Here is a 226,892-nt window from a genome sequence, read left to right on the forward strand (position 1 = left end):
CCGCTGACCATGTTGACGAAGATCTCGTTGCCCACCGGCTCGATACCCTCGATGCGGGCGTCGAACGCCCACTCTGCATTGCCGTCGGCCGGCTGCAGATGCTCGGGCCGCACGCCGACGGCCACCGGCTTGTCCAGCCAGCGCGGATCGATCGTGGCCTGGCCCAGCGGCGCTTTCCATGCCCCGTCGATCACTGCCACGCCCGCCGCGGTCGCCTGCAGCGTGCCGCGCAGGACATTCATCGCCGGACTGCCGAGGAAGCCGGCCACGAACAGGTTCGCCGGTCGGTCATACAGCGCCATCGGCGTGTCGATCTGCTGGATCACGCCGTCCTTCAGCACCACGATGCGCTGGCCGAGGGTCATCGCCTCGACCTGATCGTGGGTGACGTAGATCATCGTGGTCCCCAGCTTGCGGTGCAGCTGCGCGATTTCCGTGCGCACGCTGTGGCGCAGCTTGGCGTCCAGGTTGGACAGCGGCTCATCGAGCAGGAACACCGCCGGCTCACGCACCAGGGCGCGACCCAGCGCGACGCGCTGGCGCTGGCCGCCGGACATCGCCTTGGGCAGCTTGTCCATCATGTCGGTCAAGCCAAGGGTCTGCGCCGCTTCGCTGATGCGCTTGTCGATGGTCGCCTTGTCGTGGCCGCGCAGCTTCAGGCCGAAGGCCAGGTTCTCGGCGACGGTCATGTGCGGATACAGCGCGTAGCTCTGGAACACCATCGCGATGTCGCGGTCTTTCGGCGCCACGTCGTTGACCACGCGGTCGCCGATGGTCAGCGTGCCGCCACTGATCTCTTCCAGCCCGGCGATCATCCGCAGCAGGGTCGACTTGCCGCAGCCCGAGGGGCCCACGAGCACCATCAACTCACCGTCAGCCACCTCAAAGGTGGCTTCCTTCACCGCGACCTGGCCGTTGTCGTAGACCTTGCGCACACCCTGCAACTGTACTTTTGCCATATCACTCTTCCAGTCCGCCCGTTGCCTGGGCATTGCATGTGGACTGCCTTCGGCCCTCCCGATGGCAGTGTTTTTGCCTCAGTGCCGCATGACGGCACCAATGCAATCGAATACAGTTGCACATTCTGCCATGTAAACGTTTTCACGTGGCAGTATCCGTAGGTTGCTGCGCACGCAGTGTGCATCGATGATGGAACGTACACCCGGCCCCTCGTGACGGGCAGCGCCAGCAGACGCTGGCATGCACCCACGATGGAACGGACAAAGCAGCGCCAAACCCCTCCCGGAACCCAGCCAGGCAGCGATTGACAACGATGTCACCCGGATCTGAAACTCGAGAAATGCACGATACCCTCTTCCTGTTCGGCGCCACTGGCGATCTGGCCCAGCGCTACCTCTTCCCTTCCCTGCTGCGGCTGCTTGGTGATGGCCTGCTGCCGGAAGACTTCAAGGTCCGTGCGCTGGCATTGTCGCCGCACGACACCGACGCCTTCCGGGACATCCTGCGCCCGCGCCTGCAGCAATCCATGCCGGCAGCCAGCGAAGCGGACATCGCCTCGCTGCTGCAGCGTATCGACTACCGCTCGGTGGACCTGCGCAACGCCGACTCGGTCGCTGAAGCCGTGGCCGACCAGGTCGGTCGCCGCTGCGTGAGCTACCTGGCGATTCCGCCCGGCCTGTACATCTCCACCTGCGAAGGTCTGGCCAAGGGCGGTGCACTTGCCGCACCGCACCGGCTGATGCTGGAGAAGCCGATCGGCAGCGACAGCGAAAGCGCCGAGCAGATCATCAGCACCATCGGCCAGTGGATCGACGAAGACCGCGTGTTCCGCCTGGATCATTACCTCGGCAAGGCCGCGGTACAGAACCTGATCGCGCTGCGTTTCGGCAACACGCTGCTGGAAGCCGTGTGGAACCGGACCTACATCGAATCGGTGCACATCCTGGTGTCCGAGAGCGAAGGCGTGGATGGCCGCGATGCCTACTACGCGCGCTCCGGTGCGCTGCGCGACATGGTGCAGAGCCATATCCTGCAACTGCTGTGCCTGGTGGCGATGGAGCCGCCGGCGTCGCTGGAAGCCGATCGCATCCGCGATGAAAAGGTCAAGGTGCTGCGCTCGCTTCGTCCGCTGGATGCCAAACACGCCGCACGTGACAGCGTGCGTGGCCGCTACACCGCCGGCAGCATCGACGGCCAGCCGGCGCAGGCCTATCAGCCGCCGGAAGGCAGCGACGTGGAAACCTTCGCCGGGGTCACCGCGCACATCGACAACTGGCGCTGGAGCGGCGTGCCGTTCCACCTGGTCACGGGCAAGCGCCTTCCCGAGCGCACCAGCCGGGTCGTGGTCACGCTGAAGCCGGTCACCCATTGGTTGTTCGAGCGCCCGCATCGTGGCCAGGCCACACCGAACCGGCTGGTGTTCCAGCTGCAGCCGCAGGAGAACATCGAGCTCGGCCTGATGAGCAGCCTGGCGGGCCCGGAATGGGGCGCGCTGGAACTGCAGCCGGTCGAGCTTGATCTGTCGGTACCGACCGGCCTGCACCGCCGCATCGCCTACGAACGCCTGTTCCTGGACGCCTTCAATGGCAACCACGCTTTGTTCGTCCGCGATGACGAGGTGCGTGCGGCATGGCACTGGATCGACAGCGTGGCCGATGCGTGGAAGAACGCCGATCTGCCGTTGCAGCCGTATGCCGCCGGCACCTGGGGCCCCGCCGAAGCGGCCGGCTTCCTGCCTGGCGATGTCATCGATACCGCACACGGAGACCCGGCATGACGGCGCAGGAGCGGCCGCTGCTGGTCGCCGACATCGGCGGCACCAATGCACGCTTCGCACTGGCCGACACCGCCAGTGACACGCCGCTGCTGGAAGACAGCATCCGGGAATTCCCGGTGGTCGATTTTCCTTCGCTCGGAGATGCCGCACGGCATTACCTGCAGGAAGTCGCGGCCGAGGCAGACCGCGGCGTGTTCGCCGTTGCCGGTCGCGTGGACGGTGACGAGGCCCGCATCACCAACCACCCGTGGGTGATCTCGCGCAGCCGCACGGCGGCAATGCTCGGGTTTTCCGAGCTGCACCTGATCAATGACTTCGCCGCGCAGGCGATGGCCATTTCGCTGCTGCAGCCCAAGGATGTGGTGCAGATCGGCGGTGCCGCGTGGAGTCCGCGGCGCAGCGGTGCACCGGCCAACTACGGCGTCATCGGCCCTGGCACCGGCCTCGGTGTGGGTGGACTGGTGATCCGCAATGACCGCTGCTTCCCGCTGGAAACCGAGGGCGGCCACGTCAGCTTCCCGCCGGGCACCCCGGAAGAGATACGCATCCTGGAAATCCTGTCGGAAACCTTCGGCCGGGTATCCAACGAGCGCCTGATCTGTGGCCCCGGGCTGGTCAACATCCATCGCGCCGTCTGCGAAATGGCCGGCTTCGATCCAGGCCACCTCAAGCCGGCCGATGTCACCGCACGCGCCGCTACGGGCGATCCGCAGGCGATGCGTGCAGTGGACCTGTTCTGCGCGATCTTCGGCGCCATCGCCGGTGACCTGGTGCTCATCCAGGGGGCGTGGGACGGCGTGTTCCTGACCGGCGGCCTGGTGCCGCGCATGCTGGAATCCCTGCAGCATTCCGGCTTCCGCCAGCGCTTCGAACACAAGGGTCGTTTCTCTTCGATCATGGGCCGGGTTCCTTCGCTGGCCGTCATCCACCCCAATCCCGGCCTGCTCGGCGCGGCGGCCTATGCGGTCGATGCGCAGTGCGGTGCCCTCGGAGCTGTTGCCTGATGCCTGTTCCCTTCTCTACCGACCGCGTCGAATTCATCGCCCACCGCGAAGCCGACGGCTGGATCGAATCCGTTGCCGCGGACATGGCGAAGATCCTCAACGCCGACATCGCCGAACATGGCCGTGCGCGCATGCTGCTGTCCGGCGGCACCACCCCCGCGCCGGTGTACCAGGCATTGGCCGAGCTGGACGTGCACTGGGACCGCGTAGAAGTGGGGCTGGCCGACGAACGCTGGCTGTCACCGCAGGATCGCGACAGCAATGCGCGCCTGGTCCGCGAAAACTTCCTGCAGCGTGCCGAAGGCGCCCATTTCGATCCGCTGGTGCGCATCGGCAAGCCGCTGGCCGAGTGCGTGTACACCGCCAACCTGCAGGCCCAGCACAGCCTGCAGCCGAGCGTGGTTGCACTGGGCATGGGCAATGACGGACATACCTGCTCGCTGTTCCCCGGCTCGCGCGAGCTGCCGCGTGCACTGGAAAGTACCCTGCCCTACGCCTCACTGGATGCAACCGGCTGCCCGGGCGCCAACCAGTGGCCGCTGCGCATCACCCTGACGCCGCATGGCCTGCGTTCCTGCCGCCAGCGCCTGCTGCTGCTGCGCGGCAAGCAGAAGCTGGAAGTGCTGCAGCACGCGCTGGACAGCAACGACGTCCACCAGTATCCGATCCTCGCCGCCATCGAACAGCCCGGTCCGCGCCTGCGCGTGCACTGGGCCGACTGACCTGATCGCCGTGAACCGCTTTCCCCCTCTCGCCACCTTCCAACGCTGGTAGCCAATGAGTCTGCATCCGCAACTGCACGCCATCACCGAGCGCATCGTCCGCCGCAGCGCCGCCTCGCGCGCCGCTTACCTGGCCGGGATCGATGCCGCCCTTCGCGATGGTCCGTTCCGCAGCCGCTTGAGCTGCGGCAACCTTGCCCACGGTTTCGCCGCCTGTGGCGGTACTGACAAGAGCCGCCTGCGTGGCGGTGTGACGCCGAACCTGGGCATCATCACCTCGTACAACGACATGCTGTCGGCCCACCAGCCGTTCGAGAGCTACCCGGAGCAGATCCGGCAGATCGCGCGTGAGCTGGGGGCGACCGCCCAGGTGGCCGGCGGTGTGCCGGCGATGTGCGACGGCGTGACCCAGGGCCGTGGCGGCATGGAGCTGTCGCTGTTCTCGCGTGATGTGATCGCCCAGTCCACCGCGATCGGCCTCAGCCACGACATGTTCGACGCGGCGATCTACCTTGGCGTGTGCGACAAGATCGTACCTGGCCTGCTGATCGGCGCGCTCGCCTTCGGCCACCTGCCGTCGGTGTTCGTGCCGGCCGGACCGATGACCCCGGGCATCCCGAACAAGCAGAAAGCAGAAGTGCGTGAGCGCTACGCCGCCGGCGAAGCGACCCGCGAGGAGCTGCTGGAGGTGGAGGCCGCGTCGTACCACGGCGCCGGTACGTGCACGTTCTACGGCACGGCCAATTCCAACCAGGTGCTGCTGGAAGCCATGGGCGTGCAGTTGCCGGGTGCCTCGTTCGTCAATCCGGAACAGACCCTGCGCGGCGCGCTGACCCGCGAGGCCACCGTACGCGCGCTGGACATGACCGCGCTGGGCGATGATTACCGCCCGATCGGCCGGATCATCGACGAGCGCGCGATCATCAACGCCATCGTGGCGCTGATGGCCACTGGTGGCTCGACCAACCACACCATCCACTGGATCGCGGTGGCACGTGCCGCCGGCATCGTGGTGACCTGGGACGACATGGACGAGCTGTCGCAGCTGATCCCGCTGCTGACCCGCGTCTATCCCAATGGCGAAGCCGATGTGAACCGCTTCGCCGCTGCCGGCGGACCGGCCTTCGTGTTCGGTGAACTGATCCGCGCCGGGCTGATGCACGGCGACATCGTCACCGTCGCCCGCGGCGGCATGGCCGACTACGCACGCGAGCCGCGCCTGCAGGACGGCCAGGTGGTATGGGTGGACGGCATCATCCGCAGCGCGGACGAGGACGTCGCGCGCGGCGTCGACAACCCCTTCGAAAGCCAGGGCGGCCTGCGCCTGCTGCGTGGCAACCTCGGCCGTTCGCTGATCAAGCTGTCTGCAGTGAAGCCGCAGTACCGCACCATCGAAGCGCCTGCCGTGGTGGTCGATGCGCCGCAGGTGCTGAACAAGCTGCATGCCGCAGGCCTGCTGCCGCAGGATTTCGTGGCAGTGGTGCGCTACCAGGGCCCGCGTGCGAACGGCATGCCCGAGCTGCATTCGCTGGCGCCGCTGCTGGGCCTGCTGCAGAACCAGGGCCGCCGCGTGGCGTTGGTCACCGATGGTCGCCTGTCCGGTGCGTCGGGCAAGATTCCGGCGGCGATCCACGTGACGCCGGAGGCCGCACGTGGCGGTCCGCTGGGCAAGGTACGCGAGGGCGACATCATCCGCCTGGATGGTGAAGCGGGCACGCTGGAAGTGCTGATCGATGCGGCCGAGTGGGCAGCGCGCGAGCAGGCACCGAACACGGCGCCGGCTGCCAATGATCTGGGTCGCAACCTGTTCGCGATCAATCGCCTGGTAGTGGGTCCGGCCGATCAGGGGGCGATTTCGATTTCCTGCGGGCCGGCAGCCTCTGACGGCAGTGCGTGGGATTACGACGCGGAATACGAACTGGGGCATGACGCCGCAGCGGCGGCGGCACCGCACGAGTCGAAGGACGCCTGAGCATCATGCGGTGACGATTCCTGGCCGAGGCTGCGGGAGGCCTCGATCAGGACACGCCGCAAGTACGTCCATGTAGGCTCGCACACGCGCATCCCTGCGCGAGAGCGGTCCTGACCGAGGCCTCCCGCAGCCTCCGGACACATTCCTGGCGCGTTGTGCGCAGCAGAAGAAAAGAAAGGAAAAGCAGAGCATGGGTATCGCAGAGCATCAGGTACGGGCGGCGGAATTGTTGCGTGCAGCGGGCATCCTGCCGGTAGTGACCGTGCATACGCTGGATCAGGCGCGGGCGGTCAGTGCGGCGTTGCTGGAAGGTGGCCTGCCGGCCATCGAGCTGACCCTGCGCACGCCGGTGGCGATGGACGCGCTGGCGATGTTGAAGCGCGAACTGCCGGGCGTGGTGGTGGGTGCAGGCACCGTGCTGACGGTGGAGCAGATGCAGCAGTCCATCGATGCGGGTGCGGATTTCCTGGTGACGCCGGGTACGCCGGCGCACATGGCCGATGCGTTGGCCGCGGCACCGCTGCCGGTCGTGCCGGGTGCGGCCTCGCCGACGGAACTGCTGGCCCTGTACGCGCGGGGGTTCCGGGTATGCAAGCTGTTCCCGGCCACCGCCGTGGGCGGGCTGGCGATGATCAAGGGACTGGCCGGGCCGGTGCCGGACCTGAAGCTGTGCCCGACCGGCGGCATCACCGAAGACAGCGCCGCAGAGTACCTCGAGCAGAAGAACGTGCTCTGCATCGGCGGGTCGTGGATGGTGCCGGGCAACTGGATCGCCGACGGCGCGTGGGACAAGGTGCGCGACGCAGCGGCGGGTGCGGCGAAGATCGTCGCCCGGGTGCGCGGTCACTGAAGCGGTAGCGCCGCGCCCTGCGCGGCGGCGGACGACAGGGTGACGATCAACGGTCGTCACCCAACCACACGTACCGCTACCTGCTCCGATCACATCGGGCGGGCGGGGTCCACCAGGCCGTACTGGCTGGCCATGCGCGCCAGCGCGATGTTGTCGTGGATACCCATCTTCTCGAACAGGCGTGCCTTGTGCGTATTGATGGTCTTCGCGCTCAGGCTGAGCCGGCGCGCGATGTCTTCCTGGCGCAGCCCCTGGGTCAACAACAGGGCCACTTCCAGCTCGCGCGGCGACAGGCTGTCGAACGGCGAGGCACTGCCCTCCACCGTGGACAACGCCAGGTTCTGCGCGATGTTGCTGCCCAGGTAGCGCCGTCCCTGCGATGCCTCGCGGACCGCGCGCAGCAGCTCCTGCGCGTTGCAGCCTTTGCTGATGTAGCCGGACGCACCGGCCTCCAGCAGCCGCTTGGGCATGGGGCCATCTTCCAGCACGGACACGATGACCACGCGAGTGGCTTCCTGTCCGCGCACGATGCGCTCGGTGACTTCCAGGCCACTGACGCCCGGCAGGTGCAGGTCGCACAGCACGACGTCCGGCTTCAGCTGGCGGATTTCGCGCAGCGCATCCTCGCCACACTCCGCCTCGCCGATGACCTCGATATCGGTCTCACCGGACAAAATCATCTTCATTCCGGTACGGACCAGTGCGTGGTCATCCACCAGATAGATACGAATCGTCATGCATGTTCCCCTTTCACCACCGCTGCCGTCTTCCACGGTAGGTACCGCGCAGACGCCCCACAAGCGTAGTTCCCGACGGTCGCTGCCGAACTGCGGCCAGAATCACATAACGCCCGTGTCTGACCCTGTACCGCTCGCCGTGAACCTGCTTGTCCGATCAATATAGCCTATAGGAGGCGCATCTTTACGGTTTGTTCACGTCAGCCCGGGCGAGCGGCCCACGCCGGGGACCCCACGGACGCCGCTGGCGGAACATCACCAGATAGCAGCCCACGACCCACACCAGCGCCGCACACCAGCCGGCCAGGATGTCGGAGGGGTAATGCACGCCCAGATAGATCCGCGAGATGCTGACCAGCACCGCGAACAGAGGCGCACCGATCAGCACCGGCACACGCCAGCGCGTGTTCCACGCCAGCAGCACGACCACGCAGGTGAAGGTCATCGAGCCCATCGCATGACCGCTGGGGAAGCTGTACGTGGACTCTGGCGCGATGGACTCCCATAGGCTTGGCCGATCGCGCTGGAAGAACTGCTTGCTGCCCATGTTGAGCAGGGCAGATCCGACGAACGCGATCGCCGCGAAGCTGGCCTCACGCCAGTGCCGACGCAGCAGCAGGGCCGCCACGATGACCACGTCGGCCGGGATCAGGAACCACTCATAGCCCAGCCGCGTGACTACCACGACGAACTGGTCAAGCGCCGGGCCATGCCAGCCATGCATGCGCATCAGCAGCGGGGCGTCGAAGTGGAACGATTCGAACTCATGTACTTCATCGGCCAACGCAACGAACACCGCCAGCGGCACCAGCACGCCGGCGAACAGCAGCAGGAAGCGCCACGCGTTGCGCGACAGCCAGTGACGAACCCCTGCCGCCTCTTCCTGGCCGTCCGGTCCGACGAGGTTATCCGGCACTTCGGACATAGTTGCGCTCGACGTAGTCATCGATCAGGGCCACGAATTCCTGGGCGATGTTCTCGCCGCGCAGGGTGACCGACTTCTCGCCATCGACAAATACCGGCGCCGACGGCGCTTCCCCGGTGCCCGGCAGCGAGATGCCGATGTTGGCGTGCCGCGACTCACCCGGGCCGTTGACGATGCAGCCCATCACCGCCAAGGTCATGTTCTCCGCGCCGGGGTGCTCGATCTTCCACAGCGGCATGCGCTCGCGCACGTGGTTCTGCACGACCTTGGCCAGCTCCTGGAAGAACTCGGAGGTGGTGCGGCCACAACCGGGGCAGGCGGTGACCAGCGGCGTGAACGCGCGCTGGCCCGTGGTCTGCAACAGTTCCTGGGCGACGATCACTTCCTGCGTACGCGACTGGCCCGGTTCGGGCGTCAGCGATATCCGGATGGTGTCACCGATACCTTCCTGCATCAGCACCGCCAGCGCGGCTGCCGAGGCGACGATGCCCTTGCTGCCGATGCCTGCTTCGGTCAGGCCGAGGTGCAGGGCGAAATCGGACCGCTGCGCCAGGTCGCGATACACGGCGATCAGTTCCTGCACGCCACTGACCTTGGCCGACAGCACGATGCGGTCGCGCGGGAGGCCCAGGTCGACGGCGGTTTCCGCCGAATCCAGTGCCGACCGGATCAGCGCCTCGCGCAGCACCCGCCCGGCATCCCACGGCTGCGCGCGCTGGGTATTTTCATCCATCAACCTGGCGGCCAGCGACTGGTCCAGCGAGCCCCAGTTCGCGCCGATGCGCACCGGCTTGTCGTAGCGGATGGCGAACTCGATCAACTGCGCGAACTGCAGGTCTTTTTTCTTGCCGAAGCCCACGTTGCCGGGATTGATGCGGTACTTCGCCAACGCTTCGGCGCAGGCCGGCTCGGCGGTGAGCAGCTGATGGCCGTTGTAATGGAAATCGCCGATCAGCGGCACCTCGATGCCCATCATCGCCAGCTTCTCGACGATGCGCGGGATCGCGGCAGCCGATTCGGCGTTGTTGACCGTCAACCGGACCATTTCCGATCCAGCGCGCCACAGTTCGGCGACCTGCTTGACGCTGGACGCCACGTCGGCGGTATCGGTGTTGGTCATCGACTGCACCACCACGGGCTTGCCGCCGCCCACGATCACCCCGCCGATGCGGACAGGTTGGGTCAGGCGGCGCGGCCAGGCGGTGGGCTCGGCAGGAGGTGTGGGGCGGGAGACGGCGTCATGCATCGGAATATTCTAGCGCTGCCGCGCGACCGCCGGGTGACTCCCATTCAGTGCCGGTGCGGTCTGCGGCCGATTGTCGCAGGCAGGACACACGGGGAGCGCATACGATGAGCGCCCATGACCTCTCCCGACGCCCCGTTCCTGCAGACCCTGTGCAGCCTGCGCTGGCTGGCTACCGCCGGCCAGGCGGCGACCATCCTGGTGGCCACCTGGGTGCTGGGCCTGCCGCTGCCGCAGGTGCCCCTGTGGGCCGGCGTGCTGGTGCTGGCCCTGTTCAACACGTATGCGCAGCTGCGCGTGCACGGCACCGATACCGCGCCAGTGACCGCCTTCGGCCATATCCTGGTGGATGTCACCGTACTGACCTGGATGGTCGGCTGGAGCGGCGGCATCAGCAATCCCTTCGGCTCGCTGTTCCTCATCCTGATCGCGTTGGCGGCACTGGCCCTGCCGGCACGCTGGACGCTGGCGGTGGCCGCGTCGTGCCTCATCGGCTACTCGGTGAGCGCCGCGTTCGGCCTGCCGCTGCCGGCCGGCGGCTACTTCGCCCCGGAAGACCTGCAGCAGTGGGGCGTGGTGGCCAACTTCCTGATCTCGGTGACGGTCGTGCTGGCGTTCTCCACGCGGCTGGCGGTTGCCCTGCGCCAGCGCGAACACGAGCTGTCACTGCTGCGCGAGCGCTTCGCCCGCAACGAGGGCATCGTCGCGCTGGCCACCCATGCCGCATCGGTGGCGCATGAGCTGAACACCCCGCTGGCGACGATGACGCTGCTGGCCGACGATATCGCCGAGCAGAACGAAAGTGCCGAGGTGCGCGACGACGTGGAAACCCTGCGCGAACTGCTGGTGCAGTGCCGCGAGCGGGTCCTGGCCCTGGCCGCGCCGGCATCACCGGATGTGCCCGGGCGAGGACCGGCCACCGCGCTGCAGGTGCTGGAGCAATGGCGGCTGGTACGGCCGACCATCATCCTCAGCCGCAACGCAGATGCCCCGCTTACCCTGCCGCTGGATGCCGGCGTCGGCCACCTGCTGATGGTGCTGCTGAACAACGCCGCCGAGGCCGGTGAAAACGCCGGACGCGCGGAAGTCGAACTGTCGCTGCGCATCGAGGGCGACGACCTGGTGGGCGAAGTCCGTGACTTCGGCCACGGCTTCGATGCACGCCAGGCCGTCCTGCCCGCCACCCTGTTCAGCTCAAGCAAGAGCGAGGGCATGGGCGTCGGCCTGGCCCTGTCCCACGCCACCATCGAACGCCTGCATGGCGAAATGTGGATGCGCCCTGCGCATGGCGCAGGCAGCCGCGTCGGCTTCCGTATTCCGCTGGTCCCCCGCGAGGAAACCCCATGAACACTGCCCTGCCCTCTTCCGCCGCAGGCCTGCATGGCGATGGCCTGCTGGTCGACGATGACGAACTGTACCTGCGCACGCTGCAGCGCAGCCTGGCCCGCAAAGGCCTGGAAACGCGCACCGCGCAGGACTCGGCAAGTGCCCTGTTGCTCGCCCGCCAGCAGCCGCCCGCGTTCGCGCTGATCGACCTGAAGCTGGGCAGCGAGTCCGGGCTGGCGCTGATCCAGCCCCTGCGTGTCCTGCGCGAAGACATGCGCATCCTGCTGGTCACCGGGTATGCAAGCATCGCCACGGCCGTCGAGGCCATCAAGCTGGGCGCCGATGACTACCTGCCCAAGCCGGCAACGGTGCCGATGATCCTGCGCGCGCTGGGGGAAGAAGATGACGGCCCGGCCGACGATGGCGAGCTGGACCTGCCTGATGCGATGACGCCGATCAGCCGGCTGCAGTGGGAGCACATCCAGCAGGCGATGCATGAAACCGGCGGCAACGTATCGGCTGCCGCGCGCCTGCTCGGCATGCACCGGCGTTCGTTGCAGCGCAAGCTGGCCAAACGCCCGAGCCCCGAACCCTCACGCTGACGGCGGAATGCCGGCCTGCGCGATCCGTCTGGTAGCGCCGAGCCATGCTCGGCGGAATGCCGGCCCCGCGTGACACACCACGGGGCATCTACCTGACTTACAACAACCGCAGGATCTCGCGCGTCATCGGATCGGTGATCTCCACTGCCTCGCCCTGCAGCGCCGGCAGCAACTGGCCTGCCAACTGCTTGCCCAGCTCCACGCCGAACTGGTCGAACGCGTTGATGTTCCAGATCACCGACTGCACATACACCGCGTGTTCGTACATCGCGATCAGTGCACCCAGCGCCTGCGGCGTCAGCGCATCCAACAGGATCATGGTGCTCGGACGACCGCCCGGGTAATCCCGATGCGGGTCATCGCTGGACTGGCCATTGGCCAGGGCCTCGGTCTGCGCCAGCAGGTTCGCCAGCAGCGCCTGATGGTTGACCGTGTACGGATCATCGCTGCGCACGCAGCCGATGAAATCGGCCGGAATCACACTGGTGCCCTGGTGCAGCGCCTGGAAGAAGCTGTGCTGCACATCGGTGCCCGCCCCGCCCCACCATACCGGCACGGTATCGCTGGCCACCGGCTGCCCATCGCGCTGCACGCGCTTGCCCAGGCTCTCCATCACCAGCTGCTGCAGATACGCCGGCAGCAGGGCCAGGCGCTGGTCATAGGTCATCACCGCATGCGTGGCATGACCCAGCAGGTTGCGGTTCCAGATATCGGTCAGCGCGTGCAGCACCGGCAGGTTGCGCTCGAGCGGCGCGTCCAGTGCGTGCGCGTCCATCTGCGAGGCGCCGTCCAGCAACTGCTCGAAACGTTCAAAGCCAATGGCCAGCGCGATGGGGAAACCAACGGCCGACCACAGCGAATACCGGCCACCCACCCAGTCCCACATCGGCAGCACCCGGCTGGATGCGATGTCGAACGCCTTCGCTGCACGTTCGGGATTGGCGCTGACCGCATACAGACGTTCGCTGCCGCCCAGCCAGTCGTGCAGGATCTGCCCGTTGAGCAGGGTCTCCTGCGTGCCGAAGGTCTTGGAGATCAGGATGCCGGCGGTGCGCGCCGGATCCAGCGTGGCCAGCGTGCGCTGCATGGCCGCGCCATCCACGTTGGACACGAAATGCACGCGCAGCCGGCTGCCATCAACCGGGCGCAGGGCATCGGCCACCAGCCGCGGACCGAGGTCCGAACCGCCGATGCCGACGCTGACGACGTCGGTGACGCCACTGGTTTCCAGCGCGCGCACCAGCTCGCCCATCTGCTGCCGGACCTGACGTGCCGTAGCGAACGCGTCGGCGGCGACCGGCGCATCCACCACATCGCCACGCAGCGCCGTATGCAGCGCGGCGCGGCCTTCGGTCAGGTTGACCTGCTCACCACGGAACAGACGCGTGATCGCACCGCCCACGTCGCGTTCGGCGGCCAGCGACAGCAACGCCTGCAACGCAGCGGCATCGTACTTCTGCCGCGCGAAGTTGACATACAACGGACCGACCCGCAGCGCCAGATCGGTGACACGGCCGGGTTCGGCGGTGAGCAGATCCGGGATGCGCGCGCCACGCAGGCGCTGGGCATGGGAGTGAAGCGCGTCGAGTCCGTTGTGTGTGGTCATGCGGCCTGGGTCGGGATGCTGTCGTTGGTGTGGGAGATCTGGTTGTTGCCATCCACATATACCAGCTTCGGCCGGAAGCTGTCTGCTTCCTGCTCGGTCATGCTGGCGAACGCGGCGATGATGATGATGTCGCCGACCTGCACGTGGCGCGCCGCGCCGCCGTTGAGCGACACCACGCCGCTACCGGCCTCGGCACGGATGGCGTAGGTGCTGAAACGGGCGCCGTTGGTGACGTCCCAGATATGCACCTGTTCGAACTCGCGGATGCCGGTGGCAGCCAACAGGTTGTCGTCGATCGCGATCGACCCTTCGTAGTTCAGCTCCGAATGGGTGACGGTGGCGCGGTGGATCTTGGTCTTCAGCAGGGACAGATGCATGGCACAGGCAACGCGGTAAAGGAAAGTCCGGATTCTACCATCTGGGGGATTGGCGACAGGGGCAGCCCATGCCAGTCAGGCGGCGGTTCAGGTACTGGCGGCCACGCACGATTCCCGCAAGCGCGGCTTGCTTGCATCCGCTGAACTGTCCGCTTCAACCGGGAGTACCCATGTTCGCCACCCTCAGCCGTGCCAAGGATTTCGACCAGCTTGTCAGCCGCTTCTCCGGCCCTACCCGGATCGGCGATGTGCCGGCAGAACCCCGCCGACGCAAGCTGCGTTCGGTCGCCGTGCGCAACGTGCACCGGCCACCTGTGGGGCCGCCACGGCGCCGCGTTGAGAGGTCAGGCGCCGGCCCGGCGGAAACTGCGCCGCTAGCGGGCAAGGCGAAGGACGCTATGCAGTTTCCCGCCACCGGCATCTATGCCGCGCATCCGATGCTGCGCAGAATCGCAAACCTGGAAGCCAAGCTGGCGCAGGCCGCGTGGGCCGAGGCCGAACAGACCGACAAGGCGATCTCGGTGGCCAGCGGCTTCTGCTACCGACCTTCCGCCCCGGCTAACGCAGTGAGCCCTGCGCCATTCCGCACGCCCACGCTTCTGGATACCGAATCAGACAGGGCGATGGAGATCGCGGTGCAGATCCATGAACAGCGGATGGCACGCGGGCAGCCGGTCTACCCCGATAGAACCTGGTATCGCGAAGGGCTGGTCAGGCGGGCGCTGGAGCAGGTGTAAAAAAGGGTCAGAGTCCTTTTCGCTTCGCGAAACGGACTCTGACCCGGTTGCGCCCCGTTTGCGCCATGCCCCAGCGTCAGAACTCGAGATTGTCGATCAGGCGCGTGCTGCCCAGCCGGGCAGCGATCAGGGCCACGCGCGGGCCGCCTTCATGCGGCGGTTCGATCAGGTCCGGCGTGCGCAGTGCGGCATAGTCCACCTGGAAGCCTGCCGCCTGCAGCGCGTCTACAGCATCAGCCTCGATGCGCTCGCGCGCATGCCCGCTGATGTAGCCCTCGCGCATCCCCATCAACACCCGGTGGATGGTGGTCGCGGCCGGGCGTTGCGTTGCATCGAGATACTGGTTGCGCGAACTCATGGCCAGGCCATCGTCTTCGCGCACGATGTCACCGCCGACGATCTGGATGGGGAATGCCAGGTCGGCCACCATCTGCCGGATCACCGCCAACTGCTGGTAGTCCTTCTTGCCGAACGCGGCCACGTCGGGCTGGACCTGGTTGAACAGGCGCGATACGACCGTGCACACGCCATCGAAATGGCCAGGGCGGTGCGCCCCTTCAAGCAGGCCACTGATGCCGGGCACGCTGACATTGGCCGCCAGCTCGACGCCGAACGGGTACATCGATTCGACGGTCGGCAACCACAGCACGTCGCAGCCCGCGTCTTCCAAGCCACTGGTGTCGGCCTCGGGGGTGCGCGGGTAGCGGGTGAAATCCTCGTTCGGGCCGAACTGCGTCGGGTTGACGAACACGCTGGACACCACGCGGTCGGCGTACTGCCGCGCCAGCGCGACCAGCGAATAATGGCCCGCATGCAGGTTGCCCATGGTGGGCACCAGCGCAACGCGCAGCCCCTCGCGCTTCCAGCCGCTGACGATGGCGCGCAGCTGGGCAAGTTCGGTGACGGTCTCGATCATGATGCGTAGGCGTGCTCAGCGTCGGGGAAAGTGCCGTCGCGCACGGCGTCGGCGTAGGCACGGACAGCACCGGCCACCGAACCGCCTTCGGCAAGGAAATCCTTGACGAACTTGGGCCGGCGGTGGCCACTGTCCAGGCCGAGAAGGTCATGCATCACCAGCACCTGGCCATCGCACTGCGGGCCGGCGCCGATGCCGATGGTGGGCACGGACACCGCCGCGGTTGCTGCGGCGGCAACGGGGGTGGGCAGGCATTCCAGCACGATCATGCTGGCGCCTGCCTCGACCACGGCCTTGGCATCTTCCACCAGCTGCCGCGCGGCATCACCACGGCCCTGCACGCGATAGCCGCCCAGCCGCAGTACCGACTGCGGGGTCAGCCCAAGGTGCGAACAGACCGGAATCTCGCGTTCCACCAGATGGCGGATGATGTCCAGCTTGAAGCCGGCGCCTTCGATCTTGACCATTTCCGCGCCGGCCTGCAGCAGCTGCAGCGATGCATCGAACGCGCGCTCGGGCGTAGCGTCCGCACCAAAGGGCAGATCCGCCACCAGCAGCGCGCGTTCCAGTACGCGGGCCACCGCACGGGTGTGGTAGACCATGTCGGCAACGGTCACCGGCAGCGTGGAATCATGGCCCTGGACCACCATGCCCAGTGAATCGCCAATCAGGACGATGTCGACCCCGTTGGCATCGAAAGCGCGGGCGAACCCTGCGTCATAGGCGGTCAACATGACCAGCTTCTGGCCGTTGCGCTTGGCCTCCGCCAGCGCCGGGACGGTCCAGGGCTTGCTGTCTGCGTGCGTGCTCATCAGGAAATAACCGGGGGTGATAACGCGCCCATTATCCCTCTAACCGGGAAATCCCGCAGGGGTCCACCTGCATCACTGCATCCTGCACGCGACCACGACCGGGAAGCACAAGCCCGGGGGCCACTTCCGCCAGCGGCACCAGGACGAACGCACGCTGGTGCAGGAAGGGATGCGGCACCGTCAGCTCGGCCAGATCGATCACCTGGTCGGCATACAGCAGAATATCCAGGTCCAGCATGCGCGGCCCCCAGTGCAGGGACGGATCGCGCACCCGGCCGAACTGCTGCTCCAGCGCCAGCAGGGCGTGCAGCAAGGCCAGCGGCGGCAGCGTGGTCTGCACGCAGGCCACCGCGTTGACGAAGGGCGGTTGATCTTCGTTGCCCCACGCAGGGGTGGCGTACAGCGAGGATGCCCGCAGGAGCGTCGTGTCCGCCAGGCCATCGAGCGCGCGCAATGCACCGCGCACGCTTCCCTCGGCGTCGCCGAGGTTGGCCCCGAGCCCGATCCAGGCCTCGACCATGCGACTTATTCCGCCGGCGCGGAGGCGGCACCTTCCGGACGACGACGGCGACGACGACGCTTGCGCGGCGCGTCCTCTTCGCTGGCGTCATCCTGCTCGTGGATATCGTCCAGCGTGGTCTCCAGCTCGCGGCCGGATTGCTGCTGTGCCTCGCGCCAGAACGCCACGTCGGCAGCGTGCTCGCTGGACGCCACCTGGCGCAGGATCAGGAAATCGAAGGCGGCGCGGAAGCGCGGGTGGGTCAGGGTGCGGAACACCCTCTTGCGCTGGCGCGATCCGAAGCGTGCCTGCAGCAACCAGATCTCCTGCATCGGCAGGGAGAACCGGCGCGGCAGCGCCACGGTGGTCAGCTGGTGCAGGGTCACCCGATCAGCCGCACGGCGCTGCGCCTCTTCTTCAGCCACGCCCTGCTTGAGCAGGCTGGCCTGGGCACGGCAGAACGCCGGCCACAGCAGCAGCGCGAACAGGAACGACGGCGACACCGGCTCATCATTGGCCACGCGCAGGTCGGTGTTGGCCAGACCTTCGATCAACATGCGGCGCAGCGCGCCACTGCGGTTGGAGCGCAGCGCCTTGCCGCTTTCCGGGAACAGCACGTCGAACAAGCCATAGCGCTCGAGTCCCTCGAAGCTGGCCACGCCGTGGCCGGACAGGAACAGCTTCAGCACTTCCTCGAACAGGCGTGCGGGCGCGGCTTCGTTCAGCAGGTTCGCCAGCTGCGGAATCGGCGCGGCGGTCTTCTCTTCAATCTGGAAACCGAGCTTGGCCGCCAGGCGGATCGCGCGCAGCATGCGCACCGGATCTTCGCGATAGCGCTGCTCAGGGTCGCCGATCAGCTTCATCAGGCGCGCCTGCACGTCTTCAAAGCCACCGGTGTAGTCGCGCACCGAGAAATCCTCGACCGCGTAATACAACGCATTGCAGGTGAAATCGCGGCGGATCGCATCCTCTTCGATGGAGCCGTACACGTTGTCGCGCACCAGCATGCCGTTGTCCATCTCGCGGTCACCGCTGCCATCATCAAGATTGGCGCGGAAGGTGGCCACTTCGATGATCTCGCGGCCGAACACTACATGGGCCAGGCGGAAACGGCGGCCGATCAGCCGGCAGTTGCGGAACTGCTGCTTGACCTGCTCGGGCGTGGCGTCGGTGGCCACGTCGAAATCTTTGGGATGGCCATTGACCAGCAGGTCACGCACGGCACCGCCTACCAGGTAGGCGCCGAAGCCGGCATCACGCAGGCGGTACAGCACGCGCAGTGCGTTCGGGCTGATGTCCTTGCGGGAGATGGTGTGCTGGTCGCGCGGGATGACGCGCAGGCTTATGGGAGTTGTCACGGAGGAAATGATGTTGGCGCTTCCGGTTGAAGTTTCGGGATTGCCCAATGGCATCGAGATGCATATACTAGCGCGCCTGCCCCGGCAGTGACACTTCAAACGCTCCCTTCGTCTAATGGTTAGGACGTGGCCCTCTCAAGGCTAAAACAGGGGTTCGAGTCCCCTAGGGAGCACCAGTCACTGCAGCAGGAAGCAAAAAGCCCGCCAAAAGCGGGCTTTTCTGCGTCCAGACCCTGCTGCCGCACCCGGTAGAGCCGGCGGTAGAGCCGGCTTCAGCCGGCTGCACCACGCACTACATCCCGCCGCCGCAGAAAACGGTCGACCCTCGGCCGACCGCACCTCAGCCCTCCATCTGCTCCAGCTCCTTGCCCTTCGTTTCGCGCACGTAGCGCAGCACGAAGAAGATGGAGAGGAACGCGGCCACCGTGTAGATGCCATACGCGCCGGCCAGCCCGATCCCGGTCAGCAGCACCGGAAAGCTCACGGTGATCGCGAAGTTCGACGTCCACTGTGCCGCGCCCGCCACGGCCAGCGCCGAGCCCCGGATCTGGTTGGGGAACATCTCCCCCAGCATCACCCACATCACCGGGCCCCAGGACATGTTGAAGAACACCACGTAGACATTGGCGGCCACCAGCGCCAGACGGCCCATGCCATCGGACAACTGCAGTTTGCCGTCGACCAGGCTGCCGCTGGAGAACGCCACCACCATCAGCGCCAGGGACACCGCCATGCCCACCGAGCCGATCCACAGCAATGGCTTGCGACCGATGCGGTCGATCAGCAGCACGGTGACCAGGCACGCCCCGATGCTCAGGGCACCGGACAGCACGTTGATCAGCAATGCATCGCTTTCCGAGAAGCCGACCGCCTGCCACAGCACCGCGCCGTAATAGAACACCACGTTGATACCGACCAGCTGCTGCAATACGGCCAGGCCGATACCCACCCACACGATACGGCGCAGCTTGCCGGTGCCCTGATCCGTCAGATCCGCAAAGGACGGTGTGTGCTGGTCCTGCGACAGGCTGGCTTCGATCTCGCCCAGCTTGGCCTGCGCCTCGGCTGCTCCGTACAGCCGCGTCAACACGGAGGCCGCCTGCTCGCGCCGCCCCTTCACCACCAGGAAGCGCGGACTTTCGGGAATCACCAGCAGCAGCGCGAGGAACAGCAACGACGGGATGGCCTGCATCCAGAACATCCACCGCCACGCCTCCTGCCCCAGCCACAAGGCTTCGGTGGAGGCGCCCGCCGCGCGGGCCAGCAGATAGTTGCTGAGGAACGCCGCGAACAGCCCACTGATGATCGCGATCTGCTGCACCGTCGCCAGCTTGCCGCGATAGCGTGCCGAGGCGACCTCGGCGATGTAGGCCGGGGCCATCACGCTGGCAGCACCGACGGCAAAGCCCCCCACCACGCGCGCCGTGACGAACAGCCACGATACATGGGCGGCGCCAGCTCCCAGCGCGGACAGCAGGAACAGCACCGCGGAGATGATCAGCACCCCGCGCCGGCCCAGCCGGTCCCCCAGCCGCCCGGCCAGGAATGCACCGATGGCGCAGCCCAGCAGCATCGAGGCCACCTCGAAGCCCAGCGCCGCTTCGCTGGAATTGAACGCGGCGCGCAGGCCATCGACGGTGCCGTTGATGACGCCACTGTCGAAGCCGAACAGGAAGCCGCCAATGGTGGCCACGCAGCTGATCAGCACGATGAAAGCCGTGTTCTCTCCGCGCGTGCCGACGGATGCAGGTATCGCTGTGGACATGGGTTTATCCGGTTGCGGTGGACGCCGGCTGCTCAGCGCAGCAGGTACTGGTTGAGCAGATTCTCATACGCTTCCTGCCGTCCGCTACGCTGGCGCGGCTCGCCGGCCTGCTGTGCATGGGCACACAGGTCCTGCAGGGTCAGCTGCCCCTGGGCAAACGCGGCACCGGGGCCTTGGTCGAAGCTGGCATAGCGCTCGCTGCGCCACTGCTCCAGCGGCGATGCCGTGAGCAGTGCATGGGCGACCTCCAGGCCGCGGGCAAACGCGTCCATGCCGCCGATGTGGGCCATGAACAGGTCCTGCGGATCTGTTGATTCGCGACGTACCTTTGCATCGAAGTTCAGGCCGCCATCGGCGAATCCGCCCTGCCGCAGCACCACCAGCATCGCCCCCACCGCGTCATACATGTCGGTGGGGAACTGATCGGTGTCCCAGCCGTTCTGCGGGTTGCCGCGGTTGGCGTCGATGCTGCCCAGCAGGCCCGCGTCGGAAGCTACCTGCAGATCGTGCGCGAAGGTGTGCCCGGACAAGGTGGCATGGTTGGCTTCGATGTTGAGCTTGAAGTCCTTGTCCAGGCCATGCGCGCGCAGGAAGCCGACCACGGTGGCGCTGTCGAAGTCGTACTGGTGGTGCATCGGCTCCATCGGCTTGGGTTCGATCAGGAAGGTGCCCGTGAAGCCGATACTGCGCCCGTAATCGCGGGCCGCTGTCAAAAACCGCGCAAGATGCGCCTGTTCGCGCTTCATGTCGGTGTTGAGCAGGCACGAATAGCCCTCGCGGCCGCCCCAGAACACGTAATTGCTGCCACCCAGCGCGACCGTGGCATCCAGCGCCGCACGCACCTGCACCGCGCCGCGCGCCACCACGCTGAAGTCCGGGTTGGTCGCCGCACCGTTCATGTAGCGCGGATGCGAGAACAGGTTGGCCGTGCCCCACAGCAGTTTGATGCCGGTCTTGTCCTGCCGCTCGCGTGCCACCTCGACCATGTGCGCCAGATTGTCCCGGTACTCGCCGATGTCATCGGCATCCGGCGCCAGATCGACGTCGTGAAAGCAGTAGTACGGCACGCCCAGCTTGGTGAAAAACTCGAAGGCCGCGTCCGCCTTGGATTCGGCACGCGCCAGCGGCGTGGCCCCCTGGTCCCACGGATACGCCCGCGTACCCGGGCCGAAGGGATCGTGCCCTGCCCCGCAGAAGCTGTGCCAATACGCAACGGCGAAGCGCAGGTGTTCGGCCATGCTGCGGCCACCGATCTGCTTGTCTGCGTCATACACCTTGAACGCCAGCGGATTGTCGGAATCACGTCCCTCGAAGGGAATCCGGCCAATACCCGGGAAGAACTCGCGTTGGCCAACGTGGAACGAAGCACTCATGGTCGACATCCTTTTGGGGGAATCAGGGCAGGCGCTGCCGGTACAGCGGCAACAGTTCCTGCAGATGGTGGGCAAAACGTTGGTACGCACGCACATACAGCGCACCGCGTGCCGGGTCCGGCCGGGCGGACAGCCGGGGATCGAAGACCACGTGCGCGTCGACGATGTCCTGCAGTGCGTTGCCTTCATGCCCTGCACCGTCGCAGGCCCACAGCGCCTGCAGCGCCGCACCGAAGGCCGCGCCCTCGGTCTGCAGCGGTACCTCCACCGGCAACTGGAAAAGATCGGCGATCAACTGACGCCAAGCGGCACTGTTGGCGCCGCCGCCGGTGAGCATGATCCGCTCGCCCTGCAGCCCGGCCTCGCACAGTGCGTCGTAGCCCAGGCGCAGGCTGAAGCTGGCGCCCTCCATCGCAGCGCGGTACAGATTCGCCGCGGTGAGGTTGTGCAGATCCATGCCATGCAAGGCGCCCTTGGCCAGCGGCAGGTCCGGGCTGCGCTCGCCGTTGAAGAACGGCAGCAGCACCAGGCCACCGGCACCGGGTTGGCTGGCCGCCATCAACTGCTCGCCGTCACCACGGTGCAGCCCCAGCAACTGCGCGACCTGGTTGGTGGCCACGGTGCAGTTCATGGTGCAGATCAGCGGCAACCAGCCGCCATCGGACGCGCAGAAGGCGGCCCAGCGTCCCTGCGGGTCGATCGTCGGGCTTCCGCGCCAGGCAAACAGCGTGCCGGATGTCCCCAGACTCATGCTCAGGCGGCCTTCGCGCACCGCGCCGGTACCGATCGCCGCCATCATGTTGTCGCCACCACCGACCGCCACGCGCACAACAGCGGGCAGGCCCAGCGCCTGTGCCGTGGCCGGCTGCAAGGCAAACGTGGCATCAGGCGCGACCAGCGGCGGCAACAGCGCGCGCAGGTCCCGCGTGCCATCTGTGGCCGCCAGCAACGGGGCAGACCAGGTGCGCGAGCGCACGTCCAGCCAGCCGGTACCCGAGGCATCGCCGCACTCCATGAACCGCTCGCCGGTGAGCCACAGGTTGAGGTAGTCGTGTGGCAGCAGGATGCCATCCAGCGCCACATAGACCTCCGGACGATGCTGCCGGGTCCAGGGAAGCTTCGAGGCCGTATAGCCCACACGCAGCGGATTGCCTGCGGCCGTAATACACGCCGCTTCACCGCCCATCGCCCCTGTGATGTCGTCACATTCGGCGGTGGTGCTGGTGTCGCACCAGAGCTTTACCGGACCGAGCACGCTGTCATCGGCAGCCACGGGCACGAAGCCGTGCTGCTGGCCCGATACGGCCAAGCCGCGTACCCGCGACCGGATGTCCGCGGGCAGCGCCAACACGCAGGCCTGCAGGCAACGGATCCACTCACCTGCGTCCTGCTCGCGGGTGCCGTCATCGGCACTGACCAGTCCCAGTTCACGTGCCTGCTGGGCCACCACCTGCCGCAGGGCAGAGTCGTAAGCCAGCACCTTCAGGCTCTGCGTCCCCGCATCGATACCCAGATAAACGGGTCCTGCTGCCTCACCGCCTTGCTCCCGCACCCCCGCCTCCGAAAATGTCTACCGCTAGACATCGAGTGTTGCCCGCTGTTTTCGGATTGGCAATGTGCACTGCGGCAAAAGCACAGGCCGCGCCGGGCCGCGCAGTGCCCTGCCCTGCTCTTTTTTTTTCTTTCTTTTTTCGTCGCGGCCACCCACCGCGCCCGCACCCTGTCAGAGGGTCGGGCGGAGGGGGTTGGCAGGACGCTGAGCCGCATGGATGCGGCGACGCAGCCTACAGGGACGTACTTGCGGCGTGTCCTGCCAAGCCCCTCCGCCCGACCACCACGACGCGCCGCTGTGTCGTGGCCGCGAAGGGGTTTATCCGTTCGACCAGCACCCACGCCCAACCTGTTCTAGAATTGCGGGCTTGAAGACGGATCTGCCTCTCCCCCTATGCCTTTTGTCGTCACCGAAAACTGCATCAAGTGCAAACACACCGATTGCGTGGAAGTGTGTCCCGTGGATTGCTTCCACGAAGGCCCCAACTTCCTGGTGATCGATCCGGACGAGTGCATCGACTGCACCCTGTGTGAGCCGGAATGCCCGGTCAACGCGATTTTCCCCGAAGACGACGTGCCCGCCGGCCAGGAAGTGTTCGTCAGCCTGAATGCCGAACTGGCAAAGGACTGGCCGGTCTTGACCGTGCGCAAGGATCCGCCGGCCGATGCAGAAGAGTGGGACGGCAAGCCGGACAAGCTGAAGCTGCTGGAGCGCTGAGACAGGCGCGATGCAAAAAAAGGGCGCCGAGGGCGCCCTTTTTCGTAATACCCGGCGGGTGGGGCCGACCAGTGGGGCCTACGGATGGGCCTACGTGTGGGGCCGACCGATGGGGCCGCCTGGTAGAGCCGACTTCAGTCGGCTGAAGCGAGGTGCAGCCGACTGAAGTCGGCTCTACCAAACCAAACCAAACCCAACCCGACCCAACGCACCCAGCCACCTTCAGGCCGCCATCAGCCCATCCACGCCCGGCATGCTCGGCGTGGACAGGGTCCGACGTGGCTTACGGGGCCAGCTTCGCCTTGAGTGCAGCGATCAGCTTCACCGGTGCGTCGCCGGTGGCCGGCAGGCCGCGCGGGTCAACAGCGGAAATATACGAACCGCCGTTCACGGCCACCACGCGCACCAGGAAGTTGCTGCCTTCGAAGGCGACGTCGTAGGAACCCAGCAGCTGGGCACGGGTGACGATCTGCACGCCGTCGGTACCCTCCAGCGCGGTGCCGACGGCCCCAAACGCGGCATCCTTGGCGGTGCTGACGTTGAAGCCGGACGCGCTGTTGGCCGGGGCGGCAGGCGCCTGACCGGCAACGGCGGGCGCCGCCGGACGGTTGGCCTGCGAGGCCAGCGCGGAACTGGTGCCAGCGGATGCACCTGCGGCGGTCGCACCGGCCGGTGCCGTCAGATCCGGCGGCACTTCCAGCGGACGCATTTCCGGGGCCAGGGCGTAATCGCCCTTCGCGCCCTTCTTGAAGCAACCGGTGGTCGCCACGACGGTGCCGAGGGCAAGGAACGCGATGGACAGCACGCGGAAGGTAGTAGTGGATTGACGCATGGGAATCTCCTGGGACGCCACGTGGGGATCAGTGGCTGGAAAGGGCTTCAAGCGCGGCGATATCACCGGCCAGTTGCTCGGCAGCGGGCTGGTGCGCTGCCGACAGGGGCAGCAGCGGCAGGCGCAGGTCGTGTCCGATGCCGATCCGGCGCAGCAGCGCCTTCACCGGGATCGGGTTGGATTCAACACCGCAGAAATCATGGAACGGCTGCAGTCGCGCGTCCCAGCTGTCGGCGGCGGGGTCATGCGCGGCGGCGAGGTCACACAGGCGGCGATAGGCGCCCGGCAAGGCATTGGACCCCACCGAGATCAACCCCTCCATGCCGGCCTGGATGGAACGCGACGCGGTCCCGTCATCGCCACTGAGCACCACGAAGCCCGGCGCACGCAGCGCCAGCAGGGCCTGCACGCGGCCGGCCTCGCCCACCGCTTCCTTGATGCCGACGATGTTCGGGTGCTGGGCCAGCTCGGCCACCGTGTCCGGCAGCATGTCGCAGCCGGTGCGGCCCGGCACGTTGTACAGGACCACCGGCAGCCCGCCTTGGTCCGCCACCGCGCGGTAATGCGCGATCAGGCCGGCCTGGGTGGGACGCACGTAGGGGGGGGTGACGACCAGCGCGTGGGTAGCGCCGGCCGCCGCCGCGCGCCGGGTCTGGGCGATCGTCCTGGCGGTGCCCGACAGGCCGGTACCGGCCAATACCGGCAGCCGACCGGCGACCTGCGCGACCGCGCTGGCCAGCAGCTGGTCGTACTCGTCGTCGGACAGGGTGGAGGCTTCGCCGGTGGAACCTGCCACGACAACGCCGTGCACGCCTCCTTCCAGCTGCAGGCGCAGCAGACGCTGCCAACCATCGATATCGAGGGAACCGTCGGCCCGGAACGGGGTCGCCAGCGCGGTGATGAGACCGGAAAGGGACAAGGCGTGCTGCTCTTGGCTGTAGGGGAGACGCGGCGGGGCCGGAAAGCTCCGATGCGCCCTGCATGTTACTTGCGGCGCGAAAGCGCGGGCAAGTATGCTGGTCACCGGTGAATCCCCGCCCGTTGCGGGCATTCAGACTCACGCACGCATTACCCCGGAATCGCCTTGACCGACACCACCCCGCGCCCTTCGCCGAGCGAAAACCACCTCCTGATCAACGCCTATACGACGCATCCGGAGTCCCCCCTGCTGCCTGTCACCCGCCGCATCGCAGATAGCGGCTGCAACCTGGTCGACGCCCGCCTGTCCACCGTGGGCCGCGATGTATCGGTCACCGCGCTGGCCACCGGCTCGTGGGATTCGGTCGCCAAGCTGGAAGCCATGCTGACGCGGCTGGAGCGCGAAGAAGGCTTGAAGCTGGTCTGGTACCGCACCGAAGCGAAAGGCGCACAGTCCAACCTGTTGCCCTACATCGTGGAAGTGATTGCCGCCGACAAGCCCGGCATCCTGTTCCAGCTGGCCGATTTCTTCGACCGCCAAGGCATCACCATCGAAAACCTGCAGAGCACCCGCTACCGGGCCATGCAGACCGGCGCGGAAATGTTCAGCGCGCAGGTCACCGTCGGCGTGCCCGCTGCCATGCACATCGCCGCGCTGCGCGATGACTTCCTGGAGTTCTGCGACCATCTGAACCTGGATGCGATCATGGACCCGATGAAGTTCTGACGGTTTTTCGCGCGTTCGTCACGGGTGCGCGATGTTTCATGAAGCTGTAGCAGCGTGCAGGTGTAGTGGCATTCAGTCGATTGGCCAGAACCCGGTTCGGCACAAGGAACATATGGACAACGGCGACACCCTGGACCGCACCACCCTCTCCCTGCCGCTGGCGCTGTCCGGCGGCGATCACGCCACCCTCGCCGATTTTTCCGGCTCGTGGCTGGTGCTTTACTTCTACCCGAAGGACAGCACTCCCGGCTGCACCACCGAAGGGATCGATTTCAACGCCCGGCTGCCGCAGTTCGAACAGCTCGGCGCCCGCGTGCTCGGCGTGTCCCGGGATTCCGTCAAGTCGCACGACACGTTCTGCGCGAAGCAGGGATTTCGTTTCCCACTGATCAGCGACACGGATGAGGCGCTGTGCGCTGCGTTCGATGTGATCAAGCTGAAGAACATGTACGGAAAGCAGGTGCGCGGCATCGAACGCAGCACATTCCTGATCTCGCCGGAAGGCCGCATCGTGCAGTCGTGGCGCAAGCTGAAGGTAGCCGGCCATGCCGATGCGGTTCTCGACGCGCTGAAGGCCGCCCAAGCACAGTGACTCCCATCGCCTACTTCGTCCGTCACCACCCTGCCCTGCAGGCTGTGGTGATTTTTCCCTGCCCGTCCACCAGGAACCGATGATGACCCGAGGCAAGCGCATCTACGTGCTGGATACCAACGTGCTGATGCACGATCCCACCGCGCTGTTCAAATTCGAGGAGCACGATGTCTACCTGCCGATGCAGGTGATCGAAGAACTGGACAATGGCAAGAAGGGCACCTCTGAAGCGAGCCGCAACGCACGCCAGGTAAGCCGGTTCCTCAATGAACTGGTGCAGGCGTCGGGGCTGGACAACCTCGCCGAAGGCATTCCCCTGCAGCTGCCCAACGGCCTGCAGCTGCGTGGCAAGCACAGTGCGGGCAAGCTGCGCTTCCAGACCAGCCATTTCGATGCCGGCAAGAGCTTTGGCAAGGTCATCCCGGACAACGCCATCCTGGGCGCGATCCTGGCCTTGAACGAGGAGACGCCGGAAGTTCCGGTGGTGTTCGTGTCCAAGGACATCAACCTGCGGATCAAGGCAGCGATCGCAGGCATCGTGTCCGAAGACTACGAAAACGACCGCGCGCTGGATGATTTCAGCCTGCTTTACACCGGCGCCACCGAGCTGCCGGAAGACTTCTGGAAGCTGCACGGCAGCGACCTGCGCAGCTGGAGCGACAAGGGCCGCACGCATTACGAAGTGGAAGCGCATGAGACCGAAGACTGGTACCCGAACCAGTACGTCCATCTGCCCGGTGATGACGAAGTCGAGCTGCGTGTCAGCAAGGTCGCCGGAGACAGGATCACGCTGTCGCTGGTCGATGATTTCCGCCACGGCAGCCATGCCGTATGGGGTATCAGCGCGCGCAACCGCGAACAGAACTTCGCCCTCAATGCACTGATGGACCCGGACATCGACTTCGTCACCCTGCTGGGTACTGCCGGCACCGGCAAGACCCTGCTGGCGCTGGCTGCGGGCCTGGCGCAGACGCTGGACCAGCAGCGTTACCGCGAAATCATCATGACCCGTGCGACGGTCAGCGTGGGCGAAGACATCGGCTTCCTGCCCGGTACCGAAGAAGAAAAAATGACGCCGTGGATGGGCGCGCTAACCGACAACCTGGAAGTGCTGACCCAGCCTTCCGAAGGCGGTTCGTGGGGGCGGGCGGCAACCAACGACCTGCTGGCCAGCCGGATCAAGATCCGCTCGATGAACTTCATGCGCGGCCGTACGTTCCTGTCGCGTTACCTGATCCTGGACGAGGCGCAGAACCTCACGCCGAAGCAGATGAAGACCCTGATCACCCGCGCCGGCCCTGGCACCAAGATCGTCTGCCTGGGCAACGTGGAGCAGATTGATACGCCGTACCTGACCGAGACCACCTCGGGCCTGACCTACGCGGTGGACCGTTTCAAGAACTGGCCGCACAGCGCGCACATCACCCTGCGCCGGGGCGAACGTTCGCGCTTGGCCGACTACGCTTCGGAGGTGCTGTGAGCAACATGATGTGGAAAACGCTGCCGCTGGTGGCGGTTGCCCTGCTGGCGGGCTGCAGCACGGTGAAAGGGCCGCCCAGCGTGCCGACGGCGATCAAGACAGGGCAATCGTGGGTGGTGACCCGGCCGGTCATTGCCGCGCAGGTGCTGGACACGTGCTCGCGCCCCAGCCCGGGGCGCGACGAGGGCCGGGTCACCGGTTACTGGGCCCCCAGTCGCCAGCAGGTGGAGCAGCTCGAAGCGCAACTTGCGCAACTGGAGCCCCGTGTCGCGGCGCCGCAGGATTTCGATCGCCAGTACGTCGGCATCGAGGCCGGCGGCAGCGAGCTGATCTACGTCAACGCCTTCCACCTGCCGGACAACAGCACGATCAATCCGGCACGCGAAGCGATCCGCGCCTGCGATGGCGGGGCGATGTTCTGGGGTGCGGTGTTCGATCCGAAGACGGCCACGTTCTCCGAGTTCCATCCCAATGGCGGCGGCAAACCGGGCATCTGACGGCCGGTGCTCCTCACGGCCTACAATGCCTGCATGAGCCCGAACACCCCCGCCTCCGTCCTCACCATCGCCGGATCTGATTCCGGCGGTGGTGCCGGTATCCAGGCCGACCTGAAAGCCTTTGCCGCACATCGCGTGCATGGGCTTTCCGCGATCGCCGCGCTGACGGCGCAGAACACGCGCGGCGTCATCGCGGTGCACGTGCCGCCGATCTCGTTCCTGCAAGCGCAGATCGACGCCTGTTTCGACGACTTCGACGTGCATGCCGTCAAGCTGGGCATGCTGGCGACCGCCGAGGTCATCCACTGCGTGGCCGATGCGCTGGAGAAACATCGCCCGCCGCACATCGTGCTGGATCCGGTGATGGTCGCCACCAGTGGTGCGCGGCTGCTGGAAGACAGTGCGCTGGACGCCCTGCGCGCGCGCCTGCTACCACTGGCCACGCTGATCACCCCGAACACGCCGGAAGCCGAGCTGCTGATCGGACGCCGCATCCTCAATGCCGACGACGCCGAGCATGCGGCGGCCATCCTGCTGGACCGTGGTGCGGGCGCGGTGCTGCTGAAAGGCGGCCATCTGCATGAAGGCAACCGGGTCATCGACCGGTACTTCGATGGCGTCAGCAGCGAGGAATTCAGCCACGCACGCCTGGTGGTGGATGCGCATGGCACCGGATGCACGCTGGCCTCTGCCATCGCCGCGCAACTCTGCAACGGCCTCAGCCTGCCCAACGCCTGCGAGGCCGCGATCGATTATGTGGCGCGTGGCCTGCAGCTGGGCTACCTGCCTGGTCGCAGCGAGGTGCTGGTGCTGGACCATTTCGGTGCGGCAACCCACGCATGACCGTCGACAGCCACACCAGTCCGTTGCAGACCGCGGACGGCCACCGCTTCGACCTGCTGCACTGCCTCCCCACTCATCCCCGTGCGCGGCTGCTGTGGTTGCCTGCGCTGGGCGTGGCCGCACGCCATTACCTGCCCTTGGCGCAGGCGCTGGCTGCAGACGGGATCGCGGTGTACCTGCACGAGTGGCGCGGCAATGGAAGCAGCGCATTGCGTCCTTCGCGGTCGCAGGATTGGGGCTACCGGCAGATTCTCGAGTACGACCTGCCGGCCAGCCAGCAGGTGCTTGCCGCGCACGACGCCCAGGACGGCGCGCTGCCCTGGATCATCGGCGGGCACAGCCTGGGTGGGCAGCTGGCCTGCCTGCATGCCGGCCGCGTCCCCTCCGTTTTTCCACGTCTTTGGCTGGTGGCCAGTGGCACGCCCTGGTGGCGCAGCTTTCCCGCTCCACGCCGCTGGTCGTTGCCGCTGGCCTATCGCTTCCTGGCGTGGCTGGCCCAGCGCACGGGTGTGCTGCCTGGCCGACGGCTGGGGTTTGGCGGTACCGAAGCGCGCGGCCTCATCGCCGACTGGTCGCGGGTTGGACTAAGCAGCCGGTACGCAGCGGCCGGCCTGGATGAGGACCTGGATGGCCAGCTGCAGCGGGTGCAGGGGCACGCGCAGGCGGTCCTGATGGCCGATGACTGGCTGGCGCCGGCCGGATCGATGCAGGCCCTGCTGCAGAAACTGCCACAGGTGCAGGCCACGACCTGCACATTGGATGCGGCAACGCTGGGCGTACGTGCCGACCACTTCCACTGGATGAAGGCGCCACAGGCCGTCGCAGGGGCGCTGACGCGTTCATTTGAATGAAACCCTTCACAAAAACGTTGACGGATGCGGCGGTAATCCGCATAATTCCGCTCCTGTTGAAGCGCGCCCGTAGCTCAGTTGGATAGAGTACCTGGCTACGAACCAGGCGGTCGGGAGTTCGAATCTCTCCGGGCGCACCATCAACAGGAACACCAGCCCCGCCGCTGGTGTTGAGTGGTAAAAAAATCGCTGTCACATGCGCCCGTAGCTCAGTTGGATAGAGTACCTGGCTACGAACCAGGCGGTCGGGAGTTCGAATCTCTCCGGGCGCACCAGTGACGCGATCATCAACGCCGCCGTTAATGCAGCCGTAAAAGCAGTACACCGTGCGCCCGTAGCTCAGTTGGATAGAGTACCTGGCTACGAACCAGGCGGTCGGGAGTTCGAATCTCTCCGGGCGCACCATTATTCGAAGAAAACAGCAGGCCTCGGCCTGCTGTTTTTTTTTGCGCGTCCGGATTCCGGCCGTCACCGACTCTGGGTCGGCGCTACCCTCATCCCAACAGAATGCTTACCGCACCGCGCTCCACCATGCATCCAGCACACCCGGCGCGCGCAGGCGCTCACGCCACCAGCGCAGTGCGGCGCCATCTTCCCCGGTGCGCCACGCCAGCCAGAACGTTTCGTCCGGCTTGTGTTCCTCGACATCTCGGATCACCAGCTCGCCGCGCGCCACGGCCGCGCGCGCGCAGGGCTCAGGCAGGAATCCAAAGCCCACCCCTTCCCGCTGCAGCCGCAACTTGCTGGCCATGTCGGGCACGCTCAGTGTTTCCTGTCCCATCAACAGGCCAACGGTGCGCGGCAGCAGGCGGCGTGCCGAGTCTGATACGGCGATCGCACAGTGCTCCGCCAGCTGTTCGCGCCGCAGCACGCCCGGCACGCCCACCAACGGATGTCCCGGTGCCACGGCGAACACGAACGCCACGCTCCCCATCGGCTCCACCACATAGCCCCCGCCGCTGGGGCCCTCGCCCGCCGCACCGACCAGCAGGTCCGCGCGACGATCCAACAGGGCCTCCCACGTGCCCGACAGCGCCTCGCCGATCAGCCTCAGGCGGGTCTGCGCCGCGACCTCACGGAACGCCGCGATATCCGTCCCGAGCAACCAGGTGGGAAACATCGAGTCCATCGCCAGCGTGAGTTCGGCCTCCCAACCGGAGGCCACGCGCCGGACACGCAGTTCCAGTTCGCGTGCCGCGCGCAGCAGGTGCCGGCCCTCGTCGAGCAACGCGCGCCCCGCCTCGGTCATCTCTGCCCGGGGCCCCATGCGGTCAAACAACTGCACCCCCAGATCCTCTTCCAGCTTGGCCACGGTGTAGGAGATGGTCGAGGGGACCTTGTGCAGGGCTTTGCCTGCGGCGGCGAAGGAGCCACGTCGGTCGATGGCGTCCAGGATCTGCAGCGCGTCGAGACTGAGCTTGAGCATTCGAATTTTTCGATGATGGCTTGCAAAACTATCCGTTTTTCAAAGCGGCAGGGCAAGCGGATACTTCTTCGCAACGGGAAACGCGGCCTGCACAGGCAGCCAACCCCGCATCGAAACCATCGAACAAGGAGATTCACCATGATCCAGATCCGCAAGAGCGCAACCCGTGGCAAGGCCGACCATGGCTGGCTGAACTCCATGCACACCTTCTCGTTCGCCAACTACCATGACGCCCGCTACACCCAGTTCGGCCCGTTGAGGGTGATCAACGAAGACAAGGTGATCGGTGGTCAGGGCTTCGGCACCCACAGCCACCGCAACATGGAAATCGTCTCCTACGTGCTGGGCGGTGCGCTGGAGCACAAGGATTCGATGGGCACCGGATCGGTCCTTCGCTACGGTGACGTGCAGCGCATGAGCGCGGGCAGCGGCGTCAGCCACAGCGAGTTCAACCATTCCGCCGATGAACCGGTGCACTTCCTGCAGATCTGGCTGTTCCCGGACCAGGAGAACATCGAACCGTCCTACCAGGAGACCCACTTCACCCCGGATGACAAGCGCGGCCAGCTCCGCCTGATCGCTTCGCCCGACGGTGCCGATGGCTCCCTGTTGATCCACCAGGACGCGCGCATCTTCGCCAGCATCCTCGATGGCGCACAGCGCCTGCACCACACCCTCGCACCGGGCCGCGGCGCCTATGTGCAGGTGGCCCGCGGGCAGCTGCAGGTCAACGGCATCACCCTGGAGGCAGGCGACGCGCTGCAGATGCGCGACGAAGTGCAGGTGACACTGGAAAACGGCAATGATGCCGAGGTGCTGGTGTTCGACATGCCGCTGTAAGGGCCGTCGTCCGGGTGGCGGGCAATGCCTGCCACCCGCCTGCACGTCGTCGACACCCTTATCGAACCTGCCGACAGTCACCGAGGACGACGCCACCGGTGTTGATGTCGTGCACGGTACCGACCAGGCGGGCGATAGCGCACCGTCCCGCCAACGGCGCCCACGCGTCCCACACACGGCTTTGTCCGTGCCGGGTCTGTCGGCCCTCCATGCCCGCACCGCGTTCATGCGACGGACTCGTTCGCTTAACGACCCGGGTTGCACGATCCGTGTCACAACACGGAGGGTGCCATGAACAAACAATCGCCGACCAATCCGGGCAACGAAGAAGACGATCAGAATCAGGCGGACACGCCGGACAAGCTGCGCAACGACGGTGCACGCTGGAAAGAACGCGACATGCCCGAGCAGGAAGGCCACGCCACCCCGGATGACTACGAAAAGCCTGCGCCAGGCTGAGCCGGCATCACAAGGTAGAGCCGACTTCAGTCGGCTGCGTCACGGTAGAGCCGACTTCAGTCGGCTGCCTCACTTCCCGCCGAGCACGGCTCGGCGCTACCGTGGCCTTGGTAGCGCCGACCCATGGTCGGCGAGCGCAGCGGGCCGCACCGCATCACGCCGACCATCAGCCGGCATGACGCGTGTCCATCACGGGGCGGTGTAGGTCGCCGTCAACGTCACCGCGCGATACCCGCCGGTGACGCCCACCAACCGGATGAAGTACGAATCCGCCACCGGCAACGCGGCCTGCATGTACCGCGTCGTGCCGGCGCGCACCGCACTGACATCTGCACCAGTGCCATCGCGTTCCGGTGCGCGGGTGGTGCGTAGGCCGCGGACGTGCACATCCAAGAGCGCCGCTCCGGCTGGTCAAATCCTAAACAGCCTTCCAGTGGAACAACACCCTGAAGACATGCGTCGCCCCTACATGTCGGCCATGCTGAAACGCATGGGCTTCGGCCGTCCAACGATTAATGGATTTCGGTCAACTTTCAAGGATTCGCGGCGAGAACAACTGATTTCCCTGATGATTTGTCGGAAGCGGCGCTGGCTCATCGGATCCGCGATAAAGCCAAGGCTGCATACAAGCGAGGTACGATGCTCGAAAAGCGCAGAGCAATGATGGTAGCTTGGGCCGCGTATTGTGGGTATTAAAGTGATGCACATAGTGTTGCGATATCGAGCCGCGAAGCCGCTCTAACTAGACCAGTTGCGCCCTCACATCCAATCCGCATTATCGATAATCTCATCAAGCACGCTATTAATTCCGAAAAGATTCTCACTGACAACGCGGTAGAGCTCTGCAAATGTATCTTTAGCCTCCTTCGTTCCAAGATCCAAAGTGCTGTACCGAATCATCTCATTGAACTCGTACCACGCGTTATCTGGCCACGCAGCCAACTCTTGCAACGTTTGCGTGCCTGGATAAAAAAAGAGCCCGTAATCGGCGGTGTCGGTCTTCGTTATAGACCACTTATACTTGCAGTCGTATAGAAAAAATATTTCGCTACCTTGGGCGGCTGGCGTCACCTCAGTGATTCGATCCCGAGTCACAATCATTGCGTTAGCTGCAGAGACGATTTTCATTGTTGCGGTTCCTTTATGCTATCCACGAGAGCGACGGTATCGAAGTGGCGCATACTTTCCCTGAGCTCACTTACAAGCGCACGTTTCTGGGGCTCAGTAATCGGCTTACGCTTGTTAGACACGGATATTTTTATTTTAGATGAGACCGCTGCGAAGGACTTTGCAAAGGCTGGGTTGCCATCGATGTGGCCGCAGACTTCGTGGCAGATATTTACAACCTCAACCAAGGCGGATGGTTCCGTTGCGTTGAGGTCGTTCAAGCGGTCCAATTTTGCTCGAAGATCTGCCAGACTTCCTTGGTTGGCGGTTGCAGCCAAGGCTTTAAATACAGCACCGAGTTCTTTTCGCTTAGCAACGAATAGATAGATAGCGATGACGGAGGCCGCAATCGTTAGCAGATCGGCAAGCGCATTGATGACATCCTTAGCCAACATCCAGTCCATGTCTTAGCTCATTGGTTGCAGGCCGTAGGTGCCCCGCATGGAGGGTCCTTCAACGTGTGTCTGATGGACCTCAAGCTTGCCGGACAGCCACCGGCACTACCATCGGATTTGGTGCAGATTTGTTCAGACCTTCCCTAGCAGATCAGACCCGTTCCAGCGACTCGTTCATGTACTTTACCGCACTCATTCCGAGATACCCAGGGCCCGGCTGCTCACTGAAGCGTTTCCCACAAAACTCTGCGCAAGTCGCGACTGGTTCATCGAAGTGCGTGCAGCTCGTATCGGCCTATCGCTGGGCCAACAGGACCTTGCCTGGATCACTCACAGTCCAGCCAGACGCCGCATTCGCCCGAGTAGCAAGGGAATTCGCACGCTATGGTCCTCGGAAGGATGAAAGTGCGACGGCATTGAGTCGGCAAAGGCCACATCGGCAAGCAGGGCATCAAATTGATCCTCGATGTACTCCCTAACTGCTCCGCCTAAAGCGACCACTTCGTCCACTACAGAGGGACGCCCGTCGATCAAATTGACGATGTCTTCTATGTCATGATGAAGGTAATCGCCGTTTCCCCTACCACTGAACGCTCCTAGCTTGGTAGCCAATAGATACGGAGCAGTGACATGTCGTATCGTTCGCCCACTGGGTAGAGTGTAGAACGCTGCGTCGCGCGCTGCAGGCTCGAACCAAGGATTTCCGAATCCCAAGATCGATTCTTCGATCGGTACCACGTCGACAATTAACGAGCCACGTTTGAAGCGACAGACAATGTCTCCATCTTGGAAACCCAGGCAGCGCAGCTTATTGCATAGTTCTTCATAGCCTGTGTATGTAGTGACCTCGGCAACGAGATCCACGTCGATCGTCGCGCGAACCTCAGGTCGCGTTTCATCTGTAATGAGTATTCCCACCGCACACCCGCCCACTAAAGCAAGCTCTGGAAGAACGGGTTCCAAAGCTGCCGCCGCAAGCTCGAGAATTGCGAGATTCGCCTGTTGCCAAATCATGCGAGACATTGCCTCAGCTTTATTGCCGCCAGTTCGCGTTCACGCGCGGCGCCTGCTCTTATTGCGTCAACAAGCGTTAGTACATCGTAGAGCTTCGTGTCCGCCTGAGCCGCAACCGGCACAGAGGGATAAAGCGGGTATAGCGCGATGCCGCGAACAGTGCCGCCGGCGAAGGGCCAGACAAAGTCCGTCCCATCGGGCGAGAAGTTCTCGCGGAGCGCTGGTGCGGATGCCCCAGTCGGCATACCTACTGCCGCAGTGCCAAACGTGGGAGGGAAGCAGTAACGCACACCATGCAAGATGAACTCTTCTAGGGCGCCGCGGACCGGTTCAGTGCTACCAGCGATCTTGGAGAGCAAGCCCGCGGTCAAGCAGCGCGCAACGCAAGCATGCGTTTCTGAGGCGGAGATCCCCAGCTCTGCCCCCAACCTCGCATAGACAATCGGCCAGTCCTGGCTGACTGCGATCTTAGTCGCTACGACCAGATCTTGTGGTTTCAAAACTGCTTGACGATTGGCCATCAGGGTGCACCGAGGTCCGCGATCAGCAAATACTCTCACAAAACGGCGACGCTACGTCGTATTCGCTATTCGCGAATAGCGAATACTTCGTTCCGATTGAGTTCCTCGGATAAAATATCTTTACTTTCCGTGCCTTATGCATTGTTTTGAAAACCGTTGCGCGTGTGGTTTAATTGCCACGTCATCGCCAGTTGAGGGAACCCATGAACGTCGCCATTAGGAAGAAGAGCCCGCGTGCGCCTTCAAGCTCTCTTCCGGATGCGTTTGAGAGGGCGCTGAAGATCTATGCAAAGGAGCGGTTGCATCCAATGCCTACCGAGGTGTTTGCCCAAAATATGGGCTACAAATCGGCCAACAACGGTGCGGCGTTGCAGATGATCGCCTCTCTAAGATACTTTGGATTGGCCGAACGAGTGTCTGACGGGGTCCTAGCGATCTCGAAGGACGTGGAATCGCTCAAGTTTGCTCCCAGCGACTCTCTTAAAGCGGACCTGCTGAAGAAGTTTCTTCGCACGCCGGTGCTGTACGAAGAATTGCTCGACAAGTACGCGTCTGCCCTTCCTTCGGATCCCAACTTAAGGTACGAGCTCATACAGAGAGGCTTTGCCCCATCGGCGGCAGAGTCTGTGCTCATTGCCTTCCGGCAGTCGGTAGAGTTCGCTGGATACTATGCACAAGGCGAGGCTGGCGGCATAGAAGGCATGCGTGAGCACGAAGAGGCGGATCCACCGCCTATAGCTGTACCGGCGTCGGTCGGCGCGATAGCGGCGCAGCCATACAACTCACCGATGGCGCGCGCTGAAGACTTGATGCAAGACGAAGATCGCATCCCTGTAAGACTTCCGGGCGGACGACGCGCATGGCTCGTCATTCCGTCGCCATTTTTTGAAGCAGATAAAGCTCGCTTGAGAGCTCAGATCGACCTTCTTTTCACAAGCGAAGATGAAGACGGCGATAGCGGCGCTTGACCCGCCCGCTCGTATGACGCGTATGCCGCAGCGCATCTTCCACATGCGGCAACGCGAAGCCTCGGGATGTTGGTTCGACCGGAAGTTATCTAGGGGTCCGAGCAGCACCCCGCACAGCTTGTAGACAGTTAGTTAGTCTCATGGCCTACAACGGGCGGGTCAGACGCATGAAAAAAGCCTAATCCGAAACTCACGGCGGGCATCCTCAAGTGCCTGACGGACCGTGCCCCCGACGATGTTGTAGACGACTAGGTAGTCCCCTTTCCGCATCTTCACCGCGCGCGCGGCCTCCGCCGATGGACGCTTTCGCTCTGGCCACACGAGGTCGTCGGCAGCATCCTGCAGCACCAGCCGCAGTCGCCACCGATCTGCCGGGCATTCCAGCTGAAGGGGCACGTGGCCTTCGTAATGGTGCAGCGCGCGCACCACCCGCTGCAGTGCGAACCGCCCGAACCGGGCGAGGTCCACACCCTCAGCGCGCAACGCCACCGCCAATGCCGCCGCCTTCGCCAGCGGATCGCGCATCATCCCCAGCGCACCGGCAACGTCCGCCGAACTCAACGGGGGCAGTGTCGCCCTTCCCTCTACGGGCACACGGTAGCTGCCCGACACAACCATGCGTGCCAGCAGCTCCAGCGGATCCCGCGTGCTTTCGGGTCCAAGCCACTTGGCGGGCTGGGCTCCAGCGCGCGCTGGTACCTCGGGCAGCACTGCCGCAGGAAGGGCGTTCCATTTCCGGGCAGCCTCGTCAACGGCGCTGCCGTCATTTGAGGTGATCAGCGGTCCCTTGGCCCCGCACACGATGCATGCCACCTGGGCGGTTGATGCACCACGCTTCGCCGCGTGTACGCGCACACCAACTCGCCGTTCGCCGCAGTTGGCACATGGAGTGAACTGGTTCATGCGGCTATGCATCGGTCTACGTCGTCGACGTCGTCCACTACCAGCTTTGAACGACCGTCCTGCCAGGCAAGCCAGCGACTTCCATCTACGCTACACAGGATGGGCCCAGCATCGCCGGCGACGTAGAGGTGGTGGGCCGCCTCGTCCAGGCTCAGAAACTCGGGGATGACGCTCATGGTGTTACCTCGATAGTCGAAACGTTGACGGGCGCGACGGCGTGCCCGTGATCTTTGAGGAACTGCTGGGCCAGCGCACGCAACTGGTGCTCACCCACGTCACGGCGCTCCACTAGGTGCTCGCCCGGATTCCGGACACGCTCGATCTGCTCACGCTTCACGCCCAGAACCTCTGAAACGATCGGGTCACTCCCACTGTCGGCTATCAGGAAGTAGGCCATCACCGGCTCCTGCTGCCCGTCCCGGTGGATTCGGCCTATGCACTGTTCGTGCACGCCTGGAGACCAGTCGATCTCGCCAAACACCACCGTGCTGCACGCGTGCTGCAGGCCATCAACGCCAGCGCCGGCGCGGAGGCTGATCAGCATCACGCGGCTCGCGCCGGAGACGAACGCATCCTTGGCGGCCTGCTTCTACGCAAGGGATTCCGAGCCTGCGTACATGACCGGGTTGAAGTCGGCCAACTTCTCCTGCCAGATGCCGTACACCTCGCGGTGTCACCCGAACAAAAGGACCTGTTCCCCACTCTGGATGAGCAGCCGGACGAACTCAGCCATGTAGGGCGCCTTGTCCACACCCGTAGCCTGGCGGGCCAGTTGTTCCAGTTCGCCGGCAGCGCGCATCTTTTCCCCGCGATACTTCTCGTTCGACGCCAGGATGACATTGGCCAGCGCGGCAGCATCGCCAGCCACTTGGTCCAGCACGGCGGCATCGGCCTCGATCTCAAGGGGGATCTTCGATAGCTCAGGCAACTCGCGCCCCACTTCCTTGCGCGTTCGGCGAAGCATGATGCCCTCACGGCGCAGGTATCGGCCGAACTGTTCTGCGTCCTGCAGCATGGCCTTCTGGCCCGGGGCGGCGATGCACCATTCCCCGCAGGAACTCCTCTTAGGTGCCCAAGCAACCCGGCAGCAGCGGGTCCAACACGTGGAAGAAGTCGCTGCCGTAGTTGTAGATCGGCATGGCGGTCAGCCCCTGCCCGGCGACCGGCTGTGGGTGCGCGAAACGTGGATGCCTGGCTATGTTTATGAGGCTGATCATGAAGAAGGCCCCAAAGTCTCTGTGATCTACCGGGCGGACAACTGTGAATCGGTTGTCGCCGCGCCTACCTACGAGTTGGCCGAGCAGCGGGACCGAGAGTTCTCGGATAATGGCGACGATGCCCCGCCCTGGCAGCCGAGCATCCACGTGGCTCGCTGGGCCTGCCGCCTGGCGCTGTAGATCACCGACGTGCGCGTGCAACGGCTGCAGGCGATCATCGGGGCCGACGTGCGCGCCGAAGGCATCGAAGTGCACACCGATGATGGGGTCACGTACTACGGCCCCCACGGACAAGGTGACGTTCGACACGACCTTGCGTTCCGCGACCTCTGGACCAGCACCGGCACCGACTGGGAGAGCTATTCATGGGCATGGGTGATCGGCTTCCGTCCCCTTGAAGCAGGCCTGCATCACGCAGCATCAGACACAACGAAGGAGACCCGAGATGGGCGCAGCTGAAACCCTTGAAGAACTTCTGTCCCTTGAGCGCGTCCGCGCGGCTACCGGGATGGGCACGACATTCATCTACGGCGAGATCAAGGCCGGCCGCTTCCCGAAGTCCATCCGTGTGGGCCGGCGCGCACTGTGGATACAATCCGAAGTGCAGGGCTGGATCCGGGGGCAGATTGCCCAAAATCGGCGCCTGCAGGTGGGTGGGTAACCGGGCGGGTAGCAAGGGAGCAGGCAACAAAAAAGCCCCTATTTCTAGGGGCTTTTCTGAGTATATGGCGGAGCGAGAGGGATTCGAACCCTCGATAGAGTTTTTGACCCTATACTCCCTTAGCAGGGGAGCCCCTTCAGCCGCTCGGGCATCGCTCCGGGGTGGTGCAACCGCTGGTGGAGAAGTACTCCGCAGCGGGGACGCGAATAATAACGTTTTTCGCGGCCGCAGGTAAAGCCTTATTCAGCAGAATCTTCACTGCTGGTCGCAGCTTCATCTCCGCGCTGGATGCGCTGGTAGATTTCTTCGCGATGGACGGCCACGTCCTTCGGTGCCGTGATGCCGATACGGACCTGGTTGCCCTTGACGCCGAGCACAGTAACGCTGACCGAGTCGCCGATCATCAGGGTTTCGCCAACGCGGCGGGTCAAGATCAACATTGCAGTAATTCTCCATGAAACCGTGTGGAAGGGTATCCCCCACCGGCCTGGCAGACCGTCAAGGCCCGCCCCACGTTTAAGGGAAAAAGATGGCCAATGGTACCGTCAGCCCTCCCGCAGCCACAAGGCACGAGAGGGCTGCGGTTCATACGAGACGCGGCTTGACCCAATCGGCAACCGCCGCCAATGCAGATGCAAGGGCGGGCCCGTCCTCACCACCACCCTGGGCCAAGTCCGGGCGACCGCCGCCCTTGCCCCCGATCTGACTGGCAACGTGGGCCAACAGTTCCCCCGCCTTGACCCTGCCGGTTGCACTGCCGTTCACGCCAGCGACCAGCGCGGCCTTGCCGTCCTGGGTGCCGGCCAGCAGGATCACGGCATCACCCAGCTGCTGCTTCAGGCGATCCACCGCATCACGCAGGGCTTTTGCGTCAAAGCCTTCAAGCCGGGCGACCAGCAGCTTCACTCCGGCCACGTCCACCGCCTGCGACGAGAGGTCCGCCGTGGCACCGGCGGCCAGCTTGGCCTTCAACGATTCAAGCTCACGTTCCAGCTGTTTCTGCCGTGCGACCTGCACGCGGATCTTTTCCACCACGTCGGCCGCGCTGCCACCCAGCAGATGGGCGGCTTCGGCCAGACGCGCTTCTTCGGCATCCACATGGTCCAGCGCACCCTGGCCGGTCACGGCCTCGATGCGACGCACGCCGGAGGACACGCCGCCCTCGGACGTGATCTTGAACAGACCGATGTCACCGGTGCGGCTGACGTGCGTGCCACCGCACAGCTCCGTCGAGTAGTCGCCCATTTTCAGGACGCGCACGTTCTCGCCGTACTTCTCGCCGAACAGGGCCATTGCGCCGAAGTCCAGCGCTTCCTGCATGCCCATGTTGTGCACTTCAACGGCGTTGTTGATGCGTACCTGCTGGTTGACCCTGCGCTCGATGATCGCCAGTTCTTCGGCGCTGATCGGCTGGAAATGCGAAAAGTCGAAGCGCAGGCGATCCGGAGCCACCAGCGAGCCCTTCTGCTGCACGTGGGTACCCAGCACTTCGCGCAGGGCGGCATGCAGGAGGTGCGTGGCGGAGTGGTTGAGGATGGTGGCGCCACGGCGCTCGGCATCGACCTGCCCGGCCAGCACGTCGCCGACCTTCAGGCTGCCTTCGGCCAGCGTGCCGACATGGCCATGGAACTGCCCCGCGAACTTCTGCGTTTCCGCTACGTCCACGCGCACGCCGTTGGCCGACAGCACGCCGGTATCGCCCACCTGGCCACCGGATTCGGCATAGAACGGCGTCTGCTCGGTCAGCACGATGACCGCATCACCGGCCTGCACGGCCTGTACCGGGCGACCGTCCTTCAGCAGGGCCACCACGCGCAGGCCATCGGACTGCAACGCGTCATAGCCCAGGAACACGGTCGGCTTCAGCGTGGCCACCAGATCAGCCGGAAGCGACACGCCACCACCGAACTTGCCCGCGGCGCGCGCGGTTTCGCGCTGCTGTTCCATCGCCGCATCGAACCCCGCCGTGTCCACGGTCATGTCGCGCTCGCGGGCGATATCGGCAGTCAGGTCCAGCGGGAAGCCATACGTGTCAAACAGACGGAAGGCATCGACACCCGGAATCACCTTGTTGCTGGCACGGCTGGCGATGTCTTCGAAGATCTTCATGCCGGCATCGAGCGTTTCAGCGAAGCGCTCTTCCTCAGCCTTCAGCGCACGGGTCACGGTGTCGGCCGTGGCCGGCAGCTCCGGATAGGCCACACCCATCTGCTCCACCAGCGTGGGCACCAACTTGCTGAAGAACGGCTGGCGCACGCCGAGCAACCAGCCATGGCGCAGTGCGCGGCGGATGATACGGCGCAGCACGTAGCCGCGGCCTTCGTTGGACGGCAGCACGCCGTCCACGATCAGGAAGGAACAGGCGCGGATGTGATCGGCGATCACGCGCAGCGACTTGTTTTCCAGATCGCCCATGCCGGTCAGCTCGCTGGCCTTGCGGATCAGCGCCTGGAACAGGTCGATTTCATAGTTCGTATGCACGTGCTGCAGGATCGCCGCCAAGCGCTCCAGGCCCATGCCCGTATCCACGCACGGCGCGGGCAGCGGGATCAGCGTGCCATCGGGCTGGCGATCGAACTGCATGAACACCAGGTTCCAGATTTCGATGAAGCGGTCACCGTCTTCGTCCGGCGAACCCGGCGGACCACCGGCGATATGATCGCCATGGTCATAGAAGATTTCCGTGCAGGGACCGCACGGCCCGGTGTCGGCCATCTGCCAGAAATTGTCCGAGGCGTACGGGGCGCCCTTGTTGTCGCCGATGCGCACGATGCGCTCTTCGGGGATGCCCACCATGTCGCGCCACAGTGCATAGGCTTCGTCATCGGTCTGGTAGACGGTGACCAGCAGGCGATCTGCCGGCAGCTTCCAGACCTGGGTCAGCAGCTCCCACGCCCACGCGATCGCATCCTTCTTGAAATAGTCGCCGAAGGACCAGTTGCCCAGCATTTCAAAGAAGGTGTGGTGACGTGCGGTGTAGCCGACCTGGTCCAGGTCGTTGTGCTTGCCACCCGCACGCAGGCAACGCTGCACATCGGCGGCGCGCACGTAGCTGCGCTTTTCTGCACCGAGGAACACGTCCTTGAACTGGACCATGCCGGAATTGGTGAACAGCAGGGTCGGGTCATTGCCGGGCACCAAGGGGGCCGACGGCACGATGGTGTGCCCCTTTCCCTTGAAGAACTCAAGGAAATCACTGCGGATCTGGGAGGTGGTGAATTTGGCGGATGCGGTCATGGGGGCTGGCAGTCTGCGGGCCGGAGAGCCACCGCCGCCAGCCACACTGGCCAGGGTCGGATTTCGGACCTCCGAAACCCTGAAGGGTAACAGGCCAGCGCCGCTCAGTCCTCTGCATCGAAGCGGGTAGCGCGGCGGATGGTGTCGCCATCGAACCCGCGGCGGGCCAGCAGGTCGGCGGCCTTGCGCCGCTGGGGCAGATCCTGCGGCCCTTCCTCGCCGAATCGACGGCGAACCAGGTCGCGGGCGTTGTCGAGGAAATCCCCTTCGTAGCGATCCATCGCCGCACTCACGGCGTCGCTATCCAGACCGTGGGTACCCAGCTCGGCGAGGATATGGCGCGGGCCATAGCCGCCATTGGCGCGGTTGCGCACCAGTGTTTCCGCAAAGCGCTCATCGTCCTGCCAGCCTTCGCTGGTCAGACGGTCCACGGCGGCCTGGGCCTGCTCGGGCTCGATGCCGCGGGCTACCAGCTTCCGGCCCAGCTCCTTGCGCGAGTGCTCGCGCCGCACCAGCAGGCCCAGCGCGCGTTGCAGCGGCGTCAGCTCAGGCCGTCGGCGCTTGCGGGCCGGAGCGGCGGGCGGTTCGGTTTCGTCGTGCATGTCCACATCCTTCCGTCAGCGTCGTGGCGTCACGCCACCTGACCAACGGGCATCAAGAGCTGCGGGACAGGGCGACGTCACTGACGGCGCCACCCTGCCCCGCAGGCACTGCTTACGCTTCTTCGGCGTCGTCTTCGTCGCCCGCTTCCTTGGGCGCCTCGGCCGGCTGGAACTTCTCACGCAGTTCCGCTTCCAGCTTCTGGGCGACCTTCGGGTTGTCGCGCAGGTAGCCGCGGGCGTTGTCCTTGCCCTGGCCGATACGCTCTTCACCGTAGCTGTACCAGGCGCCTGCCTTCTCGACCAGCTTGGCTTCCACGCCCATGTCGATCAGCTCGCCTTCGCGGCTGATGCCTTCGCCGTACAGGATCTCGGTGATGACCTGCTTGAACGGGGGCGCCAGCTTGTTCTTGACCACCTTGATCTTGGTCTGGTTGCCGATGATCTCGTCGCCCTTCTTGATCGCGCCGATACGACGGATATCCAGGCGCACGGAGGCATAGAACTTCAATGCGTTGCCGCCGGTGGTCACTTCCGGGCTCTGGCCCGGCATCATGACGCCGATCTTGTGGCGCAGCTGGTTGATGAACACCACCAGCGTGTTGGAGCGCTTGATGTTGCCGGTCAGCTTGCGCAGCGCCTGGCTCATCAGGCGGGCCTGAAGACCCGGCAGCTGGTCGCCCATTTCGCCTTCGATTTCCGCCTTCGGCGTCAATGCGGCGACCGAGTCGATCACCACGATGTCCACCGAGTTGGAGCGCACCAGCATGTCGGCGATTTCCAGCGCCTGCTCACCGGTATCCGGCTGCGACAGCAGCAGGTCGTCTACGTTGACGCCCAGCTTGCCGGCATAGATCGGATCCAGCGCATGCTCGGCGTCGATGAACGCTGCCGTGCCGCCCTTCTTCTGGCACTCCGCGATGGCCTGCAGGGTCAGCGTGGTCTTGCCGGACGATTCCGGGCCATAGATTTCCACTACCCGGCCCTTCGGCAGGCCGCCGATGCCCAAGGCAATGTCCAGCATCAGCGAACCGGTCGGGATGATCTCGACAGGCTCGACAACGCGGTCGCCCATGCGCATCACCGAACCCTTGCCGAACTGCTTTTCGATCTGGCTCAGAGCGGCTGCCAGGGCGCGCTTCTTGTTCTCGTCCATTGTCTTGGTCCTTGAAGTAGTGGTCATCTTTTTAATCGTGGTCAACTCGGGTTCGGGGGAGACTGTAGCGGCCGCTCATCGCACAGAGTGAGACGCGGGCCGGGCAAGTCGAACATTATCGCCGCAGACGTCAGCGGCAGCCGTCCCCGGGATGTTCAGCGGTTGGGTCGCAGCAGGCCGCAGTACAGGCCTTCGATGGAAAAATCCTGGTCAGGTTGGACTTCGATCGGCGCATAGTCAGGGTTTCGCGGCAGCAGGCGGATCCGGTCCTTGCCGATCTTCAGCAGCTTGACGGTGATTTCCTCGTCGATCCGCGCCACCACGATCTGCCCGGTGCGCGCATCACGGGTGCGATGCACGCCGATCAGGTCACCGTCGAAGATGCCTTCGTCGATCATCGAGTCGCCCTGCACCTTCAGCAGGTAATCCGGCGCAGGCGAGAAGAACACCCGGTCGAGCACGACGAAATCGTCCGATCCGATGTCCGCCCCGATCGGCAGGCCGGCGGCGACACGACCCAGCACGGGCAGGCGCAGCACGCTGTCATCGAGCGCCGGATCGGCCACCTGCTTCAACGGCGGGGCCTGGATCAGCCGGATACCACGCGCCTGCCCGGGCACGCGGCGGATCGCCCCGGCCGCTTCCAAGGCCTCAAGGTGATACTGCGCTGCGCGCACCCCCTTGAAGCCGAAGGCCCGCGCGATCTCGGTCTGCGACGGCGGCACGCCGTCGCTTTCGATGCGTTCGGTGATCATCTGCAGGATGGCCTGCTGGGTTTCGGAGAGCGTCGTCGTGTCCATGGTTAGTAGTAATACTACTAACTCAATCGTGTCGCAAGTGCCTCCGATGTGGCGGCGAACGGCGGGGCCCCTCGTGGTGGGTCGCTGAGAGCGGGTTACGGTGATTGGGCCGGGCGATGGGACTGGTCGGGGGACGGCAAAAGCTGCATCCATGCGGACCTCGTTTCGCGCCATCCGTGGCGCTCAACGCCCCCGCCCAGCCCCACCGCCCGGCCCTGCGACGGTTCGCGTGCGCCCACCATGGACAAAAATAGGAAAAGCATAAGCAGAGCGGTAGCGCCGAGCCGTGCTCGGCGGAATGTTCCCGCCAACGGCCCGCTGCGCTCGCCGACCATGGGTCGGCGCTACCTTTTTTCTTTTTACGTGGTGGGACGCACACGCGGACTGTCAGGGCCGGGCGGTGGGGCTGGGCGGGGGCGTTGAGCGCCATGGATGGCGCGAAACGAGCGCTACATGGACGTACTTGTGCGCGTCCCCCGACCAGCCCCACCGCCCGGCCCACCCACGGTAGGCAAATCCAAACGACCCACCACGAGGGGCTCAGCCGTTCGCCCGATGTTCCCGCCAACGGCCCGCTGCGCTCGCCGACCATGGGTCGGCGCTACCTTTTTCTTTTTACGTGGTGGGACGCACACGCGGACTGTCAGGGCCGGGCGGGAGGGGTTGGTGGGGGCGTTGAGTGCCATGGATGGCACGAAACGAGGCACGCATGGATGCAGCTCTTGCCGTCCCCCACCAACCCCTCCCGCCCGGCCAAACCCAGAGAGCTCCAACCGACCCACCGCGAGGGGTTCAGCCGTTCGCCCGCCTCACCGACGGCGGCCGCTGCGCCAGATCGAAAACAGAATCCACACCCCGCACAGCCCTGCGCCGATGAAGCCGCCCACGCCCAGCACCAGCAGCCAGCGGCTGGAAAGCCCACCCACGCTGTGCATGACGATCGACGAGCCGATGATCAGCGCTGCGGTGATGATGCCCACCACCAGCCGGTTCGCTGCCTGGTTCACCTGATCGCCGAAACCCTTCAGCGCATTGGTTTCGACCTTGATCTGCAGGCGACCGCGGCGTGCCGCCTGCACCAGCCGACGTAGATCGCGTGGCAGCTCGCCAGCCAGGTCGATCATTCCCAGCAGGCTGCGTCGTCCCCGCCGCAGCAGTGCGCGCGGCGCATAGCGCTGCATCACCACACGCTCCAGGAACGGGCGCGCGGCACTGGCCATGTCGAATTCGGGATCCAGCTGCCGCCCCATCCCTTCCAGGGTCAGGAAGGCCTTGATCATCAGCGCCAGATCCGCCGGCAGCATCAGGTTGTAGCTGCGCAGCAGCAAGGTGATGTCACTGAGCATCAAGCCGATGCGCAGGTCCTTCAGCGGGACACCGCGATAGCGGTCGACGAACTGGCTGATGTCCTGCTGCAGGCGTCCTTCGTCCACCGCTACGCCGCCCGCCCAGTCCAACAGGATATCGGCGACGGCCTCCGGCTCTTGCTCGACCAGTCCGTGCAGCAACTGTGCAACCTGGAATCGACGCGACTCGGAGAGCGTACCCACCATGCCGAAATCGATCACCCCGATGCGCCCGTCGCGCAGGTAGATGATGTTGCCCGGGTGCGGATCGGCGTGGAAACAGCCGTCCTGCAGCACCATCTTCAGCACGATATCGGCGCCGCGGTTGGCCAGCTGGCGCCGGTCCAGCCCGGCGGCGTCCACGCCGGCCAGGTCACGCCCGGAGATGCCGTCGACGAAATCCTGGACGTTCAAGCTCTCGCAGGTCCACTGCCAGTGCACCTGCGGGATCAGGATGTCCTGGCGACCTTCAAAGTCGCGTGCGATGCGCTCGGCGTTGCGGCATTCGGCCGCGAAATCCAGCTCGCGACGCAGCGATGTGGTGAACTGCTGCACCACCTCGGCAGGATGATAGCGGCGCAGGTCCGGCAGCCGCGCTTCGATGATCTCGGCCAGCCGTGCCAACAGGCGCAGATCCGCCTCGACGACGTCACGGATGCCGGGGCGACGCACTTTCAGCACGACCTCGCGGCCGTCGTGCAGCCGCGCACGATGCGCCTGCGCCAGCGAGGCGGCGGCCAGCGGCGTTTCGTCCAGCCACGCAAATACCTGCGCCGGCTCTCCACCGACGTCTCGCTTCAACTGCTCGTGGATCTGTGCATAGGGTAGCGCCGGCACCGCATTCTGCAGTTCGGAAAATTCAGCGATCCATTCGGGCGGGAACAGGTCCACGCGGGTAGCCAGCACCTGTCCCAACTTGACGAACGTAGGACCGAGCTCTTCCATCGCACGGCGCACACGCATCGGCGCGGTCATCGGCAGCCGCTGGCTGCTGTCATCGCCCCAGTGCAGCAGGCGACCTGCGCGCTCGAGCACATCGGCCAGGCCGATCCGCCGCACCAGGTCACCGAACCCATAACGGATCAGGACCGCAGCGATTTCCTGCAGACGTCCAAGGTCACGGACCGTGCCCAGTGTTTCCCACATCGAAGACCGCTCCGTGCCGAGTGAGCGGCCAGCATCTCACAGCTGGGCGAGCATCCCGTGCAACGCCGCCGAAACGGTCTGCCGACGGATCGCGTCGCGGTCGCCGTGGAAATGGAACAGCTGTGCCTGCGCGTAGCCGCCGCGCCGCTTCCAGCCGATCCAGACGCTGCCGACCGGCTTGTCATCGCTGCCACCGCCAGGACCGGCGATACCCGTCACGGCGATCGCCACTCCCGCGCCGGAATTGATCAGGGCACCGGATACCATCTCCAGCACGGTCTCGCGACTGACCGCACCGAACACTTCCAGCGTCTGCGCACGGACACCCAGCAGGCGCTGCTTGGCTTCGTAGCTGTACACCACCATCCCGCAGTCGAAGAACGCCGACGAGCCGGCGATATCGGTCATGCACTTGGCGATCCAGCCACCGCTGCAACTTTCGGCGGTGACCAGCTGCAGCTGGGCGAGCCGCAGCGTCTGGCCCAGTTCGCTGGCCAGGGTGGCCAGCATGTCATCAGTGGGAACGGTCATGGCGATCCTGCGGCAAGGGGGCAGCCCACGCTACCACTCCGGCAGTTTCTCGGGCAGCAGCGCGCGGATCGGAGCACCGTCTTCACCGGCAGCGAGTTTCTCCGCCTCGGCGATCGGGATGTTGACCTGCAGCAACCAGCCATCTTCATCGCTTACTTCCTCGCCCACCACTTCCAGCTGATGCAGCTTGGCCCGCAATCGTCCCGCAGAGGGCGGCAGACGCAGCTCAGCCGTCACATGCTGCAGGCCGAGGCGCTGGCCCAGTACGCTCTGCAACAGCTCCAGGCCGCGCCCATCGCGTGCGGAAATCCACACGCGTTCGCGGCGCGACTCGTCCGGCACGCCATCCTGGCCGTCGTGGCGGACGTCGGCCCCGTCGATGCGGTCGATCTTGTTGAAGACCAGCAGTTGCGGCAGATCACCTGCCCCCACGGCGGTCAGCACCTCGTCGACCTGCGCGATGCGTTCTTCGCGGTGCGGATCGGCGGCATCGACGATATGCAGCAGGAAGTCGGCGTCGCGCGCCTCGGACAACGTGGAACGGAACGCCGCCACCAGGTCATGCGGCAGGTCGCGCACGAAGCCGACGGTATCGGCCAGCACCACGTTGCCGCCGGGCAGCACGATGCGGCGCACGGTGGGATCCAGCGTGGCGAACAGTTGGTCGGCCGCGTAAGCGTCCGCACCGGTCAGCGCATTGAACAACGTGGATTTGCCGGCGTTGGTGTAGCCCACCAGCGCCACGCGCGGCAGCTCGCTGCGCAGGCGCGCACGACGCATCTGCGTGCGCTGCACCTCCACTTTTTCCAGACGCTTCTGCAGCTGTTCGACGCGCTTCTGCAGCAGGCGGCGATCGGTTTCCAGCTGCGTCTCACCCGGGCCGCGCAGGCCGATGGAGCCACCGCGCTGGCGCTCCAGGTGGGTCCAGCCACGGATCAGGCGCGTGGACATATGCCGCAACTGGGCAAGCTCGACCTGCAGCTTGCCGTCATGACTGCGAGCGCGCTGGGCGAAGATATCCAGGATCAGACCGGTACGGTCGATCACCCGGCGCTCCAGGAATTTCTCCAGGTTGCGTTCCTGGCCCGGGCTCAACGCATGGTTGACCAGGATCAGGTCCGCACCGCTGGCGTCGGCCGCCGCCTTCACTTCTTCCAGCTTGCCGCTGCCGATCAGCGTCGACGGACTGGGCCGGTCGATGCGTGCCGTGATGGTGGCGGCGATGCTGGCACCCGCCGAGCGTGCCAGGTCACCGAACTCTTCCAGCACGTCTTCTTCCAGCTTGCCCATATGGGGCTGGATCAACAGGGCGTTTTCGCCCTTTTTCGAGCGATCAAACACGAACCACTCCAAGGTTATTCAATTGAGTCATCACCTGCCTGCTGGCCGTCCTCGTTGGACTGCACAAGACCGCCGCCCGGGCCCATCTTCACATTACGCGCTGGCACCACCGTGGAAATGGCGTGCTTGTAGACCATCTGGCTGACGGTATTGCGCAGCAGCACCACGAACTGGTCGAACGATTCGATCGTGCCCTGCAACTTGATGCCATTCACCAGATACACCGAGACCGGCACGCGCTCGCGCCGAAGTGCATTCAGAAACGGGTCCTGCAGCGATTGCCCCTTGGACATGGCTAACTCCTGATTATTGTTTTTATGGGTGTCGGCAGCTACCACGGCCCCCCAGCCAACCACCGACTTGCCGATGGTACACGGCAGGCGCACGGGACGCTTTCAGGACGGGACGAAGGCGGAGACCGCTGCAGCCATCCGCTGATGTTCTAGATGGGGATCGAACCAGCGCGCATCAAGTTCCCCGCGCAACCAGGTCAGTTGCCGTTTGGCCAGCTGGCGTGTGGCGAATATCGCCTTGTCACGGAAAGCGGCCGCATCCACGTGGCCATCGAGGAACTCCCAGGCCTGGCGGTAGCCCACCGCACGCACGGCGGGCAGATCCAACGGGCTGGGCACGGCGGCCATGGCGGGCAGCGCGCGCAGCGCATGCACCTCATCCAGGAAGCCTTGCGCCAGCATGGCGTCGAAGCGCTGCTCGATGCGCCGGTGCAGCACTGCGCGATCCTGTGGCGCCAGCACAAGCTTCAGCGTCCGCAGCGGCAACCTGCCCTCGCCCGGCTGGCGCTGCCAGTGGCTGATCGGCTGGCCGGTCAGCCGATGCACTTCCAGCGCCCGCTGGATACGCTGCGGGTCCGTTGCGTGGATGCGTGCGGCGGCCTGCGGATCGACCTTCGCCAGGTCAGCATGCAGGGCCGCCCAGCCGCGCTCGGCCGCCTCCGCGCTGAGCTGCGCCCGGGTGGCCTCATCGGCGGGCGGCATGGGCGACAGCCCTTCCAGCAGCGCGCGGAAGTACAGCCCGGTGCCACCGGCGAGGATCGGCAGCTTGCCGCGCGCGACGATGTCATCCACGGCGCGGCGGGCGGCGGTGGCGAACTCGGCGGCCGAGAACGCCAGCCACGGGTCACACAGGTCCAGCAGGTGATGCGGCGCCTGCGCGCGTTCGGCGGCGTCGGGCTTGGCCGACCCGATATCCAGCCCGCGATACACCAGCGCCGAATCGACGCTGACGATTTCTCCATCCAGCTGCTGGGCCAGCGCGATCGCGGTGGCGGTCTTGCCGCTGGCGGTCGGGCCCATCACCGCGATGGCAAGTGGCCGCCGATCGATTGCCATCAGTCTTCGTCCGGCCAACGGATGCTGGGCGCGGCGTCCTGGCGCACGGCAGGCACGGCCTGCACCGCCTGCCACAGCTTCAGGGCATCCACCGTGGCCGCCACGTCGTGCACGCGCACGATGCGCGCGCCACGCTGCACGGCGATCACGTGCGCCGCCACCGAGGCGGCGAGCCGCTCCGCGGGTACGTCGCGGCCGGTGATCTCGCCCAGCATGCGCTTGCGCGACAAACCGGCCAGCATCGGCACGCCCAGTTCGATGAAGCGTTCCGAGCGGGCCAACAACGTGAGGTTGTGCTCCAGCGTCTTGCCAAAGCCGAAACCGAGATCGACGATCAGGTTCTTCTTGGCGATGCCTGCCATTTCGGCGGCAAACAGCCGCTGCACGAGGAAACGATGTACCTCCGCCACCACGTCGTCGTATTGCGGGTCGGCCTGCATGCTGCCGGGCTCGCCCTGCATGTGCATCAGCACTACCGGAACGCCGGTATCCGCCGCGGCCTCCAGCGCGCCAGGCTGACGCAGCGCATGGATGTCGTTGATCATGCCGGCGCCCGCAGCGACGGCGGCACGCATCACCTCCGGCTTGAAGGTGTCGATGCTGATCGGCACAGCGGTGCGCGCCGCCAGTTGCTCGATGACCGGCAGTACCCGACGCAGTTCTTCCTCCAGCGGCACCGGCGCACTGCCGGGGCGGGTGGATTCCCCGCCGATATCGAGGAGGTCCGCTCCTTCTTCCACCAGTTTCAAGCCATGGGCTACCGCGGCGTCGGTACTGTCGTGCGCGCCGCCGTCGGAGAAAGAATCCGGGGTGACGTTGACGATACCCATCACCTGCGCACGGTCCAGCCGCAGAACACGACCGGCGCAATCAAGCTGGGGGGAGATGTCGAACAAGGCGGACCCTCGGGCGTAGTAACGGCCGCTGGCCGTGAACAGGAAATTCAACCGATCCGCCTGGCATGCCGCGGCGCGACCAGCAGGGGGAGTCAGCGCTTGCGGCGCTTGCGATCCACGTACAGCGTCTTGCCGATGCTCAGCACGATACCCAGCGCGATACCGACGCCGCAGCCCAGCAGCAGGTTGTCCATGCCCAGCCCGACGGCCACGCCGACGACGGTGGCGATGACCATTTCGGTGGTGTGGGAAATCGGCTCGGGAGGGGGCGTCGACATGAGGCATCCGGGGGTGGAAGGAACGTCGTCCTATTGTCCCGCACCGGCCCGCCCCGTGCACGGAACACATGAACGGAAAAGGCCGGGTTTCCCCGGCCTTTTCCTGCACGATCATGCTTGGCGGATCAGATCTGCTCGGCCGGCCCACTGATCGGCGGCACCGGGCGGGCGTCACCGCCCTTGTCATTGTTGCCGCCATCCTTGTTGTCGCTGTTGTTCGGCGACTTGGCCCAGCCCATCGGCGGCGGCGGATCGCGGCCCTCCATGATGGCGTCGATCTGCGGCGCGTCGATGGTCTCGTACTGCAGCAGCAGCTGGGTCATCGCGTGCAGCTTGTCGACGTTGGCGGTCAACAGCTCGGTGGTACGGGCATACGCCTTGTCCAGGATGCTGCGCACCTCTTCATCGATGCGGCGCGCGGTGTCGTTGGACACGCTCTTGTGCTGGGTGACCGAACGGCCCAGGAACACCTCGTCGTCTTCCTCGCCATAGGCAATCGGACCGAGGGTCTCGGACAGGCCCCACTTGGTGACCATGTTGCGGGCCATCTTGGTGGCACGCTCGATGTCATTGGAGGCACCGGTGGTGACCTTGTCGGCACCGAAGATCAGCTCCTCGGCCACGCGACCACCGTACAGCGAACACAGCTGCGAATTGATCGCCACGCGGTTGATCGAGTACTTGTCGCCTTCCGGCAGGTACATGGTCACACCCAGCGCACGACCGCGCGGAATGATCGTGACCTTGTAGACCGGATCATGCTCGGGCACCAGACGGCCGACGATGGCGTGGCCCGCCTCGTGGTAGGCGGTGAGCGTCTTCTCTTCTTCGCTCATGGCCATCGAGCGACGCTCGGCACCCATCAGGATCTTGTCGCGGGCACGGTCGAAGTGGTCCATGCGGACTTCCTTCTCACTGTTGCGCGCGGCAAACAGGGCGGCCTCGTTGCACAGGTTGGCCAGGTCGGCACCGGAGAAACCAGGCGTACCGCGGGCGATTACCATCGGCACGACATCGTCGGCCAGCGGCAGCTTGCGCATGTGCACCTTGAGGATGTGCTCGCGGCCCTTCACGTCGGGCAGGCCGACCACGACCTGACGGTCGAAGCGACCCGGACGCAGCAGCGCCGGATCCAGTACGTCCGGACGGTTGGTCGCGGCAATGACGATCACGCCTTCGCCGCCTTCGAACCCGTCCATCTCGACCAGCAACTGGTTGAGGGTCTGCTCGCGCTCGTCATGACCGCCGCCCAGGCCGGCGCCACGATGGCGACCGACGGCGTCGATTTCGTCGATGAAGATGATGCACGGCGCGTGCTTCTTGGCCTGCTCGAACATGTCGCGCACGCGGCTGGCGCCGACGCCGACGAACATTTCCACGAAGTCCGAGCCGGAGATCGAGAAGAACGGCACCTTGGCTTCGCCGGCGATGGCTTTCGCCAGCAGCGTCTTGCCGGTACCGGGCGGGCCGACCATCAGCACGCCGCGCGGAATCTTGCCGCCCAGCTTGGTGAACTTCGACGGATCGCGCAGGAAGTCGACCAGTTCGCCGACTTCTTCCTTGGCCTCGTCGCAGCCTGCCACGTCGGCGAAGGTGACCTTGACCTGGTCTTCGCCCTGCAGCTTGGCCCGCGACTTGCCGAAGGACATGGCGCCCTTGGCGCCGCCGCCACCGCCCTGCATCTGGCGCATGATGAACAGCCAGAAGCCGATGATCAGGATGACCGGCAGGAAGTTCATCAGGATGGCGCCCAGCGAGATGCCGCTGGACGGCTCCTGCTGGACGATTTCCACGTTCTTGGTGCGCAGCACGTTGATCAGGTCGCGATCGAACGGCGCGGTGATGGTGGAGGTCTGGCCGCCACGGGTGGTGTAGGTGATTTCGTTGGTGCCGCCGCGCATGTCGCCGGCGAAGGTCACCTTCTGTACCGTGCCGCTGTCCACCTGGTCCAGGAACTGCGAATACGTGGCACCCGGAGCGCCCGCACCACTGGTCTTGGGCGAGAAGCTCTGGAATACCACCATCAGCACGACGGCGACGACCACCCATAGCAGGAGGTTCTTGGTCAAGTCGTTCATCCTCATTGGCTCCGGTATTCCTCTTGTGCTGGGTGGCGCGTGGGTACTGCTTGCGTGTCGAGCTTACTTGATCGTGGCGCGCTTGCCTTGTCCGAGGGCATAGACCTCGGGGGAGCGCTTGCGTGAGGCGTCCGGCTTGCGGATGGAGACCTTGTCGTACCGCCGGCGCATTTCACGCACGTAGTCGTCAAAGCCTACCCCTTGGAACAGCTTGATCAGGAATGCCCCACCGGTCTTGAGGTGGTTGTCGGCGAAATCCATGGCCAGCTCTGCCAGGTGCATCATCCGCGGCTGGTCCACCGCATCCATTCCACTCTTATTGGGGGCCATATCGGAGAGCACAAGGTCCACCGGCTGCTCACCGACCATTGCCTCGAACTGCGATAGGACGGTTTCTTCCCTGAAGTCGCCGTGAAGGAAGTCCACGCCGGCCAGCGGCGGCATCTCCAGAATGTCCAGTGCGAACACCCGACCGGTATCGCCCATCTGTCGGCGGACCTGCTGCGACCAGCCACCGGGCGCCGCGCCGAGGTCCACGACCAGCATGTGCGGCTTCAGCAGCCGGTCACGTTCGAGCAGCTCTTCCAGCTTGTAGGCGGCGCGCGAGCGCATACCCTCGGCCTGCGCCTTCTTCACATAGGGGTCGGAGAAGTGTTCTTTTAGCCAACGCTGGCTGCTCTTGCTGCGGGAAACCATAGTAAATACAGCCGGGTGGGGTCGCCATGATACCCTGAACCCCCCAAGTCACAGCGCTTTCCTGCATGTCCACTGCCCTGACCGCATCCCAGACCCGTTTTCTTCGCGGCCAAGCCCACGACCTCAAAGCCCTGCTCCAGATTGGTGGCAAAGGCGTGACCCCGGCCTTCCTGGCCGAGCTGGAAGAGGTGCTGGAGCGCCACGAACTGATCAAGGTGAAGGTGGGTGCGGAAGATCGCGAAGCCCGCGACGCCATGATCGCCGAGCTGGTGACCACGACCGGCAGCACCTTGGTGCAGCGCATCGGCCACGTCGCCGTGCTGTACCGCCCGAGCAAGGAAAACCGCCAGATCGTGCTTCCGCGCGGTTGATCGGAGCCCCGTCCCCGTATGCAACTCAGTCACGAAGCGCCTGATTACGCCTACACCCTGCGGGGTGCGGATGGTCATTCGGCGCGCATCAACGATCGCGAGCTGGCCAGCAGCTTCATCGTCACCCCCCAGGTGCTGGTGGAGGACTGGCCGGTCGCTTCGGTGGCCGCGCTGACGGTCGCCCATCTGGAGCAGATCCTGGCACTGGAGCCGGTGCTGATCGTGCTGGGCACCGGTGCCCGTCAGGTATTTCCGTCACCGCAGCTGATGGCCACGTGCCTGTCGCGCGGTATCGGCCTGGAAGTGATGAACAACCCGGCCGCCGCGCGCACGTTCAACATCCTCGCCGGCGAAGGCCGCAAGGTCGCCGCCGCGTTCATTCTCGAGCGATGAGGGTTGGCCGCTGAGAGCGGCTTTCGGCCATGGGTTCTGTGTTGGGCGAGGGGGAACGCCCCTGTGCGGGACACGCACAAGTACGTCCATGTAGCTCTTCGCGGCTCCTGCCGCTCAAGGTCCCGCCCAGCGCCCTTCCCCCTCACCCCGACAGTCCGCCGGTGGCCGGGGAAAAAGAAAAAAAGCAAAAGCAAAAGCAAAAGCAGAGCCAATCCAACGATCGGCTGCTTTGCGTTTGCTTTGCTTCGCTTTGCTTCGCTTTTCTTTCTCTCCCCGCCGAGGGGATGTGTCGAAGGCGGGTGCCGGCGGGGCAGATGGGACCGTTGGAGCCCATGGATGGGCGGAAACGAGCCTACATGGACGTACTTGCGGCGGGTCCCATCTGTCCCGCCGGCACCCGCCCGCCGCCAACCCCCACAACCGACTCGGCAACCGCTCTCAGCGGCGACACCTCAGCGCGCTGGCAGGTACTGCTGGGGATCGACCGGCTTGCCGTTGTAGCGGATCTCGAAATGCAGCATGTCCCGGTTCGCACCGGTGCGCCCCATCTCGGCGATCTGCTGACCGGCCTTCACGCTCTGTCCCTCATTGACCAGGCGCTTGCGATTGTGACCATAGGCCGACAACCACTGCTCGTTGTGCTTGACGATGATCAACTCGCCATAGCCCACCAGGCCGGCACCGGAATACACCACCACGCCATCGGCGGCAGCCTTGACCGCCTGTCCGCTGGTGCCGGCGATGTCCACGCCCTGCTTGGTCGTTTCACCCGCCACGTAGCGGCCCACGACCGCGCCGTCGGCCGGCCAGCGCCAGCTGACATTGCTGCGCACCGGGGCCACCGTGGACACCGGCGTGGTCGTGGTCGTCGTGCCACCCGAAGGCCGCGGCGCCGTGACCACCGTGGTCGGCACCCGACCGCCGCCCGCACCCTGCGGATACAGCCGGATGATCTGCCCCGGATAGATCGTCGAGGGATTGGACAGGCTGTTCCAGGCAATCAGGTCGGAGGGCGTGATGCTGTGGATGCGCGCAAGGGCATACACCGTATCGCCCTTCTGTACGCGCACGGTCTTGCCCGGCTGCGCCACCGAGGTCTTCGGCGTGGACGAGGCCCCGCCGCTCCCGCCACCGGACGGACGCACCACGGTGGCCGTGCCGCACGCGGTCAGCGCGGACAGCGCCATGGCCAGCGCGCCCAGGCGCAACCCCCTGTTCAAACAATCAGCACTCATGCGAACTTCGACCTCCATACAAGCCAGGCCACCATCGCCACTACCAATGCAGTAGCGATCCAGCCCAGCGGTTCAATCCAGCGACGCAACGCCGCTTCAGCGCGCGCTCCACCGATGCGGATGACGGCGGCCAGCACGAATACGCGCTTGCCGCGACCAATCAGCATGCTCAGCAGATACTGCGGCATCGGAACACCGACGATACCCGACGCCCATGTGAAGACCTTCATCGGGATCGGCATGAAGCCGCCCAGCACCAGGAACGTGAACACCGCCCACGGCGAATCGGCCATCTTTTCCTGCACGACCGCGATACCGCGTTCGATGCCCGGCAGCATGCCCATCGTATCCAGCAACGGCTTGACCGCCTCGTAGGCGAAGTGACCCAGCGCATAGCCCACCACCGCGCCGACCATCGAGCCGGACAGGCTGAGCGTGGCGAACCACCAGCCGCGCTTGGGCTGGGCAACGCACATCGGGGCAAGCATCACTTCCGGCATCACCGGGAAAATGATCGCCTCGATGAAGCTCAGCACCGTCAGGTAGGTCGGTGCCCGCTCATGGTTGGCCCACTTCAACGCCCGCTCGTACAGCGGCCCAAAGATCTTCATGAATGCCCTGCTCCGTGAAATTCAGTCAAGCATGCCAGACAGCAACGGGACGAAGGTGACCGGCGCCAACACGGACTGCGTGATGCTGCCATCCTCCAGCCGGTCCAACTGCACCAGCGACTGCGCGCCCGGGCCGCCGACCGGCGCGACCAAGCGTCCACCGACCGCCAGCTGTTCCACCAGCGCGTCGACCAACGCAGGCGCTGCAGCAGTCACCACGATCGCATCGTACGGGCCATGCTCCGGCCAGCCCACGCGGCCGTCATCGTGCTTGGTACGGATGTTCATCGCCAGCGAACGGAAGCGCTTGCGCGCCTGGCGCAGCAGGTCGCCGATCCGCTCCACGGTGAACACCTCCAGGCCTACGGCACCGAGCACGGCCGCCTGATAGCCCGAACCGGTGCCGACTTCCAGCACATTCTTCGGTGCGACCTGCAGCACCGCCTCGGTCATCCGCGCCACGACCCACGGCTGCGAAATGGTCTGCCCATGGCCGATCGGCAGCGCCGTATCTTCATAGGCACGCGAGGCCAGCGCTTCGTCGATGAAAAGGTGACGCGGCACGACGCGGATGGCGTTGAGGGTCGCCTCGTCCACGATGCCCGCCTCACGCAGGCGCTCGACGAGTCGGTCACGCACCCGCTGGGAGGTCATGCCGATGCCGACGGCTTCCGGCTGCAGGCGCAGGCGCTGGCTCATGCCGGTCGGCCCAGCGCGGCAGTCAGCCCACCTACCCAGCTGGCAACGTTCTCCAGCGCCTGGTAGCGGGTCAGGTCGACTTGGATCGGGGTGATGGAGATGAAGCCGGTACGTACCGCATGGAAGTCGGTGCCGGGACCGGAGTCCTGTTCACGACCGGCCGGGCCGATCCAGTACACCGTGTTGCCGCGCGGGTCTTTCTGCGCGATGCAGCCTTCGGCGCGATGGCGGTTGCCCAGACGCGTGACCTCGAATCCCTTCACTTCGTCCCAGGGCAGGTCGGGCACGTTGACGTTGAGAATGGTGTCGGCCGGCAACGGATCGGCCTTCAACTGCGCGACGATCTCCACTGCCGCTCGCGCCGCCGTCTCGAAATGCTTCGGCTCATGGTTGCGGCTCACCAGTGACACCGCGACCGCGGGCAGGCCCAGGTGGCGGCCCTCCATCGCGGCGGACACGGTGCCGGAATAGATCACGTCGTCGCCCAGGTTGGCCACGTTGTTGATGCCGGAAACCACCATGTCCGGCTCGTTGTCCAGCAGGCCGGTCAGTGCCAGGTGCACGCAATCGGTAGGCGTACCGGCGACCGAGACGGTGGAGGGGTCCAGGCGCTTCACGCGGATCGGCAGGTCCAGCGTCAGCGAATTGCTGGCACCGGAGCGATCACGGTCGGGCGCCACCACGGTGACCTCATGGCCCGCTTGGCGCAGGACAGACGCCAGCATGCCGATACCGGGGGCGTCGACGCCGTCATCGTTGCTGACCAGGACCCGCATCTGCGTTTTAACCACTTGATCGTTCAAGACTTCTGCTTCCATCACTGCTGACATGGACATGTCGCGGCGCTCCCCCCGGCGCATGCCGCAACCTCGCAAGTGCGTTCTGTATTGTGCCGCAAGCCGCCCCCATGGCCTACCCTGCCATGGGTCATTGGACAGCGCTCATGGCCGGGGCCGCATGCGGTAATCTGTGAGCATGTCGCATCCGCATGACGAAGATCCTGCCGAACTGTTCCGCTCGGCCATCGGCGAGATCACGCCGCTGCGCAAGGTCAGCGAGCCGGCTCCGGCCGCCCCGAAGCCGCGCCCGCGTGCGCGCATGGCCGAACGCGACGACCAGGAAGCACTGGGGGAGTTCGCCCGCCTGCTGCGGGCAGGGCCGCCGCTGGATGCCGGCGACGCGCTGAGCTACCGCCGTGACAACCTGCCCCCGCGCATGTTCCAACGACTGAAGAAGGGCCAGTACTCGGTACAGGACGAGCTGGACCTGCACGGCGCCACGGCCGCCCAGGCCGAAACCCTGCTGCGCCAGTTCCTGCTGGAAGCGCACGCCCACGACCACGGCTGCGTCCGGATCATCCACGGCAAGGGCCTGCAGGCCGACGGCGGCGCCCCGGTGCTGAAGAACCTGGTCGACCGTCACCTGCGGCTGCGCAACGACATCCTCGCCTTCCACTCGGCCCCCGCCGGCCAAGGCGGCACCGGCGCGGTGCTGGTATTGCTGGCGCGGTAGAGCAAAAAAAAGGGGACGGAGGGGATTAAGTCGCTCAAAAAGGGGACGGAGGGGGTTAAGTCGCATTTGGCCCACGCGTGGGCCAAATGCGACTTAACCCCCTCCGTCCCCTTTTTACTTAATCCCCTCCGTCCCCTTTTTTTCAGCTGACGGGGCCGAGTTCCTGCAGGACGGCCGTCGCGTAGCAGCCCGGCGGCAGGGCGAAGCTGAGCTCCAGCACGCCTTCTTTCAGCCACTGGTGCTGCAGCAATGCCGGACGCAGGCGCAGTGCGCGGCGCTCGTGCTTCAGTCCTTCCGCTTCCAGCCCTGCGCGCAGCGCCAGCGACTCCTCGTCGCTGATCGCAGCCAGTTCGAGTTCGCGTGCGGCATCGGTGCTGCGCAGTTCGCCAGCACCCCACAACGGGCCGCTGGGATGGATGTCGAAACGCGCCAGGCGCTCGGCCAGCACGTCGGTCCAGGCTTCCGGACCGAATACGCTGCGGCTGCCGTCCAGCATCCATACCTCGCCGTCCAGCGGCTGATCCCAGCTGCCCTGCTCCACGCGCGCGGCCAGCACGCGGTTGAACAGCGCCGAGCGGGCAGCCGACAGCAGCAGCGAGCGCTGGTCCTTGCGCATGCGGCGGCCACCGAACATCGCCAGCGCCGCCGGCACGTTGCCACCGTCACGGCCGAACCGCTGCTCACCGAACCAGTTGGGAATGCCGCGCACGGCAATCTGCTGCAGCCGCTCGTCGATGGCCTGCGGATCGCCGTCCACCTCGCGCAGTACCAGTTTGAAGCGGTTGCCCGCCAGTGCGCCACGCTGCAACTTGCGGTTGTGCCAGGTCGACGACACGACCTCCACTTCGTCGCTGGCCAGCAACGCCAGGTCGGGGGCCACGCGCTTGGGCAGGTGCACGCTGAAACGCTGCGTGGTCACCGCATGGCGGTCCTTCATCCCGGCGAAGCTCACTGCCATTTCCGGCAGTCCCGCCCATTTCGCCAGCAGCGTGGCCACGTGCACGGTATTGGCACCGCGCTTGCGTATCTCCAGCAGCAGGTGTTCGCCCTCGCCGGTCGGCTCGAAGGCAGGCAGCTCGTCTACCTGGAAATCTTCCGGCGTGGTGCGGATGCGGGCGTTGGAAAACAGCGGCGCACCGAAGGCCAGCGGCAACGGAATCATGCCGCCACCAGCAGCACGATGGCCTGGGCGGCAATGCCTTCGCTGCGACCGGTGAACCCCAGCTTCTCCGAGGTGGTTGCCTTGATGCTCACTGCATCCAGCGGCAGTTGCAGCAGTTCGGCGATGCGCTCGCGCATGGCCATCGCATGCGGCCCGACCTTCGGGCGCTCGCAGATCACGGTGATGTCGGTGTTGCCGACCTGCCAGCCACGCGAGCGCAGCAGCGCATCGCAGTGGATGACGAAATCACGGCTGTCGGCATCCTTCCAGCGCTCGTCGCTGGGCGGGAAATGCTGGCCGATGTCGCCCAGCGCCAGGGCACCCAGCATGGCATCACAGAGCGCGTGCAGGATGACGTCGCCGTCGCTGTGTGCGAGCACGCCGGCACTGTGCGGCACGCGCACGCCCCCCAGCATGATGTGGTCGCCCTCGCCGAAGGCATGGACGTCGTAACCCTGGCCGATGCGGACAGGCGGGAAAGGAAGGGTGGTCATGGGTGATGCCTTTGCAATGCCACGCGCGGCTGGATCAGCCGGCGCGACGGGAGAGTACGAATTCGAAGCGGTCCAGGTCGGACGGCGTAGTGACCTTGAAATTGTCCTCGCTGCCTTCCACCAGCAGCGGGCGCTGGCCCTGGCGCTCCATGGCCATGGCATCGTCGGTGACCTCGACCCCGGCAGCGGCGGCCTCTGCCAGCGCGCGGCTGAGCTGGTGACGGCGGAACAGCTGCGGCGTCAACGCGCGCCATAACCGTGCACGCGGCTCGGTGCCATCGATGCCACCGTCATCGCCTGCACGCTTCAGCGTGTCGCGGACCGGTGCGGCCAGGATCGCGCCGACCGGATCGGCCCGCCCCACTTCCAACAAGCGGCTGAGGTCGACCAGTGCCAGGTTCGGTCGCGCCGCATCGTGCACCAGCACGAACTCATCGGCACGCACGCTGTCCGGCAGGGCCTGCAGACCGGCCAGCACGGAGTCCGCGCGGGTAGCCCCACCAACGCAGGTCAACACCGGCTTGCCCGCCCATTCGGTCCAGCCTGGCCAGTCGACATCATCCTGGCTGATGACCACCATCGCGCCGGCCACGGCCGGGTGCACCAGCAAGGCGTCCAGCGTGTGCGCGATCACCCTCTGCCCGCCAGCCTCCAGGTACTGCTTCGGCAGGGCAGCGCCGAAGCGCGCACCCCGACCGGCGGCAGGCACCACCACCCAGATCGCCGCGCTCATGGCACGTCCGCCGGGTGCTCGACTACGGGTACTGCGGCGGGCGCCCGCACCGGGGCCACCGGCGCATCTTCCACCACGCGGTAGAACTTCTCGCCGGGCTTGATCATGCCCAGCTCGCTGCGCGCGCGCTCTTCGATGGCGGCCTGGCCATCCTTGAGGTCCTGCACTTCCGCAGCCAGCGCATCATTGCGCTGCTGCAGACCGTCGTTATCGCGGTTCTGGTGCTCGACCTGGGCCTCCAGGGTCATCACTTCCCCTGAATTGCCCGGGCCGAACCAGAAGCGGTACTGCAACCATGCCAGCAGCAGGGCCAACGCCAACAGCACCCACCGCCAGTTGCGCATGGGATCAGCGCTTCAGCGAAACGAAAGCGTCGCGACCGGCGTAGCGCGCACCGGCACCCAGCGCTTCTTCGATGCGCAGCAGCTGGTTGTACTTGGCCACGCGGTCGCTGCGGCACAACGAACCCGTCTTGATCTGGGTCGCCGTGGTCGCGACGGCGATGTCGGCGATGGTGGTGTCTTCGGTCTCACCGGAACGGTGCGACACGATGGCGGCATAGCCGGCACGGTCGGCCATGGCGATCGCTTCGAGCGTTTCGCTCAGCGTGCCGATCTGGTTGACCTTGATCAGGATGGCGTTGGCGGTGCCCGAATCGATGCCTTCCTTGAAGATGCGCGGATTGGTCACGAACAGATCGTCACCCACCAGCTGCACGGTCTTGCCGATGCGGTCGGTGAGCAGCTTCCAGCCTGCCCAATCGTTCTCCGCCAGACCGTCTTCGATGGTGATGATCGGGTACTGCGCGGCCCAGTCGGCCAGGAAGTCGACGAACTGATCCGAGGTCAGGCGCTTGTTCTCGCCCACCAGGTTGTACTTGCCGTTCTCGTAGAACTCGCTGGACGCCACGTCCAGGCCGAGCAGGATGTCTTCACCGGCGGTGTAGCCGGCCTTGCCGATCGCTTCGAGGATGGTGTCGAGCGCTTCGACGTTGCTGCGGAAGTCCGGCGCGAAACCGCCTTCGTCGCCGACCGCCGTGCTCAGGCCATGGCCCTTCAGCACCGACTTCAGCGAATGGAAGATTTCCGTACCGGCACGCAGGCTTTCGGAGAAAGACGTGAAACCGACCGGCAGCACCATGAACTCCTGGAAGTCCACGTTGTTGTCCGCGTGCGCGCCGCCGTTGATGATGTTCATCATCGGCACCGGCAACGACGGGGTGACGCCGGTCTTGCCGGCCAGATACTGCCACAGCGCCTGCTTGTTGGAAGCAGCGGCGGCATGCGCGGCGGCCATGGAAACACCCAGCAGCGCGTTGGCGCCCAGGCGGCCCTTGTTCTCGGTTCCGTCCAGATCGATCAGGCGGCGGTCGAGGCCTTCCTGGTCTGCGGCATCGAAACCGGTCAGCGCGCCAGCGATCGCGCCGTTGATGTTCTCCACGGCCTTGCGCACGCCCTTGCCCAGGTAACGGGTCTTGTCGCCGTCACGCAGCTCCACCGCTTCCTTGGTGCCGGTCGAGGCGCCGGAGGGCACGGCGGCACGACCGAACGAACCGTCCTCCAGGATGACGTCGGCTTCCAGCGTGGGGTTGCCACGGCTGTCGAGGATTTCACGGGCGTGGATGCTGCGGATCGTACTCATGGGCTGGCCGGTTACCTGTTTGTAGAGGGATGCGACAAAAACGAATGCCGCGTGATTATCCCCGCACACCGGTCAGATGCCAAATCGGCGCGCAGGGCAGCGGTGACACCACCCCGCGCAGCGTTCAGGACAGCAGCGCAGGCAACGCCAGGCAGGCCACCAGCAGCGTCAGCAACGCAAGCGCTGCGACACCACCTGCTGGCCGTTGCGGCAAGCGCAGCGAAAGCACGCTGGCGATCAGGCAACCGATCACCACCAACCCGCCAAACGCCACGGTGATGAACAGGGGAACGCGGGTGGCGCGCATGGCATGGTCGCCGTCGCCGGGCATGCCGACGCTGGCCGCCACCAGGAATGCCAGGGCGAACAGGCAGATCCAGGCCGCAATGGACAGCGCCAACGCCGTCCAGCCCCAAGGCCACTGGCGCCAGTGCCGCCGCTGGCGGCGCGCATCCAGCGCCGCCCACGGGTCCTGACTCATGCGAAGCGCGAGAACCCGTGCTTCTTGGTCACGGCATCGAGTTCCATCAGGGTTTCAAGCAGCTCTTCCATGCGGTCCAGCGGCCAGGCGTTCGGGCCGTCGGACAATGCCTTGGACGGGTCCGGGTGGGTCTCGGCGAACAGACCCGACACACCCACCGCGACCGCGGCACGCGACAGCACCGGCACGAACTCGCGCTGGCCACCGGAGCTGTTGCCCTGCCCGCCCGGCAACTGCACCGAATGGGTGGCATCGAACACCACCGGGCAGCCGGTATCGCGCATCACCGACAGCGAGCGCATGTCGCTGACCAGGTTGTTGTAACCAAAGCTGGCGCCGCGCTCACAGACCATGATCTGCTCGTTGCCGGTCGCCTTGGCCTTCTCCACCACCGGCTTCATGTCCCAAGGGGACAGGAACTGACCCTTCTTGATGTTCACCGGCTTGCCAGCGGCGCAGACCTTGGTGATGAAGTCGGTCTGCCGGACCAGGAAGGCCGGGGTCTGCAGCACATCGACCACCGAGGCCACTTCGTCCATCGGGGTGTATTCGTGCACGTCGGTCAGCACCGGCACGCCGATCTGCTTCTTCACCTCGGCCAGCACCTTCAGGCCTTCTTCCAGGCCCGGGCCACGGAAGGACGTGCCGGAGGTACGGTTGGCCTTGTCGAAGCTCGACTTGAAGATGAAGTTGACGCCCATCCGCCCGGTGATTTCCTTCAGACGCCCGGCAACGTCGAGCTGCAGCTGCATCGACTCGATCACGCAGGGGCCGGCGATAAGGAACAGGGGCTGGTCCAGCCCGACCTCGAATCCACACAGTTTCATGGCATTTCCTTGGTAATTGCGCGGTGCCGACAGGGCCGGCAGGCAGCAGGGTTTTCAGTGCCGAAGATGGGGGCGGCTCGCCCCCGCTGCAAGTCAGGCGTTTGCTTCGGCCAGCGGCTGGCCACCGGCCTTGCGCTCGCGCGCGGCCCGGATGAAACCGATGAACAACGGGTGCCCCGCACGCGGCGTGGACAGGAATTCCGGGTGCGCCTGGCAGGCCAGGAACCACGGATGTGCACTGCGCGGCAGCTCGACCACTTCCACCAGCGTGTCGTCCATCGACTTGCCGGCGATCACCAGGCCGGCGTCTTCCAGCTGGGTACGGTAGCGGTTGTTGAACTCGTAGCGGTGGCGATGACGCTCGGACACCACGTCCTGCCCATACAGCTCGCGGGCCAAGGTGCCCGGCTTCAGGCGCTGTTCCTGCAGGCCCAGGCGCATCGTGCCACCCAGGTCGCTCTTGTCGTCGCGCTTTTCAACGTCGCCGGTGGCGGTACGCCATTCGGTGATGAGGCCGATCACCGGGTTCGGCGACTGGCGGTCATTTTCGGTGCTGTTGGCGCCTTCCAGGCCGACCACGTGGCGTGCGTAATCCACCACCGCGGCCTGCATGCCGTAGCAGATGCCGAAGTACGGCACCTTGTGCTCGCGGGCGTATTGCGAGGTCAGCACCTTGCCTTCGAAGCCGCGGTCGCCGAAGCCACCCGGCACCAGGATGCCGTCGACATCGGCCAGCGCGGACATGTCGCTGCCTTCCAGCTCCTGTGCTTCCAGCCACTTCAGGGTGACCTTGGTGCGCTGGCGCAGGCCACCGTGCTTGAGCGCTTCGCCAACGGATTTGTACGCGTCCTGATGGTCGACGTACTTGCCGACCACGGCGATGGTGACCGCATCGAGCGGGTTCAGCGTCGCATCCACTGCGTCTTCCCACATCGACAGATCCACCGGACCGACTTTGTCGGCCAGCTTGAACTGGTTGACCACGATGTCGTCCAGGCCCTGCGCATGCAGGCCCATCGGGATGCTGTACAGCACGTCCACGTCCGGCACGCTGATCACCGCGCGCTCGGAGACGTTGGTGAACTGGGCGATCTTGCGACGCTCCGAATCCGGCACCGCCTGCTCGGAACGGCACAGCAGCACATCCGGCTGGATGCCGATCGAGCGCAGTTCCTTCACCGAATGCTGGGTCGGCTTGGTCTTCAGCTCACCGGCAGCACTGATGTAAGGCACCAGGGTGAGGTGCATGAACAAGGCTTTTTCCGGGCCGCGCTCGGTGCGCACCTGGCGGATCGCTTCCAGGAACGGCAACGACTCGATGTCGCCGACCGTGCCACCGATCTCCACCAGTGCCACGTCGAAGCCTTCGGTCGCTTCATCGATGCAACGACGGATCTCATCGGTGATGTGCGGGATGACCTGCACGGTGGCGCCAAGGTAGTCGCCGCGACGCTCCTTGCGGATCACGTTCTCGTAGATGCGGCCGGTGGTGACCGAATTCTTGCGGCTCAGGCGCGTGCGCACGAAGCGCTCGTAATGGCCCAGATCCAGGTCGGTCTCGGCGCCGTCATCGGTGACGTACACCTCGCCGTGCTGGAACGGGCTCATGGTGCCCGGGTCGACGTTGATGTACGGGTCGAGCTTCATCATCGTGACCTTCAGGCCACGCGCCTCGAGGATGGCGGCCAGTGACGCGGCGGCAATGCCTTTGCCGAGCGAGGACACCACGCCGCCGGTTACGAAAATCAAGGGAGTCATGGCTGCAAGCATCCTGTATTGAATTGGAAAACGGCCGCACTCCCCTGTCCCGAGGGGCAGGGGGTGGGCTGGAAGGGGGTTTTCCGGTTCGCTGGAGCAGCGAGGGAGCGGGCGGTGCGATGACCATCGTGCGAGGTCAGCTTGGCCGTGCCGGTCATGGAGACCGTCACCTGCGCCCAGCCTTGCTGGCCGCCATGCATGGCCTTGCCAGTCCAATCGCTGATGGTGGACACGCACTACTCCCGGAAAGCGATAGTTTACAGATTGAAGCGCCCAAGCCCAAGGGGGCGCCGTCAACCGGCCAAAAAGAAAGCCCCGGCAATGCCGGGGCCTGGTTACCGAAACAGCGGACGTCAGCGCTTCTTGCGCGCCTCTTCCTCTTCTTCTTCGCGCGGCGGCGTCTGCTGGCCCTTGGCCTTCAGTTCCGCGTTGGCCTGCGCACGGCGCTTGGCCTTGGCGTCCGCCTCGGCCTGCGCGGCGTTGGCCTGATCACCCTGCGGCGGTGCGTTCTGCGCCATTGCCAGTGGCACGGCAACCACGGCAGCAGCGATGACAGCGATGGTAAGCAGCTTCTTCATGGAGTCCTCCTCGCGGTATCGACCCGGAAACGGGGGGTGCTGGCGTCCTTTTCCCAGCTGTGACCATTTTAGCGCCCCGCCGGCCCTGCCAGATGAACCGCAGGCGTGCAAAATACCCGCCCAGACCGCACACTTGCGCGTCGCTCCAACGCTTTGAAATATAGATGAACGCCCGCTATAACGCCGCCGATATCGAAGTCCTGTCCGGCCTTGACCCCGTCAAGCGCCGCCCCGGCATGTACACCGACACCACCCGCCCGAACCACCTGGCGCAGGAAGTGATCGACAACTCGGTGGACGAAGCGCTGGCCGGCCACGCCCGTTCCATCGAGATCACCTTGTACAAGGACGGCAGCGTGGAGGTCAGCGATGACGGCCGCGGCATGCCCGTGGACATCCACCCGGAAGAAAAGATTCCGGGTGTGGAGCTGATCCTGACCCGCCTGCATGCCGGCGGCAAGTTCAACAACAACAATTACACCTTCTCCGGCGGCCTGCATGGCGTGGGCGTGAGCGTGGTCAATGCACTGTCCACCCTGGTGGAGCTGCACATCAAGCGCGAAGGCGCCGAGCACCGCATCACCTTCCGCAACGGCGACCTGGCCTCGCCGCTGGAAGTGGTGGGCAGCGTGGGCAAGAAGAACACCGGCACGCGCCTGCGCTTCTGGCCGGACCCGAAGTACTTCGACACCCCCAAGTTCGCCGTACGTGCCCTCAAGCACCTGCTCCGCGCCAAGGCAGTGCTGTGCCCGGGCCTGACCGTGAAGCTGACCGACGAGGCGACCGGTGAGGTCGATACCTGGCATTACGAAGATGGCCTCCGCGATTATCTGAAGGTCGAGCTCGGCGAGCGCGAGATGCTGCCGACCAACCTGTTCGTCGGCCACGTCAAGAAAGAGAACGAGATCGCCGACTGGGCCGTTGCCTGGATGCCGGAGGGCGAGCTGGTCCAGGAAAGCTACGTCAACCTGATCCCGACCGCCCAGCACGGCACCCATGTCAACGGCCTGCGCACCGGCCTGACCGAAGCCCTGCGCGAGTTCTGCGACTTCCGCAACCTGCTGCCGCGTGGCGTCAAGCTGGCACCGGAAGACGTGTGGGACCGCGTGGCTTTCGTGCTTTCGGTGAAGATGACCGACCCGCAGTTCAGTGGCCAGACCAAGGAACGCCTGTCCTCGCGCCAGGCCGCCGGTTTCGTCGAGGGCGCCGCCCACGACGCCTTCAGCCTGCTGCTCAACCAGAACGTGGAGATGGGCGAGCGGATTGCGCAGCTGGCCATCGAGCGCGCCAGCGCCCGCCTGAAGACGGAAAAGCTGGTGGTCCGCAAGAAGGTCACCCAGGGCCCTGCCCTGCCCGGCAAACTGGCGGACTGCATCAGCCAGGACCTGTCGCGCACCGAGCTGTTCCTGGTGGAGGGTGACTCCGCAGGCGGCAGCGCCAAGCAGGCGCGTGACAAGGATTTCCAGGCGATCATGCCGCTGCGCGGCAAGATCCTGAACACCTGGGAAGTGTCGTCCAACAGCGTGCTGGCGTCGGAAGAAGTACACAACCTGGCCATCGCGATCGGCTGTGACCCGGGCAAGGACGACATCAGCGGCCTGCGCTACGGCAAGGTGGTGATCCTGGCCGACGCCGATTCCGACGGCCTGCACATTGCGACCCTGCTTACGGCGCTGTTCCTGAAGCACTTCCCGGCGCTGGTCGATGCCGGACACGTGTTCGTGGCGATGCCACCGCTGTTCCGCATCGACGTGGGCAAGCAGGTGTTCTACGCGCTGGACGAAGAAGAGAAGCGCACCATGCTGGACAAGATCGAGCGCGAGAAGATCAAGGGCGCGATCAGTGTCACCCGCTTCAAGGGCCTGGGCGAGATGAACCCGCCGCAGCTGCGCGAATCGACCATCCATCCCGATACACGCCGCTTGGTGCAGCTGACCATCGACGACGGCGAGATGACCCATTCGCTGATGGACATGCTGCTGGCGAAGAAGCGGGCATCGGACCGGAAGGGGTGGTTGGAGACCAAGGGCGACCTGGCGTCGCTGGAAGCCTGAACAAAAACGCCGGCCTCGAGGGCCGGCGTTTTTTTGTGCCGTGGCGGATCTGGTAGCGCCGAGCCATGCTCGGCGGTTTCCATCAGCGAGGTGCCAGCCGTCAGGCCCAGCCGATCATCTCGAACAGCTTGAGGATCAGGTAGGCGCAACCGCCTGCAGCGGGGATGGTCAGGATCCACGCCCACACGATGCGCTCGATCACGCCAAGGCGCAGCGAACGCGGGTTCTTGGCAAAGCCCACGCCCATGATCGCGGTGGAGATGCTGTGCGTGGTCGACACCGGCATGCCGAAGTGCGCCGCCACCGTCAGCACCGTTGCCGAGCTGGTTTCCGCCGCAAAGCCATGGATCGGGTGCAGCTTGACCATCTTGTGGCCCAGCGTCTTGATGATCTTCCAGCCGCCCGACGCCGTACCGGCCGCCATCACCACCGCACACGTCAACACGATCCACATCGCGATGCCGTCGCCGGCACTCGCGTCAGGGTGCATGAACGCCAGGAAGGACGGCAGGTCGTTCAAGGCGCCCGTGGCTTCGGCACCGATCAAGGTCATCGCGATGATGCCCATGGTCTTCTGCGCATCGTTGTGGCCGTGGGCGAAGCCCATGTAGGCCGCCGAGACGATCTGCGCCTTGCCGAAGAACATGTTGACGAAGCGCGGACGCGCCAGGCGACCGATCGCACCGCCGACCTTGGCCAGGGCCGCAATCAGCGCCCACAGCAGCAGCATCACCAGGATGCCGAGCAGGAAGCCTGCCACCGGCGAAGTGATCATCGGCACGAAGACCTTCCACAGCAGGCCCTTGTTCTGCGCCCAGCTGCCGAGCCGTTCCGACCAGATCAGCGCATCCCAATTGTTCTGCGCAGCCGCAAGGCCTGCACCACACAGACCGCCGATCAGCGCGTGGGACGACGAGGAAGGCAGCCCCTTCCACCAGGTGATCAGATTCCAGATGATGCCGCCCAGCAGCGCGCACAGGATCACCTGCGGCGTCACGTCGACCACGTTGGTGTTCAGCAGGCCCGAGGCGATGGTCAGCGCGACGGCGGTGCCGGTGAGCGCGCCGATGAGGTTCATGAAGGCGGCCATCATCACTGCCCAGCCCGGGGACAGCACTTTGGTCGCCACCACGGTGGCAATCGAGTTCGCCGTATCGTGGAAGCCGTTGATGAACTCGAAGACGAGAGCGGTGAAGATCACCACCAGGACAAGGGTCAGCATCCGTGCGGCCCGTCAGCTGTTCTTCAACACGATCTGGTACGCCACGACGCCCGCTTCACGGCAGCGGTCGATGGCCTTTTCCAGAATCTCGAAGAACTCCTTCAACAGGAACATCTGCACGTGGTCCAGGCGACCGGAGTAGATATCGCGGTACAGCTCCAGCATCAGCCGGTCGGCCTCGTTCTCCAGCGCGCGCAGCTTCTCGTTCAGCGCGGTCATGCGATCGAGGTTCATGTGGCGCAGGTCGGCCACCATCTCCACCACCACGCCGGCCGCCTGTTCCAGCATCGCCGCGCGCGGCGCGAAATCGATGTGTTCCAGATGGGCCACCGCCAGCGAATAGCGATCAGCGAACTTCTCGATCTGCTTGGGGATCTTGTACAGCGCCGAACCCAGCGCTTCGATATCCTCGCGCTCGATCGGGGTCATGAAGCTGTCGACCAGGGCCTGGCTGATCTTGTCCGACGCGGCGCGCTCACGCAGGCGGGCAAGCTTGAAGGCGTCCAGCGCAGGCTGGCGGTCGGACTCGCGCATCATGGCGTGCAAGGCCCGGGCGCTGTCGTTGGCCGCGACGGCAGCCTCATCAAGCAGGGTGTAGAACTGTTTGCCGGAGCCGAAAATGGTCTGCAGAGAGAACATCGAGAAACCTGTTCGCCGTCGCGGGAAGGACGGCACCAGACGGAATTATGACGGCTAGATGACCGTTCCGGGTACTCCCCGACACTTCTGTCTGGTTTTCCCCTCTACCTGAACAGGCACTTGCAGCATTCCACCCCCCGTTTGCTAAGATGCCAGCGCGCCCACGGGCGCACACCTATGGAAGACGACCCTTACCCCCCGCCGCCGCGCCGGACTTACCTCCCCAGCGCCTGCCGCCATCGCAAGCACCCGCCCTCCCTGCCACCAACCGGGGATGCCGCCCGTGTTTGAACTGATCATTGTCCTCGCCCTCGTTCTGTTGAACGGTTTCTTCGCCATGTCCGAGATGTCGGTCATGACCTCACGCAAGAGCCGCCTGAAGCAGATGGCGCACTCCTCCAAGCGTGCGGCGCGCGCCCTGGAGCTGTCCGAACGGCCGGAAAACTTCCTGTCCACGGTGCAGATCGGCATCACCCTGATCGGCGTGCTGACCGGCCTGTTCGGCGGCGAAGCCATCGGCGAGGCCATCGGGGCGTGGATCCATGAGGTGGCCCCCGGGTTCGCCTATGCGTCCGGCGTGGGCAAGACCCTGGCCGTGGCCCTGATCACTTTCCTGACCCTGATCTTCGGTGAGCTGGTGCCCAAGCGCCTGGCGATCACCCGATCGGAGGATATCGCCGGGCTGGTCGCCCTGCCGATGAGCTGGCTGGCCAAGGTGGCCGCCCCCGGCGTCTGGCTGCTGTCGCACACCACGCGCCTGGTGCTGCGGGTGATCGGCCTGGGCAAGGACGAAGCCGCCAGCGTCAGCGAAGAAGAGATCCGCATGCTGGTGGCTGAAAGCCACGAAGCCGGCGTCATCGATGCGCACGAGCGCGACATGATGAACCGCGTCATGCGACTGGGCGACCGCACCGCGGACAGCCTGATGACCCCGCGCAACCGCATCGCGTGGCTGGACACCCAGGGCGCGCTGGAAAAGAACCTGGAAATCATGAGCGAGAACGAATTCTCGCGCTATCCGGTGTACCGCGAGAACGATTCGGACGTGGTCGGCATCCTCGAGGTGAAGACCCTCGCCACGCGGATGGCACGCGGTGACCATGCGCTGTTCCAGAACCTGCGCGAGGTGCTGTACGTATCGGAAAGCACCCATGCCATGAAGCTGCTGGAGATCTTCCGCGAAGAACAGCAGTCCGTAGCCCTGGTGGTGGACGAGTACGGCGAAATCCAGGGTCTGGTGACCATCAGCGACCTGATGGGCGCCGTGGTGGGCCGCCTGCAGGCCACCGAAAACGCCGATGAAGATGCGTTGGTGGTAACGCGCGAAGACGGCTCGCTGCTGGTGGATGGGTCGCTGCCCATCGAAGACCTGCGCGAACTGCTGGGTACCAGCAACCTGCCTGACGCCGAGGATGGCGATTACTACACGCTGGCCGGCATGTGCATCCACTACTTCGGCCGCATCCCGCATGTCGGCGAGTATTTCGACTGGGCCGGCTGGCGGATCGAAGTCATCGATCTGGACGGCGCGCGTGTCGACAAGCTGCTGCTGCGCATGCTGTCTGACGAGCAGGCCGATGAACTCACCGCCTGATCCGTCGCCGTCGCCGGACGATGCCCCGCTCTACCGCAACGAGGGCATCCGCACGCTGTTGGCGATGTTCCAATTCGGCGATCCCGCCCAGCACATGAAGCTGGGGGAGATCCTGCAGAATCTGCAGCAGAGTGCTTACGGGGTCTTCCTGTTCATTGCGATCCTGCCCGCCTTCATCCCGATCCCGGGCGTGGGCGGCGCAGTCAGTGGCCCGCTGATCCTGCTGATGGGCACGCAGATGATGTTCGGCCTGCGCAAACCGTGGGTACCGGGGTTCATCGCCCGTCGCGGTCCACGGCGCGGCACCATGCACAAGTTCCTGGACCGGATCGACGGCGCCCTGCGCCGGCTGGATCGCCTGCTGAAGCCGCGCATGCCGCAGCTGCTCGTGCCGGTACTGGCGCATGCGTTTACGGGCCTGCTGCTGGTGCTGCTGGGCGTACTGCTGTCGTTGCCGATACCGTTCACGAACTATCTGTTCGGCTTCCAGCTGCTGCTGTTCGCGCTGGCGCTGCTGGAACGGGACGGTGCATTGATGCTGGTGAACTGGATAGCGGCGATCGCCGCCATCGTCTTCTTCGGCTTCAGCTCCGGGCAGCTGGTTGGCTATATCGCCGAGTTGTTCCAGCGCTGGTTCTAGCTCTATCAAAAAACAGCCGGCTGAAGCCGGCTCTACCCCTATTTCATTTTCCTGGTAGAGCCGACTTCAGTCGGCTGCCGTGCGCTCCAGACCTCAGCGCAGATCAACAAACCCGTTGTCGCCCAGACGCGCGGGCTCATCCTGCACTGCGGACAGGACGAAGCTCAGCGCCTTGCCCAGCAACGTGCCCGGACCGTCCCAATATTCGGCCGACTCGGCATGCACATGGATCAGGCGCAGGTTCGGATCGTCCTTGCCCTCCGGGAAGAACAGCTTCATCGCCGGCGACCACAGCTCGTCGATCTTCGCGCGGTCCGCAACGATCTCCGCGGTGCCCGATACCGACACATAGCTGTTCTTGGACGTTGACGCATAGGCAACGTTGACGCGGGGGTTCAGGGCGATCTCGGCCACCTTCGGGCTGTCGGCCGACGTGGCGAACCACAGGTCACCGTCGAATTCCACTTCCTGCGTGCCCAGCGGGCGACTATAGAGGCGGCCGTCCACGCCGGTGGTGGTGAACATCGCCACCTCGACGTCCTTGATCAGGGCGGCAAGCTGGGTGATGTGCTGCTGGCGATCTGCGTTCATGGGGAACTCCGTGGGTAGGGCCCCATCTCACGCGAGCGCGGTGCAACGCTGCGTGAGGCGGATGTTCAGTGCGCGTGGTGGCCTGCGCGCTGCATTCAGGCTGCGTGGCGCGCGTGCCAGGCCTGCATGGCCAATTCGAACGAACGCAGGCGCGCGCGGTGGTCGTAGATGTTCGCCGTGAGCAGGAGTTCGTCGGGCTGGTGGCGCTCGACGAAGGCCGCAATGCCCTCGCCCACCTGCTGTGCGTCCCCCAGCACCGTGCAGGCCAGCGCACGCTCCACGCCGACCTTCTCGTGCGGTTGCCAGAAGGTTTCGATGTCATCCACCGGCGGTGGGATCTTGCCCGGGCTGCCGCGGCGCAGATTGACGAAACTCTGCTGCTGGCTGGTGAACAAGCGGCGCGACTCGGCTTCGCTTTCACTGGCCACCACGTTCAACGCCAGCATGGCATGCGGCTGCTGGAGCGAGCCGGAGGGACGGAACTCGCGCCGATACACGGCCAACGCTTCGTCCATCGCATCCGGCGCGAAGTGCGACGCGAAGGCGTAAGGCAGGCCCAGCGCAGCGGCCAGGCGTGCGCCGAACAGGCTGGAACCGAGGATCCAGACCGGCACCCGCAGACCCGCGCCCGGCACCGCCTGCACCGCTTGGCCCGGCTTCGCCGGCTCGAAGTAGTGCAGCAGCTCGCGCACGTCCTGCGGGAAATTATCGGCCCCATCGAAGTACCGGCGGAGCGCGCGAGCGGTCGGCTGATCGGTGCCCGGGGCTCGGCCCAGGCCCAGGTCGATGCGGTCCGGGTACAGGGAGGCCAGCGTGCCGAACTGCTCGGCGGCCTGCAGCGGCGCATGGTTGGGCAGCATGATGCCGCCCGCGCCGACGCGGATGCGCTGGGTGCCACCGGCGACATGACCGATCAGCACCGCAGTGGCCGCACTCGCGATGCCGGGCATGTTGTGGTGCTCGGCCAGCCAGAAGCGGCGGTAGCCCAGCGCATCGGCCTGCTGGGCCAGCTCAAGCATGTTGGCGAAGGCAGCGGTTGTGTCACTGCCCTCGCAGACGGGGGCCAGATCGAGGATCGACAAGGGAATCATCAGCGCGGCTTTTCTTCAGGAGACCCTCCCTTGTGTGGGGCCGCGCGGGATGGATTGCCAGCGGACGCCGCGGGACGCTGATTCCCGCCAAGGCAACAGGCGCGGTAGTGCCGGCTTCAGCCGGCAGCCCGCTCCATTGGTAGTGCCGGCTTCAGCCGGCAGCGTTGTTGCTCAGCCGACTTAAGTCGGCTCTACCTGTCGGCGTTATCGCTCAGCCGACTGAAGTCGGCTCTACCTGTCGGCTCTACCTGCGCGGTATCAGAACGCGCTTGGCTTCGGCTCGGGCAGTGGCTGGTCCACCAGGGGCTGCAGCTGGGAATCCAGTGCTACGCGCTCGTCGAAGACGAAGCAGCGGCCTTCGTAGCCCTCGCCTCCCACTTCCTCGAAATAACCCAGAATGCCGCCGTCCAGCTGCAGCACATTGTCCATGCCATCGTTCTGCATCCACAGTGCCGCTTTCTCGCAGCGGATGCCGCCGGTACAGAAGCTCACCACGGTGCTGTCCTTCAACGCCTGCCGATGCGGCGCCAGCGCGGCGGGCAGGTCGGTGAACTTGTCGATGGGCAACACCAGCGCATCCTTGAACGTGCCGTACTCGATCTCCTGCACGTTGCGCGTATCGAGCATCACCACCGGCTTGCCGTGATCGTCGCGGCCCTGCCGCAGCCAGCGCTGCACCGTCGCCGGGTCCACGGCCGGTGCGCGCGGATACTCCAGCGGCTGGCCATCATCGCGCCGGAAACTGATGATCTCGTCCTTGACCTTGACCTTCAACCGAGCAAACGGCTGGTGCTCGCTGAAGCTGGTCTTGACCCGCATATCGGAAAACCGAGGGTCGGCGTGAAGCGCATCGTAGAAGGCATCGATGGCCGCCGGGCTGCCTGCAAGGAACAGGTTCAGGCCTTCAGCGGCGACCAGGATGCTGCCGCGCAGGCCTGCAGCCTCGGCGTCGGCAACCAAGCGGTCGGCAAGCACCTGCGGCGCGTCGATGGTGACGAAATGATAGGCGGCGGTATTGGCGATCATCCGCCCATTTTACCCGCTGCGCGCCTGTTCAGCCTCGTAGCAGCATGAACGGTAGAAGCACGAGCGCGGCCGCGCCGACCATGCCCAGCAGCACCAGCGCCACAAAGCCGGGACGACGCTGCAACAGGCCGGAAAAGGTCTCAGCGCTGCCGTCCTGCAGGGCCTGCTCACGCTCGGCACGCATCCGCACGCTGCGCTCGCGCTGGTACGCGCCCATCACGTCGCGGGCTCGCGCGAGATCGTCGTCGTCGCGGATCCACAGCCCCCCGTTCGAGATGCCCCAAGGGCTCGGCTCGGTGCGATACCACGCGATACGGTGCTGATCCAGCAGCGTGCAGACGTCATGGTATTCATCGTTGCCGACGTGGCGCAGGTTCAAGAGCAGCTTTGACATGCCGCCATCATAGCCCGGCGAACAACCGCTTCAGCGAGAGGAGAGGGCGGCGGTCCGCCCTGTCTCTGCTGTGGATGCGATGCGTTACCCTTGCATCCCCTCGAATTCGGATGCCGCCCATGCGCCGCCTGCTCGCTCCCCTCCTGTTGTCCCTGGCCCTCGCTGCATGCGCACCGGCCGGTCCGCCGCCGGGCGGCTCCATTGCCGCCTTTGAGACCATCGACACGCAGGCAGGTACCGGCGCTGTCGCCACACCCGGCAGCAAGGTGACCGTCCACTACACCGGCTGGATCTACGACGAGCGCGCTGAAGACAAGCACGGCAAGACCTTTGACAGCTCGGTGACGCGTGGCGAACCGTTCTCCTTCGAACTGGGGGGCGGACAGGTCATCCGCGGGTGGGACGAAGGCGTGGCGGGCATGAAGGTGGGCGGCAAGCGCACCCTGATGATCACCCCGGACATGGGCTATGGGCAGCGCAGTGTCGGACCGATTCCCGCCGGCTCCTCGCTGGTCTTCGATGTCGAGCTGCTTGATGTCCAGCCCCGCTGATCCGGTAGCGGTGCCGCGCGTTGCGGTGATCGGTGGCGGCCCGGCAGGGCTGTTTGCCGCCGAGCAGCTGTGCGCGGCGGGACTGGCGGTGGATCTGTATGAGGCCAAGGGCTCGCCTGGCCGCAAGTTCCTGATCGCCGGCAAGGGTGGCTTGAACCTGACCCATTCCGACGCGCGCCCGCTGTTCGACAGCCGCTACCGATCGCAATCCACGGCGGTGGCCAGCTGGTTGGATGCGTTCGATGCCGATGCGCTGCGGCGGTGGGCTGCTGGGCTGGGTGTGGAAACCTACGTGGGCAGTTCCGGTCGCGTTTTTCCGGTGGACCGCAAAGCCGCGCCGCTGTTGCGCGGCTGGGTGCGCCGGCTGAAGGAACAGGGCGTGCGTTTCCATGTGCAGCACCGCTGGCAGGGATGGGACGCCGACGGCGCGCTGCGCTTTGCCACGGCTGAGGGCGACACCCGCGTTGTCGCCAACGCCACCGTCCTGGCGCTCGGCGGTGGAAGCTGGCCGCAGCTCGGTTCCGATGGCAGCTGGGTACCGCTGCTGCAGGAACGTGGCGTCGCCGTTGCGCCCCTGCAGCCGGCCAACTGCGGTTTTGATGTGGCATGGACGCCTTGGTTCGTGCAGCGCCACGCCGGCGCCCCACTGAAATCCGTGGTGGCGCACTGGACCGACCTGCAGGGTACGGATCACCAGCAGCAGGGCGAATGCGTGGTGAGCGAGTACGGCATTGAAGGCAGCTTGGTCTATGCCGTGTCGGCAGACCTGCGCGATGCACTCGCCCGCGATGGCATGGCGACGCTGTGGCTGGATCTTGTTCCGGGACGGTCGCAGGAACGCTTGGCAGCCGATCTAGCACGCCCCCGCAAAGGACGCAGTTTCGGCGAGCATCTGCGTCGCCAGACTGGCGTGGATGCAGTGAAGGCATCGCTGCTGTTCGAGGTACTGGGCAAGGAAGCGGGCCAGGACGTCGACCGCGTTGCGGCCGCGTTGAAGCGCCTTCCGGTGGTCCTGCAGCGGCCGCGACCGATGGCAGAGGCGATCAGCACAGCGGGCGGCGTGATGCTGCCGGCGATGGATGCCGACTTGATGCTGCAGGCGGTGCCAGGCGTATTCTGCGCCGGCGAAATGCTCGACTGGGAAGCACCGACCGGCGGCTACCTGCTGACCGCGTGTTATGCCAGCGCGCAACGTGCGGCCGATGGTGTGGTCGGGTGGTTAGCTGCCCGCTGACGCGGCGGGCCGCCGCATGCGGATCGCGGCCAAGGTGATTCCGCTGGGGTGCAGGTAATCCTGCGGTCCTTCGGCAATGAATCCGCCACGCTGGTAGAACGCCACCGCATTCAACGATGCCGACAGCACGATGTCGGCATCCGGTGCGGCAAGGGCGAACAACTGCTGCAGGAGCGCCCGTCCGACCCCCTGACCGGCCGCATCCGGATCCACGAACAGCGCATCGACCTCGTTGTCCTGCAGAACCAGCATGCCGTAGCCGACCACGCGGCCCTGCGCATCCTCGGCCACCACGCAGCCGCCCTGCCCCAGCAGCGCGGCATAGTGAGCAGGCGGCGGCGATGCGGACCAGTGCGCAATCACGTCAGCGCGGTAATGGCTGCTGCACAGCTCGCGCACGCAGCGCGTCCGCAATGCCCAGAGCACCGCCTCATCTCCCGAGCTGCCCGCGCGAAAGCGCAGCGCACTGGCAGTGCTCATCGCGATTTGCTGGCGCGAAGTGCCTGGATGCGGGACGGCGGCTGGAAGGAATCGCTGCGCGCATCGCCCCAGTAATCATGGAACACCGCATGGTCGGGCACCTGCCGCAGCAGCTCGCCCGGCGCCAGATAGCGGTACAGCGAGGCCAGCGAGCGTATCTCCACCGGCGACACCCGACGCAGGATGTGTTCCGGCCCCAGCTCGGCAGGATCGTTCAGTCCCGCCGCGCACAGCAGTTCTTTCAACGCATGCATTGTCTGCCGGTGGTAGTTGTGCACGCGTTCGGCCTTGTCGGTCGGGTCCAGGCTCTTCCAGCGTTTCGGATCCTGGGTGGCGATGCCGGTGGGACATTTGTCACTGTGGCAGCTGAGCGACTGGATGCAGCCCAGCGCGAACATGAAACCCCGCCCCGCGTTGCACCAGTCCGCGCCCAGCGCAATGATCCGCGCGATGTCGAACGCACTGGTGATCTTGCCGGCCGCCCCGATGCGGATGCGGTCACGCAGGTCCAGCCCGACCAAGGTGTTGTGCACGAGCAGCAGCGCTTCATGCATCGGCACCCCGACATGATCGATGAACTCCGACGGTGCCGCACCGGTGCCACCCTCCGCACCGTCCACGACGATGAAATCAGGCAGCAGGCCGGTTTCACTCATCGCCTTGGCAATGCCGAACCATTCCCACGGATGGCCGATCGCCAGCTTGAAGCCGACCGGCTTGCCACCGGACAGCTCACGCAGGCGCGCGACGAACTGCAGCAGTTCGATCGGGGTGGAGAAGGCGGAATGCCGCGACGGCGACACGCAGTCCACGCCCATCGGCACCCCACGCGTCACCGAGATTTCTTCGCTGACCTTCGCCGCCGGCAGCACGCCACCGTGGCCCGGCTTGGCGCCCTGCGACAGCTTGATCTCGATCATCTTGACCTGATCGTGCGTGGCATTGGCAACGAAACGTTCCTCGCTGAAGCCGCCCTGCTCGTCACGGCAGCCGAAATAGCCCGACCCGATTTCCCAGACCAGGTCACCGCCCATTTCGCGGTGGTACGGCGATATCGAGCCTTCACCGGTATCGTGATGGAACCCGCCGCGGCGCGCGCCTTCGTTGAGTGCGCGGATGGCATTGGCCGACAACGAGCCGAAGCTCATCGCGGAGATATTGAAGATGCTGGCCGAATAGGGTTTGGCGCAGTTCGGCCCGATCAACACGCGGAAATCCTGATGCCCGATGCTGGTCGGAGCGAGCGAATGATTGATCCATTCGTAGTCCACCGCATACGTGCTGCGCAGCGTGCCGAACGGCACCACGTCCATCTCGTTCTTTGCGCGCTGGTAGATCAGCGCACGCTGCTGGCGCGAGAACGGTACATCTTCCAGATCGCTCTGCACGAAGTATTGGCGGATCTCCGGACCGATCGACTCCAGGCCGTAGCGGAAGTGGGCCAGTACCGGATAATTGCGACGCAGCGTGCTGCGCGTCTGCAGCAGATCCCACGTACCCACCACGAAGACGGTCGCCGTGAACGCCACGCCCCAGTACCAGGCAGGCCAAAAGGTGGCCAACCACAGGCAGACCGGAAACAGGATGATGGCGAGCACGTAGGCCAGATAGCGGTGCATGGCGTTCCTCTTAGCGTAGCTGTGGCCAGTCTACCCCGCCGCTGATCAATGCCCCGCCAACGGCCTCAGAGCCGGTCGTCCACCACGTCACGCGGCCAGGCCGATTTGACGTCATAGACGACACCCTGCGGTGCCAGCAACGCCCTGATCGCGGCCGCATCCATCTGCCGGAAGCGCTGGTGCGCCACCGCCAGCACGACCGCGTCATACACCCCTGCTTCGGCCTCGCCCACCCATTCGACGCCCGCATCCTGCAGCGCGGCCGGCCCGACCCAGGGGTCCTGCACCTGTACGCGTGCGCCACTGGCCTGCAGCTGCTGGGCCAGTTCCAGTGCACGGCTGTTGCGCAGGTCCGGGCAGTCTTCCTTGAAGGTGACGCCCAGCACCAACACGCGCGCTGCCTCGGGTGCTCGCCCACGTCCGGCCAGCAACGACAGCACGCGCTGGGTGACATGTGCACCGACGCGGTTGTTGACCTGTCGCGCGGTGTGGATCAGATCGGGGTGGTAGCCCACGCTCTCCGACTTGTGCAGCAGGTAATACGGGTCCACGCCAATGCAGTGCCCGCCCACCAGGCCCGGCCGAAACGGCAGGAAATTCCACTTGCTGCCCGCCGCTTCCAGCACGTCCTGCGTATCGATGCCCAGCTTGTCGAAGATCAGCGCCAGCTCGTTGACCAGGGCGATGTTGACGTCGCGCTGGATGTTCTCCACCACCTTGGCTGCTTCGGCCACGCGCATGGACGGTGCCGGGAAGGTGCCGGCCGTGATGATCTGCCGGTACAGCGCATCCACTACGGCAGCGACTTCCGGCGTGGAGCCGGAGGTGATCTTGCGGATGTCGGCCAGGCGACGCTGGCGGTCACCCGGGCTGACTCGCTCCGGCGAATAGCCGCAGAAGAAATCTTCGTTGAAGCGCAGGCCCGAACCGGCCTCGAGCAGCGGGATGCACACTTCTTCGGTGGTGCCGGGATATACCGTGGATTCGTAGATGACCAGATCGCCGGGCTGCAGCACGCTGCTCACCCGTTCGCTGGCCGAGCGCAACGGCCCCAGGTCGGGCTGCTCATGCACGTCGATCGGCGTCGGCACGGTGATGATGTAGACATTGCACGCCGCCAGTTCACCGGCATCGGCCGTGCAGCGCAGGTGCGTGGCCTGTGCCAGTTCGCCGTCTTCCAGCTCGAGGGTGTGATCATGGCCCTGCTGCAGTTCGGCCACGCGGGCGGCATCGATGTCGAAGCCCAGCGTGGGGAACAACCGACCGAAAGCGACGGCCAACGGCAAGCCCACATAGCCCAGTCCGATGATCGCCGGACGCGGCGACTGCGCCGCCGACAGCGGCGTACTCATGCCATCCACCGGCAGCACGTGATGCGATCGGAACGTTCCATGGCGCACCCGGCTCCTGCATAAAGAGCGACAAGGTTAACCGCCCCGCTGGTCGCTGACCACGTCCTGCCTCACGACCCCAGGCTGACCGCCGCAGGCTCCAGCTCGCCGCCGCCGCCCATCCAGGTGTACAACAGCCGCTCGAAGCCGTGCCCAGCCAGCGCCGGCTCCAGCGAAAGACCTTCCCATGGCGCGTCCACGATGGCCGCCAATGCCTGGGCATCGATCTGCCGGCTGGCCATGGTCCAGCGCGGAAACCAGCGTGCCTGCACGCGTGCGCTGGCCAATTGTCGAAGGCCGTGATGTCGACGCGCGTTGACCACCCGGGCATACACCGAATCCAGCCCATCAGCGGGACCCTCCAGATACTGCAGGAAGCGCGCACCATCGAACATCAGCACGCCGGTGACCCCGGCCATGCGATTGAACGCGGTGGCATCGGCCATCAGCCCGTCCAGCTCGGCGAGGGACAGTTCCGCCCGGGCCTGACTGACATAGACAATCGCGCGCAGTGGCATGTTTCCCTCCCCAGGTACGCCTGATTCAAATATGGCATGAACCTATTAGTGTTGGTAGGTAATGCAGAAACGAATTGCCGGCGGCACGTCACCATTCCAAAATGGCGCCGCGTGGTGCACCCTATGCGCGCGGCCCGGATGGCGAAACTGGTAGACGCATCAGACTTAAAATCTGCCGACCGCAAGGTCATCCCGGTTCGATTCCGGGTCCGGGCACCAGCCATCATCCTTGCGTCTGCACCGCTCAGATCGCGCGCGAATACTGCGCCACGGGTGCTGATTGCGACAGATATCGATCAAAACACATGGCCAGCAGGCGCAGCAGCGGCCTGCCCTGCTCGGTCACGCGCACGCGCCCTTCGATCACCTCGGCCAGCCCATCGGCCTGCAGGGCCGCCAAGCGTGGCAACGCATCGGCGAAGTACGTGTCGAAGTGCTCGCCGCGCGCAGCACACACCGCGGCAACATCCGCTTCGCCGTGGCACATCAGGTGCTGGATGATCTCCGCACGCAGCACATCGTCGGGGTCCAGCTGCAGTCCGCGCCATACCGGCATCTGGCCGGCATCCACCGCGGCTTCCCACGAAGGCAGGTCGCGCGGATTCTGGCTGTAACTGGCACCGACGTTGCTGATCGCGCTCACCCCCAGCCCCAGCAGATCGGTATCGGCATGGGTGGTGTAGCCCATGAAGTTGCGATGCAGCTGCCCTGCCCGCTGCGCGCGTGACAGGTCCTCTTCGGGCAGCGCGAAATGGTCCATGCCGATGTATTGATACCCCGCCGCCATCAGCTGCTGCACCGCCAACCCCAGCAGGGCGAGTTTCTGTCCCGGCGCGGGCAGCTTGGCTTCGTCGATCTGCCGCTGTGCCCGGAACACGTGCGGCAGGTGTGCGTAGCCGTAAACCGCCAACCGGTCCGGACGCAGGGCCAGCACCTGCTGCAGCGTACGCCCGAATCCCTGCGGGGTCTGGCCCGGCAATCCGTAGATCAGATCCACGTTGACCGAGCGCATGCCGTAATCGCGGCAGGCCTGCAGGATGTCGAGCGTCTGCCCGACCCCCTGCACGCGGTTTATCGCCACCTGCACGGCCGGATCGAAATCCTGGATCCCCAGGCTGGCCCGGTTGAATCCCAGCTCGGCCAACAGCGCCACGTCGTCACGGTCGATGAAACGCGGATCCAGCTCGATCGAAAAATCACGCGATGGCGAGGAACTGAAAGTGAAACGACGCCGCAGGCCGCTGACCAGCTCGGCCAGCGCGTCGCGGGTGAGAAAGTTCGGCGTGCCCCCGCCCAGATGCAGTTGAATCACCTCGCGCTGCGGATCGACATGCGACGCCAACAGGTCTGCCTCGGCGAGAACGCGGGCCACATAGGCCTGGCCGCGACTGCGGTCGCGGGTGATTACCCGGTTGCAGCCACAGTAGAAACACGGACTGCTGCAGAAAGGCACGTGCACATACAGCGACAGCGCCTTGCCTGGTCCATTGCTGGCAGCCAGCGAATCGGCCAGTTGCCGTTCGCCGAAGCCATCGTGGAAGTGCGGCGCGGTCGGGTAGGAGGTATAGCGCGGGCCGGCCTTGTCATGCCGCTGCAGCACCTCGGCATCGAAGCACCAGGCCAATCCACCGTGCACGGGAGAGTACGTATCCATGACGCAAGCATCCCGCCAACGGACACGCCGCGCTTTGACCCAGATCAAATCAGCCGACGATCGGCAGGCCAAGCGACGGCAAGCGCAGCATCCGATAGCGCTTCCAGAAGGTATCGGCGATACGCGCGGCGATATCGTCGGCAAGCCGCTGCATGTCTGGATTGCCGCACTCCGCCGAGGTCAGCCGGAACAGCGCCAGCCAACGGTCAAACAGATCGCGGTCCATGTCGTCGATCGCCATGTGCTTGGACATCGGCGAGCCCTGGAAACGGCGGGTGCCGCGCAGCAGGGCCGACCAGAAATCCACCAGCTGGCGCAGATGCGTAGGCCAGTCGACGACATGCGCGGTGAACACCGGGCCGAGTCGGGGCTCGTCGCGGACGCGCGCATAGAAGTCATGCACCAGACGGGTGACTTCTTCCTCCGTACACAGATCGGGCGAGGCGTCAGGCAGGGGCAGCGGGGCAGTGTCCATGGGATCCAACAGGTGTCGAACCGCGATTATCCCACCGCGCGCGCGTGCGCGCAGCGGGCGGACCCTGCAGCGCTTGATCCAGATCAATGCCTGCGCCGGACGGGCTTCCTAGATTGATCGCTCGCCGGCGCGCGATGCACCCGCAGCCCGTCGCCCCACTGCCTTCTGCCGGACTGACCCGCATGCCGCTGTCGCCTGTCCCTCATCGCCTGCCCTGCCGACAACGCGTCGAGCGGTGGGGGATGGTGCTGTGGCCCAGCTTCATCGCGGCGGGGCTGGCCAGCGGGGTGTTCTTCGCCTTCGTTGATCCGGTGCGCTTGTGTGCCATCACCTTTCCTGACCACGTCATCAGCCGTGAACTGGGCTACACGCTGGGGTTCTTCATGTTCTGGACGGTCACCGCCGCCTCCAGCGCCGTCACCGCGTACCTGCTGCGGCCGATGGATGCGGACGACGATGAGGTGCCGTTGGGGTGAACTGGCTGCTGCGCACGCCCTATCTGCGAACCGGACTGACGCTTGCGCTGCTGGCAGGCTTCTACGGGTTGCCGTGGCTGCAGTGGAACGGCCGACAAGCCCTGTTGCTGGATCTCGTGCAGCGCCGGTTTGACCTGTTCGGGCGCACCCTGTGGCCGGACGATGTGGGCCTGCTGTTGGCTCTGCTGGCGTTTGCCGCCGTGTTGCTGGCGCTGTTCACCCACTTGGCGGGGCGACTGTGGTGCGGCCATGCCTGTCCGCAGACGTTGTGGAGCCAGTTGTTTGGCTGGGTGGAACGTGGCACGCGGTGGGCACTTCATAACGCGTCCGTTGAGCCGCTGTTGCGGCATGCGATCTGGGCCTGCCTGGCCTTGGCCACCGGCCTGACCGTCGTCGGCCTTTTCACGCCTTTCCACCCGTTGCTGATGCGGGCGGTGCAGTGCCGGCTGGGTGCCTGGGAAACGTTCTGGATCGTGTTCTACGCTGCCGCGACGTGGGGCAATGCCGGATTCCTGCGCCGTCATGTGTGCAGGGCGCTGTGCCCGTTCGCACGCATCCAGCCCCTGCTGGCCGATGCGCATACGCCGCGCATGCTGTACCTGGCGCCGCGCGGCGAGCCCCGAGGCATGCGCGCTGCCGGGTTGGGCAGCGTGGCGGCGCGCGGCCGGGGGCTGCTCGACCCCACTACCGCACAGGACTACGTGTTTCGCGCCGCGCATCCTGAGCTTGCCGGGCCCATGCCGTTCTTCGCCGCTGACCGGCTGGGGGACTGCATCGACTGCCGCCTCTGCGTCAGCGCCTGCCCGGTAGGGCTGGACGTACGTGAGGGGCCACAGGCGGATTGTCTGGCGTGTGGCGCATGCCTGGTGGCCTGCAACAACGTGCAGCACGCCACGATGGGCACCTCCGGGCTGATCCGTTACACGCGGCCCGACCGCGGCCTGTCCGCGCCACGCAGCATGCTGCGACCGGTCACGCTGGTGCTGCTGGTCCCGCTCTGCGTGCTGGGGGCGTGGCTGGTGGCGCGCCTGTTCGCGGGCTGACTCAGCGCGCTGGCGACTCGGCAGGTGGCACAAGTTGCGCCTGCCGCACGATGCCAAGCTGCTCGATCAACAACGCCATTTCATTGGTGACCTGCGTGCGCTGGCCGCCTTGTGGCACCAATCGCGCGAGCACCTGCTGATAGGTGTTCCAGAACTCTGGACCGCATCCGTGCTTCTGGTAACTGTCTTCCAGCTCGTTGCGAACCTGGTCTGCCAGATCCTGCGTGCCGTAGTCCATGTACGACCCTCCAAGGAATAAACGCCCGGTTTCGACTCTCTCGTCCAGAAAGCCTGCTTATGCTGCCTATTGAATTAGTCATAAATTTGACTACACGTCAATGACAAGAAGAACACATCATCGCCATTAACCTGAACGATTAACCCGCTCGCTCCAGGTTACGTCGCGCACCACCGACACCGCCCTCACCCCGTACCGCTAAGGTTGGTGGAAACAGACAGGTGAGACGAGCATGCAACTGACGACCGAGCAGCGCAGGATCCTTGAGGACATCCACGCAACGCGTGAGGTGTCTGCCGAAGACGCGACGTGGGCGGTCAAGGCCGGCTTGGCCGTACAGGCCGAAGATGGTGACATCGACCTGAGCCAGGAAGGCCGGCAGCAGGTCGAGCCGATCGTCGGCTGAGACCTCCCCCGCGTGTGGGGGCACCCGCTGCGCAGGCTGACAGGTTGCGCCATGCCCCATGCGACGCCGCGGGCTGCGTACCACGCGGCGGCGAGGCGCAGCGGACTGAACAGAGGGAGATCAAGCCCGCCTGCGGCACTGTGTAGGCTGCACGTCGCGCGTTAGCCGCCGTCTGCTGACAGGGCGCAGCGGCTCCACCGCCTTCGTGCAGCCTTATCGCGCGCAGGGCTGGTGCGCGCCCGGCTCCCGGAGCGACAGATGCTCACCGCAGCACACCTTTCGCAGATTCTCATGTGTCCGTTGACGCTGGCGCAGCGTTGGGCAGACCCGTTGAACGTGGCCATGGACACCTTCGACATCACCACACCACGGCGCCAGGCCCACTTCCTGGCCCAACTGGGGCATGAAAGCCACAGCCTGCAGACGTTGCAGGAACTGCTGTCGTACAGCCCCAAGCGCATCCGCGACGAATACGGCTGTCGCGTCGCCGAAGCGGAGCATGCGTCCTACGCGCGCAAGCCAGAGCGGCTGGCCAATCGCGTGCACGCTGATCGAGGTGGCAACGGCGACGAAGCCAGCGGCGATGGATATCGATATCGCGGACGCGGACCGTTACCGCTACGCGGGCGTGGCGACTATCGGCGCATCGGCGTGCTGATCGGCATGCCACTGGAAGAACAGCCCGAGTTGATGGAATCCCCGGAAGTGGCTGCGCTGGCGGCGGCCGGGTGGTGGCACGACGCCGGACTCAACGTGCTGGCCGACAAGGACGATCTGCTGTCGATAAGCCGACACGTCAACCTGGGAAACGCCGCCTGCAAAGCCACACCGCAGGCGCTGAGCGAACGCGGTGCCCGTACGCGCCGTGCGCTGCTGGCACTGGGCACGATGCCGCGCGCAGATGGCTGGTAAAGACGCGCAATGGCATGTGACTGATGCCCGCACGCGCCGTGACCTGTTGGCACTGGCCACACTGATACCCGGTAGAGCCGACTTCAGTCGGCTGCCGTTGCGGTTGCGGTTGCCGTTGCGGTTGCCGTTGCCGTCGCGGCTGCTGCGATGCGGGACGGCAGCGGACTGAAGTCCGCTCTACCAGACTGGTTTACCTCTACCCGCAGGCAGCCTTCTGTTGCCTCAGCAGCGACCCAACGACGTCAAGGATCACGTATGTGGGACTCAAAAACCGCTATCCTCGCTGCCGCATACCTACTGTTCTGCCAATGCGCTACAGCCATACGGGATCGCTGTGACCCTCTCGAAAGGTATTGAATGACCCGAGCGCGGCGAAGATGGAACGCACCACCGCGCCCACTGATTCAGGTGTGCAAAGGGCCAAGGACCGCCGCGCTCATCGCACTTGCAACTGCTTCCCAGCCGAGGCCTTGATCAGTTCCCGGCCAGCAACCAGCAAGCCATCTACCAGGTGCTCTCCAAGCAACGACGTGCTATCCCCATCGCAACGCGCTATGTGCTCGGCATGCAGGATTTCCAAAGCCGCATCCAGAGCCTGCATCACGCGGATTGGCACGGCGACTTTACCGACGCGCTCCAGTTCGGCGGACGGGTCTACCTCAGGTGCAGGCAGCGACGGCACCAGCGTCAGGTGGGTCAGTCGCGTACTCGCCGGGTGCTCAGCCGCGTACTGCTGCAGACGGCGTTCCAGCGTCTCGATGAATTTCTGCGGCACGTCGTGGATCTGCTCGCCTAGCAGGGAGGCGAGACGCGCGGAGCTCAGGGGATGTTCGGTAGTCAACGGCAGGACCTCGCAGTGAGGCCACCTGCGCTGGGGCGCAAGGTGGCGGGCGATGCGGGTTGCCATACCGGGTGAGTAAACCATTAACCGGCGGATCAGGGATCCCCCGCATCGCCTGCCATGAAACCGATAGGCGATGCAGTGCATTCTCCGCCGTGCCCCAGGGGGCAGAACAGAGTCAACGGTTAACTCACTAACAGGATGGCAATCCCGGCTGATGCCCCGTGGCACCAGCGGGATCCATCGTGCGCAGCGGCAAGTACCTGCGTCCATGAGGAAAATTGCGAAGTTCTGCCCATATGTGCCATGGATCGCACGTAGCCACCAAGGACAGAAGATGGCGCGAAGCGCGGGGCCAGAGAAGACGCCGCATTGGCCACCATCCATGCGGCAATAGGCAGCATGCGACACGCGCCAAGACCACAGATCGAAGCACCCGGTCGGACCGAAGACATAAAAAAAGCCCTGATCAAGATCAGGGCTTCAGTCTGGAGGCCTGGGTCGGAACTGAACCGGCGTACGCGGCTTTGCAGGCCGTAACGCCAGCTTATTTTTCAGAGACTTATGGCCAATTGACACCCATTCTGCCACGCCCCCATCAATCTATTTCATCGGACCGACCGATGCACGTCTTAGTAGCAAAGCACCGTGCGGAGGTACTCGTCGCGAAGCTGGCGCGCTTTAGTGCTGTTGACACCTTCAGCCGCGGCGAGCTTGTAATCTGCCGGCAGATCGGCTTCAAAACGACCAAGATTTACCTGCACGCGATCGCTATCTAGTGCTACCCCTTCTCTTCTCAACGCGGCAATGACCACCAGCAGGGAAAATACGTTGGCCTTGTTCAGCCAATAAGATTTGGTCTTGAACCCAAGTGAAAGTAGAAAGTTTGCCGACTCCTCTATGAGTCCTACCACCTCATCCCGCTGCTCGAACGAAAGCGCAAAATCATCCAGCAAGTCGGTCGCTTTCTCGTTTCTATTGAAGTAGCCGCCTAAGAGCGTAGCCATCACGTTAAGAACATGCATCAAGTTCGTTTTTCGTGCGATCTCTTGGTAGGTAAATACACCCTTCTCACTCATCAGCTTCTGGATCGATTTAACGCGCTGCACCTTGGCCCAGGCGTAAAACTCCGCTGTGATATTAGGATCTTCTCTGAAATCTTCGTCACGCGAGGGGACCAGGCTGACTTGATTAACGAGAAGCTTTGCGACCAGCATGAACTCGGACGTGGAATACTGGGAAGCCAATTTTTCGATAGACGTCAATGACGAGGATGTACGATTGATGCGTTGAAAAATCTCTTGAACTTTTGGGTCGTCATTTTCAAGATCAAGCTCGATCACAGGAACGTCGTATTTCAAAAATGCCGACTTCTCCTCATCCGCTAGGCTTGAAAAAGTCCGCCCACCCACTTCGAATTCTTCAGCCAAGAACATCTCTATAGCATTGCAACGCTGCTGCCCGTCAACAATGCAAGAGATAGTCGTCATCTCCTCGACGTCAACCTTCCCTTTCGAAATAAATATCTGGGGAAAAGGATATCCTTTCAGTATAGTTTCAATAAATTCGCGCTTGTGCACATCACGCCAAACCAAATTTCGCTGGAAATATGCATCTGGCACAAGCCTCCCAGCCCTAATATCGTTAACAAGATTCAGCAAGGACATCGACCTAACTCGATACTCAATCACCGCACAACTCCTTTGGCCCTACGCCCCTGAATGACCGACCTTTGCTTGGTTTCGAAAAAACGCTCTGACAAATAGATCATCGCAGAAATAGATTTAAACGCCTTACTATGATCAGAGCTGAGGCGCCCAAAGAAGTTTGACCAATCAGCACGCATAGGAGATACCGGCATAAAGTCGGGATTGAGCATACCCTTGGTTAGGTAGCTAAGATATTGCTCACGATAACTGACCCCCTTTACGAGAGGAAAGCTGGAGCGGATGGAGTAGTTTCGAGTCAAGTTCGCAACTGCCTCCATGTACCTCACAAAAAGACCGGCGTCTATGATGGCCAAATCCAAATCAGACGTACCTGACGCGAATGGAGTGCCTTTGTGAACGCTGACCCCGATCTTGGCGGATCCGCACACATGAATGGACGATATCGGCACTCCCCACTTATCTGACACGGAATTAAGAATGTCAAACTGCAAATCTTCTTGCCCAACAAACGCCATTGTCGGGTAGGTTAGAAAAACTTTTCTAGCGATCATGCCCGGCTCGACTTTTCCAGCGAGACCCGCATCAATCGCGGCGATATGATCCATGCCGTCAACCCACTAAGCTTCCCTACACTGCGCGAATGTTGAATGAAAGGCCTGCTTTCCGCAATGGTCGCCTCACCTGGTACCCACGCGCTGAATGAAGCGGGCCATCGCCGCAAGCGATCAAGCGAAGAGGGGGCCTCCGCCGAATTGGCGAAAGGCTTAGAAGCCTGCGTAACTTTATAGAGAAATCAACACCTTAACGCCTTTACATTTCAGGATTCGCTATGGCGAGAAGCTTGGAGGGCAGGGAGCGCCCTCGGCGCTTTCTGGAGCTTGGCAGTACGCTGGACTGTATCCTTAGCGCACGCCCTATGGATGAACATATGCCCCTTCGCCTAGACAAGGTACTCTCGCGCCTTGAAGCGTGCGAGCTGGAATTGCAGGCCTCACGCGGCTACATCAAGGCGCTTGAGTACGGCCTGCACGCTGTCATCGGGTCTCATCCTGCGCCCGGTGCGCTCGCTGAGCTGTGGCTGCACGTGCTACCGGAAGTCGCCGACGTGCACGGCACAGACGCGACTGGTGCCCCCGCTGTTCGATGCAGCATTCCAACAGGCGCTGGCAAGCCTTTCGGATCACATTCAAGGGGCAGCAGGCCGGCAAGCTGGCAGCGCTGAGCAAGCCTACGGCGGACCGAGCACGTCGCGAGGATCCAGCTGCTTCCCCCTGCCACGTAATACGACGTGGTCCTGGATCCACTGCAGCTTGATTGCCACTCTCTTGCGCAGCGCACGCTCGTGCCGCAGAGCCCACAGCTCACAGCCGCGGCGGCCGGCCTCGAATGACGTGCACGGGCGCGTCAAGAGTGGCGTCTCAATGCCACTCTCCAGATATAGGTAAGCCAGCCAAGGTCCATCTATTCGCTGCTGCATGCTGGCCACGATCTCGCCGTGGAGGAACAACCCGGTCGGGAGCTTGTCCAGATGGCAGCGGGGCGCCCAGTGGAAATCCTCGGGCATAGGGGTGAGGGTCTTGGTGTCGGCGTCCATGGCCCAAAGGATAGGCTGGCGCAGTCTCATAGCCCGATACATCGGTGAAGCGTTCACCCCGGCGCCACCCTGCACGGCCTATGGTCCGCCCATGTGCGGCCGATTCGTCCAGACCCCCATCTTCAAGCCTGACCAACTCGGCCTGCCCGATCTGGCGCAGGCCCTGCTCGAGCTGCCGCCCAGCTACAACCTGGCGCCGACCCAGCGGTCGTCGGTCATCCTTGATCGCGGCACCGGCGGGCAGGTCACCCGCCTGGCATGCGGGCTCCTGCCCTTCTGGGCCAAGGCCACGAGCCTACGGGGCTCGACCATCAATGCCAGAATCGAGACTGTGGCCACGAAGCCGGCGTTCCGCGCTGCCTTCAAGAAGCGCCGCTGCGTGGTGCCAATGGCCGGAACCTACGAGTGGTCGGTCAACCCAGAAGACGGCAAGAAGGATCCGTGGTTCATCCACGCGGCCGGGCCGCTGCTGGCTGCCGGCTTGTGGGAGGACGCAGGCCCGCTGCTGGCCGAGGGCAACCTCGGCACCTTCACCGTCATTACCGGGGACAGCAGCGGCGTGTCGGCTGACATCCACGATCGCATGCCGGTGTGGCTGCAGCCGGGCTAGGTCGACGACTGGCTGGCCACCGGCCTCGAAGATGCCATGGCAATGCTACTGGCCAGCGAGCCCCTGCAATGGAGGCCTACCGGGTCAGCCGCACGGTGAATACCCCACGGAACAACGCCGAGCAGCTTCTGGAGCCGGTTGCCTGAAGGGGCTCAGCCCCACATCGGCAGTTGATCGTCCTCCCAGGACTTGATGATGAGCTCCCCCGACTTCTTCCCCGTTGCCTGCCGGATCTGGGGGTGATCATTGATCGAGAGCACCGCCCTGCCCTTCATGGCCCGCATGAGGCTGGCCATCTCCTCGTACTGCTCCATCCCGAAGTCGACCCCGTACCCTTCCGTCTGCCAATACGGCGGATCCAAATAGAAGAGCGTCCCGGCGCGGTCGTAGCGCCGCACACACTCTTGCCACGGCAAATGCTCGATCACGACGTTGGCCAAGCGGATGTGGACGGCGCTGAGCTCCTCTTCGATCCGCAACAGGTTGAGGCGCGGACCACCGCTGGCCACCAAGCCGAACGACTGCCCTTGCACCTTGCCGCCGAATGCCAGCTTCTGCAGATAGTAGAACCGCGCCGCTCGCTGCCGGGCCTTGGCTGCCACTCCCTTCCCCGTCGAATCGCCGGTGACCACCACGGCGTCATACGGCGGCGCGCTGCGCATCTGCACGCTCTCGGTCACCATGTAGTCTTTCTGCAGTACGTGATCCGGCGCGACTTCCTTCCAGAGTCAGGGACCGGCCGGGCAAGGGCTGCCGATCGGCAGCCTTGCGAGCACCGCCCGCAGCAGTTTGTTGTCGTGGACGGACACATGTTGGACGCTGCGGTACTCGCTGACCTCGGCACGAAAATCCTTCGCAGCTGAATTGGTGTTGGCCAACTCTTCGCGCACTATGCCGCGATCGAGCAGCGCTTGCAGACGACGCACGTACTCGATGTACTGGCCGACAAGGACGATCTGCTGTCGATAAGCCAACACGTCAACTTGGGCAACGCCGCCTGCAAGGCCACGCCGCAGGCGCTGAGCGAACGCGGCGCCCGCACGCGCCCTGCGCTGTTGGCACTGGGTACGATGCCGGGCGCAGAGGGCTGGTAGAACGGCCGGTAGAGCCGACTTCAGTCGGCTGCCGTTGCGGCTGCTGCGATGTCGGACGGCAGCGGACTGAAGTCCGCTCTACCAGGCGGGTTTACACGGGGTCCGTCGCAGATTCCAGACATAAAAAAAGCCCTGATCAAGATCAGGGCTTTAGTCTGGAGGCCTGGGTCGGAATTGAACCGGCGTACGCGGCTTTGCAGGCCGCTGCATAACCACTCTGCCACCAGGCCGGTGTACAGCAACCAAGGATGCGAGACCCTGGTAAGACGAAGTTCCGTGTTGGAACCTGTCGGGATTTGGAGCGGGAAACGAGACTCGAACTCGCGACCTCAACCTTGGCAAGGTTGCGCTCTACCAACTGAGCTATTCCCGCGTGAGGCCGACATGCTACCGGATGACCCGGGACCACACCAGCGTTTTTCACGCTTCAACACATCGTTTTTCCGTTGCAGGACGCTGACTAGCACCGCTGCCCCGCGTAGCCAGCGCGGGAGAAAAACAAAGCCCCTTCCGGGGCCCGGTGAAACTGGAGCGGGAAACGAGACTCGAACTCGCGACCTCAACCTTGGCAAGGTTGCGCTCTACCAACTGAGCTATTCCCGCGTTTTCTTCGACCTGCGCCGAAGAAGCGATATTGTGTCTAAAAACCTTCATCTCGTCAAGCCTGTTCATCTGCAATCGAACAGTCCGGATGCTGGTTTTCCAGCGCGGGATGCAGGCAAAAAAAAGAAGCCACGTGGGCTTCTTTTCGAAAACCTGGAGCGGGAAACGAGACTCGAACTCGCGACCTCAACCTTGGCAAGGTTGCGCTCTACCAACTGAGCTATTCCCGCTTGGGAGGCGGCATTCTACAGCAGCCAGCGCAGGAGTCAAGAAACGCGAAAACAAAAAAAGAGGCCTTTCGGCCTCTTTTCAGATTCTGGAGCGGGAAACGAGACTCGAACTCGCGACCTCAACCTTGGCAAGGTTGCGCTCTACCAACTGAGCTATTCCCGCTTGGGAGGCGGCATTTTACCTGTCTTCACATCGGTGTCAACAGGCTCGTCAGCCGCCTTTCTTCAATCGCGCCCGTTCGCGTGCCGCGCGTTCATCGGCGCGCAGGCTCGGCCAGGCGGCATGCAGATACTGCAGGCCCGAATACAGCGTCAGCATGGCGGCGATCGCCAGGGTCCAGTCGCCGATATGGAACACCGGCGGGCCCATCCAGATCGACTCGACCGGGGTGTTGGGCGCTACGGAATACAGCAGGCACAGCAAGGCCACCATCTGCGCGGTGGTCTTGACCTTGCCGATCATCGCCACGCGCACCTTCGCGCGCTGGCCCAGTTCCGCCATCCACTCGCGCAGCGCGGACACGGCGATTTCTCGGCCGACGATCACCGCCGCCCAGAAGGCCATCCACGGGGTCGGGTGCCCCTGCACGATCAGGAACAGCGCCACGGCCACCATCAGCTTGTCAGCCACCGGGTCCAGGAACGCGCCGAACGCCGATTCCAGCTTGTAGCGCCGCGCGATCCAGCCATCCAGCCAGTCGGTGATCGCTGCCAAGCCGAACAGGGCCGCCGAGGCGAAGTTCGTCCATGTATAGGGAAGATAGAACACCAGCACCAGCACCGGGATCATCAGGATCCGCAGCAGTGTCAGCCAGGTGGGGAGGGTCAACGTCATCAGATCTCTCTACTCGCCCGCCGCATTCGGCTCGGGCAGTCCATGAAGGTTAGCGTAGATACGGGCAGCGAGGGCATCGTTGATGCCCTCGACCTTGGCTATTTCCGACTCGCCTGCCGCCTTCAGGCCGACCAGTCCGCCAAAATGCTTGAGCAGGCTGGCCCGCCGCCGTGGGCCGATGCCGGCGATATCTTCCAGTTTGCTGGTCATCCGCGCTTTCTGGCGGCGGCCGCGATGGCCGGTGATGGCGAAGCGGTGCGCCTCATCGCGCACCTGCTGGATGAACTGCAGGGCTGGCGAGGCTGCGCCCGGGCGCAGCTCGCGACCGTCGGGCAGCACCAGCGCTTCGTGTCCGGCGCGGCGTTCCGCCCCCTTGGCCACGCCCACCAGCAGCACGCCTTCCACGCCCAGGTCGGCCAGCGCTTCCTGCGCCTGGGTGAGCTGGCCAGCACCACCGTCGATCAACAGCACATCCGGCAGCACGCCCTGCTCTTCCACCGCCCGGCGGAAGCGTCGGTCGATGGCCTGGCGCATGGCCGCATAGTCATCCCCCGGCTCGATGCCGGTGATGTTGAAACGGCGATACTGCGCTTTCACTGGACCGGCGGCGTCGAACACCACGCACGATGCCACCGTAGCCTCGCCCATGGTGTGGCTGATATCGAAACATTCCACCCGCTTCACCGGCTCGGCCAGGCCCAGCATCTCGCGCACGGCCTCGCTGCGCGCGTGCTGCGAATCCCGGCTGTTGAGCTCGGTGGCCAAGGTCAACTGCGCATTGCGGCTGGCCAGTTCCAGATACCCCGCGCGTTCGCCGCGGACGTTCCACTTCAACTGCACCTTGTGCTCGGCGGAGGCGGACAACGCCACCTCCAGCAGGGACGCATCGGGAATTTCGCGGTCCAGCAGGATCTCGCGCGGCGGCTGGAATTCCACGTAGTACTGCGATACGAACGCGCCCAGCACTTCGTCCGGGCTGTCTTCGCCATTGGTGCGCGGGAAGAACGGCCGCGTGCCCATGTTGCGGCCATCACGGAACGCCAGCAGCATCACGCAGGCCTGCGCTCCGCGCGTGGCCACCGCCAGCACGTCCAGGTCGGCCGCGCGGCCATCGACATATTGCCGGGTCTGCATGCTGCGCAGCGATTTGACCAGGTCACGCAACCGCGCGGCCTGTTCGAATTCCAGCGACTCGCTGGCGGCCTGCATCTGTTCGCCCAGCTCGCGGGTCAGGTCATCACTCTTGCCTTCCAGGAACATGGACGCCCGGCGCACCGATTCGGCGTAGTCCTCGGCCGGCACCAGCTCTACGCACGGCGCACTGCAGCGACCGATCTGATACTGCAGGCAGGGCCGCGAGCGGTTGCGGAACACGCTGTCTTCGCAGCTGCGCAGCTTGAACAGCTTGTGCATCAGGTTCAGCGTTTCGCGCACGGCGGTGACGCCGGGATACGGGCCAAAGTAGCGGCCCGGCACCGCGCGCGGGCCGCGGTGCAGCGCAATGCGTGGCCACTGCTCGCGGGTCAGCAGGACATGCGGATAGGTCTTGTCATCGCGCAGCGACACGTTGTAACGCGGCGACAGCGATTTGATCAGCTGGTTTTCCAGCAGCAGCGCTTCGCCTTCCGAGCGCGTGACCGTTACGTCCATCCTGACGATCTGCGACAGCATCGACATGATGCGTGCGTTCTTCGGGCTGCCGTTGAAGTAGCTGCCGACGCGGTTGCGCAGCGCACGCGCCTTGCCCACGTACAGCAGCGCATCGTCGGCACCGTACATGCGGTAGACGCCGGGCGCGGTACTCAAGGCAGCGGCGAACGCCTTGCCATCAAAAGCGGGTACTTCGTTCATTCGGTGATCGGCACTTCGCTCAGCACGCCACTGGCGGGGTCCAGACGCAGCACGGCATGTGCATCGGTTTCGGCGATCCATACCGCGCCTGCGCCGGCCGCCAGCCCCGCCGGCCCATGCAGCCGCCGTGGCAGCGCCTGGGTCAGCAGCTCGCCACCGCCCAGCCGCAGCGTGCGCAGCCGCCCGTTGCCGGTATCGGCGATCCACAGCAGCGGCGCATCCGGGCTCAGTGCGATGGCCTGCGGGAACTGCAGGCTGGCCTGCTCGCGCGGGCCGTCCTCGGCACCGTGGCTCCACATGCCCTGCCCCACCAGCGTCTGCACCAGGTCACCGCGCAACTGCAGCGACCGGACCGACGACCCCAGCGCATCGGCCACGTACAGTGCCTGCTGCACTACCGCCAGGGCGGTAGGCTGGGCAAACGCCGCCACGTTTCCGGCGCCGTCGCGCTGATCGATGATCCCGCTCCCGGCGCGCCGCTGCAGGCGTCGCTGGCCGAGGTGATAGCTCCATATCCGGTTGTCACCGGCCATGGCGATGTGCAGTTCGTTGTCGGCCAGAGCAAGGCCGATGGGGTGATTGAGCTGCGAGGACCGCGGATCGCTCAGCTCGCCCTCCACCGGCTCGCCGCAGCGCCCGTTGCCACACAACGTGTCGACCTGGCCGGTGATGATGTTGATGCGCCGCAGGGCATGGTTGCCGGTATCGGCGACGTACAGGCATTCACGCTCCACCACCAAGGCCTGCGGGCGGTTGAACGCCGCCTCCTGCGCGCCGCCATCCATCAGGTCGGCGGTGCCTTGGCCGAACTGGCGCAGCACACGGCCGCCATGGCTGCATTCGAGGATGCGGTGGTGTCCCGTGTCGGCGATGTACAGCCGCTCGGTGGTTACCGCCAGGCCGGTGGGAAAGCACAGCGGCACGCGGGGCTCTGGATTCAACTCACGCAGCGGCGCGATATCGGCGGCCTGCGCGCCAGCACACAGCTCGTTCAGGCAGCGATCCAGCTCGCCGGGCTGCCCCAGTCCGACCAGTCGGCCACTCTCGCGGCCATAGACATCCATCATCACCATCGTCGGCCACGCGGTCACGCCGAACCGGCGCCAGCCATCCCAATCGCTGTCGAGCAGTGCGATCGAGCTCAGCCCTTGCCGCCGTAGCAGCTTCAGCGATGCCGCCTGGTCCCGTTCGAAATCGAAGCGCGGCACCTGCAGTACCAGCACCTGCAGGCGGCCCGGGTTGCGCGACTGCCAGTTGGCCACTTCGGCCAGACGCTGCGCGCACCAGACCGACGCCGCGTTGACGAACAGCAGCGCCAGCGGTCGGCCACGCAGTTCGCTCAAGGTGGCCGGCGCAGCATTCAGCCACGTGGCGAATTCGGGGAGATCCTGGACGGGTTGGGCATTCATGCGCTGATTATGCCGGAGACCGTGTCATGCAATCGTTGTGCCCCCAGACCCTGCCGGCCAAGCCTCACGCCTGGCCGGCGGCCAGCAGTGCTTCGGCCCGCGCCAGGTCTTCCGGCGTATCGATGCCCGGCGGGAACGGGGCCGGTGACAACGCCACGCTGATCGGAAAACCTGCCTCCAGCACGCGCAGCTGCTCCAGATTCTCGACCTGCTCCAGCGTTCCCGGCGGCATCGCCGCGAACTGCTGCAGGAAGCGGGCGCGGTAGCCGTAGATGCCGATATGACGCAGCCAGCGGTGACCGTCCGGCAGCACCTCGCGGCTGCGCGCAAAGCCATCGCGGTGCCAGGCGATCGGCGCGCGGCTGAAGTACATCGCCTCGTTGCGCACGTTGCGTACCAGCTTGACCACGTTGGGGTCGAACAGGGTTTCGGCGTCCTCCACAAGGGTCGCCAGGGTAGACATCGGTGCCTGGCCATCGCCCAGCGCCTCGGCCACGGCGCGGATGCCGGCTGCCGGCGCGAAGGGCTCATCGCCCTGCAGGTTGACCACCACCGTGTCATCGGCCCAGCCGGCGATCCGCGCGCACTCGGCCAGCCGGTCGGTTCCCGATGCATGCGCGGCGTCAGTCATGGCCACGTTGACGTCGGCCAGCCCGCCCAGCGCATCGGCGATGCGCGTGTCATCGGTGGCGACCCAGACTTCGCGCGCACCGGCCAGCAGCGCGCGTCGCGCCACATGCAGCACCAGGGGCTCGCCACCCAGCAGCCGCAGCGGCTTGCCGGGCAGGCGCGATGCCGCATAGCGGGCGGGAATGGCGACGACGAAGTCAGTCATGGGAGCAGTCCTTTCAGGCAGTTCATGCGGCACATCAGCCCGCACGCAGTTTCTCGAGGCGATCGGTCAATGCCACCCAGAAGGCAGCAGGCAGGTCGGCCTGCAGCGGCACCGCGAAATGCCAGTCGTTGGCGAACGCGCGGCACTTCACCGCGTCTTTTTCGGTCATCAGGATCGGCAGCTCACTGCCGAAGCGCAGATCAGCGGCCTGGTAGGCGTGATGATCGGCGAAGGCATGCGGCACCACACCGATGCGCGCGGCACGCAGCATGTCGAAGAAGCGCTGCGGATTGGCGATGCCGGCCACCGCATGTACGCGCTGTCCGGCGAAATGAGAAAGTGCACGCAGGCGCCCCCCCACCAACGGCTGGGCGCTGTCGATGCGCAGGCTCATCGCCCATTGGCCGAAACCGCAGGCGCTTTCCGCTGCTTCACCGCTGCTTGAGCCGAGATTGACGACGCGGAAATCGCATTCCGACGCGCGGGCCACCGGCTCGCGCAAGGGGCCGGCAGGCAGCAGGCGGCCGTTGCCATAGCGACGCTGGGCGTCGATGACTTCGATCTCGATGTCGCGCGCCAGGCGGTAATGCTGAAGGCCGTCATCGCAGACGATGACATCGCAGCCGGCATCCACCAGGGCTTTGCCGGCAGCCACCCGATCACGGTCCACGCGTACCGGCGCGCCGGTTTTCCAGGCGATCAGCACCGGTTCGTCACCGCCCAGATCGGTGGGCGTATCGGCGTCCACCCAGCGCGCGGTCTCGGCCGCGTCGCGGCCATAGCCACGACTCGCCACGCCCGGCTTCCATCCCGCATCGCGCAGGCGCTGTACCAGCGCGATGGTCAGGGGCGTCTTGCCGGTGCCACCGGCGGTGATGTTGCCCACCACGATCACCGGCACCGGCAGGCTGTGCTGCTTCAGCCAGCCGCGCCGGAACAGCCGTCGACGCAGCCCGGTCACCGCCGCATACACGGGGCTGAGCAGGCGCATGCCGAACGGAATCGTCGAGCCGTCGTACCAGTAAACCGGTGTCTGCGTACCTTTGCCGGACATCAGGCCTGCCTTTCGCGGAACTGCATCTTGTACAGATGCTCGTACAGGCCACCCATCGCCAACAGTTCGACGTGGGTACCCCGTTCGACGATGCGTCCCTGGTCCATCACCAGCACCTGGTCTGCGTGCTCGATGGTGGACAGGCGGTGCGCGATCACCAGCGTGGTGCGGTCCGGCATCAGGCGCTGCAGGGCGTCCTGCACCAGCCGCTCGGATTCGTTGTCCAGTGCCGCAGTGGCCTCGTCCAGGATCAGGATAGGCGCATCACGCAGGATCGCGCGGGCGATCGCCAGGCGCTGGCGCTGGCCACCCGACAGCAGTGCACCGTTTTCGCCGACTGGCGTCTGCAGCTGCTGCGGCAGGCGGGCGATGAACTCCCAGGCGTTGGCTGCCTCTGCGGCGCTGCGGATCTGTTCTTCGCTGGCATCCATGCCGTAGGCGATGTTGGCCCCGATGGTGTCATCGAACAGCATCACCTTCTGCCCCACCATCGCCACCTGCCGACGCAGGTCGGCCAGCGGGTAGTCGTCCAGCGATACGCCATCCAGCGTGATGCGTCCGCCACTGGGCTCGTAGAAGCGCGGCACCAGGCGGATCAGGCTGGTCTTGCCACTGCCCGAGCGGCCGACCACGGCGGTCACCGTACCGGGTGCCGCGACGAAGCTGATGTCATCCAGCGCCGTGCCGGCATCTTCGCGATAACGCAGCATCACGTGCTCGAACGCCAGCTCGCCGCGCGCCCGGCCGATGTGCTGGTTGCCCTTGTCACGCTCCACCGGCATATCGAGGATGGAGAACAGACGTTCGGCGGCGGCCACGCCGCGCGAAATCGACGTCTGCACGCTGGTCAAGCGCCGCAGCGACGGAATGATGGCCATCATCGAGGTCATCAGGCCCATGAACTGGCCGGCATTGAGCTTGCCCACCAGCGCCTCGCGCGTGGCGACCCAGACGATCACTGCCAGCGCCAGCGCCGCCAGGAACTGCACGGTGCTGGAAGCGAACGCGCGCGTGGTCTCCACCTTCATGTTCAAGCCGAGCATGCGGTTGGCCAGCCGCGCATAGCGGCTGATCTCCAGCTGCTGCGTGCCATGCACCTTCACTTCCTGCTGTGCGGCCAGGGACTGTTCGGCCGTGGCCGCCATGGTGCCCATGCCGTCCTGGATGCCGCGACTGATGCGCCGGTAGCGCTTGCCCACGAAGGACACGATGACCCCGATAAGCGGCACCACCACCAGCATCGCCACGGTCACCTTGACACTCATCTGCAGCATCACCACCAGCATCGCGATGATGGTCAGGGTGTCGGCCACCAGCGTCTTCAGCGCATCCGCACTGGCCTGGGTGACCTGCTCGGTGTCGAAGTTCAGGCGACTGACCATCACCGGCGTGGCTTCGGTATCAAAGTGCGACGACGGCAGGTGCAGGTACTTGTCCAACACCTGCTCGCGCAGGTCGCGCACCACGCTGCGTCCGGTGCGTGCCAGCGTGTAATCGCTGACCAGCGTGGCCAGGCTGCGCATCATGAACAAGCCAAGGATGGTCAGCGGCAGGATCACCGCCATGCGCGGTTCCGGGTTGACGAAGCCCCGATTGACCAGCGGCTCCATCAGCTTGGTGAAGTGATAGCCGGCCAGGGCTTCAACCACCATGGCCACCACGGCAGCCACCATGAACACCCAATAGGCGCGTGTGTAGCCCAGCAGGCGTTTGTAGATCGGCCAGACGGGCGCGTGTGTGGAACTCATTGACGCACCTCGGGAGCGGTCGCGATGGAAATCCTGCGGAAGCCAAGCTGGCCCAGCGCATCCTGCGCGGTGACCACGGCCTGGTAGGGAGTACGTGCATCGGCGCGCAGCAGCACCGACTGCGTGCGGTCTTCACCGGCAACGCTGGCGATGGTCTGCTTGACCGACTCCACGTCGGTGCGCAGCACTTCCTGATCGTTGACGAAGTAACGGCCGTCGGCATTGATGAGAATGCTCAGCGCGCGCGGCGGCTCGCTGTTGGCCTGCTGGCTAGCATGCGGCAGCTGCACCTGCAGCGTGGACCGCGCATCGAAGGTGGTGGTGACCACGAAGAAGATGATCAGCACCAGGATCACGTCGATCAGCGGCACCAGGTCGATGTGCGGCTCATCGGCGGCACGGTCGTTGCGGATGCGCATCCGTCAGACCTTGGCCGGGGACGGCGCAGTGGGCGCGGTCGCCTGGCCGGCCGCGCGGGCAGCCGTCGCCAGTACGCTGGGACGCCCATCGAGCGCATCCAGCAGGGCGCTGGCTTCCTGCTCCATTTCGATCACGTAGCCGTTGATGCGGCCCTTGAAGTAACGGTGGAACATCAGCGCCGGGATGGCCACGATCATGCCGGTCGCCGTGCACACCAGTGCCTTGCCGATGCCACCGGCCAACTGGTTCACATCACCCACGCCGTGGTCGAGGATGCCCATGAACATCTGGATCATGCCGACCACCGTGCCCAGCAGGCCCAGCAGCGGGCCGGCCGAGGCGATGGTGCCCAGCGTGTTGAGGAAGCGCTCCATGCGATGGACGAGGAAGCGCCCGGTGTCTTCGATGCGCTCGCGGATCTGGTCGCGCGGTCGGTTGCGCGCATCCAGCGCGGCAGCCAGCAGAGCGCCCAGCGGCGAGTTTGCCCGCAGGGTCTGCAGGTGCGCTGGATCCAGCTTGCCGCGCGCGGCCCAGTTGCGCACATCCTGGCCCAGTCCCGGCGGCAGGACCTCGTTACGGCGCAGGGACCAGAAACGCTCCAGGACGATCGCCAAAGCCAACACACCCAACAGCAGCAGCGGCACCATTGGCCAGCCACCGGCCTTGACCAGTTCCCACACGTTTCAACCCTCCGGCCCAGCGGCCGCCTGTTTGTCCACCGATAGGATAGCAGCCGCCCGCGTCCGCCCCGCAGCATCCCACCAGCGGCCAGCATGCGCACGTTGTTCGCGCACCTGCAGGCCCTGCCCGCCCAGCCAGACGCGCACGGCGCCCGATTCGGCGGTGTTCAGCACTTCGGCCCCGACCGCGTGCCAACGCGCCACCACCTCTGCCCGCGGATGGCGGAAGCGGTTGCGATGACCAGCCGACACCAGCGCAAGCCGCGGCGACACCGCCGCCACCCAGGCGGCGCTGGACGACCCGGCACTGCCATGGTGCGGCACCAGCACCACCTGCGCGGCCAACGCCGCGCGGTCGCCGCGCAGAAGGGCCGCTTCGCTGGACGTGCCGATGTCACCGGCAAGCAGTACGGCCCCGTGCGCGGTGGCGATACGCAGCACGCAACTGCTCTCGTTCCCGCGCTCGGCATGGCGAGGTGCGGGATGAAGCACCTGCAGGTCCACGCCGTCCCAGTTCCAGCGCTGGCCACCGTGGCAGGGCGTGGCCACTGCGATGCCGGCCCCCAGCGGCGCCGACACGGGGACTTCGGGAAACGCCGCACGAACGCCAGGCAGTCCGCCCGCGTGGTCAGCGTCACCGTGGCTGAGCATCACCCGCTGCGGCGGCCCGGTGCCCAAGGCGCGCAGGGTTGGCACCACCACGCGTTCACCGGCATCGCTGCCTGCACCCGGTGGCCCGAGGTCGTACAGCAGCACATGGGTGGCCGTGCGCACCAGCACCGCCGTGCCTTGGCCGACGTCCATCACCAGCAGCTCCACCTCGCCCGCGGCCGGCGCGCCCCGCGATGGCCACAGCAGCGGCAGGCACAACAAGGGCGCCGCCAGCACGCCCCCCCGCCCCCGAGGCAGCAGCCACCAGAACACGCCCAGCAACGCCAGCGGCAAGGTCCAGCGCGGTGCTTCCGGCAGCCACCACACTGCCCCACTCCATTCAGACAGGGGCTGCAGCCAGCGCCAGCTCAGCGCGAAACTCCAGTCGGCCAGCTGCCACAACCACTGCCCCAGCCCAGCGTGGAGGGCCTCAAGCGCCGTGCCGAGCAGGGCCAGCGGCACCACCACCAGGCTCCACCACGGCACCACCGGCAGATTGACCAGCGGCCCGATCCGCGAGGCCTGGCCGAACAGACTGATCCCCAGCGGCAGCAGCGCCAGAGTGGCAACGCCCTGTGCAGCGAAAAACGGCTTGAGGATGCCGCGCAAGCCTCCCTCCGGCCGTCCACCACCGGGCAGGCACCACAGCAGCCACAGCACGCCACCAAAGCTGAGCCAGAAGCCAGCCACCAGCACCGACAGCGGCGCGACCAGCAGGGTGGCGAATGCGGCCAGCGCCAGCGACTGGCCCCAGGCCATGCGCCGTCGGCCGCAGCGCGCCAACGCCACCACCACGATCATCAAGGCCGTGCGTACCGTGGGCAGCGCCAGCCCCGCCACCAGCGCATAGCACGCTGCCCCGACTGCCGCAGCCAGCGCCACCGCGATAGGCCGCGGCAACAACATCGGCAGCAGGCGGGTACATCGCCACAGCAGGCTGGCCATCAGCGCGACACCGCCCGCCACCAGGCCCACGTGAAAGCCGGAGATGGCGATTAGATGGGTCAGGCCCAGCGCCCGCAGCTGCTCCCAGTCGGTGTCGGACAAGCCGCGCGTATCGCCAAGCGCCAAGGCAGCGATGAAGCGCGACGTCGGCCGCTGCAATGCCGCGCTGATGCGCGCGGACATCCGCTCGCGCCAGGCACCCAGCCCTGTGGACGGCGCGATCTCGCGCGCATTGCCGCCATCGCGCACGGACCCGGTTGCGGTGATACCCAGCAGCAAGGCATGTCGCTCGCCATCGAACCCACCGGGGTTGATCCGGCTGCGAGGTGCACGCAGGCGCAGCGGCAGCTGCCAGCGCGATCCCGCCTGCACGCTGTGGCGTTTTTCCTCCGCTGCCGGTTGCGTGGAGGGACGTGCCGAAGGCCGCGCGAACGGCGCGCTCCAGTAGACCTGCACCCGCCGCCCGCGCAATGCGACCGGCAGCTCAGGGCCGTCTGCGATGCGAAGCAGAAAGCGGCTGTACGTGGGGTGGTGCTCAGGCAGGTCGATGACGGTGCCGGTCAGCAGCTGGTCACGGGGGGGATCCTGTGGTGGCAGCTGCGCGGCCAAGGCCCAGTGGCCATGCATGGCCGCCCAGCCGCAGCCGATCAGCAGCATGCCCAACCATCGACCGCGCCAGCGCAGCAGCCAGAGCAGCAGGCCCACCGCGCATCCCGTCCAGGCGGCGGCGACGGGAGGCAGCGCCGGCAGCTGGCAGCATGCCGTAGCGCCGGCCACCAGCGCCGCCGCGCTGGACGTGCCCAACAGGCCCGGCGGCACGACGAGATGATCGCGGACCTGTCCCCCCATGCCGCCAGCATCGCGCGGCCGGTCGCCGGCTCATATCGGCGCAGTGCCCGACCGCGTGTCGGGGGATCAGTCGGGCCGACGCACCGTGCGGTGGAAGGCGATGCGGAAACTGGCACCGCCTCCCGGCGCCTCGCCCACCGAGACGGTTCCCTCATGGTGCTGGACGATTTCCTTCACCAGATGCAGGCCCAGCCCACTGCCACCGCCGGCGGCACGCAGCCGATGGAACGGCTCGAAAATAGCTTGACGATCATTCTCCGGCACACCGGCACCCTGGTCCGATACTTCCAGCGTCCCACGGCTGTCCAGGCTCACGCTGATGGTGCCGCGCCCCCCGCCGTGCACGATGGCGTTGTGCACCAGGTTGGCGAGCACACGCCCCAGCGCGATGCCATCACCGACGATCCACACCGGCTGTTCCGGTGCATCCACCTCGAAGCTGTAGCCCGCACCGATCACCAACGGCGCCAGTTCCGCCGCGGCCGTGCGCGCCAGCATCGCCAGATCGAGTGGCTGCAGTTTTTCCACGCTGCGGTCCAGGCGCTGCAGATCGAGCAGATGCTCAGCCACATTGCCCAGCCGCGCCACGTCGTTGAGCAGTTGCGCCTTCAGTGCGCCTTGCGGCAGCTGCGACAGGCGCGCCTGCACCACGGCGATCGGCACCCGCAGCTCATGGGCCGCATCCGCCAGGAACTTGTCACGGGCGGCATAGCCCTGCTGGACTTTGCCGATGGCATCGTTGAACGCACTGACCAGCGGCGCGATCTCGCTGCTGACCATCTGCGTATCCAGCCGTGCGCCTGCCTTGCCGATATCCAGTTGCTTGGCCTGCTGGGCGAGACGGCGCACCCCGCGCATCGCACGGTGGATCACCAGCGGCATGACCAGCAGAGTCACGACAATCAGCGGCAGGAAAAACCACGGTCCGATCAGCCGCAGCACCAGCAGCGCGCCCTCCCACATGCCGCCCTTGGGCTGCCCGCCGACCATGACCGTCAGCCGTCGGCCGTTCTCCTTGCTGATCATGATGCGGGCAGCATCCAGGTAGGGCGGCGTCAACGATCCCAGCTCGCTGTAGCCCACCCGCTCCAGGCGGGAGAGCAGTTCGCGATGGATCTCCGGCACCGCGCCCTCGGACAGGCGGTTGCCGCGTTCGTCCACCGCCACGAACCACAGGTTGCCGCCAGCGCGTGCATTGAGCGCGTCCCAGCGCGCACGGTCCAAGGTGATCGCCGTGCCATCCCCGTGCAGCGCTTCCACCACATCGTCGGAGATGAACATGTCCATCTGCACCGAATCCTGATCACCCCAGGTCAGGATCAACGCCATCACTGCGATGAGCACGGTGAACACCTGCGCCAGGCACACGCGCCACGCCAGGCCCAGGGAAATAGAGCGGATATCGGTGTTCATCCTCATACCTCGGCCAACAGGTAACCCACGCCGCGGATCACATGGATTTCCACGCGCGCCCCCGCCTGCTGCAGCGCCTTGCGCAACTTGGAGATATGCGCGTCCAGTGCGTTGGACTGGATGTCATCGTCAAAGCCGTACACCGCCTCTTCCAGCGCGCTGCGCGTGACCGTGCGCCCTTGGCGCAGGGCCAGGGCCTGCAGCACCAGCACCTGCCTGCGCGGCAAGGGAAGCGTATGGCCTTCCACGTCGGCCTGCAGGGATTCGAAATCGAAGGTCAGGTTGGCCAGCCTCAGCACCGGCGCCACCATCTCGCTCGGTCGCCGCGCAACAGCGCGTATGCGCGCCATCAGCTCCTCAATGGCAACCGGCTTGACGAGGTAATCGTCCGCGCCCACGTCCAGGCCTTCCACCTTGTCGCTGAGACTGCCTTTCGCGGTGAGCATGATGACCGGGATGTTGGGACGCAGGGCGCGCGCCACCGCGACGAAATCCGCACCGTCACCGTCGGGCAACTGGCGGTCCAGCAGCACCAGTTGGTGCACCGGCTCGCGCAGCGCGGCCGTCGCGGCGGCCAACGTATCCACGGCATCGGCGACCACGCCCTGCCGTTCCAGCCCTGACTGCAGCGCACGGGACAGATCAGGGTCGTCTTCAACCAGCAGGATGCGCATGGGGAACCGGTAGGCCAGGGAGGAACAGCGTGGATGATAAGCCCCCCGGCCGCCGCGCAATGTTCCGACAATGTTGATGTCGCATCGTGCACGGACCGCTTCTGTATCGAGCCGAACGACGCCATGGATGCCTCCCCCTCCCCGGCCAGCCCTGCGCCCGCCCTGCTCTCTCCTCCTCACGATCCGCGGGTCGTGCTGATGGCTCCGGACCTGGACAGCGCCGAACGCGCGTACCTGGGCCTGCTGCCGGATCGCGACCACGTGGATGCGCTTGCCCGCCATGCCATCAGCCATGCGCGCAACACACCCGGTAGCGGCTATGCGTTGTCGCTGACGCTGGTCGGCATGCGCCTGCAGGAATTCAAGATGGGCGAAGCGTGCGCGACAACCTGTCGGCAGGATTCACTGCACAGCTTGCGCCAGGCGTTTGCTGCGGGGTGAGGTCCATGCGGTTGGAAGGTTTTCGAGAAGCAAAGACGCTTTGATCCTAGTGCGGGACTTGCCTCATGCGCGCGCATCGCGCAGGCCGCTTGGAAGTTCCGAAGCTTGACGGCCAGCGGCCGTCACTACCGGATGCGGGCGACCTGTCGAGACTCACTCCAGGAATCCACGCAAACAAAAAAGCCAGCGCAATGGCTGGCTTTTTTCGTTATCCACTTCGTTGGAAGTGGTGGGCGGTACAGGGTTCGAACCTGTGACCCCTACCATGTCAAGGTAGTGCTCTACCGCTGAGCTAACCGCCCGTTTGTTGCGTCCTGACCCGTTGCGATTGCGTCGGGGCAGGCCGCGTATATTACGGAGGAGACCGGGGTTGTGCAACACTTTTGTGAAGAATCTTCGAAAGAGAGGATTGCGCGCGCTTTCGGGGATTCCGCCGAGCGTGGCCAGGCGCTACGCGTGCCCGCTTCAGGCCAGGCTGGCTTCTTTCAGGCGCTTGATGAGGTCGCGCACGCGGCCGGCCTCCTCGAACTCCAGGTCCTTGGCGTGCTGGTACATCCGCTGTTCCAGTGCCTTCATCCGCGTTGCCACCTGGGATGGCGACAGCGTGGCGTAATCGGCACCCTCCTCCGCCAGCTCCACCGCACCGATCTTTCCGGCCTTGCCCTTCCCCTTCCGCGATCCCTTGTCGTAGGGGTCAGAGCGCGCGCCCTCCAGCACGTCCACAATCGGGCGGGCGACTGACTTGGGCACGATGCCGTGCTCTTCGTTGTACTCGACCTGCTTGGCCCGGCGCCGGTCGGTCTCATCGATCGCCGCCTGCATCGACCGCGTCATCCGGTCCGCATACAGGATCGCTTTGCCGCGCACGTTGCGTGCCGCGCGGCCGATGGTCTGGATCAGCGAACCGGTTGAGCGCAGGAAACCTTCCTTGTCCGCATCCAGGATCGCCACCAACGACACCTCCGGCATGTCCAGACCTTCGCGCAGCAGGTTGATGCCCACCAGCACGTCGAACTTGCCCAGCCGCAGGTCGCGGATGATCTCCACCCGCTCCACGGTCTCGATGTCTGAATGCAGGTAACGCACGCGGATGCCGTGCTCGCTCAGGTACTCGGTGAGGTTCTCGGCCATGCGCTTGGTCAGGGTGGTGACCAGCACGCGGTCGCCCATCTTGATCCGTTCGTTGGCCTCGCTCATCAGGTCGTCCACCTGCGTGCCGACGGGGCGGATTTCCACGATCGGATCGATCAGGCCGGTCGGGCGCACCACCAGCTCCGCCATGTCCTCGCCTGCTTCGCGGTATTCATACGGACCGGGCGTGGCCGACACGTAGATCGCACGCGGGCAACGCTGTTCCCATTCCTCGAAACGCAGCGGCCGATTGTCCAGCGCCGAGGGCAGGCGGAAACCGAATTCGACCAGCGTCTCCTTGCGCGAACGGTCGCCCTTGTACATCGCGCCGATCTGCGGAATCGTCACATGCGATTCGTCGATCACCAGCAGCGCGTCCGGCGGCAGGTAATCAAACAGGGTCGGCGGCGGCGAGCCGGCAGGCTTGCCGGTCAGGTGACGCGAGTAGTTTTCGATGCCGTTGCAGAACCCGACCTCGGCCATCATCTCGATGTCGAACTGGGTGCGCTGCGCCAGTCGCTGCGCTTCCACCAGCTTGTTCTCTGCGTACAACTGGTCCAGCCGTTCCTTCAGCTCTACCTTGATCGTCTCCACAGCGCCCAGCACCCGTTCGCGCGTGGTGGCGTAGTGGGTCTTCGGGTACACGGTGAAGCGCATCATGTTGCGCAGTGTTTCGCCGGTCAGCGGGTCGAACAGCGTGATCTTTTCCACTTCACCATCGAACAACTCGATGCGCAGGGCTTCGCTGTCCGACTCGGCCGGGAACACGTCGATCACCTCGCCGCGCACACGGAACGTACCGCGATGCAGCTCGTACTCGTTGCGCGTGTACTGCAACTGCGTCAGGTGGTTGATCAGGTCGCGCTGGTCGATCCGCTCGCCCTTGGACAGGATCAAGCGCAGCGACAGGTAATCTTCGGGCGCACCGAGGCCGTAGATGGCCGACACGGTCGCCACCACCAGCGCATCCGGGCGCGACAGCAGGGTCTTGGTCGCGGCCAGGCGCATCTGCTCGATATGCTCGTTGATCGAACTGTCCTTCTCGATGAAGGTGTCCGACGAGGGCACGTAGGCCTCGGGCTGGTAGTAGTCGTAGTAGCTGACGAAGTACTCCACCGCGTTGTGCGGGAAAAACGCCTTGAACTCACCGTACAACTGCGCGGCCAGCGTCTTGTTCGGCGCCATGATCAGCGTCGGCTTCTGGATGCGGTCGATGACGTTGGCGATGGTGTACGTCTTGCCCGAGCCGGTCACGCCCAGCAGGGTCTGCTTGGCCACGCCGGCTTCGAAGTTGCTGGTCAGCTTCTCGATCGCGTTCGGCTGGTCGCCAGCCGGCGAATACGGCGATACGAGTTGGAAACGGTCGCTCATGGGGCTGCCGGGTCAGGGGGGACCAGTATAGCGGGGGGGTTGGTGACGGTCGGTTGAGGGGATGCCGGAGGCCTCTGGGCCGGATCAGCCGACGGCCTGTGCCGCGCAGGGGGGCGATGCTGGGCCCAGCCACACCCCAACCGGAGACCTCCGATGCCCCGGCCCCGACGCACCGCAGGATCTGCCTCCGGACTCACGCTGCTGGAAATGCTGATCGTTGTCGCCCTGTTGGCGATCAGTTGTTTCCTAGCAGTACCCGGATTCATCAAGATGCTGGACGACCAACGTGCCGACGCCCTGCGCATGCAGTTGATGTCCGTGCTGGCCAGCGCACGAAACACCGCGATCACGCGCCGACGTTATGTCGAAGTGTGCCCCAGCAGCGACGGGGTGACCTGCGGAGAACAATGGGCGCACGGCTGGCTGCTGTATGTCGTCGAATCATCTAAAACGCCACGGCGCCGGCCCAGCGTGCCGATCCTGCTGGTGGAGCAGCGTCCGCGCAGTGCCCTGCAGGTCCATCACGACAACTCGCGTCCTGCGTTCAGATTCAGGCCGGACGGAAGAAGCGGCGGGCTCAACCAGACACTGAGCATCTGCGTCGGCGACCGCACTACCAGCAAGATTGTCGTCAGCATCCCCGGGCGCTTGCGCGGCCATCGGGTGCATACACGATGGCCCCTGCCGTGCGGCATGAAGGAGCCAAAAGAATAGCAAAAAGCCGCGATTTCTCGCGGCTTTTCGTGAAACTGGCGCCCGAAGTTGGACTCGAACCAACGACCCCCTGATTAACAGTCAAGTGCTCTAACCGGCTGAGCTATTCGGGCGGGGAGCGCATTCTAGCCAACATCGCGGGAGCAGTGCAACCCCCTGAACAAGGCCTACCAGCAACCTTCCACCGTGGCGTTGTTCGGCGTTTTCCGCCCCGCCTGGTCCAAGGTAAGCGTGCCGCACTTATCCTTGTCCTGGCCGGTGCCCGGTACAGCCTGCAGCTTGAAGGCCGATGCACTGGGGTTGCCGCTGTAAGACAGTGTGTAACGTGAGGTCCCATCCCGGGGAGACTGGGTAATCGGCAGCGTCAGTCCCGCGTACGTGTTCTGCACGGTGTGATGGCGCTCCAACTGCTGGGCCAGTTCCACCAGATCGGCTTTTGCCTGGGCACGGCGCGATTTACGCACATGGTCGTTGTAGGACGGAAAAGCAACTGCCGCCAGGATCGCGACCACCGCCACCACGATCATCAGTTCAATCAGGGTGAAGCCCACGGCGTGCCTGCCAAGGGAACGCCTGTTTCCATTTCGCATCGTCACTGCCCTCATCGGATCTGCCGCCATGACTGTCTGCCACACGGACGCGGCATGTAAAGACCATCCGCGCCCGGCGCACGCAGCACGAAGGTGCACTTCTCACGATTGATGCGTTCATCCACGCTGCAGCCCGGATCTCCGGGCTTGCAACCCGTGAGCGCTGCCGGTGGCGGTGGCACGAAGATACTCGTGTCACGTACCGGCGGACCCTTGCTCAGATCGCCCCCCTTGGTCAGTGCAATGCCGCCACAGTCGCCGGTACACACCGGAGCTCCACTGCGATCCGGGCTCAGTCCCGACATGGACCCTGCGCCGGTCAGCAGGTTCAGACCGTACAGCCAATTGACACCGCCGCCGCTACCGCAGATCGATGTACCGGGCACATACGCCGCAAAGAAGACGATGCCGTTCTGGATATTGGGATTACCCACGAAGCGCTCGCCCTCCACGGACGTGCCCACCATCAGATCGACATACCAGCCGCGTTTCGTCGTATAGCTGACTGCGTTACGGCTGACAGTGCGGACGGCGTAACCGCTGCTATTCGCTGCCGAGCCAATGGTCTGTGCCACCAGTTGGCTGCGTCCCGTCACCGACGTCTTCAGATCATCCCAGATGCCATACAGCGACTGCACCGGCGATGCCGAACTGACCTGATTGTCATCCGCAGCAAAGTACTGGCCGGTTCCGAAGAACAGGCTGACCCCCCCACCAGGGCCACTGCTCACTTCGATACCGCCGGTGATGGGCTGCTTCGCATTGTCGCGCACCGCCGAGAACAGTGGCTTGCCACTCAACGCAATGCTCCAGTTCTCAGGGTTGGCATCGGAGAGATCGTACTTCCACAGATTTCCCTGCATGTCTCCGCCGTAGACGGTGTCGGTGATGCCATCGCTGTTCTTCAACGCCACTGGGGCGATGTTGATCAATCCATTGCGCCCGGTGTAAGCCGCCTCCGACGAGGTCAAGCGCTTCAGCACCTTGCCGGTCGCAATATCGACGGCGAAGAGCACTGCCCTGCCGCTGGTGGAATTGACCCCGTTGCCGAACAGCGCGACGAAGCGCGGAGGGCCGCCGGATGTTGCTGCGGTGACCGGAACCACGACCGGCTTGCCGAGCACGAAGCCCATGTCCGATTCCGTCTTGCCGGAGACTTCCCACAGCACACTGGACGCATCAAACCCAGTCGGGTTGGTCACGTTGAGGCCGAATACCGACCCATTGCCGATGGTCGCCGCATTGGGCGCCTTGCTCGAACCACCGCCACCGGTGCTGCCCACCAGCACCGTGCGCCATGCATTACCGTAGTAAACGTCAGCCGATGTCAGCGAACCATCTACGTAATAGCGGTGCCCGTAGGCCGGGTTCGCCAGTTCGGCAATGTGTTGCAGCGAAGCGGATGGGATGAACGCAAGCTCTTCGTTACCCGCAGCACTGCCCGTAGACGCATTGAAACCGTGCAACATGCCGTCGTTCGCACCGACGTACACCATCGTCGGTGCGCCACCCGTGCCGCGCTTGGTGGTGAGGTACGTCGCGTAGGCAGCCCCCATGGTTCGCTTCCATGAGGTCGTGCTCTGTGACCAGGAAGCGTAGCCATAATCGTCCCGGTTGGACACGATCTCGGTCGAGGAATTGACGATGTCGCCAAGCGGCGATGTCCGTGTCCGCAGGCCACTGATTGGCGTGCCCCGCAGATACGAGACCAGGTTGTCCACGCTGCGCGAGCCGAACCAACTCGGGATCGAACTGCTGAAGCCCATCGCCGAGAGTTTTGCTGGGCGATCAGCACCGGGGACATTGGTCGAAGTGAACTCTGCCGCAGCGACCGCCTTGACCTCGCCCGCCGTGCTCGTGCTGGTCGGCGCCGTGGCCATGTAGATGCGCCGGGTGGAGCCGGAAATCCGGCTCGACGCGCGCCACAGCTCCGCACCATCGGTTCCGTCGGACGTGACCGCGGTGCCTACGACGTCGCCGGTCCAATCATTCGAACCTTCCGGCACCTTGAAGTTGGAGCTGACCGTGAAGGATCCCGTGGTGATACGGGCACCGCTGCCGCTGCCGCCTACGGGCGCATCACCCGCAGCAGCACTATCGAAGATCGCTTCGAGCGCCTCTTTCAACTTGGTCGGATTACGGGCCAGGAAGTAGTTGTCCGGCACGCCCGCCTTTTTGCTGTCCCACTTCTTGCCACCCGCCGGCACACCGTACTTGGCCGCATACCACAGCGGGCTTTCCAGCTGTTCGGCTGCGCCTGTAGACAGCTTGTATTTGATGACTACTGGCTTGTCCCAGGTGCTGGGAAAATTATTGTTGGACGTCAGCACCGAGTCATTCTGGTTGCCCGGGCGCAGCGCGAGACGCTGCACCGTGTTGGGCGAATTGGAGCCGGTGATGGTGTAGCCCGACAGCATCGCGTTGCCGGCATAGGCGGACAGGTTCTCGATGCGGATCATGACTTCGTCCGCCGCAACCGTGCCGCGCACTGTACTGCCGACGTTGTTGTTGTCTCCGTTACAGACCGCCGTATTGGTGTTGGCCGCGCTGTAGCTTTTTGCTGCACGCGAGTCTGCACGCCAGCAGATGTTGTTGTGGCCGGTTGCCTCACCGCAGCTGGCGCCAACGCAGTAGCTCAGCATCGCCACGACGTCGTTGTCGTGGTCATTGCCCCAGAGAGAATCCTCCCACACCAGCGAGAAGCTGCCCGCGGTGCCGTCAGCCTTGTAGGGTCGCCCGTACACGTTCGCCTGCGAGGTCGTGGACACCTTGGTGCCGATTCCGACCGCGCCGAGGAAGCAGCTGCGCCAGCCGTTGGAGGCTGCTGTCGCATTGCCGCCGTTGTTGGCTTGGCACAGAGGGGAAATGCCGATCTTGCCGCCGCCGACATTGATCTCGAACTTGGGCAGGTTTTCGGCCATGGCCACCGTATAGGTGGTCGCGGTCACCTTGTAGCCCGCTGGCTTGTTCTGCACCCCGGGGCGCAGATCCGTCTCGGCCGCCGCCTTCGCCAGCCCGGCCAGCATGTAGCTGCCCTCCATCGAGGGGATGTCCGGGCAGATGCCGCGCATGTTGCTGAGATTGCCGACCGTTCGGCCCTGGCAGATATCCTCATGCGTATTCAACGACTCGTAACGCGGCGTCGCCGTGTTGCGGCCAGCCATGAAGGACTTGCCGACAATTCCTTCTGCCGTGCCGACCGCATCGGTCGCCGCCGTTGCCGCAGCGAGATTGGCGACGGAGCCGATATTGTCACTATCGAACGACGGCAGGCCCGAAGACATCACCAGGATGTTACAGGTCGCGCAATACGAGTTGCCGCCGTTTGCCGGCTGACGGTAGGGGTCGGCCCATTTCACGCCGGTCGGCAATCCAGCCAGATCACCGAGATCGCCGTACAACGGCGTGCCTGCAGTAACGTAACGCAACGCCTCGGCGTACATCTCAGCCAACGGGTTACCCCAGGCACTGCACTTCTGGCCGCCAGTGCCTGGATCGGCCAAGTTGCCGTTGCCGTTCTGGCCCTGGCGATTCAGGATCCCGTAGGTATTGCAGTCGTTCCAGTTGCTGCTGCCGTTCCACTGGTTGATCTTGAAGCTCGAGATCGTGTTGATCACCCCCTCTGCCGCCGCCGTCGCACCGGGCTTGAGGTAACAGAACTGACCGGTAGACAGATCGATTTCATCGCCAGTTGCGCAGAACGTGCTCGCGTTACCGGCGATCTTGCCGATGTTGCGACGCAGGGTTCCGCCATCACGTGGATTGACGTAGGTACCGGTGACCAGGCCGAAGCGCAGTCGACCACTCTCACCATACGTCTGCAGCACGCCGCTCGGCTTGTACCGATCAGTATTGCCATCGTTGTACTTGCGGCAGTTGCTCTCACGGATCGCATTCGCGCTCGAATCGCATACTTCCACGCGAACAGCATAGGTCGTCGCGCTGCGCGGAACGTCGGATGACCCTTCGCCCGAGCGGCCCACGCCGCACTGGTAGCCCGCCGTGGACGCCCACTCCGACCAGTTGCCCGCCGCCACCAGCATCAGCGGGGGATTGGTCGCGGTGCCGGCACCCAGCGTCGCATTGCAGAAGGATTGCGTGCCCGTCAGCGGCGCGAAGTTGCCGATGTCCGATCCGCTGTAGACCTTCACCCAGGAGTGAAGGTCATTGGGAATCTGTGCCCGCTCGATGACCGTCTTGGTCAGCGTATCGGTTGACCGCTGGCCGCCGTACAGAACGCCGCGCATGACGTCCAGGCGGCTCATCGCGATCCAGTTCAGGAAGTTGCCGGACCAGCGTCCCGAACAGGTATGGCCATTGGTGCCACCCGCGTTGCCCGTCGCTTTGAAGACGCCATCGTTGCCAGTGGCGCTGGGCGCATAGCAGAGCTTCGGATCGAAATAGCCGCCGTACTCGAAGGTATCCAGATACGTGGTATCCAGCGTACCGTCTTCATTGAGATCGCTGTAGTCGCTGTAGGCCGCGTTGAACAGCTGCTCGTCGCGCGACATCACCATCATCATCAGCGGCGGCTGCGTCTGCTTGCTGTACAGCGGTTCCTGGGCGACGTCGTAGTCACCGACAGCCGCGCGCAGCGGCACCACCAGCGCGGCAATACCCGCAAGCAAGGCCAGCCCCAGCCCGATGCGGGCAATGCGGGAGGGAGAAAAACCGGGGAAGCGACGGTCACTGTTCATGGGATGAAGATCGTGTCGATGACGGCGCTGGCCGCGGCATTGGTCGGGTCGTCACTGGCCAGGGCCGTGACCTGATAGATGTTGCCGGTCTCTTCGCTCTGTCGCGTACCCACGCGGCGACTGGAGGCCGCAAAGCATTTGTCGATCCGACGGGTATAACTGGACGTGGTGGCGGTGACGCCGTTTGACCAGGTCAGCGGGTCGTAGCTTGGGCTGCACTCTTCCTGCGTAGCGACGAAGACTTCGCCACCGGCGACCTTCGTCTCGATGTTCTGTTCCATCCCGCGTGCGTCGGCCTCCGCGTTCTGGAACGCCTGATTGGTGCGCAGGTAGTTGGCCGACATACGTTCCTGCATGCCCGTTACCTGCATGCCGGCAATACCGATCAGCGCCAACAGGATCAACATGATGAGCGCGACATACAGCACGGCACCGCGCTGTTGACGGGGTGGCGGACCAAAGCGATACGGGGAAGCGGGCATGGAAACCTCAGTTGCCGTACAGGCGGTTACGCAAGGCGATGGTTGTCTGGTAGACCGAACGCATCCGTCCATCATTCGGCGCGGTGTACGTCACACCCAGCGAGGTCAGAGCAGCGGCGTCGCCCGTGGTCCGTTTCGCAGCCGCCGGGTCCGGACTGGACACCAGCAGACCCAGCTGCACGGCTCCGACGCGTCGCCACGCCTGAGCCTTGTCGGTCAGTGACGCTTCGACGTCCAGCGCGGTCCCTTGACGATCAATGAAGCCCGTCGGCGCTGTTGCGTCGAGCTGACGATCCTGTCCGTATAGCAACTGCATGTTCTCAACACCTTCGACCAAGGCTTCAGGCGCCTGGGCCGCCAGTCCACCGCCCGGCTTTGCGGTGAAGCGCACCCGGTAGAGCTGTGACTGCTTCGACGTGGCATCGTAGCCGACGTAGAAAACAACGCTCTCCGCGCGATACAGGCTGGCCTGACCGGTGGTGTACAGACTGCTGAAAACGGAGGTGTTGTTCGGCGCGGTGTCGAACGTCACGCTGCCACCGTTATCGACGGCACTGGCCTGGAAGACGGTGGCAGATAGACAGTCAGCCACCCCGAAAAGACCGGGCTCGGAGACGCCGCTCTGCAGCACCGCGAGTCGTGACGCCTCGAAATTGAAGATGGGTTTGGCCGGCGTACCCGCGATCAGACTGACCGGCACGCCTTCAGGCATCAGGTAGCGCAAGGCGACGATGTCGCTGCCATTGACCCGGTTGGTCAATGCCGCCGCGTACTGCGTAGGCAACGCGGGGCTGTATGCCGTGCCTCCGGTCGCGGGCGTTGCGGGCAGGGTCAGGGTTTTGCCAGGACCGGTGTCGGTGGCTTCATAGCCCTGGATGGACCTGCTGAAGTCCAGCGCCGGGTGCGTGGTAGCCAGGGTGGAGTTCAGTGATGCGGGTGTCTGCAGGCCGTGTGCCTGGTCGTTGACGCAGCCGAAGTGACCGGCCATGCGCAGCTCGCGCTGAAGGGAATCCATCGCAAACCGGCTGTTCTCCTGCACGCGGGCCAGGCCTTCGGACAACTGGTAGGCCGAGCGCGACGCGGCGAATACCTGGATCACGGCAAGCATCACGACCAGGCCAATGACCATGGCGATCATCAGCTCGACCAACGACACGCCCGCCATGCGGGAAGGCGACGAACGGGTACATGAAGGGCTCACAGACGGGTCCTCGCCGTAAATGTCGTATCGGCGGCACTTTCATTCCAGCGCTCGTCACCCCATGTCACGTTCACCGTTACGACCCCGTTGTTGCTGGCCACCGTCGCTGTCGCGTTTTCACCCAGCGCCTTACCGAGACGACACTTCCAGTCACTCATGAAGCTGTCCTTGCTGATGTCCTTGCCCGTGGGAGGATTGCAGTTGGTCGTGGTGGCGGTGTAACTGCCGACGAACGTGTCGGCAGCCACCCGGTTGATCCGGATCTGATCGAGCAGTTCGTAACTGAGATTGGTTGCCTGGGTCCGGTAGTTCGCGCTTTGGACGTAACGCACATTCATCGTCTGCAGAAGCGCGAAGCCGAGCAGACCGAAGCCCAGGATCAGGATGGCGATCATGACCTCGATCAGGCTGAAGCCGCCCGCCTGGCGTCGTCCGCCACTGCAATTCCGAGGGCTCATGCGCATGCCTCCTTGTGAAGCCGAACTTGGCCTGTAGCCGAGATGGTGAGGCGCCGCTGGACCGGCTGGCCAGCGCACTCCTGCGGCCTCAGCGTGATGTCTTTCGCTGCATTGGCACGGCTGCGGCCGCGGCCATCGAAGGAGAACGAAAGGTCCTGATCACTCACGCCCGTCAGCGTGGGGCGGCCCTCCGAGAAACGAAGGATCGGCTCGCCGGCATCGAAGCTGCCATTGCGGTTGGTATCGCCCCAGACCATCCAGCCACCGGCCCAGCTCGTGCCATTGCACGACGCGCCTGCAGTGGACGCGCAGATTCCGGCACCGCGGGTGTTCTTAACCGCCTCGGAGCGGGCCAGCGCCATCGAAGCAATCAGCTCGTTGGCCGTAGTCGCCATGCGGTTGGAACGGAGGGTCGATTGAAAGCTCGGGAAAGCAATCGCGGCCATGATCGCCATCACTGAGATCGTGACCATCAATTCCAGCAGCGTGAAGCCCTTGATGCGGCGTAAAGACATGGAACGCTCCCCAGCGTGATGGCTGCACGATGGGCCCCGTGCCTGCCGCGCGCAAGCGGCGGCAGGACGAACGGTCATTCCGGGCGATGGGCGTCAAAAGATCGGCACCACGGGCCCCTGGTCGCGCCGAGCCACGCTCGGCGAGCGCAGCGGCAACCTCCGCGGGGCCGGAACCCATCCGCATCACGGACGGGATCCGCCCCCTACCCTGCCCTCAGGTCACGACCTGGTAGCAGGGCTTGTACTCACCGGAGATCTTCATCCGGCGCTGGTCGACGAACGCGCGCAGCAGCGCGTCCAGGGCCTGCATCATGTCGGCGTCGCCATGGATCTGGAACGGGCCGAACTCCTCGATGCGGCGCATGCCGTCTTCTTTCACGTTGCCGGCGACGATGCCGGAGAACGCGCGCCGTAGGTCGGCCGCCAGGGCATGCGGCGCCCGGCCGTGGTGCAGGTCCAGGCCGGCCATCGCCTCATGCGTGGGCACGAACGGCTGCTGGTAGTCCCACGGGATCTCGATGGACCAGTTGAAGAAGAACGAATCCTTCTGCGCCAGGCGGTGCTCACGCACCTGCTTGATGCCAGCCGACATGCGCCGTGCCACCGCCGATGGATCGCCGATGATGATCTCGTAGCGCTCCGCCGCCGCATCGCCCAGGGTCAGGCGGATGAAGCGATCGATCTGCTCGAAATACGGCGCGGCCATCGCCGGGCCGGTCAGGATGAGCGGGAACGGCAGATCCTTGTTTTCCTCACGCAGCAGGATGCCCAGCAGGTACAGGATCTCTTCGGCCGTGCCGACGCCGCCGGCGAACACGATGATGCCGTGGCCGATGCGGACGAACGCTTCCAGCCGCTTTTCGATATCCGGCATGATCACCAGATGGTTGACGATCGGATTCGGCGACTCGGCGGCGATGATGCCCGGCTCGGTCAGGCCGATGTAGCGCGTCACGCTACGGCGCTGCTTGGCGTGGGCGATGGTGGCGCCCTTCATCGGGCCCTTCATCGCGCCCGGGCCGCAGCCGGTGCAGATGTCCAGGCCACGCAGGCCCAGCTCATAGCCGACCTGCTTGGTATACAGGTACTCGTCACGCCCGATCGAATGGCCGCCCCAGCAGACCACCAGGTTCGGGTCGCCCGGATTGAGGATGCGCGCATTGCGCAGCAGCCCGAATACGGCGTTGGTGATGCCATCGGATGATTCCAGCTCGGCCGCGTAGGCCGGGCCCATCTCGATGGCCATGTACGCCAGGTCCCGCACCACGGCGAACAGCAGCTCGGCGACGCCGCGGATGATCTCGCCATCGACGAAGGCCATCGCCGGCGCATTGGCCAGGTCGATGCGCACGCCGCGGTCCTGCTGCGCCACCTGGATATCGAAATCCGGGTACAGATCACGCGCCGCGCGCGGATCGTCCGAGGCGCTGCCACTGGTCAGCACGGCCAGCGCGCAACGGCGCAACAGCTCATGCATGCCACCGATGGAGGCATCGCGCAGGCGCGCCACTTCGGCGCGCGACAGCACATCCAGCCCACCGCGCGGGTAGATCCGCGCGTCCTGCACCGGCAGCGTACGTGCCGGCGTTTCACTCTTTGTGGTCATGTCCAACGTTTCGCTTCCTCAAGGTTTCCGACTTTAGCGCTGCCCCCTTAAAAAGCAAAACGGCCGGGAAACCCGACCGTTGGATAGGCGTCGCCAGCGTCCCCGGAGGTCGCGGCAGCGGCTTTCACCGCATACGTGGGTCGATGCTACGCCTGCGCGGAGGGCTCCACAAGCCCTGCCGCCGACAAAAGAAAACGGCCGGGTTGCCCCGGCCGTTCTCCGTTACAGCAGGTACACGCTACCGCTTAGAACTGGTAACGGAAGCCCAACTGCAGCGACCACTGCGAGACACCGACGTCGAAGCCGTCGGCATCCGCGTTGGCAACCGTCGGCGCATCGGCGCTGCGGTAGTTGTACACGTACTTGCCCTGGTACATGCCCTGCAGGGTGGCCACACGAGCGTCGGCGAAGAAGCCGTAGTCGTAGATGTTGCCCCAATCCTTGTTCAGCAGATTGCCAACGTTCTGCACGTCCAGCCAGATTTCAGACTTGTGCCCCTTCATGAAGCCCGGCAGCTGCTGGCTGACACGGATGTCGAAGGTGTTGATCCAGCCAGTGCGGAACTCATTGGCACCCGGCGAGCTGCCGGCGTACTTGGCCAGTTCCGGGTTGGCAGCCAGCCAATCGAAGAAGCTCTTCTCCATGGCCGCATCGGCAGCGAACGCGCCGGTGCTGGAGAGCGTGCCAAACAGCACATCGCCCGGGCCCTTCGGCACGTAGAACAGGTCGTTGGCGCTGCGGTTGTCGCCGTTGGCGTCGTTGACGAACACGTAGCTGTACGGGCGGCCGCTGCGGCCTTCGTACACCAGACCAACCTTGGTTTCGTAGTCACCGAAGAACTTGTGCTTCCAGTTCAGCGAGCCCGACAGGCGGTCGCGGATCTGGTAGCGCGAGGTGTTCTCGACCGGGGTATTGGCATCGAAGGCGTACTGGTAACCCCAACCCGAGCTGGCGGTGGAGCTGGTCAGCGAACCGACTTCGGTCGCATCGGTGTAGGTGTAGCCGATGTTCCAGGACCAGTCGCTGGCATCGCTCCACGGCTTGGACAGCGACGCGGTGAACTGCGAGGTGCGGCCCTTGTCGGTGTTGTCGATCAGGTAGACGTTGTTGTAAGCCCGGTTGCGCGAGACACGGCTGTCGTTGTCGGTCCAGGCGCCGACCTTCGAGGCGCTGTAGAAGATATCGCGACCATCCGGACCCTGGTACTGGATCGGGCCCAGGTTGAGGTTCTGGTAGTACAGGCCATCCTTGACCTTGGTGACCAGCAGCTCGGCCGAAGCCACGATGCCGTACCACGGGGTTTCATGATCCAGGGCCAGATTGGCCTTGTAGATCGACGGCATCTTGAAGTCGTTGCCGACGAAGTTGACGTTCTGGATCGCCGAGCCCGGCGCGGTCGGGACCGGCTGGGTGTCCTTGTTCGCGTTGAACTTCAGCGCATCGTTGTACGCGGCGCTGTTCAGGCTGTAGACGTTGGTGTTGAAACCAGTCGCCGAGTAGCTGTTGCTCAGCCACACCTGCGGCGAGTCACCCTGGAACAGGCCCACGCCACCGCGCAGCTGGGTCGGGCGCTCGGTGTCGAAGGTGTAGTTGAAGCCGAAGCGCGGCTGGATCAGGAACTTGCTGTCGAACACCTTGCTGTTGTTATAGCCGAAGACGTTCGAGGCAGGTGCGTTGTAAGCCGGCGTCGGGGTGGTGTCCGGACGGTCGGCACGCAGGCCCAGCGTCAGGGTCAGGTTGTTGTTCACATACCAGGTGTCCTGCACGAACAGGGCCAGGTTGCTGTACTTGTAATCGGCGGGGATCGAGCCCGGCGTACGCTCCGGGGCGTAGTTGTAGCTGCTCCAGCGGCCGGCGGCGAAATTATCCAAACCGTAGAAGGTGTAGGTGCCAAACGAGTTGGCGCCGAAGAAGTTGTAGATATCGTTGGTATCGTACGACGCACCGAACTTGACGTCGTGGTCACCCAGGGTCAAGGTGCCGGCGCCGTAGTAGTTCCACGCCTTGGTCTGCAGGACGTTGTTCTGCGAGTTGGCTTCGGTACCCAGGTACAGCGAGTCGCCGGACGGCGCGCCCACGTTGCCACCAAAGAAGATGCGCACGCTCGGGGCATTGGTGCTCACGTTACGGATGGCCGAGTACTCGCGGTACGAAGCCTTCAGTTCGGTGGAGAAGTTGTCGGACCAGTCGCTGAACAGCTGGGCGACGTAGCTCTCGTTGGTCTTGTCGTGCTGGTACCAGTACGAGCTGAGCGAGGCAGCACTGGTGGTCATGCCGTTGATGCGCAGCTTGCTCTGGTCGATCTTGCTGTAGCGGACGCTGGCACGCTGGTTGTCGCTGATGTTCCAGTCCAGCTTCAGCGCATACTCTTCCATCGAGGTGTCGCCGTTGCTTTCCAGGCCACCGGCGTCGATGCCGTAGCCCTGCGCGATCTGCTGGGCGCGGGTCACGTCCGCCAGGCTGAACTGGCCATTGGCCTTGCCCAACGGGGTGGTCGACAGATCGGCGCCCGGGGCAGCCTGCTTGAACTTCTCGTAGTTGGCGAAGAAGAACAGCTTGTCCTGGATGATCGGACCGCCCACGGTCACGCCGTAGGTTTCTTCTTTGGTGAAGCCGTTGAACGGCTGGCCTTCCGGGTTGTCGCCGAACCAGTCACCGTCACGGTAGGTGCCGTAGACCGAACCGTGGAATTCATTGGTACCGGACTTGGTCACCGCGTTGACGGTGGCACCGGCGGCGGCAGCGATGCTGACGTCGTAGTTGGACAGGTTGATGTCCAGTGCTTCGATGGCTTCCATGGCGACCGGCTGGCGACGGGTCGGCATGTTGTTGCCTTCCAGGCCGAACGTATCGCTGGCGGACACGCCGTCGATGCTGATCGAGTTGTAGCGCGGATTCTGGCCACCGGCCGAGATCGAGCCGGAGGCGCGATCGATGAAGGTCACGCGCGGATCCAGACGCATCAGATCCTGGATGTTGCCGCCGATGGACGGCGCCATCTCGATCTGCTCTTGGCTGATGTTGGTGCCCGAGCCCATCTTGGTGGTGCTGAAGACTTCCGAGCCACCGCCCACGGCCATGACCTGGACGGCGTCCAGGTTGGTGGCGGCGAGGTCGCCGGCCAGCGTGGCGTTGATGGTGCCGGTCTGGTTCACGCCCAGATAGACGCCATCTTCAGTCTTGGTGCCTTCACCGGGCTTGGTGATCGAGATCGTGTACGGACCACCCACGCGCAGACCGCGTGCGTTGTAGCGACCAGCCGCATCGGTCGTCGCACGCGAAACGGTGCCGGACTCGGTGTGGGTGATGGTGACTTCTGCGCCTGCAACGGGCGCGCCGGCCGAGGAGACAACCTGACCGCCGACACCGGCAGAGGTGCTCTGGGCAAAGGCGGGGGCGGCGGCGAGCACGGCCATGAGGCCAAGGGTGAGCTTGGACATCCGGAGCGGGTGGTTCATCTAGGGTAGCCTCGATGCGAGTTGGCGATGGCGGAAAAAAAGCGCATCCAGACAGCCTTGCGGGAGGCTGTAAGGACATTTATCTGGGGTTCCCAACCGTGAACGGCAGCTGCCGCAACGGTTAACAATAGATTAACACGGTACGATCTGAATGTGACGGTAGTGCGACAAACGGCACGCCGACGCAACCCAAACGTGACGTTTTCTTCACTCCCCGTGAAGATACGTACGAATTCGCTCCGTTCTTACCCGTTTACGTCCATGACAAGACCGCGCTGCGTCAAGGCCGAAGGCGACAGCAGGTGCACGGCGGCAGCGGCCGCGACGTCCGGGGCCTGTGCGGCGTCATCCTGGTCCAGCGACCAGGCGCGAGCCCGCAAGGCGGTGCGCATCGGGCCGGGCTGCAGGCCGGACACTCTTACCGGGCCACTCTTGAGTTCATCGTGCAGGGTGGCGATCAGCCCCCTCAGGCCATGCTGGGCGGCGCCGTATCCGCCCCAATAGGCTGCCCCCACCCGCGCGGGATCATCCACGCAGAACACCACGGCGGCATCCTCACGCTGACGCAGAAGAGGCAGACAGGCCTGCACCAGCCACGCCGGTGCGGTCAGGGTGACGTGCAACGAGCGCGCGAAGCTGGCCGGATCGGCCAGTTCAAACGGGGTGAGGCCGGGAAAATCTGCCGCGCATACCAGAATGCCATCCAGTCGACCCAGTTCACTGTGCAGGCGGGCCGCCAGTTCGGCGTAGTCATCCGGGCTGGCGCCTTCCAGATCCAGCGGATACAACAGGGGCTCCGGCCCGGCCTGCTGCACCTGCGCATACACTCTATCCAGGCGACGCGGCTTGCGCCCGCACAACACCACCGTCGCACCGGCGCGCGCGCAGGCCACGGCGGCCGTGCTGCCCAGACCGCCGCCAGCCCCGACGACCAGAATCACCCGGCCCTCGAGCGACCCGCCGTCAGCAGCAGGCGAAGGCGCGGCACTCATGCAACCGAGGCTTCTTCGACGATGCGCTTGAGCTCACCGGCCTCGAACAGTTCCATGACGATGTCGCAGCCGCCGATCAGCTCCCCGTGCATGAACAGCTGCGGAAAGGTCGGCAGGTTGGAGAAGCGCGGCAGGTTGGCACGGATCTCGGGCTCTTCCAGCACATTGACGGTACGCAGTGACACGGCACCGGCGGCCATCAGGGCCTGCACGGCGCGGCTGGAAAACCCGCACGTCGGGTATTGCGGGGTACCCTTCATGAACAGCACGAGGGGGTACCGATCAACTTCGGCCTGGATCTGTTGCATCACTGCCACAACCACACTGCCTCCTGGATGGGCGAATCCGACCGCGACGGTCGGCTAGACTTCCCACAGTAGCCACCATTGTAAGCCGATGGAACCGGCCACCGGCATCCCCTTTCCCATCGCAGATCGCATGCCCATAGAACTCACCCCCCTGCCCTACTCCCCCGGCGCCCTGCAGCCGCACCTGTCCGAACGGGCGGTTGCCCTGCAGCACGGGCAGCACCAGCGTGCCTGCGTGGACGCGGTCAACCAGCGGATCATCGGCACCGAATGGGAAGACGCCCCGCTGGAGCGGATCGTCCGTGAAAGCCAGGGTGCGCTGTTCGAGTCGGCCGCCCAGGCCTGGAACCTGCAGTTCCAGTGGCAGTGCCTGCGCCCACGCGGCAGTGGCGACCCGCAAGGGCGGCTGGCCGACCGGGTGAAGCGTCGGTTCGGCGATGTGGCCGGTCTGCGCCATGCTTTCAATGATTCCGCGCTGGGCCTGTTCGGCGCTGGCTGGGCGTGGCTGGTGCTGCATCCGGATGGCAGCCTGGCGATCCAGGTGACCCGCAACGCGGGCACGCCATTGACCAGCCACAGCACCCCACTGCTGGGGTGCAACCTGTGGGAACACGCCTATTACCTGGATTACCAGAATGATCGCGCGCGCTACCTGGAGGCCTGGTGGAAAGCGGCGAACTGGGAGTTCGCCAGCGAGCAGATGCCCGACTGAGGTCGGCGACCGGTAGCGCCGAGCCACGCTCGGCGAGCGCAGCGGCATGCGCTGACTACCCGACCTGACGGCCGGCGGCCGTCAGTACCTCGATCAGCGGCGCAGTGTGCGCACGGCGGGTTCCACCTGCGCCTGCCGGTCCAGCGCTTCACCTACCTGCTGCAAGGCGCTTGCGAGCGCACCCGCGTCGTCGTCACGCAGCGTAGCGTGGCCCACCTTGCGCCCGTCGCGTGCCTGCTTGCCATAGTCATGCCAATGACCACTGGCCTGCGCCAGCACCGGCAGCGGGTCGGGCATGGCACCGATCCAGTTCAACATGCACGCGTGGCCCAGCATCCGCGTGTCGCCCAGCGGCAGGCCCAACACGGCGCGCAAGTGGTTCTCGAACTGCGAGGTCTCGCTGCCTTCAATCGTCCAATGGCCGGAGTTGTGCACGCGCGGCGCCATCTCGTTGGCCAGCAGCTCGCCATCGCGGCAGAACAGCTCCAGCGCTAACACACCGACATACTGCAGATGGTCAGCCAGCGTGCGCGCATACCCGATCGCCGCATCGTGCTCGGCTGCGCTCAGCTGCGCGGGCGCGACACTGGCGGAGAGCACGCCGTCCACATGCCAGTTACCCGTCACGGGATAAGCGCGGAAGCTGCCATCGACAGCGCGCACGGCGACCACGCTCACTTCTCGCTGGAAGGCGACGAAGCCCTCCAGAATCAATCCCGTGCGATCCACCTGTGCGCCCAGCGCGTCCCACGCGGCATCGATATCGGCCTCGCTGCGCAGACGGAACTGTCCCTTGCCGTCATAGCCCAGGCGACGCGTCTTCAAAATGCAAGGCAGGCCGAACTCCGCTGCTCTGGCAGCAAGCTCATCACGACTGCGGATATCGGCGAACGGCGGCAGCGGGATGCCCAACTGCTGGAACAGCGTCTTCTCACTGAGGCGGTCCTGCGCGACGGCCAAGGCCGACGGCGGCGGATACACCGTCACGCGTTCGGCCAGCCACTGCGCACTGTCGGCGGGTACGTTCTCGAAATCGAAGGTGATCACATCGACCTTCGCTGCGAACGCCGCCAGCGCATCGCGGTCGTCGAACGCCGCCACGGTCAACGGTGCCAGCGGTCCGCCGCACGCATCAGCGGCAGGATCGAACAGCTCGAAGCGCAGGCCCATCGGCGCGCCGGCCAGGACCATCATGCGGGCCAGCTGGCCGCCGCCCAGGATGCCAACGGTCTTCGTACTCATTGACGCGGATCATCGTGGGCCATGACATCTTCGGTCTGGCGTGCGCGGAAGGCATCCAGCGCCTCGCCGATGGCGGGCTGATCGCTGGCCAGCATCGCTGCGGCGAACAGCGCCGCATTGGACGCACCGGCGTTGCCGATGGCGAAGGTCGCGACCGGGATACCGGCCGGCATCTGCACGATCGACAGCAGTGAATCCATGCCGTTGAGGGCCTTGGACTGCACCGGTACGCCCAGCACCGGCACCGCGGTCTTGGCAGCGATCATGCCCGGCAGGTGCGCAGCGCCACCGGCGCCGGCGATGATCGCGCGCAGACCGCGCGGACCGGCCTGTTCGGCATAGTCGAACAACACGTCCGGGGTGCGGTGTGCGGATACGACTTTCACTTCGAACGGAACGCCCAGTGCTTCAAGCTTCTGGGCCGCGTGCTGCATGGTTTCCCAATCGGAGCGGGAGCCCATGACGATGCCGACGAGCGGCGAGGGGTGGTTGGGGGTCATTGGCCGTCACCTGCCTTAAAGACGTATTCTAGCCATCTTCCACGCAAGACGAAGAACCATGGATCGCAAGCTGCTAGACCTGCTGGTCTCACCGGACACCCGCCAGCCCCTTTCCCTGCTGGATGCCAAGGGGTTGGACGCCCTCAACCGCGCCATCGGCAGCGGTTCTGTCACCAAGGCCGACGGCAATCCGCTGGCGCAGCCATTGCGCCAGGCCCTGGTCACCCGCGACCGCAAGCAGGTGTTCCGCCTGGACGACGGCATCCCGGTGCTGCTGGCCGAAGAAGCCATCGCCACCGACCAGATCGCCGACTTCCCCGCCGCATGAGCACCGCCGGCGCTGGCGTCTTTGATGCGCCGGATCCGGCGCTGGTCGCCGCCGACGTGGCCCGCGCGCTTGCCGAAGACCTCGGCAGCGGCGATGTCACGGCCGCGCTGTTGCCCGACCAGGCCGACACGGCGTACCTGCTCTGCAAGCAGGATGCGGTGATCGCCGGCCGGCCATGGTTCGATGCCACCCACCGCGCGCTGGACTCCGACGTACGCATTGACTGGAAGGTCGATGAAGGACAGCAGGTCCACGCCGGTACGGTGCTGGCCCTGCTGCAGGGTCGCAGCCGCAGCCTGGTCAGTGCCGAACGCACCTCGCTGAACTTCCTGCAGACCCTGTCAGGCACGGCCACCATCACGGCGCGGCATGTGGCAGCCGTGGCCGGTACGGCCACGCGCATCCTCGACACCCGCAAGACCCTCCCGGGCCTGCGCCTGGCGCAGAAATACGCGGTGCGTTGCGGAGGCGGTGCCAATCACCGCATCGGCCTGTACGACACGGTGATGCTGAAGGAGAACCACATCCGCGCCGCCGGCTCGCTGCCCGCTGCGGTCGCTGCCGCGCGCGCGATGTGGCCGCAGCTGCCGCTGATCGTGGAAGTGGAAGACCTGGACCAGCTGCAGCAGGCCCTGCAGGCAGGCTGCGAGCGGATCCTGCTCGATGACTTCCCGGCCGCACTGCGTCGCGATGCGGTCCGCCTGACGGCCGGACGGATTCCGCTGGAGGTGTCAGGCAGCGTCGGACTGGACGGCCTGCGGGCCATCGCCGAGGACGGCGTGGACTGCATTTCCATCGGTGGTCTGACCAAGCACGTGCAGGCCATCGACCTGTCGTTGAAGCTGGGGCCCCCGCCGGCTTGATGTGTCTGGCAGGCCGGAATCCAATCCGGTCTGCTGCGCGCGAGCGATCTGAGCGCCCGCTCTACCCTTCGTTCACGAGCACGCTGCGACGCTTGCGCCATCCCCCTTGTTGCGGAGCACCGCATGCGCCGGTTGCTGCTTGCCTGTCTGCTGCCTTTGTCAGCTGTTTCATTCGATGTGGCGGCGGCGGAAGCCTGCGATGTGCCGCCTCCGTTCGGCCAGAGTCCGTTGGCGCTGGCCATCCGCCAGACCGCCTGCAACGAACACCGCTTATGGTTCCGCCCCTTCATCGATCGGGAGGGCCGCGCCGCCAGCCTGGCGGTGACCGAGGCGGAGAACGAGCACCTGGCCGACAACGGCCTGATTGCATGGCAGCGCGTGGCGGGTTACTGGCGCGACAGCGGCACGTTGAATGCGATGGGCGCCCAGCCCGGTGCCAGCAGCTGCATTGCGCCCCTCGGGTCGCGCTATACCGACAGCGATTGCCGTGCCTTCCTGCTCGACAACCCGTGGTCGGCTGCCTTCATCTCGTGGGTCATGGTGCGCGCGGGCGTGCCCGGCTTCAACGCGTCCCCTCGCCACATCGATTACATCCGCGCCGCATACAACGGGTCTGCCCCGTACCGCTTGGCCGATCCGGCGGCCGAGAAACCGGCAGTCGGCGACATGCTCTGCTTCCTGCGTGATCGCAGCCAGACCCTGAGCTACAGCGGGCTGGTGCAGGCACTGGGCAATGGTTCGGTCGGCCACTGGAAATCGCATTGCGAGGTCGTGGTGTCGGCCAACATGGGCGGCGACCGGACGCTGTACCTGATCGGCGGCAACGTCATGAACACGGTGGCCATGCGCATGTTGATGCTGGACCGCACCGGCCGCGTCGAGCTGCCTGGCAAGCGGGAGGCCGACCCGGACGGCATCGCACCGACCTGCACGCCCGGCCGCGAGGAGGAGTGCAGCTTCAACCGCCAGGACTGGGCAGCGCTGTTGAAGCTGACCGCAGCGGCGTCTATTAAGTTACCGGCTTCCACGGACGGAGTGCCGGGGCAACAACCTACACCGGCGGATCCGGTCCAGACTCCGGTGCGCTGAAGACGCGCTATACCGATCCGAATCCCGGCATACGTTTCAACTTGCGAGGCAACTTCATCGGTGCACGAGCGGCCGCAGGCATTGTGACCGCGACGACGCGACGCTCGCAATCGCTGCCGATAACACACAGGCCGCCGCCGCGCTCGACGGCGGCGGTCTGCGACCGGACTACTGGCAGATGTACTCGCGCGCAGACTCGATGGTATCGACGTCGAGCTCTTCATACTGGATCTCGACGGTTTCGACACTGAGCGAAGTGACCACCGCGCGCGCTCCGACGCTGCATGCGGCCGGCAAGCCGCCGGCATAGACGTGTCCGTTGATCGCATGAGCCAGGCCGTAGCAAACGGAGCCGAGCTGGAAGGGATTGTGGTTGCAGGCCATCACCTGCTCGTTGGCCAGTCCCAAGGAGGCGTTGAAGTTGGCCGTCCAGCCGCTGGCGGCATCGTTGGCGCAGCTGCCCGGATAGCCAACGGTCGGCGCAGCGCCGGCGTTGCAGGTGTGTTGGACAAAGCCGCCGAAGAAGCTGTTCTTAATGTAAGCGGTGCGGCCGCTCTCGACCCATTGCGCGGCGGCGGCGTCTTGAGCGAAGGCGGACAGGCCAAGCAGGCACAGCGCAGATGCGGCGAGTGGTTTCAATCCTTTCAACATCACTATCGTCCTTTGAAGTGGCGAGTGTCGCGTCGGGGCGTTCGCGCATGGCTCGCGCGGACGCGGATTGCGGCGGGCTCGAATCGGCCCAGTGCATGGCAGCACGTGCGAAACCCATCGCAAAGGCCCGCCGCGGCCATGATTGACCAGGGGCGATGGAGACGCAAGCCGCTCGGAATGAGGCGCGGACAATGAGTGAGGTTAGAACCGATAAGCCCCCCGCGGTTGGCTTTCAAGCTCGAAGCTGAGCTTGGGCGGGCGGCGGGGTTGGTCAGGGGACGGGGAAACGTCATCGCATTCGCGCTGCCGCTCCCACGCCTTGCCTCGCAAACCATGAGCCCCGTCTCACCAGCACCCACCCCCGCCGCTGCGTGACCGCCCTGACTCAGGGGCCCCTTTCGGCAGACGGATCAATGAGACATGCGGTGGCGCCAAGCCGTGCTCTGGGGGATGTCGCCGCCACGGCCCGCTGCGCTCGCCGACCATGGGTCGGCGCTACCGACGTAAGCATGCCCGTCGGTTCCAAGGCCGCGGTAAACCTGTCGAAGGCGGCGCGGCCGGAGTGGGTTTGTAGGGGCGTTGGGCGCGATGGATGGCGCGAAACAAGGCCCGCATGGATGCGGTTGTTGCCGTACCCCGCCGACCCACTGCCCCGAGGATTTTGACGTTGACGGTGACGTTTACGTTCGGTTCGAAGCCCACGCGCAGCGCGAAAACCAAACCCCAGCGCTTGAACTGCGGCGCGCGGACCGCCATCTTGTAGGCACCTTTCCTGCAGTGCGCGAGCGACATGCCTACCTTGATCCTGTTGATGATTGTCGGCGCCGCGGGTTATGCCTTCTGGAACTCATCGCGCGCGGCCGCCGAGCGCGCCGGCGTGCTGGGTCGAAACGCGTGCAAGGCTGCCGACGTGCAATGGCTGGACCAGAGCGTGCATGCGATCGGCCTGAAAGTGGCGCGCGGTGACGATGGCAAGCTCTGCTTCGAGCGCACCTTCAAGTTCGAGTATTCCTACGATGGGATCGATCGCCACGTCGGGCGGATGGTGCTGCGCGGGGACGATCTGGTGTCCTTCAGCGGCCCCGGTGCGGCGCGGATCAGTGCGATCCGGCCGGATGTGGACGACGCCGAAGATGTCTGATGGGATGACGACCCAGGGTCGTCATCTGGCAGTGCGTGGCGTTACTTGACCACGCGCAACTGCGGACGACCACTCGGGCGCGGCGGCGGGGCATCGGGCGGCGTATCGTCATCCGACGAACCATCGGCCTCATCCGACACCTCGTGGAGCGGCACATCGTCCTCGGCCGCGTCCGCGCCGATCACGTCGTCAGGCAGCGCCATGCCCTGCCCCGTTTCCCGGGCATATACGGCAAGCACCGCACTGATGGGCACCAGCACCGCGTAGCTCACGCCGGAAAAGCGTGCAGAAAAGCTCACCGCCTCGTTGTCGATCAACAGCTTCACGACGGCGCGTTCGGCGATGTTGAGCACTACGCGACCGTCCTTGATGCTCGACGGCGGCACCTGTACGCCTGCCACCCCCGCATCCACCAGGATGTGCGGCGTCAGCGCGTTGTCGTTGATCCACTCCACCAATGCCCGTAGCAGGTACGGACGGTGGCTGGTCATCCGGAAGAATTCGTCAGTCATGTGTGAAGTGTACGCGCCCGCCCCCCTGCTTGGCACCGGGGGCCGACAGAGCGTTCGGCTGCCAGTCGAAAACGCGGAACGCCGGAAACCGGTAGCGCCGACCCACGGTCGGCGAGCACATCGGTAGCGCCGACCCGTCGTCGGCGAGCGCAGCGGCCGCGCGCGGTCCGGCAATCCGCCGAGCGTGGCTCGGCGCTACAGGAACCGCAGCACATCGGTAGCGCCGACCCATGGTCGGCGAGCGCAGCGGCCGCGCGCGGTCCGGCAGTCCGCCGAGCGTGGCGTGGCGCTACAGGAACCGCAGCACATCGGTAGCGTCGACCCGTGGTCGGCGAGCGCAGCGGCCGCGCGCGGTCCCGCAATCCGCCGAGCGTGGCTCGGCGCTACAGGAACCGCAGCACATCGGTAGCGCCGACCCATGGTCGGCGAGCGCAGCGGCCGAGTGCGGTCCGGCAATCCGCCGAGCGTGGCTCGGCGCTACAGAAACCGCAGCACATCGGTAGCGCCGACCCATGGTCGGCGAGCGCAGCGGCCGCGCGCGGTCCGGCAATCCGCCGAGCGTGGCTCGGCGCTACAGGAACCGCAGCACATCGGTAGCGCCGACCCATGGTCGGAGAGCGCAGCGGCCGCGCGCGGTCCGGCAATCCGCCGAGCGTGGCTCGGCGCTACAGGAACCGCAGCACATCGGTAGCGCCGACCCGTGGTCGGCGAGCGCAGCGGCCGCGCGTGGTCCAGCAATCCGCCGAGCGTGGCTCGGCGCTACAAGGGGGATGCGCGGTATCGATCAGCTGGGCAGATCGCGCAGCTTCTTTTCCTGATCGGTCAGGCTGCGGATGAAACCGGGATGGCGGAAAATGCGATTGCCGTAGTCCTCGATCGCCTTGCCATCCTTCGGCAACGGAATATCCAGTGCCTGCAGGCGCCAGATGATCGGTGCGATCGCGCAGTCGGCCAGGCTCATTTCCTGGTTGAGGAAGAACTTGCTCGCCTTGAACAACGGCACCGACGAGGTCAGCAGTTCTTTCAGGCGTTTACGCCCGGCCTCGGCCTGCGCTTTGTTGCCCAGTTGAATGGCCTGTACCTGCGGCACCCAGTCGTGCTCGATGCGCAGCATCGCCAGACGGATGCGGGCGCGTGACAGCGGGTCCACCGGCATCAGCGGCGGATGCGGATAGCGCTCGTCCAGATACTCGCTGACCACCGAGGCGGCGTACAGCACCAGCTCGCGCTCCACCAGCGTGGGCACCGAGTGGTACGGATTGAGGTCGATCAGATCTTCGGGCGGATTCTGCGGATCCACTGCCACGAAGTCATAGGTGACGCCCTTGGCCGCAAGGACCAGACGCACCCGATGACAGAGCACATCGTCGTTCGAGGAAAACAGCGTCAGGGTATTACGCATGCGTACGCTCGCCGCCATCAAAGGCTCTCCAACGACAGGAGTCCGCCTGCCGAATCGGCGCTGTCGGACCATTTCCGACAGTCAGCTCGTTCCCGAGTGTGCAACCGGCGATCACAAAAGCCAATAGGCCATGGGTATCGGGTCACACATTGACGCGTGCACCGCGTCCCGGGGTCGAACCGTCAATGTACATCCTTCCAGTAATCTTTCTTCAGCAGATACAACAGGAAGGTCAGCAGCGCCAGGAACAGGATCACCCACACGCCCAGCTGCTGCCGCTTCAATGCCGCCGGCTCGCCGGCATAGGCCAGGAAGTTGGTGATGTCGCGCACGGTCTGGTCGTACTGTCCGGCATCAACGTTGCCGGGCGTACGCACTTCCAGGGCCAGCACCGGCGGATCCAGTCCAGGTGCCTCCGGCTTGCCATGCACGGCGTGCTGCAGGCCCTGCATCTGCCACAACGGGTTGGGCATGGAGGCGTTCGGGAAGACGGTGTTGTTCCAGCCCAGCGGACGGTTGCTGTCCAGGTAGAACGACTTGAGGTACGTGTAGACCCAGTCCGGTCCGCGCACGCGCGAAATCAGGCTGAGGTCCGGTGGCATCTTGCCGAACCACTTCTCCGCGTCGGCCTTGGGCATCGAGACCGGCACCTGGTCGCCAATCGCGGACCCGGTGAAATTGAGGTTGTTCATCACCTCTTCTTCGGTCAGCCCCAGGTCGGCCGCCATGCGCGAGTAGCGCAGGTATTTCAGCGCATGGCAGCTGGAACAGTAGTTCATGTACAACTGCGCGCCGCGCTGCAACGAGGCACGATCGCCCAGATCATTGCCGGCCTGCAGCATCTTGGCGCTGCCTTCAGCAGCCAGCGCCGCGCCGCCTGCGAGCAGCATCGTGGCCATCAGGGCCACGCGGACCATCCAGCGCTTACTCATGCGTGGTCACCCTTTCCGGTACCGGCTTGGTCTTGTCCAGTCGCGTCCATATCGGCATGGTGAGGAAGAAAGCGAAATACAGGAAGGTCAGTACGCGACCCACCCAGGTTTCCCACACCGCCGTGCCCGGGCCGGAACCGATCACCCCCAGCCAGATGAAGCACACCACCAGCACGCCCAGCATCACCTTGGATATCCAGCCGCGGTAGCGCACCGACTTGACCTTGCACTTGTCCAGCCACGGCACCAGGAACAGGATCGCGATCGCCGAGAACATCACGATCACCCCGCCCAGCTTGTTTGGAATGACCCGCAACATCGCGTAGTAAGGCGTGTAGTACCAGACCGGCTTGATGTGTTCCGGAGTCACCAGGCGGTTGGCCTCGGTGAAGTTGTCGTGTTCCAGGAACTGCCCGCCGAAGGCCGGCGCGAAGAAGATGATGAAGGCGGCGATGATCAGCAGGAAGCCGGCGCCAACGGCGTCTTTCATCGTGTAATAGGGATGGAACGGAATGCCATCGGTCGGCGCGGTCGGCGACCAGCGGTTGCCCTTCGGCCCCTTCTTGATTTCCACGCCGTCGGGATTGTTCGAGCCCACCTCATGCAGCGCACCCAGGTGCAGCACCACCAGCAGCAGCAGCACCAGCGGCAGGGCGATCACGTGCAGGGCGAAGAAGCGGTTGAGCGTGGCATCGCCGGGCAGGTAATCGCCCATGATCCATTCGGTCAGCCCGTTGCCAATCACCGGGATGGCGCCGAACAGCGAAATGATCACCTTCGCGCCCCAGAACGACATCTGGCCCCACGGCAGCACGTAGCCCATGAAGGCTTCGGCCATCAGCACCAGGTAGATCAGCATGCCCAGTATCCACACCAGCTCGCGCGGCTTCTGGTAACTGCCGTACAGCAGCCCGCGGAACATGTGCAGATAGACCACGATGAAGAACAGCGATGCACCGGTGGAGTGCATGTAGCGGATCAGCCAGCCCCACTCGACGTCGCGCATGATGTACTCGACCGAGGCGAAGGCTTCGGCCGCGCTGGTCTTGTAATGCATCGTCAGGAAGATGCCGGTGACGATCTGGTTGACCAGGATCAGCAGCGCCAGCGAACCGAAGTAGTACCAGATGTTGAAGTTTTTCGGCGCGTAATACTCGCTGACGTGCTTGCGGTACACCGGCATCAGGCCCGGCGCGCGCGCGTTGACCCAGTCGGCCAGGCCGCTGGCGGTACGGGCAAGGATGTTGGCCATCAGGCGGTACCCTCCGGATCGACGCCGATGATGATCGTATTGTCGTCCTGGTAGTGATGCGGCGGCACCAGCAGGTTGATCGGGGCGGGGACGTCATTGAAGACCCGGCCGGACATGTCGAAGCGCGACTTGTGGCACGGGCAGAAATAGCCCCCTTTCCACTGCGCGTCATAGGGTTCCGGGCGGATTTCGGCCACCATTTCCGGCGAGCAGCCCAGATGGGTGCACAGGCCGACAAGCACCGAGACGGCCGGCTTGATCGACCGCAGCTCCGGATTGCCCTTGAGCACGTACTCCGGCTGCTGGTCTTTCACGCCTGACCCGGGATCCTTCAGGCGGTCATCCAGACTGGGCAGCGCGTCGAGGATGGCTTTGGAGCGCTTGACGATCCAGATGGGCTGACCGCGCCATTCCAGTATCAGCCGCTGGCCTTCCTGCAAGGCACTGATGTCAGCGGTCACCGGTGCACCGGCCAACTTGGCACGTGCACTGGGATTCCAGGACTTGATGAAAGGAACTGCGACGAAACCGACGCCTACCGCCCCCACCACTGCAGTAGTGGCTGAGAGGAATCGGCGACGTCCATGATCGACTGGATCGTATACCCCATCGTTGGCCATCCGGCACTCCGATATTGATTAGGTAGCTTTAAGGCTGCCGGCAACCTGGTGGGGGCCAGGCTGCTTTGAATCTGAAGCGAGTGTATCTAAACGCGCGTTGCGGTCAATCATCACTGATGGGAGGCCAGCGCACCGCGATAGCGCTCGGCCAACTGGCCTACCCGCTGTACGTAGTACCGCGTCTCACTATACGGCGGCACGCCACCGTGGCGGGCAACGGCGCCCTCCCCTGCGTTGTAGCCAGCCGCGGCAAGCGTGAGGTCGCCATTGAAGCGTTTCAACAGCCATGAAAGATACTGCACGCCACCGCGGATGTTCTGCGCAGCGTCGTACGAATCGGTTACGCCAAAGCGCGCCGCGGTCGGCGGCATCAACTGCATCAGTCCCTGCGCCCCGGCGCGGCTGAGCGCTGTCGGGTTGTAGGCCGATTCCGCATGGATGATCGCCCGCACGATCGCCTCCTCAACACCGTATTGGCGCGCGGCGGCGGCGATCTCGCTCTGGAAGGCGGTGGTATTGAGCCGGACCGAGCCGAAATTGACTGCCGGATTGCTGCCACACGCGAAGCAGCGCTCGATGAAGCTGTAGCGGATGGTGCGCACCTGGGACAGGCTGGCCACCTGCCCCGCGGGCCGGGCACTGGTGTAATGGCGCACACCGTCCTTCATGTACGAATAGACCTGCCCGCTGACGACGCGGCCCGCCTTGCTGGCCGGGGCCGGAACGGGTTTTGGGGCAGGTGCGGCGATTACCGAGGCCACGGCAGCAGACGCAGGCACCACGGCGGCGGCAACGGCCGCGCCTGCAGCAACCGCAGAGGATGAAGGCGCTTCGCGGGCCGGGACGGCCGTGACAGGGGCCGCCGGCGGGACGGGCGCGGTGGTTGCGGGGCGGGCCGGTCGGCTGTCGCGGCTGTAGCTGATGCCACTGCACTGCGCACCGCTGACCCGTTTGCTGACGTAGCTGGGAACGCCATCGGCGCCGACACACTTGTACAGCGTGCCGGCACTGGCCGGCACGGCCGCCAGTGCAGCGATGCTGATCGCCACGATCCTTAAGGTCCCCTTCATGGGCGCGAGTGTCCCAGCTTGCGCGACGGTTGCCAAGGGCCGGGCCAGACGAGGCCCGTCAGGGCAATGCGATCCGGGGTCAAGCCCCTTACCCCGCGCGGGGCGGATCGGATCCCAGCGCGCGCCCTCCGTCCGCGTCGTGGCAGGGGACGCCACCCCCGGCAAGCACACTCGCGAGACCGGCAACCTGCGCCTGCAGTTCTGCATGCAAGGACGGCGGCGTGGTACGTATCGCCACGGGTGGCAATCCCAGGCTGAGGATCTGCCCGGCGAGCATCGCGGCACTGTCTGCGCCCATCAGCAACCGGCAGTGGTCGGGCCCGTCGGCGCGCAGCACGCCGAACCAGGGCGGCACCTGCAGCGCCAACGTGTCGATGCTTCCACACAAGGTCACCTCCGCGCGAAGGGTGAAGGGCGACTGGCTGACTGCCTGGCGCACCACGACCTCGGGCGGTGCAGGCAATGCGCGACGTGTTCCTCGCACAGGCAGGCAGCGCACCTCGCTGATGCGGTCTACCCGGAGCGTTCGCCAATCGTCGCGATTGCGATCCCAGCCCAGCAGATACCACCGCTGGCCATAGTTCACCAGATGCTGCGCTTCCGCTTCGCGCGGTCCGCTTACCCCATCATGGGTGCAATACATGAAAGACAGCACGGCATGCTCGCGGCAGGCCATGGCGAGTTGTCCCAGCAGGCGGCCGTCGACGCTGGGCATGCCACTCATCGTGGCAGTGGCCGCATGGATCTCACCCGCCTGCTGCCGACGGCGGAGGGGCACCAGCGGATCCAGCTTGGTCAACACCGACTGCGCGGTGTCATCCAGACCCGACACGCTGGCCGTGACGACCCGCAGCGCCAGCGCAATGGCGGTGGCCTCCCCCTCATCCAGCAGCAGGGGCAGCACCGGTGCGCCCCCACCCAGGCGATAACCGCCCCCGACCCCGGACGATGCGCTGATCGGATAGCCCAGCTCACGCAGCCGCTCGATGTCGCGCCGAATGCTGCGCCGGTCCACCTGCATGCGCTCGGCAAGCTCGGCACCCGACCAGTGCCGCCGGCTCTGCAGCAAGGCGATCAGCCTGAGCAGCCGCTGGGCGGTGTACGCCATGAGGGAATCATCGAGGACAGAAGGTGTCCGCAATAGTGCGCCACGATGACGGCACATTCCAACGGGAAACGCACATGACACGTCATATCACCCTGTATCACGCCATCCCCTCGCGCTCGGCCGGCGTGCTGGTGCTGCTCGAAGCACTGGGTGCGGATTACGCCCTTGAGGTGCTCGACCTGAAAGCAGGCGACAACGTGGCACCGGCCTTTCTCGCCGTGAACCCGATGGGTAAAGTTCCGGCCATCGTGCATGACGGCGCGCTGGTGACAGAACAGGTTGCGATCTATCAATACCTGGCCGAGCTGTATCCCGAAGCCGGGCTGGCACCGCCCATTGGGGATCCGCAGCGCGGCCCGTTCCTGCGCTGGCTGGCGTTTCACGGATCGTGCTTCGAACCGGCGATGGTCGAAAAGGCAATGAAACGGGACCCTGCCCCACGCGGCATGTCGCCCTATGTCGATGCGGAAACGGTGTTGCGCGTGGTGGAGGAGCAGCTGTCGCAGGGCGATTACCTGTTGGGCTCGCAGGTGTCGGCGGCCGACTTCCTGTGGGGCAGCGCGCTGGGCTGGTTGAGTGCGTTCGGCTTGCTGCAGCCGGGACCGGCAACCACGGCGTACATCGCACGGATGGCCGCACACCCCGCCGCCGCCCGCGCCAAGGACATCGACGCGCGCCTGGCAGCCGGTTGACCCATCGCCGGGCGCCGCTGCGCCCCCGGCCACCCTGCGCGACCCACCCACACCGGTAGCGCCGACCCATGGTCGGCGAGCGCAGCGGCGCGCGCGCTCCACCCGCACCGGTAGCGCCGACCCATGGTCGGCGTGCGCAGCGGCGCGCGCACCTACCCCGTTCCGGCAACGCAAGGGAGTAAACTGGACCGCTTACCCGCCACCCGCCTGGATTAATCACCATGACCGGGACGCCAGACGTCTTTCCATCCGTCGCTGTTGACGACACCCCTCTGTTCGCCCTGCCCACCGGTCCGCGCAAGCCCGACCAGGTGCGTGGCAAGCTGTACATCAAGACCCACGGTTGCCAGATGAACGAGTACGACTCGGCCAAGATGGCGGACGTGCTGGCAGCCAGCGATGGGCTGGAGCTGACCGACAACCCGGAAGAAGCCGACGTTATCCTGGTCAACACCTGCTCCATCCGCGAGAAAGCGCAGGAGAAGGTGTTCAGCCAACTCGGTCGCTGGAAGGCGCTGAAGAACAACGGGCGCGACGTCATCATCGGCGTCGGCGGCTGCGTGGCTTCGCAGGAAGGCGAGGCCATCGTCAAGCGCGCGCCGTATGTGGACCTGGTGTTCGGCCCGCAGACCCTGCACCGCCTGCCGGAACTGATCCGTGCGCGACGTGAGCAGAACCGGCCGCAGGTCGATATCAGCTTTCCGGAGATCGAAAAGTTCGACCGCCTGCCCGAGCCACGTGCAGACGGGGCCTCCGCTTTTGTGTCGATCATGGAAGGCTGCTCGAAGTACTGCTCGTTCTGCGTCGTGCCCTATACGCGTGGTACCGAAGTCAGCCGTCCGTTCGAAGACGTCGTGGTGGAGGTGGCGCAACTGGCTGCTCAGGGCGTGCGGGAGATCAACCTGCTCGGCCAGAACGTCAATGCGTACCGTGGACCGTATGGCGAGGGCGAGCATGCCGACCTGGGCCTGCTGATCCGCACCATCGCCGAAATCGACGGAGTCGGCCGCATCCGCTTCACCACCTCGCACCCGTTGGAGTTCAGCGACTCGTTGGTGGATGCCTTCCGCGACGTGCCGAAGCTGGCCAACTTCCTTCATTTGCCGGTGCAGGCGGGCAGCGACCGCATCCTGTCGGCGATGAAGCGGGGCTACACGGCGCTGGAGTTCAAGTCGAAGATCCGCAAGCTGCGCGCGGTACGTCCTGACATCTCCATCAGCTCGGATTTCATCGTCGGCTTCCCCGGTGAAACCGACGCCGACTTTGAGAAGACGATGAAGCTGATCGAGGACATCGGGTTCGACCAGAGTTTCTCCTTCATCTATTCGCGTCGCCCCGGCACCCCGGCCGCCGACCTCGAAGACACCATCACCGATGCCGAAAAGCACGCACGGCTGTCGCGCCTGCAGGCACGAATCAACCAGCACGCCGGCGAGATTTCCGCTGCCATGGTCGGCACAGTGCAGCGCGTCCTGGTGGAAGGCCCGTCGCGTCGTGACCCGAACGAGTTGAGCGGCAAGACCGAGAACATGCGGACGGTGAACTTCGCCGCACCTGCGCGTCTGGTCGGCCAGTTCGTGGATGTGCTGATCACCGAGGCCTACAGCAATTCTCTGCGTGGCCGGGTCAGCGGCGCCTGACTGGCAGGTTTTTCACCACCTCATAATGCGGCTTGTGGCACAAGCGCTGAGAAGGCTTATCCACAACTTTACCGCGTGACCACCCACACCTTGTGTGGAAAGAACCCGCACCCAATTCTGGATCCATGAAGAATATCGAGCACCGAGATTTCACCCTGTCGCCGGAAGACAACACCCGACTCGCCAACCTGAGCGGGCCCTTCGACGGTCATCTGCGCCAGATCGAGCTGAAGCTGGGTGTGGAGATCGCCAACCGCGGCCACGTCTTCCGCATCACTGGCCCGACCGAGGCCGCTGTCGAAGCGCAGAAGCTGATCGAAGCCCTGTACGAGGAAGCCGCCGAGGTCACTTTCGACAACCAGGCGATCCACCTTCGGTTGAACGAAGCCAACATCGAGCACATCGCGGAGCGTTCTTACGAGGCACAGGACGTGGCGATCAAGGTCAAGCGAGGCACTGTGCGGGGCCGCGGCGCCAACCAGGCGCGCTACCTGCACCAGATCGCCAGCCATGACATCAATTTCGGTATCGGTCCCGCCGGCACCGGTAAGACCTTCCTGGCCGTTGCCAGCGCCGTGGAAGCCTTGAACGAGTCGCGCGTGCAGCGGCTGATCCTGGTGCGCCCCGCGGTGGAGGCCGGCGAAAAACTCGGCTTCCTGCCTGGCGACCTGACCCAGAAGGTCGACCCCTATCTGCGGCCGCTGTACGACGCCCTGTACGAAATGCTGGGCGTGGAAAAGGTGGTCAAGCTGCTGGAAAAGAACGTCATCGAGATCGCGCCGCTGGCCTACATGCGCGGACGCACGCTCAATGATGCGTTCGTGATCCTCGACGAGGCACAGAACACCACCATCGAGCAGATGAAGATGTTCCTGACCCGCCTGGGCTACGGCTCGACCGCCGTGGTGACCGGCGACCTCACCCAGACCGATCTGCCAAAGCATGTGAAATCGGGTCTGCGCGATGCCGTGGACGTGCTGCGCGACGTGGAAGGCGTGAGCTTCACCTTCCTGGAGGCGCGCGACGTGGTCCGCCATCCGCTGGTGGCGCGCATCGTCAACGCCTACGACCGTCGTGAACAGCAGCAGGCCGTGCCGGAGAAAACCCCATGACCCGCGGCCCCGTCCGCCTGGATGTCGCGGTCAGCTATGCACTGCCCCGTGCCGGCCTGCCGGCTGCGGTGAGCTTCCGCAAATGGGTGGCGGCCGCGTTGAAAGGCCGCATTCGCGAGGCGGATCTGGCTATTCGCATGGTCGACGCCAAGGAAGGCCAGTCGCTCAATCGCCATTACCGCGGCAAGGACTACGCGACCAATGTGCTGAGCTTTCCCGCCGATGTGCCGGAGGGCCTGCCCAAGGGCGTGAAGTTCCCGCTGCTGGGCGATCTGGTGATCTGCGCACCGGTCGTGGCACGCGAGGCCGACGAACAAGGCAAGCCGCTCACCGCCCACTACGCGCACTTGACCGTGCACGGCGTGCTGCACCTGCTGGGCTGGGACCACGAAGACGACAAGGAAGCCGACGCAATGGAGCAGCTGGAGCGTGACATCCTGGCCGAGCTGGGCATCGCCGATCCGTACGCGGGCGAGCGTTGAGACCGGTGCGGGATCCTCGCGCGCCCTCTGTTGCAGCCGATGCGCTTCATGCTTCAATGCGGCCACTCATATCTGCCACGGATGGCCGTCATGCTTGAACAACGCCCGACCCTCATCGCTCCGGTCCTGCTGCTGGTCGGACTGGTCTGCGTACTTGGCGCGCCGTGGCTGCCGATGGCGGCCAATGGCCGCATGGTGATTACCGCACTGGGCATCGTCGGCGCCGCACTTGCCGCCGGCCCCGCCTGGCGCTGGACCCTCGCCGCCCGCCGTTGATCTGCGTCCTGCGTTGATCTACGTCCGGTAGTGCCGGCTTCAGCCGGCAACCGCGCGCGCCCTGAACGGCCCGACACCCCTGCCCTGGCACGCTATCATCGTCGCCTTCGCCAGCTCCTGTCCGTCGCCCCGATGAAACTGCCCGCCTGCATCGCCGCCCTGTTGCTGTGTTCCGCCCTGCCGAGCGTCGCCGCCGAGCCGCTGGATCTGCCGGCCCTGGTGGAATGCCGCCAAGGCGTGGCCGCGCACGCCGCGCTGGCAGTCGCCCTGGCCGACTCGCTGCAGGCCGTCGCGAAGGGGCTGCAGCCGCTACCGCAGCAGAATCAATTCATGACCGAATACCGTCTGGCCACGCCGATGACCGTGTTCGGCCAGCGCACCGACCGCATCGCCCTGGCCGGGGCCAGCATCATGGCGATCCTGGACCTTAAGGATCCGCGGCCGCTGGCGACGGAGCTGAAACTGGAAACCGCCTACGACGCCGACGGGAAGTTCATGGCCGGCCGTGAGCTGGTCAGCCGCGATGTCACCGATCCGGTGACGGGGGAAGCCCAGATCGAATCGATCATCCTCAGTGTTTCCACGGTCCAGAGCCATCCGGACCAGACCCTGGCCGGCTGCACCTACAGCCTGGACCTGCCTGCTGACGATGAGGCGCCCGCCGCAGTGGCCCCGCCTGCCAACAAGGGCTGACCGGCCTTTCCGCCGCACCCCACGCAAGCGCCGGGCACGCGCGACAGGGCCTGACATCCTGCTAGACTGCAGCCAACGCCCGGCCTGCCGGGTGCCTTTTTTCCCGAGATGTCTGAAGACGACAGTAGCAGCTCCACGCTGGAGCACAGTGAGAAAAGACGCAGCTGGCTTGAACGCCTGGGTGCTGCGTTTTCCGGTGAACCACATACCCGCGATCAGCTGATCGCCCTGCTGCGTACCGCACAGGAAGACGGGCTGATCGCCGCCGATACCCTACGCATGATGGAAGGCGCCATTTCGGTCGCCGAACTGACGGTGGGCGACGTGATGATCTCGCGTTCGCAGATGGTATCGCTGCCGGTGGAGGCGCCGTTCCTCGACCTGATGAAGCAGGTGGTCGAATCCGGTCATTCGCGCTTCCCGGTGCACGGCGACAACAAGGACGACATCCTGGGCGTGCTGTTGGCCAAGGATCTGCTGCGCGGCGTGGTTTCCGACCATGGCCCCGCCAATATCCGTGAACTGCTGCGTCCGGCGGTGCTTATCCCCGAGGCGAAGAAGCTCAACGTACTGTTGAAGGAGTTCCGCCTGTCGCGCAACCACATGGCGATCGTGGTGGACGAGTACGGCGGTGTCGCCGGCCTGGTCACCATCGAAGACGTGCTGGAGCAGATCGTCGGCGAAATCGACGACGAGCACGACGAAGCCGAGGACCCGGCGGCCGGTATCGCCATCCAGGCCGACGGTCGCTATGTCGTGGATGCGCTGACGGCCATCGGCGATTTCAACGAACGCTTCGGCGCCGACTTCCCCGATGATGACTACGACACCATCGGCGGACTGGTCACTGAAGCGATCGGACACTTGCCGGAAATCGGTGATGAGCTGGCCCTGGACCGCTTCATGTTCCGCGTGGCACGTGCCGACGCGCGCCGCGTGCAGGCCTTCCACGTGACCGTGCTGCCGACGGACGAACAGGAATCCGCTTGAAGCGTACCGCCGGACTCATGCTGAGCGGCTGGCTGGCCGTGCTGATGCTGGCGGCGTTGCTGGTCGCGCCGGGGGCGGTGCTGGCGCAGTCGACGCCTGCCGCCGTCAATGCTGCCGCCTCTGGCGACGCGCAGGCCGATGTCCCGCGCATCGGCGTGGTCACCATGCAGCCGGGCACGATCTTTTTCGAGCGCTTCGGCCACGATGCCATCGTGGTGGTGGATCCGCTCAGCGGCGCCGCCACCTCGTACAACTTCGGCTACTTCGATCCGGGCGAGCCGGACTTCATCAGCCGCTTCATACGCGGCGAGATGATGTATTACCTGGTCGCCCTGCCCTTGCAGCAGGATCTCGGGTATTACGACGAATCCGGTCGCGGAGCGAGCGTCCAGTGGCTGGATCTGCAACCCGAACAGGCCCGTGCGCTGGCCGCCGACCTTGCAGAGCGCGCGAAGCCGGAGAACGCGCGCTACCGCTACGATTACTACACCGCGAACTGCGCCACGATGGTCCGCGATACGCTGGACAAGGCGTTGGGCGGCGGGCTGCATGCGCAGCTGTCGGGCCGTTCGCGGGGCAACACCTACCGCAGCGAGTCGGTGCGCCTGGCTTCGCCGGCACCGTGGATGTGGCTGGGCTTCGACCTGGGGCTGGGACCGTTCGCCGATCAGCCGCTGTCGCGCTGGCAGGAAGCCTTCGTGCCGATGCGCCTGGCCGATGCGCTGCGCCAGGTGCGCAACAGCGAGGGCCGACCCCTGGTGCAGTCCGAACAACAGCTGCTCGCACACCGCATCGACGCCGAACCGACCGAGCAGGCCCGTGCCTGGTGGCCATGGCTGGTGGTGGGGCTGGGGCTGGCTGCCGGTGTGTTCGCACTGCGTCGCCGTCCCCGTCTGCTGGCCGCGCTGGCGCTGCCGTTCTGGATAGTCAGCACGATCGCCGGCAGCCTGCTGGTTTTCCTGTGGGGCTTCAGCGACCACCATGCCGCGTGGGCCAACCGCAACCTGCTGCAGCTGTCACCGCTGTGCCTGCTGCTGCTGCCCGGCGCCATCGCGCTGCTGCGCCGGCGCCGACCCGGTCGCCTGTTCCGCATCGTACTGTGGGCCGTGGCCGGGTTGTCTCTGGCCGGACTGGTGCTGCACTGGCTGAGCCTGCAGGCCCAGTACAACGTGCAGTGGATCGTGCTGCTCCTGCCGCTGCATGCCGCGCTCGCGTGGGTGCTTGGCCGCGCATCGCGATGGCCGCTTCACGCCCGCTGACGCAGGATGAGCGGCATGCACGTGCCCGATACCACCGCCCCCGCAGCGCATAATCCTGCCTGCGTCATCAACTGCGTTCACTACGATGATGATGGCAAGCGCCATGACATCGCCCTGGATGCCATCAGCGACGTCATCGCCAGTGGCAACGGATTCGTCTGGGTAGGCCTGTATGACCCGGCGGACAGCGTCCTGCTTAAACTGCAGGAAGAGTTCGGCCTGCACGACCTGGCGATCGAAGACGCGCGCAATGCCCACCAGCGTCCGAAGGTGGAGACCTACGGCAACTCGCTGTTCGCGGTGGTGACCACGGCGCAGATGGTCGATGAGCGCATCCAGTACGGTGAAACCCACGCCTTCGTCGGCCCCCGCTTCCTGGTGACGGTGCGCCACGGCGCCTCGCTGTCCTACGCGCCGGTGCGGGCGCGCGTGGAGCGCGAGCCCCACCTGTTGAAGATGGGTCCGTCCTACTGCCTGTATGCCGTGCTGGACTTCGTGGTCGACAACTACCTGCCGATCACCAACCGCTTCCGCGACACGCTGGAACTGCTGGAGAAAGACATCTTCGCCGACGACTACAAGCGCAGCACCGTCGTGCGCCTGTATGAGTTGAAGCGCGAGCTCAACAAGATGCGCATGGCGGTGGCGCCTTTGCAGGACGTCCTGTCGGCACTGAAGCGGCATCCGGCCGAAAGTGGCCTGGTGCCCGACGAGGTGAAGTTGTACATCCGCGACGTGCATGACCATGCCGTCCGCATCAGCGATGTCATCGATACCCTGCGTGAAATGCTGGGCACCGCCCTCAGTGTGAATCTGTCACTGGTGACGCTCGCACAAGGTGAAACGGTAAAACGGCTGGGTGCCTGGGCCGCACTGCTGGCAGCCCCAACGCTGATCACCAGCTGGTACGGCATGAACTTCACGCACATGCCCGAGCTGGACAAACCATGGGCCTATCCGGCGATCATCATCGGCGTCGCCGCGGTCTGCGTCGGGATGTACCGCCTGTTCAAGCGCGCACGCTGGCTGTGAAGCGGTAGCGCCGAGCCATGCTCGGCGGATCTCCCGCAGCGCCGAGCCCGGCTCGGCGCCGTCGGGCCTGCTCAGGCCACGTAGATCGTCTTGATGTTCATGAACTCATGGATGCCGTGTTCGGCCAGTTCGCGGCCGAAACCCGATTCCTTGCTGCCGCCGAACGGCAGCCGCACATCGCTCTTGACGATGGAATTGACGAAGGCCGCACCGCACTCCATCTGCTGTGCAAACGCTTCGCCGCGCGCCGCATCGGTGGTCCACACGCTGCCGCCCAGCCCAAAGCGAGTGTCATTGGCGACACGCAGCGCTTCGGCTTCGTCCTTGACCCGGATCACCGCCGCCACCGGTCCGAACAGCTCCTCGTCATAGGCCGGCATGCCCGGCGCCACCGCATCCAGCACCGTCGCGGCGTAGCCCGCGTGGCTGCCCGCTACCGGTTCGCCACCGATCAACACGCGTGCACCCTTGGCCACGCTGGCCTGTACCTGCTTATGCAGCTCATCACGCAGGTCCGCGCGTGCCATCGGCGCCAATGTCGTTTTCTCGTCGGACGGATCACCGTAACGACGCTCGGCCGCCGCCGCCACGAAACGGTCGGTGAAAGCGTCAGCCACCGCATCGACCACGATGAACCGCTTGGCCGCGATGCAGGTCTGGCCGCTGTTGTCGAAGCGCGACTTCACCGCCGCATCCACCGTCATCTCAAGATCCGCGTCTTCCAGCACCACGAAGGCATCGCTGCCGCCCAGTTCCATCACGCACTTCTTCAGCTGATCGCCGGCGTTGGCGGCGATGGATCGTCCCGCACGCTCGCTGCCGGTCAGCGTCACGGCTCTCACCCGGCGGTCGCGCAGTACGTCCGCCGCTTGGTCGTTGTCGATGTGCAGCACGTCGAACACGCCTGCCGGCAAGCCCCCTGCACGTACCACGGCATTGATCAGGTCAGCGCACTGCGGCACGTTGCTGGCGTGCTTCAACAGCGCCACATTGCCGGCCATGAACGCCGGTGCCAGGAAACGAAACACCTGCCAGATCGGGAAGTTCCACGGCATCACCGCGAACACGCAGCCGATCGGCTCGTAGCGCACGTAACTGCGCTGTGCTTCGGTCTTGATCTGCTGCGGCTGCAGATAGTCGCCCGCGTGATCGGCATAGAACTCGCAGGCCAGCGCGCACTTTTCCACCTCGGCCAGCGCTTCGCCTTTCAGCTTGCCCATCTCGGACGTCATCGCCTGCTGGAGCTCATCGCGCCGTGTACGCAGCTGCGTGGCGATTGCCCGCAGCACATCGGCGCGCTGCGCCAGCGATTGTGCGGCCCAGCCCGGAAACGCAGCAGCGGCCGCGGCCAGGCGCTGCTCGATACCCGCCTTGTCCAACAGCTCATGGCGGTAATCCACCTGCCCGGTGGTGGGATTGACGATTTCAACAGTCATCGCAGGTCTCCTCGAATCAGGCGACCATTCTGCGCCGGCCCCCGTGAGCCAGACGTTGCCGGATCGGGCCACCCCACGCGACACAGTGTCGCGGCCTTCACCCGCCGTTACCGGGTGCGGTGATGCGATGCCCCGCTGGCCGTCAGCCGTTGTCCTGCCGCGCCATCAGCAGGTCACGCTGGCGGCGTTTCTCGGCCCGCGCGGTGAAGTACCAACCGATGAACGCGGCCACCGCCACCGCCGACACCATCAACGTGGCCAGTGCATTGATCTTCGGACTGATGCCCATCCGCACCGAGGCGAATACCTTCATCGGCAGCGTGGTGGAACTGGGCCCGGCGACGAAGCTGGCGATCACCACATCATCCAGTGACAGGGTGAAAGCCAGCAGCCAGCCCGCCAGCAGCGCCGGCGCGATGATCGGCAAGGTGATCTTCAGGAACACGGTGAGCCGGCTGGCACCGAGGTCCATCGCGGCTTCCTCCAACGAGATGTCCAGCTCCTGCAGGCGCGAGGACAGCACCACGGTGACGAAGGACAGGGTAAAGGTGACGTGTGCGATCCAGATCGTCATCGCGCCGCGGGCCGGGAAGCCCGGGATGCCGCCCATCGATACCAGCAGCGTCATCAACGAAAAGCCCAGGATGACATCGGGCATCACCAGCGGCGCGGTGATCAGCGCACTGAACGCGGACTTGCCACGGAAGCGTCGGAAACGGGTCATCACCATCGCCGCCATGGTCCCCAGCACGGTGGCGGCGCAGGCTGTCCAGAACGCCACTTTCAGGCTCATCCACAGCGCGTCCATCAACGCGCGGTCGTTGAACAGTTCGCCATACCAGCGCGTGGAGAAACCCGCCCACACCGTGGCCAGCCGTGAGCTGTTGAACGAGAACACCATCAACAACAGGATCGGCAGGTACAGGAAGGCGAACCCCAGCGCCAACGCGCCCCAGCCCATCCAGCGGTAACCGCGCATCGTGCTCATGCCTGCTTTCCTTCCAGCACGCGCTGCTGGGACCGGTTGAACAGGAAAATCGGCACCAGCAGCAGCAACAGCATCACCACCGCCACCGAGGAAGCCACCGGCCAGTTACGGTTGTTGAAGAACTCACCCCACAGCACCCGCCCGATCATCAGCGTGTCCGGCCCACCCAGCATTTCCGGGATCACGAACTCGCCCACCGCCGGGATCATCACCAGCATGCAGCCGGCGATGATGCCTGCCTTGGACAGCGGCAGGGTGATGCGCACGAACGCCTGCCACGGCTTGGCGCCCAGGTCGTAGGCCGCTTCCAGCAGACGCTGGTCGTGCTTGACCAGGTTGGCATACAGCGGCAGCACCATGAACGGCAGATAGCAGTAAACGATGCCGATGTAAGCCGCCACCGGGGTGTAAAGGATGCGCAGCGGCTGGTCGATCAGACCGATCTTCAACAGCACCTGGTTGAGCAGGCCATTGCGGTCGAGGATGCCGATCCAGGCGTACACGCGGATCAGGAACGACGTCCACGAGGGCAGCACCACCAGCATCATCATCACGTTGCGGGTGGAGGGCTTCATGCGTGCGATGGCGTACGCCATCGGATAGCCGATGATCAACGTCAGCAACGTGGAAATCGCCGCGATCTTGAAACTGCTGGCATAGGCCAGCACGTACTGCTGGTCGCGTACCAGTTGCAGGTAGTTTTCCAGGTTGAGCTTGAGCGAGAACGCGCCGTCCACGTACTGCAGCAACCACGTGTAGGGCGGCGAGCCGACCTGCGTGTGGGCGAAGGAGATCATCAGGATCAGCGCGAACGGCACGGCGAAGAACAGCAGCAGCCACAGGTAGGGCACGCCGATCACCGCACTGCGTAGTCCGGGCAGCCAGCGCTTCGGGGCTGCCGCGCTCATGAGCTCAGCACCACGCCGTCGTTGTCGCGCCAGTGCACCCACACGGCGTCGCCCCAGGTCAGGCCATCGCTGGCCCAGCGCTGCGAATTGGCGAAGTTCGCCATGACCGTGGCGCCGCTCGGCAGGCGCACGTGATAGACCGAGTGGCTGCCGAAGTAAGCAATATCTTCGATCACGCCCTGCGCCTTGTTGACGTGCCCCTCCGGCTCTTCCTTGCCGATCATGATTTTCTCTGGACGCACCGCGTAGGCCACGGACTGGCCTTCGTAACCGGTGATGCCGTGTCCAATGTAGATCGGCGCCGGGAACGCCGAGGTGCGCACGGTGGCATGTTCCGGCAGGTCCTCGTCGATCACCCCTTCGAACGAATTCACCGAGCCGATGAAGCTGGCCACGAACCGATTGGCCGGCTGTTCGTAGACCTCATCCGGCTTGCCCACCTGCTGGATCCAGCCGGCATCCATGACCGCAATGCGGGTGGCCATGGTCATTGCTTCTTCCTGATCATGTGTGACCATCACGCAGGTCACTCCGGAGGTTTCGATGATGTTCACCAGCTCCAGCTGCATCTGCGAGCGCAGCTTCTTGTCCAGCGCGCCCATCGGCTCGTCCAGCAGCAGCAGTTTCGGGCCCTTGGCCAACGACCGCGCCAACGCAACGCGCTGCTGCTGGCCACCGGACAACTGATGGGGACGGCGCTTGGCCAACTGGGACATCTGCACCAGCTCCAGCATCTCGCCCACCCGCCGGCGGATCGCATCGCTGGCCATGCCGTCCTGCTTCAGGCCGAAGGCGATGTTCTGCTCCACGCTCATATGCGGAAACAGCGCATACGACTGGAACATCATGTTGACCGGCCGCTTGTACGGCGGCAGCGCGTCCAGGCGCTGCCCATCGACGACGATGCTGCCCTTGGTCGGGGTTTCAAAGCCGCCCAGGCAGCGCAGCAGGGTCGATTTGCCACTGCCTGACCCGCCGAGCAGCGCGAAGATCTCGCCCTTGCGCACATCCAGGTTGACGTCGTCCACGGCCACGAAGCCATCGAATTCCTTGCGCAGGTCACGGACGGACAGGTAGCCGGGCTCTCCGTGGGCATCGACGGCGGCGGCTTCCGGCTGGGCAACAACGGACATGGGGGGCTCCGACGGCGGTCAAGGGGATGGCGGCGCCATTCTAACGGCGGTGGTGCCGACGGGACATGACGGCAGCTGGCGCCTTGCGCCGATCACGTCTGCACTGCGGTCGCGCGTGCTGGGGGACGTCCACCGCGCCACGGTACGGCGGGCGATGCAGGCCGTCAGCCACAGCTCATCGCGACACCGCCGCTTCCGGCGCTTCCTGCCAGCCCAATCCGAGGCTCTTCTGCAGCGCCACGTAACGGACCAGCAGTTGCAGCTGCGCCTGGGCCAGCCCGTCCTGCGCATCGAGCTGCTGCCGTTGCACGTCCAGCAGATCGATCTGCGACGCGGCACCGGCCTGCCTGCGCTGCTGCATCAACCGGTCGGCACGCGTGGCCGACGCTTCGGCACGGGTGGTCGCCTGCACCTGCTGGCGCGCGGCACCGAATCGCGCCAGCGCGGTGTTGGCATCCTGCAGCGCGGCCAGCACGGTGCCTTCATAGGCCGCCATGCGTGCGTCGTTGCCTGCCCGCGCCTGCGCGACACGCGCCTTGTTGCGGCCGAAATCGAAGACAGACCAGCGCAGGAACGGGGCGACGATGGTGGCTGCCGAATCCGAGCCCAGATCGGACAGCGAACCCGCGCCGGCGCCGACCGTGCCCAGCAAGGTCACCTGCGGAAAATACGCTGTCAGCGCCTGGCCGATCTGCGCCGACGAAGCGGCCAGCTCGCGCTCCGCCTTGCGGATGTCCGGCCGCCGACGGATCAGGGCCGCCGCATCGTCCACGGCAATCCGCGCAGGCAACGCAGGCAGTTCCGCGCCCTGCCCCAACCGCCCGTCCAGCGCGCCGGGCTCGCGTCCCACCATGAGGGCCAGCACATCGCGGGCCTCATCGGCCTGCGCCCTCAACGGCGGGATGCGTGCCTGCTGCTGCTCGCGCTGCGCCTGCGCGCGCTCGACCTGCAGGTCGGAATCGGCGCCGCGCTCGCGCCGTTGCCGTGACAGCCGCAACGCCTCATCCGCTGCCCGCAGGTTGTCCTCCGCCAGCGCGATCCGTTGCTGGCTGCTGCGGTAGCTCAGATAGACCTGGGTGAGTTCGGCGGCAAGCTGCACCTGCGCATCGGCCAACGCCGCCGCATCGGCGCCGGCCTCGGCGGCCGCCTGCTCGGCAGCGCGCCGGCGCCGGCCGAACAGGTCCAGCTCCCAGCTTGCATCGAAGCCGACCACGTACAGTTCGGTGTCCAGGTCGACATCGGCGAACTGCTGGCGCAACTGCGCGGCCTCCTGCGGCCGGCCGTTGGCCTCGGCGACCTGGGCCACGTTCTCGCCCAGGCCCCGCACGCTGTCGTTCAGCGAATCCGGAGCCTGCACGTTCGCGTAGCCAGCGGCAGCGCCCACGCTCGGCAGCTGCTCGGCACGTCGCTGACGCTGCAGCGCGCGCGATGCCACCACCTTGGCCTGCGCCGCACGCAGATTGGGGCTGCTGCGCAACGCCTCGTCCACCAGTTCATCCAGCAAGGGATCGCGCAGCTCACGCCACCACTGGCTGGGCGGGGATGCCGCCACCACGCCGGCCTGGTCGGCCCGCGGCAGCGTTGCCTGCGCGGTCGCCGTGCCGGCCACGTCCGGTCGCGTGTAATCCGGCCCCAGCATGCAGCCGGCGAGCAGCAACGGCAGCAGCGCGAAAGACAGTGGGCGCAGCCGTGCAGCAGATGGGAAGGAATTCAATGGGGTCATCAGTGCATCGCCAGGGGAACGCCCTTCGGCAAGGGCTTGAGCAGGAAGACCAGTGGCAGCGTCGCCACCACGATCAGGCCGAAAATCCAGAACAGGTCGTTGTAGGCCATCACCATCGCCTGCATCTGCACGGTCTGCGCCAGCACGGCCATGCCCTGCATCGGGTCACCCAGCTGCTGGCCGTAAGCACCCAGTGCATCCTGGGCTACCTGCGAATTGGCCGTGATACTGCTGCCGATGGCATCCACGTGCAGGGTGGTCCGGCGGTCCTGGAACGTCGAAATGATGGCCAGGCCGATCGACCCGCCCATGTTGCGGGCGGCGTTGAACAGGCCGGAGGCATCGCTGGTGAACTCGCGGGGTACCGAGGTGATGGCCGCCTGGTTGAGCGCCATCATGGCCAGCGCCAGGCCGCAGCCCTGCAGCAGTTGCCCCAGCACGAAGTGCGGGCCGATGCTGTCCGGCGTCAGCCCCAGGTTGACGAAGCACGCCGCGGCGAAGCACAGCATGCCGCCGAACACCATGATCCGCACATCCACCGTTTCCAGCATCTTCGGCATCAGCGGCATCAGCAGGATGGTCGGCAGGCCCGCCAACAGCAGCACGTAGCCGGCCTGCTCGGTGTTGTAGCCGGCGATGATCGCCAGGAACTGCGGGATCATGTACATCACCCCGAACAGGATCATGCCCACCGCCATCACCATCACGAACACCGCGCCGAAGCTGCGGGTGAACAGGATTTTCAGGTGGATCACCGGTTCTTTGCTGGTGAACTGGGACAGCGCCAGCAAGGCGAACCCGGTCAGCGAAACCAGGCTCAGGATGATGATCAGCGTGGATTCGAACCAACGCTCGCGCTGCCCGTCCTCCAGTACCACCGTCAATGCGGACAACCCCGCCGTCATACCGATGATGCCCAGCCAGTCGGCACGCAGCAGGCCCCACCAGTTGGATTTTTCATGCGGCAGGCCAAGCAGCAGCAGCGCGACCAAGCCGGCGCAGATCGGCACGTTGATGAAGAAGGCATAGTGCCAGCTCACGTTTTCCGTCAGCCAGCCGCCCAGCAGCGGACCAATGACCGGCCCGAGGATCACCGTCATGCCGAACAACGCGGTGCCCAGCGGCTGCTGTTTGGGAGGCAGGCGCGTACCGACGATGGTCAGCGCAGTGGGGATCAGCGCACCACCGGCGAAGCCCTGGCCGATGCGTCCCACGATCATCATGGGCAGGGTATCGGCGAAGCCACACATCACGGAAAACGCGGTGAACAAGGTGGCGCAGATCAGCAGGAAGGTGCGCAGCCCCAGCGTCCGCACGAACCAGCCGGTCAGCGGGATCATCACGATCTCCGACACCAGGAAGGCGGTGGAGATCCACGTGCCTTCGGTGCCGCTGGCGCCGACTTCGCCCTGGATGGTTGGCAGCGCCGCGTTTACGATGGAAATGTCCAGCGTCGCCATGAACGAGCCGATGGTGCCAGCGGCCACCGCCAGCCACGCGCCCGCGTCGGCCTTCTGCGGCGACGCGTCGGCCGGCCCTGCACTGGCCGCGCTGCTGCTCATCGGTCCTTGCCGGCCTCGGCTTCGTCCCGGGTGCGCTCACGCGCGCCCTTGTTGCCCCGCGTATCCACGGTGACATCCACCGACATCCCCGGCACCAGCACCTGGCGTGCCTCGGTGCCTGCATCCACTTTGATACGCACCGGCACGCGCTGCACCACCTTGGTGAAGTTGCCGGTCGCGTTCTGCGGTGGCAACAGCGCGAACTGCGATCCGGTGCCCGGCGAGATGCTTTCTACCGTGCCGTGCAGATCCACGCCGGGCAGCGCGTCGACCTTGATGGTCGCGGGCTGGCCGGGGCGCATCAGGCCCACTTGGGTTTCCTTGAAATTGGCCGCGATGTACAGCGATGCCACCGGCACCACGGTCATCGTGCGGGTACCGGCGGCGACGAACTGGCCGACCTGCACCGTCTTGTTGCCGATGCGGCCGTCGATGCGCGCGCGCAGCTCCGTGTCTTCAAACGCGACCGCGGCCTGCGCGGCATCGGCCTGCGCTTGCTTCAACCCGGCCTGGGCCTGCTCCAGCTGCGCCTGACTGGCCTGGATCTGGCTCTGCGCGCCGGTGATCTGCGCCTGCGCCGCGTCGTACTGCGCCTGCGCCCGCTGCAGGTCATGGCGCAGGCTTTCCACGTGTTCGTGCGTATCGGCACCGCTGGCAGCCAACGGCGCGAACCGGGCCACTTCGGCCTTGGCGAAACGCAGCGTAGCAGCGGCGGCGACGGACTGGGTGCGTGCCTGTATCAAGCTGGCCTGCTGGCCCTGCACACCCGCGGTCGCCGCGGCAATGTCGGCCTGGCGCACGGCGATGACCGCTTCGGCCTGGTCCAGCGTGGCGCGATAGGTACGCGGGTCGATGCGTAGCAGGGGCTCACCGGCCTTCACCTGTTGGTTGTCCTGCACCAGCACTTCGGTCACATACCCGTTGATGCGCGGCGCCACGGCGACCGCGTCCGCCTGCAGATACGCGTTGTTGGTGTCCTGCAGGTACCGCCCGATCAGCAGGTGGTAGAACAGCCAGATGACCAGCACGGCGAGCACCACATTGACGCCGATGATCAGCGCCCAGCGCACTTTGGGATTCTTCAGCGGCGAGGGTTTCTTTTCTTCCGCCTCATGGTCGGGCGGGTCCTGCTGCGCGGGCGCATCGTCGTGCCGGCTGGGCTGTTCGCTCATCGTCTGGTCGCGGGGGTGGTCAGGTCCATACGCGACGGTAGGGGAAGCGATGCACAGAAAACGTGAAGTGCCGGGCCGAGCACATGCCGTTGAAACGGATCCCTTCCACCGAGGGGAAGGGATTCGTGTGCAGGGCTGCCGGGCCGCCGAGCGTCGCTCGGCGCTACCGATGACTCAACGGCCGGTTTTGATTTCCGTCCACAAGCGGGTGTAGAGCTTGTCGGTTTCCGGCGTATTGATCGAGTAGGTGAACATCTTTTCCGCAACGTCCGCCGGCGGATAGATGGTCGGATCGGTGCGGATCGCTTCATCGACCAGCGCGGTGGCATCGGTCACCGGATTGGCGTAGTGGATGAAGTTGGTGTTGGCCGCCGCGACCTTCGGTTCCAGCAGGTAATTGATGAAGGCGTAGGCTGCCTCGGGGTGCTTGGCATCCTTCGGGATCGCCAGCATGTCGAACCACTGCGGCGCGCCTTCGCGCGGAATCGAGTACGCCACGTGGACGCCGTTGGCCGCTTCCTCGGCACGATCACGCGCCTGGATGATGTCGCCCGACCAGCCCACCACCAGGCAGGTGCCGCCGTTGGCCAGCGACCCCACGTACTGCGACGAGTGGAAGTTCTGCACGTACGGGCGGATCGATTTCAGCAGTTCGGCCGCTTTCTGGATGTCGGCCGGGTTGTTGCTGTGCGGGTCCAGCCCCAGGTAATGCATCGCCACCGGGATCATGTCGGCGGGCGTGTCCAGGAGGGTCACGCCGCAGTCCTTCATCTTGGCGATGTTCTCCGGCTTGAAGATCAGGTCCCAACTGTTGGCGATGTCGGCGCTGCCGCCGAAGCGCTCCTTCACCATGTCCACGTTGTAGCCGATGCCGGTGGTGCCGATCATGTACGGCACGCCGTACTTGTTGTCCGGATCCTGGGTGGCGATGCGCTCCATCACCTTCGGGTCCAGCTTGGCCAGGTTCGGGATCTTCGCCTTGTCCAGCGGCAGGAACACGCCGGCCTGGATCTGCCGGCCGAAGAAATTCAGTGTCGGCACCACCACGTCGTAGCCACTGTTGCCGGCCAGAAGCTTGGTCTCGACCATCTCGTCACTGTCGAACACATCGTAGGTGACCTTGATCCCGCTCTGCTTCTCGAAATCCGGGATCGTGTTTTCGGCGATGTAATCGCTGTAGTTGTAGACGTTCAGGACCTTGCTGTCCTGCGTGCTTCCCGCGCCATCGCCGCCGCCACAGGCAGCAAGCAGGGCAACGGACAGACCGAGCGTGAGGGTACGCAGCTTCATGGGAGGGGGCTCCAGAAAAGGGTGGGGGCCGATTCCGGCCAACAGACGGACCCAGCCTAACGCCCGGACGCCGGATCATCCAGTGACGCACGGGTGACGGATTGGCGACGGCGCCTTGGGCGGCCCGGTGATACGTCCGGTGGCCCCACCGAATAAAACCGGAATCGGTAGCGCCGAGCTATGCTCGGCGAGCGCGCAGCGCGGCCTGTGGCAGGCATCGCGGTGCCGGACGGATTCCGCCGAGCGTGGCTCGGCGCTACAACGGGGATGCTGCCGGCACGGTAGCGCCGAGCCCTGCTCGGCGAGCGCGCAGCGCGGCCTGTGGCAGGCATCGCGGTGCCGGACGGATTCCGCCGAGCGTGGCTCGGCGCTACAACGGGGATGCTGCCGGCACGGTAGCGCCGAGCCATGCTCGGCGAGAGCGCAGCGCGGCCTGTAGCAGGCATCGCGGTGCCGGACGGATTCCGCCGAGCGTGGCTCGGCGCTACAACGGGGATGCTGCCGGCACGGTAGCGCCGAGCCCTGCTCGGCGAGCGCGCAGCGCGGCCTGTGTCAGGCATCGCGGTGCCGGACGGATTCCGCCGAGCGTGGTTCGGCGCTACAACGGGGATGCTGCCGGCACGGTCGCGCCGAGCCATGCTCGGCGAGCGCGCAGCGCGGCCTGTGTCAGACATCGCGGTGCCGGACGGAGTCCGCCGAGCGTGGCTCGGCGCTACAACGGAATGCTGCCCGCACGGTAGCGCCGAGCCGTGCTCGGCGGGACGTGTCCGGAGCACGGGACACCGAGCGTCCGCGATCAATGTCTAGACATTCAGCAGCAGGAACTCACGTTCCCACGAGCTGATCACCCGGAAGAACGTCTCGTATTCCTTCCGCTTCACCGAGATGTAGGCCTTGCAGAATCGCTCGCCCAACAGCGCCTGCAGCTCACTGCAGCGTTCCAGCCCGTCCAGCGCCTCACCCAGCGACCGTGGCAGGTTGTAGCCCAGCTCCTTGGCACTGCCACTGACCGGGGCATCCGGCGCCAGCTGGCCGCGCAGCCCCAGCAGCCCACAGGCCAGCGTCGCCGCCATCGCCAGGTAGGGATTGGCATCGGAACCGGCGAACCGACTCTCCACCCGCATGTTGTCCGGCGTATCCATCGGCACCCGCAGGCCGCAGGTGCGGTTGTCGAACCCCCAGTGCACGTTGCTCGGCGAGACCTCGCCAAACACCAGGCGCCGGTAGGAGTTCACGTTCGGCGCGAAGAACGCCATCGCCTGCGGGGCGAACTTCTGCAGCCCGCCCAGGTAATGACCGAACACCGGACTGAACTCGCCCTCGGCATTGCCTTCGCCGGCAAACACGTTGCTGCCATCACTGCGACGGAGCAGGCTCTGGTGGATGTGCATCGCACTGCCCGGCTCGTTTTCCATCGGCTTGGCCAGGAACGTGGCATACACCCCGTGGCGCATCGCCGCCTCGCGCATGGTGCGCTTGAACAGGAAGACCTGGTCGGCCAGGTTCATCGCATCGGCGTGGGTGAAATTGACTTCCAGCTGCGCTGCACCGGACTCATGGATCAGCGTATCCACGTCCAGCTTCATCGCATCCGCGTAGTCATACATCAGGTCCAGGATCGGATCGAACTCGTTTACCGCATCGATGGAGTACGACTGCCGTGCTGTTTCCGGCCGTCCTGAACGGCCCGCCGGCGGCAGCAGCGGAAAATCCGGATCGGTGTTCTTCTGCACCAGGAAGAACTCCAGCTCCGGTGCGACGACCGGTCGCAGGCCGAGTTCTTCGTACGCATCCAGCACCCGGCGCAACACATTGCGCGGGGCCAGCTCATGCGGCTTGCCGTCCTTGGTGTAGCAGTCGTGGATGATCTGCGCGGTCGGGTCGGTCGCCCACGGGACCACCCGCACGGTCTCGGGATCGGGCCGCAGCACCATGTCCGAATCCGACGGCGAGGTCAGCTCGTAATAGTCATCGGGGTAGTCGCCGGTCACCGTGGTGGCGAAGATACCCTCCGGCAACCGCGTGCCGTAATCGTGCGAGAACTTGTCCGCCGGGATGATCTTGCCGCGCGCGATGCCGGTGATGTCCGGCACCAGGCACTCCACCTCGGTGATGCGCCGCTCTTTCAACCAGCGCAGCAGGCTGCTTTCCTGTCCGTCGTCCACGGTCGGCGGTTTTCGCGAGCGGGTGTCCGTACTCATGGGGAATCCTGTTGAAGTCGTTGACGCTGCCGACAAGCATCGCCGAATGCGCGGAACACAGCGTGATAGAAGGGATTGTGGGTCACCCGCCATTCGGGATGCCACTGCACGCCGAGCACGAAACCATGACGGGGACTGCGTGCTGCTTCGACCAGTCCATCATCGGCGTGTGCCTCGGCCACCAAGCCGTCGGCCAGCACGGCGACGCCCTGCCCGTGCACGGAATTGACCACTGCCGAGCGGCTGCCGTGCCAATGCGACAGCCAGCCACCGGCAACCAGTGAAATGCTGTGCGCGGGGCCATACTGCGACTCGGCGGACGCCGCAGAATCCTCGCGGTGGTCATGCAGACCCTCCACCCGGTGCAGCCTGGGATGCAGGCTGCCACCCAGCGCCACGTTGAGTTCCTGGAAACCACGACAGATCGCCAACACCGGCAGGTCGATGCGCAACGCATGCTCCAGCAGCGAAAACGCACCGGCGTCGCGCGCCGCATCATGCTGGTTGCCGGGCCAGGTCTGCCCGCCGGGGTAATGATGGGGTTCGATGTTGCTGACGGCACCGGTCAGCAGCAGGCCGTGCAGCCGCCCGAGCCAGTCGCCGGCAGGCAGCGCGGGCTGCAGGGAGGGCAGCATCACCGGCGTCACCGCAGCGCCATCGACCAGAGCGCGCACATGCTTCTCGCCGGCCATCAGGAAGCGGTGATGTCCCTGCAACGTGCTATCGGTCGGCAATCCCACAAGGGGAGGAAGGCGCATCTGCAAGTCCTCGGCGCTGACGACACGGTAGCGCCGCATGATGACGCCAGCAAGCGCGGCATAGTCACACCATTGCCGCGTCATCTGCGCCAGACTATGCGGATGGACCCTACGCATCCCCTGCGCGAAGACCCTACCCTGCCGCCCAGCTGGTATGCCGCCAGCGTCGCGCCGCGCACGCCATTGCCCGCACTGGATGGCGATACCCATGCCGATGTCGCCATCCTGGGCGCAGGCTACACCGGGCTGTCCGCCGCGCTCGAGCTGGCATCGCGCGGACTCAAGGTGGTGGTACTGGAAAGCTGCCGGATAGGCTGGGGGGCCTCGGGCCGCAACGGTGGCCAGGTGCTGTCCGGCTATGGCTGCGAAGTCGATGTGCTGGAATCGCTGGTCGGCCCGGACGATGCGCGTACCTTGTTCGATCACTCACGCCAAGGCGTGCAACTGGTGCGTGATCGCATCGCCCACCACGGCATCGACTGTCACTGGGTTGCAGGCCACGCCAACGTGCCGATCACCGCACGCCAGGCGCGCACCCTGCATCACGACATGGAGCGGCTGACCGGGCACTACGATTACCCGATGCAATGGTGGGACCAGGCCACCCTGCGCGAGCAGCTGGACAGCCCCCGCTACCGGGGTGCCATGTTCGATCCGCTCAGTGGTCACCTGCACCCATTGGCGTTCGCGCATGGCCTGGCCGACGCCGCCCTGGCCGCAGGCGCCACCGTCCACGAGCAGACGCCGGTGCTCGAACTGCAACGGCATCCGCGACCGGCGCTGCGCACGGCCACCGGCACCGTACACGCCGACCACGTGCTGCTGGCGGGCAACGCCTGGCTGGAGGGCATCGCGCCCGAACTGGAGCGCTACATCATGCCGGTGGGGACCTACATCGGCGCGACGCCGGTGCTCGGCGCCGAGCGTGCGCGCGCGTTGATCCGCAACGACATGGCCGTATCCGATACGGGCCTGGTGCTGGACTACTTCAGGCTCAGCCACGACCACCGCGTGGTGTTCGGCGGCGGTGCCAGCTATTCCTCGCGGCCACCACCGGGGCTGGCACAGGTGATGCAGCGCCGCCTGTGGCAGGTGTTCCCGCAGCTGCATGGCGTACCGATGGAGTACCTGTGGGGCGGCTATGTCGACATCACCACCCGCCGCGCACCGCATTGGGGACGACTCACCCCGGACATCTACTTTGCCCAAGGGTTTTCCGGGCATGGCGTAGCGGCGGCCAACCTGGCCGGTCAGGTCATCGCCGAGGCCATCGCAGGCCAGGCGGGACGACTGGATGTGTTCGAACGCATCCCCCAACGCCCCTTCCCGGGCGGCCGCCTGCTGCGGACGCCGCTGCTCGTAGCGACCATGGCATTTGTGAAGCTGCGCAATTTAATTTGGTGATGGAGTTCAAGTTTTTGAGCCGCAGGCCGCTAGTACCTACGACCCAGCCCGTTCCGAGCGCACGCCTCATGCCCGCCTTGCTGCAGGGCGCTTTCGAAAGCGACCCCGGTGTTGACCCCCTGCCCCAGCGCGTCCTGCTGGTGGAAAACTCCCGCACGTTCACCACCCTGGTGCGTGAGGCCATCGAGCAGCGGCTCGATGTGACCGTGACCGTGGCCTCCACGCTGGCCGAAGCCGGCCGGCTGCTGGAAGAACAACAGGGCTGGTTCCTGGTATTGACCGGCCTGGTGCTCGCCGATGGCGACCGCGACGGCGTGGTGGACTTCTTCGTGTCCCGCGGCATGCCGACCGTCGTGGTCAGCGGCGTGTACGACGAGGACGTGCGCCGACGCGTACTGGAACAGAAAGTCATCGATTACGTGCTCAAGAACACACCGGGTAGCGTGGATTACCTGGTGTGGCTGGTGCAGCGGCTGGACCGCAACCGGCGCATCGCCGCACTGGTGGTGGACGATTCACCGTCCGCGCGCGGTTATGCCGCCGCGCTGCTGCGCATGTACGGCCATGAAGTGTACGAAGCCGCGGACGGCGAGCAGGGCCTGGCCGCCATCGAGGCCCATCCGGCGATCCGGCTGGCCGTAGTGGACCAGGAAATGCCTGGCATGCAGGGCGTGGAGTTCACCCGCCGGCTGCGCATGCAGCGTTCGCGCGACAAGGTGGCGGTGATCGGACTTTCCGGCAACACCGATGTCACCCTGATTCCGCGCTTCCTGAAGAACGGGGCCAACGACTTCCTGCGCAAGCCGTTCTCGCGCGAAGAGTTCTTCTGCCGGGTTTCGCAGAACGTGGACCAGCTTGAGCTGATCGGTACGCTGCAGGACTTGGCCACGCGCGACTTCCTGACCGGCCTGCCCAACCGCCGTTATTTCCTGGAACACAGCCAGCGCCAGCTGCCGCAGTTGCAGCAGGACGACGAGTGGGTGGCGGTGGCGATGGTCGACATCGACCATTTCAAGCACATCAACGACAGCTTCGGCCACGATGGCGGCGACGAAGCACTGCGCGCCTGCGCCGATGCCGTCGCGGCGCATGCACGCAGCGGCGACCTGGTGGCGCGTTTCGGTGGCGAAGAGTTCTGCCTGATGGTGCCGGGGCTGGACCCGGAGGCCGCGGTTTCGTACTTCGAAGCCTTGCGCCATGCGATCGCGATGCTGCGCGTGCCGATCGGCGACACCACGCTGCGCATGACCGTCAGCATCGGCTTGTGCTGCCTGCGGCCACGCCGTGACAGCCTGCATGCGTTGATCACCGAAGCCGACCGCCAGCTTTACCTGGCCAAGGCCGGTGGCCGCAACCGCGTATGCGGGGCCAACGCGGCAGCCACTGCCGCCTGAGGCAGACGCTCGGTAGTGCCGCGCACTGCCCGGCGCTACCGGTCACGTCGCCACGCCGTCATCCGCTTTGATCCAGATCAGTGCCCGGCGCTCTACAGCCGTCGACACTCGCGCCATCGGTCACATGGAGCGCGCACATGGCACTACTGGTCTGGCAGGACGACCTCAACATCGGCATCGACGTCATCGATCATCAGCACATGCGGATCGTGGAAATGCTCAACCAGCTGCATGTTGCCCAGCAGGGTGTGCAGCGCGCTGCCGTGGCGGACGTGATGGGGGAACTGGTGGATTACACCATGTCCCATTTCGCCTTCGAAGAGGAGCTGATGGAAGAAGCCGGCTACCCGTTCTGTGCCGCACACAAACGCGTGCACGAGATATTCGGCAAGCGCGTGTCGGATTACCGTCTGCGTTTCCAGGCGGGGGAAGATGTCACCGATGAACTCCGCAGCATGCTGTCGCGTTGGCTGTTCAACCATATCCGTGGCGATGACAAGGCGTACGCCGAGCAGGTGAAACAGCACCTCAACCAGTTCACCCGCCAGCACCAGGGCGGCACGTGGCTGGGCCGCACCTTGAAACGCTTCTTCAGCTGATCAGCGCACGCGCCGCTGCAGCGCCAACAGGGCACAGATGGTGATCAGCGCGGCAATGCACAGGTAGTAGCCGACGGCCACCAGACCGAAGCGTTCGGCCAGCCACGTGGCCAGGTAGGGCGCGGGGGCCGCACCCAGGATGCCGGCCAGGTTGAACGACAACGAGGCCCCGGTGTAACGCACCTCCACCGGATAGATCTCGGCCAGGAAGGTGCCGCACGGACCGTAGGTGAGCCCCATCAGGAACAGGCCCAGCGACAGGAAGCCCAGCACCATCCACGGACTGCCGGCCTGGAACAGCGGCGCCAGCAACACCCCGAAGCCCACGATCAGGCCGCTGGCGATGATCATCGTGCGGCGCGTGCCCCAGCGGTCGCCGTAGCGCGCGGAGATGGGAATACCGGCGGCGAAGAACAGGATGCCGACCATCTGCAGCAGCAGGAACTGCTCGCGGCTGTAGCCCAGCACGGACGTGCCATGACCCAACGCGAACACCGTCATCAGGTAGAACAGCACGAAGGTGGCGAACACGCCCAGCGTGCCCAGTACCATCGGCACGGCGTGCTCGCGCAGCACGGTCATCATCGGCAGCTTGACCCGCGCATGGGTATCGAGCGCTTTCTGGAACGCCGGCGTCTCGTGGATGTTCAGGCGCACCCACAGCCCCAGCCCGACCAGCAGCGCGCTGGCGATGAACGGAATGCGCCAGCCCCACTGCAGGAAGTCGTCGATCGACAACAGCCGCCCCAGCAACAGGAAAATGCCCGCCGACAACAGAAAGCCCAGCGGCGCACCCAACTGCGGGAACATGCCATACCACGCGCGTTTGCCCGGGGGCGCGTTCTCGGTTGCCAGCAGCACCGCCCCGCCCCACTCCCCGCCCAGCCCCAGGCCTTGGCCGAACCGGCACAGCGCCAGCAGCGCCGGTGCCCACAAGCCGATCTGCGCGTGCGTAGGCAACAGTCCGATCAGTACCGTGGACAGCCCCATCGTCAGCAGCGCAGCGACCAGCGTGGCCTTGCGACCGATCCGGTCACCGAAGTGGCCGAACACCGCCGAGCCCACCGGACGCGCGATGAACGCGACCGCGAAGGTGGCCAGCGACTGCAGCAGCGCGGCCTGGTCACTGCTCTCGGGGAAGAACAGGTGCGGAAACACCAGCACCGCCGCCGTGGCGTAGATGTAGAAGTCGAAGAACTCGATGGTGGTGCCGATCAGGCTGGCCAGCAGCACGCGCCGCGGCGAATTGGCCGGCACGGGTGTGGGTGGAGCAGGTGCAACGGTGGACGACATGGAAGGGGAATCGCTGGGCAGGAAGCGTTCCGGATTCTGCCATGGGCTCCCGGCCGGGGGGCACATTGGTTTCAGCCGACACCGCCCGCACCACACGCCCGGTAGCGCCGACCCATGCTCGGCGAGCCCAGCGGGCCCCGCCGCCGAACGTACCGAGCCACCCCGCGCGGATTGGCGCAACCACCGCACACCAGCACAATCCAATCGCGACATGCTGCCAACCACGTGATCGCCACCTACGAACCGCAACTTTGCCCATGGACGCAGGCAGGGTCACGTCCGCACGATGATGACGCTGACGACGTAGAAGCGTCAGCCGGGATTGGCATCCCGGATCGTGTGGTCCTTTGCACTCTGTTGCTGCCCTCACGGGCCCGGCGGAGAATGCATTGTCTCGCCCTTCATACGGCGGACGGTGCGTGGGGATCCCCGTATCCGCCGGCTTTTGGATCACACGACCGGTATGCCAACCCGCATCGTCCGCCACCCTCGCCTCGGCGCAGGTGGCCTTCCTGCCGAGCGAGGTTGACCGATGTCCGGCCAACTCCTGAGCGGTGCACGCCTGCATTCCCTGCTGGGCGACCGCATGCACGACCTGCCCCGCCCCTTCATCGACACGCTGGAGCGCATCCTGATGGCCAATGGCGTGCCACACCCGGCAGCGGGGCAGCGCCCTGCTCTGCAGCTCGTGTCTGCCTGCACTGACCGCCGCGACGACGACGCAACGCAACGCAACGCAACGCGCAGCGTTGGCTGTGAAGTTGCCGGAACGCGCAGTGCCCGGCCTGCAGGAGGGCACCCGCCAGGCATTGGACGCGATCCTGGAAATCCTGCACGCGGTACACGACAGCCAGCACGATGGCTCCAACGAGGTGCTGCTGTGCGAGCGTCTGGTCGAGGGCCTGATCGTCGCCGGACGGCAGCTGGTCCGGGAGGCCGCGCCCAGCGCGCGGTGATCCTGTGTAGCGGCGTCCTTCGGCGGGGGTAACGCGTTCGTGCCGCGCGGGAACGCGGCCGTCATGCGCCTCGCACAGTGCAGACAGCGCCTCGACCCGCCCAGCGGTACCGTGCGCCTACCTGCCCCGCTGGAGCGTTCGATGCCTTCTTCCGCCGCCTCCCTCACCACGCTGGCCACCACACAACCGGAGACGCTGGACGCGTTCTGGATGCCGTTCACCGCCAACGCGCAGTACAAAGGCGCGCCGCGCATGCTGGTACGCGCCGAAGGCATGTACTACGAAGACGTGGACGGTCGGCAGATACTGGATGGCACGGCCGGGCTGTGGTGCTGCAACGCCGGCCATGGTCGGAAGAAGATCGTCCAGGCCATCGCCGAACAGGCCGGCACGCTGGATTTCGCACCCACCTTCCAGATGGGATCGCCTTTGCCGTTCGTGCTCGCACAACGGCTCGCCGCGCTGGCGCCGGCAGGATTGAACCATGTGTTCTTCACCAATTCCGGCTCGGAAGCGGTGGACAGCGCGATGAAGATCATCCTCGCCCACCACCGCGCGCGCGGCGAGGGCCAGCGCACGCGCTTCATCGGGCGGGAAAAGGCCTATCACGGCGTCGGCTTCGGCGGCATGGCGATCGGCGGCTTGGCCAACAATCGCCGTCAGTTCGGCCTGCAGCTTGGCGGCACCGCCCACCTTCCACACACCCTCGATCTGCAGCGCAACGCGTTCACGCAGGGCCTGCCTCGGCATGGCGCCGAGCTGGCCGACGCACTGGAGCGACTGATCGCGCTGCACGACGCGTCCACCATCGCCGCGGTGTTCGTTGAACCCATCGCCGGGTCGGCCGGTGTCATCCTGCCCGCGCCCGGCTACCTGCAGCGGCTGCGCGAAATCTGCGATCACCATGGCATCGTGCTGGTGTTCGATGAAGTCATCACCGGCTTTGGCCGCGTCGGGATGCCCTTCGCGGCACAGCGTTTCGGCGTCACCCCTGACCTGATCACCTTCGCCAAGGCGGCCAGCAACGGCGCGGTGCCACTGGGCGGCGTGCTGGTCGCCGATGCCATCCATGCCAGCCTGCAGCAGGGCCCGGCCCAGTCGATCGACCTGTTCCACGGCTATACGTACTCCGGCCATCCATTGGCCTGCGCGGCCGCCTTGGCCACGTTGGAGGTGTATGCCGAAGAGCGCCTGTTCGAGCGTGCCATCGAACTGGGTGACCACTGGCAGCAGGCCCTGCATCGCCTGCACGACCTTCCCAACGTGATCGACATCCGCAACTTCGGCCTGGTGGGCGCGGTGGAGCTTGCGCCGCGCCGAGATGCCCCTGGCAGCCGCGGCCACGAGGTGTTCCGGCGATGTTTCCATGATGGCGACCTGCTGGTGCGCCAGACCGGCGACATCATCGCGTTATCGCCGCCCCTGATCGTGGAACCGGCGCAGATCGACCGGATCGCCGACGTGCTGGGGGCCATGATCCGCGCCACCGCCTGAGCCGGGACGCGCCAGCGCGAGCCGGTACAATGGGCGGTTCCGCTCCACGACCGCCCGTTGCCCATGAACATCGTCGTCAAAGAAGAACTCAAGGCCTACATCGACCCGCTCACCGCGGACGAGTACGAAGCGCTGGAGCGCAGCATCCTCGCCGAAGGCTGCCGCGATGCGCTGGTGCTGTGGGGTGATGTACTGGTGGACGGACACAACCGATACGGCATCTGCCAGAAGCACGACCTGCCGTTCAACACCGTGCAGAACACCCGCTTCCAGAGCATGGATGATGTCCACCTGTGGATGATCGAACAGCACCTGGGCCGACGCAGCGTGTCCGACTTCCAGCGTGGCGAACTGGCGCTGCGCAAGCGCGAGATCCTGGCTGCGCGCAAGCGCATCGAGCAGGAGCAGCTGCAGCGCGAGAGCGATGGCACCAGCGAGGGCCAGGATGAGGACCAGGACAGCCCCCCGTGGGACCCGGCACCGACGTTCAGCCGTGCCGAACTGGCCCGCGAAGCCAAGCTGAGCAGCAACCAGATCAGCATGATCGAACGCATCCGTGCGCAGGCTGCGCCGGAAGTGGTCGAAGCGGTAAAGAACGGCCAGCTGTCGATCAGCGCGGCAGCGGCCGTGTCGTCGCTGCCGGAAGACGAACAACGTGCAGCCGCCACCGGTGGCAAGGACGAACTGAAGCAGGCCGCCAAGCGCGCGCGCGAAGCCAACCGCAAGCCACGCGCCGCCAAGCCGGACGCGGTGGTCGAGGCTGACGCGGTCAGCGAGGATGAGCAGGCGCTGCGCGATGCCAAAGTGCTCACCGCCCTGGAGCAGCTGGGTGAAGGCCCGCCCGCGCTGCGCGCCCGAATTGTCAGCCTGACGCGTGAGAACGACGCCCTGCGCCAGCAGCTGGCGGCCCTGCGCGCCCAGTTGGCGTAGAGCCGACGGGCATACCCGACTGGTGGACCTGACTGGTGGACCCGACTGGTGGACTGACTGGTGGACCTGACTGGTGGACCCGACTGGTAGAGCCGACTTCAGTCGGCTGCTGTTTGCATGGGGTAACCAGCATCAGCCGACTGAAGTCGGCTCTACCCGGCAGCCGCATCGGTCGGCCCCACCGTCACCCCTTCCCCCACCGCCCCGCCGCAGGCCGTCAACTGCGCCCAACATCCACCCCGTTAGACTGCGCGCATGAAGCCCTCCCTGCCCTCTGCTCCCCACGATCCTCGCCGCGCCCAACTGCGCCGGTTGAAGGCCATCGCCTTCGGCATGTTGCTGGTCATGCTGGCCGGATTCGCGGTCAGCCACTGGCAGGGAGAGCGCGGCGCCTGGGCATGGGTCTCTGCGTTCTGCGAGGCGGCCGCTGTCGGCGCGATGGCGGACTGGTTCGCCGTCGTGGCACTGTTCCGCCGCCCCATGGGCCTGCCGATTCCGCACACCGCCATCATCCCGCGCAGCAAGGAACGCATCGGCGACAGTCTGGCGGTATTCGTGCGCGATCAGTTCCTCGCCCCGGACATGCTGCTGGCACGATTGAAGGTGTTCGATCCGGCGGCACGCCTCGGCAGCTGGCTGTCCGCGCCGGAACAGGTACGCATGCTGGCCGATATGGCACGCACGTGGGCGCTGCAGGCGCTGGACTTCTTCGATGAAACGGCCGTACGGCGGCAACTGCACGCGTTCGTGGTGCAGCAGTTGCGGCAGTGGAATGCGGCCTCCACCGCGGGTGAGCTGCTGGCCCTGCTGACCGCCGATGGCCGCCATCAGCGCGTACTGGACGAAGGCCTGCAACGCGTCGCACGATGGCTGGAGCAGCCGGAAGTGAAAGAGCGCGCATCGCAGTTGATCGTGCGCTACATCCAGCGTGAGTGGCCCACCCTGTCCAGCACCGTGAACTGGATCAAGCCGATCGATGAGATCGGCGACAGCCTGGCCGAGCGACTGGCAGGCGCAGTGCTTGAAGAAATGCAGCAGGTGCTCGCCGAACCGATGCATCCGCTGCGCCAGGATTACGAGGCCTGGCTGGGCAATTACGTACAGCGGCTGCGCGAAGACCCGGCGCTGGCCGAACGCATCGAGCAGTTGAAGCAGGAAATGATCGACCACCCGGCCCTGCAGGACTATGTGCAGGGGCTGTGGTCGCGCATCCACGCCAGCCTGCGCGCCGATCTGCAGAGTGAGACCTCCGCGTTGGCAGGCTATCTGGAACGCAGCATGGCCGCGCTGGGCCGCAGCCTGTCATCGGACCCGGCGCTGCGTGACGCGCTCAACCAGCATCTGCTGGAAGGTGCCCAGCGCTTGACCTCGCGCCTGCGCGATGGCGTCACCACGCATATCGCTCAAACGGTAAAAGGCTGGGACGAGCGCCACCTGGTGGAGCAGCTGGAACTGAGCGTGGGCCGCGACCTGCAGTTCATCCGCTTCAACGGCACGCTGGTCGGTGGGCTGATCGGTCTGTTGCTGCATGCCGCCACCACGTTCCTGCCCGGGTAAGCCGCGTTGCGTACAGCGCGCGCGCAGGGCCGCGCCACCGATTGATCCTGAAGCAGAGACTGCTGCCTGCGATCGATTTTTTCGACACCATCCGCTCTGTGATTAGCGACAAACTCCGCACCGTCGCACCTGCCTAGCATTGGCCGTGCCCGCCCGCCAACAGCGGCAGCGGCGAGCCAGTCCTTGATCACCCTGAGAGGCCCGCTTCGTGCAGGGCCAGGAGACGTTGCGGCCTGAACATCCCTGCCGCTCTGCCTCAGCCGGATCCCTAACCATGACCGTCTACAAGCGTCCTCTGTTCAGACCCTTGCTGCTTGCTGTTCTCTGTGCTGCGTCCACGCTGTCGATTGCGCACGCCGGCACGCCCTCCCTGCACAGCCAGCACCTTGTCTACCAGTACGACGAAATGTTTGATTTCAATATCGGCGAGTGGCTGGAAACGCATGCGCCACCGCTGGCTGCGCAGGCAGAGACGCTTTCCCACTGGTCGGGCTACAGCGGGATCAGCCCGCGTGTGCTGCTTGCGCTGATGGAGCTGCAGACCGGCGTGTTGAGCTCCCCCCAGCCGAGTGCGGCAAGGCTGGAGCGGCCGTTTGGCACGCTTGTCGCCACGACGGGTTTCAGTGCGCAGTTGCGCGATGTTGCCGAGACGCTGCGCGATGCGATGTACGACGCCGCTGACAGAAGCACCCGTGGTCCTGTTGCGCTTTCTACCGGCAATCCGCTGCGTACGTTGTATGCGCTGGCAGGAACCGAAAGCGTGCGTGCGGCGCAGTTGGCGGATATCGGATTCGTTGATGTCTACCGCCGTCTGTTCGCAACCGAGCCAACGCAGGTATCGCGTACGGCGCAGCCCCGCGCCGACGCTCCACCGACGAACCTGCTGCAGTTCCCGTACCCGCTCAACGCCCGCTGGTACGTCGGAGGAGCGCACACCAATTCCGGAAGCGGCAGCTTTCCGATGTCCTCGCTGGACGTGGGCGTGGGCGGGTGGTGGGGCAGCGACCAGAGCCGCAACTGGGTATCCGCCTCCGCTGCCGGAAAATTCAAACGCCACTCTTCCTGCATGGCTGAAATCGTGCACGACGGGGGTTGGTCCACTACCTACTACCACCTGATGAACATCCGCCCCGCCACCGGCGACACCGTTACGGCCAACGCCCCCATCGCGAACCCCGCGAACAGCCTGGTGCAGGCATTGTGCAACGGGGGTGCATCGACAGGCCCACACCTGCATTGGTCACTGAAGTCCAACGGAAGCCACCACCATCTGAACGGCATCACCCTGTCCAGCTACGTGATAACCGCCACGGGTTCCAGTTATGACGTCAATTGCCAACGCTTCAATCTCAGCCGAAACGGCAGTCGCTCCTGTTTCGGCTACTACACCAACATAGGTGTCGACGCTCCCTGAATAGGGTATTCTCCCGCGCATCGCGCGCCAAGGCGGTGCGCCGGGGGAACCATGACCAGGATGTTGGTGACGCTGGCGCTGTGCGCGCTGGCAACGCAGGCGCATGCGCAACGCGTGTACAAATGCAGCGACGGCAAGCAGACCATCTACCAGTCCGTGCCGTGCCCGAAAGAGCTGGACACCGGCGTCAGCCGCCCTATCGTGCGCGACCCCAACCTGACCTCCGCCGACCGCGTGCGGGTGGCCCGCGAGACGTCGCAGGCGCGCCGTTGGGTCCGCGAAAGCGTCGGCTATGACCAGCCGGACATACGCGGCACGGTCATCGACAACGTCGTCGATGCGGAAGCGTGCGAGGACGCGCGCGTCCGCAAGGAAATGACCGAGGTGTTCACGGGACGCACGGCGCCCGAACGCGTCAACAAGGAAATCCACCGCGCGTGCGCGGTTCGCTGACCGACTGATGCGCCATCCGTTCGTCCATGGGACCGTACTGAAAACGCTTGCTTAACTAAATGCGAATACTTATCATTTAAGCATTGTCGTACGCCCAGCCAGTCAGTTGCGGATGCTCTGCTTCCGTCTCCGCCGCCCCGTGTACCCACACCACTGTCTGCCGCTCGGGCCCTGCGCCCGCGCGGCGACGATGGGAGCGGGCGCTGACTGCAGCGCTGAGCGCACGCGTCCACGCGGCCGCTTCCATCGCCGGCTTTTTTACCTGCATGGATACGCATCCCTCATGTCGTCCCCGTTCGTTGCACCCGCCCCATCGCGCCTCGCCGTCGCCATCACCAGCCTGCTGTTGGCCGCCACCGCCCACGCCGAGGCGCCTGCTGCCGATGCCGCGCGCACCCTCGATGCCGTACAGGTGACCGCCGACGGTGAAATCGACAACGGCTATACGGTGAAGCACGCGCGGACCGCGACCAAGCTGGACCTGTCGCTGCGCGAAACCCCGCAGTCGGTGACCGTGATCACCCGCCAGCGCCTGGACGACATGGGCCTGTTCGCCCTGTCCGATGTGATGGCCCAGGTTACCGGCGTGCATGTGTCGGTCACCGACAGCGAACGCATCAACTATGTGTCGCGTGGCTACAACATCACCAATTTCCAGGTCGATGGCATGCTCAACACCTTCGGCGGTTCGATCAAGACCAACACCGACAGCGTGATCTACGAGCGTATCGAGGTGATCCGCGGTGCCACCGGCCTGACCACGGGTGCCGGCGATCCGTCGGGCACCATCAGCTTCGTGCGCAAGCGCCCGACCGACACCTTCCAGGCCGGGGCCAACCTGACCCTGGGCCGCTGGGGCAACCAACGCCTGGAAGCCGATCTCGGCGGCCCGGTGGCGCTGGACGGTCGCGTCCGCGCGCGCGTGGTCGCGGCCAAGCAGCAGAGCGATTCCTTCCGCGATGTCTACACACTGGACAAAGACGTGTTCTACGGCATCGTGCAGGCCGACGTCACTGACAGCACACTGCTTGAACTGGGCTACGAGTACCAGTCACCGCATACCCGCGGTGTGACGTGGGGCGTGGTGCCGTACTGGGGCGCCGATGGCACGCCGGCGAACCTGCCGCGCTCGACCAACCTGTCCGCCTCGTGGAGCAGCTGGCCGATCATCGAGAAGACGCGTTTCGTCCGCCTGGAACAGCAGCTCGGCAATGGCTGGTCGGCCAAGGCCAACGTCACCCATGCCGACCGCGATACCGACGGCAGCGTCTGGTACGGCGCATCGGGTTACCCGCGCCCCGATGGCACCGGCGTGGTGGCCTACATCTCGCACTTCAACGAAAAGAGCACGATGTCGGTGTTCGACCTCAACGTCAGTGGCCCGTTCAAGCTGTTCGGACGGGACCATGAACTGGTGTTCGGCGTGGGCCAGTCGGTGCGCAAGGGCGAATCGGATGCCATCGATTTCGACTACAGCGATGCCTACGCCAGGGTGCCGGACTGGCGACACTGGACCGGCGAGGTTCCGCGTCTGCCGGTGACCCGCCTGGGCTATCTCGCTTCGGAGAACGAGCTGAAGCAGCGCGCTGCCTATGTGGCCGCACGCCTGCAGCTGGCCGATCCGCTGCTGGCGGTGGTCGGTGCGCGCTACGGCAGCTGGGAAACCACGAGCTGGCGCTATACGCACGACACCGCGGGCGCGCTCACCGCCACCACGCGCACGGGCTATAAGCCCGACGACTCCCTGACCCCGTATCTCGGCCTGGTCTACGACTTCAATCGCAACTTCAGCGGTTATGTCAGCTACACCGACATCTTCCAGCCGCAGAACTACCGCGATCGCGACGGTGATTACCTGGAGCCGGTGGTCGGCAACATGTGGGAGGGCGGCCTGAAGGCGGAGTTCTTTGATGGCCTGCTCAATGCATCGGCCGCGGTCTTCGAGGGCGAGCAGGACAACGTGGCGGAGATCGATGATTCGGTGCCGCCGTCGTCGCTGCCCGATGGCAGCCAGGCCTATCGATCCACCGGCAAGGGCAACAAGGTGAAGGGGTGGGAACTGGAGACCCAAGGCAGCATCGGCGAGCACTGGAACCTGTCCGCCGGCTTCGCCCATACCACCATCCGCAACCGTGCCGGCGTGCTGCAGAAAACCACGACGCCGCAGGATACGTTCCGCCTCAACACCAGCTGGCGTCCGGGCGGCATCGAAGGCCGGTTCTGGCTGGGCGGTGGGGTCACCTGGCAGAGCGGCATCTGGAACAACAGCAGCAAGCCGCGCGCGGATTACCTGACCACGGGTCGGACCGAACCCGCGCGCATCGAACAGGACGCGTTCTACCTGGTGAACCTGTCGGCGGGCTATCGCTTCGACGAGAACTTCAGTGCCCAGCTCAATATCAACAACCTGCTGGACAAGGCGTACTACAACAATGTCGGCTTCTACCAGGGCGTTTATTGGGGCGAGCCGCGCAACGTCACCGTGACGCTGCGCTGGAAGCTCTGAACCCTCTCACGTTTCCCTGGGGCAGCACTGCCTCCAACCGCAACGCAGGATCACCGTGGACCGCTCGCCAACTTCCGCCAGCACGACCGCCAGCCCCCGCCTGGCCGCGTTCTTCGCCCGCCCCGGCTGGGGCGTGTTTTCGCGCAGCATGGCGGCCATTTTCGGTGGCTACGCGCTGGCCGCAGTAACCAGCGTGTTCTGTGCGCTCGTCGTGCCCGGCCCGCGCGGCCAGGCCGTGTTGACCGGCATGCTGGTTGCCATCGTGGTCTGCGCCTGCGCGGCCTTGTGGGCGTTCGCCACCCGCACCGCGCTGCGGGCGTGGGTCGGGATTCTGCTGCCCACCCTGCTCATGGCGGCGGTGGCACGTGCACTGGGAGCATGGGCATGAAGAACGGATTCCGTCAGTCGATGGCATGGCTGCATACCTGGACCGGACTGCTGGTCGGCTGGCTGCTGCTGTTGATTTTCATGGCCGGCACGGCCAGCTATTACCGCGAGGAAATCAGCCGCTGGATGCGCCCTGAGCTGCCGGCCACCACGGTCAGTACCGATGTCGCCGCCGAACGGGCAGTGGGTTACCTGCAGACCCATGCCGGCCAGGCCGAAACGTGGTTCGTCACCCTGCCCGATCCACGCAACCCGGCCATGCGGATGTTCTGGCGCAACCCCGAATCGATGGTCAAGCCGCCGGTGGAAGGCGAGCGACGGCGGCGTGGCGGCGGTCGTTTCGGCGATGCGACCATCGATCCGAACACCGGCGAAAAACTGGAAGCACGCGAGACCCGCGGCGGCGAGTTCTTCTACCGCCTGCATTTCGACCTTCATTACATCCCGGTGTTGTGGGCGCGCTACCTGGTCGGTTTCTGCGCGATGTTCATGCTGGTGGCGATCATCACCGGTGTCATCACGCACAAGAAGATATTCAAGGACTTCTTCACCTTCCGCAAAGACAAGGGGCTGCGCTCCTGGCTGGATTTCCACAACGTCAGCGCAGTGATGGCGCTGCCGTACCACGCGATGATCACCTATACCGGCATCGTCACCCTGATGGTGATGTACCTGCCGTGGGGCATGAAAGTGGCCTACCCGACCGACGAAGACGCGTTCTTCAGCGAGGCCTTCGGTGGCATGCCCGAGATCAGTGCGCCGGCCGAAGGACGCGCTGCCGCCCTGCCGATCCAGCAATTGCTCGACAGCGCGCGGACGCATTGGAAGGGCGTGGACGTGTCCGGGTTCAGCGTCACCAGCCCTGGCGCGGCCAATGCGGTGATCGACATCCGCCAGCGCGATGGCCGTCGCCTGTCCACCGATACGCCGGCGCTGCGCTATGACATGGTCAGCGGCGAACTGCTGATGGAGACGCCGGCGTCCGGCGCGGCCACCGCCACCCGTGGCGTGATGTATGGCCTGCACCTGGCGCGCTTCGCCGACTGGGGCCTGCGTGCCCTGTTCTTCCTGTCCGGGCTGACCGGCTGCCTGATGGTGGCCAGCGGCGTGGTGCTGTGGGCGGTCAAGGAGCGTCCCAAGCATGCGAAGACCGGCAGGATCGGCTTCGGCCTGCGCCTCGTCGATGCACTGAACATCGGGGCGGTGGCCGGCCTGCCGATCGCGTTCGCGTCGTACTTCTGGGCCAACCGGCTGCTGCCGCTGCAGACCGCCGAGCGCGCCGATGCGGAAGTGAGCGTGTTCTTCTATGCGTGGGGCACCGCGTTGTTGGCCGCCTTCATCTGGCCCAAGCGGGTGATGTGGACGTGGCAGTTGTACTTGGGTGCGGCGCTGTTCGCGCTGTTGCCGCTGCTCAACGCACTGACCACCCACGCCCACCTGGGCGTCACGATTCCGGCCGGTGACTGGGTGCTGGCCGGCTTTGACCTGGTGATGCTGGCGTTCGGCGCCATGCTGGCGATGTGTGGCTGGCGCATGCAGCGCTGGACGCCGCCACTGACGGCCGCGGAGAAGAAGAAACGCGCTGCCGCAGCCGCCGTTGCAGCGGAGGCCCGGGCATGATGCTGCTCGCCCTGTGCCTGTCCTTCAGTGCGTTCACCGCGCTCTCGCTGGCGATGGAAAAGCACCAGATGGACCTGCATGGACGGCAGGCCGCACCGGTGTCACGGCGACGCATGTGGTCCGTGCTGGGCTGGCTGCTGCTGGCGGCAGCCTTCGCCCTGTGCGTGGTCGATCATGGCTGGGCGCTGGGCCCGGTGCTGTGGCTGGGCGCGATGACCCTGGGCGGCCTGCTGCTGGCGTTTGGCCTGTACCCGTGGAAGCCACGCTGGATCGTGCCGCTGGCCGTGGCGTTGCCGGCGATGGGCCTGGTCGCGGCGGTGCTCTGACCAAGGCGATGGTCTGACCACGGCGCCGCTGCGCTCGCCGAGCATGGCTCGGCGCTACCACCGTGTAACCCCATGACGGCTACCGGCCGTCATGCGTCATGTGGGACGGCAGTGACGGCCGCCGGCCGTCACTGAGCTGGTCACAGTGCGCGCAGTTCCCACGCGCGGTGGATGCGCGCGTTGCGCTCGAAATCCGGTCCGATGGTGCGCGGGCTGATCTCCCGGCAATTGGCGAACTCGGCAATCGCATTTTCTTCCAGCTTGAAGCGACGGAAGTTGTTGGAGAAATACAGAACACCACCGGGCGCGAGGCGCGCAACGGCCGCACGCAGCATCCGCACCTGCTCGCGCTGCACATCGAAGTCTTCGGCACGAGCCGAGTTGGAGAAGGTCGGCGGATCGCAGAAGATCACGTCGTACAACCCTTCATCGGCCTCCAGCCACGCCATGGCGTCGGCCTGCACCAGCAGGTGCTGGTTGCCGCCCTGCCCGTTCAACGCCAGGTTGTCGTAGCACCACTGCAGGTACGTGGCGGACAGATCCACGCTGGTCGTGCTGGCCGCCCCCGCCACCGCCGCCTGCACACTGGCGACGCCGGTGTAGCAGAACAGATTGAGGAAGTGCTTGCCGCGGATCTGTTCGGCCATCGTCCGGCGCAGCGGGCGGTGGTCCAGGAACAGACCGGTGTCCAGGTAATCGAACAGGTTCACCCGCAGCAGCGCATCGTTTTCGCGCACGACCAGGAACTCATCCCGACGCTCGAAGCGGCCGTACTTGCTGCCGCCCTTGCCGCGCTCGCGCGACTTCAGCGCTACCTGTTCCGGCGGCACCTGGAATACCTCGCGCGCGGCCGACAGCAGCTCGTTGCGGCGACGGCGCACGTCATGCTCGGGAATGGTGGCCGGCGCGGCGTACTCCTGCACATGCAGGAACGTGCGGCCCTTGCCACCGTCCTCTTCGTATACGTCGATGGCGGCCGCATATTCCGGCAGGTCGGCATCGTAGGCGCGATAGCAGGTGATCTGCTCACGGCCACGCCACGTCTTGAATTTCTTCAGGTTCTTGCGGATGCGGTTGGCCACCATCTGCGCGCCTTCGCTCAGCTCGCGCGGAATGGCCGGGTCACGCTTCGGCACGGCGACCGGATCGCAGACGATCAAGGCACATTCCAGTGCGCCATTGAACATCTGGTACTTCTTGCCAGCGCGCAGGCCGGTAGCGAACGCCAGATCGTCATTGCCGCACAGCAGGCTGGCCCGCCATTGCGGCACCGCCTTCTGCAAGGCGTCGCCGAGGCGGCGGTACAGCGCCGGATCGGCCGCCAAGCGCTCGTCATAGGGCGGGTTGCAGACCACCGTACCGATGTCCAGCGGGGGGGCCGGCAGGTCCACGATGTCGGCGCGGGTGAAGGTGATGGCATGCGAAACACCGGCCACTTCCGCGTTCTCGCGTGCGGCGGCGATGGCGAGCGGATCGATGTCACTGCCGAACACCACCGGCTTCAGCGCGGCCAGGCCTGCGGTTTCACGCTCACGGGCTTCGGCCAGCAGGGTCTTCCAGTTGTCCTTGTCAAAACCCAGCCAACGGCTCGGCGGCAGGCTGCCATGGCGCATCAGACCGGGCGCCACGTCGGCGGCCATCAGGGCACCTTCGATCAGCAGGGTGCCGCTGCCGCACATGGGATCCAGCAGGCCGCCACCGGCCGCATGCAGGCGCGGCCATTGACCGCGCAGCAGCACGGCCGCCGCCAGGTTCTCACGCAGCGGCGCCTCATGCGCCGCGCCGCGCCAACCCCGGCGATGCAGCGGGCCGCCACCGAGATCGATGGAGATCGTCGCACGTCCCTTGCGCAAGGACAGGTTGATGCGGATGTCCGGCAGGTCGGTGTTGACCGACGGACGTTCCAGTCCCTCACTGCGCATGCGATCAACGACCGCATCCTTGATCCGCTGCGCGGCGAACCGGGCGTGGGTGATCTTGTCGCCGGATACATGCGCGTCCACGGCCAGGGTCATTTCCGGCTTCATGTGGTCCTGCCACGGCATCAGGTGCACGCCGTCGTACAGGGCCTGCTCATCCGGGCACTCGAATTCGGCCAGGGGCCACAGCACGCGGCTGGCCAGACGCGACCACAATATGACCCGCTGCGCCTGGGCCAGATCGCCCTCGGCATTGGCACCGGCGATGGTGGCAGTGGCCTTGGCAAGGCCCAGGGCCGACAGTTCGTCGGCAAGCAGGTATTCCAGGCCCTTGGCGCAGGAGACGAAGAAATTCACAGGATCGGTTTCGCAGGTGGGGCAGCCGCTTGCGCGGCGCAGGAACGGGCAGGCCCTGGCAACAGGCCCGCGCCCATGCCGGCGGCACGGGGACCCCATTGTAATCGCTGGCGCCCCTACCGGTCCGGCCCGCGCTGTGGCAACGCAGGCGGCCGGGTCACGTTGCCTTGCGCATCGGCCGGGTCCCGCCCTCTGCGCCCATTACCTCAGATCCGGCGCAGCAAGGCCTCGAACGCGGCGGCCGATTCGGCGACGTGGTCATTCAGGCGGTGGCCGTCGTTGACCAGCAGCAGCGACGCAGAGCGGGCACCCGCCCAGGCGATGACCTCCGCTGCGGGGATCAGTTCGTCATGCCACGCGTGCACCACGCTGGTCGGCACATCGGCCGCATCCAACGCCGGCATGGGGCCCATGGACGTAGGCGGCACCATCAGGAACAGCCCCTTCACCGGCACATGCAGCGATGCAAGCGCGGACACATAGGCGCCGAGGCTGGACCCGGCCAGGACCACCGGGCCGCGCGCGGCGGCCGACGCAGCCAGCGCAATCAGGCGCTGCAACCGGGCCGGCACATCACCTACGCGGCTTACGCCGGACTTCGCGTCCAGATCGGTGTAATCGGGCCGCTCGTGGCTCCAACCCAGGCGGGTGGCGACCTCCGCCAGTGCGGTCACCTTGGTGGCCTCCGGGCCGCTTTCAAAGCCATGCGAGAGAATGCAATGGCCGGTACTGTCTGGGAGATCATGATTCATGACGCAATGCTAGCATCGCCGCATGCCGAGTCTTCTGCTCCCCGACCTGCGGGTCGCGCCCCTGCCTTATCACGACCTGCTGCCCCTCCGCGCGACAGAGGCGCTGGACATGGTGGTGATCCATTGCACTGAACTGCCGGACCTGGCGACGGCGCGGGAATACGGCGAGAAGGCGCTCTATCCCAGCGGCACGGGCAACAGCGGCCATTTCTACATCGACCGCGATGGCAGCGTGCACCAGTACGTGGCCCCGGATCGCAGCGCGCACCATGTGCGCGGGCTCAATGCGCAGTCGATCGGCATTGAACTGGTCAACAGCGGACGCTACCCCGCGTGGTTCGACAGCCGTCGTCAGCAGATGCACGAGGCGTACCCCGAGGCACAGATCGCGTCGCTGCTGCGGCTGCTGCATGCACTGTGCGCACGCTATCCCTCGCTGCGGCGGATCGCCGGCCACGACGAGCTGGACCTGGAGCAGGTGCCGGCCACGGACAATGCCCAGGTAACCGTGCCGCGCAAGCGGGATCCCGGCCCGTTGTTCCCGTGGGACACCGTGCTGGCGCCCCTATCGCTCGTCCGCGAGACGACACCTCTGCCCCGGTAGCGCCGAGCCATGCTCGGCGAGCGCAGCGGGACGGTTGCTATCGGCTCAGGCGCCCGTCGCCACGGGGCGGCCTTCGTCGCTGATCCAGCCACTCCACGAATCCGCGTAGATACGCGCACCGCCCAACCCGACCGATTCCATCGCCAGCAACAGATGGCAGGCGGTAACGCCCGACCCACACATCAGCACCACCTGAGACGGTTCGTGCTGGCCGATCACCTGCTGCAGCTCCGCGCGCAACTCCTCCGCCGGCCGCAGATGGCCGTCGACCACATTCAACGCGAAGGGGCGGTTGACCGCGCCTGGCACGTGACCGGCAATCGGGTCCAAGGGTTCGACTTCGCCCCGGAAACGTTCGTTCGCACGCGCATCCACCAACCACCCAGGACTGTGTTTCAGACGCGCGGCGACTTCGTCTGCGCTCGCGACCTGGGTGACATCCAGGCGTCCGGGATACGGAGGCAAGGGCTCAGGTGCGACCGCATCGGTCACCAGTGGCAATCCGGCGCGCTGCCATGCCGCCGCCCCGCCATCCAGCACGGCTACCTGCCGATGTCCCATCAGGCGCAGCAGCCACCACAGGCGGGCGGCGGCCATGCTGCCTTCGGCACCGTCATAGACCACCACCTGCGTGTCAGGGCCAATGCCCCAGCGCCCCAGCGTGGCCGCGAACACGTCACTGTCCGGGAGCGGATGGCGGCCGTGGCCGGTCGTGCTCTTGTCTGACAGGTCGCGATCCAGGTCGGCGTGGACGGCACCTGGCAGATGGCCGGCAGCAAACTGTGCCGCGCCCGATTGGGGATCTGCGAGGGAGAACCGCGCATCAACGATACGCAGGGCCGTGCCCGGCGTCGCGCGCGCATCCACCAGGCGCACACCTTCCTGCGTCAATCCAGCCTGCAGGGACGCTACGTCCACGACAGTGGTCCACGGGGTATCGATCACGCTCATTGCAGTTGCTCCAGACGTCGACGCAGGTTGTACAGGATGGCCGCCGTGGCCCCCCAGATGCGGTGGCCCGGCCAGCCGTACTCCAGCACATGGCGGACGCGGCCACGATGGACTATTTCCACGTGCCGCAGGTTGTCGGCCGTCATCAGGTAGTCGAGCGGCACTTCGAAGACATCAGCCACTTCGTCCGGTGAAGGCACCGGCGTGAAGTGCGGATCGACAACCGCCACCACCGGCGTCACCCGATAACCGGTAATGGTGACGAACGGATCCAGATAGCCCAGCGCCTGTACCTGCTCGGCGGGGAGTGCGATTTCCTCGTTGCTTTCGCGCAGGGCGGCGGCGACCGCGTCGGCATCGTCCGGCTCGGTGCGCCCGCCAGGAAACCCCACCTGCCCGCCATGCTGGCGAAGGGTTTCCGTGCGTCGGGTGAGGATGACCTGGGCCCCGGTGGCACGCGGCACGATGCCCGCCAGCACCGCCGCTTCCACCAACGGACCGTCTGGCAGCAGATCGTCGAGCTCACTGCGATTCCAGCCGTCGCCCATCGGCGGCGCGTGCAGCGGATGCAGCGCGCGCATCAGCCGTCCATCGTCGGCCAGTGTTCCAGACAGTGATGCCCGAAGCTGCTCACGCAGGGGCAGGCGGTGATGCAGCACGTGGTGGCGTTCGCGCTCGCTCATCGACGACCATCGCGCAATTTCGTCGATATCGCGCAGGCAGCCGATGCAGGATCGATGATGATCAAGCTCGCATTTTCCAACGCAGGGACTGGGCACCGCACGCGTGTTTTCTTCCGTGGTCTGCACCGATGTAATTTACCGCGAAACGGCGAGGGAGGGATGGGGGGGGCAGCCGACTGAAGTCGGCTCTACCAGTCGGCTCTACCGGTCGGATCTAACGAGATGCCGCGCGCATAAAAAAACGCGCCGGTGGAAGCCACCGGCGCGTCGGGTCAAACAGTGATGCGGATTACTTGACGCTGACCAGCTTGATCTCGAACTGCACGGCCACGTTCGGCGGGAACGGGGTACGCGGGTCGGCACCGTAGGCCTGTTCCGGCGGCAGGGTGACTTCCCACTTCGAGCCGGCCGGCATCTGCAGCAGCGTTTCGCGCATGGCCTTCATTTCCACTTCGCTCAGCTTCATGGCAGGAATCTGCTGGGCCGGGCGGGCTTCGGTCGGACGCTGGCCGAACGGGAACGGACCGGCCACTTCCAGCTGCACGCTGCTGGCCTGGGTCGGCTTGGCGCCGGTGCCGGCTTCGATCACGCGGTACTGCACGCCGCTGGCAAGCGTCTGCACGCCGGACTTGGCCTTGTTGTTGGCCAGGAACTGCGTGCTCTTGGTCTTGTTCTCAGCCGCAGCCTTGTCGTACTCGGCCTTGGCGGCCTGTGCACGACCCTGCTCGCGCTTCTGGAACGCTTCAACGGCCGGCTTCAGCTGGTCGGCGGTGATCGCCGGCTGCTTCTTGGCGTAGGCGTCCTGCAGACCCTTCACCACCGAGTTGATGTCCAGCTGCTCACCGCGACCGGTCAGCTCCGCAAGGTTGTTGCCGTAGTCATAACCGAAGTAATAGCTCAGCTTGCCCTTTTCGGACGCGACGTCCTGGGCGAAGGCATTGCCCGTCAGGGCCAGGGCCGCAACGGCGACCGCGATAGAACGCAACTTCATCAAACAATTCTCCAGGGGTGGTAACTCAGGGGGCGTTTTCGCCGCCCTGAGGCGACGGGTTAGGATAGCGGTCGCACGGGTGATCCGCTACTGACGACGTAGGCTTTGACCTGTCTGCGTTTCAAGAGTTCAACATCACTGTTTTTTAACGTTCAGGAGCACCTGCGTGTCACATTCCCCGATCATCGTCGCTGACCGCGGTGCCGTGCGCACGCTGACCGTGAACCGGCCGGACAAGCTGAATGCCCTCGACGGGGCGACCCTGCGGGCGCTGTCGGAGGCCTTCACCGCCGCCTGCGAGGCTGACAGCGTAAGGGTCGTGGTGCTGACCGGCGCGGGGCAGAAGGCGTTCGTGGCCGGCGCCGACATCAGCGAAATGAACGGACTCAGCGCTGTGCAGGGACGCGATTTCTCGCTGCTGGGACAGCGCCTGATGCGTCAGATCGAGCGCATGCCCAAGCCCGTGATGGCCCGAATCAACGGCTTCGCGCTGGGGGGTGGGTTGGAGTTGGCGATGGCCTGCCATCTGCGCATCGCGGCTGATAGCGCCAGATTGGGCCTGCCCGAGATCACTCTCGGCCTGATTCCCGGGTTCGGCGGCAGCCAGCGCCTGCTGCGCCTGTGCGGGCGCGCGGCCACGCTGGAACTGTGCCTGCTGGGCAGCCCGGTTGACGCCAACCGAGCGCTTCACCTCGGTCTGGTCAACGAGGTAGTTGCCGCCGACGCGCTGGTTGCGCGGGTGGATGAGCGCGCCGACCAGTTGGCGCGCGCCGCGCCATTGGCCGTCCGGGCGCTGCTGGACGCGGTTCACGTGGGCGGCGAATGCAGCCTGGAGGCGGGCCTGGACTACGAAAGTGCGCAGTTCGGCCTGCTGTTTGCCACCGATGACATGCGCGAGGGCACCCGCGCCTTCCTTGAGCGTCGTCCCGCCCACTTCGAGGGTCGCTGACGGATGGCCCGCCGACCGGACCCCGTGGCGCTGTACGAGCGGCTGCAGGCTGATGACCTGGACGGTGCGCTGCTGGCCGGGCTGATGGACTACGTGCCCGACGCGGCCGATGCCTGCCAGCTCCCCGGCCACGCGGACCTGCCCGATCGCCTGCAGGCGGTGCAGCGCCAGTTGCAGCGCGCCTGGCAGGCACGAGAACGGTACCGCGACCGTGCCGTCCGGCTGGCGCGACGTGATGCCGAACGCGATGCGCGGCGTTCGCCGCCCCCTGCCCCCGATCACACCCCCGCCCTGCCCTCTGCCGCTGCCGCCATCCTGGCGCGGGCGAAGGCGCGTGCGGCCGCGCCGCGGGGGTCGTGATGGCTGTTTCGGGTTTGCCCACGCGCACGGCTGCGCGGCGCACGACGAAGATGCCACGCGCCGACGTGCTGGAAATGTTCACCCGGCTGCGCGAACTCAACCCACATCCGAAAACCGAGCTGGAATACAGCAGTCCGTTCGAACTGCTGGTGGCCGTCGCGCTGTCTGCGCAGGCCACCGATGTCGGCGTCAACAAGGCGACCCGGCGTCTTTTTCCGGTGGCCAACACGCCACAGGCGATTCTCGACCTGGGGGAGGAAGGGCTGAAGCCGTATATCTCCACCATCGGTTTGTTCAACGCCAAAGCGAAGAATGTGATCGCCGCCTGCAGGCTGCTGGTGGAGCAGCACGGCAGCGTGGTGCCGGAGGATCGTGCCGCATTGGAGGCCCTGCCGGGAGTGGGGCGCAAGACGGCCAACGTGGTACTCAATACGGCGTTCGGCCAGCCGACGATGGCCGTCGACACCCACATTTTCCGCGTATCCAACCGCACCGGCCTTGCTCCGGGCAAAGACGTGCGTGCGGTCGAAGACGGTCTGATGAAAGCCATCCCTGCCGAATTTTTGCTGGACGCGCATCACTGGCTGATCCTGCATGGACGGTACGTGTGCAAAGCGCGCAAACCCGATTGTCCGCAGTGCGTCATCCGTGACCTCTGCCGCTTCAAGGACAAGACCGCGTCGGTCTGATCCGCCGCGCAGACTGCCATCGCCGCGCCATCCGGACGTCACAACCACAGGGCATCAATGGCCCCGGCGAAGAGGGGTAAGGGGTGCTGCGGGCGCACGGCGTTCGCAAACTGTCACATTTACGCAATCTTCACGTTCTAGCCTGCGCGCATCTTCCCACCTGCCTGCAAGGCTACTCTCTCCATGAAACTGCATCGCCAACTTCTCACTGCGGCCGTTGCGGCTGCGCTGTTCGTGCCGGCCGCCCACGCTGAAGTGGCCATCGATGTGATCGGCGGTTCGGAGATCACCTTCGAAGGCCTCGTCCAGGCCGACGGCAACTGGTTCGACAACGATGTAGCCGACCTCAATGGCGGCGATGCAGCCAACGGCAAGGACAGCGAATTCGAGCTGCGCCGTGCCGAGCTGGTGCTCAAGGGCAAGGGCCCGGGCAACGTGGAATGGGTGGTCGGGTATGACGCCAAGGCCGACAAGTTCCTCGACACCAACGTCAAGTACAAGCTGGGCGGCAACAGCAACCACTTCGTGCAGCTGGGCCAGTACAAGCAGCCCAACAGCCTGGAAGAACTGTCCAGCACCAAGAACAACGACTTCATCTCGAAGGCCGCCGTGACCAACACCTACGCCGTGGCCCGTCGCCTCGGTGGCGCGTGGGGCTATGCACAGGACAACTGGTCGGTGACGGCCAGCGCGTTCGGTCGCGAGCTGACCCGCAACCTTGCGCACGGCAGCGGCTACGGTGCACGCGGTACCTTTGCGCCGATCAATGAAAAGGGCCAGGTCCTGCATTTCGGCCTGAGCTACGTGGCGTATGACACCGACGCCGATACCCTGCGCGTGCGTGCCCGTCCCAACGCCGACCTGGCCACCGTGCGCCTGGTCGACAGCGGCAACATGGTCGACACCGACCGCGTGACCACGCTGGGCCTGGAAGCGATGTACATCGGCGGCCCGTTCAAGGCCCAGAGCGAGTACTACAGCAGCAAGGCCAAGCGCCTGGCCAACGACAACTACACCAGTGACGGTTACTACGTCAGCGGCCTGTGGAACATCACCGGCGAAAGCTGGGGTTACAAGGGTGGCGTACCGGGCACCGGCCTGCCGGACAACCCCGCCGGTGGCATGTGGCAGCTGGGCGCGCGCTTCGACCATATGGATCTCAACGACGGCAACCTGAGCGCGAACCCGGTGGCCGGTCGTCCGCCGATCGTGGACGGCGTGCTGGGCGGCAAGATGGATATCTGGACGGTGGGCGTGAACTATTACTGGCGCTCCAACACCAAGTTCGCCCTGAACTACGTGATGGTGGACAGCCAGAAGTACAGCTCCAGCGCACGCGGCTTCGTCAATGACGATCCGAACATCCTGGAAGCCCGCGCGCAGTTCTTCTGGTAAGACCTGCAGCAAGTGAAAATGGAAGGGCACGGCATGACGCCGTGCCCTTCCGCGTTTGCGGCCCCGCGTTTGGTAGAGCCGACTTCAGTAGGCTGCTCCACCGTTCGGTAGAGCCGACTTTAGTCAGCTGCGGCGGCCAGCCGACTGAAGTCGGCTCTACCCTGGCGACTGCGCCAGCCGACTGAAGTCGGCTCTACCCCTGGCTATCCCCTCCTCTGGCGACGCTGTCATCGATGCGTCATGTGACAGACGCGGCGGTGTCACGCAATCGTTATGGAATGTGCACCGACACGACGGGTAATCGCCCGTCTACCACCCAGGAGCCATTCCCGTGATCCACGCCTTCAAGTCGCGCGCCGCCGTTGCCATCCTCGCCGCGTCGTCCGTCTTCGCCGCCAACGCTGCCGATGTGACCGGTGCCGGCGCGTCCTTCATCTTCCCGGTGATGTCCAAGTGGTCGGCCGACTACACCGTGGCCACCGGCAAGAAGGTCAACTACCAGTCCATCGGCTCCGGTGGTGGCATCGCGCAGATCAAGGCCGCCACGGTGGACTTCGGCTCGTCCGACGCCCCGTTGAAGCCGGAAGAACTCGCTGCTGCCGGCCTGGCCCAGTTCCCGTCGGTGATCGGCGGCGTGGTGCCGGTGCTCAACGTGGCCGGTGTCGCACCGGGCGCGCTTAAGCTGGATGGCCCCACCCTGGCCAACATCTTCCTCGGCAAGATCAAGACCTGGAACGACCCGGCCATCGCCGCGCTGAACCCGGGCCTGACCCTGCCGTCGGCCAAGGTCACCATCGTGCACCGCTCCGACGGTTCGGGCACCACCTTCAACTTCGTCAACTATCTGTCCAAGGTCAGCCCGGAGTGGAAGACCAAGGTCGGTGAAGGCACCTCGGTCCAGTGGCCGGCCGGCATCGGTGGCAAGGGCAACGAAGGCGTCGCCGCGTACGTGAAGCAGATCAAGGGCGGCATCGGCTACGTCGAGCTGTCCTACGCGCTGCAGAACAAGATGTCCTATGCGTCGATGAAGAATGCCGCCGGCAACGTCGTGCAGCCGTCGGACACCACCTTCGCCGCCGCAGCCGCCAGCGCCGATTGGGCAAACGCCAAGGATTTCTACCTGGTGATGACCAATGCACCGGGCGCCCAGGCTTGGCCGATCACCGCCACCAACTTCATCCTGGTGCGCAAGCAGCCGCGCAACGTGGCCAACGCGAAGGCAACGCAGGACTTCTTCCGCTGGATCTACAAGAGCGGTGACGAGCAGGCCAAGCAGCTGGACTACGTGCCGCTGCCGGACACCCTGGTCCGCCAGATCGAGACCTACTGGACGCAGAACCTGAAGTACTGATACACCCAAGGGCACGGGGCCAGCGGAGACTCTCTCCCTCCGCTGGCTCCACCGGGCGCGCGATCCCTCAGGATCCCGCGCCTTTTTTTATTCCAGGACGCGCTCGAATCCGCGCAGTTCGACCGCTTCCCCGCTGCGTCCAGCACCCGCCAACACCGTGAAAAGCCCGTCAAACCGTGGCGTGGGCTTCGCCCGTGACCTGAGTCATCAGGCTGTAACAAAAACATCATTTCATAGCCGCAACCGCCGGATGGACCGGCAACTTCCCGCTATGGAGTGACGCATGAATCTGCAGAAGGCCGGCCTGGCCACCCTTTCCCTGGCCATCGCCCTCGGCCTGTCGGCCTGCGGCGGCAGCGAGTCGCCGACCGCCCAGCAGCCCGCCGCCGGTGCCGCCGCCGCCGCCCCGGCCGCCGGTGACAAGGTCAGCGCCGAAGTGTCCGGTGCCGGCGCTTCCTTCATCTTCCCGCTGGTGTCCAAGTGGTCGGCCGATTACAACGCCGCCACCGGCGCCAAGATCAACTATCAGTCCATCGGCTCCGGCGGCGGCATCGCCCAGATCAAGGCCGGCACCGTCGACTTCGGTTCGTCCGACAAGCCGCTGAGCAGCGAAGAGCTGGCGCAGGCCGGCTTGGCCCAGTTCCCGTCCGCCATCGGCGGCGTGGTGCCGGTCGTCAACATCGAGGGCCTGGAGCCGGGCAAGCTGCGCCTGAGCGGCACCCTGCTGGCGGACATCTTCCTGGGCAAGATCAAGACCTGGAACGACCCGGCCATCGTCGCCGCGAACCCGGGCGTCACCTTGCCTGACGGCAAGATCACCCTGGTCCACCGTTCGGACGGTTCGGGCACCACCTTCAACTTCACCAACTACCTGTCCAAGGTCAGTGCGGACTGGAAGGGCAAGGTCGGCGAAGGCACGTCGGTACAGTGGCCCGACGGCGTGGGCGGCAAGGGCAACGAAGGCGTCGCCTCGTACGTGAAGCAGATCAAGGGCTCCATCGGCTATGTCGAGCTGGCCTATGCGCTGCAGAACAGCATGCCGTACACCGCGATGCAGAACGCTGCGGGCAGCTGGGTGCAGCCGAGTGCTGAAACCTTCGCCGCCGCAGCCGCCAGCGCCGATTGGGCGAGTGCCAAGGACTTCAACCTGGTCATCACCAATGCGCCGGGCGAGCAGGCATGGCCGATCACGGCGACCAACTTCATGCTGATGCAGAAGAAGCCGAAGGACGCCAAGCGCAACCAGGATGCCCTGGCGTTCTTCAAGTGGGCCTTCGAAAGCGGCCAGACGCAGGCCAACGAACTGCACTACGTACCGCTGCCGGCCGAACTGGTCACCCAGATCGAAGCCTACTGGGGTACCGAACTGAAGTGATGCAGGAACGGTGCCCGCCCTGCGCGGGCACCGTCCTTTTCCACCCCGCGTCACCCCGCCCCCTACTGGCCGCGTCGCCCATCCCATGAATGCCATCGCACAGCCTGCAGCCGCACCTTCCACGCGTGATACGCGTGATGCCCGCAACGACCGCCTGTTCCGATGGGTGCTGGTCGGCACCGTCATCTTCGTCCTCGCTGCCCTCGCCTGCGCCGCGCTGTCGATGCTCTGGGGCGGCCGTCATGCCCTGGAAGCCCAAGGCCTGAGTTTCTTCTATTCCGCCGAATGGAATCCGGTGGAGAACAAGTTCGGCGCACTCGCGCCGATCTACGGCACCCTGGTGACCGCGCTGATCGCGATGGTCATCGCCGTGCCGGTGAGCTTCGGCATCGCCTTCTTCCTGACCGAAGTCGCCCCGCGCTGGCTGCGTGGGCCGGTCGGTACCGCCATCGAACTGCTGGCCGGCATCCCCTCGATCATCTACGGCATGTGGGGCTTGTTCGTGCTGGTGCCGGTGATGACCGAGTACGTGACGCCGTTCCTCAACGAGACACTGGGCGAGTGGCCGATCATCGGGCCGATGTTCCAGGGCCCACCGCTCGGCATCGGCATGCTGACCGCCGGCTTCGTGCTGGCGATCATGGTGATCCCCTTCATCTCCTCGGTGATGCGCGAAGTGTTCCTGACCGTGCCTACCCGCCTGAAGGAGTCGGCGTATGCGTTGGGCTCGACCAAGTGGGAAGTCAGCTGGGACATCGTGCTGCCCTACACCCGCTCGGCGGTGATCGGCGGCATCTTCCTGGGCCTGGGCCGCGCTCTGGGCGAGACCATGGCAGTCGCCTTCGTCATCGGCAACAGCGTGCGCTTGTCGCCGTCGCTGCTGGAGCCGGGCACCACCATCGCCGCGTTGATCGCCAATGACTTCGGCGAGGCCACCGAGACCTACCGCTCCGCCCTGCTGCTGCTCGGCTTCGTGCTGTTCATCGTCACCTTCGTGGTGCTGGCCATCGCCCGCCTGATGTTGATGCGTCTGTCCCGCAAGGAGGGCAACTGATGTCCACCGCCGCTCAATCCCTGTACCTGCGCCGCCGCATCGGCAATATCGTTGCGATCCTGATGTCGGTGGCCACGGCGCTGTTCGGCCTGTTCTTCCTGGGCTGGATCCTGTGGACGCTGTTTTCCAAGGGTCTCCCGGGCATCAACTGGGCACTGTTCACCCAGTCCACCCCGCCGCCCATGCAGGAAGGCGGCCTGGCCAATGCCTTCTACGGCACCGCCGTGATGTGTGCCATGGCCATCGGCATCGGCACCCCGCTGGGCGTGCTGGCCGGCACCTGGCTGGCCGAGTACGGCAACTTCCGCAAGGCGGGCACGGTCGTGCGCTTCGTCAACGACATCCTGCTGTCGGCCCCGTCCATCGTGCTCGGCCTGTTCGTCTACACGCTGTTCGTGATGCAGACCGGCGGCAGCTTCTCCGCCTTCGCCGGTGCGCTGGCACTGGCCTTCATCGTGCTGCCGGTGGTGGTGCGCACGACCGACGAGATGCTGCGCCTGGTGCCCTCGCAGATGCGCGAAGCGGCCCTTTCGCTGGGCATCCCGCAGTGGAAGGTCACCGTGCAGGTGCTGTACCGCAGTGCATCCGCTGGCATCGTCACCGGCATCCTGCTGGCCCTGGCGCGCATCTCCGGCGAAACCGCCCCGCTGCTGTTCACTGCCTTCGGCAACCAGTACTGGAGCAGCAACGTGTTCCAGCCGATGGCCTCGGTGCCGGTGGTGATGAACCAGTTCGCCGGCAGCCCGTACGAATCCTGGCAGGTCCTGGCCTGGGCCGGCGCCCTGGTGCTGACCGTCTTCGTGCTGCTCATCAGCCTCAGCGCACGCGGCATCCTGCTGCGCAATCGTATCTCCCATGACTGACCTTTCCGCGGACACTGCCATGAACGATCTTTCCAATGCCGTGCCGATGCAGCGCATCGTGGTCCCGGCCTCGCATGAATCGCTTGCCACCCCGGCGCCGGTCAAGCTGGCTGCGCGCGGGCTGGACTTCTACTACGACAAGTTCCATGCCCTGAAGGGCATCAACCTGGAAGTGCCGGAGAAGCGCGTCACCGCGCTGATCGGACCGTCCGGCTGCGGCAAGTCCACCCTGCTGCGCATCTTCAACCGCATCTATGCGCTGTATCCGAAGCTGGAAGCGCGTGGCGAAGTGCTGTTGGACGGCGAAGACATCCTGTCGCCGAAGTATCCGATGAACCGACTGCGCAGCAAGGTCGGCATGGTGTTCCAGAAGCCGGTGCCGTTCCCGATGACCATCTTCGAGAACGTGGCTTACGGCATCCGCCACCACGAGAAACTGTCCAAGTCGGACATGAATGACCGTGTGGAAAGCGCGCTGCGCCAAGGCGCGTTGTGGGATGAAGTGAAGGACAAGCTGGGCCAGAGTGCGCTGGGCCTGTCCGGCGGTCAGCAGCAGCGCCTGTGCATCGCACGTGCCGTCGCCCTGCGTCCGGACGTGCTGTTGCTGGACGAGCCGACGTCCGCGCTCGACCCGATTTCCACCAGCCGCATCGAGCAGCTGGTGGAAGAGTTGAAGCACGACTACACCATCGTCATCGTCACCCACAACATGCAGCAGGCCGCGCGCGTTTCCGATTACACCGCCTTCATGTACCTGGGCGACCTGATCGAGCACGACCGCACCGAAGTGATCTTCTCGCAGCCCAGCAAGCAGCAGACCGAAGACTACATCACCGGCCGGTTCGGCTGATCCGTCGAACCACCCCATCCGAGAGCACCGACATGAATCTACCCAACGACCACATCGTCAAGAGCTACGACGAAGAGCAGCAGCGCCTGGTGGCCGAGATCGTGCGCATGGGCGAGATGGCCGTCGCGCAGCTGGAGGCGTCGATGGACGTCATCGAGAAGCGCGACGAAAGTGCCGCCCGCCGCATCATCGCCAACGACGAAGCCATCGATGCGCTGGAGCAGCAGATCAGCCATGACGTCATGCGCTTGTCGCTGCGTGGCCCGATGGCCCGCGACCTGCGCGAGATCCTGGCCGGCCTGCGCATTCCGGCCGATATCGAGCGCATCGGCGACTACGCGGCCAACGTCGCCAAGCGCTCCATCGCGCTGGGCAAGGTCCCGCCGTTGCCGCAGATCCAGGGCCTGCGTGCACTGGGCCGGTTGGCGGCAGTGCAGGTCCGTCGCGCCATCGAGGCGTATCGCGACAATGACGTCGAAGCGGCGCTGGCGCTGCGCGAAGACGATGCACGGCTGGACGCACAGTACACCGCGCTGTTCCGCGAGCTGCTGACCTACATGATGGAAGACCCGCGCAACATCACCCCATGTACCCACCTGCTGTTCATGGCCAAGAACCTGGAGCGTGTGGGCGACCACGCCACCAACATCGCCGAGAACGTGTGGTTCCTGGTGCATGGCGAGCAACCGCTGCCGCCGCGCGAGAAGCGCGACGAAACCTCCAGCGCCGGGGAACCCTGAGCGCTGGAAGGTCTGCAACCGCGCCTCCACGGCGCGGCCCGTGGGGGGCGCGATGGCACGCCCTCCGCCTGCGGCCGGGGGATGCGCAGCGCATCGTCGCTCGCAGAGCAGCGGCCGCAAAGGCGCGCTGGCGCACGTAGATGGCCCGTACTGACACAGGGTCTGCGAGGCCGCTCTGTTAGAATTCACCCATGAACGATGTCCCCCTGCCTGTACCCGCTCCCTCCGATGCACCACCTGCTGCCATGCACCGGGTGATGTCCCAGCGCTTCCGAGGCTTCCTGCCCGTCGTGGTGGACGTGGAAACCGGCGGGTTCGACTGCCGGCGCAATGCGCTGCTGGAGATCGCGGCGGTGCCCATCGAAATGGACGAGAACGGCCTGCTGTATCCCGGCGAGACCGCAAGCGCGCATGTCGTGCCCGCCCCGGGGCTGGAGATCGATCCGAAATCGCTGGAAATCACCGGCATCATCCTTGACCACCCGTTCCGCCTGGCCAAGGAAGAAAAACCTGCGCTGGACCACATTTTCAGCCCGGTGCGTGCGGCGATGAAGAAGTACGGCTGCCAGCGCGCGATCCTGGTCGGTCACAACGCCCATTTCGACCTGGGCTTCGTCAACGCCGCCGTCGAGCGTGTTGGCCACAAGCGCAACCCCTTCCACCCCTTCAGCGTGTTCGACACCGTCACCCTGGCCGGTATCGCCTACGGTCAGACCGTGCTGGCGCGCGCCGCGACAGCGGCCGGGCTGGGGTGGGATGCGGACGAGGCCCACAGTGCGGTGTATGACACCGAGCAGACCGCCAAGCTGTTCTGCACCATCGCCAACGCCTGGCCGCGCTGAGCGCGGGGATAAAATGGAATGTGTGGACCAGCATGGGCTGACCCGAGTGGATCAGCCGACGCTGGTCCGGTCGCGGCCGTCGCGCTTGGCGCTGTAGAGGGCCCGGTCAGCGCGCTGGTACAGCAGTTTGGGCGTGCGGTCAGTGGCGTCCAGTTCAACCAGGCCCGCACTGAAGGTCACCCGCAGGTCGGCGATACCGGCCCAGTCCGGGTGCGCGTGGAACAGACCGTGCAGACGCACGCAGACCTGTTCGGCTTCGTCCAGGCGCGTGTCGTTGAGCAGCAGCGCGAACTCCTCGCCCCCGGTGCGCGCCGGCATGTCCGAATCCCGGCATGCCGACGCCAGCAGCTGCGCGACCTCGGCCAGCACGACGTCGCCCACGCTGTGCGAGTACTGATCGTTGACGGCCTTGAAGTGATCCACATCCAGCACCACCAAGCACAAGGGATGGCCGCTGCGCTGTGAGCGGGCGAAGTCACGCGCCAGCGTTTCGTCGAACGCACGCCGGTTCGGCAGTCCGGTCAGCGCGTCCTCGCGCGCCTGCCGTTCGAACTGCTCGGATTGCAGTGCCAGGCGATCCACCAGCTGGGTCTTCTCCGAGTTCAGCGCCTGCAGGTGGACGGTCTGTGCCTGCAGGTCACGCGTCGCCTCATCCACCAGCTTCGCCAAGCGGATGTTCGACCGCTTGTAGCGGTTGATCAGGAACCGGTACAACGCCACCAGCGCGGCCAACAGCAGCAGGGCCGCCACGGCCTGCACACTGTGTCGCTGCCACCAGAACGGTTCGACGCTGAAATTCCATACCGCCTCACTGTCACTCCAGGCACCGCCGGGGTGGGCGGCGGAGACATGCAGCGTGTAGGTGCCCGGTGGCAGGCCGATGAATTCGACGCTGCGCTGCTGCCCGCGCTCCACCCATCCGTTGTCCAGGCCTTCCAGACGCGTGCGGTAGCGGATGCGTTCGGACATCAGGTAGCTCAATCCAACGAAGCTCACGGTCAGCCGGCGCCCCCCTTCAATGTGGTTGCGTTCGGCCCCCTCCCAGTGGATCGGCGCGCCGTCCACCTGCACGCTTTCGATGGCGGCAGGAGGCGCCAGCCGCTCGCGGAACCGCTGCAGGCGCAGGGGATCCACCGTACTGAGTCCGCCGGCGGTGACGACCCAGAACGTCCCGTCCTGACGTAACAGGGCGGCCGGGCCCGAGCTGCCGTTGGCCTGCGAATTGGCCATGCCGTCGATTTCGTTGTAACGCTCCACGTCCACGCGCGGCGCGCGACCGTCGGCGACCTCGTTGAGCATGCCCATGTCGGTGCGCAGCACGCCGCGGTTGCTGCTGATCCAGACGTTGCCGACCCGATCAGGGACCAGCTGGAATACGGTGTCCACCGGCATGCCCTGCTCCAGGCCGACCCGCGACAGCTTTCCGTCCTGATAGCGGTACAGGCCGCGATCGCTGCTGATCCACATCGCATCGCCGATCTGCTGGAAGCCGAACACGCTGCGACCGCCGCCCAACGGGGCCAGGTCGATGGACTGCACGTGATCCCCCCGCAACACCTTGATGCCTTCGATCGTGCCGATCCACAGGTTGCCCTGCCTATCATGCGCCAAGGCGGTGACCAGGCCGCCCGGCATGCCCGGCACCCGCGGCACGCTGACGCCCTGCGCATCGATCCGCACGACGCCTTTCTGGGTACCGGCCCATACCTCGCCCTGCGCGTCGATGCTGATGGCGCGCACATTGCCCCCCGGCATGCCGTCGCTGGTATCGAAGGTGTGCTTTGGCCTGCCCTGCGCATCGAGACGGAACACGCCGTCACCGAACGTGCCGACCCAGACGTCACCGTCGCGACCCTGCGCCAGGCTCAGTACCGAAGGGGCCTTGCCGCCGCGGTTGTGCAGAATCACCGGCGCGAAGTGACCGTCCGGCGCACGCCGGTCCAGGCCGCTGGCGCTGCCCACCCACAGGCCGCGCTCATGGTCTTCCAGCACCGTGCGGATGTAATCACCGCTCAGTCCGTCGCGCTCGGTGTAACTGGCAAACAGGGTCTCGCGCAGTCGGTACAGGCCGCCGTTCGCGCCCACCCAGATGCTGCCCTCGGCGTCTTCGCGCAGGCTGACCACGCGGCCGCCCGGCAGGTTGAGCCCCGCCGGCAGGCGTTCGAGTCCGTGCCGGGAAATCCGCAGCAGGCCCTGGTTCTCCGTACCAAGCCACAAATCGCCATGGCGATCCTGCAGCATGGCGGTCAGGTGGATCTGTCCGGGCAAGCGGTGCATCAGCTGCGGCGCGTCATCCTGCATCCGGTAGATCCGCTCGCCGCCGACGATCCACATCACGCCGTCTGGCGCGCGATACGGCCAGACCAGTCCGCGGCCCAGATCCCATGCCGCAGGCGCGCGCTTCAGTTCGCCATTGGCCTCGCGCAGCACCAGGCCGTCCAGCGTGCCGATCCAGACCCTGTCCTGCGCGTCGACGACCAGCTTGGTGAAATTGAGGGCCAGCGGCAGATCGGGAGGAGGCGGCTGGTAGACCATCTGCCCATCGGGGCCGAGATACCCCACGCCCTTGCCTTCGTACAACAGCCACAGGCGCCCGTGGCTGTCCATCTGCATGGCCTGCACGAGCACCTGGGGGGTGTCATCCTGGCGCTTCCAGACCTGCCAGCGGCCATCCGCGGAACGACGGGTGATGTTGCCGCGTGAATCGCTGATCCACAGCCCGCCCTGCCGATCGACCAGCAGCGCACCCACGCCATTGTCGAGCAGCCCCGGCCGCGTGCTGCGGTCGAACACGGTGAAGTCCAGTCCGTTGTAGCGCACCAGGCCTTCCCAGGTGGCGAACCACAGATGGCCTTCCGGCGTCTGCGCGATGTCGCGCAGTGAGTTGTGCGGCAGCCCGTTGCGCGAGGTCCACACGTCGATGGCGTAGTCACGTAGGGGCGGTGAACCGCCTTCCTGGGCCGCTGCGCGCGCGCAGGCCAGCAGCGCCAGCATGGCGAGCAGGACGCACAGGCCCAGGCGCAGAACGCCCGCTGATGGCCCACCGCGCCGCCACGCGGTGGCTGGATTCCCCCGACACCTCATCGCCGCACGGTGTCTCCGGGCACGCCGCAGGACCGGCGCACACACACGGTGGCGCACCGGGCACCCTTGCTGGCAGGGGCGGACAGGGTGTTTTTCATCGGGCTGACGCTGGGAGGATGTGCGCATGATAGGCAAATCCGCGCCGCCGTGTGTCAACCGTGCCCGCGCGCCGCGGCCACGACCGGTGCCGCCCAGTACACCACGGCATCCAGCCCGCCACCCTCCCGGTTGTGCAGGCTGACCTTCGCCCCGTCCTTGCCCGCCAGTGCGCGGGCAATGGTCAGCCCCAGGCCAGCGCCACCGGTCTGCCGCGAGCGCGAGGTTTCCAGCCGCACGAAGGGATCGAACACGCTCAGCAGCTCATCCTCGGCCAGGCCAGGCCCGCGGTCGCTGATCACCACCCGCACGCCCTTGCCATCGCGCTCGGCGCGCACGCTGGCGCTGTGGCCATACATCAGGGCGTTGTCGAGCAGGTTGGAAAACAGGCGCCGCATCGCCAGCGGGCGCAGCATCAGCACCGCCGCACACCCACTTTCGAAACGCGCGTCCGCGCCGGCCTCCGCCGCGTCTTCCACCAGACTTTCCAGCAACGAGTCCAGGTCCAAGGGCGCGCGCTGCTCGGCGCTTTCGGCGCTGCGGGCCAGCTCCAGGCCCTCGCGGATCAAGGCCTGCATCGCTGCCAGGTCGGCGACCAGTCGCTCGCGCAGGCCCTCGTCCTCTACGTTCTCCAGGCGCAGGCGCAGCCGGGTCACCGGCGTCTGCAGGTCATGGGTGATCGCGGCCAGCATGTGCGTGCGCTCGGCAAGGTGCCGCTGCAACTGCTGCTGCATGGCATTGAAGGCTTCAGCGGCGTGCTGGACCTCCAGCGGGCCGGCGACGGCCATCGGCGCCCGGTGCAGGTCCACGCCCAGTTCCTGCGCGGCACCGGCCAACCGCCGCAAAGGCGCGCTGGCCATCCGTGCCACCACGTAGGCCAGCACCGCGATCGCCAACACCAGCAGCGTCAGGAACAAGGGGTCGACCGCCAGCACGCCATTGTGTGCCACCGCAGGCGACTCCAGCGCCAGCGCCAACGACGCACCGTCGGACAACGTCAGTTGCACCGACCGGCAGCGCGGCGGGATGAAGGCGGGGTCGCGCTCGCGGGGCGGTCGGCCACGATGCCCATCGGACGGCGGCAGCAGATCTTTCAGCCGCGGCAGGCATGCCCGGAACGAGGTGAAGCGGACCTGCGCGCTGGCCACCGGTCCGGGACGTGCGGCCAGTACGCCCATCAACGCGTCGTCCGGTCGCCCCTGCCGTGCGTCCGGCAGCAGGCGGCGCACACTGGGGCCGCCGGCATCCAGCAACCGCTCACGCAGCTCCGGATTGCCGTCCAGCAGGTTCACATAGCCCTGCAACCGGTCGGCGATGCGGTTGAGGTTCTGCCGCTCGAACTCCTGTTGGCGTTTCGCACCGGCCAGCATCGTCGCACCGATCGCCGCCACGCCCATGCCCAGCAGCAGGATCACGAACAGGCGCCCCACCATCGAGGACAGGAAGCGGCGCAACCGGTTCATTCCAGGGTCACCGCCGCCGCCAGTACGTAGCCTTCGTTGCGCACGGTCTTGATCAGCCCATCCGGACTGCCATCATCGGCCAGCTTGTTGCGCAGCCGGCTGACCTGCAGATCGATCGCCCGATCCTGCGACTCATAGTTGCGGCCGCTGCTGAGCGCCACCAGCTGCTCCCGCGACAGCACCTTGTTGGCATGGCCGACGAACACCCGCAGCAGGCGGAACTCGGCACCGGACAGCACCACCACCCGCCCATCGGGATCCACCAGATGGCGGTGCTCCAGATCGAACGTCCAGCGCGAAAAGCGCGCACGGCGGATCGCCAGCGGCTCCAGGTTGGCAGGCAAGGCTTCGGTCCGGCGCAGTACGTTGCGGATGCGCGCCAGCAGCTCGCGCGGTTCGAACGGCTTGGCCAGGTAATCGTCGGCGCCCATCTCCAGGCCGAGCACGCGATCGATCGGTTCGGCACGCGCGGTCAGCATGATCACGGGCGTGGCGGATCGCGCGCGCAGATCGCGGCACAGGGTCAGGCCGTCTTCGCGCGGCAGGTTCAGATCAAGCACGATCAGGTCGACGTGCTCCCGCTCCAGCACCTGGCGCATGGCAGCGCCGTCGGCGGCGGTACTGACCTGATAGCCGGCACGTCCCAGCTGCTCGGCCAGCAGGTTGCGGATGTCGTTGTCGTCATCGACGATGAGCAGGCGGTGCATCGGGTTGGCGGTCTCCATGTCGGCATCATCCCCTGTCGGCAGCTGAACCGCACGCAGGCCAATGCGTTGCACTGTATCCAGCGGCATACGTGATACACATTGAAACAGACAAGGCGCTGCAATGTTACACATGGACACACGCTGAGGATTGAGCCTGCAGAGCAAGCGTCACCACAATGGACGCGACGCCGCTGGAGCGGCCTGCCGAGTATCACCGATCGTGAACTTCCACCTGCTGCCCAGAACCCGTCGCGGTCGCCTGCTGCTGTCCCTCCTCGTGATGGTGCTGCTTGCCATCGGCGCGTGGTTCTTCCTGCGCAAGCCCGCGGCACCCGCCCTGGCGACCTCGCCAGCCACGCGTGGCGATGTCGAACAGACCGTCGAGGCGACCGGCGTGATCGATGCCTACAAGCTGGTCAGCGTGGGCGCGCAGGCGTCCGGCCAGGTGAAGTCACTGAAGGTCCAGTTGGGCGACACGGTGAAAGAAGGCGACCTGATCGCCGAAATCGACGCGACGACCCAGCAGAACACGGTACTGCGGGCAGAAGCCACGCTGCAGCAGCAGCGCGCCCAGCTGGCGGTGCAGCAGGCCAGCCTGCGGCAGAGCGAGCTGAACTTCGCGCGTCAGCAGGAGATGCTTGCCGCCGAAGCCACCTCGCGACAGGAATACGATGCGGCCGAGGCCGCGCTGAAGACGGCCCGCGCACAGATCCAGTCGAACCAGGCCCAGATCAAGGGCAGCGAAACCGAGGTGGCGACCGCGCGCGCCAACCTGGCCTACACCCGCATCACCGCACCGATGGATGGCACGGTGGTGGCAGTGGTCACCGAAGAAGGCCGCACGGTCAACGCCAACCAGACCGCCCCGACCATCGTGATGCTGGCGCGCCTCGACCTGGTCACGGTCAATGCGGAAATCTCCGAAGCCGACGTGGTCAAGATCAAGGCGGGCATGCCGGTGTACTTCACCACCCTGGGTGAGCCGGACCGGAAGTATCACGCCAAACTCCGGCAGATCAATCCGGCACCGGCCTCCATCTCCAGCGACAGCGCGTCCAGCTCCAGCAGTTCGTCCAGTTCGTCCAGCGCGGTCTACTACAACGCGCTGTTCGATGTGGAAAACCCCGACGGCACGCTGCGCATCGACATGACCGCGCAGGTTTCGGTACTGCTCAAGCAAGCCAAGGGGGTGATCCTGGTGCCATCGGTCGCATTGGGTGCAAAGACGCGCGACGGCCAGCAGGTGGTCCGCGTGGTCGGTGAAGACGGCCAACCGCAGCGGCGGCGGGTGAAGGTGGGCATCAACAACGGCGCCAACGCGGAGATCCTGTCCGGGCTCGCCGAAGGCGACCGCGTGGTGGTCGGCGAGGGCGGCGGCGCTGCCGCGAGCGGCGGCGGTGCGCGCGGTGGTCCCAGCATGCGCATGGGGCCGGGGATGGGCGGCGGGCCGCGTCGATGAATACCGTGGGCTCTTCCAGCGTCCTGCTGCGGCTGCGCGACCTGCGCCGCGAATTCCCGGCCGGCGATGAAACCATCGCCGTGCTGCGCGACGTCAACCTGGATATCCATGCCGGTGAAATGGTCGCCATTGTCGGCCAGTCCGGCTCGGGCAAATCCACCCTGATGAACATCCTGGGCTGCCTGGATCGGCCCACGCGCGGCAGTTATCAGGTGGCCGGTCGCGAGACCGGCAGCATGGGTCCGGACGCCTTGGCCGAACTGCGTCGAGAGCACTTCGGTTTCATCTTCCAGCGCTATCACCTGTTGGGCGACCTGGATGCACGGGGCAACGTGGAGGTTCCTGCGATCTATGCAGGCAACCCCAGCGAACAACGCAGCGCGCGCGCGGTGCAGCTGCTGCAGCGCCTGGGGCTGGGCGACCGCATGCAGCACAAGCCCGGGCAGCTGTCCGGCGGCCAGCAGCAGCGCGTGTCCATCGCGCGTGCGCTGATGAACGGTGGCGAGGTGATCCTGGCCGACGAACCGACCGGCGCACTGGACACCCGATCGGGTGAGGAAGTGATGGGCATCCTGGGCGAACTGCACGCCGAAGGCCACACCATCATCATCGTCACCCACGACATGAGCGTGGCCGAGCACGCCCAGCGCATCATCGAGATACGCGACGGCGAAATCATCGCCGACCGCATCAACGAGAACGCGCCCCGTTTCCGCGCACAGCGCGCACCGAGCATCGATGCCGGCAAGGGCAACAGCTGGCGCGCGGCCCGCGACCGTTTCACCGAAGCCTTCCGCATGGCGCTGCTGGCGATGAACGCGCATCGCCTGCGCACCTTTCTGACGATGCTCGGCATCATCATCGGCATCGCGTCGGTGGTCTCGGTCGTGGCGCTGGGCAACGGGTCGCAGCAGCAGATCCTGCAGAACATCAGCTCATTGGGCACCAACACGATCGATGTCTATCCAGGGCGTGGTTTCGGTGACATGCGTTCGGCACGGGTGCAGACGCTCAAGGCAAGCGATGCCTACGCGTTGGCCGAGCAAAGCTATGTAGACAGCGCCACGCCCAACGTCTCCACATCGGTGACAGCGCGGTTCCGCAACCTGTCCGCCACCGCATCGGTGAGCGGGGTCGGCGAACAGTTCTTCCGGGTCAAGGGCGTCAGCCTGGTAAGCGGCAGCTTCTTCGATGCGGATGCGGTGAGATCGCTGGCGCAGGTGGCGGTCATCGACGAAAACACCAAGACCCAGTTCTTCCCGGACAGCGATCCGATCGGCCAGGTGATCCTGCTCGGCAACGTACCGGCGCGGGTGGTTGGCGTGGCAAAGCGGCAGAGTTTCGGCTTCGGTGGCAGCACCAGCCTGAGCGTCTGGGTGCCCTACACCACCGCGATGTCGCGCATGCTCGGGCAGAACCATATCTCCGGCATCACCGTGCGGGTGAAGGACGATACGCCGATGGACGCTGCGCAGGCCGCGATCACCAACCTGCTCACCCTGCGCCATGGCACCGAGGACGTGTTCCTCAGCAACAGCGCGCAGATCCGCCAGACCATCGAACAGACCACGCGCACGATGACCTTGCTGATCGGCGCCATCGCCGCCATCGCGCTGCTGGTCGGCGGCATCGGCGTCATGAACATCATGCTGGTGTCGGTGACCGAGCGCACCCGCGAGATCGGGGTACGCATGGCGGTGGGCGCACGCCAGAGCGACATCCGCCAACAGTTCCTGATCGAAGCCGTACTGGTCTGCCTGCTGGGCGGCCTGATCGGCGTCAGCCTGGCGCTGGGGCTGGGATGGGCCTTCGGCCGTCTCTCCAGCGAGTACCTGATGGTGTTCTCCACCAGCTCCATCGTGGCGGCGTTTGCCTGCTCCACCCTGATCGGCGTCGCCTTCGGATTCCTGCCGGCGCGCAGCGCCGCGCAGCTGGACCCGGTCGACGCCCTTGCACGCGAATGAGGACCACCATGACGTTTTCCTGCTCGACCCCTGTGCGCGTGCTGTTGGTCAGCGCGCTGCTCACTTCATTGGCCGCATGCGCCACCGCGGGCCGCTATCCGGTGCAGGCTGCAGCGGTACCGTCCAGCTACGGTGCCGACAGTGCCAGCCTTGCTGCAGGCAGCACCCTGCCCACCAGTGGACTGGACCGGCCGCGCGCCGACGTGCGCGCCGACCGCTGGTGGACGGCATTCGGCGATGAGCGGCTCGACCGCCTGGTCACGCAGGTGCTTGCCGCCAACAACGACCTCGCCGTCGCCGGCCTCAACGTCCAGCGCGCACGCCTGCAGGCCGGACTGGCGAACAACGCACTCTGGCCGGACCCTTCGCTGTCCGGACTGGCTACCAGCACCTCGCGCGCCATCGACCGCAGTGACGACTGGCGGCGTTCGGGTGACTACGCCACCCGCGTATCGCTGCAGTGGGAAGTCGACCTGTGGGGCAAACTGCGCACGCAGCGCGATATCGCAGTGTGGTCCGCGCAGGCCAGCGAAGAAGACCGACAGAACACCGCGTTGATCGCGATCAGCGACGCGGTGAACTACTACTGGAATCTCGCCTATCTCAACCAGTCGATTGTTTCGGCTGCCGCAGACATGGCGCGGCTGGCGAGAACGCTGGAGCTGGTGCAGGCGCGATTCGATGCGGGGGCTGCATCCGGCCTGGAAGTGCGCCAGGCGCGACAGGGTCTGGAGGCACAGCGCGCCACGCAGTCGGTGTTGGAGCAGCAGCGGGTGGAAGCGCGCAACGCGCTGACGGTGCTGCTGGATGGCCAGGCCTGGCCGCAGGCGGATGAGCCGCAGAGCCTGTCGGGCGCGACCAGTCCACCCCTTGAAGCGGGCCTGCCCGCCGACCTGCTGGCACGCCGCCCGGACCTGCGCGCCGCCGAGTTGCGTCTGCGCAACAGCCTGAAACAGATCAAGGTGACCGCTGCCAGCTACTACCCCACGCTGAGCTTGAACGGTGGCGTGGGCACCAGCGGGCCGACCTTGGGGGATGTGCTGCGCAATCCCGTGGCGACGCTGGGTGCGGGGCTCACCCTGCCCTTCCTCAACCTGCAACGGGCACAGCTGAACACCGATCTGGCCGGTACCGATTACCAGATCGCCGCGACCCGCTTCCGCAAGACCCTGTACACGGCCCTGTCGGAAGTGGACAACGCGCTGTCGGCGCGAGATCAGTTGGCGATCCAGGTCGCGGCGTCGCAGGCCTCGTTCGATGAGGCCGTGGCGGTGGAGCGGGCCGAGGAGGTGCGTTACCGCGTCGGCGCCACCGCCCTGCGCGACTGGCTGCTGGCGCAACAGACCCGGCGCAGTGCGGAGCTGGCGCTGGCAAGCGTACGGCGAAGCCAGTTGATCAACGATGTCACCCTGTTCAAGGCATTGGGCGGCAGCGCAGCCCGGTAGTGACGGCCGCTGGCCGTCCGGTTTTTTCGCCCTGATGGATCACGCACGTTGCTGCGTTACCGCTGCGCTCGCCGAGCATGGCTCGGCGCTACCGGCGCAGCCACTCAACCGCGCTGACGCACCACTTCGAACAGGCTCACGCCGGTGGCCACGGACACGTTCAGGCTCTCGATTTCACCCGGCATCGGGATCTTGACCAGACCGTCGCAGTTCTCGCGGGTCAGGCGGCGCAGGCCGTCGGCTTCGCCGCCCAGTACCAGCGCGATGTTGCCCTTCAGGTCCAGATCGTACAGCGACGCGGTCGCTTCGCCGGCCAGACCGTAAATCCACACACCCTGCTTCTGCAGGTCCTTCAGGCAGCGCGACAGGTTGGTCACCGCTACCACCGGTATCCGATCAGCCGCGCCGGCCGAGGTCTTGCGCACGGTCGCGTTGACCGTGGCCGACTTGTCCTTCGGAATGATCACCGCCGTCGCACCCGCAGCGGCGGCACTGCGCAGGCAGGCGCCCAGATTGTGCGGATCCTGTACTTCGTCCAGCACCAGCAGCAGCGCCTTGCCCTCGGCTGCCTCCACGAGGGCTTCCAGCTCATTCTCGTTGTACGTGCGCGCTGCCGCGTAACGCGCGGCCACGCCTTGATGCCGCACCGATCCGCCGACACCGTCCAGCGCCTGGCTGTTCACCTTGCGCACGTCGATACCCTTCCGGCGCGCGTTCTCCTCGATCTCGACCAGCCGCGGATTCTTCGCCCCGGCCTCGACCAGGACTTCGCGGACGTTCTCGGCGTCGTTCTCGATGGAAGAGGCGACGGCGTTGACGCCGACGATCCACTGGCTGCTCTTGCTGCTCATGCGCGGCGTGACCGGTAAGGGGGGTGGGTATGGTAGAGCATCTGGCGGACAGGGGTCAGCGGCTCTGCGGCGGCCAGTGCGGTGTGTCGTGGTCTGGATGCTGGTGTGACACGATGCGGGCGAGGAAATCCAGCGCTTCCCCATCCTGCTCGGTCCGCGTGGACGGCAGCGCGCCCAGCGTGTCGACGAACGGCAGTTGCGCCTCCATGCCGTATTGGCGGGTCGGCGGCAACCGCTCCGGCTGGTCGAACGCGCCGGCGGCCACCGCAATCCCGTCCGGGGCCTCGTAGGTCAGCGGCGTCCCGCAGAGCGCACAGAACCCCCGCTGGACCAGATTGGACGATTGGAAATGGGTCGGCTGGCCCCGGGTCCAGCTGAACTGCGCGCCGCGTACCGACACCAACGGCGCGTAATACGCGCCGAAGGCCTTCTGGCACATCCGGCAATGGCAGATCGAGCTGTCCGTCAGCTCGCCACGGACTTCGAAGCGGACGGCACCGCACTGGCAACCGCCACTGTGTTCGGGTTGGCCCTGCATCGTTCTCGTCTCCTCTGCTGCGGACGCCGAGCGTAGCTCGGCGCTACCCGCGATGTCTCAGTACTTCTTCTTGCTGCGCTTGGCCGGCTTGCCGTGCTCGGGCAGCGGTGCCGCGCGCGGCGCCTCTTCTTCCTCGCCCTTGTGCTCGACCAGACGGAAGTCGATCTTGCGTTCTTCCATGCTGGCCTTGAGCACCAGTACGCGGACGCTGTCGCCCAACCGGTAGCTCGTGCCGCGACGCTCGCCGCCCAGCGTTTTGCGCACCGCATCGAACTTGTAATAGTCATGCGGCAGCTGGGTGACATGCACCAGACCCTGCACCTTGGAATCGGTCAGCTCGACGAACAGGCCGAAGCTGGTGACACCACTGATCACGCCGTCGAACTGGCCGCCGACATGCTTTTCCATCCAGGCAGCGCGGTAGCGCTCGTCCACCTCGCGCTCGGCCTCGTCCGCACGGCGCTCGCGCTCGGAACACTGCAGTGCCAGCGCGGCCATCTCGCGCGCGGTGTAGAGGTACTTGTCCGCGCGTGCGCCGGTGAGTGCGTGCTTGATCGCACGGTGCACCAGCAGATCGGGGTAACGACGGATCGGCGAGGTGAAGTGCGCGTACGCCTCCAGGGCCAGCCCGAAGTGGCCATTGTTGTCGGGGTGGTACACCGCCATGCTCTGGCTGCGCAGCAACACCGACTCCAGCAGCGCCGCATCGGGGCGATCACGGATCTTCTTCAACAGCTTCGTGTAGTCGCCCGGCACCACCTTCGACCATGGCGGCAGGCTCAGCTTGAATTCCTTCAGGAACTCCAGCAGGTCCGCGAACTTGGTCTCCGGCGGCTTGTCATGCACGCGGTACGGGGCCGGTACGCCGTTGGCCAGCAGGTAGCGCGCGGCCTCCACGTTGGCGGCGATCATGCATTCTTCGATCAGCTTGTGCGCATCGTTGCGCATCAGCATGCCGGCCTGCGTGACCTCACCGGTATTGTCCAGCACGAAGCGGACTTCACTGGATTCGAACTCGATGGCACCACGCTTGCTGCGTGCCTTGGCCAGCACGTGATAGAGCTGGTACAGGCGCTCGACCTGCGGCAACAGCGGACCGATCACTGCCTTGGCACCGGCATCGTCCTCACCCACGGCCTGCCACACCTGGGTGTAGGTCAGTCGCGCGTGTGAGTTCATCACCGCTTCGTAGAATTTCGAGCTGCTGACCTGGCCATCGCGATCCACCTGCATGTCACAGACGAAGCACATGCGGTCGACCTTCGGCATCAACGAGCAGATACCGTTGGACAGGGTTTCCGGCAACATCGGCACGACGAAGCCCGGGAAGTACACCGAGGTCGCACGCTTCTGTGCTTCATCGTCCAATGGCGTGCCAGGCCGCACATAGTTGGACACATCGGCGATTGCCACCACCAGCCGGAATCCGTTGGCATTGGGCTCGCAGAACACCGCGTCATCGAAGTCCTTCGCATCCTCGCCATCGATGGTGACCAGCGGCGTCGTGCGCAGGTCCACCCGATGGCCGATCATCTGCGGCTCGACCACCAACGGCACCGAGGCGGCCTCATCCAGCACCTCCTGCGGGAACTCGAACGGCAGTTCGTGGCCATGGATGGCGGTCTCCACCACCAGCGAGGCAGTCAGCTTGTCGCCCAGCACGGCAATGATGCGCCCGATCGGCGGCCGACGGCTGTCCGGCGCCTGGGTCAGTTCGCACACCACCAGCTGGCCGTCACGCGCGCCGCCGATCTGGTCCGGCGGCACCTGCACGTTGCGCTGGATGCGCTTGTCATCAGGCACCACATAGTTGATGCCCATTTCCACGCTGAAGCGACCGATCAGGCGGGTCATGCCGCGCTCGAGCACGCGGGCGATGCTGCCTTCGCGGCGGCCGCGGTGATCGATACCGGTCACGTTGGCCAGCACCTTGTCGCCGTGCATGACCTTGCGCATTTCATACGGCGGCAGGAACAGATCCTCACCACCCTCCACCGGGCGCAGGAAGCCGAACCCTTCCGGGTTGGCGATCACCACGCCAGTAACCAGGTTCAATGCCTGGATGGGCGCGAACCCGCCGCGCCGGTTCTGCACCAGCTGGCCATCACGGACCATCGCACCCAGTCGGCGCGACAGCGCCTCGGCACGGTCCGGAGCACTCAGGCCGAGACGGGCACCGACTTCCTCGGCGGTCTGCGGGCCTTCGCAGCGCTCCAGCAGGGCAAGGATCGCCTCACGGCTGGCGATGGGCTGTTCGTACTTTTCTGCTTCGCGCGCGGCGTGCGGATCATCGACCGGCGCGCCCAGTGGCGGCAACGGGCGGCGGCCACGCGGGGTGGACGGGGCCGGACCGCGTCGGCTGTTGCCTCGCGACGGGGCCGGAGCACCGGCATTGCCGGTCAGGCTGTCCGGCATCCACGGCGGCAGACTCTTCTTCTTCGGGCCCTTGGGCGAGCCAGCGGGGGCGCCCGAGGGCGGCGTCGTGCGGGAGCTCTTCCCGCCCTTGCTTGGTTTTTTGGTATTCATCGCCCTCCATGGTAGCTGCTGTGGGCGTGCAGAACGGGTCATGGCCGGCCGTAAATGAATGGCCGCCGCAATTTGACGAAAACCGTTGACAACGGCTCGCCGCATCTTCAAAATCGCCCGTTCTGCAAGCCCAGATGGCGGAATTGGTAGACGCACTAGCTTCAGGTGCTAGCGGGGGCAACTTCGTGGAGGTTCGAGTCCTCTTCTGGGCACCAGTTTCAAGATGTACGAAAACCCTCGAGAAATCGGGGGTTTTCGCTTTTTCGGCACCCCCTCGCGCGCCAGCTCAGCGCCACCGGACTCCCAGCCATTCCGCTATGCTCCCGACGTAGCGAGCGGACAGTCACCCGCCGCTGGCGGTAGTCGATAGGACGACAACCAGTGCATCGGCATGGAGCCTTGGGGATACGTATGGTGTGGCGGCAACTCTTTACCTTGAGCACGAAGGCTCCGGCGCTTGAGCTGCTCCTCCAGCAGAGCGTCCGCGCTGTATGCCAACTGCCTGGGAACTCCGCAGACCCAGTACATGCTCATACCTATCTGTTGAGCTTGCCGCCCGAGAAACTGTTCGATCTCGACGAGCGACTGAGGTTCTGCTCCAGCACGGTGTTTGGAGACTGGCCCACAACGGCGCTGACTCACATTACGACGGGAGAGCTGGAGCCTGCTCTTCGCCAACCCCTGTTGTTTCTGCTGGCGGGACATCACGACGGTCGACTGCGGCAGAAGGCCCTGTGGAAACTCCCCGAGTTCCCTGGCTATCTGGCACTGGCCGTTGCGTTGATCCGCTGCGCCGATTGGGTGCCCGAGGTGAAGCACGCCGCACAAGAAGCAACGAAGCGCCTTCTTGAGCTGTCTGATGTCGAGGATGTGCTGACGCTGTGGCCGCTGGTACTACGCCTGCGCATTCGTGAGCGCGGATCGCGGGAATGGCTCGAGCACCATGTTGAAAGCTGGGCACTGCGCACCGAATTGCAGCCCTTGTTACGCTCCCTGTTGGCAAGCGACAACGCCCAGGTGCGCGCTTGGGCATTTTCCAGCAGCTTGCAGGCCGGCGTCGATCTTGGGGTTGATCTTTTGGAGAGCGCCGTTCGCGATCCAAATCCCGCCATCGCGCTGTATGCCCTGCGCCACGCACAACGCCAGGACGATGACGCCCGCATTCGATTGCTGGCAAAGATCGGATTGAACGCGCCACATCCTGTGGTGCGGCGCGAGTCGTTACGCGTATTGTCTGGCCTGGAAGGAGCCCTGACGCGCGACAAACTGCTCCTGACGGTCTGCGATGCATCGGCAGGCGTACGTTCGTTGTCCGCATTCCTTCTCCGGGAGAGATATGCGGTGGAGCCTTCAGCCAGATGGCGCGCCGTACTGGATGACCAGAGCAGACGGCCAACCCTGGGAGCACTCGTGTCCCTTGCCGACCACGCACAGCCGGAAGATGTGGACAGGATGCGCCACTGGCTGCTCGACTCCAGCGGCCCCGTCCGGATGCACGCGTTACGCGGCTTGCTCACGTCGGGAGGTCAGCTGAGTGAGGACGAGTTTGCTCATCTTGTCGCAGAGGGAGGCAATCCGGTGTTGCGCTTCCTTGCCAGTTCAATCAGAGCAGGAGACACGAAGCTCGGCGTGGAACGGCTGACTACCGCCCTGACGTCACCCGCTGCCCCCCTCTCCGCAAGCCTGAACCTTCGACGCCTCCTGAAGAAGCTCGGCCATTGGCAGCGACTGGAACTCCTGCTGCAACTTCCTGCCACCCAGGACACGGTTCGGGAATGGTGGCGTTGTGCCCTAGCTGACTGGGAGGAGGATAGCGGGAGGTACGCGCCGATCGGCTCCAATCGGCGACTCGAGCTGCTCCGGCTTCTGCAACGACGCCAGGAAGAGATCGACGTTGACCATTTCGATGCAATCAAGGGCGCGATCCTGCGCCACTGAGACGTGATCGAAAGGTAGGCTAGCTGCAGGGATCGTGAAAGTATTGACAGCCCCTGCCCACGTCCTCATAATTCGCCCCCTCGATGCCCAGGTGGCGGAATTGGTAGACGCACTAGCTTCAGGTGCTAGCGGGGGCAACTTCGTGGAGGTTCGAGTCCTCTCCTGGGCACCATCGATAAAAAGAACCCCGCTGACGCGGGGTTTTTTTTGCCTGTTGTCCCCGGTCGGGTACAACGTCACCAGAAGGGACGCGTGGCCAGTTCGATCCCGAGCAGCAACAGGAAGCCCAGAAAGCACAGGCGGAATGCCTTCGCGCTGATGCGGCCCCGGATTTTCTGCCCCAGCCACATTCCCGCCAGCGCCGGCGCGATGGCCAGCGCACTCAGGCCCAACTGCTGCACACCAAAGGCGCCGTGCACCAGAAGACCACTGGTCAAGGAAATCGTGGACACCGTGAAGGCCAGCCCCAGCGCCTGCACCAGCTCGTCCCGATCCAGCCCCAGTGATTGCAGGTAAGGCACCGCCGGCATGACAAAGACGCCGGTAGCGCCGGTGACCACGCCAGACACCGCGCCGACCAGCGGCGACAGCCAGCGTTCTTTGCTGGCGGGCACCCGGAACGCGGGAGCAAAGGCGGAGTACACCGCATAGAGGATCAACGCCACGCCCAGCGCCATGCCCGACCATCGCGGTTCGACACGGACCAGCAGCGCAGCGCCAGCGACGGTCGCCACCACCACGCCGAGCATCATCGGCCACAGCCGCCGGAGGATGCGGCCGAGCGAAGGTCCGGCGATGATCTGCCACACATTGGTCACCAAGGTGGGAACGAACAGCAGGGAGGCCGCCGCCACCGGGGACAACGCACTGCCCAGCAGGCCCATCGCCACGGTAGGCAGGCCCATCCCCGTCACGCCCTTGACCACCCCGGCCAGGACGAACACCCCGATGAGCAGGACATAGAAGTACAGCGAATCGTTCATGGCGCCATTAGGACCTGCCCTGCCCCTTTGGCACAATGCGAGATTCCCCACCGAGCCTTCGGCTGGACCGAAGGCAGACACGAGGTTCCAGCATGCGGATGGACCTGGCGGATCTGCGCCTGTTCTTGCTGGTGGTCGACGCCGGCACCATCACTGCCGGCGCCAGCCGCGCCCACCTGGCCCTGGCATCAGCAAGCGAACGGCTGCGGACGATGGAACGCGAGGCCGGCATCGCGCTGCTTGTACGCCATCCGCGTGGCGTCACCACGACCGAGGCCGGCGAAGCGCTTGCCCACCATGCGCGCCTGATGCTGCGGCAGCAGTCCCTGTTGCGCGAGGAACTGCAGGAGTTCGCCAGTGGCGCGCGCGGCACCCTGCACCTGTATGCCAATACCGGAGCGCTGACCACCTTTCTGCCGGGGCGGCTGGCGCCGTGGATGGCCGCGCGTCCGCGCCTGCAGGTCGACCTGAAAGAACGCACCAGCGTGGAGATCGTGCGCGCCGTGCGCGGCGGCCAAGCCGAAGCGGGCATCACCTCCAATGCAGTGGACAGTACGCCCCTGCACCTGCAGCCGGTTGCGGATGATCCGCTGATGCTGATCGTGCCGCCTGCCCATCGGTTCGCCCACCGCCCCTCGCTCTCGTTCGTGGACGTACTCGGTGAGGACCTCGTGGCGCTGGCCGATGGCAATGCGCTGCAGGAACATATCGAAGACCACGCGCGCGCTTTGGGGCGCGTGCTGTCACCCCGGATCCGCATGAAGACCTTTGAAGGCGTATGCGAGATGGTCGGGCACGGCATCGGCGTTGGCATCGCACCCCGATCAATCTGCCGCCAGCATCGGCGTCGCTACGGCTTCCACGCCATCGCACTGGACGATGCCTGGGCACGCCGCCAGCTGAGCCTGTGCTTCGTTCGCTGGAACGGGCTGTCGCGTTCGATGCAGAGCCTGCTGCTGCACCTCGGCGGGCACGCCGTGGATGACTAGCAGGACGGCATTGAAATCCTGTTGACATGAATTAATTCGTTGCCCATAATTCTCCTCCTGAGTCGCCCAGGTGGCGGAATTGGTAGACGCACTAGCTTCAGGTGCTAGCGGGGGCAACTTCGTGGAGGTTCGAGTCCTCTCCTGGGCACCACGACTCAGAAAATGATCAAACCCGCGCAAGCGGGTTTTTTCATGTCCGGCGTTCGGGTTTCGTGCCGGTGGAGAAAAGCGCCGAGCGGGGCTCGGCGCTACCGGTACGGGATCAGTGGCCGCCCGCGGCGGCGGAACTGCCTGCGCCCGCTCCGAAGGGCGGCTTGGCCAGCCACAGGAACGCGATGATGGCCAGGAAGATCCAGCCCAGCAGGAAGAAGATGTCATTGAAGCCCATCTGCGATGCCTGATGGTTGATCATCGTGTTCAGTGCTGCCGCGCCGTGCTGCAGGTCGCCCTGCCCCATCGCGGTGACCTGTTCCTGCATGCCTGGCCGGTACACGGAGATGTGCTCGGTGATGTCCGCATGATGCACTTGCGTGCGGCGCGCCCACAGCCACGTGGTGAGTGACGCGGCAAAGCTGCCGCCCAACGTACGCAGGAAGGTGGCCAGCCCGGAACCCGCGGCGATCTCGCGCCCGTCCAGGTCCGACAGCAGGATCTGCAGCACGGGCATGAAGAACAGCGCCACGCCAACACCCATCAACAACTGCACGCCCGCTACATGCTGGAAGTCCACCTGCAGGTTGAAGTCCGAACGCATGAAGCTGGTGAAGGACAGGAACACGAAGGCCACCGTCGCCAGCATGCGCATGTCGAAGCGCGATGCGTACTTGCCCACGAACGGCGTCATGATCACCGGCAGGATGCCGATCGGCGCGGTCGCCAGGCCGGCCCAGATCGCGGTGTAGCCCATGTCCCGCTGCAACCACTGCGGAATGAGCAACGACACGCTGAAGAACGCGGCGTACGCCACCACCATCGCCATCGTGCCCGCGCGGAAATTGCGATGGCGGAACAACCGCAGGTCGACGATGGGGTCCTTGTCGGTCAGCTCCCAGATCAGGAACACCGCCAAGGCCACGACAGACACGCACGCCAGCGCCACGATCATCGGCGAACTGAACCAGTCTTCGTCGTTGCCCAGGTCCAGCACCAGCTGCAGGGCGCCGACGCCGATCACCAGCGTGACCAGGCCGACGTAATCCATCTTCGGCTTTTCGATCTGCTCCGGCCGCCCCTTCATCTGGTTGCCGACCACCAGCGCCGCGAAAATGCCCAACGGCACGTTGATCAGGAAGATCCATTCCCAGCTGTAGTTGTCGGTGATCCAGCCGCCCAGGATCGGCCCGCAGATGGGCGCCACCACGGTGATCATGGCCAACAGGGCCAGCGCCTGGCCGCGTTTCTCACGCGGATAGATCGACACCAGCAGCGACTGGGTGATCGGGTACATCGGGCCGGCGACGAAGCCCTGCAGGGCGCGCGACACGACCAGCATGCCCATGCTCTGGGCAAGGCCGCACAACAGCGAGGCAATGGTGAAGGCCAGCGTGGCCCATACAAACAGCTTGGTTTCGCCGAAGCGGCGGCTCATCCAGCCGGTCAAGGGCAGCGCGATCGCGGTACTGACCGCGAACGAGGTGATGACCCACGTCGCCTGCTGCGAGCTGGCGCCGAGATTGCCGGCGATGGTCGGCAGCGACACATTGGCGATGGTGGTGTCGAGCACCTGCATGAACGACGCCATCGCCAGGCCAGCCGTGCACAAGGCGATGTTGGGTGGCAGGAAGCCAGCGGCCGGGGCCGCCGGTGCACCCGGCGTACCGGGTGCGGCAGGGGCTTGGGAAGACATGGGCCGTCAGCCTGCCTTGGCTGTGCGCGGCGGCGTGGCCGGCGCGGTGGAGGGCGACGGTCGGCCCGCAGCCGACACCACCGGTGCACCGGCCGTCTGCGGCAGGTTGCCCTGGATGATCGTATGGATCATGTCGTCGGCATCATGCAGCTGCTTGGCATACACGTCCGTGTCGAACACCGAACCGGTCGCTGCCTGGCTGGGCAGCACTTCGCCCTTCTGGTCACGCAGGCTGACCTCGGCCTTCATCGACAGGCCGATGCGCAGCGGGTGCTCGGCCAACTGCTTGGCATCGATGGCGATGCGCACCGGCACGCGCTGCACGATCTTGATCCAGTTGCCGCTGGCGTTCTGTGCCGGCAGCAGCGAGAACGCCGAGCCGGTGCCCATGCCCAGGCTGGTCAGGCGTCCCTTGTAGCTGACATCGCCGCCATACATATCCGAACGCAGCTCCACTTCCTGGCCCAGGCGCATGTGCCGCAGCTGGGTTTCCTTGAAGTTGGCTTCCACCCACATCTGATCGGTAGGCACCACCGCCATCAGCGCATTGCCCGGCTGCACGCGCTGGCCGACCTGCACCGAGCGACGCGCCACGTAGCCGGTGACCGGCGAGACGATGCCGGCGCGCGCATTGTTGAGCCACGCTTGGCGCAGCTGCGCAGCGGCGGCCTGCACGTCGGGCTGGGTGGCGATCACCGTGTCATCGACCAGTGCGCGGCTGCGTTCGAACGTTTCGCGCGAACCGGCCACGGCGGCTTCCGCAGCGGCCAGTTCGTTGCGCGCATGCGACAGCTCTTCATCGGAAATGGCGCCGGTGGCGGCCAGGTCCTTGCGGCGGGCGAAATCATCGCGTGCGCGCTTCAACGTGACCTGCCGTGCATTCAACTCGGCCTGTGCACCTTCGGCGCTGCGGTACAGGCCACGCACCTGGCGGACCGTACCGGCAAGCTGGGCTTCTGCCTGTTGCAGCGCTACCTCGGTATCGGCTGGATCCAGCTGTACCAGCAATTGGCCGCGCTCGACACGCATGCCATCGTCGGCCGCGATACCGACCACCGTGCCGGTGATCAGCGGGGTGATCTGCACCTGGTTGCCGCCCACGTAGGCGTCGTCGGTTTCTTCGAACCAGCGGCCGAACATGAAATACCACAGGGCCGCTGCGGCGATCAGCAGCAGCACGATCACAAGCAGTCCGCGCAGCAGCTTGCCGCGACGGCTGGGAGCGGCGGGCGCCGCGGGGGTAGAGGTCTGGCTCATGGGAGATGTCTTCAGGAATGCGAGGAATCGGAAAGAGGGGCAGCACGCACGGTGTCATCGGCAGCCGGCTGGAAGCCGCCGCCCAACGCCTGGCTGAGACGCACCGATGACAACAGCTGCTGCGACTGCAGGCCGGCCAGCCGCTGCTGCGCCTGCAGCAGGGTGGACTGTGCGGTCAGCACATCCAGATAGCCGCCGATGCCGGCGCGATACCGCTGGTCAGCCAGACCGTGCGCAGCGCGCGCGGTATCCACCGCCTGCTGCTGCGACTGCGCCTGCTGCTGCAGCGAGCGCACCGCGTTGACCTGGTCGGCCACCTGGTGCAATGCGTCCACCAGCCCTTGGTTGTACGTGGCAACGGCGAGATCGTACTCGGCGTCACGGCGGTCCAGGCCCGCGCGCAGACGCCCACCCTCGAAGATCGGCAGACTCAGCGCCGGGCCGATGTAGGCGAACGTGGATTCGCGCTGCAGCAGGTCGCCGAGATTCGGTGCGACGACGCCGGCCAGCGCGGTGAGATTCAGGCTCGGATAGAACGCCGCCTTGGCTGCATCGATCTGCCGGCCGGCCGCTTCCACCCGCCAGCGCGCCGCCACGATGTCCGGGCGGCGCCCCAGCAGTTCGCTGGGCAACACGCCCGGCAGCTGCAGCGCCATCGGGTCCAATGCGTGCGGACGCCCAATCTGCAGGCCCCGGTCCGGCCCCTGCCCGACCAGCGCCGCCAGTGCGGTACGCCCTTCGTCAATCTGCTGCTGGGCGGCCTGCAGCTGCTGCTGCGCCGCCGGCACGCGCGATTCGGCCTGGCGCACCTGCAGGTCACTGTCGATGCCGGCGGCGCGGCGCTGGCGGGTGAGCTGCAGGGTTTTCTGCGAACGTGCCAACTCTTCTTCGGCCACATCGTGCAACTGCCATGCGTAGGCCAGCCCGGCGTAAGCCTGAGCGATGTTGGAGGACAGATTCAGGCGCGCCGCCTGCGCGTCGATCGCCGCCGCATGCGCGCTGTCCACCGCCGCTTCCCAAGTGGCGCGCTTGCCGCCCCACAGGTCCACGCCGTAGCTGAAGTTGAGGGCGAGCTGGCTGCTGCCCGCGTAGTGACCGCCGGTTTCATCGCCCAGCATGGATTCGGGCAGGCGCAGACCCGTATAGCCGCCGGATACCGAAAGACTGGGCAACTGGTCGGCACGCGCCCCACCCACCTGCGATCGTGCCTGGCGCAGCCGTGCATCGGCCGCATCCAGGCTGGGGTGGCTGGCCAACCCTTCTTCGATCAGGGCATCCAGCTGCGGGTCCCCCAGTGCTTTCCACCAGTCCTGCGCGGGGAAGCCGGCCGCGCCCAGCGAGGCGCCCGTCAACGTGCGGCTGCTGTGCAGCGCATCGGCATCCAACAGCGCGCCGTGCGGCTGCAGCCCGCGGCTGCTGGCACAGGCGGCGAGTGCCAACACCAGGCCGGCCAACAACAGGGGCCGGCCCTGGCGCCATGTAGAAACAAGAGGGATGGAAGTCATGGGGTCGTCAATGAGTCGCGGATTCGGGTCAACAGGGAGAGCAGCTGCGCACGTTCGTCGGCGCTGAGCTCGCGGGAGGCGTAATCGATCACATCCTCGCCGCGCTTCTGCAGGCGTGCCCACAGCGCGCGACCTTCATCGGTCAGCACGATCTGCAGCGCACGCCGGTCCATCGCATGTGCTTCGCGGCGCACACAGCCCAGCGCCTCCAGCTTGTCCAGCAGGCGCGTCACCGCGCTGGGCACCTGGTCGATGGCCTTGGCCAGTTCGTTCGCCGTGCACGGTGCGGTCCGGGACAGGACCTTCAGGCCGATGTAGTGGGTGAAATTGAGGCCGAGGTTCTCTTCGGCCATGGAAGCGTCCAACTGCCGGACCAGGCCATCGCGCACCTGGCGCAACAACAGGCCGAAACTGGGAGGTGTCGTATCGGGACAGATCATGCCGCACATTCTCTTCCAAAAAATATATTTCTCAATGGAAATATTCGATCTGGCATCGAATGCTGTGTTGCAACAATGTGAGTGATCGGGAGAGGGCTACCTTAATGAGCGTTCGGGCTGGCCCGGTAGTACAATCCAGCCAATGAATGGTGTTATCGAGCCACTTGCGACCCTCATCAGTCCACCGGACGTGCCACTGCCGGTACGCCAGGGTCCGGACCTCGTGGCCGCCCGGCAGGTGATGCGGGAAAGCGCGCTGGAGTGGTTCGAGCGCCTGGATGGCCTGCCCGTGGTGGGCTTCCACATCGACAGCGCGAAAGGGTTGGCGCATGAGGTGGATTGGCATGCCCATGGCCGCGCCCAGCTTATCTGCGTGGAAAGTGGTCTGCTGACCACGCGTACGCATCACGGCACGTGGTCGCTGGCGCCAGGCTCGGCGGGCTGGATGCCTGCGGGCGAACCGCACACCGTGGCCATCGACGGGCCTCTGCGGGGCTGGGGCATGGTGCTGGCGCCGACGTTGTGCCATGACCTGCCCGCTGATCCCTGTGTGATCGGCATCTCCCCCCTGCTGCAGGCCGTGGCCTTGCGGGTATGCGGATGGACACCTGCCGAGCGCGTCACTTCGCGCCAGCAGCACCTGGTGGAGGTGCTGCTTGACGAGCTGCGCACGGCCCCGCGACAACGGATGCACCTGCCCATGCCGCGCGACAGGCGCCTGCTGAAGATCGCCTCCCAGCTGCTCGCCGACCCCGCCGATGACCGCAGTCTTGCGCAGTGGGCCGCGTGGGCAGGCCTGTCGACCCGCTCATTGACCCGCCATTTCCGCGAGGAGACCACGCTCAGCTTCTCCCATTGGCGGCAACAGGCCCGCTTGGCCGAGGCGCTGCGCCAGCTCAGCGAAGGACGACCGGTGGCCGATATCGCCCACGGGCTGGGCTTCAGCAGTTCCAGCGCGTTCGTCACGGTGTTCCGCCGCCACTTCGGCGTGCCGCCGGGACGCTATCTTGCACGGGCAGCGCAGGGACTCGATCCACCGCGCGGCTTGGCTTCTCCGGCCGCATCCGGATAATCACCCTATTGCGAGGGCGACGCCCGTCGCCGCCTCCGAACACAGGTAACAACCCCGCATGACCGATCTTGCCCGCCCCGTCTTCCACGGCTTCGAACAGCTGCCGCTGCGCGAATATGCCGAGCGCGCCTACCTCGACTACTCGATGTATGTGGTCCTGGACCGTGCGCTGCCCTTCCTCGGCGACGGCCTCAAGCCCGTGCAGCGCCGCATCATCTATGCGATGAGCGAGCTGGGCCTGAACGCAGGTTCCAAACCGAAGAAGTCCGCGCGCACCGTCGGCGATGTCATCGGCAAGTACCATCCGCATGGCGACAGCGCCTGCTACGAGGCACTGGTGCTGATGGCCCAGCCGTTCTCGTACCGCTATCCCCTGATCGAAGGCCAGGGCAACTTCGGTTCCAGCGATGACCCGAAGTCGTTCGCCGCGATGCGCTACACCGAATCCAAGCTGACCCCGATCGCGGAAGTGCTGCTGGGCGAGCTCGGCCACGGCACGACCGACTGGACGCCGAACTTCGACGGCACCATGCAGGAGCCGACCTGGATGCCGGCGCGGCTGCCGCACCTGCTGCTCAACGGCACTACCGGCATCGCCGTGGGCATGGCCACCGATGTGCCCCCGCATAACCTCAACGAGATCGTCAGCGCGCTGCTGCATCTGCTGGAAGATCCCGATGCCAGCGTGCGCGACCTGTGCGAGCACGTGAAGGGGCCGGACTACCCGTCCAACGCGGAGATCATCACCCCCGCCGCCGATCTGCTGCACCTGTATGAAACCGGCCACGGCAGCGTGCGTGCGCGGGCGACCTACCTGAAAGAGAACGGCAACGTGGTGGTCAACGCCCTGCCCTTCCAGGTGTCGCCGTCCAAGGTGATCGAACAGATCGCCGCACAGATGCGGGCCAAGAAGCTGCCGTGGATCGAAGACGTGCGCGATGAGTCCGACCACGCCAACCCGGTACGGGTGGTGCTGGTGCCGCGTTCCAACCGCGTCGATGCCGACCAGCTGATGGGCCACCTGTTCGCCACCACGGACATGGAACGCAGCTACCGGGTGAACCTCAACGTGATCGGCCTGGACGGCCGCCCGCAGGTGAAGAACCTCAAGACCCTGCTCAGCGAATGGCTGGCGTTCCGCAGCAGCACCGTGGTCCGCCGCCTGCAGCATCGCCTGCAGAAGGTCGAGCGTCGCCTGCACCTGTTGGAAGGCCTGCTGGTCGCCTTCCTCAACCTGGATGAAGTGATCCACATCATCCGGACCGAAGACGAACCGAAGGCCGCACTGATCGCGCGCTTCGGCCTGTCCGACGACCAGGCCGAGTACATCCTGGAAACCAAGCTGAAGCAGCTTGCGCGCCTGGAAGAAATGAAGATCCGCGGCGAGCAGGATGAGCTGGCCAAGGAACGCGACAAGATCCTCGGCATCCTGGACAGCAAGGCCAAGCTGAAGAAGCTGATCAAGGACGAACTGACGGCCGATGCCAAGAAGTTCGGCGACGCACGTCGTTCGCCGCTGGTGCAGCGCGGTGCGGCACAGGCCATCGATGAAACCGAGCTGGTACCGAGCGAGCCGATGACCGTCGTGCTGTCGGAGAAGGGCTGGATCCGCGCGGCCAAGGGCCACGACGTGGACCCGTCATCGCTGAACTATCGCGACGGTGACAGCCTGCTGGCTTCGGTCCGCGCCCGCAGCACGCAGCAGGTCGCCTTCCTCGACAGTGAGGGCCGCGCCTATTCCACCGCGGTGCACACCCTGCCCTCGGCCCGCGGCAATGGCGAGCCGCTGACCGGGCGCTTTTCGCCTGCATCGGGGACGAGTTTCGTCACCCTGGCGAGCGCCGAACCGACCGGACGCTTCGTGCTGGCCTCCACGCACGGCTATGGCTTCGTGACCCGCTTCGAGAACCTGATCGGCCGCAACAAGGCCGGCAAGGCGATGCTGAACCTCGCGTCGGGCTCGTCGGTGCTGCAGCCGGCCGTATTGGCCAACGTGGACACGGACCGCATCGTCGCGGTGACCAGTTCGGGCAACCTGCTGGCCATCGCCGCCAGCGACCTGCCGGAACTGGACAAGGGCAAGGGCAACAAGATCATCGAGATCCCGAAGGCCAAGCTGGCCACCGAGCGGGTGGTGGCGGTGGTGGCGATCAGCCCTGGCCAGACCCTGCAGGTCCGCAGCGGCCAGCGCACGATGGGCCTGAAGTTCAGCGAGCTCGACACCTACCTGGGCACGCGTGCCACGCGCGGCCACCTGCTGCCGCGTGGCTGGCAGAAGGTGGAAGGGCTGTCGGTGGAGTGAGCTGACTCCGTCCTGCCTGCGGGTAGAGCCGACTTCAGTCGGCTGCTCCCTTGGTAGAGCCGACTTCAGTCGGCTGGTCCGGAGAAGCCGACTAAAGTCGGCTCTACCAGTCGGTGCCACCCGTCAGCCCCACCAGTCGGTGCCACCCGTCGCCCCCACCAAACGGTGTGACCCGTCGCCCCACCAAACGGTGCCACCCGTCAGCCCCACCAAACGGTGCCACCCGTCAGCCCACCAGCCAGCTCCACCAACGCATTGTCAGACACAAAAAAGCCGGGGAATCCCCGGCTTTTTCATTGCTGGCTGGCGCGAGGCTGGCTGGCTACACGGTTAGTGCGCGACAGCGCCCTTGCCGTCGATCTTGCTCAGCTGGTAAAGCTCCAGGCCGATGCGCTGGATCAGACCCAACTGCTGCTCCAGCCACCACGCGTGGTCTTCCTCGGTGTCCTTCAGCTGTACCAGCAACATGTCGCGGCTGACATAGTCACCGTTGGCTTCGCACAGCTTCATACCGGCAGCCAGGTTGTTGCGCACCGCGTACTCGGTATCCAGGTCCTTGCGCAGCATCTCCTCGACGGTGACGCCGGGCTCGAAGGCGTGCGCGCGCATGTCCGGGTCGCCGCCCAAGAACAGGATGCGCCGCAGCAGCGCATCGGCATGCTCGGTCTCCTCCTGCATTTCGTGGTTCAGGCGTTCGTACAGCGCGAACAGGCCCTGGTCCTCGTAACGGCGGGAATGGATGAAGTACTGGTCGCGGGCGGCAAGCTCGCCGCGCAACAGTTCTTTCAGGCAGGCGATGACGTCCGGGTTGCCTTTCATGGGGGATGCTCCTGTGACTCGATGACGCCATGGTGCCCTATCCAGAAATCCGGTGATCTAATCGGAATCAATCGCAGTCGCGTCTCTCCTGCGATCTGTCCTGAAGGGTGGCTACAATCGGTTCACCCCCGGTCCGGCAAGGAAGCGTCCCATGCGTCGATGGTTGTTGCGCTTGTTCTGGTTGTTCGTCGTCGTGCTGGTGGCTGCGGGTAGTTCGGCATGGTGGATGCTGCGTGGCAGCCTGGCGCCGCTGGACGGCGAGGCCTCCCTTACCGGGCTGCAGGCACCGGTGACGATCACCCGCGATGCATTGGGGGTCGTGACCCTCGAAGGCAGCAGCCAGATCGATGTCATGCGCGCGCTGGGCCAGGTGCATGCGCAGGAACGCGGCTTCGAGATGGACCTGATGCGGCGCAGTGCCGCCGGTGAATTGTCCGCCCTGTTCGGTCCTGCTGCACTGGATCTGGACAAGCGCATGCGCGTGCATCGCCTGCGTGACCGGGCAGCGCGCGAGCCGGTCAGTGCCGAGCTGCGCGCGTACGTCGAGGGCGTGAACGAGGGCATGTCCGGGCTGCGCGTGCGGCCCTGGCCCTATCTGCTGCTGCGCCAGCGCCCCACCCCGTGGCAGGCCAGCGACAGCCTGCTGACCGGCTATGCCATGTACGCCGACCTGCAGGATCCTTCGAACCAGAACGAGCTGGCCTACCGTCGCCTGCGCGAGGTGATGCCACCCGCGCTGTATGGGCTGCTCAGCCACGGCGGCAGCAGCTGGGACGCACCGTTGATGGGTGATGCGCGCGGCGATGCGACGCTGCCCGGTGCCGATGTGCTGGACCTGCGCGCACTGCCCTCCGGGCCGGTGGCCCCTGCTGCGGAAAAGGACGTCACCGGCAGCAACAATTTCGCCGTGGCCGGCGCGCTGACGGCGGATGGCCGCGCCATCCTGGCCGACGACATGCACCTGGGACAGCGCGCCCCGAACATCTGGTTCCGCGTGCGCCTGCGCTACCCCGATGCCCAGGCACCGGGTGGGCGGGTGGATGTCAGTGGGTTCTCACTGCCCGGCCTGCCCGCCATCGTGGTCGGCAGCAACGGCCACGTTGCCTGGGGCTTCACCAACAGCTTCATCGATACCGCCGATTTCCAGCCGGTCCCCGCAGGGGCCTCGATGACCGAACACCGCGAACGCATCGAGGTGGCGGGCGGCGACCCCGTGGACTTCATCGTGCGCGAGACGGCATGGGGGCCGGTGCTGCATCAGCGTCCGGATGGCTCGGGCGAGGCACTGCGCTGGGTCGCACACCAGCCCGGTGCGATCAGCCTGGCGCTCGCTGATCTGGCGCGCGCGGGAGACCTGGACGCTGCGCTGCGCGTCGCCGACCGCACGCGCATTCCGGCGCAGAATCTGTTGCTGGCCGACAGCAGTGGACGCATCGCGTGGCGACTGCTGGGTGCACGGCCTGCGCGCACGGCTGACTGCCTGCCGGCCGACATGCATGCGCTGCCGCATGCCGGTTGCGCCGCGTGGCCGATCCGCAGTGATGCAGCCCCTTCGTTGATCGATCCCCCCGGGCAGCGACTGTGGACCGCCAACGGGCGTGTGCTGGATGGTGCCGAGCTGACGATTGCCGGTGACGCAGGGTATGACCTCGGTGCACGTGCGGGACAGATCCGCGATGCACTGCAGGCCAGCGAGCGCTTCACGGAGAAAGACCTGCTGGCCATCCAGCTCGACGATCGGGCCTTGTTCCTGCAGCGCTGGTGGGTCGTGTTGCGCACTGTGGTGAAGGATTCGCAGGATCCAGCGCTGCAACGGCTGGAAGCCGTCACCCGCGTCTGGGACGGCCATGCGTCCGTGGATTCGGTGAGCTACCGGATGGTCCGCGGATTCCGTGGCAGGGTGCAGGATGCCGTAACCGCCGGACTGTTGGCACCGGCGAAACAGGCACTAGGCGAGGAATGGCTGGAGCCGAATCTGGTGCAGTTCGAAGGGGTGCTGTGGCCGTTGGTCAGCCAGCGCCCGGCGCATCTGCTGCCGGCGACATATGCCACGTGGGATGCCCTGCTGATCGATGCGGCGAAGGGCCTGGAAACCAGTCTGTCCGCGCAGGGACCGCTGGCCGAGCGCACCTGGGGCGAACGCAATACGGCGGCGATCTGTCACCCGATCAGCCGCGCGTTGCCTGCGCTGGCGCAGCGCTGGCTGTGCATGCCAGCCGATCCGCTGCCTGGCGACAACAACATGCCGCGCGTGCAAGGTCCCGCCTTCGGTGCATCGCAGCGCATGGTGGTATCACCCGGGCACGAAGCCGACGGCATCATCCACATGCCGGGCGGCCAGAGTGGACATCCCCTGTCACCGTTCTGGGCCGCCGGCCACGACGACTACGTGCACGGGCGCCCCACCCCGTTCCTGCCGGGTCCGACCACACACACACTGACCCTGAAGCCCGCACGCTGATCCGGTAGAGCCGACGTGGTAGAGCCGACTTCAGTCGGCTGTCGTTGCCATCACGTCTCCGCCAACGCGTTCCATTTACCTCCGAATGCAACCGCTGCGCTCGCCGAGCACGGCTCGGCGCTACCGGGCGACCGGTGAACGGGCTTTGGTAGCGCCGAGCCGTGCTCGGCGGAACGGGTCAGCGCGCGTGGCTTGGGGGCAGCCGACTGAAGTCGGCTCTACCCGGCGGATCTGCCCCGCCAGGGCAGCGCCGAATCGGACGGGTTACGCCAGCGCGGATTCGTGCACGCCGGCAATCGCGCGGCCTGACGGGTCTGCCGCGTTGGCGAAGCTGGCATCCCACGCAATGGCCGCCGGCGACGAGCAGGCGATCGACTTGCCACCGGGCACCGTTTCGGCGGCGGCATGGCTGGGGAAATACTGCTCGAACACGTGGCGGTAGTAATACGCTTCTTTGGTCTGCGGTGGGTTGTGCGGGAAGCGCTTGTCCGCCGCGGCCAGCACCCGGTCACTGACCTGCGCCTCGGCGTGCGCCTTCAGGCCGTCGATCCACCCATAGCCCACGCCATCGCTGAACTGCTCTTTCTGACGCCACAGGATGCTGTCCGGCAGGTAACCTTCGAAGGCTGCGCGCAGCACGCCCTTTTCCACCCGGCGCCCGCCAGATGCATCGCTGCCCACCATCTTGTGCACGGCATCGAAACGCATCGCCACATCGAGGAACTCGCGGTCCAGGAACGGCACGCGCGGCTCGACACCCCACGCCATCATCGACTTGTTCGCGCGCAGGCAGTCGTAGTTGCTCAGCGCATCAAGCTTGCGCACCAGCTCGGCATGGAACTCACGTGCATCCGGCGCCTTGTGGAAGTACAGGTAGCCCCCGAAGATTTCGTCGCTGCCCTCGCCCGACAGCACCATCTTCACCCCCATCGCCTTGATCCGACGTGCGAGCAGAAACATCGGCGTCGACGCCCGGATGGTGGTGACATCATAGGTCTCGATATGACGGATCACCTCCGGCAGGACGTCCAGGCCTTCTTCGAAGGTGTATTCAAAGCCGTGGTGCACGGTGCCCAACGCTTCGGCGGCGATGGCCGCGGCGGCCAGGTCGGGTGAGCCCTTCAGGCCGATGGCGAAGGAATGCAGGCGCGGCCACCACGCCTCGCTCTCGCCGCCGTCTTCAATGCGCCTGCGCGCATAACGCGCCGCCACGGCCGCCACCAGTGACGAATCCAGTCCGCCGGACAGCAGGACGCCGTACGGCACATCGCTCATCAACTGGCGTTCAACCGCACGCTCAAAGGCAACGCGCAGTTCGGCCAGATCCACCGGCGTGCCCTGCACGGCATCGTACTCACGCCAGGCCGGCTGGTAGTAGCGCACCAGTTCATCGCTGGCGCTGTCGTAGAAGTGGCCGGGTGGGAACTGCGCGGCGTCGGCACAGGTGTCGACCAATGCCTTCAGTTCGGACGCCACCCGCAGCCGTCCCTGCGCGTCATGGCCCCAGTACAGCGGCACCACGCCGATCGGGTCGCGCGCGATCAAAACGCGCGCCTTCGCCTTGTCCCACAGGGCGAAGGCGAAGATGCCGTTGATACGTTCCAGCCAGCGCGTCGGATCACCCTCGCGGTACAGCGCATTGATGACCTCGCAGTCCGAACCGGTCTGGAACGCGTAGGGCTGGGTGAGCTCGGCCTTCAGTTGCTGGTGGTTGTAGATTTCGCCGTTGACCGCCAGCGCCAGTTCTCCGTCTTCGGACAGCAGCGGCTGCGAGCCGCCGGCCGCGTCGACGATGGCGAGGCGCTCGTGCACCAGCAGGGCGCCGTCATCGAGATAGACCCCGCTCCAATCCGGTCCGCGATGGCGCTGACGCTGCGAGGATTCCAGCGCGTGGCGACGCAGCGCGGGGAGGTCGTCGCCGGCCTGCAGGCCGAATAATCCGAAGATCGAACACATGGGGTGCAACTCCTGTTTGGGGGTGTATACGCGATGGGGGTGTTCGACCGGCCACCCTGGCCCGGGGTCTGCTCCGGGCACAAAAAAACCCGCATCGGCCGATGCGGGTTTCTGGTGTCCGGGTGTGATGGTGCTTTATCTACCCTGGGCGCAGTCCCGCATCGGCCGCGCACGATTATTCGCGCGCAGATTATTGCGGTTGGTGGTGGTGACGGCGGTGGCCAGGTGGCGGTGCATGGGATTGAACGTAGCGCGCCTGTGCGGCGGGTGCAACTGTTGCGTTGGCAACGAACGGTCATCGAGCGGCGGAGCCCCTCGCGGTGGCGGGCCGGGAAACGGGCTGCGACGTGGACCGGACGGGGAGGCAATGCGGGGCACGCGTGAATCCGTCCATGGAGCTCTTCGCGGCTCCTGCCGCTCAAGGCCCCGCATTCCCTCCCCGTCCGGCCCCTGACAGATTCCGATGGCCGGCAGCCGCGGAAAAAAGAGGAAGCGCGGGACCGCGCGATGCGAGCGGGACCGTGGGCGCCGTTGCGCGGATAATGGGTGGGATGAAACTACGTATCTTGCCTTTCGGCCTTGTCATCATGGTGCTGCTGCAGGCCTGCAGCAGTGTGCCGCGTACGCCTATCGCCCACGCTGCGCAGATCGAGCGCGAGGCCGCCGATGGGCGTGTCGATAGTGCGTTGGAGGCGGCCCAGCGCTATGAAATATTCAATGATCCGCGTGCGGTGTACTGGTACGAGCGCGCTGCGGCGGTGACGCCACGGACCTTCGATACCACGCGCGCCGAGTCGGCATTGGGGCGCATCTGGGAGAGTGGTCAACTGCTGCACGGTGATGGCCCGGATATCGTGCAGGCGTCGCCGTTGCGGGCGTCGCCGCGTCGCGCGGAACGCGCGTACCGCGCTTCGGCCGAGCACGGAAATGCGTTGGCGATGCTGGAACTGGCACGGTTCCACCGACTCCAGGGCGATGCGCGGCAAGCACTGCGCTGGGACCTGAGGGCAACGGTGTACAACCACATGTCGTCGGAATCTTCGCGACTGCCACAGGC

General features: G+C 65.5%; 212 protein-coding genes, 16 tRNA genes and 3 pseudogenes (2 of these 231 running past the window's edge). 92 read left to right on the forward strand and 139 right to left on the reverse strand.

The genetic code is table 11. From position 1 onward, the window contains the following. Positions 1-959, reverse strand: partial view of a sn-glycerol-3-phosphate ABC transporter ATP-binding protein UgpC gene (ugpC, locus tag ICJ04_RS11375; protein ID WP_188324366.1) — the 5' portion only. 130 nt of this gene lie to the left of the window's left edge; only the first 959 of its 1,089 coding nucleotides appear in the window; it begins with the start codon at positions 957-959; its stop codon lies off the left edge, out of view. Positions 960-1,300: 341 nt separating this feature from the next. On the opposite strand from ugpC, the gene zwf reads away from it, so the two are divergent. The 5 genes from zwf to eda all read left to right on the forward strand — a co-directional run bounded on the left by zwf (position 1,301) and on the right by eda (position 7,285). After that, positions 1,301-2,737, forward strand: a complete 1,437-nt coding sequence (gene zwf, locus ICJ04_RS11380; protein WP_188324367.1) for a glucose-6-phosphate dehydrogenase — start codon at positions 1,301-1,303, stop codon at positions 2,735-2,737. Continuing rightward, positions 2,734-3,741 carry a glucokinase gene (glk, locus tag ICJ04_RS11385; protein WP_188324368.1) on the forward strand — a complete coding sequence of 336 codons (1,008 nt, stop codon included), beginning with the start codon at positions 2,734-2,736 and terminating at the stop codon, positions 3,739-3,741. Before zwf ends, glk begins: the two co-directional genes overlap by 4 nt. Next, positions 3,741-4,463, forward strand: coding sequence for a 6-phosphogluconolactonase (pgl, locus tag ICJ04_RS11390; protein WP_188324369.1), 723 nt, complete (start codon positions 3,741-3,743; stop codon positions 4,461-4,463). The genes glk and pgl overlap by 1 nt, the downstream gene beginning before the upstream one ends. Before the next feature lie 55 nt (positions 4,464-4,518). Further along, complete coding sequence (gene edd, locus ICJ04_RS11395; RefSeq protein ID WP_188324370.1) at positions 4,519-6,435, forward strand: phosphogluconate dehydratase; 1,917 nt, start codon at positions 4,519-4,521, stop codon at positions 6,433-6,435. Positions 6,436-6,625: 190 nt separating this feature from the next. Beyond that, positions 6,626-7,285 carry a bifunctional 4-hydroxy-2-oxoglutarate aldolase/2-dehydro-3-deoxy-phosphogluconate aldolase gene (gene eda / locus ICJ04_RS11400; protein WP_188324371.1) on the forward strand — a complete coding sequence of 220 codons (660 nt, stop codon included), beginning with the start codon at positions 6,626-6,628 and terminating at the stop codon, positions 7,283-7,285. 89 nt (positions 7,286-7,374) lie between these two features. Here the strand turns inward: eda and ICJ04_RS11405 are convergent, their stop codons facing one another. The 3 genes from ICJ04_RS11405 to ispG all read right to left on the reverse strand — a co-directional run bounded on the left by ICJ04_RS11405 (position 7,375) and on the right by ispG (position 10,193). After that, positions 7,375-8,022: a response regulator gene (locus ICJ04_RS11405; RefSeq protein WP_188324372.1), complete on the reverse strand. Its 648-nt coding sequence runs from the start codon at positions 8,020-8,022 to the stop codon at positions 7,375-7,377. Between the two features lie 184 nt (positions 8,023-8,206). After that, the gene (locus tag ICJ04_RS11410) at positions 8,207-8,947 is read right to left on the reverse strand and encodes a phosphatase PAP2 family protein (RefSeq protein WP_188324373.1); all 741 of its coding nucleotides are present in this window, start codon (positions 8,945-8,947) and stop codon (positions 8,207-8,209) included. After that, on the reverse strand, positions 8,928-10,193 hold the full coding sequence (gene ispG / locus ICJ04_RS11415; RefSeq protein ID WP_188324374.1) for a flavodoxin-dependent (E)-4-hydroxy-3-methylbut-2-enyl-diphosphate synthase: 1,266 nt from the start codon (positions 10,191-10,193) through the stop codon (positions 8,928-8,930). The genes ICJ04_RS11410 and ispG overlap by 20 nt, the downstream gene beginning before the upstream one ends. Before the next feature lie 114 nt (positions 10,194-10,307). Here ispG and ICJ04_RS11420 point away from each other — a divergent pair, with 114 nt between their 5' ends. Together ICJ04_RS11420 and ICJ04_RS11425 are read left to right on the forward strand one after the other, a co-directional pair. Next, complete coding sequence (locus tag ICJ04_RS11420; protein WP_188324375.1) at positions 10,308-11,537, forward strand: ATP-binding protein; 1,230 nt, start codon at positions 10,308-10,310, stop codon at positions 11,535-11,537. Beyond that, a complete protein-coding gene (locus tag ICJ04_RS11425) occupies positions 11,534-12,118 on the forward strand; it encodes a response regulator transcription factor (protein ID WP_188324376.1) in 585 nt (194 codons plus the stop codon). Before ICJ04_RS11420 ends, ICJ04_RS11425 begins: the two co-directional genes overlap by 4 nt. 97 nt (positions 12,119-12,215) lie before the next feature. Here the strand turns inward: ICJ04_RS11425 and pgi are convergent, their stop codons facing one another. After that, the gene (gene pgi / locus ICJ04_RS11430; RefSeq protein WP_188324377.1) at positions 12,216-13,724 is read right to left on the reverse strand and encodes a glucose-6-phosphate isomerase; all 1,509 of its coding nucleotides are present in this window, start codon (positions 13,722-13,724) and stop codon (positions 12,216-12,218) included. Then, entirely contained in the window at positions 13,721-14,101 is a 381-nt protein-coding gene (gene panD / locus ICJ04_RS11435; RefSeq protein ID WP_182337771.1) for an aspartate 1-decarboxylase, read from the reverse strand. Before panD ends, pgi begins: the two co-directional genes overlap by 4 nt. A gap of 170 nt (positions 14,102-14,271) precedes the next feature. On the opposite strand from panD, the gene ICJ04_RS11440 reads away from it, so the two are divergent. Beyond that, positions 14,272-14,838 (forward strand): hypothetical protein, encoded by a 567-nt coding sequence (locus ICJ04_RS11440; protein WP_188324378.1) that lies wholly within the window; start codon positions 14,272-14,274, stop codon positions 14,836-14,838. Between the two features lie 76 nt (positions 14,839-14,914). Here the strand turns inward: ICJ04_RS11440 and panC are convergent, their stop codons facing one another. From panC to pcnB, 4 genes are read right to left on the reverse strand one after another with little or no spacing between them, the layout of a single operon-like run. Further along, positions 14,915-15,754 (reverse strand): pantoate--beta-alanine ligase, encoded by an 840-nt coding sequence (gene panC, locus ICJ04_RS11445; RefSeq protein WP_188324379.1) that lies wholly within the window; start codon positions 15,752-15,754, stop codon positions 14,915-14,917. Continuing rightward, positions 15,751-16,566, reverse strand: coding sequence for a 3-methyl-2-oxobutanoate hydroxymethyltransferase (gene panB / locus ICJ04_RS11450; protein WP_188324380.1), 816 nt, complete (start codon positions 16,564-16,566; stop codon positions 15,751-15,753). Before panB ends, panC begins: the two co-directional genes overlap by 4 nt. 31 nt (positions 16,567-16,597) lie before the next feature. Continuing rightward, positions 16,598-17,086: a 2-amino-4-hydroxy-6-hydroxymethyldihydropteridine diphosphokinase gene (gene folK, locus ICJ04_RS11455; protein WP_188324381.1), complete on the reverse strand. Its 489-nt coding sequence runs from the start codon at positions 17,084-17,086 to the stop codon at positions 16,598-16,600. Between the two features lie 5 nt (positions 17,087-17,091). Further along, a complete protein-coding gene (gene pcnB, locus ICJ04_RS11460; RefSeq protein WP_188324382.1) occupies positions 17,092-18,471 on the reverse strand; it encodes a polynucleotide adenylyltransferase PcnB in 1,380 nt (459 codons plus the stop codon). 53 nt (positions 18,472-18,524) lie between these two features. Between pcnB and ICJ04_RS11465 the strand changes: the two genes are divergently transcribed. Then, positions 18,525-18,599: transfer RNA gene (locus tag ICJ04_RS11465), tRNA-Glu, on the forward strand. Positions 18,600-18,763: 164 nt separating this feature from the next. Here ICJ04_RS11465 and ICJ04_RS11470 read toward each other — a convergent pair. From ICJ04_RS11470 to xylB, 3 genes are read right to left on the reverse strand one after another with little or no spacing between them, the layout of a single operon-like run. Next, on the reverse strand, positions 18,764-20,188 hold the full coding sequence (locus ICJ04_RS11470) for a sugar porter family MFS transporter (protein WP_188324383.1): 1,425 nt from the start codon (positions 20,186-20,188) through the stop codon (positions 18,764-18,766). 32 nt (positions 20,189-20,220) lie between these two features. Further along, positions 20,221-21,561, reverse strand: a complete 1,341-nt coding sequence (gene xylA / locus ICJ04_RS11475) for a xylose isomerase (protein WP_188324384.1) — start codon at positions 21,559-21,561, stop codon at positions 20,221-20,223. 22 nt (positions 21,562-21,583) lie between these two features. Next, the gene (gene xylB / locus ICJ04_RS11480; protein ID WP_188324385.1) at positions 21,584-23,113 is read right to left on the reverse strand and encodes a xylulokinase; all 1,530 of its coding nucleotides are present in this window, start codon (positions 23,111-23,113) and stop codon (positions 21,584-21,586) included. Positions 23,114-23,506: 393 nt separating this feature from the next. On the opposite strand from xylB, the gene fdxA reads away from it, so the two are divergent. Beyond that, positions 23,507-23,830, forward strand: a complete 324-nt coding sequence (fdxA, locus tag ICJ04_RS11485) for a ferredoxin FdxA (protein WP_188324386.1) — start codon at positions 23,507-23,509, stop codon at positions 23,828-23,830. 283 nt (positions 23,831-24,113) lie between these two features. Here fdxA and ICJ04_RS11490 read toward each other — a convergent pair whose 3' ends face one another. Next, the gene (locus ICJ04_RS11490) at positions 24,114-24,662 is read right to left on the reverse strand and encodes a hypothetical protein (protein ID WP_188324387.1); all 549 of its coding nucleotides are present in this window, start codon (positions 24,660-24,662) and stop codon (positions 24,114-24,116) included. Positions 24,663-24,690: 28 nt separating this feature from the next. Next, positions 24,691-25,581 (reverse strand): 4-hydroxy-tetrahydrodipicolinate synthase, encoded by an 891-nt coding sequence (gene dapA, locus ICJ04_RS11495; RefSeq protein WP_188324388.1) that lies wholly within the window; start codon positions 25,579-25,581, stop codon positions 24,691-24,693. A 165-nt stretch (positions 25,582-25,746) separates the two neighbouring features. Here dapA and ICJ04_RS11500 point away from each other — a divergent pair, with 165 nt between their 5' ends. The 9 genes from ICJ04_RS11500 (at position 25,747) to ICJ04_RS11540 (ending at position 30,975) form a co-directional block, all read left to right on the forward strand. Beyond that, entirely contained in the window at positions 25,747-26,307 is a 561-nt protein-coding gene (locus ICJ04_RS11500) for a glycine cleavage system protein R (protein ID WP_223202868.1), read from the forward strand. A 112-nt stretch (positions 26,308-26,419) separates the two neighbouring features. Next, positions 26,420-26,899, forward strand: coding sequence for a peroxiredoxin (locus ICJ04_RS11505; protein ID WP_188324389.1), 480 nt, complete (start codon positions 26,420-26,422; stop codon positions 26,897-26,899). A gap of 82 nt (positions 26,900-26,981) precedes the next feature. Beyond that, complete coding sequence (locus ICJ04_RS11510; RefSeq protein WP_188324390.1) at positions 26,982-28,379, forward strand: PhoH family protein; 1,398 nt, start codon at positions 26,982-26,984, stop codon at positions 28,377-28,379. Positions 28,380-28,384: 5 nt separating this feature from the next. Continuing rightward, on the forward strand, positions 28,385-28,876 hold the full coding sequence (locus ICJ04_RS11515) for a hypothetical protein (protein ID WP_188327309.1): 492 nt from the start codon (positions 28,385-28,387) through the stop codon (positions 28,874-28,876). A 33-nt stretch (positions 28,877-28,909) separates the two neighbouring features. Then, the gene (thiD, locus tag ICJ04_RS11520; protein WP_188324391.1) at positions 28,910-29,719 is read left to right on the forward strand and encodes a bifunctional hydroxymethylpyrimidine kinase/phosphomethylpyrimidine kinase; all 810 of its coding nucleotides are present in this window, start codon (positions 28,910-28,912) and stop codon (positions 29,717-29,719) included. Beyond that, entirely contained in the window at positions 29,716-30,570 is an 855-nt protein-coding gene (locus ICJ04_RS11525) for an alpha/beta fold hydrolase (protein WP_188324392.1), read from the forward strand. The genes thiD and ICJ04_RS11525 overlap by 4 nt, the downstream gene beginning before the upstream one ends. A gap of 63 nt (positions 30,571-30,633) precedes the next feature. Next, positions 30,634-30,710: transfer RNA gene (locus ICJ04_RS11530), tRNA-Arg, on the forward strand. A gap of 58 nt (positions 30,711-30,768) precedes the next feature. Then, positions 30,769-30,845: transfer RNA gene (locus tag ICJ04_RS11535), tRNA-Arg, on the forward strand. 53 nt (positions 30,846-30,898) lie between these two features. Beyond that, positions 30,899-30,975, forward strand: a tRNA-Arg gene (locus ICJ04_RS11540). 106 nt (positions 30,976-31,081) lie between these two features. On the opposite strand, the gene ICJ04_RS11545 is transcribed toward ICJ04_RS11540, so the two are convergent. After that, the gene (locus ICJ04_RS11545) at positions 31,082-31,996 is read right to left on the reverse strand and encodes a LysR family transcriptional regulator (protein WP_188324393.1); all 915 of its coding nucleotides are present in this window, start codon (positions 31,994-31,996) and stop codon (positions 31,082-31,084) included. A 138-nt stretch (positions 31,997-32,134) separates the two neighbouring features. Here ICJ04_RS11545 and ICJ04_RS11550 point away from each other — a divergent pair, with 138 nt between their 5' ends. Both ICJ04_RS11550 and ICJ04_RS11555 read left to right on the forward strand, forming a co-directional pair. Next, positions 32,135-32,836: a pirin family protein gene (locus ICJ04_RS11550; RefSeq protein ID WP_188324394.1), complete on the forward strand. Its 702-nt coding sequence runs from the start codon at positions 32,135-32,137 to the stop codon at positions 32,834-32,836. Positions 32,837-33,127: 291 nt separating this feature from the next. Continuing rightward, positions 33,128-33,295, forward strand: a complete 168-nt coding sequence (locus tag ICJ04_RS11555) for a hypothetical protein (RefSeq protein WP_188324395.1) — start codon at positions 33,128-33,130, stop codon at positions 33,293-33,295. Positions 33,296-33,484: 189 nt separating this feature from the next. On the opposite strand, the gene ICJ04_RS11560 is transcribed toward ICJ04_RS11555, so the two are convergent. From ICJ04_RS11560 to ICJ04_RS11575, 4 genes are all read right to left on the reverse strand, one after another. Beyond that, entirely contained in the window at positions 33,485-33,688 is a 204-nt protein-coding gene (locus ICJ04_RS11560; RefSeq protein ID WP_188324396.1) for a hypothetical protein, read from the reverse strand. Positions 33,689-34,054: 366 nt separating this feature from the next. Further along, positions 34,055-34,423, reverse strand: coding sequence for a hypothetical protein (locus ICJ04_RS11565; protein WP_188324397.1), 369 nt, complete (start codon positions 34,421-34,423; stop codon positions 34,055-34,057). Then, positions 34,420-34,866: a hypothetical protein gene (locus ICJ04_RS11570; RefSeq protein ID WP_188324398.1), complete on the reverse strand. Its 447-nt coding sequence runs from the start codon at positions 34,864-34,866 to the stop codon at positions 34,420-34,422. Before ICJ04_RS11570 ends, ICJ04_RS11565 begins: the two co-directional genes overlap by 4 nt. Positions 34,867-35,187: 321 nt before the next feature. Further along, entirely contained in the window at positions 35,188-35,880 is a 693-nt protein-coding gene (locus tag ICJ04_RS11575; RefSeq protein WP_188324399.1) for a hypothetical protein, read from the reverse strand. Positions 35,881-36,595: 715 nt separating this feature from the next. Between ICJ04_RS11575 and ICJ04_RS11580 the strand changes: the two genes are divergently transcribed. Next, positions 36,596-37,360 (forward strand): hypothetical protein, encoded by a 765-nt coding sequence (locus tag ICJ04_RS11580; protein ID WP_188324400.1) that lies wholly within the window; start codon positions 36,596-36,598, stop codon positions 37,358-37,360. Between the two features lie 159 nt (positions 37,361-37,519). Here the strand turns inward: ICJ04_RS11580 and ICJ04_RS11585 are convergent, their stop codons facing one another. The 5 genes from ICJ04_RS11585 to ICJ04_RS18370 all read right to left on the reverse strand — a co-directional run bounded on the left by ICJ04_RS11585 (position 37,520) and on the right by ICJ04_RS18370 (position 39,480). Beyond that, positions 37,520-38,263 carry a hypothetical protein gene (locus tag ICJ04_RS11585; protein ID WP_188324401.1) on the reverse strand — a complete coding sequence of 248 codons (744 nt, stop codon included), beginning with the start codon at positions 38,261-38,263 and terminating at the stop codon, positions 37,520-37,522. Beyond that, positions 38,260-38,439 carry a hypothetical protein gene (locus ICJ04_RS11590; protein WP_188324402.1) on the reverse strand — a complete coding sequence of 60 codons (180 nt, stop codon included), beginning with the start codon at positions 38,437-38,439 and terminating at the stop codon, positions 38,260-38,262. The genes ICJ04_RS11585 and ICJ04_RS11590 overlap by 4 nt, the downstream gene beginning before the upstream one ends. After that, positions 38,436-38,807 carry a C-terminal helicase domain-containing protein gene (locus ICJ04_RS18360; protein WP_223202869.1) on the reverse strand — a complete coding sequence of 124 codons (372 nt, stop codon included), beginning with the start codon at positions 38,805-38,807 and terminating at the stop codon, positions 38,436-38,438. The genes ICJ04_RS11590 and ICJ04_RS18360 overlap by 4 nt, the downstream gene beginning before the upstream one ends. Positions 38,808-38,936: 129 nt before the next feature. After that, a complete protein-coding gene (locus ICJ04_RS18365; RefSeq protein WP_223202870.1) occupies positions 38,937-39,278 on the reverse strand; it encodes a hypothetical protein in 342 nt (113 codons plus the stop codon). A 49-nt stretch (positions 39,279-39,327) separates the two neighbouring features. Beyond that, positions 39,328-39,480, reverse strand: coding sequence for a hypothetical protein (locus ICJ04_RS18370; RefSeq protein ID WP_223202871.1), 153 nt, complete (start codon positions 39,478-39,480; stop codon positions 39,328-39,330). A gap of 189 nt (positions 39,481-39,669) precedes the next feature. On the opposite strand from ICJ04_RS18370, the gene ICJ04_RS11600 reads away from it, so the two are divergent. Together ICJ04_RS11600 and ICJ04_RS11605 are read left to right on the forward strand one after the other, a co-directional pair. Continuing rightward, positions 39,670-39,939 carry a hypothetical protein gene (locus tag ICJ04_RS11600; RefSeq protein ID WP_188324403.1) on the forward strand — a complete coding sequence of 90 codons (270 nt, stop codon included), beginning with the start codon at positions 39,670-39,672 and terminating at the stop codon, positions 39,937-39,939. Then, positions 39,926-40,141, forward strand: a complete 216-nt coding sequence (locus tag ICJ04_RS11605; RefSeq protein WP_188324404.1) for an AlpA family phage regulatory protein — start codon at positions 39,926-39,928, stop codon at positions 40,139-40,141. The genes ICJ04_RS11600 and ICJ04_RS11605 overlap by 14 nt, the downstream gene beginning before the upstream one ends. 65 nt (positions 40,142-40,206) lie before the next feature. Here ICJ04_RS11605 and ICJ04_RS11610 read toward each other — a convergent pair. From ICJ04_RS11610 to rlmE, 15 genes are all read right to left on the reverse strand, one after another. Further along, a tRNA-Ser gene (locus ICJ04_RS11610) sits at positions 40,207-40,299 on the reverse strand. Positions 40,300-40,380: 81 nt separating this feature from the next. Further along, positions 40,381-40,581: a carbon storage regulator CsrA gene (gene csrA, locus ICJ04_RS11615; protein ID WP_042615469.1), complete on the reverse strand. Its 201-nt coding sequence runs from the start codon at positions 40,579-40,581 to the stop codon at positions 40,381-40,383. A 145-nt stretch (positions 40,582-40,726) separates the two neighbouring features. Beyond that, on the reverse strand, positions 40,727-43,378 hold the full coding sequence (gene alaS / locus ICJ04_RS11620) for an alanine--tRNA ligase (protein WP_188324405.1): 2,652 nt from the start codon (positions 43,376-43,378) through the stop codon (positions 40,727-40,729). 104 nt (positions 43,379-43,482) lie between these two features. Beyond that, positions 43,483-43,980 carry a recombination regulator RecX gene (recX, locus tag ICJ04_RS11625; protein WP_188324406.1) on the reverse strand — a complete coding sequence of 166 codons (498 nt, stop codon included), beginning with the start codon at positions 43,978-43,980 and terminating at the stop codon, positions 43,483-43,485. A gap of 112 nt (positions 43,981-44,092) precedes the next feature. After that, positions 44,093-45,133 carry a recombinase RecA gene (gene recA / locus ICJ04_RS11630; protein ID WP_188324407.1) on the reverse strand — a complete coding sequence of 347 codons (1,041 nt, stop codon included), beginning with the start codon at positions 45,131-45,133 and terminating at the stop codon, positions 44,093-44,095. A 155-nt stretch (positions 45,134-45,288) separates the two neighbouring features. Beyond that, positions 45,289-45,933 carry a transcriptional repressor LexA gene (lexA, locus tag ICJ04_RS11635; protein WP_188324408.1) on the reverse strand — a complete coding sequence of 215 codons (645 nt, stop codon included), beginning with the start codon at positions 45,931-45,933 and terminating at the stop codon, positions 45,289-45,291. A gap of 809 nt (positions 45,934-46,742) precedes the next feature. Beyond that, positions 46,743-48,425 (reverse strand): 2-polyprenylphenol 6-hydroxylase, encoded by a 1,683-nt coding sequence (gene ubiB, locus ICJ04_RS11640; RefSeq protein WP_188324409.1) that lies wholly within the window; start codon positions 48,423-48,425, stop codon positions 46,743-46,745. Between the two features lie 36 nt (positions 48,426-48,461). Next, complete coding sequence (locus tag ICJ04_RS11645; protein WP_188324410.1) at positions 48,462-48,956, reverse strand: CinA family protein; 495 nt, start codon at positions 48,954-48,956, stop codon at positions 48,462-48,464. Positions 48,957-48,986: 30 nt separating this feature from the next. Continuing rightward, positions 48,987-50,297 (reverse strand): ribosome rescue GTPase HflX, encoded by a 1,311-nt coding sequence (gene hflX / locus ICJ04_RS11650; RefSeq protein ID WP_188324411.1) that lies wholly within the window; start codon positions 50,295-50,297, stop codon positions 48,987-48,989. A 14-nt stretch (positions 50,298-50,311) separates the two neighbouring features. After that, positions 50,312-50,590 (reverse strand): RNA chaperone Hfq, encoded by a 279-nt coding sequence (gene hfq, locus ICJ04_RS11655; RefSeq protein ID WP_188327310.1) that lies wholly within the window; start codon positions 50,588-50,590, stop codon positions 50,312-50,314. Between the two features lie 102 nt (positions 50,591-50,692). Then, on the reverse strand, positions 50,693-51,646 hold the full coding sequence (miaA, locus tag ICJ04_RS11660) for a tRNA (adenosine(37)-N6)-dimethylallyltransferase MiaA (RefSeq protein ID WP_188324412.1): 954 nt from the start codon (positions 51,644-51,646) through the stop codon (positions 50,693-50,695). Then, positions 51,646-52,542, reverse strand: coding sequence for a dihydropteroate synthase (gene folP / locus ICJ04_RS11665; RefSeq protein WP_188327311.1), 897 nt, complete (start codon positions 52,540-52,542; stop codon positions 51,646-51,648). The genes miaA and folP overlap by 1 nt, the downstream gene beginning before the upstream one ends. A 92-nt stretch (positions 52,543-52,634) precedes the next feature. Next, positions 52,635-52,820 (reverse strand): hypothetical protein, encoded by a 186-nt coding sequence (locus ICJ04_RS11670; RefSeq protein ID WP_188324413.1) that lies wholly within the window; start codon positions 52,818-52,820, stop codon positions 52,635-52,637. 125 nt (positions 52,821-52,945) lie between these two features. After that, positions 52,946-54,898 (reverse strand): ATP-dependent zinc metalloprotease FtsH, encoded by a 1,953-nt coding sequence (gene ftsH / locus ICJ04_RS11675; RefSeq protein ID WP_188324414.1) that lies wholly within the window; start codon positions 54,896-54,898, stop codon positions 52,946-52,948. 63 nt (positions 54,899-54,961) lie between these two features. Continuing rightward, the gene (gene rlmE / locus ICJ04_RS11680) at positions 54,962-55,594 is read right to left on the reverse strand and encodes a 23S rRNA (uridine(2552)-2'-O)-methyltransferase RlmE (protein WP_188324415.1); all 633 of its coding nucleotides are present in this window, start codon (positions 55,592-55,594) and stop codon (positions 54,962-54,964) included. A 65-nt stretch (positions 55,595-55,659) separates the two neighbouring features. Between rlmE and yhbY the strand changes: the two genes are divergently transcribed. Beyond that, positions 55,660-55,965 carry a ribosome assembly RNA-binding protein YhbY gene (yhbY, locus tag ICJ04_RS11685; RefSeq protein WP_188324416.1) on the forward strand — a complete coding sequence of 102 codons (306 nt, stop codon included), beginning with the start codon at positions 55,660-55,662 and terminating at the stop codon, positions 55,963-55,965. An 18-nt stretch (positions 55,966-55,983) separates the two neighbouring features. Next, a complete protein-coding gene (locus tag ICJ04_RS11690) occupies positions 55,984-56,358 on the forward strand; it encodes an Mth938-like domain-containing protein (RefSeq protein ID WP_188324417.1) in 375 nt (124 codons plus the stop codon). Between the two features lie 452 nt (positions 56,359-56,810). Here ICJ04_RS11690 and ICJ04_RS11695 read toward each other — a convergent pair whose 3' ends face one another. Genes ICJ04_RS11695 through surE form a run of 4 tightly spaced genes read right to left on the reverse strand, consistent with a single transcriptional unit; the run spans position 56,811 to position 59,679 of the window. Continuing rightward, entirely contained in the window at positions 56,811-57,593 is a 783-nt protein-coding gene (locus ICJ04_RS11695) for a peptidoglycan DD-metalloendopeptidase family protein (protein WP_188324418.1), read from the reverse strand. Further along, positions 57,590-58,204: a YqaA family protein gene (locus ICJ04_RS11700; protein WP_188324419.1), complete on the reverse strand. Its 615-nt coding sequence runs from the start codon at positions 58,202-58,204 to the stop codon at positions 57,590-57,592. Before ICJ04_RS11700 ends, ICJ04_RS11695 begins: the two co-directional genes overlap by 4 nt. Before the next feature lie 21 nt (positions 58,205-58,225). Continuing rightward, positions 58,226-58,903 (reverse strand): protein-L-isoaspartate(D-aspartate) O-methyltransferase, encoded by a 678-nt coding sequence (locus tag ICJ04_RS11705; RefSeq protein ID WP_188324420.1) that lies wholly within the window; start codon positions 58,901-58,903, stop codon positions 58,226-58,228. After that, entirely contained in the window at positions 58,900-59,679 is a 780-nt protein-coding gene (gene surE, locus ICJ04_RS11710; RefSeq protein WP_188327312.1) for a 5'/3'-nucleotidase SurE, read from the reverse strand. Before surE ends, ICJ04_RS11705 begins: the two co-directional genes overlap by 4 nt. A gap of 199 nt (positions 59,680-59,878) precedes the next feature. Here surE and ICJ04_RS11715 point away from each other — a divergent pair, with 199 nt between their 5' ends. Then, positions 59,879-60,415: a Smr/MutS family protein gene (locus tag ICJ04_RS11715; protein ID WP_188324421.1), complete on the forward strand. Its 537-nt coding sequence runs from the start codon at positions 59,879-59,881 to the stop codon at positions 60,413-60,415. Positions 60,416-60,557: 142 nt separating this feature from the next. On the opposite strand, the gene truD is transcribed toward ICJ04_RS11715, so the two are convergent. The 9 genes from truD to ICJ04_RS11760 all read right to left on the reverse strand — a co-directional run bounded on the left by truD (position 60,558) and on the right by ICJ04_RS11760 (position 68,089). Next, positions 60,558-61,577: a tRNA pseudouridine(13) synthase TruD gene (gene truD, locus ICJ04_RS11720; protein WP_188324422.1), complete on the reverse strand. Its 1,020-nt coding sequence runs from the start codon at positions 61,575-61,577 to the stop codon at positions 60,558-60,560. Then, a complete protein-coding gene (gene ispF / locus ICJ04_RS11725) occupies positions 61,574-62,071 on the reverse strand; it encodes a 2-C-methyl-D-erythritol 2,4-cyclodiphosphate synthase (protein ID WP_188324423.1) in 498 nt (165 codons plus the stop codon). Before ispF ends, truD begins: the two co-directional genes overlap by 4 nt. A gap of 34 nt (positions 62,072-62,105) precedes the next feature. Continuing rightward, positions 62,106-62,804, reverse strand: a complete 699-nt coding sequence (gene ispD / locus ICJ04_RS11730; RefSeq protein ID WP_188324424.1) for a 2-C-methyl-D-erythritol 4-phosphate cytidylyltransferase — start codon at positions 62,802-62,804, stop codon at positions 62,106-62,108. Continuing rightward, the gene (ftsB, locus tag ICJ04_RS11735; protein ID WP_188324425.1) at positions 62,801-63,148 is read right to left on the reverse strand and encodes a cell division protein FtsB; all 348 of its coding nucleotides are present in this window, start codon (positions 63,146-63,148) and stop codon (positions 62,801-62,803) included. The genes ispD and ftsB overlap by 4 nt, the downstream gene beginning before the upstream one ends. 4 nt (positions 63,149-63,152) lie before the next feature. Beyond that, a complete protein-coding gene (gene eno / locus ICJ04_RS11740; RefSeq protein ID WP_188324426.1) occupies positions 63,153-64,445 on the reverse strand; it encodes a phosphopyruvate hydratase in 1,293 nt (430 codons plus the stop codon). Positions 64,446-64,569: 124 nt separating this feature from the next. Further along, complete coding sequence (locus tag ICJ04_RS11745; RefSeq protein ID WP_188324427.1) at positions 64,570-64,926, reverse strand: hypothetical protein; 357 nt, start codon at positions 64,924-64,926, stop codon at positions 64,570-64,572. Continuing rightward, entirely contained in the window at positions 64,923-65,753 is an 831-nt protein-coding gene (kdsA, locus tag ICJ04_RS11750) for a 3-deoxy-8-phosphooctulonate synthase (RefSeq protein WP_188324428.1), read from the reverse strand. Before kdsA ends, ICJ04_RS11745 begins: the two co-directional genes overlap by 4 nt. A gap of 93 nt (positions 65,754-65,846) precedes the next feature. Further along, complete coding sequence (locus ICJ04_RS11755; protein WP_188324429.1) at positions 65,847-67,511, reverse strand: CTP synthase; 1,665 nt, start codon at positions 67,509-67,511, stop codon at positions 65,847-65,849. Positions 67,512-67,864: 353 nt separating this feature from the next. Further along, the gene (locus ICJ04_RS11760) at positions 67,865-68,089 is read right to left on the reverse strand and encodes a hypothetical protein (protein WP_188324430.1); all 225 of its coding nucleotides are present in this window, start codon (positions 68,087-68,089) and stop codon (positions 67,865-67,867) included. Positions 68,090-68,253: 164 nt separating this feature from the next. Between ICJ04_RS11760 and parE the strand changes: the two genes are divergently transcribed. Then, positions 68,254-70,143, forward strand: coding sequence for a DNA topoisomerase IV subunit B (gene parE / locus ICJ04_RS11765; RefSeq protein WP_188324431.1), 1,890 nt, complete (start codon positions 68,254-68,256; stop codon positions 70,141-70,143). Between the two features lie 100 nt (positions 70,144-70,243). Here the strand turns inward: parE and ICJ04_RS11770 are convergent, their stop codons facing one another. Beyond that, positions 70,244-71,365, reverse strand: coding sequence for an inorganic phosphate transporter (locus ICJ04_RS11770; RefSeq protein ID WP_188324432.1), 1,122 nt, complete (start codon positions 71,363-71,365; stop codon positions 70,244-70,246). Between the two features lie 12 nt (positions 71,366-71,377). After that, entirely contained in the window at positions 71,378-72,004 is a 627-nt protein-coding gene (locus ICJ04_RS11775; RefSeq protein ID WP_188324433.1) for a DUF47 family protein, read from the reverse strand. Between the two features lie 283 nt (positions 72,005-72,287). Between ICJ04_RS11775 and ICJ04_RS11780 the strand changes: the two genes are divergently transcribed. Then, positions 72,288-73,598, forward strand: a complete 1,311-nt coding sequence (locus ICJ04_RS11780) for a hemolysin family protein (protein ID WP_188324434.1) — start codon at positions 72,288-72,290, stop codon at positions 73,596-73,598. Next, on the forward strand, positions 73,582-74,238 hold the full coding sequence (locus tag ICJ04_RS11785) for an exopolysaccharide biosynthesis protein (protein WP_188324435.1): 657 nt from the start codon (positions 73,582-73,584) through the stop codon (positions 74,236-74,238). The genes ICJ04_RS11780 and ICJ04_RS11785 overlap by 17 nt, the downstream gene beginning before the upstream one ends. 93 nt (positions 74,239-74,331) lie before the next feature. Here ICJ04_RS11785 and ICJ04_RS11790 read toward each other — a convergent pair whose 3' ends face one another. The 4 genes from ICJ04_RS11790 to ICJ04_RS11805 form a co-directional block, all read right to left on the reverse strand. Next, positions 74,332-74,829, reverse strand: coding sequence for a pyridoxamine 5'-phosphate oxidase family protein (locus tag ICJ04_RS11790; protein WP_188324436.1), 498 nt, complete (start codon positions 74,827-74,829; stop codon positions 74,332-74,334). Between the two features lie 95 nt (positions 74,830-74,924). Continuing rightward, positions 74,925-75,920: an LLM class flavin-dependent oxidoreductase gene (locus ICJ04_RS11795; protein ID WP_188324437.1), complete on the reverse strand. Its 996-nt coding sequence runs from the start codon at positions 75,918-75,920 to the stop codon at positions 74,925-74,927. A gap of 258 nt (positions 75,921-76,178) precedes the next feature. Next, complete coding sequence (locus tag ICJ04_RS11800; protein WP_188324438.1) at positions 76,179-76,946, reverse strand: sulfurtransferase; 768 nt, start codon at positions 76,944-76,946, stop codon at positions 76,179-76,181. A gap of 28 nt (positions 76,947-76,974) precedes the next feature. Beyond that, positions 76,975-77,340, reverse strand: coding sequence for a DUF6164 family protein (locus ICJ04_RS11805; protein ID WP_188324439.1), 366 nt, complete (start codon positions 77,338-77,340; stop codon positions 76,975-76,977). Between the two features lie 119 nt (positions 77,341-77,459). Between ICJ04_RS11805 and ICJ04_RS11810 the strand changes: the two genes are divergently transcribed. Next, on the forward strand, positions 77,460-77,891 hold the full coding sequence (locus tag ICJ04_RS11810; RefSeq protein ID WP_188324440.1) for an FKBP-type peptidyl-prolyl cis-trans isomerase: 432 nt from the start codon (positions 77,460-77,462) through the stop codon (positions 77,889-77,891). Next, positions 77,875-79,125 (forward strand): TIGR03862 family flavoprotein, encoded by a 1,251-nt coding sequence (locus tag ICJ04_RS11815; RefSeq protein WP_188324441.1) that lies wholly within the window; start codon positions 77,875-77,877, stop codon positions 79,123-79,125. Before ICJ04_RS11810 ends, ICJ04_RS11815 begins: the two co-directional genes overlap by 17 nt. On the opposite strand, the gene ICJ04_RS11820 is transcribed toward ICJ04_RS11815, so the two are convergent. From ICJ04_RS11820 to ICJ04_RS11835, 4 genes are all read right to left on the reverse strand, one after another. Continuing rightward, on the reverse strand, positions 79,111-79,587 hold the full coding sequence (locus ICJ04_RS11820) for a GNAT family N-acetyltransferase (protein WP_188327313.1): 477 nt from the start codon (positions 79,585-79,587) through the stop codon (positions 79,111-79,113). The two genes, ICJ04_RS11815 and ICJ04_RS11820, sit on opposite strands and share 15 nt — an antisense overlap. Before the next feature lie 14 nt (positions 79,588-79,601). After that, positions 79,602-81,224: an FMN-binding glutamate synthase family protein gene (locus ICJ04_RS11825; protein ID WP_188324442.1), complete on the reverse strand. Its 1,623-nt coding sequence runs from the start codon at positions 81,222-81,224 to the stop codon at positions 79,602-79,604. A gap of 65 nt (positions 81,225-81,289) precedes the next feature. Beyond that, on the reverse strand, positions 81,290-82,576 hold the full coding sequence (locus tag ICJ04_RS11830) for a nucleotide sugar dehydrogenase (RefSeq protein ID WP_188324443.1): 1,287 nt from the start codon (positions 82,574-82,576) through the stop codon (positions 81,290-81,292). A 110-nt stretch (positions 82,577-82,686) separates the two neighbouring features. Beyond that, positions 82,687-83,133 (reverse strand): BLUF domain-containing protein, encoded by a 447-nt coding sequence (locus ICJ04_RS11835; RefSeq protein WP_188324444.1) that lies wholly within the window; start codon positions 83,131-83,133, stop codon positions 82,687-82,689. Between the two features lie 132 nt (positions 83,134-83,265). On the opposite strand from ICJ04_RS11835, the gene ICJ04_RS11840 reads away from it, so the two are divergent. After that, positions 83,266-83,352 (forward strand) — tRNA-Leu (locus tag ICJ04_RS11840). Between the two features lie 25 nt (positions 83,353-83,377). Here ICJ04_RS11840 and hemN read toward each other — a convergent pair. Both hemN and ICJ04_RS11850 read right to left on the reverse strand, forming a co-directional pair. Beyond that, positions 83,378-84,787, reverse strand: a complete 1,410-nt coding sequence (gene hemN / locus ICJ04_RS11845; RefSeq protein WP_188324445.1) for an oxygen-independent coproporphyrinogen III oxidase — start codon at positions 84,785-84,787, stop codon at positions 83,378-83,380. 49 nt (positions 84,788-84,836) lie between these two features. Further along, complete coding sequence (locus ICJ04_RS11850; RefSeq protein ID WP_188324446.1) at positions 84,837-85,262, reverse strand: group III truncated hemoglobin; 426 nt, start codon at positions 85,260-85,262, stop codon at positions 84,837-84,839. Positions 85,263-85,444: 182 nt separating this feature from the next. On the opposite strand from ICJ04_RS11850, the gene ICJ04_RS11855 reads away from it, so the two are divergent. Together ICJ04_RS11855 and ICJ04_RS11860 are read left to right on the forward strand one after the other, a co-directional pair. Beyond that, positions 85,445-85,738 carry a hypothetical protein gene (locus ICJ04_RS11855; RefSeq protein WP_188324447.1) on the forward strand — a complete coding sequence of 98 codons (294 nt, stop codon included), beginning with the start codon at positions 85,445-85,447 and terminating at the stop codon, positions 85,736-85,738. Beyond that, positions 85,735-86,781 carry a 4Fe-4S dicluster domain-containing protein gene (locus ICJ04_RS11860; RefSeq protein WP_223202872.1) on the forward strand — a complete coding sequence of 349 codons (1,047 nt, stop codon included), beginning with the start codon at positions 85,735-85,737 and terminating at the stop codon, positions 86,779-86,781. The genes ICJ04_RS11855 and ICJ04_RS11860 overlap by 4 nt, the downstream gene beginning before the upstream one ends. A gap of 1 nt (position 86,782) precedes the next feature. Here ICJ04_RS11860 and ICJ04_RS11865 read toward each other — a convergent pair whose 3' ends face one another. Then, positions 86,783-87,019, reverse strand: a complete 237-nt coding sequence (locus tag ICJ04_RS11865; protein ID WP_188324448.1) for a hypothetical protein — start codon at positions 87,017-87,019, stop codon at positions 86,783-86,785. 232 nt (positions 87,020-87,251) lie between these two features. On the opposite strand from ICJ04_RS11865, the gene ICJ04_RS11870 reads away from it, so the two are divergent. Continuing rightward, on the forward strand, positions 87,252-87,425 hold the full coding sequence (locus ICJ04_RS11870; RefSeq protein WP_188324449.1) for a hypothetical protein: 174 nt from the start codon (positions 87,252-87,254) through the stop codon (positions 87,423-87,425). Positions 87,426-87,683: 258 nt separating this feature from the next. After that, on the forward strand, positions 87,684-88,337 hold the full coding sequence (locus ICJ04_RS11875) for a glycoside hydrolase family 19 protein (RefSeq protein WP_188324450.1): 654 nt from the start codon (positions 87,684-87,686) through the stop codon (positions 88,335-88,337). A gap of 436 nt (positions 88,338-88,773) precedes the next feature. Here the strand turns inward: ICJ04_RS11875 and ICJ04_RS11880 are convergent, their stop codons facing one another. The 3 genes from ICJ04_RS11880 to ICJ04_RS11890 all read right to left on the reverse strand — a co-directional run bounded on the left by ICJ04_RS11880 (position 88,774) and on the right by ICJ04_RS11890 (position 91,453). Further along, positions 88,774-89,178, reverse strand: a complete 405-nt coding sequence (locus tag ICJ04_RS11880) for a hypothetical protein (protein WP_188324451.1) — start codon at positions 89,176-89,178, stop codon at positions 88,774-88,776. Positions 89,179-89,810: 632 nt separating this feature from the next. Beyond that, positions 89,811-90,845, reverse strand: coding sequence for a DUF262 domain-containing protein (locus tag ICJ04_RS11885; RefSeq protein ID WP_223202873.1), 1,035 nt, complete (start codon positions 90,843-90,845; stop codon positions 89,811-89,813). 20 nt (positions 90,846-90,865) lie between these two features. After that, the gene (locus tag ICJ04_RS11890; RefSeq protein ID WP_188324453.1) at positions 90,866-91,453 is read right to left on the reverse strand and encodes a hypothetical protein; all 588 of its coding nucleotides are present in this window, start codon (positions 91,451-91,453) and stop codon (positions 90,866-90,868) included. 1,080 nt (positions 91,454-92,533) lie between these two features. Between ICJ04_RS11890 and ICJ04_RS11895 the strand changes: the two genes are divergently transcribed. Then, the gene (locus tag ICJ04_RS11895) at positions 92,534-93,052 is read left to right on the forward strand and encodes an SOS response-associated peptidase (protein ID WP_223202874.1); all 519 of its coding nucleotides are present in this window, start codon (positions 92,534-92,536) and stop codon (positions 93,050-93,052) included. A 152-nt stretch (positions 93,053-93,204) separates the two neighbouring features. On the opposite strand, the pseudogene ICJ04_RS11900 reads toward ICJ04_RS11895, so the two are convergent. Together ICJ04_RS11900 and ICJ04_RS11905 are read right to left on the reverse strand one after the other, a co-directional pair. Beyond that, a pseudogene (locus tag ICJ04_RS11900) lies at positions 93,205-93,636 on the reverse strand (DNA adenine methylase); the annotation flags it as partial. Between the two features lie 144 nt (positions 93,637-93,780). After that, positions 93,781-93,978 carry a hypothetical protein gene (locus ICJ04_RS11905; RefSeq protein ID WP_188324454.1) on the reverse strand — a complete coding sequence of 66 codons (198 nt, stop codon included), beginning with the start codon at positions 93,976-93,978 and terminating at the stop codon, positions 93,781-93,783. Between ICJ04_RS11905 and ICJ04_RS11910 the strand changes: the two genes are divergently transcribed. After that, on the forward strand, positions 93,964-94,146 hold the full coding sequence (locus ICJ04_RS11910; RefSeq protein WP_188324455.1) for a hypothetical protein: 183 nt from the start codon (positions 93,964-93,966) through the stop codon (positions 94,144-94,146). The genes ICJ04_RS11905 and ICJ04_RS11910 overlap by 15 nt on opposite strands. A 156-nt stretch (positions 94,147-94,302) precedes the next feature. On the opposite strand, the gene ICJ04_RS11915 is transcribed toward ICJ04_RS11910, so the two are convergent. From ICJ04_RS11915 to ICJ04_RS11990, 16 genes are all read right to left on the reverse strand, one after another. After that, a tRNA-Cys gene (locus ICJ04_RS11915) sits at positions 94,303-94,376 on the reverse strand. A 67-nt stretch (positions 94,377-94,443) separates the two neighbouring features. Beyond that, positions 94,444-94,519 (reverse strand) — tRNA-Gly (locus ICJ04_RS11920). Between the two features lie 154 nt (positions 94,520-94,673). Then, positions 94,674-94,749 (reverse strand) — tRNA-Gly (locus ICJ04_RS11925). Between the two features lie 154 nt (positions 94,750-94,903). Next, positions 94,904-94,979, reverse strand: a tRNA-Gly gene (locus tag ICJ04_RS11930). Positions 94,980-95,066: 87 nt separating this feature from the next. Further along, a tRNA-Gly gene (locus ICJ04_RS11935) sits at positions 95,067-95,142 on the reverse strand. A 48-nt stretch (positions 95,143-95,190) separates the two neighbouring features. Beyond that, the gene (gene pgsA, locus ICJ04_RS11940; RefSeq protein WP_188324456.1) at positions 95,191-95,814 is read right to left on the reverse strand and encodes a CDP-diacylglycerol--glycerol-3-phosphate 3-phosphatidyltransferase; all 624 of its coding nucleotides are present in this window, start codon (positions 95,812-95,814) and stop codon (positions 95,191-95,193) included. A gap of 9 nt (positions 95,815-95,823) precedes the next feature. After that, entirely contained in the window at positions 95,824-97,665 is a 1,842-nt protein-coding gene (gene uvrC / locus ICJ04_RS11945) for an excinuclease ABC subunit UvrC (protein WP_188324457.1), read from the reverse strand. Next, positions 97,662-99,074 carry a hypothetical protein gene (locus ICJ04_RS11950; RefSeq protein ID WP_188324458.1) on the reverse strand — a complete coding sequence of 471 codons (1,413 nt, stop codon included), beginning with the start codon at positions 99,072-99,074 and terminating at the stop codon, positions 97,662-97,664. Before ICJ04_RS11950 ends, uvrC begins: the two co-directional genes overlap by 4 nt. 64 nt (positions 99,075-99,138) lie before the next feature. Next, a complete protein-coding gene (kdsB, locus tag ICJ04_RS11955; RefSeq protein ID WP_188324459.1) occupies positions 99,139-99,909 on the reverse strand; it encodes a 3-deoxy-manno-octulosonate cytidylyltransferase in 771 nt (256 codons plus the stop codon). A 34-nt stretch (positions 99,910-99,943) separates the two neighbouring features. Then, complete coding sequence (lpxK, locus tag ICJ04_RS11960) at positions 99,944-100,963, reverse strand: tetraacyldisaccharide 4'-kinase (RefSeq protein ID WP_188324460.1); 1,020 nt, start codon at positions 100,961-100,963, stop codon at positions 99,944-99,946. Next, entirely contained in the window at positions 100,963-102,711 is a 1,749-nt protein-coding gene (gene msbA, locus ICJ04_RS11965; protein WP_188324461.1) for a lipid A export permease/ATP-binding protein MsbA, read from the reverse strand. Before msbA ends, lpxK begins: the two co-directional genes overlap by 1 nt. After that, complete coding sequence (locus ICJ04_RS11970) at positions 102,708-103,130, reverse strand: biopolymer transporter ExbD (protein ID WP_188324462.1); 423 nt, start codon at positions 103,128-103,130, stop codon at positions 102,708-102,710. Before ICJ04_RS11970 ends, msbA begins: the two co-directional genes overlap by 4 nt. A gap of 3 nt (positions 103,131-103,133) precedes the next feature. Further along, positions 103,134-103,811: a MotA/TolQ/ExbB proton channel family protein gene (locus ICJ04_RS11975; RefSeq protein WP_188324463.1), complete on the reverse strand. Its 678-nt coding sequence runs from the start codon at positions 103,809-103,811 to the stop codon at positions 103,134-103,136. A gap of 3 nt (positions 103,812-103,814) precedes the next feature. After that, positions 103,815-106,256 (reverse strand): DNA internalization-related competence protein ComEC/Rec2, encoded by a 2,442-nt coding sequence (locus tag ICJ04_RS11980; protein WP_188324464.1) that lies wholly within the window; start codon positions 106,254-106,256, stop codon positions 103,815-103,817. A gap of 66 nt (positions 106,257-106,322) precedes the next feature. Continuing rightward, positions 106,323-107,669 carry a HAMP domain-containing sensor histidine kinase gene (locus ICJ04_RS11985; protein ID WP_188324465.1) on the reverse strand — a complete coding sequence of 449 codons (1,347 nt, stop codon included), beginning with the start codon at positions 107,667-107,669 and terminating at the stop codon, positions 106,323-106,325. Positions 107,670-107,671: 2 nt separating this feature from the next. Next, entirely contained in the window at positions 107,672-108,343 is a 672-nt protein-coding gene (locus ICJ04_RS11990) for a response regulator transcription factor (RefSeq protein ID WP_188324466.1), read from the reverse strand. A gap of 123 nt (positions 108,344-108,466) precedes the next feature. Here ICJ04_RS11990 and ICJ04_RS11995 point away from each other — a divergent pair, with 123 nt between their 5' ends. Next, positions 108,467-108,784, forward strand: a complete 318-nt coding sequence (locus tag ICJ04_RS11995; RefSeq protein WP_223202875.1) for a hypothetical protein — start codon at positions 108,467-108,469, stop codon at positions 108,782-108,784. 227 nt (positions 108,785-109,011) lie between these two features. On the opposite strand, the gene ICJ04_RS12000 is transcribed toward ICJ04_RS11995, so the two are convergent. Then, positions 109,012-109,086, reverse strand: a tRNA-Val gene (locus ICJ04_RS12000). Positions 109,087-109,249: 163 nt separating this feature from the next. Further along, the gene (uvrB, locus tag ICJ04_RS12005; RefSeq protein WP_188324467.1) at positions 109,250-111,286 is read right to left on the reverse strand and encodes an excinuclease ABC subunit UvrB; all 2,037 of its coding nucleotides are present in this window, start codon (positions 111,284-111,286) and stop codon (positions 109,250-109,252) included. 153 nt (positions 111,287-111,439) lie between these two features. Between uvrB and ICJ04_RS12010 the strand changes: the two genes are divergently transcribed. Beyond that, a complete protein-coding gene (locus tag ICJ04_RS12010) occupies positions 111,440-112,000 on the forward strand; it encodes a GspH/FimT family pseudopilin (RefSeq protein WP_188324468.1) in 561 nt (186 codons plus the stop codon). A 36-nt stretch (positions 112,001-112,036) separates the two neighbouring features. On the opposite strand, the gene ICJ04_RS12015 is transcribed toward ICJ04_RS12010, so the two are convergent. The 11 genes from ICJ04_RS12015 to grxD all read right to left on the reverse strand — a co-directional run bounded on the left by ICJ04_RS12015 (position 112,037) and on the right by grxD (position 126,316). Next, positions 112,037-112,113 (reverse strand) — tRNA-Asn (locus tag ICJ04_RS12015). A gap of 54 nt (positions 112,114-112,167) precedes the next feature. Then, the gene (locus ICJ04_RS12020) at positions 112,168-112,605 is read right to left on the reverse strand and encodes a type IV pilin protein (RefSeq protein ID WP_275138280.1); all 438 of its coding nucleotides are present in this window, start codon (positions 112,603-112,605) and stop codon (positions 112,168-112,170) included. Then, complete coding sequence (locus ICJ04_RS12025; RefSeq protein ID WP_223202876.1) at positions 112,602-117,287, reverse strand: PilC/PilY family type IV pilus protein; 4,686 nt, start codon at positions 117,285-117,287, stop codon at positions 112,602-112,604. The genes ICJ04_RS12020 and ICJ04_RS12025 overlap by 4 nt, the downstream gene beginning before the upstream one ends. After that, on the reverse strand, positions 117,284-117,769 hold the full coding sequence (locus tag ICJ04_RS12030) for a PilX N-terminal domain-containing pilus assembly protein (RefSeq protein ID WP_188324469.1): 486 nt from the start codon (positions 117,767-117,769) through the stop codon (positions 117,284-117,286). Before ICJ04_RS12030 ends, ICJ04_RS12025 begins: the two co-directional genes overlap by 4 nt. Positions 117,770-117,776: 7 nt before the next feature. After that, the gene (locus ICJ04_RS12035) at positions 117,777-118,934 is read right to left on the reverse strand and encodes a PilW family protein (protein ID WP_188327318.1); all 1,158 of its coding nucleotides are present in this window, start codon (positions 118,932-118,934) and stop codon (positions 117,777-117,779) included. A 32-nt stretch (positions 118,935-118,966) separates the two neighbouring features. Then, on the reverse strand, positions 118,967-119,428 hold the full coding sequence (pilV, locus tag ICJ04_RS12040) for a type IV pilus modification protein PilV (RefSeq protein ID WP_188324470.1): 462 nt from the start codon (positions 119,426-119,428) through the stop codon (positions 118,967-118,969). Next, positions 119,425-119,943 carry a Tfp pilus assembly protein FimT/FimU gene (locus ICJ04_RS12045; RefSeq protein WP_188324471.1) on the reverse strand — a complete coding sequence of 173 codons (519 nt, stop codon included), beginning with the start codon at positions 119,941-119,943 and terminating at the stop codon, positions 119,425-119,427. Before ICJ04_RS12045 ends, pilV begins: the two co-directional genes overlap by 4 nt. A 214-nt stretch (positions 119,944-120,157) precedes the next feature. Further along, positions 120,158-121,549 (reverse strand): nucleotide 5'-monophosphate nucleosidase PpnN, encoded by a 1,392-nt coding sequence (gene ppnN, locus ICJ04_RS12050; protein ID WP_188324472.1) that lies wholly within the window; start codon positions 121,547-121,549, stop codon positions 120,158-120,160. Between the two features lie 245 nt (positions 121,550-121,794). After that, positions 121,795-124,989 (reverse strand): TonB-dependent receptor, encoded by a 3,195-nt coding sequence (locus ICJ04_RS12055; RefSeq protein ID WP_188327319.1) that lies wholly within the window; start codon positions 124,987-124,989, stop codon positions 121,795-121,797. Between the two features lie 263 nt (positions 124,990-125,252). Next, complete coding sequence (locus ICJ04_RS12060; protein ID WP_188324473.1) at positions 125,253-125,999, reverse strand: SDR family NAD(P)-dependent oxidoreductase; 747 nt, start codon at positions 125,997-125,999, stop codon at positions 125,253-125,255. Continuing rightward, the gene (gene grxD / locus ICJ04_RS12065; RefSeq protein ID WP_188324474.1) at positions 125,996-126,316 is read right to left on the reverse strand and encodes a Grx4 family monothiol glutaredoxin; all 321 of its coding nucleotides are present in this window, start codon (positions 126,314-126,316) and stop codon (positions 125,996-125,998) included. The genes ICJ04_RS12060 and grxD overlap by 4 nt, the downstream gene beginning before the upstream one ends. Positions 126,317-126,437: 121 nt before the next feature. On the opposite strand from grxD, the gene ICJ04_RS12070 reads away from it, so the two are divergent. Next, a complete protein-coding gene (locus ICJ04_RS12070) occupies positions 126,438-127,019 on the forward strand; it encodes a Fe-Mn family superoxide dismutase (protein ID WP_188324475.1) in 582 nt (193 codons plus the stop codon). A gap of 93 nt (positions 127,020-127,112) precedes the next feature. Here ICJ04_RS12070 and ICJ04_RS12075 read toward each other — a convergent pair whose 3' ends face one another. Both ICJ04_RS12075 and purE read right to left on the reverse strand, forming a co-directional pair. Beyond that, on the reverse strand, positions 127,113-128,261 hold the full coding sequence (locus tag ICJ04_RS12075) for a 5-(carboxyamino)imidazole ribonucleotide synthase (RefSeq protein ID WP_188324476.1): 1,149 nt from the start codon (positions 128,259-128,261) through the stop codon (positions 127,113-127,115). Further along, a complete protein-coding gene (purE, locus tag ICJ04_RS12080) occupies positions 128,258-128,761 on the reverse strand; it encodes a 5-(carboxyamino)imidazole ribonucleotide mutase (RefSeq protein ID WP_188324477.1) in 504 nt (167 codons plus the stop codon). The genes ICJ04_RS12075 and purE overlap by 4 nt, the downstream gene beginning before the upstream one ends. Positions 128,762-128,819: 58 nt before the next feature. On the opposite strand from purE, the gene ICJ04_RS12085 reads away from it, so the two are divergent. The 3 genes from ICJ04_RS12085 to ICJ04_RS12095 all read left to right on the forward strand — a co-directional run bounded on the left by ICJ04_RS12085 (position 128,820) and on the right by ICJ04_RS12095 (position 131,041). Then, positions 128,820-129,089 (forward strand): Trm112 family protein, encoded by a 270-nt coding sequence (locus ICJ04_RS12085; RefSeq protein ID WP_188324478.1) that lies wholly within the window; start codon positions 128,820-128,822, stop codon positions 129,087-129,089. Next, positions 129,086-129,952, forward strand: coding sequence for a carboxylating nicotinate-nucleotide diphosphorylase (gene nadC / locus ICJ04_RS12090; RefSeq protein WP_188324479.1), 867 nt, complete (start codon positions 129,086-129,088; stop codon positions 129,950-129,952). Before ICJ04_RS12085 ends, nadC begins: the two co-directional genes overlap by 4 nt. A 123-nt stretch (positions 129,953-130,075) precedes the next feature. Then, positions 130,076-131,041: a DUF2272 domain-containing protein gene (locus ICJ04_RS12095; protein WP_188324480.1), complete on the forward strand. Its 966-nt coding sequence runs from the start codon at positions 130,076-130,078 to the stop codon at positions 131,039-131,041. Positions 131,042-131,209: 168 nt separating this feature from the next. On the opposite strand, the gene ICJ04_RS12100 is transcribed toward ICJ04_RS12095, so the two are convergent. Beyond that, a complete protein-coding gene (locus ICJ04_RS12100) occupies positions 131,210-131,692 on the reverse strand; it encodes a hypothetical protein (protein ID WP_188324481.1) in 483 nt (160 codons plus the stop codon). 790 nt (positions 131,693-132,482) lie between these two features. On the opposite strand from ICJ04_RS12100, the gene ICJ04_RS12105 reads away from it, so the two are divergent. Beyond that, entirely contained in the window at positions 132,483-132,833 is a 351-nt protein-coding gene (locus ICJ04_RS12105) for a DUF3301 domain-containing protein (RefSeq protein WP_188324482.1), read from the forward strand. A gap of 41 nt (positions 132,834-132,874) precedes the next feature. On the opposite strand, the gene ICJ04_RS12110 is transcribed toward ICJ04_RS12105, so the two are convergent. From ICJ04_RS12110 to ICJ04_RS12140, 7 genes are all read right to left on the reverse strand, one after another. Then, positions 132,875-133,345: a ClpXP protease specificity-enhancing factor gene (locus ICJ04_RS12110; protein WP_188324483.1), complete on the reverse strand. Its 471-nt coding sequence runs from the start codon at positions 133,343-133,345 to the stop codon at positions 132,875-132,877. A gap of 784 nt (positions 133,346-134,129) precedes the next feature. Next, positions 134,130-134,765, reverse strand: coding sequence for a glutathione S-transferase N-terminal domain-containing protein (locus tag ICJ04_RS12115; protein WP_188324484.1), 636 nt, complete (start codon positions 134,763-134,765; stop codon positions 134,130-134,132). A 164-nt stretch (positions 134,766-134,929) separates the two neighbouring features. Then, positions 134,930-135,679, reverse strand: coding sequence for a cytochrome c1 (locus ICJ04_RS12120; RefSeq protein WP_188324485.1), 750 nt, complete (start codon positions 135,677-135,679; stop codon positions 134,930-134,932). Then, complete coding sequence (locus tag ICJ04_RS12125) at positions 135,672-136,931, reverse strand: cytochrome bc complex cytochrome b subunit (RefSeq protein ID WP_188324486.1); 1,260 nt, start codon at positions 136,929-136,931, stop codon at positions 135,672-135,674. Before ICJ04_RS12125 ends, ICJ04_RS12120 begins: the two co-directional genes overlap by 8 nt. Then, on the reverse strand, positions 136,931-137,551 hold the full coding sequence (gene petA / locus ICJ04_RS12130) for a ubiquinol-cytochrome c reductase iron-sulfur subunit (protein ID WP_188324487.1): 621 nt from the start codon (positions 137,549-137,551) through the stop codon (positions 136,931-136,933). Before petA ends, ICJ04_RS12125 begins: the two co-directional genes overlap by 1 nt. A 110-nt stretch (positions 137,552-137,661) precedes the next feature. Continuing rightward, complete coding sequence (locus tag ICJ04_RS12135; protein ID WP_188324488.1) at positions 137,662-138,621, reverse strand: lytic transglycosylase domain-containing protein; 960 nt, start codon at positions 138,619-138,621, stop codon at positions 137,662-137,664. An 88-nt stretch (positions 138,622-138,709) separates the two neighbouring features. Beyond that, positions 138,710-139,729 carry a WYL domain-containing protein gene (locus tag ICJ04_RS12140; protein ID WP_188324489.1) on the reverse strand — a complete coding sequence of 340 codons (1,020 nt, stop codon included), beginning with the start codon at positions 139,727-139,729 and terminating at the stop codon, positions 138,710-138,712. Positions 139,730-139,803: 74 nt separating this feature from the next. Here ICJ04_RS12140 and ICJ04_RS12145 point away from each other — a divergent pair, with 74 nt between their 5' ends. From ICJ04_RS12145 to ICJ04_RS12185, 9 genes are all read left to right on the forward strand, one after another. Continuing rightward, positions 139,804-140,421 (forward strand): glutathione S-transferase, encoded by a 618-nt coding sequence (locus ICJ04_RS12145; RefSeq protein WP_188324490.1) that lies wholly within the window; start codon positions 139,804-139,806, stop codon positions 140,419-140,421. Between the two features lie 221 nt (positions 140,422-140,642). Further along, the gene (gene miaB / locus ICJ04_RS12150; protein ID WP_188324491.1) at positions 140,643-142,061 is read left to right on the forward strand and encodes a tRNA (N6-isopentenyl adenosine(37)-C2)-methylthiotransferase MiaB; all 1,419 of its coding nucleotides are present in this window, start codon (positions 140,643-140,645) and stop codon (positions 142,059-142,061) included. 125 nt (positions 142,062-142,186) lie between these two features. Further along, positions 142,187-143,173 (forward strand): PhoH family protein, encoded by a 987-nt coding sequence (locus ICJ04_RS12155; protein WP_188324492.1) that lies wholly within the window; start codon positions 142,187-142,189, stop codon positions 143,171-143,173. Continuing rightward, the gene (ybeY, locus tag ICJ04_RS12160; protein ID WP_188324493.1) at positions 143,170-143,655 is read left to right on the forward strand and encodes an rRNA maturation RNase YbeY; all 486 of its coding nucleotides are present in this window, start codon (positions 143,170-143,172) and stop codon (positions 143,653-143,655) included. The genes ICJ04_RS12155 and ybeY overlap by 4 nt, the downstream gene beginning before the upstream one ends. A 90-nt stretch (positions 143,656-143,745) precedes the next feature. Next, positions 143,746-143,931, forward strand: a complete 186-nt coding sequence (locus tag ICJ04_RS12165) for a hypothetical protein (protein WP_188324494.1) — start codon at positions 143,746-143,748, stop codon at positions 143,929-143,931. 132 nt (positions 143,932-144,063) lie between these two features. Next, positions 144,064-144,624, forward strand: coding sequence for a hypothetical protein (locus ICJ04_RS12170; protein WP_188324495.1), 561 nt, complete (start codon positions 144,064-144,066; stop codon positions 144,622-144,624). A 108-nt stretch (positions 144,625-144,732) separates the two neighbouring features. Further along, on the forward strand, positions 144,733-145,614 hold the full coding sequence (locus ICJ04_RS12175) for a transporter associated domain-containing protein (protein ID WP_188324496.1): 882 nt from the start codon (positions 144,733-144,735) through the stop codon (positions 145,612-145,614). Next, positions 145,611-146,873: a DUF4105 domain-containing protein gene (locus ICJ04_RS12180; RefSeq protein WP_188324497.1), complete on the forward strand. Its 1,263-nt coding sequence runs from the start codon at positions 145,611-145,613 to the stop codon at positions 146,871-146,873. Before ICJ04_RS12175 ends, ICJ04_RS12180 begins: the two co-directional genes overlap by 4 nt. Positions 146,874-146,879: 6 nt before the next feature. Beyond that, on the forward strand, positions 146,880-147,905 hold the full coding sequence (locus ICJ04_RS12185) for a magnesium and cobalt transport protein CorA (protein ID WP_188324498.1): 1,026 nt from the start codon (positions 146,880-146,882) through the stop codon (positions 147,903-147,905). A 71-nt stretch (positions 147,906-147,976) separates the two neighbouring features. On the opposite strand, the gene ICJ04_RS12190 is transcribed toward ICJ04_RS12185, so the two are convergent. The 10 genes and pseudogenes from ICJ04_RS12190 to ICJ04_RS12235 form a co-directional block, all read right to left on the reverse strand. Continuing rightward, on the reverse strand, positions 147,977-149,341 hold the full coding sequence (locus ICJ04_RS12190) for an NAD-dependent succinate-semialdehyde dehydrogenase (protein WP_188324499.1): 1,365 nt from the start codon (positions 149,339-149,341) through the stop codon (positions 147,977-147,979). A gap of 142 nt (positions 149,342-149,483) precedes the next feature. Beyond that, on the reverse strand, positions 149,484-150,329 hold the full coding sequence (locus tag ICJ04_RS12195; protein ID WP_188324500.1) for an ABC transporter permease subunit: 846 nt from the start codon (positions 150,327-150,329) through the stop codon (positions 149,484-149,486). After that, a complete protein-coding gene (locus ICJ04_RS12200; protein WP_188324501.1) occupies positions 150,326-151,237 on the reverse strand; it encodes an ABC transporter permease subunit in 912 nt (303 codons plus the stop codon). The genes ICJ04_RS12195 and ICJ04_RS12200 overlap by 4 nt, the downstream gene beginning before the upstream one ends. After that, positions 151,234-152,370 carry a polyamine ABC transporter ATP-binding protein gene (gene potA, locus ICJ04_RS12205; RefSeq protein WP_188324502.1) on the reverse strand — a complete coding sequence of 379 codons (1,137 nt, stop codon included), beginning with the start codon at positions 152,368-152,370 and terminating at the stop codon, positions 151,234-151,236. Before potA ends, ICJ04_RS12200 begins: the two co-directional genes overlap by 4 nt. Positions 152,371-152,545: 175 nt before the next feature. Then, positions 152,546-154,093, reverse strand: coding sequence for an efflux transporter outer membrane subunit (locus tag ICJ04_RS12210; RefSeq protein ID WP_188324503.1), 1,548 nt, complete (start codon positions 154,091-154,093; stop codon positions 152,546-152,548). Then, positions 154,093-155,655, reverse strand: a complete 1,563-nt coding sequence (locus ICJ04_RS12215) for a DHA2 family efflux MFS transporter permease subunit (protein ID WP_188324504.1) — start codon at positions 155,653-155,655, stop codon at positions 154,093-154,095. Before ICJ04_RS12215 ends, ICJ04_RS12210 begins: the two co-directional genes overlap by 1 nt. Beyond that, a pseudogene (locus tag ICJ04_RS12220) lies at positions 155,652-156,752 on the reverse strand (HlyD family secretion protein); the annotation flags it as partial. The pseudogene ICJ04_RS12220 and the gene ICJ04_RS12215, both read right to left, overlap by 4 nt. 249 nt (positions 156,753-157,001) lie before the next feature. Then, positions 157,002-158,117 (reverse strand): polyamine ABC transporter substrate-binding protein, encoded by a 1,116-nt coding sequence (locus ICJ04_RS12225; RefSeq protein ID WP_188324506.1) that lies wholly within the window; start codon positions 158,115-158,117, stop codon positions 157,002-157,004. Between the two features lie 803 nt (positions 158,118-158,920). Beyond that, positions 158,921-160,318: a glutamine synthetase family protein gene (locus ICJ04_RS12230; protein ID WP_188324507.1), complete on the reverse strand. Its 1,398-nt coding sequence runs from the start codon at positions 160,316-160,318 to the stop codon at positions 158,921-158,923. Next, complete coding sequence (locus tag ICJ04_RS12235; RefSeq protein WP_188324508.1) at positions 160,315-161,076, reverse strand: gamma-glutamyl-gamma-aminobutyrate hydrolase family protein; 762 nt, start codon at positions 161,074-161,076, stop codon at positions 160,315-160,317. Before ICJ04_RS12235 ends, ICJ04_RS12230 begins: the two co-directional genes overlap by 4 nt. Positions 161,077-161,178: 102 nt before the next feature. On the opposite strand from ICJ04_RS12235, the gene ICJ04_RS12240 reads away from it, so the two are divergent. The 3 genes from ICJ04_RS12240 (at position 161,179) to ICJ04_RS12250 (ending at position 164,473) form a co-directional block, all read left to right on the forward strand. Then, a complete protein-coding gene (locus tag ICJ04_RS12240; RefSeq protein WP_223202877.1) occupies positions 161,179-162,480 on the forward strand; it encodes an FAD-binding oxidoreductase in 1,302 nt (433 codons plus the stop codon). A 68-nt stretch (positions 162,481-162,548) separates the two neighbouring features. Then, a complete protein-coding gene (locus ICJ04_RS12245; RefSeq protein WP_188324510.1) occupies positions 162,549-163,874 on the forward strand; it encodes a diguanylate cyclase in 1,326 nt (441 codons plus the stop codon). 137 nt (positions 163,875-164,011) lie between these two features. Further along, positions 164,012-164,473 carry a bacteriohemerythrin gene (locus ICJ04_RS12250; protein WP_188324511.1) on the forward strand — a complete coding sequence of 154 codons (462 nt, stop codon included), beginning with the start codon at positions 164,012-164,014 and terminating at the stop codon, positions 164,471-164,473. On the opposite strand, the gene ICJ04_RS12255 is transcribed toward ICJ04_RS12250, so the two are convergent. Beyond that, positions 164,474-165,766: an MFS transporter gene (locus ICJ04_RS12255; protein ID WP_188324512.1), complete on the reverse strand. Its 1,293-nt coding sequence runs from the start codon at positions 165,764-165,766 to the stop codon at positions 164,474-164,476. 776 nt (positions 165,767-166,542) lie between these two features. Between ICJ04_RS12255 and ICJ04_RS12260 the strand changes: the two genes are divergently transcribed. From ICJ04_RS12260 to ICJ04_RS12305, 10 genes are all read left to right on the forward strand, one after another. Further along, positions 166,543-166,722, forward strand: coding sequence for a hypothetical protein (locus ICJ04_RS12260; protein WP_188324513.1), 180 nt, complete (start codon positions 166,543-166,545; stop codon positions 166,720-166,722). Between the two features lie 141 nt (positions 166,723-166,863). After that, the gene (locus ICJ04_RS12265) at positions 166,864-168,216 is read left to right on the forward strand and encodes an aspartate aminotransferase family protein (protein WP_188324514.1); all 1,353 of its coding nucleotides are present in this window, start codon (positions 166,864-166,866) and stop codon (positions 168,214-168,216) included. A gap of 63 nt (positions 168,217-168,279) precedes the next feature. Next, positions 168,280-169,146 carry a plasmid replication/partition related protein gene (locus ICJ04_RS12270; protein ID WP_188324515.1) on the forward strand — a complete coding sequence of 289 codons (867 nt, stop codon included), beginning with the start codon at positions 168,280-168,282 and terminating at the stop codon, positions 169,144-169,146. 255 nt (positions 169,147-169,401) lie between these two features. Beyond that, positions 169,402-170,703: a DUF445 family protein gene (locus tag ICJ04_RS12275; RefSeq protein ID WP_188324516.1), complete on the forward strand. Its 1,302-nt coding sequence runs from the start codon at positions 169,402-169,404 to the stop codon at positions 170,701-170,703. A 274-nt stretch (positions 170,704-170,977) separates the two neighbouring features. Then, a complete protein-coding gene (locus ICJ04_RS12280) occupies positions 170,978-172,117 on the forward strand; it encodes a peptidoglycan DD-metalloendopeptidase family protein (protein WP_188324517.1) in 1,140 nt (379 codons plus the stop codon). A gap of 66 nt (positions 172,118-172,183) precedes the next feature. After that, on the forward strand, positions 172,184-172,570 hold the full coding sequence (locus ICJ04_RS12285; RefSeq protein WP_188324518.1) for a DUF4124 domain-containing protein: 387 nt from the start codon (positions 172,184-172,186) through the stop codon (positions 172,568-172,570). Positions 172,571-172,853: 283 nt separating this feature from the next. After that, the gene (locus ICJ04_RS12290; RefSeq protein ID WP_188324519.1) at positions 172,854-175,076 is read left to right on the forward strand and encodes a TonB-dependent siderophore receptor; all 2,223 of its coding nucleotides are present in this window, start codon (positions 172,854-172,856) and stop codon (positions 175,074-175,076) included. Positions 175,077-175,131: 55 nt separating this feature from the next. Next, positions 175,132-175,464, forward strand: coding sequence for a DUF3649 domain-containing protein (locus tag ICJ04_RS12295; RefSeq protein ID WP_188324520.1), 333 nt, complete (start codon positions 175,132-175,134; stop codon positions 175,462-175,464). Next, positions 175,461-177,083, forward strand: coding sequence for a PepSY-associated TM helix domain-containing protein (locus tag ICJ04_RS12300; protein WP_188324521.1), 1,623 nt, complete (start codon positions 175,461-175,463; stop codon positions 177,081-177,083). The genes ICJ04_RS12295 and ICJ04_RS12300 overlap by 4 nt, the downstream gene beginning before the upstream one ends. Next, complete coding sequence (locus ICJ04_RS12305; RefSeq protein ID WP_188324522.1) at positions 177,080-177,409, forward strand: DUF3325 domain-containing protein; 330 nt, start codon at positions 177,080-177,082, stop codon at positions 177,407-177,409. The genes ICJ04_RS12300 and ICJ04_RS12305 overlap by 4 nt, the downstream gene beginning before the upstream one ends. Before the next feature lie 140 nt (positions 177,410-177,549). On the opposite strand, the gene rlmKL is transcribed toward ICJ04_RS12305, so the two are convergent. Together rlmKL and ICJ04_RS12315 are read right to left on the reverse strand one after the other, a co-directional pair. Next, positions 177,550-179,685 carry a bifunctional 23S rRNA (guanine(2069)-N(7))-methyltransferase RlmK/23S rRNA (guanine(2445)-N(2))-methyltransferase RlmL gene (gene rlmKL / locus ICJ04_RS12310; protein ID WP_188324523.1) on the reverse strand — a complete coding sequence of 712 codons (2,136 nt, stop codon included), beginning with the start codon at positions 179,683-179,685 and terminating at the stop codon, positions 177,550-177,552. Positions 179,686-179,891: 206 nt separating this feature from the next. Next, positions 179,892-180,437, reverse strand: a complete 546-nt coding sequence (locus tag ICJ04_RS12315) for a hypothetical protein (RefSeq protein WP_188324524.1) — start codon at positions 180,435-180,437, stop codon at positions 179,892-179,894. A gap of 22 nt (positions 180,438-180,459) precedes the next feature. Between ICJ04_RS12315 and ICJ04_RS12320 the strand changes: the two genes are divergently transcribed. Continuing rightward, entirely contained in the window at positions 180,460-181,041 is a 582-nt protein-coding gene (locus tag ICJ04_RS12320) for an N-acetylmuramoyl-L-alanine amidase (protein ID WP_188324525.1), read from the forward strand. A gap of 45 nt (positions 181,042-181,086) precedes the next feature. Here the strand turns inward: ICJ04_RS12320 and ICJ04_RS12325 are convergent, their stop codons facing one another. The 3 genes from ICJ04_RS12325 to ICJ04_RS12335 form a co-directional block, all read right to left on the reverse strand. Beyond that, complete coding sequence (locus ICJ04_RS12325) at positions 181,087-181,992, reverse strand: sulfurtransferase (protein ID WP_188324526.1); 906 nt, start codon at positions 181,990-181,992, stop codon at positions 181,087-181,089. Beyond that, positions 181,989-182,801: a CoA pyrophosphatase gene (locus ICJ04_RS12330; RefSeq protein WP_188324527.1), complete on the reverse strand. Its 813-nt coding sequence runs from the start codon at positions 182,799-182,801 to the stop codon at positions 181,989-181,991. Before ICJ04_RS12330 ends, ICJ04_RS12325 begins: the two co-directional genes overlap by 4 nt. A gap of 163 nt (positions 182,802-182,964) precedes the next feature. Then, entirely contained in the window at positions 182,965-183,666 is a 702-nt protein-coding gene (locus ICJ04_RS12335; protein WP_188324528.1) for an FKBP-type peptidyl-prolyl cis-trans isomerase, read from the reverse strand. A gap of 166 nt (positions 183,667-183,832) precedes the next feature. On the opposite strand from ICJ04_RS12335, the gene ICJ04_RS12340 reads away from it, so the two are divergent. From ICJ04_RS12340 to rnt, 11 genes are all read left to right on the forward strand, one after another. Next, entirely contained in the window at positions 183,833-184,615 is a 783-nt protein-coding gene (locus ICJ04_RS12340) for an enoyl-CoA hydratase-related protein (protein WP_188324529.1), read from the forward strand. A 3-nt stretch (positions 184,616-184,618) separates the two neighbouring features. Further along, positions 184,619-184,975 carry a hypothetical protein gene (locus ICJ04_RS12345; RefSeq protein ID WP_188324530.1) on the forward strand — a complete coding sequence of 119 codons (357 nt, stop codon included), beginning with the start codon at positions 184,619-184,621 and terminating at the stop codon, positions 184,973-184,975. A 50-nt stretch (positions 184,976-185,025) separates the two neighbouring features. Beyond that, positions 185,026-185,664, forward strand: coding sequence for an endonuclease III (gene nth, locus ICJ04_RS12350; RefSeq protein WP_188324531.1), 639 nt, complete (start codon positions 185,026-185,028; stop codon positions 185,662-185,664). A gap of 183 nt (positions 185,665-185,847) precedes the next feature. Then, on the forward strand, positions 185,848-187,059 hold the full coding sequence (locus ICJ04_RS12355; protein WP_188324532.1) for an OprO/OprP family phosphate-selective porin: 1,212 nt from the start codon (positions 185,848-185,850) through the stop codon (positions 187,057-187,059). Positions 187,060-187,390: 331 nt separating this feature from the next. Further along, positions 187,391-188,410 carry a phosphate ABC transporter substrate-binding protein PstS gene (gene pstS / locus ICJ04_RS12360; protein ID WP_188324533.1) on the forward strand — a complete coding sequence of 340 codons (1,020 nt, stop codon included), beginning with the start codon at positions 187,391-187,393 and terminating at the stop codon, positions 188,408-188,410. A gap of 283 nt (positions 188,411-188,693) precedes the next feature. Next, positions 188,694-189,785, forward strand: coding sequence for a phosphate ABC transporter substrate-binding protein PstS (gene pstS, locus ICJ04_RS12365; RefSeq protein ID WP_188324534.1), 1,092 nt, complete (start codon positions 188,694-188,696; stop codon positions 189,783-189,785). Positions 189,786-189,870: 85 nt separating this feature from the next. After that, entirely contained in the window at positions 189,871-190,839 is a 969-nt protein-coding gene (gene pstC / locus ICJ04_RS12370) for a phosphate ABC transporter permease subunit PstC (RefSeq protein ID WP_188324535.1), read from the forward strand. After that, on the forward strand, positions 190,839-191,702 hold the full coding sequence (gene pstA, locus ICJ04_RS12375; protein ID WP_188324536.1) for a phosphate ABC transporter permease PstA: 864 nt from the start codon (positions 190,839-190,841) through the stop codon (positions 191,700-191,702). Before pstC ends, pstA begins: the two co-directional genes overlap by 1 nt. A 19-nt stretch (positions 191,703-191,721) precedes the next feature. Next, positions 191,722-192,552: a phosphate ABC transporter ATP-binding protein PstB gene (gene pstB, locus ICJ04_RS12380; RefSeq protein WP_188324537.1), complete on the forward strand. Its 831-nt coding sequence runs from the start codon at positions 191,722-191,724 to the stop codon at positions 192,550-192,552. Between the two features lie 32 nt (positions 192,553-192,584). Continuing rightward, a complete protein-coding gene (gene phoU, locus ICJ04_RS12385) occupies positions 192,585-193,292 on the forward strand; it encodes a phosphate signaling complex protein PhoU (protein WP_188324538.1) in 708 nt (235 codons plus the stop codon). A gap of 257 nt (positions 193,293-193,549) precedes the next feature. Continuing rightward, entirely contained in the window at positions 193,550-194,134 is a 585-nt protein-coding gene (gene rnt / locus ICJ04_RS12390) for a ribonuclease T (RefSeq protein WP_188327320.1), read from the forward strand. A gap of 51 nt (positions 194,135-194,185) precedes the next feature. On the opposite strand, the gene ICJ04_RS12395 is transcribed toward rnt, so the two are convergent. The 3 genes from ICJ04_RS12395 to ICJ04_RS12405 all read right to left on the reverse strand — a co-directional run bounded on the left by ICJ04_RS12395 (position 194,186) and on the right by ICJ04_RS12405 (position 199,502). After that, on the reverse strand, positions 194,186-197,128 hold the full coding sequence (locus tag ICJ04_RS12395) for a ligand-binding sensor domain-containing diguanylate cyclase (RefSeq protein WP_223202878.1): 2,943 nt from the start codon (positions 197,126-197,128) through the stop codon (positions 194,186-194,188). Between the two features lie 242 nt (positions 197,129-197,370). Beyond that, entirely contained in the window at positions 197,371-198,777 is a 1,407-nt protein-coding gene (locus tag ICJ04_RS12400) for an ATP-binding protein (protein ID WP_188324540.1), read from the reverse strand. After that, a complete protein-coding gene (locus ICJ04_RS12405) occupies positions 198,774-199,502 on the reverse strand; it encodes a response regulator transcription factor (protein WP_188327321.1) in 729 nt (242 codons plus the stop codon). Before ICJ04_RS12405 ends, ICJ04_RS12400 begins: the two co-directional genes overlap by 4 nt. A gap of 202 nt (positions 199,503-199,704) precedes the next feature. On the opposite strand from ICJ04_RS12405, the gene ICJ04_RS12410 reads away from it, so the two are divergent. Genes ICJ04_RS12410 through ICJ04_RS12420 form a run of 3 tightly spaced genes read left to right on the forward strand, consistent with a single transcriptional unit; the run spans position 199,705 to position 204,352 of the window. Then, entirely contained in the window at positions 199,705-200,943 is a 1,239-nt protein-coding gene (locus ICJ04_RS12410) for an efflux RND transporter periplasmic adaptor subunit (protein WP_188324541.1), read from the forward strand. A 5-nt stretch (positions 200,944-200,948) separates the two neighbouring features. After that, positions 200,949-202,907, forward strand: coding sequence for a MacB family efflux pump subunit (locus tag ICJ04_RS12415; protein ID WP_188327322.1), 1,959 nt, complete (start codon positions 200,949-200,951; stop codon positions 202,905-202,907). A gap of 8 nt (positions 202,908-202,915) precedes the next feature. After that, on the forward strand, positions 202,916-204,352 hold the full coding sequence (locus ICJ04_RS12420) for an efflux transporter outer membrane subunit (RefSeq protein WP_223202880.1): 1,437 nt from the start codon (positions 202,916-202,918) through the stop codon (positions 204,350-204,352). A 104-nt stretch (positions 204,353-204,456) separates the two neighbouring features. Here the strand turns inward: ICJ04_RS12420 and rlmB are convergent, their stop codons facing one another. The 3 genes from rlmB to rnr are packed head-to-tail and all read right to left on the reverse strand — an operon-like array spanning position 204,457 to position 208,267. After that, positions 204,457-205,203 carry a 23S rRNA (guanosine(2251)-2'-O)-methyltransferase RlmB gene (rlmB, locus tag ICJ04_RS12425; RefSeq protein ID WP_101099975.1) on the reverse strand — a complete coding sequence of 249 codons (747 nt, stop codon included), beginning with the start codon at positions 205,201-205,203 and terminating at the stop codon, positions 204,457-204,459. 55 nt (positions 205,204-205,258) lie between these two features. After that, the gene (locus ICJ04_RS12430; RefSeq protein WP_188324543.1) at positions 205,259-205,741 is read right to left on the reverse strand and encodes a GFA family protein; all 483 of its coding nucleotides are present in this window, start codon (positions 205,739-205,741) and stop codon (positions 205,259-205,261) included. Between the two features lie 57 nt (positions 205,742-205,798). Beyond that, positions 205,799-208,267, reverse strand: coding sequence for a ribonuclease R (rnr, locus tag ICJ04_RS12435; protein ID WP_188324544.1), 2,469 nt, complete (start codon positions 208,265-208,267; stop codon positions 205,799-205,801). Between the two features lie 128 nt (positions 208,268-208,395). Between rnr and ICJ04_RS12440 the strand changes: the two genes are divergently transcribed. From ICJ04_RS12440 to ICJ04_RS12450, 3 genes are all read left to right on the forward strand, one after another. Beyond that, a tRNA-Leu gene (locus ICJ04_RS12440) sits at positions 208,396-208,482 on the forward strand. 328 nt (positions 208,483-208,810) lie between these two features. Continuing rightward, entirely contained in the window at positions 208,811-210,205 is a 1,395-nt protein-coding gene (locus tag ICJ04_RS12445) for a hypothetical protein (RefSeq protein ID WP_188324545.1), read from the forward strand. An 85-nt stretch (positions 210,206-210,290) separates the two neighbouring features. Next, positions 210,291-210,377, forward strand: a tRNA-Leu gene (locus tag ICJ04_RS12450). A 64-nt stretch (positions 210,378-210,441) separates the two neighbouring features. Here ICJ04_RS12450 and ICJ04_RS12455 read toward each other — a convergent pair. Continuing rightward, positions 210,442-211,188 (reverse strand): sulfite exporter TauE/SafE family protein, encoded by a 747-nt coding sequence (locus tag ICJ04_RS12455; protein WP_188324546.1) that lies wholly within the window; start codon positions 211,186-211,188, stop codon positions 210,442-210,444. 92 nt (positions 211,189-211,280) lie between these two features. On the opposite strand from ICJ04_RS12455, the gene ICJ04_RS12460 reads away from it, so the two are divergent. Continuing rightward, positions 211,281-212,177 (forward strand): LysR family transcriptional regulator, encoded by an 897-nt coding sequence (locus tag ICJ04_RS12460; RefSeq protein WP_188324547.1) that lies wholly within the window; start codon positions 211,281-211,283, stop codon positions 212,175-212,177. Positions 212,178-212,241: 64 nt separating this feature from the next. Then, positions 212,242-212,328, forward strand: a tRNA-Leu gene (locus ICJ04_RS12465). 111 nt (positions 212,329-212,439) lie between these two features. Here ICJ04_RS12465 and ICJ04_RS12470 read toward each other — a convergent pair. The 4 genes and pseudogenes from ICJ04_RS12470 to ICJ04_RS12485 all read right to left on the reverse strand — a co-directional run bounded on the left by ICJ04_RS12470 (position 212,440) and on the right by ICJ04_RS12485 (position 217,225). Continuing rightward, positions 212,440-214,023 (reverse strand): DHA2 family efflux MFS transporter permease subunit, encoded by a 1,584-nt coding sequence (locus tag ICJ04_RS12470; RefSeq protein WP_188324548.1) that lies wholly within the window; start codon positions 214,021-214,023, stop codon positions 212,440-212,442. Positions 214,024-214,119: 96 nt separating this feature from the next. Beyond that, a pseudogene (gene emrA, locus ICJ04_RS12475) lies at positions 214,120-215,280 on the reverse strand (multidrug efflux MFS transporter periplasmic adaptor subunit EmrA); the annotation flags it as partial. 11 nt (positions 215,281-215,291) lie between these two features. Then, the gene (locus tag ICJ04_RS12480) at positions 215,292-216,785 is read right to left on the reverse strand and encodes an efflux transporter outer membrane subunit (RefSeq protein WP_188324550.1); all 1,494 of its coding nucleotides are present in this window, start codon (positions 216,783-216,785) and stop codon (positions 215,292-215,294) included. Beyond that, complete coding sequence (locus ICJ04_RS12485) at positions 216,782-217,225, reverse strand: MarR family transcriptional regulator (protein ID WP_188324551.1); 444 nt, start codon at positions 217,223-217,225, stop codon at positions 216,782-216,784. The genes ICJ04_RS12480 and ICJ04_RS12485 overlap by 4 nt, the downstream gene beginning before the upstream one ends. 241 nt (positions 217,226-217,466) lie before the next feature. Between ICJ04_RS12485 and ICJ04_RS12490 the strand changes: the two genes are divergently transcribed. Further along, positions 217,467-218,297: a helix-turn-helix transcriptional regulator gene (locus ICJ04_RS12490; RefSeq protein ID WP_223203071.1), complete on the forward strand. Its 831-nt coding sequence runs from the start codon at positions 217,467-217,469 to the stop codon at positions 218,295-218,297. A 58-nt stretch (positions 218,298-218,355) separates the two neighbouring features. Beyond that, entirely contained in the window at positions 218,356-220,599 is a 2,244-nt protein-coding gene (gene parC, locus ICJ04_RS12495; RefSeq protein ID WP_188324553.1) for a DNA topoisomerase IV subunit A, read from the forward strand. A gap of 330 nt (positions 220,600-220,929) precedes the next feature. Here parC and bfr read toward each other — a convergent pair whose 3' ends face one another. Further along, positions 220,930-221,418: a bacterioferritin gene (gene bfr, locus ICJ04_RS12500; RefSeq protein WP_188324554.1), complete on the reverse strand. Its 489-nt coding sequence runs from the start codon at positions 221,416-221,418 to the stop codon at positions 220,930-220,932. Between the two features lie 151 nt (positions 221,419-221,569). Here bfr and ICJ04_RS12505 point away from each other — a divergent pair, with 151 nt between their 5' ends. Next, positions 221,570-223,879: a penicillin acylase family protein gene (locus ICJ04_RS12505; RefSeq protein WP_188324555.1), complete on the forward strand. Its 2,310-nt coding sequence runs from the start codon at positions 221,570-221,572 to the stop codon at positions 223,877-223,879. Between the two features lie 264 nt (positions 223,880-224,143). Here ICJ04_RS12505 and asnB read toward each other — a convergent pair whose 3' ends face one another. Next, positions 224,144-225,835, reverse strand: a complete 1,692-nt coding sequence (asnB, locus tag ICJ04_RS12510) for an asparagine synthase B (protein WP_188324556.1) — start codon at positions 225,833-225,835, stop codon at positions 224,144-224,146. 551 nt (positions 225,836-226,386) lie between these two features. On the opposite strand from asnB, the gene ICJ04_RS12515 reads away from it, so the two are divergent. After that, positions 226,387-226,892: the 5' portion of a tetratricopeptide repeat protein gene (locus ICJ04_RS12515; protein WP_188324557.1), read on the forward strand. Its footprint extends 352 nt past the window's final position; the window shows 506 of its 858 coding nt (coding positions 1-506); it begins with the start codon at positions 226,387-226,389; its stop codon lies off the right edge, out of view.

The sequence above is a fragment of the Stenotrophomonas sp. 169 genome (genome assembly GCF_014621775.1).
In the GTDB taxonomy this organism is placed as follows: Bacteria; Pseudomonadota; Gammaproteobacteria; order Xanthomonadales; family Xanthomonadaceae; genus Stenotrophomonas.

Coding starts and splice junctions, on each gene's coding strand:
- zwf (WP_188324367.1), top strand. CDS start 1,301: ATGCACGATACCCTCTTCCTGTTCGGCGCCACTGGCGATCTGGCCCAG.
- glk (WP_188324368.1), top strand. CDS start 2,734: ATGACGGCGCAGGAGCGGCCGCTGCTGGTCGCCGACATCGGCGGCACC.
- pgl (WP_188324369.1), top strand. CDS start 3,741: ATGCCTGTTCCCTTCTCTACCGACCGCGTCGAATTCATCGCCCACCGC.
- edd (WP_188324370.1), top strand. CDS start 4,519: ATGAGTCTGCATCCGCAACTGCACGCCATCACCGAGCGCATCGTCCGC.
- eda (WP_188324371.1), top strand. CDS start 6,626: ATGGGTATCGCAGAGCATCAGGTACGGGCGGCGGAATTGTTGCGTGCA.
- ICJ04_RS11405 (WP_188324372.1), bottom strand. CDS start 8,022: ATGACGATTCGTATCTATCTGGTGGATGACCACGCACTGGTCCGTACC.
- ICJ04_RS11410 (WP_188324373.1), bottom strand. CDS start 8,947: ATGTCCGAAGTGCCGGATAACCTCGTCGGACCGGACGGCCAGGAAGAG.
- ispG (WP_188324374.1), bottom strand. CDS start 10,193: ATGCATGACGCCGTCTCCCGCCCCACACCTCCTGCCGAGCCCACCGCC.
- ICJ04_RS11420 (WP_188324375.1), top strand. CDS start 10,308: ATGACCTCTCCCGACGCCCCGTTCCTGCAGACCCTGTGCAGCCTGCGC.
- ICJ04_RS11425 (WP_188324376.1), top strand. CDS start 11,534: ATGAACACTGCCCTGCCCTCTTCCGCCGCAGGCCTGCATGGCGATGGC.
- pgi (WP_188324377.1), bottom strand. CDS start 13,724: ATGACCACACACAACGGACTCGACGCGCTTCACTCCCATGCCCAGCGC.
- panD (WP_182337771.1), bottom strand. CDS start 14,101: ATGCATCTGTCCCTGCTGAAGACCAAGATCCACCGCGCCACCGTCACC.
- ICJ04_RS11440 (WP_188324378.1), top strand. CDS start 14,272: ATGTTCGCCACCCTCAGCCGTGCCAAGGATTTCGACCAGCTTGTCAGC.
- panC (WP_188324379.1), bottom strand. CDS start 15,754: ATGATCGAGACCGTCACCGAACTTGCCCAGCTGCGCGCCATCGTCAGC.
- panB (WP_188324380.1), bottom strand. CDS start 16,566: ATGAGCACGCACGCAGACAGCAAGCCCTGGACCGTCCCGGCGCTGGCG.
- folK (WP_188324381.1), bottom strand. CDS start 17,086: ATGGTCGAGGCCTGGATCGGGCTCGGGGCCAACCTCGGCGACGCCGAG.
- ICJ04_RS11470 (WP_188324383.1), bottom strand. CDS start 20,188: ATGTCCACAGCGATACCTGCATCCGTCGGCACGCGCGGAGAGAACACG.
- xylA (WP_188324384.1), bottom strand. CDS start 21,561: ATGAGTGCTTCGTTCCACGTTGGCCAACGCGAGTTCTTCCCGGGTATT.
- fdxA (WP_188324386.1), top strand. CDS start 23,507: ATGCCTTTTGTCGTCACCGAAAACTGCATCAAGTGCAAACACACCGAT.
- ICJ04_RS11490 (WP_188324387.1), bottom strand. CDS start 24,662: ATGCGTCAATCCACTACTACCTTCCGCGTGCTGTCCATCGCGTTCCTT.
- ICJ04_RS11505 (WP_188324389.1), top strand. CDS start 26,420: ATGGACAACGGCGACACCCTGGACCGCACCACCCTCTCCCTGCCGCTG.
- ICJ04_RS11510 (WP_188324390.1), top strand. CDS start 26,982: ATGACCCGAGGCAAGCGCATCTACGTGCTGGATACCAACGTGCTGATG.
- ICJ04_RS11515 (WP_188327309.1), top strand. CDS start 28,385: ATGATGTGGAAAACGCTGCCGCTGGTGGCGGTTGCCCTGCTGGCGGGC.
- thiD (WP_188324391.1), top strand. CDS start 28,910: ATGAGCCCGAACACCCCCGCCTCCGTCCTCACCATCGCCGGATCTGAT.
- ICJ04_RS11525 (WP_188324392.1), top strand. CDS start 29,716: ATGACCGTCGACAGCCACACCAGTCCGTTGCAGACCGCGGACGGCCAC.
- ICJ04_RS11545 (WP_188324393.1), bottom strand. CDS start 31,996: ATGCTCAAGCTCAGTCTCGACGCGCTGCAGATCCTGGACGCCATCGAC.
- ICJ04_RS11550 (WP_188324394.1), top strand. CDS start 32,135: ATGATCCAGATCCGCAAGAGCGCAACCCGTGGCAAGGCCGACCATGGC.
- ICJ04_RS11555 (WP_188324395.1), top strand. CDS start 33,128: ATGAACAAACAATCGCCGACCAATCCGGGCAACGAAGAAGACGATCAG.
- ICJ04_RS11565 (WP_188324397.1), bottom strand. CDS start 34,423: ATGAAAATCGTCTCTGCAGCTAACGCAATGATTGTGACTCGGGATCGA.
- ICJ04_RS11570 (WP_188324398.1), bottom strand. CDS start 34,866: ATGGACTGGATGTTGGCTAAGGATGTCATCAATGCGCTTGCCGATCTG.
- ICJ04_RS11575 (WP_188324399.1), bottom strand. CDS start 35,880: ATGTCTCGCATGATTTGGCAACAGGCGAATCTCGCAATTCTCGAGCTT.
- ICJ04_RS11580 (WP_188324400.1), top strand. CDS start 36,596: ATGAACGTCGCCATTAGGAAGAAGAGCCCGCGTGCGCCTTCAAGCTCT.
- ICJ04_RS11585 (WP_188324401.1), bottom strand. CDS start 38,263: ATGAACCAGTTCACTCCATGTGCCAACTGCGGCGAACGGCGAGTTGGT.
- ICJ04_RS11590 (WP_188324402.1), bottom strand. CDS start 38,439: ATGAGCGTCATCCCCGAGTTTCTGAGCCTGGACGAGGCGGCCCACCAC.
- ICJ04_RS18360 (WP_223202869.1), bottom strand. CDS start 38,807: ATGCTGATCAGCCTCCGCGCCGGCGCTGGCGTTGATGGCCTGCAGCAC.
- ICJ04_RS18365 (WP_223202870.1), bottom strand. CDS start 39,278: ATGCTGCAGGACGCAGAACAGTTCGGCCGATACCTGCGCCGTGAGGGC.
- ICJ04_RS18370 (WP_223202871.1), bottom strand. CDS start 39,480: ATGATCAGCCTCATAAACATAGCCAGGCATCCACGTTTCGCGCACCCA.
- ICJ04_RS11605 (WP_188324404.1), top strand. CDS start 39,926: ATGGGCGCAGCTGAAACCCTTGAAGAACTTCTGTCCCTTGAGCGCGTC.
- csrA (WP_042615469.1), bottom strand. CDS start 40,581: ATGTTGATCTTGACCCGCCGCGTTGGCGAAACCCTGATGATCGGCGAC.
- alaS (WP_188324405.1), bottom strand. CDS start 43,378: ATGACCGCATCCGCCAAATTCACCACCTCCCAGATCCGCAGTGATTTC.
- recX (WP_188324406.1), bottom strand. CDS start 43,980: ATGCACGACGAAACCGAACCGCCCGCCGCTCCGGCCCGCAAGCGCCGA.
- recA (WP_188324407.1), bottom strand. CDS start 45,133: ATGGACGAGAACAAGAAGCGCGCCCTGGCAGCCGCTCTGAGCCAGATC.
- lexA (WP_188324408.1), bottom strand. CDS start 45,933: ATGGACACGACGACGCTCTCCGAAACCCAGCAGGCCATCCTGCAGATG.
- ubiB (WP_188324409.1), bottom strand. CDS start 48,425: ATGTGGGAAACACTGGGCACGGTCCGTGACCTTGGACGTCTGCAGGAA.
- ICJ04_RS11645 (WP_188324410.1), bottom strand. CDS start 48,956: ATGACCGTTCCCACTGATGACATGCTGGCCACCCTGGCCAGCGAACTG.
- hfq (WP_188327310.1), bottom strand. CDS start 50,590: ATGTCCAAGGGGCAATCGCTGCAGGACCCGTTTCTGAATGCACTTCGG.
- miaA (WP_188324412.1), bottom strand. CDS start 51,646: ATGGCAATCGATCGGCGGCCACTTGCCATCGCGGTGATGGGCCCGACC.
- ICJ04_RS11670 (WP_188324413.1), bottom strand. CDS start 52,820: ATGTCGACGCCCCCTCCCGAGCCGATTTCCCACACCACCGAAATGGTC.
- ftsH (WP_188324414.1), bottom strand. CDS start 54,898: ATGAACGACTTGACCAAGAACCTCCTGCTATGGGTGGTCGTCGCCGTC.
- rlmE (WP_188324415.1), bottom strand. CDS start 55,594: ATGGTTTCCCGCAGCAAGAGCAGCCAGCGTTGGCTAAAAGAACACTTC.
- yhbY (WP_188324416.1), top strand. CDS start 55,660: ATGTCCACTGCCCTGACCGCATCCCAGACCCGTTTTCTTCGCGGCCAA.
- ICJ04_RS11690 (WP_188324417.1), top strand. CDS start 55,984: ATGCAACTCAGTCACGAAGCGCCTGATTACGCCTACACCCTGCGGGGT.
- ICJ04_RS11695 (WP_188324418.1), bottom strand. CDS start 57,593: ATGAGTGCTGATTGTTTGAACAGGGGGTTGCGCCTGGGCGCGCTGGCC.
- ICJ04_RS11700 (WP_188324419.1), bottom strand. CDS start 58,204: ATGAAGATCTTTGGGCCGCTGTACGAGCGGGCGTTGAAGTGGGCCAAC.
- ICJ04_RS11705 (WP_188324420.1), bottom strand. CDS start 58,903: ATGAGCCAGCGCCTGCGCCTGCAGCCGGAAGCCGTCGGCATCGGCATG.
- surE (WP_188327312.1), bottom strand. CDS start 59,679: ATGCGGGTCCTGGTCAGCAACGATGACGGCGTCGACGCCCCCGGTATC.
- ICJ04_RS11715 (WP_188324421.1), top strand. CDS start 59,879: ATGTCGCATCCGCATGACGAAGATCCTGCCGAACTGTTCCGCTCGGCC.
- truD (WP_188324422.1), bottom strand. CDS start 61,577: ATGATTCCGTTGCCGCTGGCCTTCGGTGCGCCGCTGTTTTCCAACGCC.
- ispF (WP_188324423.1), bottom strand. CDS start 62,071: ATGACCACCCTTCCTTTCCCGCCTGTCCGCATCGGCCAGGGTTACGAC.
- ispD (WP_188324424.1), bottom strand. CDS start 62,804: ATGAGCGCGGCGATCTGGGTGGTGGTGCCTGCCGCCGGTCGGGGTGCG.
- ftsB (WP_188324425.1), bottom strand. CDS start 63,148: ATGCGCAACTGGCGGTGGGTGCTGTTGGCGTTGGCCCTGCTGCTGGCA.
- eno (WP_188324426.1), bottom strand. CDS start 64,445: ATGAGTACGATCCGCAGCATCCACGCCCGTGAAATCCTCGACAGCCGT.
- ICJ04_RS11745 (WP_188324427.1), bottom strand. CDS start 64,926: ATGAGTCAGGACCCGTGGGCGGCGCTGGATGCGCGCCGCCAGCGGCGG.
- kdsA (WP_188324428.1), bottom strand. CDS start 65,753: ATGAAACTGTGTGGATTCGAGGTCGGGCTGGACCAGCCCCTGTTCCTT.
- ICJ04_RS11755 (WP_188324429.1), bottom strand. CDS start 67,511: ATGACTCCCTTGATTTTCGTAACCGGCGGCGTGGTGTCCTCGCTCGGC.
- ICJ04_RS11760 (WP_188324430.1), bottom strand. CDS start 68,089: ATGAAGAAGCTGCTTACCATCGCTGTCATCGCTGCTGCCGTGGTTGCC.
- parE (WP_188324431.1), top strand. CDS start 68,254: ATGAACGCCCGCTATAACGCCGCCGATATCGAAGTCCTGTCCGGCCTT.
- ICJ04_RS11770 (WP_188324432.1), bottom strand. CDS start 71,365: ATGCTGACCCTTGTCCTGGTGGTGATCTTCACCGCTCTCGTCTTCGAG.
- ICJ04_RS11775 (WP_188324433.1), bottom strand. CDS start 72,004: ATGTTCTCTCTGCAGACCATTTTCGGCTCCGGCAAACAGTTCTACACC.
- ICJ04_RS11785 (WP_188324435.1), top strand. CDS start 73,582: ATGAACTCACCGCCTGATCCGTCGCCGTCGCCGGACGATGCCCCGCTC.
- ICJ04_RS11790 (WP_188324436.1), bottom strand. CDS start 74,829: ATGAACGCAGATCGCCAGCAGCACATCACCCAGCTTGCCGCCCTGATC.
- ICJ04_RS11795 (WP_188324437.1), bottom strand. CDS start 75,920: ATGATTCCCTTGTCGATCCTCGATCTGGCCCCCGTCTGCGAGGGCAGT.
- ICJ04_RS11800 (WP_188324438.1), bottom strand. CDS start 76,946: ATGATCGCCAATACCGCCGCCTATCATTTCGTCACCATCGACGCGCCG.
- ICJ04_RS11805 (WP_188324439.1), bottom strand. CDS start 77,340: ATGTCAAAGCTGCTCTTGAACCTGCGCCACGTCGGCAACGATGAATAC.
- ICJ04_RS11810 (WP_188324440.1), top strand. CDS start 77,460: ATGCGCCGCCTGCTCGCTCCCCTCCTGTTGTCCCTGGCCCTCGCTGCA.
- ICJ04_RS11815 (WP_188324441.1), top strand. CDS start 77,875: ATGTCCAGCCCCGCTGATCCGGTAGCGGTGCCGCGCGTTGCGGTGATC.
- ICJ04_RS11825 (WP_188324442.1), bottom strand. CDS start 81,224: ATGCACCGCTATCTGGCCTACGTGCTCGCCATCATCCTGTTTCCGGTC.
- ICJ04_RS11830 (WP_188324443.1), bottom strand. CDS start 82,576: ATGAGTACGCCGCTGTCGGCGGCGCAGTCGCCGCGTCCGGCGATCATC.
- ICJ04_RS11835 (WP_188324444.1), bottom strand. CDS start 83,133: ATGCCACTGCGCGCGATTGTCTATGTCAGTCAGGCCCGGGCGGAACTG.
- hemN (WP_188324445.1), bottom strand. CDS start 84,787: ATGGATACGTACTCTCCCGTGCACGGTGGATTGGCCTGGTGCTTCGAT.
- ICJ04_RS11850 (WP_188324446.1), bottom strand. CDS start 85,262: ATGGACACTGCCCCGCTGCCCCTGCCTGACGCCTCGCCCGATCTGTGT.
- ICJ04_RS11855 (WP_188324447.1), top strand. CDS start 85,445: ATGCCGCTGTCGCCTGTCCCTCATCGCCTGCCCTGCCGACAACGCGTC.
- ICJ04_RS11865 (WP_188324448.1), bottom strand. CDS start 87,019: ATGGACTACGGCACGCAGGATCTGGCAGACCAGGTTCGCAACGAGCTG.
- ICJ04_RS11870 (WP_188324449.1), top strand. CDS start 87,252: ATGCAACTGACGACCGAGCAGCGCAGGATCCTTGAGGACATCCACGCA.
- ICJ04_RS11875 (WP_188324450.1), top strand. CDS start 87,684: ATGCTCACCGCAGCACACCTTTCGCAGATTCTCATGTGTCCGTTGACG.
- ICJ04_RS11885 (WP_223202873.1), bottom strand. CDS start 90,845: ATGTCCTTGCTGAATCTTGTTAACGATATTAGGGCTGGGAGGCTTGTG.
- ICJ04_RS11890 (WP_188324453.1), bottom strand. CDS start 91,453: ATGGATCATATCGCCGCGATTGATGCGGGTCTCGCTGGAAAAGTCGAG.
- ICJ04_RS11895 (WP_223202874.1), top strand. CDS start 92,534: ATGTGCGGCCGATTCGTCCAGACCCCCATCTTCAAGCCTGACCAACTC.
- pgsA (WP_188324456.1), bottom strand. CDS start 95,814: ATGACGTTGACCCTCCCCACCTGGCTGACACTGCTGCGGATCCTGATG.
- uvrC (WP_188324457.1), bottom strand. CDS start 97,665: ATGAACGAAGTACCCGCTTTTGATGGCAAGGCGTTCGCCGCTGCCTTG.
- ICJ04_RS11950 (WP_188324458.1), bottom strand. CDS start 99,074: ATGAATGCCCAACCCGTCCAGGATCTCCCCGAATTCGCCACGTGGCTG.
- kdsB (WP_188324459.1), bottom strand. CDS start 99,909: ATGACTGACTTCGTCGTCGCCATTCCCGCCCGCTATGCGGCATCGCGC.
- lpxK (WP_188324460.1), bottom strand. CDS start 100,963: ATGTCCGGCAAAGGTACGCAGACACCGGTTTACTGGTACGACGGCTCG.
- msbA (WP_188324461.1), bottom strand. CDS start 102,711: ATGAGTTCCACACACGCGCCCGTCTGGCCGATCTACAAACGCCTGCTG.
- ICJ04_RS11970 (WP_188324462.1), bottom strand. CDS start 103,130: ATGCGCATCCGCAACGACCGTGCCGCCGATGAGCCGCACATCGACCTG.
- ICJ04_RS11980 (WP_188324464.1), bottom strand. CDS start 106,256: ATGGGGGGACAGGTCCGCGATCATCTCGTCGTGCCGCCGGGCCTGTTG.
- ICJ04_RS11985 (WP_188324465.1), bottom strand. CDS start 107,669: ATGAACACCGATATCCGCTCTATTTCCCTGGGCCTGGCGTGGCGCGTG.
- ICJ04_RS11990 (WP_188324466.1), bottom strand. CDS start 108,343: ATGCGCATCCTGCTGGTTGAAGACGACCCTGATCTGTCCCGTGCGCTG.
- ICJ04_RS11995 (WP_223202875.1), top strand. CDS start 108,467: ATGGATGCCTCCCCCTCCCCGGCCAGCCCTGCGCCCGCCCTGCTCTCT.
- uvrB (WP_188324467.1), bottom strand. CDS start 111,286: ATGAGCGACCGTTTCCAACTCGTATCGCCGTATTCGCCGGCTGGCGAC.
- ICJ04_RS12010 (WP_188324468.1), top strand. CDS start 111,440: ATGCCCCGGCCCCGACGCACCGCAGGATCTGCCTCCGGACTCACGCTG.
- ICJ04_RS12020 (WP_275138280.1), bottom strand. CDS start 112,605: ATGAGGGCAGTGACGATGCGAAATGGAAACAGGCGTTCCCTTGGCAGG.
- ICJ04_RS12025 (WP_223202876.1), bottom strand. CDS start 117,287: ATGAACAGTGACCGTCGCTTCCCCGGTTTTTCTCCCTCCCGCATTGCC.
- ICJ04_RS12030 (WP_188324469.1), bottom strand. CDS start 117,769: ATGCCCGCTTCCCCGTATCGCTTTGGTCCGCCACCCCGTCAACAGCGC.
- ICJ04_RS12035 (WP_188327318.1), bottom strand. CDS start 118,934: ATGGCGGGCGTGTCGTTGGTCGAGCTGATGATCGCCATGGTCATTGGC.
- pilV (WP_188324470.1), bottom strand. CDS start 119,428: ATGAGCCCTCGGAATTGCAGTGGCGGACGACGCCAGGCGGGCGGCTTC.
- ICJ04_RS12045 (WP_188324471.1), bottom strand. CDS start 119,943: ATGTCTTTACGCCGCATCAAGGGCTTCACGCTGCTGGAATTGATGGTC.
- ppnN (WP_188324472.1), bottom strand. CDS start 121,549: ATGACCACAAAGAGTGAAACGCCGGCACGTACGCTGCCGGTGCAGGAC.
- ICJ04_RS12055 (WP_188327319.1), bottom strand. CDS start 124,989: ATGTCCAAGCTCACCCTTGGCCTCATGGCCGTGCTCGCCGCCGCCCCC.
- ICJ04_RS12060 (WP_188324473.1), bottom strand. CDS start 125,999: ATGAGTGCCGCGCCTTCGCCTGCTGCTGACGGCGGGTCGCTCGAGGGC.
- ICJ04_RS12070 (WP_188324475.1), top strand. CDS start 126,438: ATGCCCATAGAACTCACCCCCCTGCCCTACTCCCCCGGCGCCCTGCAG.
- ICJ04_RS12075 (WP_188324476.1), bottom strand. CDS start 128,261: ATGAGTACGAAGACCGTTGGCATCCTGGGCGGCGGCCAGCTGGCCCGC.
- purE (WP_188324477.1), bottom strand. CDS start 128,761: ATGACCCCCAACCACCCCTCGCCGCTCGTCGGCATCGTCATGGGCTCC.
- ICJ04_RS12085 (WP_188324478.1), top strand. CDS start 128,820: ATGGATCGCAAGCTGCTAGACCTGCTGGTCTCACCGGACACCCGCCAG.
- nadC (WP_188324479.1), top strand. CDS start 129,086: ATGAGCACCGCCGGCGCTGGCGTCTTTGATGCGCCGGATCCGGCGCTG.
- ICJ04_RS12095 (WP_188324480.1), top strand. CDS start 130,076: ATGCGCCGGTTGCTGCTTGCCTGTCTGCTGCCTTTGTCAGCTGTTTCA.
- ICJ04_RS12100 (WP_188324481.1), bottom strand. CDS start 131,692: ATGTTGAAAGGATTGAAACCACTCGCCGCATCTGCGCTGTGCCTGCTT.
- ICJ04_RS12105 (WP_188324482.1), top strand. CDS start 132,483: ATGCCTACCTTGATCCTGTTGATGATTGTCGGCGCCGCGGGTTATGCC.
- ICJ04_RS12110 (WP_188324483.1), bottom strand. CDS start 133,345: ATGACTGACGAATTCTTCCGGATGACCAGCCACCGTCCGTACCTGCTA.
- ICJ04_RS12115 (WP_188324484.1), bottom strand. CDS start 134,765: ATGGCGGCGAGCGTACGCATGCGTAATACCCTGACGCTGTTTTCCTCG.
- ICJ04_RS12120 (WP_188324485.1), bottom strand. CDS start 135,679: ATGAGTAAGCGCTGGATGGTCCGCGTGGCCCTGATGGCCACGATGCTG.
- ICJ04_RS12125 (WP_188324486.1), bottom strand. CDS start 136,931: ATGGCCAACATCCTTGCCCGTACCGCCAGCGGCCTGGCCGACTGGGTC.
- petA (WP_188324487.1), bottom strand. CDS start 137,551: ATGGCCAACGATGGGGTATACGATCCAGTCGATCATGGACGTCGCCGA.
- ICJ04_RS12135 (WP_188324488.1), bottom strand. CDS start 138,621: ATGAAGGGGACCTTAAGGATCGTGGCGATCAGCATCGCTGCACTGGCG.
- ICJ04_RS12140 (WP_188324489.1), bottom strand. CDS start 139,729: ATGGCGTACACCGCCCAGCGGCTGCTCAGGCTGATCGCCTTGCTGCAG.
- ICJ04_RS12145 (WP_188324490.1), top strand. CDS start 139,804: ATGACACGTCATATCACCCTGTATCACGCCATCCCCTCGCGCTCGGCC.
- miaB (WP_188324491.1), top strand. CDS start 140,643: ATGACCGGGACGCCAGACGTCTTTCCATCCGTCGCTGTTGACGACACC.
- ICJ04_RS12155 (WP_188324492.1), top strand. CDS start 142,187: ATGAAGAATATCGAGCACCGAGATTTCACCCTGTCGCCGGAAGACAAC.
- ybeY (WP_188324493.1), top strand. CDS start 143,170: ATGACCCGCGGCCCCGTCCGCCTGGATGTCGCGGTCAGCTATGCACTG.
- ICJ04_RS12165 (WP_188324494.1), top strand. CDS start 143,746: ATGCTTGAACAACGCCCGACCCTCATCGCTCCGGTCCTGCTGCTGGTC.
- ICJ04_RS12170 (WP_188324495.1), top strand. CDS start 144,064: ATGAAACTGCCCGCCTGCATCGCCGCCCTGTTGCTGTGTTCCGCCCTG.
- ICJ04_RS12175 (WP_188324496.1), top strand. CDS start 144,733: ATGTCTGAAGACGACAGTAGCAGCTCCACGCTGGAGCACAGTGAGAAA.
- ICJ04_RS12185 (WP_188324498.1), top strand. CDS start 146,880: ATGAGCGGCATGCACGTGCCCGATACCACCGCCCCCGCAGCGCATAAT.
- ICJ04_RS12190 (WP_188324499.1), bottom strand. CDS start 149,341: ATGACTGTTGAAATCGTCAATCCCACCACCGGGCAGGTGGATTACCGC.
- ICJ04_RS12195 (WP_188324500.1), bottom strand. CDS start 150,329: ATGAGCACGATGCGCGGTTACCGCTGGATGGGCTGGGGCGCGTTGGCG.
- ICJ04_RS12200 (WP_188324501.1), bottom strand. CDS start 151,237: ATGAGCGCGGCAGCCCCGAAGCGCTGGCTGCCCGGACTACGCAGTGCG.
- potA (WP_188324502.1), bottom strand. CDS start 152,370: ATGTCCGTTGTTGCCCAGCCGGAAGCCGCCGCCGTCGATGCCCACGGA.
- ICJ04_RS12210 (WP_188324503.1), bottom strand. CDS start 154,093: ATGACCCCATTGAATTCCTTCCCATCTGCTGCACGGCTGCGCCCACTG.
- ICJ04_RS12215 (WP_188324504.1), bottom strand. CDS start 155,655: ATGAGCAGCAGCGCGGCCAGTGCAGGGCCGGCCGACGCGTCGCCGCAG.
- ICJ04_RS12225 (WP_188324506.1), bottom strand. CDS start 158,117: ATGAAGCTGCGTACCCTCACGCTCGGTCTGTCCGTTGCCCTGCTTGCT.
- ICJ04_RS12230 (WP_188324507.1), bottom strand. CDS start 160,318: ATGAGTACGGACACCCGCTCGCGAAAACCGCCGACCGTGGACGACGGA.
- ICJ04_RS12235 (WP_188324508.1), bottom strand. CDS start 161,076: ATGCGCCTTCCTCCCCTTGTGGGATTGCCGACCGATAGCACGTTGCAG.
- ICJ04_RS12240 (WP_223202877.1), top strand. CDS start 161,179: ATGGACCCTACGCATCCCCTGCGCGAAGACCCTACCCTGCCGCCCAGC.
- ICJ04_RS12245 (WP_188324510.1), top strand. CDS start 162,549: ATGCCCGCCTTGCTGCAGGGCGCTTTCGAAAGCGACCCCGGTGTTGAC.
- ICJ04_RS12250 (WP_188324511.1), top strand. CDS start 164,012: ATGGCACTACTGGTCTGGCAGGACGACCTCAACATCGGCATCGACGTC.
- ICJ04_RS12255 (WP_188324512.1), bottom strand. CDS start 165,766: ATGTCGTCCACCGTTGCACCTGCTCCACCCACACCCGTGCCGGCCAAT.
- ICJ04_RS12265 (WP_188324514.1), top strand. CDS start 166,864: ATGCCTTCTTCCGCCGCCTCCCTCACCACGCTGGCCACCACACAACCG.
- ICJ04_RS12270 (WP_188324515.1), top strand. CDS start 168,280: ATGAACATCGTCGTCAAAGAAGAACTCAAGGCCTACATCGACCCGCTC.
- ICJ04_RS12275 (WP_188324516.1), top strand. CDS start 169,402: ATGAAGCCCTCCCTGCCCTCTGCTCCCCACGATCCTCGCCGCGCCCAA.
- ICJ04_RS12280 (WP_188324517.1), top strand. CDS start 170,978: ATGACCGTCTACAAGCGTCCTCTGTTCAGACCCTTGCTGCTTGCTGTT.
- ICJ04_RS12290 (WP_188324519.1), top strand. CDS start 172,854: ATGTCGTCCCCGTTCGTTGCACCCGCCCCATCGCGCCTCGCCGTCGCC.
- ICJ04_RS12300 (WP_188324521.1), top strand. CDS start 175,461: ATGAAGAACGGATTCCGTCAGTCGATGGCATGGCTGCATACCTGGACC.
- ICJ04_RS12305 (WP_188324522.1), top strand. CDS start 177,080: ATGATGCTGCTCGCCCTGTGCCTGTCCTTCAGTGCGTTCACCGCGCTC.
- ICJ04_RS12315 (WP_188324524.1), bottom strand. CDS start 180,437: ATGAATCATGATCTCCCAGACAGTACCGGCCATTGCATTCTCTCGCAT.
- ICJ04_RS12320 (WP_188324525.1), top strand. CDS start 180,460: ATGCCGAGTCTTCTGCTCCCCGACCTGCGGGTCGCGCCCCTGCCTTAT.
- ICJ04_RS12325 (WP_188324526.1), bottom strand. CDS start 181,992: ATGAGCGTGATCGATACCCCGTGGACCACTGTCGTGGACGTAGCGTCC.
- ICJ04_RS12335 (WP_188324528.1), bottom strand. CDS start 183,666: ATGAAGTTGCGTTCTATCGCGGTCGCCGTTGCGGCCCTGGCCCTGACG.
- ICJ04_RS12345 (WP_188324530.1), top strand. CDS start 184,619: ATGGCCCGCCGACCGGACCCCGTGGCGCTGTACGAGCGGCTGCAGGCT.
- nth (WP_188324531.1), top strand. CDS start 185,026: ATGCCACGCGCCGACGTGCTGGAAATGTTCACCCGGCTGCGCGAACTC.
- ICJ04_RS12355 (WP_188324532.1), top strand. CDS start 185,848: ATGAAACTGCATCGCCAACTTCTCACTGCGGCCGTTGCGGCTGCGCTG.
- pstS (WP_188324534.1), top strand. CDS start 188,694: ATGAATCTGCAGAAGGCCGGCCTGGCCACCCTTTCCCTGGCCATCGCC.
- pstC (WP_188324535.1), top strand. CDS start 189,871: ATGAATGCCATCGCACAGCCTGCAGCCGCACCTTCCACGCGTGATACG.
- pstA (WP_188324536.1), top strand. CDS start 190,839: ATGTCCACCGCCGCTCAATCCCTGTACCTGCGCCGCCGCATCGGCAAT.
- pstB (WP_188324537.1), top strand. CDS start 191,722: ATGAACGATCTTTCCAATGCCGTGCCGATGCAGCGCATCGTGGTCCCG.
- phoU (WP_188324538.1), top strand. CDS start 192,585: ATGAATCTACCCAACGACCACATCGTCAAGAGCTACGACGAAGAGCAG.
- rnt (WP_188327320.1), top strand. CDS start 193,550: ATGTCCCAGCGCTTCCGAGGCTTCCTGCCCGTCGTGGTGGACGTGGAA.
- ICJ04_RS12395 (WP_223202878.1), bottom strand. CDS start 197,128: ATGCTGGCGCTGCTGGCCTGCGCGCGCGCAGCGGCCCAGGAAGGCGGT.
- ICJ04_RS12400 (WP_188324540.1), bottom strand. CDS start 198,777: ATGAACCGGTTGCGCCGCTTCCTGTCCTCGATGGTGGGGCGCCTGTTC.
- ICJ04_RS12405 (WP_188327321.1), bottom strand. CDS start 199,502: ATGGAGACCGCCAACCCGATGCACCGCCTGCTCATCGTCGATGACGAC.
- ICJ04_RS12420 (WP_223202880.1), top strand. CDS start 202,916: ATGACGTTTTCCTGCTCGACCCCTGTGCGCGTGCTGTTGGTCAGCGCG.
- rlmB (WP_101099975.1), bottom strand. CDS start 205,203: ATGAGCAGCAAGAGCAGCCAGTGGATCGTCGGCGTCAACGCCGTCGCC.
- ICJ04_RS12430 (WP_188324543.1), bottom strand. CDS start 205,741: ATGCAGGGCCAACCCGAACACAGTGGCGGTTGCCAGTGCGGTGCCGTC.
- rnr (WP_188324544.1), bottom strand. CDS start 208,267: ATGAATACCAAAAAACCAAGCAAGGGCGGGAAGAGCTCCCGCACGACG.
- ICJ04_RS12455 (WP_188324546.1), bottom strand. CDS start 211,188: ATGAACGATTCGCTGTACTTCTATGTCCTGCTCATCGGGGTGTTCGTC.
- ICJ04_RS12460 (WP_188324547.1), top strand. CDS start 211,281: ATGCGGATGGACCTGGCGGATCTGCGCCTGTTCTTGCTGGTGGTCGAC.
- ICJ04_RS12470 (WP_188324548.1), bottom strand. CDS start 214,023: ATGTCTTCCCAAGCCCCTGCCGCACCCGGTACGCCGGGTGCACCGGCG.
- ICJ04_RS12480 (WP_188324550.1), bottom strand. CDS start 216,785: ATGACTTCCATCCCTCTTGTTTCTACATGGCGCCAGGGCCGGCCCCTG.
- ICJ04_RS12485 (WP_188324551.1), bottom strand. CDS start 217,225: ATGATCTGTCCCGATACGACACCTCCCAGTTTCGGCCTGTTGTTGCGC.
- ICJ04_RS12490 (WP_223203071.1), top strand. CDS start 217,467: ATGCGGGAAAGCGCGCTGGAGTGGTTCGAGCGCCTGGATGGCCTGCCC.
- parC (WP_188324553.1), top strand. CDS start 218,356: ATGACCGATCTTGCCCGCCCCGTCTTCCACGGCTTCGAACAGCTGCCG.
- bfr (WP_188324554.1), bottom strand. CDS start 221,418: ATGAAAGGCAACCCGGACGTCATCGCCTGCCTGAAAGAACTGTTGCGC.
- ICJ04_RS12505 (WP_188324555.1), top strand. CDS start 221,570: ATGCGTCGATGGTTGTTGCGCTTGTTCTGGTTGTTCGTCGTCGTGCTG.
- asnB (WP_188324556.1), bottom strand. CDS start 225,835: ATGTGTTCGATCTTCGGATTATTCGGCCTGCAGGCCGGCGACGACCTC.